Annotated in this window: 198 protein-coding genes, 2 tRNA genes and 5 pseudogenes (2 of these 205 cut by a window edge); 102 read left to right on the top strand and 103 right to left on the bottom strand. The window is 62.4% G+C overall.

Features of this window, described 5'->3' with window-relative positions:
- The 3 genes from QMG80_RS17805 to QMG80_RS17815 form a co-directional block, all read right to left on the bottom strand.
- On the bottom strand, positions 1-372 hold the 5' portion of the coding sequence (locus QMG80_RS17805; RefSeq protein WP_085770402.1) for a NuoB/complex I 20 kDa subunit family protein. 213 nt of this gene lie to the left of the window's left edge; the window shows 372 of its 585 coding nt (coding positions 1-372); it begins with the start codon at positions 370-372; its stop codon lies off the left edge, out of view.
- Positions 363-728: an NADH-quinone oxidoreductase subunit A gene (locus QMG80_RS17810; RefSeq protein WP_085770403.1), complete on the bottom strand. Its 366-nt coding sequence runs from the start codon at positions 726-728 to the stop codon at positions 363-365. Before QMG80_RS17810 ends, QMG80_RS17805 begins: the two co-directional genes overlap by 10 nt.
- Positions 729-928: 200 nt before the next feature.
- On the bottom strand, positions 929-1,750 hold the full coding sequence (locus tag QMG80_RS17815; RefSeq protein WP_085770404.1) for an ATP12 family chaperone protein: 822 nt from the start codon (positions 1,748-1,750) through the stop codon (positions 929-931).
- Between the two features lie 143 nt (positions 1,751-1,893).
- Between QMG80_RS17815 and QMG80_RS17820 the strand changes: the two genes are divergently transcribed.
- Entirely contained in the window at positions 1,894-2,643 is a 750-nt protein-coding gene (locus QMG80_RS17820; protein WP_085770405.1) for a haloacid dehalogenase type II, read from the top strand.
- A gap of 9 nt (positions 2,644-2,652) precedes the next feature.
- Here the strand turns inward: QMG80_RS17820 and QMG80_RS17825 are convergent, their stop codons facing one another.
- From QMG80_RS17825 to QMG80_RS17840, 4 genes are all read right to left on the bottom strand, one after another.
- Positions 2,653-3,738: an RluA family pseudouridine synthase gene (locus QMG80_RS17825; RefSeq protein WP_245300045.1), complete on the bottom strand. Its 1,086-nt coding sequence runs from the start codon at positions 3,736-3,738 to the stop codon at positions 2,653-2,655.
- Positions 3,739-3,966: 228 nt separating this feature from the next.
- The gene (locus QMG80_RS17830; protein ID WP_085773479.1) at positions 3,967-4,494 is read right to left on the bottom strand and encodes a CreA family protein; all 528 of its coding nucleotides are present in this window, start codon (positions 4,492-4,494) and stop codon (positions 3,967-3,969) included.
- Between the two features lie 126 nt (positions 4,495-4,620).
- Positions 4,621-5,934 carry an ammonium transporter gene (locus QMG80_RS17835; protein WP_085770407.1) on the bottom strand — a complete coding sequence of 438 codons (1,314 nt, stop codon included), beginning with the start codon at positions 5,932-5,934 and terminating at the stop codon, positions 4,621-4,623.
- A gap of 50 nt (positions 5,935-5,984) precedes the next feature.
- Positions 5,985-6,323 carry a P-II family nitrogen regulator gene (locus tag QMG80_RS17840; protein ID WP_085770408.1) on the bottom strand — a complete coding sequence of 113 codons (339 nt, stop codon included), beginning with the start codon at positions 6,321-6,323 and terminating at the stop codon, positions 5,985-5,987.
- A gap of 274 nt (positions 6,324-6,597) precedes the next feature.
- On the opposite strand from QMG80_RS17840, the gene QMG80_RS17845 reads away from it, so the two are divergent.
- Together QMG80_RS17845 and cbiB are read left to right on the top strand one after the other, a co-directional pair.
- Positions 6,598-7,158, top strand: coding sequence for a YbhB/YbcL family Raf kinase inhibitor-like protein (locus QMG80_RS17845; RefSeq protein WP_085770409.1), 561 nt, complete (start codon positions 6,598-6,600; stop codon positions 7,156-7,158).
- A gap of 162 nt (positions 7,159-7,320) precedes the next feature.
- Complete coding sequence (cbiB, locus tag QMG80_RS17850) at positions 7,321-8,235, top strand: adenosylcobinamide-phosphate synthase CbiB (RefSeq protein WP_245300046.1); 915 nt, start codon at positions 7,321-7,323, stop codon at positions 8,233-8,235.
- Between the two features lie 12 nt (positions 8,236-8,247).
- Here cbiB and QMG80_RS17855 read toward each other — a convergent pair whose 3' ends face one another.
- The 4 genes from QMG80_RS17855 to QMG80_RS17870 all read right to left on the bottom strand — a co-directional run bounded on the left by QMG80_RS17855 (position 8,248) and on the right by QMG80_RS17870 (position 18,520).
- Complete coding sequence (locus QMG80_RS17855) at positions 8,248-10,332, bottom strand: pentapeptide repeat-containing protein (RefSeq protein WP_085770411.1); 2,085 nt, start codon at positions 10,330-10,332, stop codon at positions 8,248-8,250.
- Between the two features lie 199 nt (positions 10,333-10,531).
- Positions 10,532-13,816 carry a hypothetical protein gene (locus tag QMG80_RS17860; RefSeq protein WP_199769025.1) on the bottom strand — a complete coding sequence of 1,095 codons (3,285 nt, stop codon included), beginning with the start codon at positions 13,814-13,816 and terminating at the stop codon, positions 10,532-10,534.
- Between the two features lie 53 nt (positions 13,817-13,869).
- A complete protein-coding gene (locus QMG80_RS17865; RefSeq protein WP_158658580.1) occupies positions 13,870-16,128 on the bottom strand; it encodes a pentapeptide repeat-containing protein in 2,259 nt (752 codons plus the stop codon).
- Between the two features lie 721 nt (positions 16,129-16,849).
- The gene (locus QMG80_RS17870) at positions 16,850-18,520 is read right to left on the bottom strand and encodes a hypothetical protein (RefSeq protein ID WP_085770413.1); all 1,671 of its coding nucleotides are present in this window, start codon (positions 18,518-18,520) and stop codon (positions 16,850-16,852) included.
- A 522-nt stretch (positions 18,521-19,042) separates the two neighbouring features.
- On the opposite strand from QMG80_RS17870, the gene QMG80_RS17875 reads away from it, so the two are divergent.
- From QMG80_RS17875 to QMG80_RS17885, 3 genes are all read left to right on the top strand, one after another.
- Positions 19,043-20,338 carry an MFS transporter gene (locus QMG80_RS17875; protein WP_158658581.1) on the top strand — a complete coding sequence of 432 codons (1,296 nt, stop codon included), beginning with the start codon at positions 19,043-19,045 and terminating at the stop codon, positions 20,336-20,338.
- Between the two features lie 83 nt (positions 20,339-20,421).
- Positions 20,422-22,092, top strand: coding sequence for an AMP-binding protein (locus QMG80_RS17880; protein WP_085770415.1), 1,671 nt, complete (start codon positions 20,422-20,424; stop codon positions 22,090-22,092).
- Between the two features lie 42 nt (positions 22,093-22,134).
- Positions 22,135-25,020, top strand: a complete 2,886-nt coding sequence (locus QMG80_RS17885) for an AMP-binding protein (protein ID WP_085770416.1) — start codon at positions 22,135-22,137, stop codon at positions 25,018-25,020.
- 6 nt (positions 25,021-25,026) lie between these two features.
- Here QMG80_RS17885 and QMG80_RS17890 read toward each other — a convergent pair whose 3' ends face one another.
- The 5 genes from QMG80_RS17890 to QMG80_RS17910 all read right to left on the bottom strand — a co-directional run bounded on the left by QMG80_RS17890 (position 25,027) and on the right by QMG80_RS17910 (position 27,859).
- Complete coding sequence (locus QMG80_RS17890) at positions 25,027-25,545, bottom strand: tyrosine phosphatase family protein (RefSeq protein ID WP_085770417.1); 519 nt, start codon at positions 25,543-25,545, stop codon at positions 25,027-25,029.
- A 208-nt stretch (positions 25,546-25,753) separates the two neighbouring features.
- On the bottom strand, positions 25,754-26,317 hold the full coding sequence (locus QMG80_RS17895) for an HD domain-containing protein (RefSeq protein WP_085773481.1): 564 nt from the start codon (positions 26,315-26,317) through the stop codon (positions 25,754-25,756).
- A gap of 135 nt (positions 26,318-26,452) precedes the next feature.
- Positions 26,453-26,827, bottom strand: a complete 375-nt coding sequence (locus QMG80_RS17900) for a 6-pyruvoyl trahydropterin synthase family protein (RefSeq protein WP_085770418.1) — start codon at positions 26,825-26,827, stop codon at positions 26,453-26,455.
- A gap of 2 nt (positions 26,828-26,829) precedes the next feature.
- On the bottom strand, positions 26,830-27,462 hold the full coding sequence (queE, locus tag QMG80_RS17905) for a 7-carboxy-7-deazaguanine synthase (RefSeq protein WP_085770419.1): 633 nt from the start codon (positions 27,460-27,462) through the stop codon (positions 26,830-26,832).
- A 25-nt stretch (positions 27,463-27,487) separates the two neighbouring features.
- Positions 27,488-27,859 (bottom strand): c-type cytochrome, encoded by a 372-nt coding sequence (locus QMG80_RS17910; RefSeq protein WP_085770420.1) that lies wholly within the window; start codon positions 27,857-27,859, stop codon positions 27,488-27,490.
- A 537-nt stretch (positions 27,860-28,396) separates the two neighbouring features.
- Between QMG80_RS17910 and QMG80_RS17915 the strand changes: the two genes are divergently transcribed.
- Positions 28,397-29,272: a tetratricopeptide repeat protein gene (locus QMG80_RS17915; RefSeq protein ID WP_085773482.1), complete on the top strand. Its 876-nt coding sequence runs from the start codon at positions 28,397-28,399 to the stop codon at positions 29,270-29,272.
- A gap of 94 nt (positions 29,273-29,366) precedes the next feature.
- On the opposite strand, the gene QMG80_RS17920 is transcribed toward QMG80_RS17915, so the two are convergent.
- The 3 genes from QMG80_RS17920 to QMG80_RS17930 all read right to left on the bottom strand — a co-directional run bounded on the left by QMG80_RS17920 (position 29,367) and on the right by QMG80_RS17930 (position 32,248).
- Entirely contained in the window at positions 29,367-29,990 is a 624-nt protein-coding gene (locus QMG80_RS17920; protein WP_085770421.1) for an alpha-ketoglutarate-dependent dioxygenase AlkB, read from the bottom strand.
- Between the two features lie 219 nt (positions 29,991-30,209).
- Complete coding sequence (locus QMG80_RS17925) at positions 30,210-31,679, bottom strand: protein adenylyltransferase SelO (protein ID WP_085770422.1); 1,470 nt, start codon at positions 31,677-31,679, stop codon at positions 30,210-30,212.
- Positions 31,680-31,765: 86 nt separating this feature from the next.
- A complete protein-coding gene (locus QMG80_RS17930; protein WP_158658582.1) occupies positions 31,766-32,248 on the bottom strand; it encodes a hypothetical protein in 483 nt (160 codons plus the stop codon).
- A gap of 373 nt (positions 32,249-32,621) precedes the next feature.
- On the opposite strand from QMG80_RS17930, the gene QMG80_RS17935 reads away from it, so the two are divergent.
- Positions 32,622-34,205 (top strand): purple acid phosphatase family protein, encoded by a 1,584-nt coding sequence (locus QMG80_RS17935; protein ID WP_199769026.1) that lies wholly within the window; start codon positions 32,622-32,624, stop codon positions 34,203-34,205.
- A gap of 78 nt (positions 34,206-34,283) precedes the next feature.
- On the opposite strand, the gene glnA is transcribed toward QMG80_RS17935, so the two are convergent.
- From glnA to sseA, 3 genes are all read right to left on the bottom strand, one after another.
- Positions 34,284-35,693, bottom strand: coding sequence for a type I glutamate--ammonia ligase (gene glnA / locus QMG80_RS17940; RefSeq protein ID WP_085770424.1), 1,410 nt, complete (start codon positions 35,691-35,693; stop codon positions 34,284-34,286).
- 91 nt (positions 35,694-35,784) lie between these two features.
- Positions 35,785-36,123: a P-II family nitrogen regulator gene (locus QMG80_RS17945; RefSeq protein WP_085770425.1), complete on the bottom strand. Its 339-nt coding sequence runs from the start codon at positions 36,121-36,123 to the stop codon at positions 35,785-35,787.
- Between the two features lie 178 nt (positions 36,124-36,301).
- On the bottom strand, positions 36,302-37,162 hold the full coding sequence (sseA, locus tag QMG80_RS17950; protein ID WP_085770426.1) for a 3-mercaptopyruvate sulfurtransferase: 861 nt from the start codon (positions 37,160-37,162) through the stop codon (positions 36,302-36,304).
- Positions 37,163-37,296: 134 nt separating this feature from the next.
- On the opposite strand from sseA, the gene QMG80_RS17955 reads away from it, so the two are divergent.
- Complete coding sequence (locus tag QMG80_RS17955) at positions 37,297-37,713, top strand: hypothetical protein (protein WP_085770427.1); 417 nt, start codon at positions 37,297-37,299, stop codon at positions 37,711-37,713.
- Complete coding sequence (locus tag QMG80_RS17960) at positions 37,704-38,624, top strand: DUF3108 domain-containing protein (RefSeq protein ID WP_245300047.1); 921 nt, start codon at positions 37,704-37,706, stop codon at positions 38,622-38,624. The genes QMG80_RS17955 and QMG80_RS17960 overlap by 10 nt, the downstream gene beginning before the upstream one ends.
- Here QMG80_RS17960 and pyrF read toward each other — a convergent pair.
- The gene (gene pyrF / locus QMG80_RS17965) at positions 38,617-39,324 is read right to left on the bottom strand and encodes an orotidine-5'-phosphate decarboxylase (protein ID WP_085770428.1); all 708 of its coding nucleotides are present in this window, start codon (positions 39,322-39,324) and stop codon (positions 38,617-38,619) included. The genes QMG80_RS17960 and pyrF overlap by 8 nt on opposite strands.
- The gene (locus QMG80_RS17970; protein ID WP_085773485.1) at positions 39,321-39,932 is read right to left on the bottom strand and encodes a class I SAM-dependent methyltransferase; all 612 of its coding nucleotides are present in this window, start codon (positions 39,930-39,932) and stop codon (positions 39,321-39,323) included. The genes pyrF and QMG80_RS17970 overlap by 4 nt, the downstream gene beginning before the upstream one ends.
- A 361-nt stretch (positions 39,933-40,293) precedes the next feature.
- On the opposite strand from QMG80_RS17970, the gene ispG reads away from it, so the two are divergent.
- A complete protein-coding gene (gene ispG, locus QMG80_RS17975; RefSeq protein ID WP_425351464.1) occupies positions 40,294-41,565 on the top strand; it encodes a flavodoxin-dependent (E)-4-hydroxy-3-methylbut-2-enyl-diphosphate synthase in 1,272 nt (423 codons plus the stop codon).
- A gap of 275 nt (positions 41,566-41,840) precedes the next feature.
- Here ispG and hpnD read toward each other — a convergent pair whose 3' ends face one another.
- The 7 genes from hpnD to QMG80_RS18010 form a co-directional block, all read right to left on the bottom strand.
- A complete protein-coding gene (hpnD, locus tag QMG80_RS17980; RefSeq protein WP_245300048.1) occupies positions 41,841-42,713 on the bottom strand; it encodes a presqualene diphosphate synthase HpnD in 873 nt (290 codons plus the stop codon).
- Complete coding sequence (gene hpnC / locus QMG80_RS17985) at positions 42,710-43,594, bottom strand: squalene synthase HpnC (RefSeq protein ID WP_085770429.1); 885 nt, start codon at positions 43,592-43,594, stop codon at positions 42,710-42,712. The genes hpnD and hpnC overlap by 4 nt, the downstream gene beginning before the upstream one ends.
- Complete coding sequence (locus tag QMG80_RS17990) at positions 43,591-44,760, bottom strand: glycosyltransferase (RefSeq protein ID WP_085770430.1); 1,170 nt, start codon at positions 44,758-44,760, stop codon at positions 43,591-43,593. The genes hpnC and QMG80_RS17990 overlap by 4 nt, the downstream gene beginning before the upstream one ends.
- 54 nt (positions 44,761-44,814) lie before the next feature.
- Entirely contained in the window at positions 44,815-46,302 is a 1,488-nt protein-coding gene (locus QMG80_RS17995; protein ID WP_085770431.1) for a DUF1963 domain-containing protein, read from the bottom strand.
- Between the two features lie 111 nt (positions 46,303-46,413).
- The gene (gene rpsP / locus QMG80_RS18000; RefSeq protein WP_085770432.1) at positions 46,414-46,764 is read right to left on the bottom strand and encodes a 30S ribosomal protein S16; all 351 of its coding nucleotides are present in this window, start codon (positions 46,762-46,764) and stop codon (positions 46,414-46,416) included.
- Between the two features lie 102 nt (positions 46,765-46,866).
- Complete coding sequence (gene ffh, locus QMG80_RS18005; protein ID WP_085770433.1) at positions 46,867-48,417, bottom strand: signal recognition particle protein; 1,551 nt, start codon at positions 48,415-48,417, stop codon at positions 46,867-46,869.
- A gap of 260 nt (positions 48,418-48,677) precedes the next feature.
- Entirely contained in the window at positions 48,678-48,824 is a 147-nt protein-coding gene (locus tag QMG80_RS18010; protein WP_158658584.1) for a hypothetical protein, read from the bottom strand.
- Between the two features lie 449 nt (positions 48,825-49,273).
- Between QMG80_RS18010 and QMG80_RS18015 the strand changes: the two genes are divergently transcribed.
- From QMG80_RS18015 to QMG80_RS18040, 6 genes are all read left to right on the top strand, one after another.
- Positions 49,274-52,054, top strand: coding sequence for a valine--tRNA ligase (locus QMG80_RS18015; protein WP_085770435.1), 2,781 nt, complete (start codon positions 49,274-49,276; stop codon positions 52,052-52,054).
- Between the two features lie 232 nt (positions 52,055-52,286).
- On the top strand, positions 52,287-53,426 hold the full coding sequence (locus QMG80_RS18020) for a DUF3734 domain-containing protein (RefSeq protein WP_085770436.1): 1,140 nt from the start codon (positions 52,287-52,289) through the stop codon (positions 53,424-53,426).
- A gap of 44 nt (positions 53,427-53,470) precedes the next feature.
- Positions 53,471-54,223, top strand: a complete 753-nt coding sequence (locus tag QMG80_RS18025; protein ID WP_085773488.1) for an acetoacetate decarboxylase — start codon at positions 53,471-53,473, stop codon at positions 54,221-54,223.
- Positions 54,224-54,493: 270 nt separating this feature from the next.
- The gene (locus tag QMG80_RS18030) at positions 54,494-55,147 is read left to right on the top strand and encodes a 3-oxoacid CoA-transferase subunit A (RefSeq protein WP_085770437.1); all 654 of its coding nucleotides are present in this window, start codon (positions 54,494-54,496) and stop codon (positions 55,145-55,147) included.
- The gene (locus QMG80_RS18035) at positions 55,147-55,809 is read left to right on the top strand and encodes a 3-oxoacid CoA-transferase subunit B (protein WP_085770438.1); all 663 of its coding nucleotides are present in this window, start codon (positions 55,147-55,149) and stop codon (positions 55,807-55,809) included. The genes QMG80_RS18030 and QMG80_RS18035 overlap by 1 nt, the downstream gene beginning before the upstream one ends.
- Positions 55,810-55,874: 65 nt before the next feature.
- Positions 55,875-56,651 carry a 3-hydroxybutyrate dehydrogenase gene (locus QMG80_RS18040; RefSeq protein ID WP_085770439.1) on the top strand — a complete coding sequence of 259 codons (777 nt, stop codon included), beginning with the start codon at positions 55,875-55,877 and terminating at the stop codon, positions 56,649-56,651.
- Positions 56,652-56,667: 16 nt separating this feature from the next.
- Here QMG80_RS18040 and QMG80_RS18045 read toward each other — a convergent pair whose 3' ends face one another.
- The 7 genes from QMG80_RS18045 to QMG80_RS18075 form a co-directional block, all read right to left on the bottom strand.
- Positions 56,668-57,489 carry a uracil-DNA glycosylase gene (locus tag QMG80_RS18045; RefSeq protein WP_085770440.1) on the bottom strand — a complete coding sequence of 274 codons (822 nt, stop codon included), beginning with the start codon at positions 57,487-57,489 and terminating at the stop codon, positions 56,668-56,670.
- A 9-nt stretch (positions 57,490-57,498) separates the two neighbouring features.
- Positions 57,499-57,729, bottom strand: a complete 231-nt coding sequence (locus tag QMG80_RS18050; protein ID WP_085770441.1) for a YbdD/YjiX family protein — start codon at positions 57,727-57,729, stop codon at positions 57,499-57,501.
- Positions 57,695-59,770 carry a carbon starvation CstA family protein gene (locus QMG80_RS18055; protein WP_085770442.1) on the bottom strand — a complete coding sequence of 692 codons (2,076 nt, stop codon included), beginning with the start codon at positions 59,768-59,770 and terminating at the stop codon, positions 57,695-57,697. The genes QMG80_RS18050 and QMG80_RS18055 overlap by 35 nt, the downstream gene beginning before the upstream one ends.
- Before the next feature lie 270 nt (positions 59,771-60,040).
- Entirely contained in the window at positions 60,041-63,757 is a 3,717-nt protein-coding gene (gene metH, locus QMG80_RS18060) for a methionine synthase (RefSeq protein WP_085770443.1), read from the bottom strand.
- A complete protein-coding gene (gene metF / locus QMG80_RS18065) occupies positions 63,754-64,656 on the bottom strand; it encodes a methylenetetrahydrofolate reductase [NAD(P)H] (protein ID WP_085770444.1) in 903 nt (300 codons plus the stop codon). Before metF ends, metH begins: the two co-directional genes overlap by 4 nt.
- Complete coding sequence (locus QMG80_RS18070) at positions 64,656-65,687, bottom strand: ArsR/SmtB family transcription factor (RefSeq protein ID WP_085770445.1); 1,032 nt, start codon at positions 65,685-65,687, stop codon at positions 64,656-64,658. The genes metF and QMG80_RS18070 overlap by 1 nt, the downstream gene beginning before the upstream one ends.
- A 418-nt stretch (positions 65,688-66,105) precedes the next feature.
- Complete coding sequence (locus QMG80_RS18075) at positions 66,106-66,606, bottom strand: Spy/CpxP family protein refolding chaperone (protein WP_085773489.1); 501 nt, start codon at positions 66,604-66,606, stop codon at positions 66,106-66,108.
- Positions 66,607-66,917: 311 nt separating this feature from the next.
- Here QMG80_RS18075 and QMG80_RS18080 point away from each other — a divergent pair, with 311 nt between their 5' ends.
- From QMG80_RS18080 to QMG80_RS18115, 8 genes are all read left to right on the top strand, one after another.
- Positions 66,918-67,661: an SGNH/GDSL hydrolase family protein gene (locus QMG80_RS18080; RefSeq protein ID WP_085770446.1), complete on the top strand. Its 744-nt coding sequence runs from the start codon at positions 66,918-66,920 to the stop codon at positions 67,659-67,661.
- A gap of 16 nt (positions 67,662-67,677) precedes the next feature.
- Entirely contained in the window at positions 67,678-68,481 is an 804-nt protein-coding gene (locus QMG80_RS18085) for an SGNH/GDSL hydrolase family protein (protein WP_158658585.1), read from the top strand.
- A 10-nt stretch (positions 68,482-68,491) separates the two neighbouring features.
- Positions 68,492-70,267: a GDSL-type esterase/lipase family protein gene (locus QMG80_RS18090; protein ID WP_158658586.1), complete on the top strand. Its 1,776-nt coding sequence runs from the start codon at positions 68,492-68,494 to the stop codon at positions 70,265-70,267.
- Positions 70,248-71,666, top strand: a complete 1,419-nt coding sequence (locus QMG80_RS18095) for an MBOAT family O-acyltransferase (protein WP_085770449.1) — start codon at positions 70,248-70,250, stop codon at positions 71,664-71,666. Before QMG80_RS18090 ends, QMG80_RS18095 begins: the two co-directional genes overlap by 20 nt.
- A gap of 28 nt (positions 71,667-71,694) precedes the next feature.
- Entirely contained in the window at positions 71,695-72,033 is a 339-nt protein-coding gene (locus QMG80_RS18100) for a hypothetical protein (RefSeq protein ID WP_085770450.1), read from the top strand.
- A gap of 131 nt (positions 72,034-72,164) precedes the next feature.
- Positions 72,165-73,472 (top strand): SGNH/GDSL hydrolase family protein, encoded by a 1,308-nt coding sequence (locus tag QMG80_RS18105; protein ID WP_158658587.1) that lies wholly within the window; start codon positions 72,165-72,167, stop codon positions 73,470-73,472.
- A gap of 89 nt (positions 73,473-73,561) precedes the next feature.
- Entirely contained in the window at positions 73,562-74,485 is a 924-nt protein-coding gene (locus tag QMG80_RS18110; RefSeq protein ID WP_085770452.1) for a ketopantoate reductase family protein, read from the top strand.
- 218 nt (positions 74,486-74,703) lie between these two features.
- Complete coding sequence (locus QMG80_RS18115; protein ID WP_085770453.1) at positions 74,704-76,059, top strand: IS5 family transposase; 1,356 nt, start codon at positions 74,704-74,706, stop codon at positions 76,057-76,059.
- Between the two features lie 11 nt (positions 76,060-76,070).
- Here QMG80_RS18115 and QMG80_RS18120 read toward each other — a convergent pair whose 3' ends face one another.
- The 8 genes from QMG80_RS18120 to lptG all read right to left on the bottom strand — a co-directional run bounded on the left by QMG80_RS18120 (position 76,071) and on the right by lptG (position 84,723).
- Complete coding sequence (locus QMG80_RS18120; protein ID WP_085773490.1) at positions 76,071-77,216, bottom strand: MFS transporter; 1,146 nt, start codon at positions 77,214-77,216, stop codon at positions 76,071-76,073.
- Between the two features lie 71 nt (positions 77,217-77,287).
- Positions 77,288-77,707, bottom strand: a complete 420-nt coding sequence (locus QMG80_RS18125) for a DUF2267 domain-containing protein (RefSeq protein WP_085770454.1) — start codon at positions 77,705-77,707, stop codon at positions 77,288-77,290.
- A gap of 40 nt (positions 77,708-77,747) precedes the next feature.
- Positions 77,748-79,109, bottom strand: a complete 1,362-nt coding sequence (gene accC, locus QMG80_RS18130) for an acetyl-CoA carboxylase biotin carboxylase subunit (RefSeq protein WP_085770455.1) — start codon at positions 79,107-79,109, stop codon at positions 77,748-77,750.
- A 14-nt stretch (positions 79,110-79,123) separates the two neighbouring features.
- Positions 79,124-79,657, bottom strand: a complete 534-nt coding sequence (gene accB / locus QMG80_RS18135; RefSeq protein WP_085770456.1) for an acetyl-CoA carboxylase biotin carboxyl carrier protein — start codon at positions 79,655-79,657, stop codon at positions 79,124-79,126.
- A gap of 6 nt (positions 79,658-79,663) precedes the next feature.
- The gene (aroQ, locus tag QMG80_RS18140) at positions 79,664-80,107 is read right to left on the bottom strand and encodes a type II 3-dehydroquinate dehydratase (protein WP_085773491.1); all 444 of its coding nucleotides are present in this window, start codon (positions 80,105-80,107) and stop codon (positions 79,664-79,666) included.
- Between the two features lie 88 nt (positions 80,108-80,195).
- A complete protein-coding gene (locus QMG80_RS18145; protein ID WP_085770457.1) occupies positions 80,196-80,960 on the bottom strand; it encodes a DsbA family protein in 765 nt (254 codons plus the stop codon).
- A gap of 56 nt (positions 80,961-81,016) precedes the next feature.
- The gene (locus tag QMG80_RS18150) at positions 81,017-83,551 is read right to left on the bottom strand and encodes an LPS-assembly protein LptD (RefSeq protein ID WP_245300050.1); all 2,535 of its coding nucleotides are present in this window, start codon (positions 83,549-83,551) and stop codon (positions 81,017-81,019) included.
- 86 nt (positions 83,552-83,637) lie between these two features.
- Positions 83,638-84,723 (bottom strand): LPS export ABC transporter permease LptG, encoded by a 1,086-nt coding sequence (gene lptG / locus QMG80_RS18155; RefSeq protein ID WP_085770459.1) that lies wholly within the window; start codon positions 84,721-84,723, stop codon positions 83,638-83,640.
- Between the two features lie 412 nt (positions 84,724-85,135).
- Between lptG and QMG80_RS18160 the strand changes: the two genes are divergently transcribed.
- Complete coding sequence (locus QMG80_RS18160) at positions 85,136-86,689, top strand: leucyl aminopeptidase (protein ID WP_085770460.1); 1,554 nt, start codon at positions 85,136-85,138, stop codon at positions 86,687-86,689.
- A gap of 187 nt (positions 86,690-86,876) precedes the next feature.
- Here the strand turns inward: QMG80_RS18160 and QMG80_RS18165 are convergent.
- From QMG80_RS18165 to QMG80_RS18175, 3 genes and pseudogenes are all read right to left on the bottom strand, one after another.
- A pseudogene (locus QMG80_RS18165) lies at positions 86,877-87,526 on the bottom strand (IS5 family transposase); the annotation flags it as partial.
- A 268-nt stretch (positions 87,527-87,794) separates the two neighbouring features.
- Positions 87,795-88,184 carry an SDR family NAD(P)-dependent oxidoreductase gene (locus tag QMG80_RS18170; protein WP_199769027.1) on the bottom strand — a complete coding sequence of 130 codons (390 nt, stop codon included), beginning with the start codon at positions 88,182-88,184 and terminating at the stop codon, positions 87,795-87,797.
- A gap of 186 nt (positions 88,185-88,370) precedes the next feature.
- The gene (locus tag QMG80_RS18175; protein ID WP_085773492.1) at positions 88,371-89,345 is read right to left on the bottom strand and encodes an SDR family NAD(P)-dependent oxidoreductase; all 975 of its coding nucleotides are present in this window, start codon (positions 89,343-89,345) and stop codon (positions 88,371-88,373) included.
- Between the two features lie 126 nt (positions 89,346-89,471).
- Between QMG80_RS18175 and QMG80_RS18180 the strand changes: the two genes are divergently transcribed.
- Complete coding sequence (locus QMG80_RS18180; protein WP_085770461.1) at positions 89,472-90,104, top strand: TetR/AcrR family transcriptional regulator; 633 nt, start codon at positions 89,472-89,474, stop codon at positions 90,102-90,104.
- A gap of 180 nt (positions 90,105-90,284) precedes the next feature.
- On the top strand, positions 90,285-91,640 hold the full coding sequence (locus QMG80_RS18185; protein WP_085770453.1) for an IS5 family transposase: 1,356 nt from the start codon (positions 90,285-90,287) through the stop codon (positions 91,638-91,640).
- Positions 91,641-92,073: 433 nt separating this feature from the next.
- Here QMG80_RS18185 and QMG80_RS18190 read toward each other — a convergent pair whose 3' ends face one another.
- The 5 genes from QMG80_RS18190 to QMG80_RS18210 all read right to left on the bottom strand — a co-directional run bounded on the left by QMG80_RS18190 (position 92,074) and on the right by QMG80_RS18210 (position 95,869).
- Positions 92,074-92,505, bottom strand: coding sequence for an HVO_A0114 family putative DNA-binding protein (locus QMG80_RS18190; RefSeq protein WP_085770462.1), 432 nt, complete (start codon positions 92,503-92,505; stop codon positions 92,074-92,076).
- Positions 92,506-92,519: 14 nt separating this feature from the next.
- Positions 92,520-92,867 carry a toxin-antitoxin system TumE family protein gene (locus QMG80_RS18195; RefSeq protein WP_085770463.1) on the bottom strand — a complete coding sequence of 116 codons (348 nt, stop codon included), beginning with the start codon at positions 92,865-92,867 and terminating at the stop codon, positions 92,520-92,522.
- Between the two features lie 221 nt (positions 92,868-93,088).
- Positions 93,089-93,739, bottom strand: coding sequence for an imm11 family protein (locus tag QMG80_RS18200; RefSeq protein WP_158658588.1), 651 nt, complete (start codon positions 93,737-93,739; stop codon positions 93,089-93,091).
- A gap of 228 nt (positions 93,740-93,967) precedes the next feature.
- Positions 93,968-94,729, bottom strand: coding sequence for a hypothetical protein (locus tag QMG80_RS18205; RefSeq protein WP_158658589.1), 762 nt, complete (start codon positions 94,727-94,729; stop codon positions 93,968-93,970).
- A 585-nt stretch (positions 94,730-95,314) separates the two neighbouring features.
- A complete protein-coding gene (locus QMG80_RS18210; RefSeq protein WP_158658590.1) occupies positions 95,315-95,869 on the bottom strand; it encodes a hypothetical protein in 555 nt (184 codons plus the stop codon).
- An 81-nt stretch (positions 95,870-95,950) separates the two neighbouring features.
- On the opposite strand from QMG80_RS18210, the gene QMG80_RS18215 reads away from it, so the two are divergent.
- Both QMG80_RS18215 and QMG80_RS18220 read left to right on the top strand, forming a co-directional pair.
- On the top strand, positions 95,951-97,096 hold the full coding sequence (locus QMG80_RS18215) for a DUF4062 domain-containing protein (RefSeq protein ID WP_245300051.1): 1,146 nt from the start codon (positions 95,951-95,953) through the stop codon (positions 97,094-97,096).
- Between the two features lie 366 nt (positions 97,097-97,462).
- Entirely contained in the window at positions 97,463-97,666 is a 204-nt protein-coding gene (locus QMG80_RS18220; protein WP_085770467.1) for an integrase, read from the top strand.
- Positions 97,667-97,691: 25 nt separating this feature from the next.
- Here QMG80_RS18220 and QMG80_RS18225 read toward each other — a convergent pair whose 3' ends face one another.
- Positions 97,692-98,936 carry an NAD(P)/FAD-dependent oxidoreductase gene (locus QMG80_RS18225; protein WP_085770468.1) on the bottom strand — a complete coding sequence of 415 codons (1,245 nt, stop codon included), beginning with the start codon at positions 98,934-98,936 and terminating at the stop codon, positions 97,692-97,694.
- Positions 98,937-99,385: 449 nt separating this feature from the next.
- On the opposite strand from QMG80_RS18225, the gene QMG80_RS18230 reads away from it, so the two are divergent.
- From QMG80_RS18230 to QMG80_RS18240, 3 genes are all read left to right on the top strand, one after another.
- Positions 99,386-100,132, top strand: coding sequence for an electron transfer flavoprotein subunit beta/FixA family protein (locus tag QMG80_RS18230; protein ID WP_085770470.1), 747 nt, complete (start codon positions 99,386-99,388; stop codon positions 100,130-100,132).
- Between the two features lie 3 nt (positions 100,133-100,135).
- On the top strand, positions 100,136-101,080 hold the full coding sequence (locus tag QMG80_RS18235) for an electron transfer flavoprotein subunit alpha/FixB family protein (RefSeq protein WP_085770471.1): 945 nt from the start codon (positions 100,136-100,138) through the stop codon (positions 101,078-101,080).
- A gap of 404 nt (positions 101,081-101,484) precedes the next feature.
- Positions 101,485-102,366 carry a 3-hydroxybutyryl-CoA dehydrogenase gene (locus QMG80_RS18240; RefSeq protein ID WP_085773494.1) on the top strand — a complete coding sequence of 294 codons (882 nt, stop codon included), beginning with the start codon at positions 101,485-101,487 and terminating at the stop codon, positions 102,364-102,366.
- A gap of 43 nt (positions 102,367-102,409) precedes the next feature.
- On the opposite strand, the gene trmD is transcribed toward QMG80_RS18240, so the two are convergent.
- On the bottom strand, positions 102,410-103,105 hold the full coding sequence (trmD, locus tag QMG80_RS18245) for a tRNA (guanosine(37)-N1)-methyltransferase TrmD (protein WP_085770472.1): 696 nt from the start codon (positions 103,103-103,105) through the stop codon (positions 102,410-102,412).
- Positions 103,106-103,260: 155 nt separating this feature from the next.
- Here trmD and QMG80_RS18250 point away from each other — a divergent pair, with 155 nt between their 5' ends.
- Positions 103,261-103,641, top strand: a complete 381-nt coding sequence (locus QMG80_RS18250) for a hypothetical protein (protein ID WP_199769028.1) — start codon at positions 103,261-103,263, stop codon at positions 103,639-103,641.
- 295 nt (positions 103,642-103,936) lie between these two features.
- Here the strand turns inward: QMG80_RS18250 and cysK are convergent, their stop codons facing one another.
- Positions 103,937-104,917 carry a cysteine synthase A gene (cysK, locus tag QMG80_RS18255; RefSeq protein ID WP_085770473.1) on the bottom strand — a complete coding sequence of 327 codons (981 nt, stop codon included), beginning with the start codon at positions 104,915-104,917 and terminating at the stop codon, positions 103,937-103,939.
- Positions 104,918-105,081: 164 nt separating this feature from the next.
- Between cysK and QMG80_RS18260 the strand changes: the two genes are divergently transcribed.
- The gene (locus tag QMG80_RS18260; RefSeq protein WP_085773495.1) at positions 105,082-105,996 is read left to right on the top strand and encodes an MBL fold metallo-hydrolase; all 915 of its coding nucleotides are present in this window, start codon (positions 105,082-105,084) and stop codon (positions 105,994-105,996) included.
- Positions 105,997-106,047: 51 nt separating this feature from the next.
- Here QMG80_RS18260 and QMG80_RS18265 read toward each other — a convergent pair whose 3' ends face one another.
- The 3 genes from QMG80_RS18265 to QMG80_RS18275 all read right to left on the bottom strand — a co-directional run bounded on the left by QMG80_RS18265 (position 106,048) and on the right by QMG80_RS18275 (position 108,134).
- A complete protein-coding gene (locus QMG80_RS18265; RefSeq protein WP_085770474.1) occupies positions 106,048-106,380 on the bottom strand; it encodes an FtsB family cell division protein in 333 nt (110 codons plus the stop codon).
- A gap of 69 nt (positions 106,381-106,449) precedes the next feature.
- Entirely contained in the window at positions 106,450-107,121 is a 672-nt protein-coding gene (locus QMG80_RS18270) for a PopZ family protein (protein ID WP_158658591.1), read from the bottom strand.
- A gap of 317 nt (positions 107,122-107,438) precedes the next feature.
- A complete protein-coding gene (locus QMG80_RS18275) occupies positions 107,439-108,134 on the bottom strand; it encodes a protein-L-isoaspartate O-methyltransferase family protein (protein WP_102938161.1) in 696 nt (231 codons plus the stop codon).
- Positions 108,135-108,368: 234 nt separating this feature from the next.
- Here QMG80_RS18275 and QMG80_RS18280 point away from each other — a divergent pair, with 234 nt between their 5' ends.
- Entirely contained in the window at positions 108,369-108,722 is a 354-nt protein-coding gene (locus tag QMG80_RS18280) for a RidA family protein (protein WP_085770476.1), read from the top strand.
- A 303-nt stretch (positions 108,723-109,025) separates the two neighbouring features.
- Here QMG80_RS18280 and QMG80_RS18285 read toward each other — a convergent pair whose 3' ends face one another.
- The gene (locus tag QMG80_RS18285; RefSeq protein ID WP_085770477.1) at positions 109,026-109,811 is read right to left on the bottom strand and encodes a HesA/MoeB/ThiF family protein; all 786 of its coding nucleotides are present in this window, start codon (positions 109,809-109,811) and stop codon (positions 109,026-109,028) included.
- Positions 109,812-109,925: 114 nt separating this feature from the next.
- On the opposite strand from QMG80_RS18285, the gene QMG80_RS18290 reads away from it, so the two are divergent.
- Complete coding sequence (locus QMG80_RS18290) at positions 109,926-110,264, top strand: hypothetical protein (RefSeq protein ID WP_085770478.1); 339 nt, start codon at positions 109,926-109,928, stop codon at positions 110,262-110,264.
- Positions 110,265-110,427: 163 nt separating this feature from the next.
- On the opposite strand, the gene QMG80_RS18295 is transcribed toward QMG80_RS18290, so the two are convergent.
- Positions 110,428-111,153: a hypothetical protein gene (locus tag QMG80_RS18295; RefSeq protein ID WP_085770479.1), complete on the bottom strand. Its 726-nt coding sequence runs from the start codon at positions 111,151-111,153 to the stop codon at positions 110,428-110,430.
- A 242-nt stretch (positions 111,154-111,395) separates the two neighbouring features.
- Entirely contained in the window at positions 111,396-111,656 is a 261-nt protein-coding gene (locus QMG80_RS18300) for a hypothetical protein (RefSeq protein ID WP_085770480.1), read from the bottom strand.
- 592 nt (positions 111,657-112,248) lie between these two features.
- Here QMG80_RS18300 and QMG80_RS18305 point away from each other — a divergent pair.
- From QMG80_RS18305 to QMG80_RS18355, 11 genes are all read left to right on the top strand, one after another.
- Positions 112,249-112,569 (top strand): antibiotic biosynthesis monooxygenase family protein, encoded by a 321-nt coding sequence (locus tag QMG80_RS18305; protein ID WP_085770481.1) that lies wholly within the window; start codon positions 112,249-112,251, stop codon positions 112,567-112,569.
- A 255-nt stretch (positions 112,570-112,824) separates the two neighbouring features.
- A complete protein-coding gene (locus tag QMG80_RS18310; RefSeq protein WP_085773497.1) occupies positions 112,825-113,400 on the top strand; it encodes a peroxiredoxin in 576 nt (191 codons plus the stop codon).
- A gap of 199 nt (positions 113,401-113,599) precedes the next feature.
- Positions 113,600-115,042 (top strand): amino acid permease, encoded by a 1,443-nt coding sequence (locus QMG80_RS18315; RefSeq protein WP_085773498.1) that lies wholly within the window; start codon positions 113,600-113,602, stop codon positions 115,040-115,042.
- On the top strand, positions 115,014-116,450 hold the full coding sequence (locus tag QMG80_RS18320) for a cryptochrome/photolyase family protein (RefSeq protein WP_085770482.1): 1,437 nt from the start codon (positions 115,014-115,016) through the stop codon (positions 116,448-116,450). Before QMG80_RS18315 ends, QMG80_RS18320 begins: the two co-directional genes overlap by 29 nt.
- A 211-nt stretch (positions 116,451-116,661) precedes the next feature.
- On the top strand, positions 116,662-118,572 hold the full coding sequence (locus QMG80_RS18325; protein ID WP_085773499.1) for a peptidylprolyl isomerase: 1,911 nt from the start codon (positions 116,662-116,664) through the stop codon (positions 118,570-118,572).
- Positions 118,569-120,098, top strand: coding sequence for an anthranilate synthase component I (gene trpE, locus QMG80_RS18330; RefSeq protein ID WP_245300052.1), 1,530 nt, complete (start codon positions 118,569-118,571; stop codon positions 120,096-120,098). Before QMG80_RS18325 ends, trpE begins: the two co-directional genes overlap by 4 nt.
- A 123-nt stretch (positions 120,099-120,221) precedes the next feature.
- Positions 120,222-121,187: a DUF6163 family protein gene (locus tag QMG80_RS18335; protein ID WP_245300053.1), complete on the top strand. Its 966-nt coding sequence runs from the start codon at positions 120,222-120,224 to the stop codon at positions 121,185-121,187.
- Between the two features lie 184 nt (positions 121,188-121,371).
- Entirely contained in the window at positions 121,372-121,884 is a 513-nt protein-coding gene (gene ldtR / locus QMG80_RS18340; protein ID WP_085770483.1) for a transcriptional regulator LdtR, read from the top strand.
- 267 nt (positions 121,885-122,151) lie between these two features.
- Positions 122,152-122,766, top strand: a complete 615-nt coding sequence (locus tag QMG80_RS18345; RefSeq protein ID WP_085770484.1) for an anthranilate synthase component II — start codon at positions 122,152-122,154, stop codon at positions 122,764-122,766.
- The gene (gene trpD / locus QMG80_RS18350; protein WP_102938162.1) at positions 122,763-123,779 is read left to right on the top strand and encodes an anthranilate phosphoribosyltransferase; all 1,017 of its coding nucleotides are present in this window, start codon (positions 122,763-122,765) and stop codon (positions 123,777-123,779) included. The genes QMG80_RS18345 and trpD overlap by 4 nt, the downstream gene beginning before the upstream one ends.
- Positions 123,780-123,853: 74 nt before the next feature.
- Positions 123,854-123,929 (top strand) — tRNA-Thr (locus QMG80_RS18355).
- A 496-nt stretch (positions 123,930-124,425) separates the two neighbouring features.
- Here QMG80_RS18355 and QMG80_RS18360 read toward each other — a convergent pair.
- The gene (locus QMG80_RS18360) at positions 124,426-124,659 is read right to left on the bottom strand and encodes a hypothetical protein (protein ID WP_085770487.1); all 234 of its coding nucleotides are present in this window, start codon (positions 124,657-124,659) and stop codon (positions 124,426-124,428) included.
- Positions 124,660-124,741: 82 nt separating this feature from the next.
- Between QMG80_RS18360 and QMG80_RS18365 the strand changes: the two genes are divergently transcribed.
- A complete protein-coding gene (locus tag QMG80_RS18365; RefSeq protein WP_085770488.1) occupies positions 124,742-125,029 on the top strand; it encodes a co-chaperone GroES in 288 nt (95 codons plus the stop codon).
- Between the two features lie 52 nt (positions 125,030-125,081).
- Positions 125,082-126,725: a chaperonin GroEL gene (gene groL / locus QMG80_RS18370; RefSeq protein ID WP_085770489.1), complete on the top strand. Its 1,644-nt coding sequence runs from the start codon at positions 125,082-125,084 to the stop codon at positions 126,723-126,725.
- A 275-nt stretch (positions 126,726-127,000) separates the two neighbouring features.
- Here the strand turns inward: groL and QMG80_RS18375 are convergent, their stop codons facing one another.
- Entirely contained in the window at positions 127,001-127,435 is a 435-nt protein-coding gene (locus tag QMG80_RS18375; protein WP_085770490.1) for a GlcG/HbpS family heme-binding protein, read from the bottom strand.
- Between the two features lie 181 nt (positions 127,436-127,616).
- Positions 127,617-127,814, bottom strand: coding sequence for a hypothetical protein (locus QMG80_RS18380; protein WP_085770491.1), 198 nt, complete (start codon positions 127,812-127,814; stop codon positions 127,617-127,619).
- A gap of 428 nt (positions 127,815-128,242) precedes the next feature.
- On the opposite strand from QMG80_RS18380, the gene mgtA reads away from it, so the two are divergent.
- The 4 genes from mgtA (at position 128,243) to QMG80_RS18405 (ending at position 136,557) form a co-directional block, all read left to right on the top strand.
- Positions 128,243-131,821, top strand: a complete 3,579-nt coding sequence (gene mgtA, locus QMG80_RS18390) for a magnesium-translocating P-type ATPase (RefSeq protein WP_085770492.1) — start codon at positions 128,243-128,245, stop codon at positions 131,819-131,821.
- 346 nt (positions 131,822-132,167) lie between these two features.
- Entirely contained in the window at positions 132,168-133,271 is a 1,104-nt protein-coding gene (locus tag QMG80_RS18395) for a glycosyltransferase family 4 protein (RefSeq protein WP_085770493.1), read from the top strand.
- Positions 133,268-135,457, top strand: a complete 2,190-nt coding sequence (locus QMG80_RS18400) for an amylo-alpha-1,6-glucosidase (RefSeq protein ID WP_245300054.1) — start codon at positions 133,268-133,270, stop codon at positions 135,455-135,457. The genes QMG80_RS18395 and QMG80_RS18400 overlap by 4 nt, the downstream gene beginning before the upstream one ends.
- A 221-nt stretch (positions 135,458-135,678) precedes the next feature.
- The gene (locus QMG80_RS18405; protein WP_085770494.1) at positions 135,679-136,557 is read left to right on the top strand and encodes a transglutaminase family protein; all 879 of its coding nucleotides are present in this window, start codon (positions 135,679-135,681) and stop codon (positions 136,555-136,557) included.
- 180 nt (positions 136,558-136,737) lie between these two features.
- Here QMG80_RS18405 and QMG80_RS18410 read toward each other — a convergent pair whose 3' ends face one another.
- Entirely contained in the window at positions 136,738-136,932 is a 195-nt protein-coding gene (locus QMG80_RS18410; protein WP_085770495.1) for a CsbD family protein, read from the bottom strand.
- Between the two features lie 162 nt (positions 136,933-137,094).
- Positions 137,095-141,435, bottom strand: coding sequence for a chemotaxis protein CheB (locus tag QMG80_RS18415; protein ID WP_102938163.1), 4,341 nt, complete (start codon positions 141,433-141,435; stop codon positions 137,095-137,097).
- 282 nt (positions 141,436-141,717) lie between these two features.
- Between QMG80_RS18415 and QMG80_RS18420 the strand changes: the two genes are divergently transcribed.
- The 4 genes from QMG80_RS18420 to QMG80_RS18435 all read left to right on the top strand — a co-directional run bounded on the left by QMG80_RS18420 (position 141,718) and on the right by QMG80_RS18435 (position 144,423).
- The gene (locus QMG80_RS18420) at positions 141,718-141,870 is read left to right on the top strand and encodes a hypothetical protein (RefSeq protein WP_158658592.1); all 153 of its coding nucleotides are present in this window, start codon (positions 141,718-141,720) and stop codon (positions 141,868-141,870) included.
- A 168-nt stretch (positions 141,871-142,038) separates the two neighbouring features.
- A complete protein-coding gene (locus QMG80_RS18425; protein WP_085770496.1) occupies positions 142,039-142,197 on the top strand; it encodes a DUF3309 family protein in 159 nt (52 codons plus the stop codon).
- Between the two features lie 201 nt (positions 142,198-142,398).
- Positions 142,399-142,629, top strand: a complete 231-nt coding sequence (locus QMG80_RS18430; protein WP_085770497.1) for a hypothetical protein — start codon at positions 142,399-142,401, stop codon at positions 142,627-142,629.
- Between the two features lie 822 nt (positions 142,630-143,451).
- A complete protein-coding gene (locus tag QMG80_RS18435) occupies positions 143,452-144,423 on the top strand; it encodes a putative bifunctional lysylphosphatidylglycerol flippase/synthetase (protein ID WP_085773503.1) in 972 nt (323 codons plus the stop codon).
- A gap of 88 nt (positions 144,424-144,511) precedes the next feature.
- On the opposite strand, the gene QMG80_RS18440 is transcribed toward QMG80_RS18435, so the two are convergent.
- The 13 genes from QMG80_RS18440 to QMG80_RS18500 all read right to left on the bottom strand — a co-directional run bounded on the left by QMG80_RS18440 (position 144,512) and on the right by QMG80_RS18500 (position 158,882).
- Positions 144,512-146,482, bottom strand: a complete 1,971-nt coding sequence (locus QMG80_RS18440; RefSeq protein ID WP_102938053.1) for an AI-2E family transporter — start codon at positions 146,480-146,482, stop codon at positions 144,512-144,514.
- A 104-nt stretch (positions 146,483-146,586) separates the two neighbouring features.
- On the bottom strand, positions 146,587-146,742 hold the full coding sequence (locus QMG80_RS18445; RefSeq protein ID WP_158658593.1) for a hypothetical protein: 156 nt from the start codon (positions 146,740-146,742) through the stop codon (positions 146,587-146,589).
- A 291-nt stretch (positions 146,743-147,033) separates the two neighbouring features.
- On the bottom strand, positions 147,034-147,216 hold the full coding sequence (locus QMG80_RS18450; protein WP_085770498.1) for a hypothetical protein: 183 nt from the start codon (positions 147,214-147,216) through the stop codon (positions 147,034-147,036).
- A 553-nt stretch (positions 147,217-147,769) separates the two neighbouring features.
- Positions 147,770-148,570 carry an ABC transporter ATP-binding protein gene (locus tag QMG80_RS18455; protein WP_085770499.1) on the bottom strand — a complete coding sequence of 267 codons (801 nt, stop codon included), beginning with the start codon at positions 148,568-148,570 and terminating at the stop codon, positions 147,770-147,772.
- Between the two features lie 34 nt (positions 148,571-148,604).
- Complete coding sequence (locus tag QMG80_RS18460; protein WP_085770500.1) at positions 148,605-149,951, bottom strand: ABC transporter substrate-binding protein; 1,347 nt, start codon at positions 149,949-149,951, stop codon at positions 148,605-148,607.
- A 138-nt stretch (positions 149,952-150,089) separates the two neighbouring features.
- Positions 150,090-151,157 carry a branched-chain amino acid ABC transporter permease gene (locus QMG80_RS18465; protein WP_085770501.1) on the bottom strand — a complete coding sequence of 356 codons (1,068 nt, stop codon included), beginning with the start codon at positions 151,155-151,157 and terminating at the stop codon, positions 150,090-150,092.
- 3 nt (positions 151,158-151,160) lie between these two features.
- On the bottom strand, positions 151,161-152,051 hold the full coding sequence (locus QMG80_RS18470) for a branched-chain amino acid ABC transporter permease (protein WP_199769029.1): 891 nt from the start codon (positions 152,049-152,051) through the stop codon (positions 151,161-151,163).
- A 1-nt stretch (position 152,052) separates the two neighbouring features.
- Complete coding sequence (locus QMG80_RS18475) at positions 152,053-152,934, bottom strand: ABC transporter ATP-binding protein (RefSeq protein WP_085770502.1); 882 nt, start codon at positions 152,932-152,934, stop codon at positions 152,053-152,055.
- A gap of 700 nt (positions 152,935-153,634) precedes the next feature.
- A complete protein-coding gene (gene msuE, locus QMG80_RS18480) occupies positions 153,635-154,186 on the bottom strand; it encodes an FMN reductase (RefSeq protein ID WP_085770504.1) in 552 nt (183 codons plus the stop codon).
- Positions 154,187-154,222: 36 nt separating this feature from the next.
- Positions 154,223-155,458 (bottom strand): GTP cyclohydrolase II, encoded by a 1,236-nt coding sequence (gene ribA / locus QMG80_RS18485; protein WP_085770505.1) that lies wholly within the window; start codon positions 155,456-155,458, stop codon positions 154,223-154,225.
- 25 nt (positions 155,459-155,483) lie between these two features.
- Entirely contained in the window at positions 155,484-156,665 is a 1,182-nt protein-coding gene (locus QMG80_RS18490) for an acyl-CoA dehydrogenase family protein (RefSeq protein WP_085770506.1), read from the bottom strand.
- 11 nt (positions 156,666-156,676) lie between these two features.
- Entirely contained in the window at positions 156,677-157,843 is a 1,167-nt protein-coding gene (gene ssuD, locus QMG80_RS18495; protein WP_085773506.1) for an FMNH2-dependent alkanesulfonate monooxygenase, read from the bottom strand.
- Between the two features lie 163 nt (positions 157,844-158,006).
- Positions 158,007-158,882 carry an amidohydrolase family protein gene (locus QMG80_RS18500; RefSeq protein ID WP_085770507.1) on the bottom strand — a complete coding sequence of 292 codons (876 nt, stop codon included), beginning with the start codon at positions 158,880-158,882 and terminating at the stop codon, positions 158,007-158,009.
- Between the two features lie 308 nt (positions 158,883-159,190).
- Between QMG80_RS18500 and sfnG the strand changes: the two genes are divergently transcribed.
- Both sfnG and QMG80_RS18510 read left to right on the top strand, forming a co-directional pair.
- Positions 159,191-160,306: a dimethylsulfone monooxygenase SfnG gene (gene sfnG / locus QMG80_RS18505; protein WP_085773507.1), complete on the top strand. Its 1,116-nt coding sequence runs from the start codon at positions 159,191-159,193 to the stop codon at positions 160,304-160,306.
- A 165-nt stretch (positions 160,307-160,471) separates the two neighbouring features.
- Positions 160,472-161,962 (top strand): hypothetical protein, encoded by a 1,491-nt coding sequence (locus tag QMG80_RS18510; protein WP_085770508.1) that lies wholly within the window; start codon positions 160,472-160,474, stop codon positions 161,960-161,962.
- Positions 161,963-162,105: 143 nt separating this feature from the next.
- Here the strand turns inward: QMG80_RS18510 and QMG80_RS18515 are convergent, their stop codons facing one another.
- Positions 162,106-164,085, bottom strand: coding sequence for a sigma 54-interacting transcriptional regulator (locus tag QMG80_RS18515; RefSeq protein ID WP_158658594.1), 1,980 nt, complete (start codon positions 164,083-164,085; stop codon positions 162,106-162,108).
- A gap of 508 nt (positions 164,086-164,593) precedes the next feature.
- Between QMG80_RS18515 and QMG80_RS18520 the strand changes: the two are divergent.
- The 5 genes and pseudogenes from QMG80_RS18520 to QMG80_RS18540 form a co-directional block, all read left to right on the top strand.
- Positions 164,594-164,817: pseudogene (locus QMG80_RS18520) on the top strand (alkanesulfonate monooxygenase); the annotation flags it as partial.
- 53 nt (positions 164,818-164,870) lie between these two features.
- Entirely contained in the window at positions 164,871-166,112 is a 1,242-nt protein-coding gene (locus tag QMG80_RS18525; RefSeq protein WP_085770510.1) for an SfnB family sulfur acquisition oxidoreductase, read from the top strand.
- Positions 166,113-166,115: 3 nt separating this feature from the next.
- Positions 166,116-166,238 (top strand): hypothetical protein, encoded by a 123-nt coding sequence (locus tag QMG80_RS18530; RefSeq protein ID WP_280950007.1) that lies wholly within the window; start codon positions 166,116-166,118, stop codon positions 166,236-166,238.
- A gap of 41 nt (positions 166,239-166,279) precedes the next feature.
- A pseudogene (locus tag QMG80_RS18535) lies at positions 166,280-166,927 on the top strand (LysR substrate-binding domain-containing protein).
- Between the two features lie 293 nt (positions 166,928-167,220).
- On the top strand, positions 167,221-168,150 hold the full coding sequence (locus tag QMG80_RS18540; protein WP_085770511.1) for an MBL fold metallo-hydrolase: 930 nt from the start codon (positions 167,221-167,223) through the stop codon (positions 168,148-168,150).
- A gap of 494 nt (positions 168,151-168,644) precedes the next feature.
- Here QMG80_RS18540 and QMG80_RS18545 read toward each other — a convergent pair whose 3' ends face one another.
- The gene (locus QMG80_RS18545; protein ID WP_085770513.1) at positions 168,645-168,998 is read right to left on the bottom strand and encodes a DsrE family protein; all 354 of its coding nucleotides are present in this window, start codon (positions 168,996-168,998) and stop codon (positions 168,645-168,647) included.
- A gap of 279 nt (positions 168,999-169,277) precedes the next feature.
- Between QMG80_RS18545 and QMG80_RS18550 the strand changes: the two genes are divergently transcribed.
- Together QMG80_RS18550 and QMG80_RS18555 are read left to right on the top strand one after the other, a co-directional pair.
- Positions 169,278-169,565 carry an antitoxin gene (locus QMG80_RS18550; RefSeq protein ID WP_085770514.1) on the top strand — a complete coding sequence of 96 codons (288 nt, stop codon included), beginning with the start codon at positions 169,278-169,280 and terminating at the stop codon, positions 169,563-169,565.
- Between the two features lie 8 nt (positions 169,566-169,573).
- A complete protein-coding gene (locus QMG80_RS18555) occupies positions 169,574-169,981 on the top strand; it encodes a PIN domain-containing protein (RefSeq protein WP_085770515.1) in 408 nt (135 codons plus the stop codon).
- Between the two features lie 109 nt (positions 169,982-170,090).
- Here QMG80_RS18555 and QMG80_RS18560 read toward each other — a convergent pair whose 3' ends face one another.
- From QMG80_RS18560 to QMG80_RS18570, 3 genes are read right to left on the bottom strand one after another with little or no spacing between them, the layout of a single operon-like run.
- Positions 170,091-171,698, bottom strand: coding sequence for an efflux transporter outer membrane subunit (locus QMG80_RS18560; RefSeq protein ID WP_085770516.1), 1,608 nt, complete (start codon positions 171,696-171,698; stop codon positions 170,091-170,093).
- Positions 171,695-172,894 carry an efflux RND transporter periplasmic adaptor subunit gene (locus QMG80_RS18565; protein WP_085770517.1) on the bottom strand — a complete coding sequence of 400 codons (1,200 nt, stop codon included), beginning with the start codon at positions 172,892-172,894 and terminating at the stop codon, positions 171,695-171,697. The genes QMG80_RS18560 and QMG80_RS18565 overlap by 4 nt, the downstream gene beginning before the upstream one ends.
- The gene (locus QMG80_RS18570) at positions 172,881-176,102 is read right to left on the bottom strand and encodes an efflux RND transporter permease subunit (protein WP_085773508.1); all 3,222 of its coding nucleotides are present in this window, start codon (positions 176,100-176,102) and stop codon (positions 172,881-172,883) included. The genes QMG80_RS18565 and QMG80_RS18570 overlap by 14 nt, the downstream gene beginning before the upstream one ends.
- Positions 176,103-176,351: 249 nt before the next feature.
- On the opposite strand from QMG80_RS18570, the gene QMG80_RS18575 reads away from it, so the two are divergent.
- Positions 176,352-177,245 (top strand): LysR family transcriptional regulator, encoded by an 894-nt coding sequence (locus QMG80_RS18575; RefSeq protein ID WP_245300055.1) that lies wholly within the window; start codon positions 176,352-176,354, stop codon positions 177,243-177,245.
- A 287-nt stretch (positions 177,246-177,532) separates the two neighbouring features.
- Here the strand turns inward: QMG80_RS18575 and QMG80_RS18580 are convergent, their stop codons facing one another.
- Both QMG80_RS18580 and QMG80_RS18585 read right to left on the bottom strand, forming a co-directional pair.
- Positions 177,533-177,883, bottom strand: a complete 351-nt coding sequence (locus QMG80_RS18580; protein ID WP_085770519.1) for a hypothetical protein — start codon at positions 177,881-177,883, stop codon at positions 177,533-177,535.
- A 233-nt stretch (positions 177,884-178,116) separates the two neighbouring features.
- Complete coding sequence (locus QMG80_RS18585; protein ID WP_085770520.1) at positions 178,117-178,614, bottom strand: GlcG/HbpS family heme-binding protein; 498 nt, start codon at positions 178,612-178,614, stop codon at positions 178,117-178,119.
- An 833-nt stretch (positions 178,615-179,447) separates the two neighbouring features.
- Between QMG80_RS18585 and QMG80_RS18590 the strand changes: the two are divergent.
- A pseudogene (locus tag QMG80_RS18590) lies at positions 179,448-179,663 on the top strand (Rrf2 family transcriptional regulator); the annotation flags it as partial.
- Positions 179,650-180,249, top strand: a complete 600-nt coding sequence (locus tag QMG80_RS18595) for an ArsR/SmtB family transcription factor (protein WP_085770523.1) — start codon at positions 179,650-179,652, stop codon at positions 180,247-180,249. The pseudogene QMG80_RS18590 and the gene QMG80_RS18595, both read left to right, overlap by 14 nt.
- Here the strand turns inward: QMG80_RS18595 and QMG80_RS18600 are convergent.
- Entirely contained in the window at positions 180,170-180,667 is a 498-nt protein-coding gene (locus QMG80_RS18600) for a cupin domain-containing protein (protein WP_158658596.1), read from the bottom strand. The two genes, QMG80_RS18595 and QMG80_RS18600, sit on opposite strands and share 80 nt — an antisense overlap.
- 297 nt (positions 180,668-180,964) lie before the next feature.
- On the opposite strand from QMG80_RS18600, the gene QMG80_RS18605 reads away from it, so the two are divergent.
- From QMG80_RS18605 to QMG80_RS18675, 15 genes are all read left to right on the top strand, one after another.
- On the top strand, positions 180,965-183,328 hold the full coding sequence (locus tag QMG80_RS18605; protein ID WP_085770524.1) for a DUF1549 and DUF1553 domain-containing protein: 2,364 nt from the start codon (positions 180,965-180,967) through the stop codon (positions 183,326-183,328).
- 34 nt (positions 183,329-183,362) lie between these two features.
- On the top strand, positions 183,363-184,817 hold the full coding sequence (locus QMG80_RS18610; RefSeq protein ID WP_085770525.1) for a DUF1501 domain-containing protein: 1,455 nt from the start codon (positions 183,363-183,365) through the stop codon (positions 184,815-184,817).
- A gap of 14 nt (positions 184,818-184,831) precedes the next feature.
- A complete protein-coding gene (locus QMG80_RS18615) occupies positions 184,832-185,167 on the top strand; it encodes a cupredoxin domain-containing protein (protein ID WP_085770526.1) in 336 nt (111 codons plus the stop codon).
- Positions 185,168-185,235: 68 nt separating this feature from the next.
- Positions 185,236-185,607, top strand: a complete 372-nt coding sequence (locus QMG80_RS18620) for a hypothetical protein (protein ID WP_245300056.1) — start codon at positions 185,236-185,238, stop codon at positions 185,605-185,607.
- Positions 185,608-185,640: 33 nt separating this feature from the next.
- Positions 185,641-186,531: a dienelactone hydrolase family protein gene (locus QMG80_RS18625; protein WP_085770527.1), complete on the top strand. Its 891-nt coding sequence runs from the start codon at positions 185,641-185,643 to the stop codon at positions 186,529-186,531.
- A 35-nt stretch (positions 186,532-186,566) separates the two neighbouring features.
- Entirely contained in the window at positions 186,567-187,109 is a 543-nt protein-coding gene (locus QMG80_RS18630) for a sulfurtransferase (RefSeq protein WP_085773511.1), read from the top strand.
- A gap of 33 nt (positions 187,110-187,142) precedes the next feature.
- Complete coding sequence (locus tag QMG80_RS18635) at positions 187,143-187,703, top strand: peroxiredoxin (protein ID WP_085770528.1); 561 nt, start codon at positions 187,143-187,145, stop codon at positions 187,701-187,703.
- Positions 187,704-187,754: 51 nt separating this feature from the next.
- On the top strand, positions 187,755-188,282 hold the full coding sequence (locus QMG80_RS18640) for a c-type cytochrome (protein ID WP_085770529.1): 528 nt from the start codon (positions 187,755-187,757) through the stop codon (positions 188,280-188,282).
- Positions 188,283-188,386: 104 nt separating this feature from the next.
- Positions 188,387-189,133 (top strand): cytochrome b/b6 domain-containing protein, encoded by a 747-nt coding sequence (locus QMG80_RS18645; protein ID WP_085770530.1) that lies wholly within the window; start codon positions 188,387-188,389, stop codon positions 189,131-189,133.
- A 502-nt stretch (positions 189,134-189,635) separates the two neighbouring features.
- A complete protein-coding gene (locus QMG80_RS18650) occupies positions 189,636-192,335 on the top strand; it encodes a TonB-dependent receptor (RefSeq protein ID WP_245300057.1) in 2,700 nt (899 codons plus the stop codon).
- Between the two features lie 293 nt (positions 192,336-192,628).
- Positions 192,629-193,483: an outer membrane protein gene (locus QMG80_RS18655; protein WP_085770531.1), complete on the top strand. Its 855-nt coding sequence runs from the start codon at positions 192,629-192,631 to the stop codon at positions 193,481-193,483.
- Positions 193,484-193,623: 140 nt separating this feature from the next.
- On the top strand, positions 193,624-194,412 hold the full coding sequence (locus tag QMG80_RS18660) for a hypothetical protein (protein ID WP_085770532.1): 789 nt from the start codon (positions 193,624-193,626) through the stop codon (positions 194,410-194,412).
- Positions 194,413-194,442: 30 nt separating this feature from the next.
- A complete protein-coding gene (locus QMG80_RS18665) occupies positions 194,443-195,183 on the top strand; it encodes a MotA/TolQ/ExbB proton channel family protein (RefSeq protein ID WP_085770533.1) in 741 nt (246 codons plus the stop codon).
- Positions 195,164-195,607, top strand: coding sequence for a protein TolR (tolR, locus tag QMG80_RS18670; protein ID WP_085770534.1), 444 nt, complete (start codon positions 195,164-195,166; stop codon positions 195,605-195,607). The genes QMG80_RS18665 and tolR overlap by 20 nt, the downstream gene beginning before the upstream one ends.
- A gap of 264 nt (positions 195,608-195,871) precedes the next feature.
- Positions 195,872-196,306 (top strand): RrF2 family transcriptional regulator, encoded by a 435-nt coding sequence (locus QMG80_RS18675; RefSeq protein WP_085770535.1) that lies wholly within the window; start codon positions 195,872-195,874, stop codon positions 196,304-196,306.
- 62 nt (positions 196,307-196,368) lie between these two features.
- Here the strand turns inward: QMG80_RS18675 and ribA (QMG80_RS18680) are convergent, their stop codons facing one another.
- A complete protein-coding gene (gene ribA / locus QMG80_RS18680; protein WP_085770536.1) occupies positions 196,369-197,451 on the bottom strand; it encodes a GTP cyclohydrolase II RibA in 1,083 nt (360 codons plus the stop codon).
- A 325-nt stretch (positions 197,452-197,776) separates the two neighbouring features.
- Between ribA (QMG80_RS18680) and QMG80_RS18685 the strand changes: the two genes are divergently transcribed.
- Genes QMG80_RS18685 through QMG80_RS18695 form a run of 3 tightly spaced genes read left to right on the top strand, consistent with a single transcriptional unit; the run spans position 197,777 to position 199,995 of the window.
- On the top strand, positions 197,777-199,189 hold the full coding sequence (locus QMG80_RS18685; protein ID WP_085770537.1) for an arylsulfotransferase family protein: 1,413 nt from the start codon (positions 197,777-197,779) through the stop codon (positions 199,187-199,189).
- A gap of 1 nt (position 199,190) precedes the next feature.
- Positions 199,191-199,415 carry a hypothetical protein gene (locus tag QMG80_RS18690; RefSeq protein ID WP_085770538.1) on the top strand — a complete coding sequence of 75 codons (225 nt, stop codon included), beginning with the start codon at positions 199,191-199,193 and terminating at the stop codon, positions 199,413-199,415.
- Positions 199,416-199,467: 52 nt separating this feature from the next.
- A complete protein-coding gene (locus tag QMG80_RS18695) occupies positions 199,468-199,995 on the top strand; it encodes a GlcG/HbpS family heme-binding protein (protein WP_158658597.1) in 528 nt (175 codons plus the stop codon).
- Positions 199,996-200,374: 379 nt separating this feature from the next.
- On the opposite strand, the gene QMG80_RS18700 is transcribed toward QMG80_RS18695, so the two are convergent.
- The 3 genes from QMG80_RS18700 to QMG80_RS18710 form a co-directional block, all read right to left on the bottom strand.
- Positions 200,375-201,958, bottom strand: coding sequence for a PepSY domain-containing protein (locus QMG80_RS18700; RefSeq protein ID WP_245300058.1), 1,584 nt, complete (start codon positions 201,956-201,958; stop codon positions 200,375-200,377).
- On the bottom strand, positions 201,955-202,119 hold the full coding sequence (locus QMG80_RS18705) for a formaldehyde-activating enzyme (protein ID WP_158658598.1): 165 nt from the start codon (positions 202,117-202,119) through the stop codon (positions 201,955-201,957). The genes QMG80_RS18700 and QMG80_RS18705 overlap by 4 nt, the downstream gene beginning before the upstream one ends.
- A 338-nt stretch (positions 202,120-202,457) precedes the next feature.
- Positions 202,458-203,753 carry a PQQ-dependent sugar dehydrogenase gene (locus QMG80_RS18710; protein WP_245300059.1) on the bottom strand — a complete coding sequence of 432 codons (1,296 nt, stop codon included), beginning with the start codon at positions 203,751-203,753 and terminating at the stop codon, positions 202,458-202,460.
- Between the two features lie 259 nt (positions 203,754-204,012).
- On the opposite strand from QMG80_RS18710, the gene QMG80_RS18715 reads away from it, so the two are divergent.
- Positions 204,013-205,488: an MBL fold metallo-hydrolase gene (locus tag QMG80_RS18715; protein ID WP_085770541.1), complete on the top strand. Its 1,476-nt coding sequence runs from the start codon at positions 204,013-204,015 to the stop codon at positions 205,486-205,488.
- Positions 205,489-205,627: 139 nt separating this feature from the next.
- Here QMG80_RS18715 and QMG80_RS18720 read toward each other — a convergent pair whose 3' ends face one another.
- Positions 205,628-205,948, bottom strand: coding sequence for a hypothetical protein (locus tag QMG80_RS18720; protein WP_085770542.1), 321 nt, complete (start codon positions 205,946-205,948; stop codon positions 205,628-205,630).
- Positions 205,949-206,258: 310 nt separating this feature from the next.
- Positions 206,259-206,525: a DUF2312 domain-containing protein gene (locus tag QMG80_RS18725; RefSeq protein ID WP_085770543.1), complete on the bottom strand. Its 267-nt coding sequence runs from the start codon at positions 206,523-206,525 to the stop codon at positions 206,259-206,261.
- A 204-nt stretch (positions 206,526-206,729) separates the two neighbouring features.
- On the opposite strand from QMG80_RS18725, the gene QMG80_RS18730 reads away from it, so the two are divergent.
- Entirely contained in the window at positions 206,730-207,071 is a 342-nt protein-coding gene (locus QMG80_RS18730) for a ComEA family DNA-binding protein (protein ID WP_085770544.1), read from the top strand.
- Positions 207,072-207,489: 418 nt separating this feature from the next.
- On the opposite strand, the gene QMG80_RS18735 is transcribed toward QMG80_RS18730, so the two are convergent.
- A complete protein-coding gene (locus QMG80_RS18735; protein WP_158658599.1) occupies positions 207,490-209,796 on the bottom strand; it encodes a tetratricopeptide repeat protein in 2,307 nt (768 codons plus the stop codon).
- 371 nt (positions 209,797-210,167) lie between these two features.
- On the opposite strand from QMG80_RS18735, the gene QMG80_RS18740 reads away from it, so the two are divergent.
- From QMG80_RS18740 to QMG80_RS18765, 6 genes are read left to right on the top strand one after another with little or no spacing between them, the layout of a single operon-like run.
- Positions 210,168-212,711 carry a TonB-dependent receptor gene (locus tag QMG80_RS18740; RefSeq protein ID WP_085770546.1) on the top strand — a complete coding sequence of 848 codons (2,544 nt, stop codon included), beginning with the start codon at positions 210,168-210,170 and terminating at the stop codon, positions 212,709-212,711.
- An 11-nt stretch (positions 212,712-212,722) separates the two neighbouring features.
- Positions 212,723-213,406, top strand: coding sequence for a Fe2+-dependent dioxygenase (locus QMG80_RS18745; protein ID WP_085770547.1), 684 nt, complete (start codon positions 212,723-212,725; stop codon positions 213,404-213,406).
- Between the two features lie 40 nt (positions 213,407-213,446).
- Positions 213,447-214,130, top strand: a complete 684-nt coding sequence (locus tag QMG80_RS18750; RefSeq protein ID WP_085770548.1) for a Fe2+-dependent dioxygenase — start codon at positions 213,447-213,449, stop codon at positions 214,128-214,130.
- Complete coding sequence (gene exbB, locus QMG80_RS18755; RefSeq protein WP_085770549.1) at positions 214,127-214,927, top strand: tonB-system energizer ExbB; 801 nt, start codon at positions 214,127-214,129, stop codon at positions 214,925-214,927. The genes QMG80_RS18750 and exbB overlap by 4 nt, the downstream gene beginning before the upstream one ends.
- Positions 214,928-214,931: 4 nt before the next feature.
- Positions 214,932-215,354, top strand: a complete 423-nt coding sequence (gene exbD / locus QMG80_RS18760) for a TonB system transport protein ExbD (protein ID WP_085770550.1) — start codon at positions 214,932-214,934, stop codon at positions 215,352-215,354.
- Positions 215,354-216,145: a TonB family protein gene (locus tag QMG80_RS18765; RefSeq protein ID WP_085770551.1), complete on the top strand. Its 792-nt coding sequence runs from the start codon at positions 215,354-215,356 to the stop codon at positions 216,143-216,145. Before exbD ends, QMG80_RS18765 begins: the two co-directional genes overlap by 1 nt.
- 1,060 nt (positions 216,146-217,205) lie before the next feature.
- On the opposite strand, the gene QMG80_RS18770 is transcribed toward QMG80_RS18765, so the two are convergent.
- The 3 genes from QMG80_RS18770 to QMG80_RS18780 form a co-directional block, all read right to left on the bottom strand.
- A complete protein-coding gene (locus tag QMG80_RS18770) occupies positions 217,206-217,529 on the bottom strand; it encodes a hypothetical protein (RefSeq protein ID WP_158658600.1) in 324 nt (107 codons plus the stop codon).
- Positions 217,530-217,653: 124 nt separating this feature from the next.
- Entirely contained in the window at positions 217,654-217,917 is a 264-nt protein-coding gene (locus QMG80_RS18775) for a YMGG-like glycine zipper-containing protein (protein WP_085770554.1), read from the bottom strand.
- A gap of 1,210 nt (positions 217,918-219,127) precedes the next feature.
- Positions 219,128-219,203 (bottom strand) — tRNA-Glu (locus tag QMG80_RS18780).
- Positions 219,204-219,411: 208 nt separating this feature from the next.
- Between QMG80_RS18780 and QMG80_RS18785 the strand changes: the two genes are divergently transcribed.
- Complete coding sequence (locus QMG80_RS18785) at positions 219,412-219,765, top strand: small metal-binding protein SmbP (RefSeq protein ID WP_158658601.1); 354 nt, start codon at positions 219,412-219,414, stop codon at positions 219,763-219,765.
- A 133-nt stretch (positions 219,766-219,898) separates the two neighbouring features.
- On the opposite strand, the pseudogene QMG80_RS18790 reads toward QMG80_RS18785, so the two are convergent.
- Positions 219,899-220,273: pseudogene (locus tag QMG80_RS18790) on the bottom strand (DUF2778 domain-containing protein); the annotation flags it as partial.
- A 787-nt stretch (positions 220,274-221,060) separates the two neighbouring features.
- Here QMG80_RS18790 and QMG80_RS18795 point away from each other — a divergent pair.
- The 4 genes from QMG80_RS18795 (at position 221,061) to QMG80_RS18810 (ending at position 226,013) form a co-directional block, all read left to right on the top strand.
- Positions 221,061-221,522: a carboxymuconolactone decarboxylase family protein gene (locus QMG80_RS18795; RefSeq protein WP_085770557.1), complete on the top strand. Its 462-nt coding sequence runs from the start codon at positions 221,061-221,063 to the stop codon at positions 221,520-221,522.
- Complete coding sequence (locus tag QMG80_RS18800; RefSeq protein WP_085770558.1) at positions 221,509-222,438, top strand: sigma-70 family RNA polymerase sigma factor; 930 nt, start codon at positions 221,509-221,511, stop codon at positions 222,436-222,438. Before QMG80_RS18795 ends, QMG80_RS18800 begins: the two co-directional genes overlap by 14 nt.
- 85 nt (positions 222,439-222,523) lie before the next feature.
- A complete protein-coding gene (locus QMG80_RS18805) occupies positions 222,524-222,970 on the top strand; it encodes a cupin domain-containing protein (RefSeq protein WP_085770559.1) in 447 nt (148 codons plus the stop codon).
- Positions 222,971-223,517: 547 nt separating this feature from the next.
- A complete protein-coding gene (locus QMG80_RS18810) occupies positions 223,518-226,013 on the top strand; it encodes a TonB-dependent receptor domain-containing protein (protein ID WP_245300060.1) in 2,496 nt (831 codons plus the stop codon).
- A 174-nt stretch (positions 226,014-226,187) separates the two neighbouring features.
- Here the strand turns inward: QMG80_RS18810 and QMG80_RS18815 are convergent, their stop codons facing one another.
- Entirely contained in the window at positions 226,188-226,529 is a 342-nt protein-coding gene (locus QMG80_RS18815; protein ID WP_085770560.1) for a hypothetical protein, read from the bottom strand.
- A 146-nt stretch (positions 226,530-226,675) separates the two neighbouring features.
- Positions 226,676-227,089 carry a lanmodulin LanM gene (gene lanM / locus QMG80_RS18820; RefSeq protein WP_245300061.1) on the bottom strand — a complete coding sequence of 138 codons (414 nt, stop codon included), beginning with the start codon at positions 227,087-227,089 and terminating at the stop codon, positions 226,676-226,678.
- Positions 227,090-227,315: 226 nt separating this feature from the next.
- Between lanM and QMG80_RS18825 the strand changes: the two genes are divergently transcribed.
- Entirely contained in the window at positions 227,316-228,221 is a 906-nt protein-coding gene (locus QMG80_RS18825) for a c-type cytochrome (RefSeq protein WP_245300062.1), read from the top strand.
- 136 nt (positions 228,222-228,357) lie between these two features.
- Here QMG80_RS18825 and QMG80_RS18830 read toward each other — a convergent pair whose 3' ends face one another.
- Positions 228,358-228,960, bottom strand: partial view of a trypsin-like serine peptidase gene (locus QMG80_RS18830; RefSeq protein WP_342586566.1) — the 3' portion only. It continues 84 nt past the right edge of the window; 603 of the gene's 687 nt are visible here — the last part of the coding sequence; the start codon falls outside the window, past its right edge; it ends in the stop codon at positions 228,358-228,360.

The following is a 228,960-nucleotide window of genomic DNA, read 5'->3' on the forward strand; positions in this document are numbered from 1 at the left end:
GTCATAGACCTTGCGCAGCGCGGGCGCCATCTTGTTGGTTAGCGTGCCGGCGATGATGATGCAGTCGGACTGCCGCGGCGAGGCGCGCGGGGCAAAGCCGAAACGCTCCATGTCGTAGCGGGGCATCGCCGCCTGGATCATCTCGACCGCGCAGCAGGCGAGGCCGAAAGTCATCCACATGAGCGAGCCGGTGCGCGCCCAAGTGATGAGATCGTCAGTCGCCGTGACGAAGAAGCCCTTGTCGGCCAGCTCATTGTTGATTTCGACGAAGAGCGGATCGGTCGCGCCCACGGGCTTGCCCGTTCGCGGATCGATGAGCCCCTTCGCGGCAGGCGCGACGAGTGTAGGGTTAGCTTGCCCGATCAATCCCATTCGAGCGCTCCCTTGCGCCATTCATAGACGAAGCCGACGGTGAGCACGCCGAGGAAGACCATCATCGACCAGAACCCGAAAGCGCCGACCTCCTTGAAGGCGATCGCCCAGGGGAAAAGGAAGGCGACCTCGAGGTCGAAGACGATGAACAGCAGCGAGACAAGATAGAAGCGCACGTCGAACTTCATGCGCGCGTCGTTGAACGGGTTGAACCCGCATTCATAGGCCGAGAGCTTTTCCGGATCGGGCGCCTTGAAGGCCACGAGGAAAGGCACCACCAGGAGCGCGCTGGCGATCACGACCGACAGCGCCCCGAAGATGATGAGCGGCAGGTATTGTTCAAAGAGGGGCGGCATAGACACGCGCTCCGGTGATCTGGCGGCCAGCGGGCGATCTCAGGCGCTGCAGCCGATGCGACAGGCGGGGGGAAAGGCCTTTAGCGCAAGCCCTCGCGGCGGGGGTTCCGTAACAAAGCGGCGCCGCGAAAGCAAGTGCGGAAGCCTGCTTTGTTTCGACTGCGAAATTGAACGTCGAAAAGCGCCGGCGCCGCCTAAGATTACGGCGCCTGCGAACCGGAGAGCGCAACGCACAGCGCGGCCGCGCGCATTTCTTCGCTCCGGCGCGCGCGCCGCGCCATGGCCTCGGCGTCCATGCCCCAGACGCGCAACTGATAGTCCTCGTCGACATGGGCCGCGGCGAAGCCCGCCTCCGCGTCGAGGTGGCGCAAGGCCACGGCCAACGCGACGACCAACGAGCCGGAAAGCGTCGTCATCACGTGGATTCCGGCGAGGCGGAACGGCGCGGCTTTTCCGTCGCCTACGGTCTCATGCAGGAGCTGGCCGACGGCGTCCAACGTCTCGCGCGGCTGGGCATGGTGCATCACGCCCTCAGAGAGCGCGAACCGCGCGCCGCAGCGCTCATAGATGAAGGCGAGAATCGGGTCCCAGGCCTCACGCTGCGCGGCGACGAGGCCCTCGGGCTCGCCGGCGCGGTAGCAGACGAGGTCAGAAGCCGCATATTTTGCCGCGTCCGCCTCCACCTCCGCCATGCGGGGCCTAACACCGTCGAGCGCTGAATTGGCGAGGCGGGTCAACGGCATGCTTGCCGGATCAACGTGCTCGGCCTGCGCCTCCCACTCGCGAGCGACCTCCTGAGCCAAGGCCTCGCTCGACAGCAAGAGCGGGGCTCGGGCGGGCGTGCGCAGGGGCTTGCCGTCGAGCAGCACCGCGAAGCCTTCCGCCTGCGGCGCCGTCGTGACGCTCTTGTAGAAGCGCGCGAGTTTCTTCGGTTTGCCGCCCTCGGCCACCGCGCGCAGAGGATCGCGCTCCCGAGCCGGGACGAACAAATCCGACGCAAGATCGTCTTTTTCCTCGGCCATAGGGTCAAGCCCTCTCGATTGCAGGCGCCCCTCGCGGGCCTTAGGACCTGGCGTTTAGCGAGACGAGACGTAACTTTGCAAGCGCCCCACCCGTAGATTACGCAAGCGGCCACGCTATCGCGGGCCGGCAAGGAGAAATCGCGATGATCGTCGATAGACGCGGATTCATGGCCTCGGTCGGCGCGGCCGCGCTCGCGGCCAACTCCCCGGCGCGCGCCGAGGGACGACGGGTCAAGGCGATCGCCTTCGATGTCTTCACGATTTTCGATCCCCGTTCGATCACGGCCGCGGCCGAAGCCCGCCTTCCCGGCAAGGGCGAGGCGCTCGCCGCCTTATGGCGCAATCGCCAGTTCGAATATTGCTGGCTGCGGACCTTGTACGGAAATTACACGGATTTCTGGCGCGTCTCCGAGGAAGCGCTGAGCTTTGCCGGCAAATCCTTGAAGCTCGAGCTCGATGGGCCGACTCGCGCCGCATTGATGCAGGCTCTGGTCGAGATCGGTCCCTGGCCTGACTCCGTCGGGGCGCTGCGCCGTCTGCGGGAAGCGGGCGTGAGGCTGGCCTATCTTTCGGTGATGACCCCGCACATGCTGGAAACCGTGTCCAAGCGGGCCGGGGTCGGCGATCTCTTCGAGTTCAAGCTGAGCACGGATGCGGTGCGGGCCTTCAAGCCCGATCCGCGCGCCTATGCGATGGCCGAGCGGGCCTTTCAGCTCCCTCGCGCGGAGATCGTCTTCGCGGCCTTCGGCGGCTGGGACGCGGGCGGGGCGAAATCCTTCGGCCTCGAGACTTTTTGGGTCAATCGCCTCGGCGCGGCGCGTGAAGAGCTCGGCGTCGCGCCCGACGCCGAGGGCCCGACTCTCGACGACCTCGCCAAATATGTGCAGGCCTAAGCTGGAAAGTCACGCCTCCGGGGCGTCCTCGATCGGGTCATAGGCCTTCTCGTCGAAGCCGAAGGCCTCCCACGTCTTGCGCATATGCGCGGGCAGCGGCGCGGTCACGTCGATGAGACCGCCCTTGGGATGCTGCAGCACGAGCCGTCGTGCCAGGAGATGGAGCTTGCGCTCCAGCTCCTCGGGCATGGCGCGCAGGGGATCGCGGCGGCGGACCTCGTCCTCGGGCCTGTGACCGTATTTGGGGTCGCCGAAGATCGGATGGCCCATCGCCTCCGCATGCGCGCGCAACTGATGCGTGCGGCCGGTGAGCGGCTTCATGGACAGCCAGGCGCAGCGCGGGGCCGCCCTCTCGACGGTGGCGTAATAGGTCAGCGAATGCTGGGCGTCAGCTTCGCCATGTCGCGCGACCCGCATTTTCTCTATGTCTCGGGTTGTGCCGGCGCCGGGCTTTCGCGGCGCCCGCACGTCCCCCATGCCCTCGCCTTTGGCGAGGTAGAGGGAGATCCGGCCTTGCGAGAGCTTGGGGGCGCCTTCGACGAGCGCCCAATAGATTTTCTTCGCCTGCCGCGAGCGGAACGCCTCGCCGAGCGCCGCGGCGCTGCGGCGGTTCTTGGCCACGAGCAGCACACCGCTCGTGTCGCGATCCAGCCGATGGACGAGCACGGGGCGGTTATCGCCCTTGGTGAGCGCCGCGAGCATGCCGTCGATATGGCGCTTCGTGCCCGAGCCGCCCTGCACGGCGAGCCCGAAGGGCTTGTTGAGGACGAGCACGTCGGCGTCCTCATAAAGCGTCATATCGCGGAGCGCGCGCGCATCCTCCGGATCGGACCGGAAGGCCACAGGCGCGGCGGGCGCCTCCAGATTGAGCGGCGGGATGCGGACCGTCTGCCCCTCTTCGAGGCGCGTCGAGGTCTCGACGCGCTTTCCGTCGACCCGCACCTCGCCCTTGCGGCATATTTTGGCGAGATGCGCGAGCGAGAGCGCCGGCACGCGCCGCTTGAACCAGCGGTCGAGCCGAATGCCCGCCTCGTCCTCGGTAACGGTCGCCGAGGAGACGCCCAAACCGAGCGGCTTCGCCGCGGGCTCGCTCACGCGCGCCTCCAATGAGGGGAACCCCCGCAGCGCTGCGGGCGCAGGGCGCAATCAAATTTGAGGATTTGCATGAGCGCTTCTATCAGGAGCGCGCCGCGGCGTCACGCATAGAGCGCGCTGCGAAAAAGTGGAAACCGGTTTTTCGCACCGAGCGCGCTCTACAGTTTGAGAATCGATCACGTTTTCTGCGTTCAGGCGGTTCCGCCTGATCGCAGCGTGATCTAGCGCTCATTTCATGAAATCCGAGCAGCGCTGCGGCGCGCCGGAACCCCAGGGCAGGATCGCGACCGCCGAGGTCGAGTTCTCCGGGCTGCCTTCAACGATCTTGTCGGAATAGACCATGTAGACGAGCACGTTGCGCGTGGCGTCGCAGCCTCTGACAATGTGCATGCGCTTGAAGAAGAGCGAGCGCCTGCCGCTGAACACCTCATCGCCCTGGGAGAATTTGGCGGTGAAGCGGATGGGGCCATATTGCCGGCAGGCCAGCGAAACGTCCGAGGTGTTCTCGGCGAGGCCGAGCGTGCCGCTGACGCCCCCCTTCTCATGCTCAGTGAAGTAGCAGACGACGCCGTCGACGAGCGGATCGTCGATCCCGTAGGTCGCGAGCTTGTCATTGGGCGTGAGCAGCTTGAAGTCGGTCGACTGGCGGAAGATCAAGTCCGGCCCCTCCGCCATCGCCGGAGCCGCGCAGAGGAGCGCCGCCAGCATGATCGGGCGACCGAAGGCTTTCCCTAAAGCCATGGGGTGAAAGAGCATCTCTGCATCCTCGAAGGCGCGGCCTTTACGGTCGTCTCCCCAAATATGAGCGAGACCTTGCGACAAGGGAAGCGGCTCGGGAATCGGCGCCGCGTATCCGGCCGGTCTCCCGCCGGCGCTTCAGGCTTATTGATGCAGCGCCTCGCCGTGTAGCGCAATGTCGAGACCCTCGCGCTCCGCTTCCGAATCGACGCGCAGCGGCGCAAGCCAATTCGTGAGCTTCAGCACGATGAAGGTGCCGACCGCGCACCATAGGATGGTCACGCCCACGCCCTGCGCCTGCACGAGGAGTTGATGCGCGTCGCCTTCCAGCAGGCCGGAGACGCCGGGATCGTCGGCGGCCGCCGTCACCGCGCGCGTCGCAAAGACGCCGGCAAGCAATGTGCCGAGCATGCCGCCGACCCCGTGAACGCCGAACACGTCGAGCGAGTCGTCATAATTGAAGCGGTGCTTCACGCGGGTGCAGAAATAATAGCAGACGCCGCCCGCGGCGACCCCGATGACCGCCCCATGCCAAGGGAGGACATAGCCCGAGGCCGGGGTGATCGTCCCGAGGCCCGCGACCGCGCCGGAGATGACGCCGAGCACCGAAGGCTTGCCGCGCTGCAGCCATTCGAGCGCGGTCCAGGTCAACGCGCCGGCGCAAGCGGCGAGGTGGGTCGCGACGATCGCAAAGACCGCGCGCGAGCCCGCCGTCAGCGCCGAGCCGCCGTTGAAGCCGAACCACCCGACCCAGAGCAGCCCGGTGCCGATCACCGCCAACGCGAGATCGAAAGGCGCGAGATTCTCGCGGCCATAGCCCTGACGCTTGCCGATGAGAAGCGCGGTGACGAGCCCGGCGACGCCCGCGTTGATGTGCACGACCGTGCCGCCGGCGAAGTCGAGGAGACCCTGCTTCTGCAGGAAGCCGCCGCCCCACACCCAATGCGCCGACGGCACATAGACGACGAAAAGCCACAGCACGCAGAACAGCATGAAAGAGGAAAAGCTCATGCGCTCCGCCGTCGAGCCGCCGACGAGCGCGAGGGTGATGACCGCAAAGGTCATCTGATAGGCCATGAAGAGCAATTCCGGAATCGTCTTGGCGAGCGGGCTCACCGTGTCGACGCCGACGCCCGCCAGCATGACGCGCGCAAAATCGCCGAGATAGGCGCCCTCGCCCGAGAAGGCGAGACTATACCCCGCAACGCCCCAGAGCAGCGAGACGATCGCCGTCGCGATCAGGCTTTGCGCCATGGTCGCGAGCACGTTCTTCTTGCGCACCATGCCGCTGTAGAAGAGCGCCAGCCCGGGCAGCGTCATCATCAGGACGAGCGCGGTCGCGGCGATCATGAAGGCGGTGTCGGCGGCGTCGATCTTGGCGGCGGGTTCGGCGAAGGCGGGCGAGCTTGCAAAAAGGGCGCAGACGAGGGCGGCGAGGGCCGCGCAAATTCTCGACATCGAAGGTCTCGTGGGGTTTTATGTGCAGCAGGGATCGTGAAAGCGCGTGGTCAGAGCGCCTCGCGGTCGGTCTCGCCCGTGCGAATGCGCAGGACGCGCTCGATGGGACAGACGAAAATCTTGCCGTCGCCGATCGTGCCGGTGCGCGCGACGCGCATGATTGTCTCGGCGACCTGCTTCGCCATATCCTCCGGAACGACGACGTCGATCTTCACCTTGGGAAGAAAGGCGACGACATATTCGGCGCCCCGGTAGATTTCCGAATGGCCCTTCTGACGTCCGTAACCCTTGACCTCCGTCGTCGTCATGCCGTTGACGCCCAGCCCATTGAGGGCTTCGCGCGCCTCGTCCAGCTTGAAGGGTTTGATGATTGCGGTGACGAGCTTCATGACGGCTTGCTATCTCTGCCTTGTTGTTGAGCACATAGTCTGAATTATGAGCAATTATGGCGCCAAATGCACCAAACAGCGAGAGGCCGGAAAGAGACCTGCTAGGCATCAGCTCGAATGGCCCCGAAATTAGGCTACTAACGCCTAGTTTATACGCACTTAGCCTTGTTTTTGCTCTGTCGCCGCGGCGACGCCGGCCAGCGCGTGAGGCGACAGCAGCGCGCAAATCGGCTAAAGCCTTCTCTCCTTCTTTCCTTGACTTGAGGAGCGCAGCATGAAACGCGGCTTGTTTTTATTGGGCTTCGTCTCCCTTTTTGCGGCGCAGGCTTCCGAGGGCGCGCAGGCCTTCGACTTGAAGAGCCCCGACATCTCGCCCGGACAGACGATCGCAAGCGCCTTTATTTACAATTCCTCCGGCTGCACGGGGCAGAACCTCTCGCCTGCGTTGGAGTGGTCCGACCCGCCGGCGGGAACGAAGAGCTTCGCCGTGCTCGTGCATGATCCCGATGCGCCGACGGGCGGCGCGGGCTTCTGGCACTGGCTCGCGATCGACATCCCAGCCACGGTCCGCTCGCTGCCTCGGGGGGCAGGCTCGGCCGACGGCAAGGCGATGCCGGCCGGCTCAAAACAGCTCGAGACGGATTTCGGCGAGGTCGGCTATGGCGGCCCCTGCCCGCCCAAGGGCCATGGTCCGCATCGCTATGTCTTCACCGTCTACGCCCTTCCGGTAGAGAAGCTCGACGTGAAGCCAACGGATCGCACTGCCATCGTGGGCTTCACGATCAATCAGAGCGCGCTGGCCAAGGCCAGCATCACCGCGACCTTCGGCCGCTAGCGCGTTTCCCGCTCGAACGGAATCGTTCGAGCGACAGGGAATCGCGCCAAATCAAAAGTTTAGAGCATGTCCTGACCGGAAAACCGCTTCGCGCTTTCCCGGGACATGCTCTAGAGCGAGGGCGCGGCGATCCAACAAGCTTTAGGGCTGACGCTGCTGGCCTTGGCCCTCGAGGCGGGCTTCGGCTATCCACAAGTTCTTTTCGAGCACATCGGTCATCCCGCGGTCTGGCTCGGCGCCGCGATCGACGCGCTCGATCGCGCGCTCAATCGTGGCGATGCGGGCGCGCGCCGCGCCCTCGGGTTTCTCGGGCTGGCGCTCCTTCTTCTTCCGTTGACCGCGGCGGGGGTCGCCCTGCAGGCCGCGCTCCACTCCCTGCCCTTCGGGGTCCTGCCACTGGCGGCGGTCGCGTCGAGCCTCCTCGCCCAGCGCAGCCTCCACGCACATGTCGACGCCGTGGCGCGGGCGCTGGAGAACTCGCTCGAGGATGGCCGTGCGGCGGTCGGAATGATCGTCGGACGCGACGTCGCCGCGCTCGACGAGGCGGGCGTCGCGCGCGCAGCGATCGAGAGCTTGGCCGAAAATTTCTCGGACGGCGTCGTCGCGCCGGCTTTCTGGATGGCGTTCCTCGGATTCCCCGGGGCGCTCGCCTATAAGGCGATCAACACCGCCGATAGCATGATCGGCCATCGCACCCCGCGGCATGAGGCGTTTGGCTTCGCGGCGGCGAAGCTCGACGATCTCGTCAATCTCCCCGCCGCGCGGCTTTCCGCCCTGCTTATTGCGCTCTCTGCCGGCCGCAACGGGGGCCGCGCCTTCGCCTGCATGGCGCGCGACGCGAAAAAGCACGCCTCCCCCAACGCCGGCTGGCCGGAGGCGGCGATGGCGGGCGCACTGGGCTTGAAGCTCGGAGGCCCGCGCAATTACGCGGGCGCGGCCTTCGACGGTGTGTGGCTCGGGGATGGGAGAGCCGCCCCCGGGCCGGCCGACATAGACCGCGCGCTGAAAATTTTCCGGCGCGCGGATGCGGGGCTCTGGGCGCTCATAGCGGCCTTGTGGGCGTTGTCGGCTTTGTAGAGCGCGATGAACTCAGTAGCTCACTGTCTTCTGAACAGTTCCAGCCACTCCTCTATTCCCGGTCTCCGCCGTGCAGGAGTTGTCCGCTGCCGTGCCGCCGCCGCCTCCCGTGCCCACACCGCCGGAGGCGCCAAGCTGGTAATCGTTGGTGTTGAGGTCATTCAGAGCGGCCCGCGATCCCACCAGCGCGATCAGCACCGATGGTCCTCCGTTGCCGCCCCCGCCCCCGCCGCTGCCACCGCCCGCGCCGCCGCTACCACCCCCGCCGCCGCTGCCGGCAGACCCATGGCCCCACCAGTTGTCTCCCGAGCCTCCCGAGCCAGCCGACCCGCCGGCGCCTCCGTTCCCCCCGGCGCCGCCCACCGCTCCTGTGCCGCTCAGTCCTCCCACCACGCGCGACCCGCCGAGCGTGAGCGCTGCGCCCATATTCACAATCGCGAAAGACGCGCCGCCGCTACCCCCGCCGGTACCGCCGGCCGCTCCACAGCCGCCGGCTCCTCCTCCTCCTCCGACGCCCCCAGAAAGTTGTTGGTAGCCGAAACAGTATCCACCATCGTAGCCGCCGGACCCGCCCCCGCCGCCGCCGCCTCCATTGCCGCCTGCTCCTCCGGAGCCGCCGACGGTCCCGACGTAAGAAGCTTCAAAAGTACCGGACGTGTTTGCGTTCGCTCTGCCGCCGCCTCCGCAAGGGGCAGCGTGTCCCGGCGTTCCGCCGCCTCCGGTCCCACCCGAAGAATAGGGGCAAGCCGCACCAGCGCAATTTTGGCTGCCAAAACTTCCCCCTGGCGCCCAATAATTTGTCGAGCCGGCGTACCCCCACGATCCAGTGCAGCCGTTGGGACACGAGGGAGTGCAAACACCTGACCCGGTATCTACCGAGACGTTCATCTTGCCGGCGCCGCCGCCGCCTGTGCTGGTAGGAGTGCCGCCGAGGCAAGCCGCCGTGCCTGCGGTTTGGCCGGATCCCTTGCCGCCCGCGGTTCCGGGGTTTGCGCCATTGCCGGGCGCCCCACGCGCCCCCGTCGCTGCGTACACGTTTGAATTCACGACGCTGGCCGCGCCAATAATTTGCATCGCAATGCTGGCGCCGCCCACACCCGGCGGTGTTGTGCCCACCACCTTGAAGCCCTGGAACAATACACTGCCCGAGTTGTTCCCCACCGATACCGCCGGGACGCCGGAGCTCGGCCCCAAAATCTCCGAGTAATAGGCGCCGGATCCCTCCGGGACGCAGCCGCCGTACACGCTGATGCCCGCCGCGGTGATCGATAGTGTCGAGTTCTGCTGATACTGGCCGAAGCCCACCAGCACCGCACAACTGGCGCCGCTGCAGTTCTGTATTCCCCGTCCGATCGTCAAACAGGCGCCGGCGTAAGTCTTGCCACAACCCGCACCGTCGTTTCCGGCGGTTGTCACGTAGGTCACGTTGGTCAGTTTTGAAACATCGCCGTTGCAGGTCACTATGGGGACAGCCGTGGCGCCCTGCGCGGGATTGCCCGCGGCTTGTTTCAATCCGGTCAACTCCATCGTTTCCGGGTCAGTCTTCATCGACGCCGGCGCCATGGCGTTACGAAACGATGTCTTCCTGTTCCGATAAACGCCCGATTTCGGGGATGGGCCTATGATCGCCTTCGTAAGGTCGACGCCAGAGAAGTCGGCGCCGGCTAAGTTCGCGTATTCGAAATCCACTCCCGTGACGACGGCAGCCTCCAGCCTGGCGCCGCTGAGATTGGCGCTGGAAAGATCGGTGCGGCCGCTGCTCGAGGGCTCCATATGCGCGTGGCTCAGGTTGGCGTCGCTGAGATTGGCCCCGGCCAGAGTGGCCCCCGAGAGCGTCGCGTTTGACAAGTCTACGGAACTCAGGTCGGCGCCGGACAGGTTGGCGTCTGTCAGGTCTTCGCCCGAGAAACTATGCCCCCGCAGATCACAGGCGGGGCAGGAATATACCTTCGTGGCCGCCTTGTCGTTCGGTCTGGCAGCCTCCGGCGGAGCGTGCTGGGGCTCGGCTGGCCTTTCCTGTCCCACCGCGAGCGGCGACAGCGCCAGCCATCCGACCACCAGCAGACACGAGCGGCGTGCAATGCGCAAAACTGGCATATCGATGTCCCCTCTTAGGCGTCGACGGCAGCCACTCGCTGACAGACGGAACCGTTCGTCCCGCCCTGGTCAAGATCACGGTGTTGCCGCCTCCCACTGACTACCTGCAATTCAGAAATTTCCGGCTGGAGCGCGTTCGAAAGCCTCAGTCTCGAACGCGCTCTGCAATGTCATCGGCTGAGCCTGTCGCGGAGCCGGTTCAGGCTGAAGGCAGCGGCGGCGCCCACATGCTGACCGACGGAACCGTTCGTCCCGCGGGGCCGGTGGTCGAAGATTTCGGACCCGCGGGCTGGCCCTTGCCGTCCGTCACCATCGCGAAATTGAGTGTGTAAGCCGAATGCCACATGTCCACGGAGAGCCTGGCCGCGGCGATCGCATTCGTCACGACCAATGGATTCGACGCCGGCGGCGTCAATCCATAAGTGTAGATCGCCATGTGGTAGTCGGAGGGCTGCGCTCCGGAGCCTGTATAGTACAGGATGTAAATATAGGTCAGCTTTTCATCGCCGACTGTGGCGAGGTCGAGATAGTAATAGTCTGAGGCGTTCGACAGATAGAGCCACGGGCTCGGCTGGCCCTTCTCGTCGAAGAAGCGATTGACCGGGTTCATGTGCAGATCATAGGCCGAGAGGCGCGAGACCACATCCACGCTCTTCCCCGTCGACGACTTCGTGTCCTCCAGCACGATCACGGCGCCGTCATAGGCGCAGGCGACGGCGACGGGATGGAACAGCAAGCCGGGCCGATTTTTGTCTTGCGCCGGTCCCGCCCCGATTTGGCCGAGAGGAAGATCGGAGTCGGCGGCGCCATCGCGCGTCAAGGTGACGATCTGCAGCTTCTGATATTTCGCGCTGACGCCGATGACGATCCCCGAAGGGTGCAAGCAGACCGAGTCTGGGAAATAGGCGAAACGGCCATAGCTCGGTTGGACGCTCGCCATGTTGAAGGGCGTGCTGTCGTCGAGTGTAATCTTACGCAGATGATAGCCGCCGCCCTGGTCGTAGGGGAGGTTCGCCGGGCGCGGGTCGACGTAATATTCGCCGAGCTTGACGTCTTTGGGATCAGGCTCCGGCTGCTTCGTGGCGGGATCGATAACCCAATTGCCGCTACTGTCCATGAGGAACTTCGGCGGAAACGGATCGTAGATCAGCCGCGTTTGCCCCGTGAAGCCGCAGCTCGGGAATTTCACCGCATCCATCGACGTTCCCGGAATATTGATGTTCTGGAAGACGTAGAGCTGCCCGGTGGACCCTGTGTCGCAATCCGCCACGCCAGTTCCCGCGGCCTCCCAAGCCAGTCCGATCATGCCCAACCGCTGGCTCAGCGTGAGTCCGGTCCAGTCGCCGATGGCGTTTCCGGTGGGGCTGGTGTCGCGGCTCACGATGGTCGCCGTCGGCGCGACGGCGGTGTCGGTCCAACCATAGGCTCCGTTGACGTAAGTGAGAATGCGCGCGTGCGTGTAAATCGATTTCGCGCTCAATGGCACGGGCTGCTCGACGAGGTACATGTCGATCGTCGCCGCGTGCTTCTCGTCGTTCTCCACATATCCCGTCGTGGCTTTGCCGGCGAGCCAGCTCTCGATATAGAAATCGGCCTCGAGCTTGACGCTCCCGCCCAGCGTGTTGCCCGCGAATTGAACCTGGAAGCTCGTCGCGGTGAAGCCGGTGGGAAGATCGAAGGTCTGCGACACCGTCGGCCGCGTCTGATCTTTATAGATCATCTTCACCGTGCAGCTGCGCTTCGCGCCCGCTTTGCCTTCCGGAAATGATTTGTTGCGCGGATCGGGACGCACGGTCACGGAGGTCGTTATGGTCGTCGAGACCTTGTTCTCGATGTTCCAATCCGAGGTTGCGACCTCGACGATCGTCTCGGCCATCTGCGCGACGCCGGTGCAGATATTGACCGCCAGCATGATCCAACCGGCGAAGGGGATTTGATCCTCGAGCTCTCCCGCGGCCAGCTCCGCTTCGACCCACAGCAGCGCTTTGGTCGCGGCCTTGTCGAATATGAGGCTCACCAACGAGGTGAAGGAGCTCCAGTTCATCTGCTTGTTGTAGACCGACGAGCCGACGATATAGGCCGTCCAGCCGGTCAGTATGACGCCGACCGCAACGAGAAACGCCTTGGTCTTGGTGATCTTCTCCACGATGTCATAAAGCGGCTTGTAGCTCTGCGCCGCGGCGCCGAAGCCGAGCATGAAGGCGGGAACGCCAAGGTTGAAAACGCCGGTGAGCGTGCCGCCCAGCGCCGGCGTCGACGGCCAAGGATTGTGCCCTGTGCCGAGACCCGAACCATAGACGCTTGCGCTCACCGCATTCTCGGGGAAGGTGACGAGCGCGCTCGCTGTCCCGGGCGGTCCGATCGGCACCGCCAAAACATTGTTCATCGGCGAAAGAAAGCCGATGTAACGCACCTCGTCGCTTTGGATATTCGGCAGCTCCGTGATCGCGTCGTAGAGTATGCCGGCGTCATCCGGTTTCCAGCTTGGAACCGAAATGGGATTGGCGTTCGCGTCATAAAACCGGATGTAAGCGGTCAAATAGCGAATATAGCTATTCTCCATCTTGATGGAGATTTGCCGCTTGCTCGAGTCGACGACCGCGATCGAGGTTTCGCATCCGCTGATGGCCGCGCTGTTGCTGACCGCGGCCTGCCAATTGTCTGCGCCCGCCTCCGCGCTCACGGCGATGTCCGCCAATTTCGCTCTTATAGGCGCAGAAGCGGGGACAACCGCTTGGCCGGTTTGAACCGTCCATTTCTTGCCCTCGAAACGCGCGTCGTTTTTGATCCTGATGAGCAGCGGCGACAAGGGCGTCAGCGCCGCGCCCTGCACCGCCGGAGTCGGCATTTGATGATAATACGTCGTCTTGCCGTCGAAGCCCGTTTCTTCGTTTTCCGGCGGCGTGTAGGGCTCCAGCGTCGCCCACCCGCCCGTCTCCTTCGGCGGGCCCATCTGACGCATGAGGGTCGCCAGATTATTGATGGCGGTCGCGATGCTCACGTCGCCCGCCATGAACTCATCGATAATGATTTGCGTGAGCGTCGTGTCCTTGTTGATGATGTCCGGGTGGTGAAACAGAAAATTCTGAGCGGTCGAGGTGTAATCGATCGGCGGCGCATGCCAGACTTCGTCAGGACCGAGCGCGTCAAGCAGGTTTTGCTTCGGCGGATAAAAGATCGCAGAGTGGCTTATGCCCGTTTCGCTCTTTGCGCCCGGTGTCTTTCTCAAGGAATGCCGCAAATGCACGCGCACCACCGTGTCGATGCGCATGGGGATCGCGCCTTTGACGCAGTGGGTGATCCGAAGATCGTTGCGTCCTGCCGTTAGATGCGGCGCACGGGCCAGAAGCTCCTTGAGGCCCTCCGGCTTGAACGGCTCGAGGGGATAACGTTGGCCCGCCACCGAGACCCAGTGGTCTTCCTCTGGATGAGCGTCCGACAAATCGGCATAAAATATCGTCTGCAGCCGCTTGAGCCCAGTCATGCCTTTGGTCCTTCTTTGCGCGATGGTTTGATGAACGAATAAGGTTACGACGATCAGCTCGGCGGGCAGCTTGGGTTGCGGAGCGGGGTCCATTTGCCGGTGGTCGTCGAATAGGCGGAGCACAAGCTCGTCGAAGCCGCGGGATAATTCGTGCCGTCGTAGATTCCGAGGTCGCTGCACTGGAAATCGGGATTGCAGGCGAGGGACAGGGATCTGAGCGAGCCGCCCGTACCCGCAACCTTGTTGTAGGCGAGGCTATTTATCGAGCCGATCGTCTTGAGCGCGTTATGCGACAGATCGAGATAGGAAAGCCCTGTTAGATTGCTCAAATCGTGGTTGTAATCGTCCAAGACACTAGAGAGGTTATTATAGGAAAAATCTGCATAGGCGAGCGACGTTTGTATCGACAGGTCAAAAGCGGCGAGCTTATTGTGAGAGGCTGAAATATATACTGGCGCTGCATTCGCATTTAGTAGGATCGCGCCGAGCTGATTATTCGACGCTTCGAGCGAGATTAAATTAGGATGGTTCGTCAAATCGAGAGTGGTCAATTTATTGCCGCTGAGATCAAGACTTTGTAAATTGCTCGCTACGGTAGATCCGCCGGAAACGAAAGATAGATTGAAAAAGGTGAGCTCGTTGCCGGAAAGATTGAGCCGCGTCAGCGATATGAAATTTTCGAGGCCGCCCAGGTCGGAGATGCCGAGGTTGGGGCAATCGACCTGAATGATTTGCTGAGCCGAAGCGACCAGCACCTCGGTTTGACCAGGCAAGGTCGCGAGAATGCACCTCTTGAGATTGGGGTCCTTGAACACGACGATGTCACCGGGCTTGCCGCCGCAATTGGGTTTCGACCACATGGTCTGCGGTACCTTGTTCGGGTTGCATCCCCGCGTCACCCAATTGCCGGAGAGGCGCCACTGATCGCCCATGCACTGACCGGTGTCGCCGTTCGGACAGGTCGACGGCGAGTTGAGGATCGGAAAGGTCACGGGGCCGTAAGTCTGTTGCGTGGCGTCGACGACGCCGCACCACGGCTGCCCGCCCTTGCTCGCCGGACAGCAATCCGAATCCGCCGGCATGACGGCGTTGCCGAAATCGGCGGCGGCGATCACGGCGTCCTTGAAATTTGCGCCACCGAGCTGGGCGCAGGTGAAATGCGCCGCAAAGCCCCCTCCGCTCGGCGCGTGAACGCGCACGCCGTTGAATTTTGCGGCTTGCAGATTGGCGCCGGAAAAATCGACCGACTGCAACGTCGCCGTTATAAAGCTCGCATCCGGCATGATCGCGCTATTGAAGGTCGTGCCGTTCAGCGTGGTGTTGTCGAAAATCGCGCTTGTCAGCACGCCGCCGGAAAATACGACGGAGCCGAGCTGCGCATTGGTGAAATCGGTGTTGGAGAACAGAGCAAACTGAACATTGGCCGGGCCGCTCGGCCCGTCAGGCGTGTCCGTGGCTTGCAGATTGGCCTGCACGAGGCTGCTGTTGGGAAGCGTCCCAGTGTTTAAGTTCGCGCCGGCAAATATGGCGTGATCCAGCGTGGCCGCGGTGAAGGTGGCGTTTGAGAGCCCGGCGAAGGTGAAATCGACCGGCTTGAGCGAATCGGACGACGTCGGCGCGGGGGGACAGGGCGTGTTGTCGGGAAGCTTCTTACCGCCCGAATTGCCGTAGGCCTGAGCGCAGATGAACGTGGCCGATCCCGCCTGGGCGTTGTAGAATTTCGCGCCGTTGATTGCGGTCTGATCGAGCTTCGCCTTCGTCAAAACGGCCTTTGAGAAATCGACGTCGGTGAGATTGGCGCCGGTCATGTCGATCCCGATGAAGCTCGTCAGCTTGAGAATGGCGCCGGTGATGTCCTTCCCGCGCAGGTTGAACGTCGAGGGTGAGAGGTTCTGGAAATTTGCGGCGGTGAAGTCCGACTGGCTCCAATTGCTCCGGCCGGAAGCGTCATTGGAGATCAGATGAACGTCGAGCGTCGCGCCGACGAACTTGGTTCGACAATTGCCGCCTGCGTGGATGTTCTGGATGGGACCGAAGGTCGCCTTCATAAGCGACGTGTAGGAGAAGTCGGCGCAAGTGATGTCGGCGTAGGTGAAATCGGTTTCATCAAGGACGGCGCCGATGAAGCAAGTGTTCGCGAGCTTGGAGCTCGTGAAGTCAACGGGACGTATGGAAGGGTCGAGCTTGGCGCTTTCGAAGCTCGCATTGGTGAGATCCTGGCCGGCGAACACGGCCCCGCTCAGCTTCGCGCCCTTGAAATTCGCGCCAACCAACGAACCCGCCGGATCGGCGCTGAAATTGTGATCGGTCAAGTCCTGACCGGCATAGTTGTGGCCGGTTCCTGTTGAGCTTGGACAGCTCGGCGCGGCGGCGATGGGTTCTGCGAAAGACCTGAACTGCGGTCGTGGCGCCTGATGAGACTCTTCCGCGAAAGTCGAAGAGATCGCTGGCAGGAAGAAGAGGCTGACAATCGCTCCGCGCGAAAGGACACGCCCAAAATGCATCTTTCTGAAACAGGAAGGAGAATACGCCTGCATATGATCTCCAAAATAAAAATCTACTGCAAACCTATAATAGGAATCACAATTACATCACCAGCCCATTATTTCCCGAGCTATATTATGATATTACTCGACTTGCATTTAACTGTCAACCAGAAATTATGCACAATGCGCCGCCAGCGCCGTGTTGCGGTGTAAATGGCCATGAGGACGAAGTTCTTTCCATGGAAATAACCCTCGTTCAGCCCGAGCTGGGGCATTGGGCGCCCCGAAGGAATGGGCCGCCGGAGCGCTTTAGAGCATGCCCCGGAAAAATGCGAAGCGGTTTTCCGGTCATGACATGCTCAAACTTTTTGACTTGGCGCGATTCCTTATCGCTCGAACGATTCCGTTCGAGCGGGAAACGCGCTAGCCCGCCACGGCGACTCCATTTCCAAACTCGCCGGCTGGCGCGCGGTAGCGCGAGAGGGGCGGGTACGTAGACTGAACGCAGGGGCGAGCCAAGCGCTCACCCCCTTTGATGAGCCACGCTTCAGAAGGCCTTGAAATAGCCCGTCGGAACCTGGAGCTGGAAGCGACCGATAGAGCGGTAATCGCCCAAATTGTTGCTTGGCTGCGGCGTGTTATAGCCTGCGAAAACAATCGTCAGCGTCTGATTGTCCGTGTAAAGCGCCTGGGGATCGTAGAGGCGCCCGCTGAAGAAGTTCGAGTTGTAGCCCCCTGGCGGCGTCACGATGGGAGCGGCGGGCGTCGGCGGCGTCCAGGGCAGAACCTGAGCCGGGGTCAGCAGATTGACGCCGGTCAAGGCCACCACTGGGGTTTGCTTGGGATAGGGCGAAACCGGGCTCGAGCTATAGTCGGTGACCGTGTCAGTCGACATGACCGGATTGTCGAGACCATTGATCACTGTCCAGCTCAGCAAATCGGTTGGACCGTTCACCACATTCGCGGTCTCCGCATAACCGATGAAGTGGAAACCGTCCGAGTCGTTGTCGAGGCAGTTTCCAGCGCCGAAGAACATTCCGTAACGTCCGTCCGCGAGGGGGACGATGCTGCCGCTGCCGAGCCAACGAATTCCGCCAAACGAGTCCGCCGCTCCCTTCGCGCCCGTGCTGTTGGGGTCGCTCAGCGCCCCGGAGGCTGGCCCATAGGGCACGGCGCCAACATCTGTGAAGTTCACGCCGTCCGTCGTCGTGGCCACGCGGATGCTGATGACGTCATAGTTGGCTTTCTTTCCGCTGCCGTTGATGATGTTCGTCAGCGCGAAGTCCGGCGTCTTTGCGCAGTTTTTCACAGGCAGCGGATAATTGGGCGGGAGATTGGGGTAATTCCCGGAGGTGTCGGGCTTCGTGCCGTCCAGCACCTTGGACACGTAGATTACAGCGATTCCCGTAGCGCCAAAATTCACGGTCCCGAGAATCGCGTCGGGATTTCGCAAGCCCGTGGTCGCGGTCGCCTTCGAATCGAGAGTCGGGTAATTGCCGATCACAGGAGGCGTCGGCGGCGCATAATTATCGGATGCAAAGGGGCTCTGGAGCCCGAGCAGTGGCGGCAGCACATTGGCGGGAAGCGTGTGCACCACCAGCTGATCGGAGTCGATGTGATTGGTGGCGCGGTTCAGGAGGTAAAGCCTCTGCACGCCTTTGATGGTCAGAGCGACGGGATGGCCGAGACCATTATCCGCCGCATTGTCCCCGTTCAGTCCGTAAGTGGTCTTGGCCCCGTTCACGGTGACGTAGGAATTGTTGGCGTCCGTCGGATCGAAAGGGCAGTAAGAATTGAGAGCAAGGATCTCGAGCTCCACGTTCCAAGTGGCGCCCCAATCGTTCGAATAGGCCGAGACAGTGGCCTCTTGCTGGTTGCGCGGGCGATAGTCGAAGAGCCCTTCAAGCTGCCCGTTCACCTTGTGCACGAAAGGGAAATAATAGGGCTGCATGACGCTCTTGCCCTGATTGACGACGACTTTGCCATTCGAGCCGCAATAGCTTGCATAGGGTTTGTTTGCCGGATTTGTCGCTGTGACGCCTGACGCATCATAGGCCGACACAACGGCGTTGCCCGGCTGATGCAGGGTCCAGGGTCCGCGATTGACGGTGGATTCGACCAAGCTGTTTGGCTTGTATGTGAACGTCGGACCGCCGGCGAATGCCGCCGTAGCCGTGAACATGGCTAGCGCAGAAGCGGCTGAAACCTTGAAGATCATGTTGCCCCCGTTCGGGTTATGAGAGTCGCCACAAAAGCGCCATATTCCGTTAGACAAGCCAGATGACTTAAACGTGACAGTAGCTTGAACCCGGGGAGGCTCCTGGCTCAGCGTCGACAACACGTTGGTATTATGAAAGAAATTCCCCGCCAACAAAGCGGAGACAAAGCGTCTTCGAGCGGCGAGATTTGCTGCGTTCACACGCCCGGCTGGTCTGGAGCATGACAAGCTCTCGAGCATGTCTCGGAAAAGTGCGAAGCGGTTTTCCGGTCAGGACATGCTCTAATTTTTGGCTTGGCGCGATTCCTTATCGCTCGAACGATTCCGTTCGAGCGGGAAACGCGCTACGCTTGCAAGCGCCAATAACGAAGCGGCCGCCGCCGCTCCGAATGCGATAATCCTCCAAATGCTCGCCTGTGACCGGAAGGGACTTCCGCGCGTGTGAAGTCTATGATCTACGCGCGGAACGAATCGGAGACCCCGATGGACTCTTGCGAAAGAATTTCGAACCAGAAGCCGTTGATGATTTCGCGACGCTTCGCGCCTTTGTTCTGGTGCCAGTTTTTCGCGGCGTTCGACGACAATTTCTTCAAGGCCGCGCTCGCGCTCTTCATTCTCGCGCATGTCGTCGGCGAGCGAGGCGCCGCGCTCGCGACTCTGGCCACGGCGACGCTCATGGCGCCCTACTTCATTCTCTCGTCGCTCGGGGGCGAGCTCGCCGACAAATACGACAAGGCCAAGGTCGCACAACGACTGAAGCTCATCGAAATCGCCGCCGCTGCGCTCGCAGGCCTGGGCTTCCTCCTCGGCTCGACGCCGCTGCTCTTCCTTGCGCTGGCGGCGTTTGGCGCGCTTGGCGCGCTGTTCGGGCCGGTGAAATACGCCGCGCTGCCGGATTTCCTCACGAAAGATGAGCTTCCCGCCGGCAATGCGCTCATTGAGGGCGCGACCTTCGTCGCCATCCTGCTCGGCTCGATTGGCGGCGCTCTGTCCATGCAGGGCGGTGGCGAGCCTGCTCTCATCGGCGCCGTGATGGTGAGCCTTGCGGCGGCAAGCTACGCCGCCGCGCGCTTTATGCCTGCGACGCCGCGCGCGACGGCAGAGCTCGCGCTCGACTTCAACATCGTTCGGGCGACGGCCGTACTGCTTTTCGACCTCTGGCGCCAAACGCGGCTCTGGCGGCTCGGACTCGTCACGACGATCTTCTGGCTCATCGGCGCGGTCGTCTTGGCGCTGCTGCCCACCGTCGTCACGCGCGAGCTCAACGGGTCGGAGCTCGTTGTGACGCTGCATTTCGCGGGTTTCGCCATCGCTATCAGCGCCGGCGCCGCTCTCGCGGCGTTCCTCCTGCGCGCCGGAATCGTGCTGCTTCCGGCGGCGATCGGCGCGGCGCTGGGGGCTATCATCTGCGGCGACCTCGCGCTGACCCTGGCCACGATCGCGCCCGCAAGCGAGACTGCGCAGCTTGCGCCTGCCGCCTATTTCGCCGCGCCCGGGGCCATGCGCGTCCTGATCGACCTGATGTTGCTTTCGGCGGCGGGGGGACTCATCGTCGTGCCGAGCGCAGCGGCCTTGCAAGCGGAGTCAAAGCCAACCGAGCGAGCGCGCATCATAGCCGCCGTCAATGTGCTCAACGCCGGCGCAATTGTCGGGGGCGGCCTCCTCGTCGCAATCCTGCAGGATCATGGCGCGCCGATGTGGTCGCTGTTCCTCGGCCTCGGCATCTTCGCCGGGGCCTCGTCCCTCTGGATCCTGGTCGCCGTGGTCTCCTCGCCGGCGCGGGAGCTGCGCGCGATTGCGCGAGGACGGGCCGCCTGATCTCGCGGCGCTTGGATGCGCAGTTTGCATCGCCGACGGCGGCGACTAGTTATAGAACGACTCTTTCCTGATGCAGTCGACAAATGGAACGTTTTTGGCTGAAGAGCTATCCTCCGGGCGTTCCCGCGGACGTCGACGTAGACGCCTACACATCCATCGGCGCGATGTTCGATCGAAGCGTCGAGAAATATTCCCAGAAAGCGGCGTTCGTTCACATGGGAACCACGCTGAGCTACGCCGAGCTCGATGACTTGTCCAAAGCCTTCGGCGCCTTTCTGCAAGGGGAACTGAAGCTCGAAACGGGCGTGCGCATTGCGCTGATGATGCCGAATATTCTGCAATATCCCATCGCGCTGCTCGGCGCGCTGCGCAGCGGTTACACGGTGGTCAATTGCAGCATCCTCTACACCGCGCGGGAACTTGAATGGCAGCTTGCGGACAGCGGCGCAGAGGCGATCGTCGTTTTGGAGAATTTCGCCTCGATCGTGCAGCAAGTTCTGCCGAAGACCTCGATCAAGCACGTGATCACGACGCAGCTCGGCGACCTCTTGGGCTTTGCCAAGGGGATCGCCGTCAATTTCCTCGTCAAGCATATAAAGCGGCTCGTTCCGGCCTGGCGCATCGCGCATGCGATTTCCTTTTCGACCGCTCTTCGCAAAGGCGCAAAGCAGCAAGGACGCGCCATCGCCGTCGCGCCCAACGACGTCGCCCTTCTTCAATACACCGGCGGCACGACGGGGACGCCCAAGGGCGCGACGCTCACCCACCGAAACATCATCGCTAATCTGCAGCAGCACCACGCGCAATGCCGCTCGCGGCTGCAGGAGGGACAAGATATCGTCCTCACGGCGATCCCCCTGTTTCACATTTACGCGCTCACAGTAAGCTGTCTGCTTGGTCTCAAGATTGGCGCCACCAACGTGCTCGTGACGGACCCGCGCGACGTCAAAGGACTGATCGGAGAATTGCGGCGACGGCCCTTCACTGTCTTTCCCGGCGTCAACGCTCTGTTCAAGGCGCTCGTCAACTGTTCCGATCTCGCCAAGCTCGACTTGTCGAGCCTGCGCCTGGTCGCCGTGGGCGGCGCGCCGCTCGAGGAAAAGGTCGCGAGAAAGTGGAAGGCGATCACCGGAAGCACAATTATTGAAGCCTACGGCCTCACCGAGGCCTCGCCGGTCGTGACGTGCAACCCGATGGAAAACGCAGAGTTCAATGGCTCCTGCGGGCTTCCCATCCCTTCGACCGAGATCGCCATCCGCGATGAGGCGGGAGTCGATCTCCCCATCGGGCAAGCCGGCGAGCTTTGTGTCCGCGGTCCGCAGATCATGAGGGGTTACTGGAACAGGCCCTCGGAGACCGCCGCGGCCATGACGGCTGACGGCTTTTTCCGCACCGGCGACATCGCCACAATCGACGAATGCGGCTTCGTTCGCATCGTCGATCGCAAGAAGGACATGATCAACGTCTCCGGCCTGAAGGTCTATCCAGGCGAGGTCGAAGCTGTCGCCATGATGCATCCCGATGTCGTCGAGGCCGGCGTCGTCGGCGTGCCGGACGAGCGTTCTGGAGAGGCGGTGAAGATCGTGGTCGTCGCACGCGATCCTTCGCTGAAGACCGCGGATGTCATGGCGCATTGCCGGATGCGTCTCGCGGCGTTCAAAGTCCCTCGCCATGTCGAGTTCAGACGCGAGTTGCCGAAAACGCCGCTGGGCAAGATCCTGCGTCGCGCCCTGCGGGAGGGGGCCCCGAAATAGGAACGCCGGCGGCCAGGACGCGGCGGATCGAGGAGCGGAACATTGACGAGCCCCGCGAAACAAGAACCGCCAGAATCGGAAGCCAGCCCAAGGCCGCCGGAGGAGGATGTCGGCGCGCAGGTCGTCGATATCGTTCGAGCGCTTGTTGCGGAGCTTCACCCCACGCTCGTCGATGCGCGGCGTGTGCGTTTGGACAGCGATCTCGACCGCGATCTCGCGCTCGACAGCCTTTCCCGCGCCGAGTTGCTCATGCGGTTGGGCCGCCATTTCAAAACCGAGCTTCCTGAAGGTCTTCTCGGCGGGGCCCGCACCCCTCAAGACCTCGCCAACGCCGTCGCGGAAGCGGCTCCTTCGCTCGTCCAAAGGCTTGTCCGAGCGCAGCAGGAGCCGCCGCCGCTCGAAGCCGTACAGGAGCCGATCGAAGCGGAGACTCTGATCGAGGCGCTGGCGTCGCACGCGCAGCGAAACGGCCAGCGCGCGCACGTGCTCTTATGGAAGGGCGCCGATCGCCGCGAGTCCTTGACCTATGGCGAGCTTTACCGTGAGGCCTGCGCTGCGGCGGGCGGGCTCATCGAGCGCGAGATCGAGGCGGGCGACCGTGTCGCCATCATGCTGCCGACAAGCCGCGACTTCTTCGTCGCCTTCTTCGGCGTTCTCTTCGCCGGCGCCATTCCCGTTCCGATCTACCCGCCGTTCCGCTTGGCGACAATCGAGGATCATCTCCACCGCCAAGCCGGCATTCTGAACAACGCTGGGGCCTCCGCGCTGATCACGAACAGGGAGATTCGTATCGTCGGCGGCCTCTTGTCCGGCCTTGCGCCGTGCCTGCGCCACATTGCGACGATCGCCGATCTGGCGAAAGCCGCGCCGCTCGCCGCCCCGCTGCCCGCGACCTCGGCGTCCACCGCGCTCATTCAATATACGTCGGGGAGCACGGGCGATCCGAAGGGCGTCGTGCTCTCGCACGGCAATCTGCTCGCCAACATCCGCGCCATGGGGGCTGTCGTGAAAGCTACGTCGGCCGACAGGGTCGTGAGCTGGCTGCCGCTTTATCACGACATGGGTCTGATCGGTTGTTGGCTCGGCAGTCTCTATTATGGCGCGCCGGCTCTGATCATGTCGCCGCTCTCGTTTCTCGTCGATCCGGCGCGCTGGCTCTGGGCGATCCACGGGCACAAGGGAACGATTTCCGCGGCTCCCAACTTCGCCTTTGAATTCTGCCTCAAGGCGATCGACGACGCGGCCATTTCTGGGCTCGACCTCTCTTCGCTGCGCATCGTCGTCAACGGAGCCGAGCCCGTCAGCCCCGCCACGCTTGAACGCTTCGTCGAAAAATACGCCAAATTCGGCTTTCGGCCAGAGATGATGGCTCCCGTCTACGGCCTTGCGGAAAATGCGGTCGGGCTCGCTTTTCCGCCCGTCGGCAGGTCTCCGCTCATCGAGCGCGTCGACCGAAGCGCCTTGGATCGGGAGGGTGTGGCGCGCAGGGTGGAAAAAGACGGCGCCAAGGCCGTGGCTTTCGTCGCCTGCGGTCAGCCCCTGCCTCACAATGAGATTCGCGTCATCGACGACCACGGCCGCGAATTGCCGGAGCGCCACGAAGGGCGGCTGCAATTCAAGGGCCCGTCGGCGACGAAGGGCTATTTTCAAAACCCCGAGAAGTCGAAAGCGCTTTTCGACGGCGATTGGCTGGAGACGGGCGATCGCGGCTACATCGCCGGCGGCGACATCTTCATCACGGGACGCATCAAGGATCTCATCAAGCGCGGGGGGCGCAACATCTACCCGCAGGAGCTCGAGGAAGCTGTGGGTTTGCTCGAAGGCGTTCGAAAAGGCTGCGTTGCGGTGTTCCCCTCGGTCGATCGTCGCGCCGGAACCGAACGGCTGATCGTGATGGCCGAGACGCGCGTAACGGAGGCCAGTGCGCGCGAAGCGCTGCGCCAAGCCATCGTCGAGAAATCGCAGGCTGTGCTCGATCTCGCGCCCGACGAAATCGTGCTCGTCGCGCCGCACACGGCGCCGAAGACATCGAGCGGAAAGATACGCCGCTCCGCCGCACGCGCGATGTTCGAGGCCGGCGCGCTGGAAGGCGCGCGCTCGAGTCCAACGTGGCAACTCCTGCGCCTTGGGCTCTCCGGCGCAGGGCCGCGATTACGCCGAGCTCTGTCGAATCTGGGCGCGCTCATCTATGGCGCCTATGTCTGGTGCGGGTTGCTTTTGACCGCCGCCTGGGTTTTGCCATGCGTGCTGCTGCTCCCGAAGCCGAGCTGGCGACATTCCGCGCTGCATGGGGGAGCACGAGGCTTTTTTCGTCTCAGCGGCATGCCCTTGAGCGTCGAGGAAGAGGCTCCTCTTCCCGAGGCGAACGCGATCATCGTCGCGAACCACTCGAGCTACCTCGACGGCGCTGTGATGGCCGCCGTTTGTCCCGGAAAGATTGCCTTCGTGGCGAAGGAGGAGCTGGCGCGGCAACCCGTCGCCGGCGCCTTCCTGCGGCGGCTCGGCGCGATTTTTGTGCGCCGGACCGATCCGGCGGGCGGCGTCGCCGACGCCAGGGCGGCTTTGGAGCTGGCGCGCGCCGGAGCCCGCGTCGTTTGGTTTCCCGAAGGCACGTTCTCACGGATGCCGGGTCTGATGGAGTTCCACGTCGGCGCGTTCTTGACCGCCGCACAGCTCGGCCTACCGGTCATTCCCGTGACGATCCGCGGAACCCGCTCGATCCTGCGCGCAGACTCCTGGCTGCCGCGACGAGGCGCGATACGCGTGCATGTCGGGGCGCCGATTGCGCCGACGGGCGGAGACTTCGAGGCTGCCCTGGCTCTGCGGCAGGCTGTCCGCGCCCAGATACTCGCCCGATGCGGCGAGCCGGATTTGGCGCATGAACGGGTAGTGGTCCCTCCGGATCGGCGCGATCGCGGCGGCGAATAGCCGTTCTTACTGCAGTTCCATCGCGAAGGGCTTGCTCTCGAAGCAGTCCGCTCCGCGACCGATCGCCGTTACGGCTTCGACCATGCGCCCCTGACGCGCAAGCATCCGATCGGCGAGCGCGACGAGACGGCGGTTCGGGGTCGCATGCGGCGAGGCGCGACGCAGCGCCCGCGCGATATCCATCTCGCAGCGCGTCGGCGACAGCGCGCAGGCGCCGATGAAGGCCGCCGCCGGCGAGCGGCTCACTCCCGCGTAGCAGTGGATGACCAGCGGCTCCGCGCGGTCCCAGTCATGCAGGAAGGCAAGCAGCCGCTCGACGTGCTCGGCGCCGGGGAGGACGTGTCCATCGGTCGGCGCCTCGATGTCGGAGACGGAGAGCCGCAGATGACGCGGCGGCTCGATCTCGCTGGGGCGCGCAGAGGATGCGCCCGCCGTCAATATGGTCACGAGGGAGCGAGCGCCCGTGGCGCGCACGGTCTCGACGACTTTCGTCAACGGGCAGACATAGAGCCGGCCCTGATTCATTGACGCCACGCGCAAGCCCCCCACAGACTTCGCCGCGCATTTCGCGCGAAATTAACAGCGCTTCGGGCGAAGCGAAAACCGTTTCGCGCCAGACCTAGAGCATGTCACGGAAAAGTGCGAAGCGGTTTTCCGATCATGACATGCTCAAACTTTTTGACTAGGCGCGATTCCTGATCGCTCGAACGATTCCGTTCGAGCGGGAAACGCGCTAGCGACTTCGCTCCAGCGCAAAGAAGCGCTCGAGGTAGCGACGCTCCGCGGCCTCGACCGAGAGCGGCGCCAGCTCCCCGCTGAGATCGTCTCCGAGGGCCGGGCCGCCAAAGATGCGCTCGGCCTCGCGCCGTGTAAAGCCCGCGAGCGAAACCGCCTCGAAAAAGGCCGCGGCGCGGTCGCTTTTCTTGCAAAGCAGCATCAGCGCCGGCTCAGGCTGGGGAGGAAGCGAGAAGCGGCGCAGTATGGCCGCCAAGATACGGTTTTCGACCGCCTTATAGACATCGCCGATCATCGCCTTGAACGGCGAGATCATGTCGCCGATGACATATTCGGGCGCGTCGTGAAGCAGCAGGAAAAGTCGTTCTTCGTTGGAAATCCGCGCATTGAAGGCGCCGCCGATTTTTTCCACGAGAAGGCTGTGCTGCGCCACGGAAAAGATGTGGGGCCCCCGCGTTTGCCCATTCCACCGCGCCACCCGGGCGAGCCCATGGGCGATGTCCTCGATCTCTATGTCGAGCGGGGAAGGATCGAGGAGGTCGAGGCGGCGCCCCGACAGCATGCGCTGCCAGGCGCGCGGCGGCTCCTCTTTTTTGCGTGATTTCACGGCGCTTGTCCCTCCGCTGGCCTCATAGCGGGCGGAAGCGGCGCGCGGAAGAGTGGCGCGGTCGAGAGCCGATCAAGCGAGGCCCGCGCCTCAGTCCCCCCGGTAGACGCAGCCCTCGAAGCAGCTGTCGCGAAAAACGCCGACTTCGCTCAGGCCCAGCGCGAAGGGCTGCAGATCCCTCCATATATAGAGGCTCAGATTCTCGAGCGTCGGCTTGCCGAGACCCTCCAGGTCGTTGAGGAAGGAATGGTCGAGCCGCTCGCGCAGCTCCGCAAGCCGGCGGCCGAGCTTGCCGAGGTCCATGACCCACTCGTCCTCGGGCGACGGCGCGCCGCGCAACGTCACGCGCACCCGAAAGGAGTGGCCGTGCAGGTTGCGGTATTTGCCGCCGGTCGGATGTTCCGGGTCGTAGAGGGCGTGCGCCGCCTCGAAGTAGAACTCCCGGAAGATCTCGAAACTCGCCACGCCTATTTCACTCCGATGATTTTATGCGTCTGCAGCGACAACCGCCAGCGCGGATGGGCGAGGCAATAGTCGATCGCGGCCTTCGTATTGCGCGAAATCTCCGGCCCGTCCATGGGCTGAAGCAGGAATTCCCGAAACTCGAGATTCTCATAACGCTCGGGCTCGGCTCCGACTTGCGGGAAAACGAGCTTCAGCTCGTCGCCTTGCCTGAGGGCCAGCGACGTCCCGGCCTTTGGAGAAACGCAGATCCAATCGAGGCCTTCCGGCGCAGGAAACGTCCCGTTGGTCTCGACGGCGATCTCGAAGCCCTGCTCGTGAAGCGCCGCGATCAGCGCCAAATCGAGCTGCAGCAGCGGCTCGCCTCCGGTCAACACCGCGAAGCGATGCGCCCGCGCTTCGCCCCAAAGCCCGGCGAGGTGCGCGGCCAAGCCCGAGGCGGTGCGGAAAACACCGCCGCCCTCGCCGTCCGCGCCGACGAAATCCGTGTCGCAGAAACGGCAGTCGGCCTCGCCGCGGTCCTTCTCCCGCCCGCTCCAGAGATTGCAGCCGGCGAAGCGGCAAAACACGGCCGCACGTCCAGCCTGGAGCCCTTCGCCTTGCAAAGTGAGGAAAGCTTCCTTGACGGCGTAGGGCATCGGGCGGTGGGCGGCCTTTCGCCGCTCATCCCTTCTTCGGCGGCACGGGATCCTTTGCGGGCGGCGGCGCCGGCGCATTCGGGTCGAGGCTACGTATATAGGAGACGACGTCGTCGATCTCCTTACGGCTCAAATTTAGATTCGGCATCGGCGGATGCGGCTCGACGAGAAAATTCGCCAGCGAGCGGTCGTCGGGTCGGCGGCGCGCCACGTCGGCGAAAGTCGGGACATCGACCTTTCCCGATTTCTGGTCGGACGAGACCACATGGCAGTTGGCGCACCAACGTTTCGCGATCGCCTCCCCACGCGCGGCGTCGCCGCCCGCGCTTGCGGAGGTCGCGAGGCCAAAGGACGCCAGCGTGGCGAACAAGGCGAAGACGGCGCGGTCGATATTCATGTCGTTGTCCCCTCTCCATCCCGGCGCGCGAGCGCGCCTTGTCGGCTTAATTCGCTCTCAGGGCGGATCACGCAAATGTCGACAGACCTTTGCAATCAGAATTCGCTTCAGCAAGCTGATCCAGCGCGGTTTCCTATCGCTCGAACGCTTTCGCTCGAGTGACAAGCGCGCAAGTGATTCGCGGCCTGCGCCGCTGAGAATAGAGTTAAGACTCCTGCGGCCCCTAAGCAAAGGGTCGCGACGCGTCATGGCGACGCATCGATGGTCTACGCAGGGCCAAAGCAAGGCGAAACTGTTGCCTCTTTGCAACAGACGAAAAACATTCTCGCGCTTGCGGTCGTTGCGTTTCAAAGGCCGCTTTTAAGCCATAAACGACGAGCAATTCTCACCCTGTCACAAGCCATTCGGCGACGCGGCGACAACTCCTGCAGGCTCGGCCTGCAGGTGGCCGGAGTTGCTTTGTCCGACATAGGCCGACGGCGAACGCAGGATCAATTCGTCGCGCTTTCAGCGACGCCAAAGAAGACAGAGCCAGCGATGCTGAGACGACGCGAAGGACAGATATTGGGTGGCGGAGAGCATAGGGGCGCTCTGATCGCGCGTCTCGGCGCTGGCGTGCTCGGCTTCGCCGCGCTGCTCGCCGTGTTTTCGGCGCCCGCGCCGGCGCTCGATTCCGCCGAGCCGCTCGCCAAGGTCTCGTCTGCGGCGGACAGTGCGAAGAGCCAGCGCGATGCGCGCGCCGCCACGCGGGAGGTCTCCGAAAGCTCCCGCGACGCCAACGTTTCGATCGAATCGCTGCGCCATGCGGCCGATGGCGGGGAGCCGCTTGCCGCCTGGAGGCTTGCGCGCATGTATGCGGACGGCGACGGCGTCGCCCGCGACGACCGAAAAGCCTTCGACTATTTCTCCAAGATCGTCGATCGCTTCGCCAATGACGATCCGAGCCCGGGCGAGCGCTTCATGGTCTCGAACGCCTTCATCGCGCTCGGCGCTTATCTGAGGGACGGCGCGCCCGACGCCGGCATCGGCGCCGACCCCGAGCGCGCCATCGATCTTTTCCGCTATGCCGCGACCTTCTTTCGCAGCGCCGACGCGCAATACAGCCTTGGGCGCATGTATCTGGACGGCGTCGGCGTGAAAAAGGACGCGCGCCAGGCCATGAGCTGGCTCGGTCTCGCCGCGCGCAAGGGACATACTGGCGCGCAGGCGCTCATGGGCCAGGTGATGTTCGAGGGCTCCGCCGAGCGGCCGCGCGGCCTGATGTATCTTTCGCTGGCGCGCGCTGCGGCGGGCGACCATCCGGCGGACAAGTGGATCGTCGAGATGCATCAAAAGGCGCTCGCCTCAGCGAGCGAAGCCGACCGCAAGGCCGCTGACGGCATGGTCGAAAGCTATCTCAAGCGCAGGGATTAAACGTTCCTGCCGACCGGGACGCGTTCGGATTCGACATCCGAACGCGTTTGTCTCTTCCTCCTGTGGCCTGCGCCTGTCGGCGCCACCAGTTCCGTCATGTCACCCGCCGCAGCGTCAAATTGATGCGCGCGCCTCCCGCTAGCAGCTTAGGCGGGAGAGAAGGCGCCAATGTCGGCAGGATCCTGTCGACGCCGTGAAAGCAAAGCCGCGCCTCCCCGCCAAGCGCGAGCGCGTCGCCCGAAGACAGCACGAGCGCGGTCGTTTTGTCCGAGCGCTTCCTACCCCCGACGCGAAAACGACAATCGGCGCCGAGCGAGACCGAGAGGATCGGGGCGGCAAAATCCTTTTCGTCGCGATCCTGATGCAAGCCCATCCTGGCTTCCGGGCCGTAGACGTTGACAAGACAGGCCTGCGGCAAAAGCGGATAGTCCGTCAGTTGCGCCCAGGCGGAAAGCAGCGTCAGCGGGATCGGCGGCCAGGGCTCTCCCGTCAGCGGATGTCGCGGCTCGTAACGATAACCGCCGTCCCTGTCGGAATACCAGCCGAGCTCCCCGCAATTTGTCATGCGCACCGACATGGGGGCGCCCGTCTTCGGCATGGTGGAGGTATAGAGCGGCGCGGCGGCGATCACCGCAGCGATCTCGCGCGCGAGCGCGAGCTGGGCCTTCGCGTCGAAGAAGCCCCGGTGCAGACTAAGGCCCTCGGGGAGGTCAGTCATTGCTCCGCGCGGGCTCTCCCGCCCGAGTCTCTGAAGCGGCTTACAGCTCATGGCGGCGAGCATGGCGAGCGGCCGATCTGTGTCAAGGACGGCGCTGCGCGCCGCCGCCGAAGGCGGTCGCGAAGCGATCCTTGACAAAGACCGATCCGCCTCGCCGAAAATGCTCCGCCAAGAGATGTAAAGTGCAGTGCGAGCTGCCCTATCAGCTCGCCAACCTTCTCACCCGTATTGCGAAGGAGGGTTAGGCTGGAAGTCGGGAGCGTCGCCTTCCACGGACTTCAGCGCCCGCCGCATCTCGTCGATCCGCCTGAGCTTCTCATGCAGCGGCCCCCAATCGTCGCGCTCGGAGATCGCGCTCCAGATGGACTCGACCTCGTCGATCAGCATGTCGCAGGGCGCTTCTCTCGCGAAATAGGGATGGTCGAGGCGGCAGGCGGGGCTCGGCTCATGCTCCGCGAGAGCCGTGCGGAAAAGGTCGAACTCGGGGCCCGCATAATAAGCCGTCGCGAGACTAGACTTCGCGCGTTCGACGCTCGCGAGCCCGCCGCGCCAGTCGAAGAACATTTGCGCGAAGGGCGCGCGCGAGGCGATCATGAAATCGACGAAGGCCTTGGCGAGACGCGCGTCGGCCTCCTCGCCCGCCGAGACGAGGCCGAGACGCGCAAGAAGGGCCTCGCGAAAGGCGGCGCGGACGAGGAGGTGATAGCGCTCGACCGCCTTTTCGGCCGCGGAGAGGCCGACGAAAGGCAGCAGACATTCGGCGAAGCGCGCCAGGTTCCAGGCGATGGCGCCCGGCTGCCGGCCGAAGGAGTAGAGGCCCGACGGGTCGAAATAGGCGGCGGTGAATTGCGCGTCCCAGGAGGGCGCGAAGCGCCAGGGGCCATAGTCGAAGCTTTCGCCAGTGATATTGATGTTGTCGCTGTTCAGCACGCCATGCACGAAACCCGCGCACATGTAGGAGCCGGCAAGCCGCGCGACCCGCGCCGTCACGGCTTCCAGAAGGGCCGTGGGACGTCGCGTGGCTGGCTCCGCGAGAATGTCCTCGAAATATTGGGCGATCACATATTCGACGAGCCGCCCGACCGCGGCGCTGTCCTCGAGGAAGGCCAGACGCTGGAAAGTGCCGATGCGGATATGGGAATGCGAGAGGCGCACGAGCACGCTCGAGCGCGTCGGCGAGGGCTCGTCGCCGCGCATGAGCGCTTCGCCCGTCTCCACCAGGCTGAAGCTTTTCGAGGTGTCGACGCCGAGCGCCTCGAGCATCTCGGTCGCGAGGATTTCGCGCACGCCGCCTTTCAGCGTGAGCCTGCCGTCGCCTTGGCGCGACCAGGGGGTCTGGCCGCTGCCCTTGGTGCCGAGATCGAGAAGACGCCGGTCCTTGAGATCGCGCAATTGCGCGAAGAGAAAACCCCGTCCGTCGCCGAGATCGGGATTATAGGAGCGAAACTGATGGCCGTGATAACGCAGCGCCAGGGGTTTGGGAAACGCGCCCGGCAGCGGCTGGAAACTGCCAAAATGCTCGACCCATTCCGCGTCGGTGAGCTGCTCGAGGCCGACGCGCGCGGCCCAACGCTGGTTGCGATAGCGCAGATCATGTTTTGGAAACTGCGCCGGCGCCACCTCGTCGAAGAAGCCTTCGCCGAGCGTCGCATGCAACGTCTCGGCGCGAAAGAGCGGGGATGGCGGCATTGATTTTCTATACCTCAGGGCTTGCGGCGAAGAGCGGAGCAATTTGCGCGCCGCTCTGCGTCCGTCGTAACCGCGAGGGCGCCGCCTCAGTACCCGTAGTAACGATACGTGTAGGGCGAGTACCACCAGCCGGAGGTATAGATCACGGGTTGGACTTCGACTACTGGGGCGACATAGACGACAGGCGCGGCGTAATAGACCGGCTCATAGGCCGGCGGCGCGACATAGTCGGAGGCTACGATGCAGCTGCCGCGGCAACCGTCGCGGGGGTCGCAGGCAGAGGACGCCACGCAGTCTTCGTAAGCGACGCGGCGGGGAGCCACGTCGCAGTCGGACGCGACGACGTCGTCGTCGCGATAGGCGCGGCGGGGCGAGACGTCGTCGTCAGAGGCCACGACGCAATCGTCGCGATGCGCCCGACGCCAGCTCTTGCGCCAAGCATGGTGACTGCCGTGGTGCGCGCGCCAGCCGCAGCCCCTGACCCCGGCGTCGGCCTGACCGGAATAAACAAGCGCTCCCACGCCGAGCGCAGTCGCCGCCAGAAGAAATTTTAAGCTTCTGACTGTCATCATCCCCTCCACAATCATGCTAACAGCGAGCCGAGCGAACACCCGAGGACTCTCGTCGCGACCGACTCGCCTCTCGACAAGAACCACTTACGAAACTCGCGCCCGGCTAAGAACTGTCAATGCCCGGTTCTGAAAGATCGCCGGCGGCGCCCGTCCCCGGCGATCGGCCGGACCGCAAGCGCGTGTCGCTTGCGAAAAGGTGAAAACCGGTTTTTCGCACGAATCGCGCTCTAAGATTTTAGAATCGATCGCCTTATCCGCGTTTGAGCGATTCCGCTAAGTCTCAGCGTGATCTCATGTCATTGCGGCGTCGCCGAACTCCCCCAAACGGTTCTCCTTCTTGATTGTCCCAGCCTGAGAGAGCGCGCCGATCGTGAACGACAAAACCGAACCCTCGCGCCGATTTCTGATCCAGGCCGCGGGGATGTCGCCCGTCGCGCTCGCGTTGTTCGTCTCCTCCGTCCAGGCTGAGGCTTTTCCACCTGCGACACAAAAGGCGAGCGGGGGCGCTCCGGCGCTGGAGGCGGTCTGTGGACTGCATCTGCAATTTGGCGCCGACGCATCCACGGAAATGGTGCTCTCCTGGCACAGCCTGGCGCCCGTCCGAAACGCGCGGGTCCTTCTCGGCGCCGCCGACGGCAAGCTCCAACAAGTGGCGCCGGCGGAACAAGCCGACTACACCGACGGCAAGTCGAACCGGAGGATATTCGTCTATCACGCACGGCTGCGCGCCCTGAGTCCCGACACGGCCTATCTTTACGCCGCGCTGCACGACGGCGCGGAGCCCGCGTTCTCGACCTTCCGCACCGCGCCACGCGGGCGTTCCGCTTTCACCTTCACCAGTTTTGGCGATCAGGGCACCCCGACCCTCGGCAGGGAGCTCACGCTGGCTGACGGCGCTGCGCCTCCCCGCAAGATTTTCGTCAACGACAATCTCGGTTCGCCAGCCGCCGCCGACGCCACCCTCGGGGTCGAGCGCATCCAGCCGCTTTTCCATCTGCTCAATGGCGATCTCTGCTACGCCAACATCGCCGAAGATCGGGTGCGGAGCTGGTGGGATTTTTGGGAGAACAACTCACGCAGCGCCCGCAACCGCCCCTGGATGCCTTGCGCGGGCAACCATGAGAACGAGCTCGGCAATGGACCGATCGGCTACCGGGCTTATCAAACCTATTTCTCGCTGCCCGACGCCGCTGGCCAAACCGATCTGACCCGCGGTCTCTGGTATGCTTTCACGGCGGGCTCGGTCCGCGTGATCAGCCTCGCCAACGACGACATCGCATACCAGGACGGCGGAAATTCCTATGTGCGCGGCTATTCCCTGGGGGCGCAGAAAGCCTGGCTCGAGCAGGAGCTCGCGGAGACGCGCGCCAACCGCGACATCGACTGGATCGTCGTCTGCATGCACCAAGTGGCGATCTCCACCGCCGACAAATTCAATGGCGCGGACCTCGGCGTGCGCGAGGAATGGCTGCCGTTGTTCGATAAATACAATGTCGATCTGGTGGTTTGCGGTCACGAGCACCATTACGAGCGCTCTCATCCCCTACGCGGTCGTGAGGAGAACCGCACCCTCACGCCAAAGCCCGCGAGCCTTACGACCGATGTGGTGGACACCAGCCAGGGCGCCGTCCATATGGTGATCGGCGGCGGCGGAACATCGGCGCCGTCCAACACGCTGCTTTTCGATCCTCCGGCCTGCCGGGTGATTGTCTCCGTCGGCGCGCCGGACCCCACGACGGGGAAGAGGCTGCCGGTCTATGTGATGGAAGGCGCGCCTTGGTCGGCCGTGCGCAACGCCGGCCACGCCTATGGATTTGCGGCTTTCACCGTCGACCCGGGCGCCGAGCCTGGCGGCCTGACGCGCATGCGCGTCGTCTATTACGACGTGAGGGGTCCCGGCGGCATGATGACGCCTTTCGAGTCCTTCACGCTCGAGCGGCCGCGCCGAGACTGAATAGCGGTCGGAGATTCAAAGGCAAAAAAGGCGGCCTTGCGGGCCGCCTTTCGCGTTTGCCAGATCTGAAGCTAGGCCTCAGTAGCTGTAATACATGTCGTACTCGACCGGATGCGGCGCCATCTCGAAGCGATAGACGTCCTGATACTTCAGGTCGATGTAGCTCTCGATGAAGTCCTTGCTGAACACGTCGCCCTTGGTGAGGAAGTCGTGGTCGGCCTTCAGGCTGTCCAACGCCTCGCGCAGCGAGCCGCAAACCGTCGGGATCGCCTTCAGCTCTTCCGGCGGCAGGTCGTAGAGGTCCTTGTCGGCCGGCTGGCCCGGATCGATCTTGTTCAGGATGCCGTCGAGACCGGCCATCAGCATCGCCGCGAAGGCGAGATAGGGATTCGCGGTCGGATCGGGGAAACGCACCTCGATGCGCTTCGCCTTCGGGCTCGTCACATAGGGGATACGGCAAGAGGCCGAACGGTTGCGCGACGAATAGGCGAGCAGCACCGGCGCCTCAAAGCCCGGGACGAGACGCTTGTAGGAGTTCGTCGAGGGATTGGTGAAGGCGTTGAGCGCCTTGGCGTGCTTGATGATGCCGCCGATATACCACAGGCACTCCTGGCTGAGCCCGGCGTATTTGTCGCCGGCCATCACCGGCTTGCCGCCCTTCCAGATCGACTGATGCACGTGCATGCCCGAGCCGTTGTCGCCGTAAACCGGCTTCGGCATGAAGGTCGCCGACTTGCCGTAGGAATTGGCGACCTGATGGATCGCATATTTGTAGATCTGCAGGTGGTCGGCGACCGTGACCAGGGAGGCGAACTTCAGGCCCAGCTCGTGCTGCGCGGAAGCGACCTCATGGTGGTGCTTTTCCACCGCGACGCCCATCTGCGCCATCGCCGCGAGCATCTCGCCGCGCATGTCCTGCGCCGAGTCGACCGGCGGAACCGGGAAATAGCCGCCCTTGGTGCGCACGCGGTGGCCGAGGTTGCCGCCCTCATAGGCCGTGTCGGAATTGCTCGGGAGCTCCGTCGAGTCGACGGTGAAGCCGGTGTTGTAGGGATCGGCGGAGAAGCGCACGTCGTCGAAGACGAAGAATTCGGCCTCGGGGCCGAAATAGGCGACGTCGCCAATGCCGGTCGACTTCAGATAGTCCTCGGCCTTGCGGGCGATGCCGCGCGGATCGCGGTTATAGCGATGGCCGGTGGTCGGCTCGACGACGTCGCAGACGAGCACGAGCGTCGCAGCAGCGAAGAAGGGGTCCTGCGTCGCAGTGTCGAAATCCGGCATGAGCAGCATGTCGGACTCGTTGATCGCCTTCCAGCCGGCGATCGAGGAGCCGTCGAAGGCGATCCCCTCGTTCAGCGCGTCGGCGTCGAGGACGGAAACGTCGAAAGTCACATGCTGCCACTTGCCGCGCGGGTCGGTGAAGCGGAAATCGACATATTTAATGTCGTTGTCTTTGATCTGCTTGATGACGTCGTTTGCGGTGCTCATGTCGATGAACCCTCTTCTCTCTTTCCCCGAAGTTTTGGTCAGAGCGCGCGAAGTCGCGATGTCGATTGGTCGATTGCTAAGGGTAGCCGCGCTAGAGCGCGTCCGTTCCGGTCTCGCCCGTGCGGATCCGGATCGCGCCTTCGACATTGGAGACGAAAATCTTGCCGTCTCCGATGCGGCCCGTCTGCGCGGCCTTGCGAATGGCCTCGACCGCGCGCTCGACTGCCTCGTCCGCAAGGACAATCTCGATTTTCACCTTGGGAAGGAAATCGACGACATATTCCGCGCCGCGGTACAATTCGGTGTGACCCTTCTGACGACCAAAGCCCTTTGCCTCGGTGACCGTGATTCCTTGCAGCCCGGCAGCCTGCAAGGCTTCCTTCACTTCATCGAGCTTGAACGGCTTAATGATCGCCTCGACTTTCTTCATTCCACCTCATCCTGCTCGCGCTCGGCTCTAGCGTCCCAATGCGGCGGCGCCCGAAGCCTCGGGGCTCATACCACTTGCCGAACTGTTACGCTATGGTCAAAGTTTCGGCGCCAGGCGCGCCCAACAGGACGGGTTCGCTGCCCAAGATGCCGGCGCCGACCTGAATAACCCAGCGGACTCAATCGCCGGAAACAACGGGGAGGTCGGCGCGCGCTCCCCATTCCGACCAGGACCCGTCATAGACGGTCGCCGCGCCATGGCCGCAGGCCGCGAGCGCGAGACTTAAGATCGCGGCGCTGAGCCCCGAGCCGCAGCTCGCGATGACTTTGCCGTTGGGGTCGAAGCCGGCGGCCGCGAATTCGGCCTCGAGCGCTTCCCGATCCTTGAGCGCGCCCTTCTCGACAAGCCCGTTCCACGGGAGATTGCGCGCGCCCGGCATATGGCCGGAACGCAGGCCTGCCCGCGGCTCCGCCGCCAAGCCCTTGAACCGCTCCGCCGAGCGCACGTCCACGACCTCGGCGGATCGGCTCTCGAGCGCCGCCAGCACGTCGCGCGCATCGGCGACGAGGGCATGGTCGAGGCGCGCCGTGAAATGGGCCTTCGGCCTCGGCGTCTCGCGTTGCTGCAAGGGCCGCCCCTCGGCGATCCATTTCGGCAGGCCGCCCGCGAGAACTGCAACCTCCGAGCAGCCGAAAACCCGTAGCGTCCACCATAGGCGGGGCGCCGAGAAGAGGCCGAGGCTGTCATAGACGACGGCGCGCATGCCGGAGCCAAAGCCCATCTCGCTCATCGCGGCCGCAAAAGCGACCGGATCGGGGAGCATATGCGGCAGATCGGTCGAGTGGTCGGCGACGCCGTCGATGTCGAAAAAGACGGCGCCGGGGATGTGCCCTTCGAGATATTCGGCGCGCGCGTTCCGGCCGGCGTTGGGCATATGCCAGGAGGCGTCAAAAATGCGCAGATCCGGCTGTTCGAGGCGCTCCGCAAGCCATTCCGTCGAGACAAACAGTTTTTCGGGATCGACGGCGTTGTGCGACATCAGGCTTCTCCGGCGTTCTTGGGCTTATCCGCGCCTCGCGCGGGAGAGTCTATATTGCTTCCCGGCCCATTGTCGGCACAATAGGAGAAATCCGATTCGACCCGTCGAAGCGGCGTGTGTGTAGGAAAACAGTCATGCTCGACATCCCTGGAAAGGACTGCGGCTCCTGCTCCTTTTGCTGCAAGGTGCTGGAAATCGACGAGTTCCCGAAACACGCCGGCGTCATGTGCGCGAACTGCCTTTCCAACGGGGGCTGCGGCGTCTACCACTCGCGGCCGCAAGTGTGCCGCGATTATTATTGTGACTGGAAAGAGGATCGCGGGCTTTCCCAGCAATATCGCCCCGATCGCATCGGCACGCTGCTGATGGAGGACCCTGACAGCGACGAATATCACGCGGTGTGCGATCCGGCGAAGCCGTTCTCCTGGCGCAATCCGCTGATCTTCAGACACCTCGTCACGCTCGCGAAGGACGGGCGAATCGTCATGGCGAAAGCGGGACTGCGCTCCTGGCGCATTTTCGCGGACGGCGGCTTCCAGGAATGCGCCTGACCTCTCTGCGGCGGATGGCGACGCCGCGCCATGGCGCTTGGCTCGCGCAGGGTGCGGCCGCCGGCGCGCCGCTGGCGTCGCTCCGCCTGCCCCTGGCCCGCCACGCCTGTCTCCGCGCGTGGCGGCGCTTAAGGCTTCTCCCTCCCCTCATCCTCGCGATGGCCCTCATGACTCAGGCGTCAAAGGCAGAGAACTTTCGGGCCATATACGGCCTCAGCCTGATGGGCATGCCGATCGGCACGGCTTCCGCGAACGGCGTCCTCGACTCGCGCGCCTATAAGCTCGAGATCGGCATGCGCACATCCGGCCTCGCCACGCTCGTGAACAGCACGAGGGGCGCCGCCACCGCGACCGGCAAGTTCGCCCCAGACGGCCCCAGCCCCACAACTTTCGCCCACACCATCGCCAATAGCGCAAGCGAGATGCGGACGGTGCGCATGGCGCTCGCCGACAAATCGGTGCGCCAGGTCGAGGTCAATCCCCCGCCGTGGGATGCGGCGGTGCGGCTGCCGGTGACCGACGAGCAGAAACGACGCGTCTTCGATCCCGTAAGCGCGCTGATCATGGCCGTTCCGGCCGGCGAGCAGCTCATCGGGCCCTCAGCCTGCAATCGGACCATACCCGTGTTCGACGGCATTGCGCGCTTTGACGTGCGTCTGTCCTATGTCGAGACGCGCAGCGTGCGCATGCGAGGCTACGCGGGTCCGGTGTCGGTCTGCAGCGCGCGCTACTATCCGATCTCGGGCCATCGCCCCGACAGCCAGTCGACGAAATTCATGGCCGATAATCGCGAGATCAGCGTCTGGCTTGCGCCGCTTGCCACCGCCAGAGTCGTCTTTCCGCTACGCATCGATCTCCGTACGGCCGTTGGCATGATGTCGATCGAAGCGTCGGAATTCGAATTCAGGTGACGCGACGCCCCAAGGCCTCTTGGATCTCCGCGACGATCGCCTCGGCGGCCTTGCGCGGGTGCTCGGCGCGCGTGATCGGCCGCCCGACAACGAGATGATCCGCGCCAGCGCCGATGGCCTCGCCCGGTGAGGCGACGCGTTTCTGATCGTTTGACGCGCCGCCATGCGGGCGCACGCCAGGCGTGACGAGAAGCATCTGCGGTCCGACCAGCGGGCGAATAGCGGAAAGCTCCATCGGCGAGAGAATGAGCCCCGCGACGCCAGCCTCTCGCGCGATCGTCGCCCGGCTCGCGACGGTCGCCGTAACGCCTTGCGCATATCCCGCCTTGCGCAAATCGGCGTCGTCGTAAGAGGTGAGGACCGTCACCGCGAGGATGCGCAGGCCGCTTTCGCCTGCGCCTTCGCGCGCAGCGCGCATCGTCTGCTCATAGCCGTGCACGGTGAGAAAATCGACGTTGCGCCTTGCGATCTGACGCGTCGCGCGTTCGACCGTCGCCCCAATGTCGTGGAGCTTCAAATCGAGGAAGACCCGTTTGCCGGAGTCTTTCAGCTCCTGCGCGAGTTCGAGCCCGCCGGCGAAGGCGAGCTCCAGGCCGATCTTATAGAAGCCGACGCTATCCCCGAGCGCCTCGACGAGGGCGCGCGCGGCATCGACGGTTTCGACGTCGAGCGCGACGATGAGCGCGTCGCGCGCCGTCATGCCGGCCGCGTCTCGCGCAAAAAGCGCCAGACGCGCGCGGGCGGAAAGTTGAGCAGGATCGGCGCCGAGCCTTTGGCGACGAAGGCGCCTTCGAGCTCCGGGGCGTCCAAGGGAATGGGCGAGGTGGCGCCATAGGTAAACTGGATCATGACGCCTTCTGGCCCCATCAGCTCGAAGGCCTGCGCCAGCAAGCGGACGCGATCGCCTTCTGGACGCACCAAGAGCGGCAGGCTCGAGACGATCGCGGCCGGCGGTCCCGAAAGATGCCCCTCGAGGGTTTTCTTCAAATCATAGGCGTCGCCCTGCAGAATCTTCACGCCCGGGTAGCGCGTCGCAAGGAGATCGCAGAACTTCGCTTCATATTCGACGAGCAGCAGCCGTTCGCGCGGCACGCGAGCCAGCAGGGCTTGCGTGACGGGACCGGTCCCAGGTCCAAGCTCGACCACGGGCCCTTCGCGCTCCGGATCGACGCAATTCGCCATCGCCTTGGCGAGGGCCGGACCCGACGGCGCCACGGCCCCCATGAGGAAAGGGTTCCTCGCCCATTGGCCGAGGAAGCGCACGGCGTCGGCGAGAGGCGTGCGAGCGGACTGCTGACTATAAGACACGGGTGTATCGCCTTTCGATTTCGAGCGGGGCTCCGATCCGTCGTCGGACGCGCCGACGCAGCGAAGCGGAGATTCGATGTCAACAGAAACGCCGCAGCCCCTTCCTAGCGTCACGCGGCCAGTTTGATAAGCCCCGGGGAAGGCGGCCTCCCGGACGCGCGCGTCATTCCAGTCAATTTATTGATTTAAATAGCCGATAGGGGCGTGGGCGGCGCGCCCCGGCCCGGCCCCGCCAAGGACCTCGCGCCGCGGCGCTTGACCTTACCCTTGAAGCGGCCCACCAAGGCCCGAAAAATCACAGAGCGCGATGCGAAAAATCGGAAACGGCTTTCGCACGCTCGAGACCATGATGAGAGAGGCGATGCTGGACAATCCGACCTCCCTGCCCGCGCCCATCCCGGCCGAGCCCGCCCCGCGCCGGCAAACCTGCGCGGTGACGATCGGCGCCGGAAAGGGCGCGGTGACGCTCGGCGGCGGCGCGCCGATCGTCGTGCAGGCGATGACGAATACGGACACCGCCGACGTCGGCTCGACGGTCGCTCAAGTTGCGGCGCTCGCGCGCGCCGGCTCGGAGCTCGTGCGCGTCACTGTCGACCGCGACGAAGCCGCCGCCGCAGTGCCGCACATCCGCGAGAAGCTCGATAAACTGGGCGTCGCGGTCCCGCTCATCGGCGATTTCCATTACATCGGCCATAAGCTTCTCAAGGACCATCCCGCCTGCGCCGAGGCGCTCGACAAATACCGGATCAATCCGGGCAATGTCGGCTTCAAGGAGAAGAAGGACAAACAGTTCGGCGCCATCGTCGAGATGGCGATCCGCCACGACAAGGCGGTGCGGATCGGCGCCAATTGGGGCTCGCTCGACCAGGCGCTCTTGACCGAGCTGATGGACATCAACCACGCCTCGCCCGCGCCTCTCGACGCGCGCGCCGTCATGCGCGAGGCGATGGCGCGCTCGGCGCTGCTGTCGGCGCAGCGCGCCGAGGAGATCGGGTTGAAGCGCGAGAAGATCGTCATCTCGGCCAAGGTCTCGGCCGTGCAGGATCTCATCTCCGTCTATCGCATGCTCGCGGCGCGCAGCGATTACGCGCTGCATCTCGGCCTCACCGAGGCCGGCATGGGATCGAAAGGCGTCGTCGCCTCCTCCGCGGCGCTGGGCGTGCTCCTGCAGGACGGCATCGGCGACACGATCCGCGTCTCGCTCACGCCAGAGCCCGGCGGCGACCGCACGCTCGAGGTGCAGGTCGCGCAGGAAATCCTGCAGTCCATGGGCTTTCGCGCCTTCGTGCCGCTCGTTGCGGCCTGCCCGGGCTGCGGGCGCACGACCTCGACCGTCTTCCAGGAGCTGGCGCGCGACATTCAGGCGCATATCCGCGAGCGCATGCCGCATTGGCGCGCGCAATATCCCGGCGTCGAAAACCTGAACGTCGCGGTGATGGGATGCATCGTCAACGGACCGGGTGAGTCGAAGCACGCCGATATCGGCATTTCACTACCGGGCACGGGCGAGACGCCCGCCGCGCCCGTCTTCATCGACGGCGAGAAGGCCATGACCTTGCGCGGCGAAGGCATCGCGGCGGATTTCGTGAAGATCGTCGACGACTATATCGCCAAGCGTTACGGGCTGCGGTGAAGCGCCGTCCCCTTCCCTCTCCCCGATTTCGGGGAGAGGGTTAGGGTGAGGGGCTTGGAGAATTCGCGAACGCGTTGCAGGGGCGATGTTCGCTCGCGCCATTTCTCATTGAGTCTTGAAACAACCATGCCCCTCACCCCTGCCCTCTCCCCGCTGGCGGGGAGAGGGAGCGTCGCCGACCGGTCGCGCCTCAATTGTCCCGCTCGCCGAATTGCAATGACCTCCACGTCGATCGAGAACCCCCTTGTTTTCCGACCGAAGCGCGGGATCCCGCCTCAAACAAAGGCGTAGCGCAGCAGCGCGAGCAGCACTCTTACTTTTGACGCGCTGACGCGCCCGCGCGGCGGGGCGAAGCCGCGCGCGAGCAGCCGATCGAGGATCGAGCCATAGGCGGCGGCCATTAAAGCCGGCGCCTTGACGGCGTGTCCCGGGCCCTTGCCGAGGATATTCCAAGACACGTCGAAATGCGCCCGCGCGCGCGCCGCGACCTCGGCGCAGACCTGACCCAGCGCCGGATGCGCGAGAACCGACGCGGGCGAGAAATCGGCGATCCCCGCCGCCAACAGCGCCTCGCGCGGCAGATACAGCCTCCCGCGCGCGCAATCCTCGTCGAGATCGCGCAAGATATTCGTGAGCTGCAGCGCGCGCCCCAGATGATGCGCGAGCGCTTTCGCGTCCTCAGAGAGCGCGCCAGGCGGCGTCGTCGCGGGCGCATAGCCGAAGGCGCGCAGAGAAAGCCTGCCGACCGCGCTCGCGACGCGCTCGCAATAAAGATCGAGCTTGGCCCAGTCCGGCGCGCGAATGTCCTCGTCGACATCCATCTGCATGCCGTCGATCACGGCCTCGAAATCGGCGCGCTCCAGGCCGAAACGTTGCGTCGGCTCAGCGACCTCGGCGCAAAGCGGATCGACGCGCCCCGAAAAGAGATCGGCGATCGCCCTGCGCCAAGCGTCCAGTTGGCGCCGACGCTCGACCGGATCGCCCTCGTCGTCGGCGATGTCGTCGACGGCGCGGCAGAAGCCGTAGATCGCATACATCGCGTCGCGCCGCGCCGGCTCCAGTATGCGCATCGCCAGATAGAAATTGCTCTTCTTGGCGACGGCCTGCGGAGGACGATCGACCGCGTTGGGAAGCTCGACGGCGCTCACGAGAGGACTCCAAGCTTTCCGCGCATCAGCCGCCGCAGCACCACCAAGGCCGCCCCTCGCGCGCTCGCCAGCAGGAACGCCGACTTGCCCGCATGCACTTTTTCGCTCAGCGGGTCGGCGACGAGCAGGCGGTCGGTGAGCTTTTCGGCGAGGTTTTGTATCGCGCCGACCTCCATCGCCAGCCGCAGATTTTGAATGCGGTCGGCAAAGGGCCGCGCTTCCTTCAGCAAATCATCCGTGCGCGAGGCGAGCCGTTGCAAGGCGCTGCGCAAAGGCGCCGGGGCTTTCGCCTCGCCGAGCGTCTCGACGCTCGCGCCACACTCGCTGAGCGTATCCTGCGGGAGATAGACGCGATCGAGATTGCGGTAATCCTTGCCGCAGTCCTGAAGGTGGTTGATGATCTGCAACGCCGCGCAGAGCGCGTCATTGGCGGGCCAAGTCGCGGCGGCGTCCTCGCCATGCGCGTCGAGCACGAAGCGACCGACCGGCATAGCCGAATAGCGGCAATAGTCGATGAGATCGTCCCAGTCGCGATAACGCAATTGCGTCACGTCGCGGCGGAACGCGGTCACGAGATCGCAGGCGTGCTGCGGAGAAAGCGATCGCCGGTCGAGCTCCTCGCGCAAGGCCCGCGCCGGCTCTTCATCCGGCCCGCGCCCTAAGAGCGCCGCCTCGAGCCGATCGAGCAGCGCGAGCTTTTCTTGCGGCGTCAGCGACGCATGGTCGGAGATGTCGTCGGCCGCGCGCACGAAATTATAGAAGGCGAGAATCGGCGCGCGAAAACGCGGCGCGATCAGAACCGAAGCGACGGGAAAATTCTCGTCGCGATGCGTCTTGCCGGAAGCGGTCTGGGCGATTTCGATCGTATTTGCGCTCGTCATCGCTCAACGGCCCTATTTGTCGGCGCCTGGAGCCGCCCCTTCCAGAAACCGCCCTCGCCTCTCCAAAACTTCAACGCCGACTCGATCGTGAACCACGTATAGCAGGCGGCGACGCCCGGCAAGGCGAGAGCTGAGATGCGCGAGACGCCATAGTCGCGCAGAATCGGCATGAAGGCCGCAGTCATGAGCGCATAGGCGGCCAAGGCCATAGCCTGCGCCAAGGGCTCACCCAGGAGGAGAATAAGCGGCGGCGCGAAATAGACGACGCCCATGCCGACGACCGCGCCAATCAGCCGCAGAGGGGAATAGCGCAGCTCGGCGAAAGCGGAGCGCACGACCATCGCTTCTATGTCCTTGAATTCCGGATAGGCGCGAAGGCTGCAAGCGCCTTCGGCGAGGCCCAGCCAGATCGGCCCCTCTTTCTTCATTAGCGCGCCGAGCGCGCAATCGTCGATCAAGGCGTCGCGTATCGCCTCGAACCCGCCGGCTCGAATCAGAGCCTGCGGACGCACGAGCATCACGCCGCCCGCCGCTGCGGCCGTTTTCCGCTTCGGATCATTCACCCAGGCGAAGGGATAGAGCATCTGGAAGAAGAACACGAAGGCGGGAACGAACCAGCGTTCGGCCGCGCTCTCGCAGCGCAGCCGCGCCATGAGCGAGACGAGGACTGCGTCGCGCGCGAGAGCGCCGGTGACGAGACGGTCCAGAACGTCAGGCGCAAGGGCGATATCGGCGTCGCAAAAGAGCAGAAAATCGGGAAGCGGGCCGCGCGCCGCGACATGCGCCAGACCCATGTTCATCGCCGAAAGCTTGCCCGTCCAGCCGCTTGCCGGTCCCGCCGTCCTGAGCACGCTGAGATGATCGGCGGCGCCGAGCCTTTCTGCGCAGGCGCGGGCGAGGTCAGCCGTGCCGTCGGCGCTCTGGTCGTCGACGAGCAAAATGTCGAAAGCGCCGCCGAAACGCTGCGCAAGTAGCGAGGACAGGCTCTTCTCGATGACTTGCGCTTCGTCGCGCGCTGGCGTGATCGCCGTGACGCGCAGGCCCTTCGGCTTGCGCGCGTCAGGAGACGCGAGATCGCGCTCTCTTTCGGTGAGGCGCCAGAAGCTCCCCCGAAAGGCGAGAAGATAGAGCCAGACGAGGAGGCTGAGGCCGGCGAGGACGTGCATGGTTGGCAGGCTTCTTACAACGTCATGAACGGCATTTCCCGATATAATGGCTGGCTAGTGTCCTTCCAGCGCTACCCAAGCCCGATCGAAGCGTCGTTCGATCAAGTCCTCTTCCTTGATCCAAAACGTGGCCTCGCCCATGTCGCCGAAACTCATTCCCGCACCGCAGTCGGTCGCAAGTTGCAACAGACAGACGGTTTTTGCGTCAGTTCGCATAGCGCGCTGACTCGACGGAGCATGGCCCAACATTTGATGGAAACGCGGTTCGAAATGCCAATGGGAGCACTTCGCCGCGTTATCGAGGCTCTTCCCCTGGTACACTTCAAGGAATTCAGTTTCCATGCAGTCGAAGAAACGTGAAGTGAGCGCTTCGGCGATAGAAGGACGCGTTGCGGCGGCGCGTATCGTCTCCTCCGCTGCGATGGTGAGCAAGCGGCCCATTTCTCTGCGGAGGCTCACCAGCGGCGAGTCGAACCACGCGCTGTAGGCGGCCGAATGCGTCGTTGAGCTGTGCAGACCAACTGGACGCGCAAAGGAGAGCAAGCGGCCCATTTCTCTTCGGAGACTCGCCAACGGCGAATTGAACCATGCGTTGTAGGAGGCCGAAGGCGATGTCGAGCGGTGCGGATCATCCGGGCGCGCAATCGAGAGTGAGGCGATCCAATCCGCGAAATTTTCCACGCGCTGCGGCGGCACGATCGAGCTGAATGTGTCCTTTCCGAAAGCCATCCAGCGCTGCGCCTCATGGATTACCCCCGCGACACTAGAGGTTTCGCCCTTCGTCCGCTCAATCAGGTACCCGTAAATTAGCCGGGCCGTTCGTTCGATGAAGATTCCGACCGGCGGGAATTGCGAGCCATGAATCGGGTGCACTTGCGGTCTGTAGGGGAGGCTTTTTGCTTCCCAATCCGGACTGTCCTTCGAGCAGGTCGGCGTTTCGGTCGCCATCAACAGCGCGGCTGTGCGCAAAATGTTCACCCTCCGCTGGAATGTCGCGCCAAAACGATGGTCCAAGGCGGAGGAATCTGGCCAGGTGTCCAGCGGCAGGGCGACAAGCGGCCAAGCCCAATGAATCGCTGTTCCGATTTCGCCAGGCAAAAGCCAAGGACGATCATATCCTCCTCCGCAAGCATCGCGGATGGGAGGTAAGTCTATCGGAGCAGGTCTCTCACTATTACAGAGCTCCGCGTCCGGCGCAAAAATGACGCGTCCGTCAGCCGCCGGGTCATCAGTTTGGCCCCAAATCTGCTCCTCATCGTCGCGCGCGAAGAAAAACAGCATGCCAGATTTTGGCAATCGGGCGTCGATCGGAGGCAGTTCGGAACAGTCGATCTGCGCGAGAAAATGCAAAGGTGTCGCGCCTTCGTAACCTTCGCCTATGGGCCAGTCGACTCCGTCGGGGAGGCAGGGCAAGCCGCCCAAACGGCTTCGAACCTTCGGCAGTCCCACAGGAGGGTAGGGGCGATGCAGCAGGATCGCGGGAGCGCGCAAGGAAGCCAGAAAAGCGTCGAGCTCTCGATTCTCCGGCGTATCTAGGTACATCGCGCCACGACCCTTTCTTACGCCTGAGAATTATTCGTTAAACCCCCGGCCCTTCGTCCCGCACCCTAAGCCTCCCCCCGCACGCGGGGAGAGGGCTCGCGCGCCCTTGCGTCAGGCCGCCGCTTCGGCGGAAGCCGCAGCCGCCGCGGCGGCGCGCTCTTGGGCCTTCTTCTTGGGCTGGGCCTTTTGCGGATTGCTGCGCGCCTCGCGCTTGCCGACGCCGACGCCTTCCAGCAGCCGCGCGACGCGATCGGTCGGCTGCGCGCCCTTGGCGATCCACGCCTGCGCTTTTTCGGCGTCGAGCACGAGACGGTCCGTCGCGTCCTTCGGGCGCAGCGGATCGAAGGTGCCGAGCTTCTCGATGAAGCGGCCGTCGCGCGGGGAGCGCGAATCGGCGACGACGACGCTATAGAAGGGACGCTTCTTGGCGCCGCCGCGGGAGAGACGAATTTTGAGAGACATCTGTGCTTTCCTTTGCCTTTGGGAGGAGCGAATAGCGAATAGCGAATAGCGAGTGGAAACTGTCTTCCTATTCGCTATTCCCTATTCGCCACTCACTCCCCGTCACTTCTTCTTCCCGAACGGGTTGAGCCCGCCGAAGAGACCTCCGCCGCCGCCAAGCCCAGGCAAAGCGCCGGGCTTTGGAGCGAACAATTCCTTGGGCGGCGCCTCGGGGAGCCCGCCCGGCGCGGGCGGCAGCGCGCCGCCGCCCAGTTGCTTTTGCAATCTGGCGATCTCCTCCGGCGAGGGCGTCGGCAGATTGCCAAGGCCCATCATCTGCGCGGCCTTGCCCATCATGCCGCCGCCGCCGCGCTTCATGCCGCCCATCGCCTTCATCACGTCGGACATCGTGCGGTGCTGCTTCAACAGCTTGTTGACCTCCTCGACCTTGACGCCGGCGCCGGCGGCGATGCGCTTCTTGCGCGAGGCCTTGAGGATATCGGGGTTGCGCCGTTCCTTCGGCGTCATCGAGAAGATGATCCCGCGCATGCGCTTGATCGACTTGTCGTCCATCTTCGCCGAGGCGAGCTGATCCTTCATCTTGGCGACGCCGGGCAGAAGGCTCATCATGCCGCCCAGGCCGCCCATTTTTTCGGCCATGCCGAGCTGATCGGAAAGGTCCTGCAGATCGAACTTGCCTTTGGCCATGCGCTCGGCAGCGCGCATCGCCTCTTGCTGGTCGATCGCCGCGGCGGCCTTCTCGACGAGCGCGACGATGTCGCCCATGCCGAGGATGCGGTCTGCGATGCGCTTGGGCGAAAACTCGTCCAGCGCGTCCATCTTCTCGCCCGTCGCGATGAGCTTGATCGGCTTGCCGGTGACGAAGCGCATCGAGAGCGCCGCGCCGCCGCGTCCGTCGCCGTCCATGCGCGTCAGCACAATGCCGGTGACGCCGACGCGCTGATCGAAATTCTTGGCGAGATTGACCGCGTCCTGACCGGTCAGGGCGTCGGCGACGAGCAGAATCTCATGCGGGCTGGCGTAGGACTTGATGTCCACCATCTCCTGCATCAGCGGTTCGTCGATATGGGTGCGTCCGGCCGTGTCGAGCAGCACCACGTCGTAGCCTTCCTTGCGCGCCGACTCCATCGCGCGCCGCGCGATCTGCACGGGCGTCTGGCCTCCCATGATGGGGAGCGTGTCGACGCCGACCTGGCGACCGAGCACGGCAAGCTGCTCCTGCGCCGCCGGACGCTTCACGTCGAGCGAGGCCATCAGCACGCGCTTCTTCTCGCGCTCTTTCAGGCGCTTGGCGATCTTGGCGGTCGTCGTCGTCTTGCCCGCGCCCTGCAGGCCGACCATCATGATGGCGACGGGCGGATTGGCGTCGAGAGAGATCGGCTCCGCCGTCTCGCCCAGGGTCTCGACTAGCACGTCATTGACGATCTTGATGACCATCTGGCCAGGCGAGATCGACTTGACGATATTGGCGCCGACAGCGCGCTCCTGCGCCTTCTCGGAGAAAGCGCGCGCCACGTCGAGCGCCACGTCGGCGTCGAGCAGCGCTCGGCGCACCTCGCGCAACGCCTCGGCGACGTCGGCCTCGGAAAGGGCGCCGCGCCGCGTGAGCTTGTCGAATATGCCGGAGAGCTTGTCGGAAAGGCTCTCGAACATCGTTTTCTCCCGATGGCCCGGAAGGGCCGGCCGTCAGTTCAGCCAAACGCAAAAGCGCCCGGGAGCGCAACGCGCCGCCGGACGTGGGTCCGCCGCTTCTCAAGAGCGGCTAGACGAGGTTGGCTCGGCTTTTAGGGGGCCGGGTCGGGGAAGTCAACGCGCGCGTCTCCGGCCCGCTGCTAGAAACTAAGTCCTCTCGAAGATTCCGTTAGAGGCAAAAGCGCGCGCCGTCCCGAAAGGCGCGTCGCGCTCTCAAAGGCTCAAAAAAAGACCTGAACCACCCCGGCCGCGAGCGCGGCCCCTAGGATGCCGACGCCGACTTCCGGAGAATGCGTAGCCTTGGCCATCGCAATGGCGGGTGTCGAAATCATTGTGATGAAAGCCAGATTGGTGATGAGCTTGCCCATCGAAGGCTCCTCGTTCAGCACGCTGTCCCGCGTCGCCTTGTTCCGCCGTCGGCGGCGTCTCAGGCCGTCACAGCGATACAAGGAGTATCAGCTCGCCGAAGACAATTGCAATCCACACAGAGAAATATTCTTGAGGTGTGACCCAAAAGACACAGTCCTTGTTTGCACGGGGGAAATTTCGACAAAACTAAGAACCTCCACAACTTCGACACAATTATGCCAGATAGGTAAAATACCTTAAGTGAACCCCGCAGCAGACGCCTCATCTTCTGGCCAGCATTTGACTAGCCCCTTGAGCTTGGCGCGATTCCCCGTCTCCGAGCCCGGCAAGGAAAAGCGCGCTCACCCGCGGCCTATCTCGTTCGACTTGCGCTATAAACCATGCCAATAGCGGCCTTGACCTTGAGCCGGACAAGCCGCGCCGACGGCAGGAACCTTCTAGCAGCACAATGGAAAAGACCTTCGACCCAGCCGCGATCGAGCGACGAATCCGAGAGAATTGGGAAAGCGCGGGCGCCTTTCGCGCCGGCCGTCCGGAGCGCGCCGCCGCCGCACCCTATTCCATTGTGATCCCGCCGCCGAACGTCACCGGCAATCTGCACATGGGTCATGCGCTCAACAACACGCTGCAGGACATTCTCGCCCGCCACGCGCGCATGCAGGGCAAGGACGTGCTCTGGCAGCCCGGCACGGACCACGCCGGCATCGCGACGCAGATGGTCGTCGAGCGCCAGCTCATGGAGCGCCAGGAGCATCGCCGCGCGCTTGGCCGCGAGAAGTTCCTGGAGCGCGTCTGGGCCTGGAAGGCGGAGTCGGGCGGCGCGATCGTCGAGCAATTGAAGCGCCTTGGCGCCTCCTGCGACTGGTCGCGCGAACGCTTCACGCTGGACGAAGGGCTCTCGCGCGCCGTTGTCAAAGTGTTCGTCGCGCTCCATCGCGAGGGGCTGATCTACAAGGACAAGCGCCTTGTCAATTGGGATCCGAAGCTCCACACGGCGATCTCCGACCTCGAGGTGCAGCAGGTCGAGTGTCGCGGCGCGTTCAAATGGGAGCGCGGCGGCGAAAAGCCCTTCGACGCGGCGGCGTTGGCCAAGATTCTCGACAAGAATCCCAACGGCCATCTCTATTATTTCGACTATCCGCTGGAGGGCGACGACGGCGCCGTGATCACTGTGGCGACGACGCGCCCCGAGACGATGTTGGGGGACACGGGCGTTGCGGTGCATCCCGAGAACGAGAGGCTGAAGTACCTCATTGGTCGACATGTGATCCTGCCGCTCGTCGGCCGGCGCATTCCGATCGTCGCCGACGAATACGCGGACCCGGAAAAGGGCACCGGCGCCGTGAAGATCACCCCCGCGCACGATTTCAACGATTTCGAGGTCGGGAAAAGGCATGGGCTACGCGTCGTCAACGTCTTGGATTTAGAAGGGCGTGTGACGCTGCAGGGCAACGCCGAGTTCCATGAAGGCTTGGAATCGAGCGCGGACTTGACGCAAAGCTTTACGGCGTTGGACAGTCACGACCGCTTCGACGCTCGCGCGAAAATCGTCGCGATGATGGAGGCGCGCGGCCTGCTCGGCAAGATCGAGCCCAATACGCATATGGTGCCGCACGGCGACCGCTCTCAAGTTGTGCTTGAGCCTCGGCTGACCGACCAATGGTACGTGGACGCCAAGACTCTCGCACAGCCGGCGCTGAAAGCCGTGCGCGAGGGCAAGACTGTTTTCGTGCCAAAAAATTGGGAGAAGACCTATTTCGAATGGCTCGACAACATCCAGCCCTGGTGCATCTCGCGCCAACTCTGGTGGGGCCATCGCATCCCCGCGTGGTACGACGAGGAGGGCAATGTCTTTGTCGCCGACAGCGACGAGGCGGCGCAGGCGCAAGCGCGCGAAAAGCATGGCCGCGACGTCGCGCTCGCGCGCGATGAGGACGTGCTCGACACGTGGTTCTCCTCGGCGCTTTGGCCCTTCTCGACGCTCGGCTGGCCCGACGAGACGAAAGAGCTCGCCCGCTTCTATCCGACGACGGTGCTCGTCACGGGCTTCGACATCATCTTCTTCTGGGTCGCCCGCATGATGATGATGGGCCTCCATTTCATGGGCGAGGTCCCCTTCCGCGACGTCTATATTCACGCGCTCGTCCGCGACGAGAAGGGCGCGAAGATGTCGAAGTCGAAGGGCAATGTGATCGATCCGCTTGGCCTCATCGACCAGTATGGCGCGGATGCGCTGCGCTTCACGCTCGCCGCCATGGCGGCGCAGGGCCGCGACATCAAGCTTTCGACCCAGCGCGTCGAGGGCTATCGCAATTTCGCGACGAAGCTCTGGAACGCCTCGCGCTTCGCCGAGATCAACGGCTGCGCGCGCGTCGAGGGCTACGACCCGAAAGCCAATCAGAACGTCCTCAATCGTTGGATCGTGACGGAGGCCGCGCGCGCGTCCCGCGAGATCAGCGCCGCGATCGAGGCCTATCGCTTCAACGACGCCGCCAACGCCGCCTATCGCTTCGTGTGGAACATCTTCTGCGATTGGTATGTGGAGCTGACGAAGCCGCTACTCTCCGGCGAGGACGGTCCCGCAAAGGACGAGACGCGCGCCTGCACGGCCTTCGCGCTCGATCAGATCTATGCGCTGCTGCATCCCTTCATGCCCTTCATCACCGAGGAGCTCTGGGCGATCAAGGGCGCGGCGGGGCCAAAGCGGGAAAGCCTGCTGGCGCTCGGCGCCTGGCCGCAGCTCGAAGGACTCGAGGACGACGCGGCGGAGGCGGAGATCGGCTGGATCGTCGAGCTCGTCTCCGAGGTCCGCTCGCTGCGGGCCGAGATGAATCTGGGCGCGACGGAGATCCCGCTCGTGCTCGTCGGCGCCGACGAGGCGGCGCGGGCGCGCGCGCTGCGCTGGCAGGACACGTTGCAGAAGCTCGCGCGGCTTTCCAGCGTCGCTTTTGCGGAGTCCCCGCCAAAGAGCAGCGCGCAGTTCCTGGTGCGCGGGACGCTCGCGGCGCTGCCGCTCGAGGGCGTCATCGACCTCGCCGCGGAAGCCAAGCGTCTCGACAAGGAGATCGAGAAGCACGACGCCGAGGTGAGGAAGCTCGACGCCAAGCTCTCGAACGAGGGCTTCCTGGCCAAGGCGGAGGAAGAGGTCATCGACGAGCATCGCGAGCGGCGCGAGAACGCGCTCGCGCGCATCGGGACGTTGAAGGCGGCCAGGACGAGGCTCGGATGACGCGCCGCGTCTTCCCTCTCCCGCTTGCAGCCGCATTAGATCACGCCGTATTCAGGCGGAATCGCCTGAATACAGAAAACGTGATCGATTCTAAAAGTTTAGAGCGCGATTTGTGCGAAAAACTGGTTTCCACTTTTTCGCATCGCGCTCTTGGGTCCAGCGCCGACCTTCCAAAAACCGACATGTTGTCCGACTAACTTCCCAGGCGCGAACGAGAGGATTGCCGGAGCGAATGACAAAGCAGACGAAGGAGCTCAAAGCGCTCGTGCTGCAAGGCGGCGGGGCGCTGGGCTCCTACCAGGCCGGCGCTTTCGAGGCGCTGGCGGAGAGCAAGATCGAGATCGACTGGCTCGCCGGCATCTCGATCGGCGCGATCAATGGCGCGATCATCTGCGGCAATCCGCCGGCGCTCCGCGCCGAGCGGCTCGCTCAGTTCTGGCGGCAGACCTCGGCTTTGCTCACGGCCCCGCCGGTGTCTAAGGACGGCGCGAGCCTGCGCCTCTTCAACGAGTCGAGCGCCGCGCTGACGGCTGGCTTCGGCGTGCCGGGCTTCTTCACGCCGCGCGCGCCGCCGCTCATCCCCGGCTGGCCCTACGATCCGGGAAATTTGAGCCTCTACGATACGGCCTCTCTAGAGGAGACGTTACGGCGGCTCGTGGACTTCGATCTCCTGAACGCCGGCCCCATTCGCTACAGCATCGGCGCGACGAACGCGCGGACCGGCAATTTCCAGTATTTCGACACCAAATATCACAAGATCGGACCCGAGCATGTGATGGCGAGCGGCGCGCTGCCGCCGGGCCTTCCGCCGATCGAGATCGGCGGCGAGTTCTATTGGGACGGCGGCCTCGTCTCCAACACGCCGCTGCAATATGTGCTCGACTTCGAAGGCGACCACGAAAACATCTGCGTCTTCCAGATCGACCTCTTCAGCGCCCTCGGCGAGCTGCCGAAGACGATGCTCGAAGTCGCGCAGCGCGAAAAAGACATCCGCTATTCGAGCCGCACCCGCCTCAACACCGACGTCGAGCGCCGCCGCTGCGCGGTGCGCGAGGCGATCCACCGATTTTCGGAGCGATTGCCCGCGGAGCTGCGCGACGACCCGGACTGGCGGGTGATCGACGATTACGGCTCCCCTCGCGCGACGACGATCGTGCATCTCATCCATCGCCGCGCCGTGGCCGAGAGCGCTTCGAAAGACTATGAATTTTCGCGTTACACGATGGAGCGCAACTGGGCCGACGGACGAATGGACGTCGAGAAAACGCTTACGCATCCGGATTGGATCGCCCGCACGCCGCCGCGCAGCGGGGTGAAGGTCTTCGATCTGACCTTGAGCCGCGAGCAGCGGGCGAGGAACACAGCTTTATGAGGAGCTCGCGCCGCCGCGGCGCAGTGCGAAAAAGGAAGTTCGCCATGAAGATAGACGAAGTCCGCCGCCGCGCCTTCTCCATGCCGCTCACCAGTCCGGCCTTCCCGCGCGGGCCGTTTCGTTTCTACGATCGCGAATATTTCATCATCACTTATCGCACCGACCCGGCCGCGCTCGAGAAAATCCTTCCCGAGCCGCTCACCTTCGACGAGCCGCTGGTGAAGTTTGAATTCATCCGCATGCCGAATTCGACGGGCTTTGGAGATTACACCGAATCGGGTCAGGTCATCCCGGTGCGCTTCAACGGCGTCGCCGGCAATTACACCCATGCGATGTTCCTCGACGACGGCGCGCCGATCTACGGCGGACGCGAGCTCTGGGGCTTTCCGAAGAAGCTCGCGAAGCCGAAGATCCAGGTCGCGCAAGACGCGCTGGTCGGAACGCTCGACAGCGGCCCCGTGCGGGTCGTGACCGCCACCATGGGCTTCAAATATGAGGCGCTCGACCTCGACGCCGTCACAAAGTCTCTCGCCGTTCCAAACTATCTCCTGAAAATCATCCCGCATGTCGACGGCAGTCCGCGCATCTTGGAGCTCGTCGACTACCGTCTGGAGGACGTGACCGTCAAAGGCGCTTGGACTGGGCCCGGCGCGATCGAGCTCTTCTGGCACGCGCTCGCCCCCGTCGCGGAGCTACCGATCGTCGATCTGGTCTCGACCGTCCACATCGTCGCCGATCTGACGCTCGGCCTCGGCAAGGTCGTCTACGACTATCTCGACCCGCATTCCGGCGCCTAGATCACGCTGCGTCCAGGCGGAATCGCCTGAACGCAGAAAAACGTGATCGATTCTAAAAACTTAGAGCGCGATTTGTGCGAAAAACCGGGTCCCACTTTTTCGCATCGCGCTCTAGCGCCCGGCGACGCTTTCGCAAAGGGATTGTCTTCGCAAAGACATAGAGTTCGGGAATGGTTGCCGCCGGGTCGAGTTCTCGCTGAGCGCCCGGCCATGGCCGGCGATGCGACGCCGCTCGCCGCCAGCCTCTCTCTCGTCGCTTAAGGAGAAACCGTGCAAAAAGCGATAACGGCGAAGGAAGCCGCGGCGCTGGTGCCGGACGGCGCGAGCGTCATGATCGGCGGCTTCATGGGCGTCGGAACACCGCACCGAATCATTGACGCCCTCGTGGCGCGCGGCGCGCGGGGCCTCACCGTCATCGCCAACGATACGGCGTTTCCCGCGATCGGCATCGGCAAGCTCATCGACGCGGGCTGCGCGTCGCGCGTCATCGCCTCCCACATCGGCACGAATCCGATCACGCAAAAGAAGATGATCGCCGGCGAGATCACCGTGGAGCTCGTGCCGCAAGGCACGCTCATCGAGCGGATTCGCGCCGGGGGGAGCGGGCTCGGCGGCGTCCTCACGCCCACGGGCCTCGGCACCGTGGTCGAGGACGGAAAGCCCGTTATCGACGTCGATGGCGTAAAATTCCTGCTCGAAAAGCCGCTGCGCGCCGACTTCGCGCTGCTGCACGCGCATGACGCGGACTACAACGGCAATCTCACCTATCGCCTCACCGCGGCCAATTTCAATCCGATCATCGCCTTCGCCGCCGAGGTCACCATCGCCGAGCCGCTTCAGATCGTGCCGGTCGGCGTGATTCCTCCGGATGCGGTGCGCACGCCCGGCGTGCTCGTCGACCATCTCGTAGAAAGGCCCCACTGATGGACGCCAAGGAAATCATCGCCCGGCGCGTGGCGCTCGAGCTGCGCAACAACACGCTCGTCAACCTCGGCATCGGGCTGCCGACGTTCGTCGCGCATTATGTCCCGGCGGGGATCTCCGTGGCCTTCCAGAGCGAGAACGGCATCATCGGTTTCGGCGCGCCGCCCCCCAATGGCATGGAGAACCCGCACCTGACCGACGCCGGCGGCGGCTTCATCTCGGCGCTTCCGGGAGCGATCAGCTTCGACAGCGCCGTGAGCTTCGCCTTGATCCGCGGGGGCCATTTGGACATGACAGTGCTCGGCGGCCTGCAAGTGGACCAGCAAGGGCGGCTCGCCAATTGGATGGTGCCCGGCAAGATCGTTCCGGGCATGGGCGGCGCCATGGACCTCGTCGTCGGCGCGAAGCGCGTCATCATCGCCATGCAGCACACGGCGAAGGGAAGACCCAAGATCGTCGAGAAACTGACGCTGCCGCCGACCGCCATGCGACGCGTGAGCCTCGTCGTGACGGAGCTGGCCGTGATCGAGCCGACGGACGAGGGGTTGGTTCTGCGCGAGCGCGCGCCAGGCGTCGCGACGGATGAGATCGTCGCGGCGACGGCCGCGAAACTGCTGATCGCGGACGACATCCGAGAGATGCCGATCCGCTGCGCGGCTTGAGACCGCGTCGGACAACCACAGGGGCGATCAAGACAGTCCTGGAAGACTTAAGGAGCAGCGGAGATATGGATCTCAAAGGCAAAATCGCTTTCGTCACCGGCGCCGCGAGCGGCATCGGGCACGCCATCGCCAAGCGTTACGTCGAGGCGGGCGGCCGCGTCGTGATCGCCGACCTCAATCTCGACGCGGCCAAGGCCGCCGCGACCGAGCTCGGCGGCGAGAAAGTCGCGTTCGCGGTCGCAATGGACGTCTCGAACGAGGATCAGGTCAATGCTGGCGTCGATCTCGCCGCCAAGACCTTCGGGACGATCGACATTCTCGTCTCCAACGCCGGCATTCAGATCGTGCATCCGATCGAGGAGTTTCCTTTCGCGCAATGGAAGAAGCTGCTCGCCATCCATCTCGACGGGGCGTTCCTGACGACCAAGGCCTGCGTGAAATACATGTATCCGCAGAAGTCGGGCGCGCTGATCTACATGGGCTCCGTGCACAGCCACGAGGCCTCGCCGCTCAAATCCGCCTATGTCACGGCGAAGCACGGTCTGCTAGGGCTCGCGCGCACCATGGCCAAGGAGGGCGCCAAGCACAATGTCCGCGCCAACATCATTTGCCCGGGATTCGTGCTGACGCCGCTCGTCGAGAAGCAGATCCCGGAGCAGGCGCAAGAGCTCGGCATCAGCGAGGAGCGCGTCGTCAAGGAGATCATGCTCGGCGAAACGGTCGACAAGCAGTTCACGATGGTGAGCGATGTGGCGGATGTCGCGCTGATGCTCGCGGCCTTCAAGACGAACGCGCTGACCGGCGAGTCGATCATCGTCAGCCACGGCTGGCATATGAACTAAGACTTGTGGTTAAAATCTATCGATCCCTAGCTGCCTCGCCGCGCAGGCTCGCCGCGGCGGAGCGCAGCAGCTTCCACGCAGGCCGCTTCATCGCGCCGCTCTTCAAGATTGACGGGAGGTCCGGCGCGACGAAGGCCGAAACTTCGGCGCCGTCGAAGCTGAGCTCGAAGCGTCGCCACCGAAGCTTGCTGAAAGCTTCTTCGCGGCCGAGCGCGCGAGGCGCAAACTCGCCGAAGAGTAGCAGGACCTTGGGCCTCGCGAGCGCAATGTGGCGGCGCGCGAAAGGCGTCAGCGCCTCCACGTGATGCGGGGCGGGCGCTTGGCCGCCGGGCGAGCGCCAAGGCGCGAAATAAGCGAGATAAGCGTCGCTTCGGGAGACGCCGATCGCTTTCAGCATGGCTTCGAGCAGTCGCGCTTCGGGGCCGCTAAAGGGCGCGCCGCTGCGCTCCTCCTCTGCGCCGGGCGCAGCCTCCATCGCCATGACGGCAGAGCCCGGAACACCCTCCGCGAAAAGAAAATGCTGGGCGCGCCGGCCCATGCCGAGCGCTTCAAATCCGAAGAGGCCTTGCGCCAGCGTCTCGAGATCACGCGCGCCAGCGGCGATCCGTTCCGCTTCGGCCGTCACTTCGTCCGCAGCGAGCGGCGCGGCGACGACCCGTGAGACAGGCGCGTTGTCGCGAGCGACTTCAGGCGGCGGCGATCGGAGGGAAGGCCGCCGACTTTCCTCGAAGCGATCGTGCGGCGTCCCATCCACCGCGCAATCGACGCCCAGCGCGTGGTAATAAGCGAGCAGCGCCTGGAGGGCCCGGCCTTCGTCCGAATTTGCGTCGACGCCCACCACCGGGCCTCAACAGCAACGGAAGACCCGGGCGCCGCCGCCCTCGCCATAGCGGCGCGCCTGTCTCTCCAGGAAGAACTCCTCCCGCGACATGATCGGCGCGCCGGGATGGCGCGCCTGTCTATGCCGTGCATAGGCGTCGTAATCGGGTTGGCCGACCATCAAATTGGCGCCCTCGCGCAGCCGCGCGGCGAGACGCGAGAGATCAAGCCTCGGCAGGTTGCAGCTCGGGCAGTCCATGCGGGGTCTCCTTGGTCGTCGCATTTTCGCAGCGGAGAGCGGCGCGCATGGCGCGAAGTCCGAAGGCGCCCATGGTGAGGACGAGCGCAATCAGCACCGCGGCCAGCGTCGCGTCGACATAGTCGTTGAACAGAATGCGTTGCATCTCGAGCAGGGTCTTCGCCGGCGCGAGCACCTCGCCTTTCGCCAGCGCCTCGCTGAAGCGGCTGGCGTGGGCAAGGAAGCCGATGCGCGGGTCGGTGTGGAAAATCTTCTCCAGCCCCGCCGTCAGCGTGCAGATATAGAGCCAAGCCGCGGGTGCGACGGCGACGAAGGCGTAACGCTCGCGCTTCATCCGGAACAGCACGACCGAGCAGAGCGTCAACGCGATCGCGGCGAGCATCTGATTGGCGATGCCAAAGAGCGGCCACAGAGTGTTGATGCCGCCCAGCGGATCGACGACGCCCTGATGGAGGAACCACCCCCAGCCCGTGACGGCGACGCCGGTCGCGACGAGATTGGGGATCCAAGCGCTGGTGCGCCGAAAAGCCGGGTAGAAAGTTCCGACAAAGTCTTGAATCATGAAGCGGGCGACGCGCGTGCCGGCGTCGATCGTCGTCAGAATGAACAGCGCCTCGAACAGAATCGCGAAATGATACCAGAAGGCGCGCGCCCCCGCGCCGCCGACGGCTGAGGCCAGAATATGCGCCATGCCGACCGCGAGGGTCGGCGCGCCGCCGGTGCGGGAAAGCACGCTCTTCTCGCCGACGTCCCGCGCGATGTTCTGCAAATCGACGGCCGAGACCGCAAAGCCCCAGCTCGAGATCGCCTGCGCCGCGGCCTCGGGCGTCGAGCCGATGACCGCCGGCGCGCTGTTCATCGCGAAATAGACGCCGGGCTCGACCACGCTGGCGGCGATCAGCGCCATGATCGCGACGCAGGACTCCATCAGCATCGCGCCATAGCCGATAAAGGGGATTTCCGCCTCATTGTCGATCATCTTCGGCGTCGTGCCGGAGGCGACGAGCGCATGGAAGCCGGAGACGGCGCCGCAGGCGATCGTAATGAAAAGGAAGGGGAAAAGGCTTCCCGCAAACACCGGCCCCGTGCCGTCGACGAAGCGCGTGATCGCCGGCATTTTGAGATCGGGCCAGACGATGAAGATGCCCACCGCCAGCGCGAGAATCGTGCCGATCTTGAGGAAGGTGGAGAGATAGTCGCGCGGGGCGAGCAGAAGCCAGACGGGTAGCACCGAGGCGACGAAGCCGTAAGCGATCAGCATGAAGGCCAGCGTCTCGCCCTTGAAGGTGAAGAGCGGCGCAAGGGTCTCGCTTCCGGCGACGACGCGGCCGAGCGCGAGGCTCGCCATCAGCAGCGCGAAGCCGATGAGCGACATCTCGCCGACGCGGCCCGGCCGCAGAAAACGCCCGTAGACGCCCATCAGCACGGCAATGGGAAGCGTGGCGAAGACGGTGAAGGTTCCCCAAGGGCTGTCGGCCAGCGCCTTGATCACGACGAGGCCAAGCACGGCGAGCAGGATCATCATGATCGCGAGAATGCCGATCATCGCGACGAGCCTCGCAGCCTCGCCCATCTCGCTCTTGATCAAATCGCCAAGCGAGCGGCCGTCGCGGCGCGTCGAGATGAACAGAACGAGGAAGTCCTGCACCGCGCCGGCGAAGACGACGCCGATGACGAGCCAGAGCGCGCCGGGAAGATAGCCCATCTGAGCCGCGAGCACCGGGCCGACCAAGGGCCCCGCCCCGGCGATCGCCGCGAAATGATGGCCGAACAAGACATATTTGTTCGTCGGCACATGGTCGAGCCCATCGTTCAAGACATGGGCGGGCGTCGGACGCGCTGGATCGATGCGCAGCACGCGCTTGGCGATGAAGGTCGCATAGAAGCGAAAGCCGATGAGATAGATGCAGATCGCCGCGGTGACGAGCCAGAGCGCATTGACGCTCTCGCCGCGCGTGATCGCGAGCGTATACAGCGCGAACAAGGCGGCGGCGCCGACGCCCGTCCAGAGCACGATCGAGAAGAGGCGATTTACCGGCATGGAATGCGACCTGGAGCTTATTCCCTCTCCCCGTTCACGGGGAGAGGGTTAGGGTGAGGGGCTTGGGTATCGCCCCGATAAGAAGTCCCGTCAGCGAACTCTCTGGCGTGTGCAAACTGAAGGACAACGCGCCAGAGCCCCTCGCCCCCGCCTCTCCCCGCCTGCGGGGAGAGGGAGCAGGCTGCGGGCTTCATCACGTTAGCGGCTAGGCATATGCCCCTGCGAGCATTGCGTCTAGCCGCGAGGCTCGGGCGCGCCGACCGGGCCGCCCTACTCCGCCGCCGCCTCGACCTCGCGCGCATAATTCAACACCGGCGCGAGCCAGCGCTCCATCTCGGCGACCGGGACGCCCTTGCGGCGGGCGTAATCCTCGACCTGATCGCGCTCGACCTTGCTGACCCCGAAATAATGCGCCTCCGGATGCGCAATATAGACGCCGCAAATCGTCGAAGGCGGCGACATCGCGAAAGTCTCGGTGAGCTTCGCCCCCGTGCGCTCCGCGGAGAGGAGGCGGAACAAGGTCGCCTTCTCGCTGTGGTCAGGCTGCGCCGGATAGCCGGGCGCCGGGCGAATGCCCTGATAGGGCTCGCCCATCAGCTCCTGCGGCGCAAGATTCTCGGCCGCGGCATAGCCCCAAAACTCGCGCCGCACGCGCTCGTGCATGCGTTCGGCCAGGGCCTCCACGATCCGGTCGGCGAGCGCCTTGACCATGATCGAGCCATAATCGTCGTTGGCGCGGGCGTAACGGGCCGAAATCTTCGCCTCCTCGGCCCCGGCCGTGACGACGAAGGCGCCGATATAATCGGCCTTGCCCGAGCCTTCGGGCGCGACAAAATCGGCAAGCGCGAGATTGGGCCTTGCTCCCTGGCGGGGCAGTTGCTGGCGCAGCGTGTAGAGCGTCGCGAGCCGTTCTTGCCTCGACTCGCCGGTATAGAGGGCGATATCGTCGCCCACGGAATTCGCCGGCCAGAAGCCGATCGCGGCCTTGGGCGTGAACCAGCGCTCCGCCACAATGCGATCGAGCATGGCGCGCGCGTCGTCATAAAGCGTCCTCGCCGCCTCGCCCCGCGCGGGATCGTCGAGTAGCGCCGGAAAGCGCCCCTTGAACTCCCAGGTCGAGAAGAAGGGCGTCCAGTCGATATAGGGGATGAGCTCCGCCACATCGTAGCTCGCAAAGCCCCTGACGCCGGTAAAAGTCGGCTTCGTCGGCGTGTAGGACTCCCAGTCGAGCTTCGCGGCGTTGGCGCGCGCGGCGGCGATCGGAACCCTGTTCTTGTCCGCCTGCGCCTTGGCGTGGACCTCTGCGACACGCTCATATTCGTCGCGTGTCTTGGCCTTGTAGTCGCCGCGCGTCGCGGATAGGAGCGCCTGCGCGACGCCCACCGCACGGCTTGCGTCGGTCACATAGACCGCCTGGCCACGTCGATAATTGGGGCTGATTTTCACGGCCGTATGAACCCGGCTCGTCGTCGCGCCGCCGATGAGAAGCGGCGTCTCGAAGCCTTCGCGTTCGAGCTCCGAGGCGACGAAGCACATTTCGTCGAGCGAAGGCGTGATCAGTCCGGACAGACCGATCAGATCGACCTTTTCGTTGCGCGCCATCTCGATGATCTTCGCCGCAGGCGTCATCACGCCGAGGTCGATCACCTCAAAGTTATTGCAGCCGAGCACGACGCCGACGATGTTCTTGCCGATGTCGTGCACATCGCCCTTGACGGTCGCGAGCAGGATCTTGCCGGCGCTGGAGCGCTGATCCTTGTCCTTCTCCATATAGGGAAGCAAATGTGCGACGGCCTGTTTCATCACGCGGGCGGATTTGACGACCTGCGGCAGAAACATCTTGCCCTGGCCGAAGAGATCGCCGACGACGTTCATCCCGGCCATCAGGGGGCCCTCGATCACATCGAGCGGCCTCGTGGAAGCTATGCGCGCTTCCTCGACGTCCGCCTCGATATAGTCGGCGACGCCGTTGACCAGCGCATATTCGAGCCGCTTCTCGACGGAGGCCTCGCGCCAGGCCGCGTCCTTCTCTTCCCGCTTGGCGCCGGCGCCCTTGAATTTCTCGGCGAGCGTGACGAGTCGTTCGGTTCCGTCCTTGCGGCGGTTGAGCACCACGTCCTCGCAGGCCTCGCGCAGCTCGGGGTCGATCTTCTCATAAACGGCGAGCTGGCCGGCGTTGACGATGCCCATGTCCATCCCCGCCTGGATGGCGTGGTAGAGGAACACGGAATGCATGGCCTCGCGCACCGGCTCGTTGCCGCGAAACGAGAAGGAGAGATTCGAGACGCCGCCCGAAACATGGACGAGCGGCATCGCCTCCTTGATCGCCTTCGTGGCCTCGATGAAGTCGACGCCGTAGTTCTCATGCTCCTCGATCCCGGTCGCGACCGCGAAGATGTTGGGATCGAAGATGATGTCCTGAGGCGGAAAGCCCACCTCCTCGACCAGGATCTTATAGGCGCGCTTCGCGATCTCGACCTTGCGCTCGAAGGTGTCGGCCTGACCTTTCTCGTCGAAGGCCATGACGACCATAGCGGCGCCGTATCGGGAAACTTTCCTGGCCTCGTCTCGGAATTTCTCCTCGCCTTCCTTGAGCGAGATCGAATTGACGACGCCTTTGCCCTGCAGGCATTTGAGCCCGGCCTCGATGACCTCGAACTTGGAGCTGTCGACCATCACCGGCACGCGGGCAATGTCCGGCTCGGCGGCGACGAGATTGAGGAAGTCGACCATCGCCTGCTTGGAGTCTAGCAGGCCCTCGTCCATGTTCACGTCGATGACCTGCGCGCCGTTCGCCACCTGATCGCGCGCGACGTCGAGCGCCGCGGCGTATTCGCCGGCCGTGATGAGCTTTCTGAATTTCGCCGAGCCGGTCACATTGGTGCGCTCGCCGACGTTGACGAAGGGGATATCGCTCGTGAGCGTGAAGGGCTCGAGGCCCGAAAGCCGCAGAAGCGGCGGGATCTCCGGAATCTCGCGCGGCGCGACGCCTTGCGCCGCCTTCGCGATCGCGGCGATGTGATCGGGCGTCGTGCCGCAGCAGCCGCCCAGCACATTGACGAGGCCCGAGCGCGCGAATTCGCCGACGAGCTCGGCCATATATTCCGGGCTCTCGTCATAGAGCCCGAACTCATTGGGAAGGCCGGCGTTGGGGAAGGCGCAGACGCGCGTGTCGGCCGCGCGGCCGATCTCGACGATGTGCTGACGCATCTCTTTTGCGCCGAGCGCGCAATTGAAGCCGATCGAGAAAGGACGCGCGTGGGCAAGCGAATGCCAGAAAGCGCGGGCCGTCTGGCCCGAGAGCGTGCGCCCGGAAAGATCGGTGATCGTGCCCGAGATCATGATCGGGAAGCGCGTGCCGACCTCGTCGAACGCGTCCTCGAGCGCCGCGATAGCGGCCTTGGCGTTCAGCGTGTCGAAAATCGTCTCGACGAGCAGAATGTCGGCGCCGCCTTCGATGAGGCCGAGCGCCGCTTGCTTATAGGCGGCGCGAAGCTCGTCGAAGCTGACGGCGCGAAAGCCCGGATTGCTCACGTCCGGCGAGATCGAGGCGGTTCGATTCGTCGGCCCGATCGAGCCGGCGACGAAGCGGGCGATGCCCGTCTCACGGCCGATTTCCTCGCAGGCGCGGCGCGCAAGCCTTGCGCCTTCGCGATTGAGCTCCGATACGATCGCCTCGAGCCCGTAATCCGCCTGCGCGATCGTCGTCGCCGAAAAGGTGTTGGTCTCGATGATGTCGGCGCCGGCGCGCAGATATTGGCGGTGGATCTCCAGAATCGCTTCCGGCTGCGTAAAAATCAGGAGATCGTTGTTGCCGCGCAGATCCTTGTGATGATCCTTGAAGCGCTCGCCGCGAAAATCCTCTTCGCTGAACTTGTGGCGCTGGACCATCGTCCCCATCGCGCCGTCGAGGATCAAAATGCGCTCGCTGGCGCGCGTTTCGAGGGCCTCCAGAATCGAAGGGCCATGGGCTTTGTCGAAAGTCATGCTTCAACCTTTTCGCGGACGGGCCTCACGCCGAGGAGATGGCAGATGCCGAAAACGAGATCGGCGCGGTTGTTCGTGTAAAAATGGAACTCGTTGACGCCGTTCTTGACGAGATCCATCACCTGCTCGACGACCGTCGCCGCCGCGACGATCGCGTGGGTCTCTTGATCATTCTCGAGTCCCTCGAACCGATCGGCGAGCCAGGCGGGCACGCTCGCGCCGGCCTTTTTGGCGAAGCCCGAGACCTGCTTGAAATTGCGCACCGGCATGATGCCCGGCACGATCGGGATCGTGATCCCGCGGGCGCGAGCGCGCTCCAGAAAGCGCAGATAGACCTCGTTCTCGAAGAAAAACTGGGTGATGGCGCGCGTCGCGCCACAGTCGATCTTCGCCTTCAGCGCGTCGATGTCCTGATCGATCGATCGGCTCTCGGGATGCCCCTCGGGATAGGTCGAGACGGAAATCTCGAAATCGGCGATGGCCTTGATTCCGCGCACGAGGTGGCTCGACGACGGGTAGCCCAGCGGATGCGGCATGAAGGGGCTTCCCACGCCCCCGGGCGGATCGCCGCGCAAGGCCACGATGTGGCGCACGCCCGCCTCCCAATAGGCGCGGATAATGCGATCGGTCTCCTCACGGGTTGAGGCGACGCAGGTGAGATGCGCGGCGGGCTTCATCCCCGTCTCGCGAGCAATGCGCAGCACGATCGCATGGGTGCGCTCGCGCGTTGTGCCGCCAGCGCCATAGGTCACCGAGACGAAGCGCGGATGCAGCGGCTCGAGACGCTTCACGCTGGCCCAGAGTTGCGTTTCCATCTCCGGGGTCTTCGGCGGAAAGAATTCATAGGAGATGACGAATTCGCCCTTGGGCGAGAGCGGGTGGCGCGGTTCGATCGACATCAGACGGTCTCGACGGCTTTGGAAGAAACGATGTCGGTGACAATGCGCGGATCGCGAGCGACCCACAGCGACACGGTCAGTTTCGCGCCCTCGCGCGCATCGGGCTCGAGGTCACGGTGCGAAATCATCTCCAGCCCGGCGCGACCGACGAGGTCGGAAATCTCCTCATGCGAGAAGCCGAGGCGACGATGGGCGTGCTCGGTGCGCAGGCTCTCGTCGTTATGCGGAGCGAAGTCGACGATGACGAGCCGGCCGCCCGGCGAGAGTATCCGCGCCGCCTCCTTGAGCGCGCGCGCCGGATCCTCGAGATAATGCAGCACTTGATGCATGACCGCGAGATCGCAGCTGTCGCGGGTCACGGGCAGCGCATAAAGGTCCCCCTGGCGCAACTGCACATTGCGCGCTCTGACCTCCTCCATGCGGCCGCGCGCGACGGCGAGCATCGCCGAGGAAAGATCGACGCCGACGGCCCGATCGGCCTGCGGCGCGAGGAGCTCCAGCATGCGTCCGGCGCCCGCGCCGAGATCGACGAGCTGACGAATATGGCCCTCGCCGACGGCCTCCATGATCGCCGTCTCGACCCGCGATTCCGGGACATACATCGAGCGTATGTCGTCCCACTCGTCTGCGTGCTCGGCGAAATAGCGCGCGGCGCTCTCGGCGCGCGCGGCGCGCGTCTCGGCAAGCCTTGCTGCGTCAGCGGCGAGAATCGGGTCCCTGGGATCGACCGAACCGAGAAGCTTTCGCGCCAGGGGGCCCGCCGACCCAGATTGGGCGAGTCGGAAAAAGGCCCAGGCGCCTTCGCGGCGGCGCTCGACGAGGGCCGCCTCGACGAGCAGCTTGAGATGGCGGGAGACGCGCGGCTGCGACTGGCCGAGGATGGCGACGATCTCGCTGACGGTGAGCTCGCTTTCGGCGAGCAGGAGCAGAAGGCGCAGCCGCGTCTCCTCCGCCGCGGCGTTCAGCGCGGCGAGGGCGGCGTCGAATTCCAGCAGGTCGGGATCGTTCACGGCGCGCTCCAAATGAAACATAAAGATATCTATATACGTTGATTTTAAGAAAGGCAAGCGTGTGCCCGAGGAGCGACGCCGAAGGGAAAATGGCGTCCAAACCTGGGATTACATCGTAAGCAGCCCGATTCAGGCGCGAGCCTTGCCCGGCTTCAGACGCTCGTCGCTCTTCCCTGGGCTCGCCAGTCGATTCCGACGAGCCTTATCCGGTGGACCGCTCTGCTCAGACGTCTAAAGTTCCCGGGAGTCCCGGCCGCATTGCGCCGGGAAACGGGCGGCCGGCCAATCTCGAGGCTGACCTTAGAGCGCGATGCGAGAAAGTGGAAACTAGTTTCTCTCACAAGTCGCGCTCTAAATTTTTGAAACCGATCACATTTACTGCGTTCAGGCGATTCGGCCTGAACGCAGCGTGATCGAGCCGCGGCGTTCTGCGGAGCCGCTAATCTTCATGATCGCCAGAATGCTCGCCCCAATGCCCCATATGCTCATGCTCGTGGCGCATATGATGCACGAGAATGACGAGGCGGTGCTTTTGGGCGTCGTCCAGGCTTTCGTAGAGCGGCTTGGCCGCATCGGCGAGCTTGCCGAGATCTCCGCCTAAGATCTCCATTGTCTTTGCATGAAATTGAAGGCCTTCAATGAAGTTGCGATGGCCTTCCTGCTCCTTGAATTTCTCGTGCCATTCCGCCTTGCGAGCCGCTTTCGCCTTTGAAAATTCGCGGATGGCGGCCTCCACCGGCGGCCAGTTCTTTTCCTGCGCCGGCGTGAGCTTCAATCCGGCCTTCAGCGCGGCCACTCGGGCGTCCAGGAAGGCGCTCTTGTCCTCCTCCGATAGTTTCCAGCCGCCGTGCTCTTCCTCCGGGGCCGCGGTCGCCGCAGGGGGAAGCTGCGGCAGCAAGAGGGCCGCAGCCGTCAAAGCGATCGCCAGTCGCTTGTTCATTTTCGAGTCTCCATCTTGGGGGTGCGGGCGCGAGGCCTGCCGGAAGCTGTAAATGGGCTCCGCCGTGAAGTCTTCCAGTTCGAGCGACGCCCCGCCTCCGCCGCTCTCGCGGCTCACCCTATTGCGTCGCACGCCACGCCCCTGACGACGATCCCGCTCTCGCCACAATGAAACTCCTCAAGGCCCCGTTTCAGTCAAATTTTGACCCGATAGCTTGCCGAAGAATCCCTTAAGCAAGGCGTAACCAGCCTTATGGAAGGCTTAACCTTTACAATCTACAAACAAAATCAAGTCGACGACGAGGGGCTGCAATGATTTCATTCAAAGACGCCGTCACGATTCCTAGGTCGATCCGCTCGCTCACCTTTAGCGCTTTGGGCGGATTGGCTGCGCTGCTTTGCTGCGCCTCTCAAAGCTACGCCTCGAAGGCCATCGTGATCGGCGACAGCATCGGGGTCGGCATATCGATGGCGGGACATGTTCCCCGCCTGGCGCATAACAGCGTGACCATCCGCAGCGCCGACGCGCTCTCGCAGTTGAAGCGCGTGCCGCATGACTCGGTGGCGATCATCAGCCTTGGCACGAACGACGCCGTGGGCTCGATCAAGGGTGTGGAGAGCGGCATCGACAAGATCGTCGCCTTCGCGAAGAGCGAGGATCTGCACGTCGTGTGGGTCGGCCCGCCCTGCGTGCGCAAAGGCTGGAACAAGAACGTCGCCAAGCTCGACGAGATCCTGAAGACGCGCCTGGCCGGCAAGATTCCATACGTCAGCGCCGCCGATACTGCGCTCTGCGAAGGGGATCTCCGCGCCGGCGACGGGGTGCATTTCAACATGCGCGGCTATTCGATGCTCTGGGCGCGGGCGAGCGAAGCGGCTGGCGTCCCGATCGAGGCCGGCAAGGCGGATCAAGGGGACGATTCGGGGTCCAAGGGCTCGAAGCGAAAGCGGGCGCACGCGAAGAAGCGTCATGCGCCCCAGAAGGATCCCGCAGAACAGGCGGCGCTCGAGCCGGCCCCTGCGGGCGACGCGCATGCGGAAGTCGCCTCAAAGTAATCGCGGCGGAGCTTTGATGATGTTTTCGATCCTCCCGCCCACGCGTCGCGGCCTTCTGCGTCGCGGACTGCAACTTTCCTGCGGGGCCGCCGCGACTCTCTTGGCGGCGCCAAGCTTCGGCCAAGAGGCCACGAAGGGCGAAATCCGCATCGCCTGCGTCGGCGACTCGATGATCGACGGCGTATGGGGCGGCCTTCTCAGGCTCGTCTCGAAAGAGGCGTGCCTGAAGCCGCGCATCAAGCTCGGCCGCTACGGCGAGAATGGAACCGGATTGACGCGCCCCGACCGCTACAGCTGGCCTGAGGCGATGACCGATATCTTCGCCGAGTTCAAGCCGGATCTCATTCTCGTGTCGATGGGGCTCAACGATCGCCAGGGCGTCGTGAATCCCAAGACCAACACGCGCGTGGTCTTCGGCGCGAAGGATTGGAGCCAGGCCTATGAGGCGGAGGTCTCGGCCTTCTTGAGCAAGGCCTCCACTGCGCCGGCTGGGCTCATCTGGCTCGGCATCCCTGTCTTGAGGGATCAAGCCGCGCAGGCCGAGTCGACTGAGATCAACCACATCTATGCGCATGCGATCGCCGCCCTCAATAATAAGAAAGCGGTGTTCGTCGACGCCTGGCGCCAGGATGGTTCTAAGGGAGATGTTTTCCAGGCCTACGCCCCGGATGCGAGCGGCTCGAAAGTACAAATCCGAACTCAGGATGGCGTTCATTTCACCCCGGCCGGATACGACATGATCTCCGCCTATTTGTTGCCAAAAATAATTGCTCAACTCAGCGCCAATGGCATCGAAGTCGCGTATCCCTGTCCAAGCTGAGGACGAAACGATGAAGACGAGAGTCCCGGCTACGACGAAATCCCTCATTCTTCTCGGGTCGTCGCTCGCCTTATGCGCGGGCGCCGCAGGATTTTTCCTGCCCCGCTCGGCCGACGGCGCCATCGCGCCAGCGCAGAAGAACCTGTCGCAAGCCGTACGGGACGAAGTCGACAATGTTATCTTCGGCTCGGCGGTGCTTCATGCTTCCTTGCGCCTGGCGGCCGAGAACCGCCGTTTGGGCCTGGGAGAGAGGGATTTGGCGCCCACATCCCGAAAGGAAGCCGCCGAGACGTCGCCGAGCGACAGCGCCAATATCGCCGACGCGCCGGAGGAAGCCGATGATTTCGCGCAGCTCGGTCAAGACGCGTCTGAGGCCTTCGCCGTGGCGAGCAATGACGTCAAGGGGATCGCGCCGCCCAAGAAGCGGGGCGGTCTGACGATCTTGCAGATCGGCGACAGCCACACCGCGGCCGATTATTTTACCGGCGAGATCCGACGCCTTTTGCAAAGGCGGTTTGGCAACGGCGGTCCAGGATATCTTGAAATCGGCCGGCCGCATCCGGGCGTGCGCAGCGCGATCGTGAACGTCGCCGTGAGCTCGGGCTGGGGCTATTCCGCTCTGCAAAAATCCGAAGATTCCGCGCGTTATCATCTATCGGGCTTCGACGCGCAAACCCGGCGCGCCGGCGAAACGCTCAAATTCACGCCCGCCGAGCCCGCCGCTTATGACAGCATCGAGATTCAGACCCTGTCGGGCCCGGAGCACGGCGACATCGAGGTTTCGATCAACGATCAGCCGCCGACGCGCTACAGCCTGAAGAGCGACGAGGACGGGCGGCAGCTGTTCACGATCCGCCCGAACAAGGCGGGGAACACGCTGCAGAAGCTGCAGATCAAGACGGTGAACGACCGGCCCGTGACGATTTCCGGCGTCGGCGTCTTCAATCGCCGCAGCGGCGTCTCCTACAGCAATGTGGGCTTCCCCGGAGCGACGATCGACATCGTCAACAAATATGACGGGGAGATGCTAGAGCAGGAGCTCAAGAGCCTCGCTCCGCAGATTGTCGTCCTCGCCTTCGGAACGAATGAAGGATTCAACGACAACCTCGACCTCGAGCGTTATCGCAGCCACTATCGCTCGGTCATCCAGAAGATCCGCGCGGCCTCGCCCGGCACGCGCATCGTCTTGGTCGGGCCCCCGCAGGCCAATCGCGTTCCCGCCGGCTGCCTGAAGCCTGGGGCTTGCGGAGAGAAGACGGCCGAGAAGCCCGCGACGACCGCGCCGGCCCCGGTCGATGCGCAGACCCTCGCCGCCGTCGCCGACAAGCCTTCGCCGAAGCCCGAAGGCGCGACCGCCGATAAGCCCGCGGACAAGCCGCAAGCGCCGGCGGCAGAGAAAAATTCGCAGGCGCCGGCTGCAGAGAAAAATTCAGCCGAGGCGCCCGCCGTCGATAAGAACAAGACCGCCGAGGCGCCCGCCGACAAGAAAAAGCTGGCCAAGGCTCAGAATTGTCCCTTCCCGACCCCGCCGCGCCTCGACCCGGTGCGCGAGGCGCAGAAGGAGCTCGCGAAGCAGGAGCAGGTCGCCTTCTGGGATTGGGCGAGCATCATGCCGCAGAGCTGCGGTCCGCAGAAATGGGCGTCGGCGAACCCGCGTCTCATGGCTGCCGATCACGTGCACTTCACGCCGGAGGGCTACCGGATCGGCGCCCGCGCCTTCACGACCTTCCTGATGCCCGTCATCAATCAGCTCAGGTATCGGAAATATGCTCTTTCCAACAATTGACTTCCTCCTTTTCTTCGCGGTCGTTTTCCCAATCACCTGGTTGCTGAACGATAAAAACACGCTGAAAAAGGCGTTTCTGGTCCTCGTCAGCTACGCATTCTACGCCTCTTGGAATTGGCGTTTCGCCTTCCTGCTCTTCTTTTCGTCGACGGGAAACTATCTCGCCTGCCGACTGCTTTCGGCGACGACCTCCCCCTCGCGGCGCAGCCTGATCACCGCCGCAGCCGTAACGCTCAACCTGCTCGCGCTCGCCTATTTTAAATATTTCGATTTCCTCGCCGCCGAGCTCATGAATGCGGCGGGCTTCCTCGGATTCAATTTGGAGATCAACGCGACAGAAGTCCCTCTCCCGGTCGCTATCTCCTTCCTGACCTTTCACGGCATTTCCTATGTTCTCGACGTGTCGCGCAAAAAGGTCGACGCGTCGAAGTCGCTGCTCGACGTCGTCCTCTACATGGCCTTCTTCCCGCATCTCGTCGCCGGCCCCATCGTGCGCGCGGCGGATTTCCTGGGCCAGCTGTCAAAAAAGTCCGACCCCGAGCACATCGATATTGCGAATAGCCTCTTTCTGATCCTCGGCGGCCTCGTCAAGAAGGTCGTCATCGCGAGCCACATTGCGACCTTGTTCGTGGACCCCGTCTTCGTCAATCCGTCGGACTTCGGGCGACTCGACCTGATCCTCGCCGCCTATGGCTACGCCATCGTCATTTACTGCGACTTCAGCGCCTACACGGACATCGCCATCGGCGTCGCGAATCTCTTGGGCTATCAATTCCCCCAGAACTTCAATCAACCCTATCGCGCGACAAGCCTGCGCGACTTCTGGCGCCGTTGGCACATGAGCCTCTCCTCCTGGCTGCGCGATTATCTCTACATCCCGATGGGCGGCGACCGCGGCGGGCGATGGGCCACCTATCGCAATCTGATGGTCACCATGCTGCTCGGCGGCCTGTGGCATGGCGCCGGCACGCAGTTCATCATCTGGGGCGGTCTGCACGGCTTCTGGCTGGCGCTCGAACGATTCTTGAAGGAAACATTCGGCTTCGACAGCTCGAAAGGCCCTCTCGCCATTCGCTTGCTCGGTTGGTTCGTGACTTTTCAAGTCGTCTGCGCCGCCTGGATCTTCTTCCGCTGCCCGACGTCTTCCGCGGCGTTTGACTATTTCGGATTGATCCTGCGTGATTCGGGGGGGCCCGTGACGGCGACGCCTTTCGTCATCATCTTGATGCTGCTCGGCTTCGCTACGCAATTGACACGGCCGCAAAGTTACGAAACCTTGGTTCGCTGGTACGCGGACGCTTCTCTGTCGATCAAGGTCGCGGTTCCGAGCCTCACCATCCTGTGCGTCGGAATTTTTGGGCCGAAGGGCGTCGCTCCATTTATCTACTTCCAGTTTTGACCCCGAATGAGGACGAGGCGGCGCCAATATGACGGACGAAAGCGAGATCTGGCCAACGGGCGTCCATTCCAGCGCCCCGTCCGAGAGGTTTGCCGCGTTCTCGTTCGCGCGCCTAAAACTTTCGCGTCCGGCGCAAGTCGCCGTCGTCGTCTATGCGACGATGCTTGTCCTGCTCCTCGCCAACCCGCGGGCTTTGGTGGATTGGATCGCCGATCTCCCGCAAAATGCGATCACGGAGACGGCGCGATCCGCGGCAGAGAAAATTGCCGAGGTTTCCTCGAGGCTGGGGCTTTCCGAGCCCTATGGAGCGGCGCGCGAGGCTTTCTTGAGATCCGGCTGGATCAAGCGTGACAGAGGCCAGCGCTAGGGCATGTCAGGGCAATCTGCGAATTTGGCCAGAACGATCCGAGTTGGCTAAGGCAAGACCATGCAGGCCCACGAATCCCTTCAATCCTACCGCTCGATCAGCCCAGGATCCAATCGCGTCTTCGGTTTGACATGAGCGGCGCAGCACGGATCGTCGGCAATAGCCTTATCGTAACGATACTCATATTTCTTGCCCTCGCTGTCATCGAGCTGGCCGCTCGAATCGTCGACACCCCAAACGCTGAGAGAAAGAAACAACAACAAACGTCGACTATTTCCAAGGAAGCTATTGATAATATCATTAAAAATATAGCTATCGCTTATGATGGCCGGTACACCGAGGAACAAATCCTCAAAATGTTCCCGCTCTTACAAGATCAGCTACGATATAGGCCATGGATTCAGATCGGGAACGCCGACCATAACAACCCGTTCTCTGTCGTCGAGAAGGGAATTCGCAAGAGCTTGGCGAGCGGCAAATGCGCCGAAGCGTCGGGGCCCGGGAAAGGCGCCGAAGGGAAATCGGAAGTCATCTGGTTTTATGGCGGATCGACCGTCTACGGGATCGGCGTTCCCTGGTGGGACACCATCCCCTCGAAATTTGTGGAGGAAGCGGATCGAAGCGGCGTCTGCATCATCGCCGTCAATTACGGTGTTCCCTACCACTACTCACGCCAGGAGGCGATATACTTCGCCTCGAATTTAATGAATGAGCCCAGGCCCGATGCGGTTGTGTTCCTGGACGGGCTGAATGAGTTTTTCCAGCCAGGCTCGACGATCCGAGCTGAGCCTTTTTTCACGCCTACACTCGACAAGCTCGTGCCGGTCGGCTCGGAGCCGGGAGCGGATTCAAGAACAAACCAGACGCCGGGGATCCTTTCCCGACTCTCTTCCCTTGCTCGAAATCTCCAGGCTCTGAGGTGGCTGGGGTTGTCGCCGGGCCCGACAGATTCGATCGCAATTCGCGAAGAGGCCTACAGCAACAGAAATCCGCCCGACTCCAAGGCGCTCGCCACTGACGAGCAAGTCTCACAGGCGATCGTGGATCGCTATCTCGCGACGAGGCGCTTTCTCTCCAAGCTCTGTGAGAGCTATGGAACGAAGTGCTTCCAATTTCTCCAGCCGGTCCCGGCCGTCGATTATCGTCCGCAGGCGTCAGAGGTCGTGACCGAACCGGCAAGAAAGCTGCCCGAGCCCGCCAACCGGTTTGTGACGGGCTATTCGATCTTGAGGAAACATTTTGCGGCCAAGGACGCCCCATGCGCGGCAGAGCCGAAAGGGATGGTCGAAGTAGACCTGTCGTCTCTGTTCAAAAGCTATGACGGCATCCCCTATGTGGATTACGGACATTACGCGCCACGGGCCAACAAGCTTATTGCGGCGGAGATGTCGCGTTGCGTCCTTGCGCGATCGGAGGCCGCTCGGGGCCCTGGAGAGTAGAGAGCAGCGCGCGGCTCGGGGGCTTGACCGCTGGCGCGCCGCGCTCCACATCGCTCGCAAGCTGACGCCTCAATCTCACGGGCTTCCCTATGCGCATTCTGATCCTCGGCGCTGGAGCCGTCGGCGGCTATTTTGGCGGGCGCCTTGCCGAGGCCGGCGCCGACGCGACCTTCTTCGTCCGCCCGGCCCGTGCGCGCCTGCTTGCATCGCGCGGCCTCCGCATCGACAGTCCCGCCGGAAGTCTTGTCAGGGACGTCAAGAGCATCTCGGACCCCGGCGCGCTGGCGCCCTTCGACCTCGTTCTCTTGACCTGCAAAGCCTACGACCTCGACGCCAGCCTGAACGATATCGCTCACGCCGTCGGACCGTGCACGACGATCCTGCCGCTGCTCAATGGCCTCGCGCATATGGAAAAGATCGCGGCGCGCTTCCCGCAGGCGAGGCTTTGGGGCGGCGTCGCCCGCATCAGCGCGGCGCTCGACGACGACGGAGCGATCCGTCACGCAGACAGTTTCGCCCGCATCGACTTCGGCGCGCGCGACGGACGCGCCGACGCGCTCGCTGACCAACTCGCGGAGCTCTATGCGAAGACGCCGGTGATCGCGGCCCACAATCCGAATATCCTGCGCGAAATGTGGGACAAGCTCGTGTTTCTCGCGACCCTCGCCGGCATGAACACGCTCATGCGGGCGCTGATCGCCGATATCATGGCGACGCCCGCGGGCGAGCGACTGATCAATCAGATGCTTTCCGAATGCGCGAGCGTCGCGCGCGCGGAAGGATTCGATTTTGACGAAGCCCGCGTCGCGCAGCACGGCGACAGCCTGACGAAACGCGCGGCCAATATGAAATCGTCGATGCTTCATGACATCGAGCATGGCGCCCCGACGGAAGGCGAGCATATACTGGGCGACCTTCACGCGCGCGCGCGCCAGCACGGCGTGAGCGCGCCGCTTCTCGAGATCGCGCTGACGCATGTGCGGGCCTATGAGGTCCGGCGCGCGAGGCGCTGAACGAGCGACACAACGGCCTAGCTTGGTTTTCTCTCGGCAAAATTCACGAGTCGTCCGTGAAGAACTCATAAGCCTCTGTCATGGCGGGTGATACGGCTACGTTAAAGTAATCGTTTTCGCCGGGATTGGGGCTGTTTGCGCTGGTTTCCTTGCAAATTGATCTCGCGCCGGAGGCGTGATTCTCTGCCCTTGACGAACGGTCGGCAGGGAGATTCGCAATGCGTCCGAAGGAGCGGCGTGACAGTGGGCAGCGGGATCTGTTTCGGGCGCGTCTCGATCAGATCGTCGACATGGCTCACCCGCTGGTCAAACTCCTGCGCACGATCGACTGGGGCTTTCTGGAGCGGCGCTTCGGCGCCGTCTACGCCGACGTTCCCGGTCGGCCGCCGCTGCCCACAAGGCTCATGGCCGGCCTCGCCATCCTCAAGCACATGCACGATCTCTCCGACGAGGCGCTGTGCGATCGCTGGCTGGAAAACCCCTATTTCCAGCTCTTCTGCGGCGAGGAGTTCTTCCAGCACAAGCTGCCCTTCGACCGCTCCTCCTTGACGCGCTGGCGCCAGCGCATGGGCGAGGAGAAGCTCGCGGCGCTGGTTCAAGAGAGCCTTTCCGTCGCGACCAGGACCGGGGCGGCGAAGCCCTCTGACTTCGCCAAGGTCATCGTCGACACCACCGTGCAGGAGAAGGCCGTCGCCTTCCCGACCGACGCCAGGCTGATGCATCGCGCGCGGGAGCGACTGGTGCGTCTCGCCAAGAAGCACGGCGTGGCTCTGCGTCAATCCTACGAGCGGATCGGCAAGCACGCGCTCATCGCCTATCAGCGCTACGCCCACGCCAAGCAGTTCAAGCGCGCGGGCAAGGCGCTGCGCAAGATCAGGACCTATCTCGGCCGCGTCGAGCGCGACGTCGCGAGGCGCATCAAGGACAATGAGGCGCTGCGTGATGTTTTCCGTCGGCCGCTCTATCTCGCCGAGCGCGTGCGCGAGCAGCGCCAGAAACAGCGTGGCCGCAAGGTCTACAGCCTGCACGCGCCCGAGGTCGAATGCATCGGCAAGGGCAAGGCGCATCGCCCCTATGAGTTCGGCGTCAAGGTGTCGGTGGCGACGACGCTCTTTCGCTCGAAGGGTGGGCAGTTCGTCGCGCATGTGCAAGCGCTGCCCGGCAATCCCTACGACGGCCATACGCTGGCGCAGGTCATTCCCGACATGGAGAAGCAGATCGGCGCCTCGATCTCACGCATCGTCGCCGACCGCGGCTATCGCGGACACAACGCCCCCGCGGAGCACAAGTTCAGCGTGTTCATCGCCGGCCAGCGGCGGCGCGTGACCGGGGCGATCAAACGCGAGCTCAGGCGACGCTCGGCCGTCGAGCCGGTCATCGGCCATCTGAAAAGCGACCACCGCATGGGCCGCAACTTCCTCGCCCACAGCGCTGGCGACGCCGCCAACGCCGTGCTCGCCGCCGCCGGCTACAACTTCAGGCGCCTGCTGGCCTGGCTGGCGCTTTTTTGCACCATCATCCTAGCCACCCTCGCCCGATTAGGTTCAGCTCAGAATCGCCCACTCGCCGCCTGATTGCTCGTTCTTCACGGGCGACTCACGAGAGCGAGTAGGACGGCGCCGATCAAAGAGACGACGCCAACCGCAAGGCAGAAGAACGTCAGAGACGTTACGGGAACTAAGCTGCCGAAGAGAAACGATACGGAGAATATGCCAAGGTTCAGCAAACTTGCATGGTAGGAATTAATCGTCCCTCGATATATCGCCGATAGCCCGCTCAGTCGGGCATGATGCAGCGGGCCTCCGCATCCGTAGCCGAATGCCCAGGGCATGCCGGCGAGCGCGAGCTGATAAACAGAGCTCGTTGGAATCGAAAACGCGATCACCCCAATTGATCCCGCGAAGGCGGCCGAAGGCAAGGCTATATCGTCGACAGCTCTTCGCAAATAGGGACCGGCAAGGTTGCCGGCGATCACGACAAGTCCGAAAAAGCCTGCCAGCAGTCCCGCATCGTCGGGCGCAAGCGATGATTTGCTTGCCGCAATGTCAGCGACGATCGCCCCGAAACCCGCCATCCAGCCCAACCAGAAGTAGCTGGCCAACAGACGCGCCAAGACTCCCCCGGTAGACAAGGCGCCCAGGTGCGTTGACGCCAATGAGGGTGTTTTCGTCGTGGGACGTGCAAACGAGGAGTCAAAGACGATCGACACGACAAAAAATGCAAGCGCCGCCAATGCTGCAAGGAGGTAATAGGCGTGCTTCCAGCTCGTATGGCCGGCGAGCCAACCTGCGATCGAGGGCGTCAGGACGAATGCGAGCATCAATCCCACAAAGACTCGCCCGAGATAGCGATCGATTTTCTCCGACGAGGCTCTGTCTCCCACAAGCGCTAAGCAATTGGGCTGGATGATCGCAGCGCACACGCCCGTGAGCCCCGCCAAGGCGACGCCCATCCAGAGGCAAGACGCCTTCGGCATGAGCGCGCAAAGCGCCGAGAATCCGAGCAAGCCGGCTTGCAGTGGCCGCTTACGTCCCAGACGATCCGAAAGCGGCCCCGCGATTAATGCAATTGCCCCATAGGCCAACCCATAGGCCGCGGGCAGATAGGCGATAGCATTCGATGCGACGCCAAAATCAGGTCCCATAAAGGTCATCATCGGACCCGCGACAACCTCCGCGGACCCCACGAGAAAGAGCGCGCCGAACACGGTGGAAAGTTGGATCAATTTCATGCGAGCGGCGCCGCCACGCCGACGGCAATCGTCGCGCTTCCATCGAAAAAAATCAATGCCTCCGCATGTGTTCAGACGCGCCAAAACTCGACGGCTTCATTGGGGAGCATGGCGAGAACGCGGTCGAGTTCCGCTTCATTCACATTCTTGCGCAGCGCCGTCGCGACATCCCTGATCGCCGTATCGGGTGAAAAATTGTGATCGCCGCGAAGCGATTTGACTTCTGCGGTCATCAGCTCGCGCCTTTCGAACGGACGCGCCGGCTCGTTAAGATCCCAGTCGGCAACGAAGATCGCTCGCAGGACGGGCGGCAGGACATTCGCGAATCTCAGCGCATCGCCGACATCGAGCCGACGGCGGAAGACTCGAAGAACGCCTTGCGTCATCGTGTAGACTTGATTTCGAGTTGTCAGTCCTGACGCATCGATCGCGTCGCGAAGGAACCGCTCGAATTCTTCCGAAGCGTATTGATACTCCATCGGCATCGGCATCGGCTTTGCTCCGATATAGGAACCAGTCGCGCGATGGCCGTCAAAAGCTCGGCTCGATTCCGCCGGTCGCGAGGAAGTGCTCGAGCCAATGGATGTCGTAGACGCCGTTTTGCACGTCCGTGTTGCGCACGAGCGTGCGGAAGAGCGGCAGCGTCGTGTCGATGCCGTCGACGATGAATTCGTCGAGCGAGCGGCGCAGGCGCATCAGCGCTTCGGTGCGGTTGCGGCCGTGCACGATGAGCTTGCCGATAAGCGAGTCATAGCTCGACGGAATCGTATAGCCTTGATACACGGCCGAATCGACGCGCACACCGACGCCGCCTGGCGGATGATAATAGGCGATGCGGCCCGGCGAGGGGCGGAAAGTCGCGTGATGCTCCGCGTTCACGCGGCACTCGATCGCGTGGCCGAAGAAGGACACGTCTTGCTGCTTTAAGGACATAGGTGAGCCCGCAGCGACGCGGATCTGCTCGGCGACGATATCGACGCCGGTGACGGCTTCAGTGACCGGATGCTCGACCTGGAGGCGCGTGTTCATCTCAATGAAGTAGAAGGCGCCATTCTCATATAGAAACTCGACCGTTCCCGCCCCCGCGTAGCGCAGCTCCTGCATGGCGCGCGCGCAGATCTCGCCGATCTCGGCGCGCTGAGCGTCGTTTAGGGCGGGCGACGGGCTTTCCTCCCAGACTTTCTGGTGCCGGCGCTGCAGCGAGCAATCGCGTTCGCCGAGATGGACAGCCTCGCCCTTGCCGTCGCCAAACACTTGAATCTCGATGTGGCGAGGCTTCTGCAAATATTTCTCGAGGTAGACCGTGTCGTCTCCGAAGGCGGCTTTGGCTTCCGTGCGCGCGGCGGCGACCGACTGGATGAGCTCCTTGGCGTCATGCGCGACCTTCATGCCGCGTCCGCCCCCGCCCGCCGAGGCCTTAACCAGCACCGGATAGCCGATCCGCTCGGCTTCCCGACGCAACTCATTGGCGTCCCTGCCGATTGCGCCCTCAGAGCCCGGCACGCAGGGAATGCCGAGGCGCCTTGCTGTGGCCTTCGCCTCGATCTTGTCGCCCATCACACGGATGTGCTCGGCCCTGGGCCCGATGAAGGTGATGCCATGCTCTTCGACGATTTCCGCGAAACGCGCATTCTCGGAGAGGAAGCCGTAACCCGGATGCACGGCGTCGGCGCCGGTGATCTCGCAGGCCGAAAGCAGCGCCGGGATGTTGAGGTAAGATTCGCGCGCGGGCGGCGGCCCGATGCAAACGGATTCGTCCGCGAGCTTCACATGCATGGCGTCGGCGTCGGCGGTCGAATGGACGGCGACCGTGGCGATGCCGAGCTCTTTCGCCGCGCGCAAGATGCGCAAGGCGATTTCGCCGCGATTGGCGATCAATATCTTTTCGATCATGGCTCCGAGCCCGCCTATTCGATGACGAGCAGGGGCTGGCCGTATTCGACGGGCTGGCCGTCCTCGACCAGCATGGCGCTCACGACGCCGGCCTTGTGGGCCACGATCTCGTTGAAGGTTTTCATCGCCTCGATCAGCAGCAGCTTGTCGCCGACCGACACACGGGATCCCACCTCGACGAAGGCGTTGGCTTCCGGATTCGGCCGCAGATAGGCAGTTCCGACCATGGGCGATTTGACGGCGCCGGGACTTTCGACAAGGCGTCGCTGCTCTTCCGCCGCCGCCTCCCGTGCGGGCGCCTGCGGAGCGAGAGCGGCCGCCCCCCCCGCCGGAAAGGGCGTCGCCAGGATCGTCGGCGCGATCGGCGCGGCGACTGCGGCAAGCGAGCGCGCGGCGCGTATGCGCAATCCGCCACGCTCGATTTCGAACTCGCTCAGGTCATGCTCCGCGAGAAGCTGAGCGACGAGACGCAGCAGGGACTCGTCTTTGGGAGCGGCGTCCGACGCTTTGACGGCGCCTCTTGCGGGGGTGCGGGTTGATCGCGCCATGGGGCTTTAGCTCTTTCTTTTGGCGCCGGCTATGAGCGCCTCGAGCGCCAGCAAGTAGGAAGTGGCGCCGAATCCCGAAATCGTTCCACGCGCCACCAAGGCGACGTAAGAGCGATGGCGAAACTCTTCGCGCGCCTGCGGATTGGAAAGATGGACCTCAACGACCTCGGCTCGGGCGCCCTTGATCGCGTCGTGAAGCGCGATGGAGCTGTGAGTCAGGGCGCCCGCGTTCAGAATGATCGGCGCGCTCGCCGCGGCGGCTTCCTGAACCCAGGTCACGAGGTCGCCCTCGCAATTCGATTGCTTGAAGACGAGCGCGAGCCCTTCGCTCTCGCATCGGGCCATGAGCGCGCTGCGAATGTCCTCGAGAGTCTCGCTCCCGTAGATTTCGGGTTCGCGCGCGCCGAGCAGATTGAGATTAGGGCCGTTGAGAACGTGTACGGCTAGCATCATCACACCAAAGGACTCCGGGCCTCGCGCGGAGACCCGTCTCTTAACCTCTTCGTTCGATCGTTGAAAGCCCCGTCCGCCGCTCGGCTCAGCAGGCGGCCTTGCCGCATTTCCGGACGCTGTCGATCTTGGCCTTCAAGTCGGGAAGGCTCAGTCCGCCGACATAGGCGTCCTGTCCGATGACCCAGGAGGGAGTCCCGCTAAAATGCAGCTTCTCGGCGAGCCCCTCGACCTCGGCGAGGGCGGCGTGCGTCGCCGGGCTCTTGATGTCCTTCTCGAGTTGATCCATGTCCGCCCCGAGCTCCTTGGCGGCGGCCATGGCCTGCGCCTTCCCGATGTGCCCGCGCGTGCCGAGCAGCTTCTTGTGGAACTCCCAAAATTTTTGCCCCTTGAGCTGCTGGCGGACCGCAGTCGCGACCTCCGCCGTCTCGACGGAGTCGGGCCCAAGAATAGCAAAATCCTTCAGCACCACGCGCAGCTTGGAATCGCTCTCGACGAGCTTCGCCACAGTAGCCAGCGATTGCTTGCAGTAGCCGCAATTATAGTCGAAGAATTCAACGAGCGTCACATCCCCGTCCGGATTTCCGACCACGGCCTGATTGGGCGAGCGGAAGAGCTTCGCCGCTTCGCCGGCCATGGTCTTCTCACGGTCGGCGGCTTCCGCCGCTTTGTCTCGCCGGTCCAGCTCCTCGGCGGCTTCCTTGATGATCTCGGGATGGCTGACGACATAGTCATGGATGAATTTGCCGAGCTGGTCCTTCTGCTCATTCGTCAGCTCGCCGGCGCCGAGAGCCGGGGCATAGAGCATGACCGCTGCGGCGAGGGCGAGCCCGCCCAACCATTTCGATAGCATGATGTCTCCTTTGACGGCGCTGACGGAGGAGCGCCTGAGCGGGTGCTAGACTGGCGTCACGGCTGCGAGCGCACGCCGTCGTTCATCGTAAAGGTTCCGAGCGACTGATTGAAGTTGATGGCTCCGAGCGTGCGGAGCTGAAGGCTGACCATCACCGTCTGATTGCGCGCGGGCAGGCCTGTATTCGTCTGCGTCGTATAGTTGGACGTATAATTGACGAGGAATGTCGTGCATTCGTCTTGATATCCCCCGCCGAAGCCCAGCGCGGCCACCGAGAACACCGGCGCGGTGCCCTGCAGATTGATGCCTGTATAGGTCGTGTAGAGCGTGGGATAGAGGGTGAGGCCGTTATATAGATAGCGGCTCATGTCGAAGGTGACCGTGCCAGAAACAAAGTAATTCTTGGTCAGGTTGTATTTGGCGTTGAAAGCCAATCCCTGACGACGCTTGTCGAAGCCGATGAGGGGCTGCGCCTCGTAGTTGGCGTAGTGCACGTCGAAGGACATCGGATCGAGCTTTATGGAAGCGAAGCCGTCCACGCGCCGTGCGGCGAAGGTCGCTGGATCGAAAAGCGCCTTGGCGGTGAAGGTGATCGGGCTGATGGGCGAGACGACGAGGCGACCGACGATGTCCGAGACGCGATGGTCCAGCCCGGAGGAGAGACCCACGTTTGCGGCGTCGGCCGTCGCATAGGAATTCTGCCCGGCGAGCTGAGCCGATTGACCGATCAGAGCGTTGACGTAACCGCCGTTATTCAGCGTGAAGGTTCCCTGCCCTCCGTAGTTGGCGCGCGTTCCGGTCTCGAAGCGGTTATAGCCGGAGAATTTGCTCCACTCGAACAGATTGGTGTCGTCGAAAACGAGGCTCTGCGCGTCCATGTTCACGAGAGAGGGAATCGACGACTGGTTGGGCCGGGCGATGACCTGCGCGATGGGCTCGAGCACGAGAGCGCCGGCCGCGCTGCGGGCGATCAGGGGATAGCGCCACTCGACGCCGGCTCCCGGCGTCACCTGACCGTTGAAGGAGTTGTCAGCCCCGTTCACGAACAGGCCCTGCGCAGCGTTGGGGATCGGCTGCAGCGTCGCGTTGTAAACCGGCGCGGTGTCGGTCGTGTTGTAGTTGAGGTAGGAGCCGGAGAAGCGCGCGAAAGCGAAGGGCGTCCAAACGCCGCCAACAGGGTCGATGGCCCTGCGCTTCCAAGACGCCTCGACGGTGCCCGATTCGTAATTGCCGCCGATGCCGCGCAGCAGACAGGTGCTGTTCGCGCGATTGGGCGTCGGCGAATAGATCGAGCACACCGTGTAGAGACCGTTGAACTTGTCGAGCGTGCGCGGCTGGATCGACTCATAGTCCGCGATTTGCGCCGAGGTGCTGGTGAAATTGGCGTCGAGGGTGACCTGTCCGCCAATCCCCATCGTCTTGTAAGGATCGACGTCGAAGGCGCGGTTATAGTCGGTGATCGGATGCGCCGTCGGGAGCTGCGCCTGCAGGTCGTTGGGCGAGAGGCCCTGGAAATAGTAGGCCCGCATGTCAAACCAGCTGCGGTCGCCCTGTCCGGTCAGATAGACGGTCGACGACCGCTCTTTAAAGAACAGGTTTCCGTAGAGCGGGTTCCACTGCCTATAGTCTTGCAGGAAGTATCGATCCGAGAGCGCGGTCACGTCCCACCCAAACTTCCAATAATCGTTGGGATAGAACTCGCCTCGGCTCTCCACGGCCCCGCGATATTTGAGGTTCGAGGCGCCGTAGGGCGGCGAGGGAAACGCGCCGCGATCGTTCGGCTTCGTCCCCTCCGCGAGGATGCTGAACGATCCCGTCTCGAAGCGCTGCCGATACTCGCCCTTGAGGAGCGGGCCCTGCTTCGTGAAATACGTCGGCGTGACGGTCAGATCCGCGTTGGGCGAGATCGCCCAGTAAATCGGCACGCCAAAACCATATCCGACGTAGCTGCCGTAAGTTTCGGTCGGCATGAGTAGACCGCTCTTGCGCTTCACGGTCGGATCAGGCGATGACCAATAGGGCATGTAGGCGACCGGGAAGTCGAGAAACTCGAGGGTCGCGTCCTCGTAGTAGATCATCTTCTCGACGCCGTCGTGGATGATCCGCTTGGCGTGAATCTGCCACAGCCGCGGCTTCGAAGGATCGTCCTTACAGGCGTCGCAGGCCGTGTAGGTCCCGTGATCGAAGATGGTCTCCTGACTGCTCGCGTCCCCGCGCCGCTCGGCGTAGGGCGCCCCGAAATGCGTGTTGTCCGCGGTGTCAGCCTGCAGACTCTGGATGAACCCGTTCTTGAAGTCGTCGGTCAGATCGAAGCTCTCGGCGCGCTCCACCGCACCGTCCGCCTCAGTCAGGCGGGCATGGCCTTCGGCGCGGATGCGTCCCGTGTCGCGATCATAGGTGACGCGATCGGCTTCGAGCAGCCGGCCCTTATAATAAATCTGCACGTTCCCACGGGCGGAGACGGTGTTCTTGGTCTGATCATAGACGAGCTCGCGGGCCTCGACGACCATGCGCGGCTCGGGAGAGGCGGCTTTCTCGCCCCAGGCCGCCGCCGGGACAAAGAGCGACGAGCCGAGAAGAAGGAAGGACAAGAGGCGCGCAAGGCCGCGGCCGCGCTTCGGCCACGGTTCACGCACGGCTGTCGTAGGGAGCCGCGAAAGGGCGCGCGAATTCCCCATCAGCCGTCTTCCGAGTGAAGAAGCGACAATGTGCCCAGCATGCTTCCCACCAACGCCGGCGACCACGCGGCCAGCGAGGGGCTTATCGTCCCCGCGCCTCCGAGATCGGAAAAGACTTCCGTAACGATATAAAGCACGAACCCAGCCGCAACGCCACCCGCGAGAGTCCTGGCGACGCCGCCAAATCGAAAAAATCTTAATGAAAATGAAGCGGCTACAAGGACCATGGCGACGAGGAGCAGCGGCCGGGCCAGAAGGCGCTGGAACTGCAGCATATAGCCGCGGGCGTCGAGGCCCGCGGCCAGCGTCTGTTCGGTCAGACCCGGCAAGCCCCAAAAAGGCACGCCCTGTGGAGGCGCGGTCGTCTTGGCGAGCTCCTCTGGCGTCAAATCCGTGGCTAAGAGGTAATTGTCGTAAGCGGCGGTCGCCTCGCCCGGCATGGTGACGCGGGCGCCCGTCAGAAGCCAGGCGCCCGGCAGAAGCTGTCCATGTGTGGCCTCGATCCGTTCGAGGAACGAGCCGTCGGGCGCATAGGAATCGACGCTGACGCTGTCGAGCGAGGTCAAGCCCTGCGCGGCGTTCATGGCGTGAATGATCGCCAGCCCGTCGACCCCGTGCTCCCGCAACCACAGGCTGTGGTCCAGGCGCACGCTGCCCGCGACCCCGAAAAGCTGGAACTCCAGCTCGTCGGAGCGCTGCTTTAAGGTCGCTGATATCGGGTTGTAGAACCCGACTGAGAACACCCCGAGCAGGAAAGCGACAACGACCGGCGGCGCCAGAAATTGCCAGACTGAGACGCCGGCCGCCCGGGCGACGACGAGCTCCAGCTTGCGGGTGAGGTCGACGAAGGTCGCCATCGCCGCGAAAAGCACGGCGAAAGGCAGGATCGACTCGGCCGCATTTGGCGCCCGCATGATCGACATTAAGGCGACCATGCCTGTTCCGACGTCGGGATTGTCGCGGGTGCGGCGCAAAAGCTCGACGAAGCCGATCACGAACATCAGACAGAAAATCGTGACGAAGATCGCCAAGATGGTCTTCAAGAAGCGCTTGGCGAAATAGAGCGAAAGCGTCGCGCCGATCATGGCCTGGCGCTCTGCGCCGCGCTCGAAACGTAGGATGCGGCGGAGATCATCGGCATCGAACGACCCGTTGCGCGGAACTTCGACTTCGCCGACGCGGCTCCGGCCGCCCGACGCGTCAGGGAACGCTTGAGCGCATTCCGCAAAAGTCGACAGGCTTTTGCGGAATGCGCTCCAACATATTGAGCTAGCACGTTTTCTTATCGCTCGAACGGTCCCGTTCGAGCGATAAGCGCGCTAAGCCCCCGCGCGCATTCCGGGGGAGCTCAGCCGCGCTCTAACGGGACATTGCGGCGTTTTGACGAGGGCCGGTCACAGCGACGAATTGACCCCGGGGGCTGCACGCGACAATAGTGCCCCCTTACCCTTTCCGCGCCGCAGCCTGAGGCGAAGCGGCGATTCCCGCGAGATCCCCATGTCAACTGACGTCAAGCTCGAGCTTATTTCTTTCGATGATGCGAAGGTGCGGATCGCCGCGCCGGAGGAGGCCGGACAACCGCGCGCGCTTGTCGCCTACCTTGGGGCGGAGCTCGCCCTCGGGGAGGTCGCCAAAATAATTCTCGCGGAGGCGCAACCGCAGATCACCCGGGCGGCGGCGGCCGCAAAATTTACCGGCAAAAGCGGAACGTCACTGGAAATCCTGGCGCCCGCGGGCCTTCCGGGCGTATCGCGCCTCGTCCTGATCGGAATCGGGCCAGCCCAAGCGGCGGAGGGCGAAAAGCCCAGGGCCTTCGACGATTTCCTGGCGCTCGGAGGCCAGACCGCCGCCAAGCTTGGCGAGGGCTCGCGGGCGATAACGCTCCTTGATTTTCCGCAAGCGCCGTCGGAGCCTCTCAAGGCCGCCGGCCAGCTCGCGCTGGGCGCGTTGCTACGCGCCTATAAGTTCGAGCGTTACAAGACCAAGAAGAAGAAGGACGCCGCCGAGCGCGAGGGCGCGATCGAGCTCGCGCTGGCGGTCGCCAACACTTCCGCGGCGGCGCCCCTGATCTCCGAAGCCGAAGGCCTCGCCGAATCCGTGCTGCTCGCCCGCACGCTCGTCAATGAGCCGGCCAATGTGCTGACGACGAGCGAATTCGCCCGGCGCGCGCGTGAGCTCGCCGAATTCGGAGTCGAGGTCGAGGTGCTCGACCAGCAGGCGATGGCCGACCTCGGCATGCATGCGCTGCTTGGCGTCGGGCAAGGATCCCGGCAGGACAGCCTTCTGGTCCTCATGCGCTGGAACGGCGGCGCTCCCGGCGCGGCGCCGCTCGCCTTCATCGGCAAGGGCGTCGTCTTCGACACCGGCGGCATATCGATCAAGCCCGCCGCCTCAATGGAGGACATGAAGGGCGACATGGCGGGGGCCGCGGCCGTGACCGGCCTCCTGCGCGCGCTCGCTCAACGCAAGGCCAAGGTCAACGCCGTCGGATTGCTCGGCCTCGTCGAGAACATGCCGGACGGCGCCGCGCAGCGTCCCGGCGACATCGTCAAATCCGCCTCGGGCCAGACGATCGAGATCATTAACACCGACGCCGAGGGCCGGCTCGTGCTCGCCGACGCGCTTTGGTACGCCAAGGAGAAGCTGAAACCCTCCTTGATGATCGATCTCGCGACCCTCACGGGCGCGATCCTCGTCGCGCTGGGACAGGAATATGCGGGTCTGTTCTCCAACGACGACGCTCTCGCCGAGAAGCTCGTCAAGGCCGGCGAAGGGTCGGGCGAGAAGCTGTGGCGATTGCCGATGGGACCCGCCTTCGACAAGCTCATCGATTCGCGCTTCGCCGACATGAAGAACACCGGCGGGCGGCACGCCGGCTCGATCACCGCGGCGCAGTTCCTGGCGCGCTTTGTCGACAAGACTCCCTGGGCGCATCTCGACATCGCCGGCACGGGCATGAGCTCGCCCTCCGGCGACATCAATCAGAGTTGGGCCTCCGGCTTCGGGGTGCGCCTGCTCGACCGATTTGTGCGCGACAACTACGAGGGCTGAGCGCGAAAGGCGCGGCCGCCTGAAGAGCCCCTTCGCCGAGATCGTCCGGCGTAGGGCCTCGGCCCGACGATGATTCTGCTGTTCCGAGCGCCGGAGCATCGAGCCTGCCGTGCAGCATTAGGGCAATTCGTATGCTGTCCCCGTAATTCCCTATTTCCGTAATTCCCTAAGAGTCTGTCCGGAAGGCTCACGCGGGATTACAGAGCTTTCGTAGCATGAGGCGGATGGAGGCGAGGCGCAAGAAGGCGAGCGCCTTGCGTGACAGGCATTCCCAGTCCTTGGCGAGTCTGCGGCATCGGCCGAGCCAGGCGAAGGTGCGCTCGACGAGCCATCGCTTCGGCAAGACGACGAAGCCTTTCGCCTGATCGGAACGCTTGACGATCTCGACGTTCATGTCGGCGATGACCCTATCGACGGCTTTGCGAAACTCTGGCCCCTGATAGCCGCCGTCGGCGTAAAGCTTCAGCAGGAACGGGAAAGCCCCAAATAAAGTCGCCATCACCAGCGCGCCGCCGTCGCGGTCTTGTACGTCTGCGGCGTGCACGAGGGCGTGCATCAGCAAGCCTTGCGTATCGACGAGGATGTGCCGCTTCTTGCCCTTGATTTTCTTACCCGCGTCATATCCCGGCGGATCAATGCGCGTCCCCCTTTTTCGGCGCTTTTCGCGCTCTGGCTGTCGATGATCGCAGCTGTCGGGCTGGCCTCGCGCCCTGCTTCTTCACGGCATTTGACGTAAAGCGCCGCATGGATGCGGTCGAGCGTCCCGTCCCAGTCCCAAAGGTCGAAATAGTCGTAAACGGTGCTCTTGGGAGGCAGATCCTTGGGGATCGCCCGCCGATTACGGTGACATGATATCAATTGCAAAATTGTGCGTCAAAGCCCAAGCGTCGCAAATCGCGCGCCTTGCCCGCATCAATCTTCATCGCCGCGACCGAACGACTTCTCGGTCGGAAAACTGCAGCCGGGCCGGCGAGGACCCAAGCCGAAGACGGACCGCCCGGAGAAGCAGTTTGGTAATTGATATCATGTCACCGTAATCCATGTCACCGTAATCCCGCGTAATCCCGTAATCCCTTGACGGGGGCGACCGAGGTCGTGAGGACGACTAGCCTCCCCGATCGATCAGCGGCGCGAGCTTCTGGACCGCGAAAAACGGCCCCTTGGCGTTCAGATTGAACATCTCGTCGTAGATGGTCTCGGTCGTGTTCTCGAACGGCGCGAAGAGGCCGAAGCCGGGGTTTACAAAGAGCAGGTCGAACGTGTCGAACTCGGCCTTCTCCTGAGAGGCAAGGGCGCCGATTTCCGTCAACGACCGCGCGTCGCTCGAAACCACTACGGCGCCGTTCCCAAGCTCTTTCCGCGCCGATTCCAGGCCGGCCTGCGAGCGACCCGTCACCAGAACGCGCGCCCCATCGAGGAGCATCTTCGCCGTCGCGAGCCCCATGCCGCTGGCGCCACCGATGATCACCGCCCGCTTCGCTTCGCACCGTTCCATGCGTACTCTCCTTGCGACGCCCGGGATGCTCAGCTTGTTTTGAACTGTTTTGTATGATAATAAGCCACAGAGGCTGCGGTCAAGATCATTTAGTACTATTCATTTTGAAATATAGCAGGGCCGCTACGGACAACCACACCTGCTGGCGCCGGTCGCCGCGACCACGCCGCCGTGGCCGGCGCTCCTTCAGGACACCGCCCTCAACCATTCTGGGTGAGACAAGTCGACGCCGGAGACGTTAACGATGGCCTGCCACGCGGCTTCCTGGTTGGCGCCATCGAGGAGGTGCGGGTGGCGCTGCGCCTCAATTGGGCCTGAGAACTTCCCTTGAGCCGAGGCGAAAAATTGCCCTGAGACGTCGGTTCCGAACTCCGACGCCTGAAGGTACCGACGGGCCGCGGTCTGCGGCGTCTGATTCATGCCGGGAATGAGGTTCACGATTGGGATAAACAAATACCTCAACATCGGGCCAGCGTTTCGCACCACCTTGGTGGCGGTCGCCCCACCGGGCGAGACAGCGTACACGGCCATGCCGGAGGGTAGCCTGCGCGCGAGCGCCGCGACCCACCAAGCGATAATGAGCTTCGCGTCGGCATACGCATTGTTGGGCACGTAATTCACGTTCGGGCCGCTGCGAATCAGGGCTTCAACAGCGGCGGTTTGGTCGTCCCGGAAGTATTTAGCCGCGAAGGCGGGCACGTCGGTGTACTTGAACATGGGTACGCCCCCGCGGGCAGGCTCCGCGCCGGCGATAACAATCCGCGCGTTGGGGCTAAGAAGGTTGGCGCGAAGCAACCCGACAGTCAGTTGATGATGGCCGATCAGCGGGGCCTGAGAAGCCTCTATGCCCGCCGCAGTGATCACGCGCTTCTTGCCTGGGACCATTCCAGCATTGAGCAGCAGGAAATCGACCGCCCGACCTTGTTTGACCAGATCGGCGAGCGCGGACTGGACGCTGGCCGGCCTGTCCAACTCCAGCTCCAGCGGCGTGAAGACCTTTCTTTTGGTCTCCGCTGCGAGCTGAGCGGCCGTTTCCTTGGCCCGAGCCAGGCTGCGTCCGGTGATGATGATCTCGCGCCAGCCCTCTTCGGCAAGAGAGCGGGCTGCTGCATGACCGAGCCCGGAGGTGGCGCCGGTGACGAGCGCGATCGAATGTTCCATGGGGGGCTCCGTGGTGAAGGGAAAGATCGAGGCCTGAGGCCCCACGAGGCCAGGGCCGGCTTGCCAATTTCGAACTATTCAGTTATATATTTGCGCGCTGGTCCTTGTCAAGGAGTTTGAAACTAAATGATCCAAAAACTCGCCAGGCCGCTTGGACGACCTCGCAGCTTCGATGAGAGCGAGGCGCTGGAAAAAGCGATTCAGGTTTTCTGGTCGAAGGGTTACGATGGGGTGACGATCGACGATCTCGTCGCCGGGATGGGCGTGGGACGGCCGAGCCTGTATTCCGTCTTCGGAGATAAGCGGACATTGTTTTTGCGCGTTCTTAAGGCGTATGCAGAGGCGAAGGGCGCTCTTGCTGCGAAAGCACTCTTCTCGGCGCGCACTCTTCGCGACTCGCTCGTCGCCTTCTTGAGGCACGCCGTAGAAACTGCGACCGAGGAAGGATCCGCCCGGGGATGTCTTCTCGTGAGCATCGCGCCGCTCGTGGACGATGCTGAGGTTCGGCAGTTCCTGAAGGATGCGGCCGCCGCCGCCATAGCGCTACTGGAACGCCGCTTCCGGGACGGGATCGACGCAGGAGAAGTGCCGTCTGACTTTCCCGTAACCGCGCGGGCGAGCCAGGCCCTCGACCTTGTCCGGGGTCTGACGATGCGTGCGCAGATGGGCGCGCCGCGCAAGACGCTCCTTAGAGATGCCGAGGAAGCGGCGGACTTAGTCCTCCTGCCGCGGCGTGGAAATGTGACGCCAAAAGGTTGATGCTGGATTGCGTCGTCCGTGAAGAACTCATAAGCCTCTGTCATGGCGGGTGATACGGCTACGTTAAAGTAATCGTTTTCGCCGGGATTGGGGCTGTTTGCGCTGGTTTCCTTGCAAATTGATCTCGCGCCGGAGGCGTGATTCTCTGCCCTTGACGAACGGTCGGCAGGGAGATTCGCAATGCGTCCGAAGGAGCGGCGTGACAGTGGGCAGCGGGATCTGTTTCGGGCGCGTCTCGATCAGATCGTCGACATGGCTCACCCGCTGGTCAAACTCCTGCGCACGATCGACTGGGGCTTTCTGGAGCGGCGCTTCGGCGCCGTCTACGCCGACGTTCCCGGTCGGCCGCCGCTGCCCACAAGGCTCATGGCCGGCCTCGCCATCCTCAAGCACATGCACGATCTCTCCGACGAGGCGCTGTGCGATCGCTGGCTGGAAAACCCCTATTTCCAGCTCTTCTGCGGCGAGGAGTTCTTCCAGCACAAGCTGCCCTTCGACCGCTCCTCCTTGACGCGCTGGCGCCAGCGCATGGGCGAGGAGAAGCTCGCGGCGCTGGTTCAAGAGAGCCTTTCCGTCGCGACCAGGACCGGGGCGGCGAAGCCCTCTGACTTCGCCAAGGTCATCGTCGACACCACCGTGCAGGAGAAGGCCGTCGCCTTCCCGACCGACGCCAGGCTGATGCATCGCGCGCGGGAGCGACTGGTGCGTCTCGCCAAGAAGCACGGCGTGGCTCTGCGTCAATCCTACGAGCGGATCGGCAAGCACGCGCTCATCGCCTATCAGCGCTACGCCCACGCCAAGCAGTTCAAGCGCGCGGGCAAGGCGCTGCGCAAGATCAGGACCTATCTCGGCCGCGTCGAGCGCGACGTCGCGAGGCGCATCAAGGACAATGAGGCGCTGCGTGATGTTTTCCGTCGGCCGCTCTATCTCGCCGAGCGCGTGCGCGAGCAGCGCCAGAAACAGCGTGGCCGCAAGGTCTACAGCCTGCACGCGCCCGAGGTCGAATGCATCGGCAAGGGCAAGGCGCATCGCCCCTATGAGTTCGGCGTCAAGGTGTCGGTGGCGACGACGCTCTTTCGCTCGAAGGGTGGGCAGTTCGTCGCGCATGTGCAAGCGCTGCCCGGCAATCCCTACGACGGCCATACGCTGGCGCAGGTCATTCCCGACATGGAGAAGCAGATCGGCGCCTCGATCTCACGCATCGTCGCCGACCGCGGCTATCGCGGACACAACGCCCCCGCGGAGCACAAGTTCAGCGTGTTCATCGCCGGCCAGCGGCGGCGCGTGACCGGGGCGATCAAACGCGAGCTCAGGCGACGCTCGGCCGTCGAGCCGGTCATCGGCCATCTGAAAAGCGACCACCGCATGGGCCGCAACTTCCTCGCCCACAGCGCTGGCGACGCCGCCAACGCCGTGCTCGCCGCCGCCGGCTACAACTTCAGGCGCCTGCTGGCCTGGCTGGCGCTTTTTTGCACCATCATCCTAGCCACCCTCGCCCGATTAGGTTCAGCTCAGAATCGCCCACTCGCCGCCTGATTGCTCGTTCTTCACGGGCGACTGGATTGCGCGGACGTCGAACCGACCGCTAGCGGCGTCAGGCGCCGGCGACATCATCCAGGAATCCCTGGGCGGCATTATCCCTTTACAAGACGGGCGGCTTCGTCGGGTTACGGTGGGTTACGGTGACATGATATCAATTGCAAAATTGTGCGTCAAAGCCCAAGCGTCGCAAATCGCGCGTTTTGCCCGCATCATTCTTCATAGCCGCGACCGAACGACTTCTCGGTCGCAAACAGCAGCCGGGCCGCCGAGGACCCAAGCCGAAGACGGACCGCCCGGAGAAGCCGCTTGGTAATTGATATCATGTCACCGTAATCCGCGGGGAAGCCGCTTGGTAATTGATATCATGTCACCGTAATCCCGTAATCCGAACGCCTTGGCGGGACGCCACCTCCAAGACCATTACGACTTACCTTACCGTCGGCAGCCGTTCGACCGAGACGACACTTCCCGGCCCGACGAGATCGAGATCGAGCGTCACGCGCTGTGCCGTCAGCCGCGGCGCGCGCATGCGTCCCTTGCCTTCCTCGAAATCAACTATGCCCGCCTCGCGCAGCTTGCGCAGCGTTCGCGACAGGTTCGATTCCTTGCGATGCGCGAGCGTCGCCAGCTCATGCAGGGAGCCAGGCCTCTCGCTCACGATGAGCCGCAGCAAGCGCAGGTTTTCCTCGGAGAGCAATTTCACCATAGCTTCGGGCGAGGTCGTCGTGCCGAACGCGCGCGTCGCCGTCGCCTCGCTGTCAAACCAACGCTTGGGCGCGTCCTTCGCCGCGGCGGGATCGGTGATTATGCGCTTCGTCCACTTCATGAAGTCGCCGACTGTGCCGGTCTTATAGGTCATTGGGTATCCCCCTTTCATCCATCGCGCGTTTCACTTCGCGCCAAAAAGTCTTCGAGCAGTTGCGCCGCCGAGGTGAAGACGTAAGGCCGTCCCGGATCATTTGCTGTGCGATGCCAATGGTCATGCGCGGCAGACGCCTTCACGAATTTTCCGCCGGGTCGGTCAGCCGCATGAGCATTGTCGAAGCGCACGAACGGCTCGCCGTCCTCGGGGCGAAAAACAAGCGCGTAGCTGAGCCCATGAGGACGCTGCGGCGTCGGCTCTGTGCGCCGAGCCATAAACTCGACGACGTAGCCTTCGGCCGCTTCAAAGCTCGCGCCATCAAAGGACAGCAATAATTCAAGTTCTTCGTCTTCGGCCATTATATAATATCCTATCCTCATTAGATAAGACAAGCAAGAGAAGTCATGTAACATATTGAAATTAATCTGTAACCCTGTGTCCCCGCGCCTTGCTCGGTCGGGCTGCCGTGAACCGAACCCGCCCAAAAAAGGCGCGGGCGGTTTCGGCCCTTGTCCGGAATTACGCTGGCGCAGGCGTTTCAATCAGACGTCTGCGAAGCAGGAGTTGATCTTGCCGTCACTCAATCAGCCATTTTTCCAAAAACTATCCCTTTCAGATCTGCCGCCCGGCAGGCGTCCTTCATGAATTGATCGCAAAAGACGTGTCCTCCTAACCCAATAACGCGAAATAAATGAGGGAAGTTGGCGAGTTCGGCGGTGAAGCGCACATCCGTAACGAAAACCGAGTCGTATCTAGGGAGTCCATTGGGAGTCGCTTGCTGCGTCAATCCTCGGGACGCCTCGAAATCGATCACATCCCACCCGTACAGCAATCGTGTGACCGAGCAGAGCCAATATTCCGGCCCCGGCTCGCCCGACACCCAAACAGTATCGCATTTCCTGAACTCGCAGGCATCCGGTTCGACGCGCTCCAGGAGTTCCTTCATGGCGCGCGAGACGTACCAAAAGCCATCCTGCGCTTCCAAATCGCGCGCCGGGCGGCCGCGCTTCTTGTCGAACAGCAACCGTGGCGTTTCGAGATAGTCGGGGAAGCGCCAAGGATGCCTCGGCAGTTGCCCATAACCATCGGGCCAAGCCGGCATGGCGACCAAACCATTGCCGTCATTTTGCAAAGATTCGCCATTGGCGAGCTGAAAGCAGCGCACTCGCCCCTGATAGTCTATGCCCATGTCGTAAAAGCTTGGAACTGGCCTCTTTTCCTTAGCCTTCATCGAGCCCTCTGGATTACGGTGACATGATATCAATTGCAAATTGTGCGTCAAAGCTAAGCGTCGCAAAGCGCGCGTTTTGCCCGCATCATTCTTCATCGCCGCGACCGAACGACTTCTCGGTCGCAAAAAGCAGTCGGGCCGCCGAGGACCCAAGCCGAAGACGGACCGCCCGGAGAAGCAGCTTGGTAATTGATATTATGTCACCGTAATTCCATTTTTCTTTCCTCTCTAATGCAGGATTTGAGGATTGTCCCACCAGGCGTTGCCTTCACCCGCGAGGTTCAAAAGGCAATCTTGATAATGGTGTGAAAAAGGCGCAAGCCGAACAATATCTTTCGTCACATGGAATACCATCGGCCTACCCGATATTCGATTGGCGTCTGAGAATAAAATCAAAGAGTGTCGATCCTTTGCTAAGAAAATCAATCCTCCGGGAACGCTGCTCTTCGTTCCCGAAGCGCCAACAGGCTGCTGTAAGACGACCCGCGCTCGGTAATAAAGCTCTACGATCGAAGGCGTTCCCCTGTATTTGACAGCGTACGCCGTGCATCCATCCGGGCAAATCTTTTCGGGGAAGAACAACGAGTAACCGCCCAGCGCGCGCCTCGTGTCTTCGAGCTTTGTTCGATACACAAACAAACGCTGTGGTTCATCTCCCTTTGCGCCAAGCTTGGCCAGCAAGAAGCGTCCGTTGACCAACTCAGGGCTAGGCCTGCCAGCAGCGTCCTGATCGGAGCGAAACTCCACCAACGCGGGTCCAACGAGAGCGCAAGCATCCGAAGGATAGTCGTTGGCCAGCGCACAAGGGCTCGAAACCTGCAACCCCCAAACCGCCAGTACAAGGCCGATTTTTCTACTGCCCGACGCCTCCTTCCGCCTCGCGGAATTTCCGCGGCGGAATAGTTTCTGCGCCGAGCGACCCGGAAATTCTCGTCGTTCCTGAAACCTCGGCTCTCCCGACGAGAGAGCCACGCGGCGCTCCAATCTCATCTTCAAATCTCCCGGCGATCGCCGCCATGCTTCCACTAACCATTACCGATGCTCTGTCTGCAGGAAATAGCGAGAATGATGAGTAGCTAATTTTCGGGCCGGCAAGCTAATTATAGGTTATATAGGTTACGGTGACATGATATCAATTGCAAAATTACGCGCCAAAGCCTTAGCGTCGCAAATAGCGCGCCTTGCCCGCATCATTCTTCATCGCCGCGACGAACGACTTCTCGGTCGCAAACTGCAGCCAGGCCGCCGAGGACCCAAGCCGAAGACGGACCGCCCGGAGAAGCAGTTTGGTAATTGATATCATGTCACCGTAATCCGTAATTTAAGGATGAGCTTGCTCATGATGCGGACGCCAATGTGGGGTTACGGTGACATGATATCAATTGCAAAATTACGCGCCAAAGCCTTAGCGTCGCAAATTGCGCGTTTGCGCGTATCATTCTTCATCGCCGCGACCAACGACTTCTCGGTCGCAAACTGCAGCCGGGCCGCCGAGGACCCAAGCCGAAGACGGACCGCCCGGAGAAGCAGTTTGCTAATTGATATCATGTCACCGTAATCCGAGCTGATTCATGCTCACCTGACGCTCTTAGCGCCGGATGACGCGCGCCAAAATGTGAGAAAACTAATCAACAATGACAGGAAAGAAAAACCTAAGGCCACTTCGGCGATCTGTTTATTCGACTCTGCCGCCGCTGCACTGCGTTCTGCTGCCCCTGCATTGCGGAGTGCGTTCTGGCGCGCATCATCAGTGGCACGCTGCTCCGCATATGCCTCAATATAGTGACCCACCCTGATGGGTGAAGCGCCTCGGCAGTCAATCTCTTGGCAGACCTCGTCAGTCTCAAGTTTCAGACGAAAAATTTCTTCGCGTGATTTTGTAGCGAGTTCGGCGAGGATTGATTCTATCACGAAGCGTTCGGGCGGATTGAGGCGTTCCAGGGATTTTCTGATCTCCGGACCATAATCGGGGTAATAAGTAGCATCGTAGGAAGGGACGTAGGTAGCGTCGTAGGGAGGGACGTAGGAAGGCTTCACGCGGTTCGGTTTGCTTTGGCCCCAACCGACGCTGACAAAGACCATTGCGGGTAACCAGACCGCGATTCCGATCATCAGTCCCCGCATCGTCATGAAAGCCCCCAACATAAGTGTTTGATAAAGTATATTATCATATACATCAAAGCCCGAGAAAAGGGGAGTTTTTAGCGACGCTTGAAAACCTTCGCCGGTGGGCGATCCGTGGCGGTGGTGTTTTGCGTCTGGCTTATCCGGAATCAGGACTCGGCAATGTCATTTCCCGCCACTACTTACCGCGTGCTCATCGCTTCACCCTCTGACCTGACGGAGGAGCGGGAAACGGCCACCATGGCGATCAACGATTGGAACGCTCTGCACGCGGCGGCGGAGGGGGTCGTTCTTCTTCCGGTCAAATGGGAAACTCACGCTCGCCCAGAATCCGGCGTTCGTCCGCAAGGGGCGATCAACGCCCAAATCGTTCAACCCTGCGACATCCTGATTGGCCTGTTCTGGACTAAGCTAGGAACCAGCACCGGCGTCGCCGAGTCCGGCACTGTCGAGGAGATCGATCAGTTTGTGGAGCAGCAGAAACCGGCGCTGCTCTATTTTTCAGACCGGCCCAAAGCCCCGAGCGGCATCGACCTAACACAGCTCGGAAAACTAAAAGAGTTCAAGGACGAAACTTACAGCCAGGCGCTTGTCGGATCGTTTAGCAGCGTCGATGAGCTACGGATGAAGCTGTTGCGCGATCTCACGAGCCAGCTTCGCGCCATGACAGCAAACCGGCCAAAGGCGCGGCGTTCAAAGCTCGACGAGCTCCGGCAGATTACCGAGATTATCGGCTCGCAGAAGCGGCAAAACATCACCCTCGAAGAGGTAAAGACCTTCTGCGATCTCGTCGGCATCTACCGCACCAAAGCACAGATGACCGACCCGGTTGAGCCAACGGATAAGGGGCCGAACGGGCATCGAATCGGCTACACGGCTGAAGGCGATAAGGTCGAGTGGATTCCAAGCGACGAGGAGCCGGGCGAAGAGTGGCCCATGATCTTACGGCGGAGCGATAAGGCGATTTTGGCCGCTTATAACGAGTTTTGGGACAAGGTGTGGTGGAACCGGCATCAGAATTGGCTCTACAGGCTAAAAACCGGAGAGGACGCCTTAACGGAGGGGCAGAAGGAAATACTCGAAACCGCAAAAAAGGCGGCGCGCCGGATCGAGCGGAAATATGGCAGGAAAAACCTCGGCTTGGACGATTTCGAATGGGGGCTGCTTAACGGGCGAATGTCGGCTCTATCTTGGGTGCTGGGGTCGGAGTGGGAAGAGTCTCTAGACACTTAAGCCCCCGCGTGACGCAAACATTTTGCACGTAGGTTTTGCATCAAAAAACCCCTTTCAGATCAAGGCTCTCCTTTACATGGCTTGTGCGCTGCGTCGACGGATGAAAAAGGAGTAGTATGAAGCCCGATCTTCGGGAGATACGCCTATGACAGGATCGTGTCCCGTGATTACGGTGACATGATATCAATTGCAAAATTGTGCGTCAAAGCCTAAGCGTCGCAAATCGCGCGTTTTGCCCGCATCATTCTTCATCGCCGCGACCGAACGACTTCTCGGTCGCAAACTGCAGCCGGGCCGCAGCGGCGTCGACTGGCGTCGAGCGCGAGCGAACGCTATATTGTTGCGATAATCTGCTAGGGCGGATCTATGACGACCATGATCACCGAGCTTTATGACGCGCTCAAGGAGGCCGGAGCCTCCGACGCCAGCGCGCGCAAAGCCGCCGAGACCATGGCCGCCTATGAAAGCCGCTTTTCCAAGATTGACACGGATTTGACGGTGTTGAAGTGGATGGCCGGCTTCAACCTCGGCGCGACGATGACGCTGCTGTTCCTTGCGCTGAAGCATTAAAGAGATTTGGCGGCGCCCGACGCGCCTAAAATCGCCCCGGCCTGTAGGGCGTCGGATCCGTAAAGGGCTCCTCGCCCGTTATCAGTTCCGCGATGAGGCGCCCGCAAACGGGGCCAAGCGTGAAGCCGTGGTGCTGGTGGCCGAAGTCGAACCAGAGATTTTCATGCCGCGGGGCTCGGCCGACGATCGGCAGCATGTCCGGCAGGCAGGGGCGGCAGCCCATCCAAGGCTTCGCGTCGAGGCGGTCGCCGAGCGGCAGGAGCTTGCGCGCCTCCACCTCGGTCTGCTCGAGTTGCACGGGCGTCGGCTCCGCGTCGCGGCGGGCGAATTCGACGCCGGTGGTGAGCCGCACGCCGCGCGTCATCGGCGCCAGCACATAGCCGACGTCCGCATCGAGCACGGGATGAGTCAGCGTCGCCCCATCGCCCAGCGCGTAATGCATGTGGTAGCCGCGTTTGACGGCAAGCGGGAAATCATAGCCGAACTCGCTATAGACAAGATCGGACCAGGGCCCGAGCGAGACGAGAAGATCGCGCGCATGAACGGCGCCTTCTTGCGTCGAGACGCTCCACAGACCGTCCTCGCCCTCCCGCAAGCTCTGCGCGTCCCCTTGAAGAAATCGGCCGCCACGCTTGACGAAGAGATCGGCGTAAGCCTGGGCGACACGGCTGGGCTCGTCGACCGAAGCGGTGTCGAGATAATGCACGGCGCCGATTGCGCCCGCGAGGTGCGGCTCGCGCGCCGCAAGGCCGTTCTCGTCGAGAATATCGATGTTCAGTCCGAACGCTTCGAGGCTGCGCGCCTCGGCGATAGCCTCTGAAAGCGTCGCCTCGCTGCGATAAAGCTTTATCCAGCCCGTGCGGCGCAGCAGACCCAGAGCGCCAGCCGGCTCCATCAACGCCTCGTGCTCCGCGAGGCAGCGTTCGATCAGGGCGCGTTGCGCCACGCCAATTCTCTCCAGGCGTTCTGGCGCGCTCTCTTCATAATAACGCAACAGCCAGGGCGCCATCTTGGGCAGCGCAGTCGCATGATAATGGGCCTCGGGAAGCAGGTTCAGCGCGTAGAGCGCGAGCCTCTTGAGGTCACGGGGAAAAACGCGCGGATAGACCGAGGAGCGCTCGATCAGCCCCGCATTGCCGAAGCTCGTCTCGAGGCCGGCCGCCCCATGGCGGTCGACGAGCACGACCTCACGCCCGCGCGCCTGCAAATGCAGCGCGGCCGAGACGCCGACCATGCCGGCGCCCAGTACGACGACATCCGCCTTAAACATCTGTTCCTCCGCGCTCCGCCGGTCTTTGCAAGAATCGGCGGACTCTTGCGATCGGAATCCGCTCCCGTCTTTCGGTCTGGCGCGGCGTCTCCTCGCTCGACCGCATCCGTTGGAGCGGATAGCGGTTTAGCATAGGCTGGATTAACGCCCAGGCCATGACGCCGAACTGCAATTTCTTCGCCAGGAAGCCGCGCTCATAGCCGTCTCTGGCCCGCAGCGCTCGCACGGCGCTCCGACAGCCGTTTGACAAACGACCGAGGCGGCGGCTACCAGAGCGCGCGCGTTGCGGCTCGGCGATTGGGCCGACCCCCGCCCCGCCCGCAAAATCCCCTCGATCGCCCTCCTTTCTCGGAAGGAAGCGAGGGCCTTGGCCCCTTCCCTTGGGGAAGCGCGCCGGATTTAGCGAGGGCGGCGCGTGGACTGCCAGCCCGCTCTTTCGGAGTTGAGCGATGAAGATTCTCGTGCCCGTCAAGCGGGTCGTCGATTACAACGTCAAGATCAGGGTCAAGCCCGACGGATCGGGCGTCGATCTCGCCAATGTCAAAATGTCGATGAATCCCTTCGACGAGATCGCCGTCGAGGAGGCTCTGCGCCTCAAGGAGGCCGGCAAGGCGACCGAGGTCGTCGTCGTTTCCATCGGCCCGGCGAAAGCGGACGAGACCCTGCGCACCGGTCTCGCCATGGGCGCCGATCGCGGCATATTGGTCAAAACCGACGAGACGGTCGAGCCGCTCGCGGTGGCGAAAATCCTCGCCAAGATCGCTGCCGAGGAGAAGCCTGGCCTTGTGATTTTGGGCAAGCAGGCGATCGACGACGACAGCAATCAGACGGGTCAGATGCTCGCCGCGCTGCTCGGCTGGGGACAGGGAACCTTCGCCTCGAAGGTTGAGATCTCGGGCGAGAGCGTCGCGGTGACTCGCGAGATCGACGGCGGGCTGCAGACGGTCTCGCTCAAGCTGCCGGCCGTCGTGACGACGGATCTGCGCCTCAATGAGCCGCGCTACGCCAGCCTGCCGAACATCATCAAGGCGAAGAAAAAGGAAGTGGCCGTGAAGACGCCGCAGGATTACGGCGTCGACACCGCGCCTCGCCTCGAGATTCTCGCGACCGCCGAGCCGCCGAAGCGCAAGGCGGGCGTCAAGGTCGGCTCCGTCGCGGAGCTCGTTTCAAAGCTCAAGGAAGCCGGAGTTCTCTAAGCCATGACGACTCTTCTCCTCGCCGAGACGGCGAACGGCGCGCTCGCGCCTGCGACCGCCAAAGCGCTCACCGCCGCCAAGGAGATCGGCGGCGCCGTTCACGTGCTGGTCGCCGGCCCCGGATTGGACGCCGCAGCGGCGGAAGCCGCAAAGCTTGCGGGCGTCGAGAAGGTCCTGGTCGCCGACGCGCCCCAATACGACAAGGTTCTCGCCGAGCCCGTGGCGGCGCTCATCGTCTCGCTCGCCCAAGGCTATGACGTGATCCTCGCGCCCTCGACCAGCGCGACGAAAAACGTGCTGCCGCGAGTCGCGGCGCTGCTCGACGTGGCGCAGGTCTCCGACATCGTGAAGGTCGTCGCGGCGGACACATTCGAGCGGCCGATCTATGCCGGCAACGCGATTCAGACGGTGCGCGCCAAGGACGCCAAGAAGGTCATCACGGTTCGCACCACCGCTTTCGCCGCGGCCCCCGAGGGCGGCTCGGCGCCGGTCGAGAAGATCGCCGCCGCAGCCGATCCCGGCGTCTCCGCGTTCCAGAGCGAGACGCTCGCCAAGTCCGAACGGCCCGAGCTTACCGCCGCTAAGGTCATCGTCTCGGGCGGGCGTGGGCTCGGCAGCGCCGAGAACTTCATGAAGGTCATCGAGCCCGTGGCGAACCGGCTCAACGCCGCGATCGGCGCGTCGCGCGCCGCGGTCGACGCGGGCTATGCGCCAAACGACCTGCAAGTCGGCCAAACCGGCAAAGCGGTCGCGCCGGAGCTTTACGTCGCCGTGGGAATTTCGGGCGCGATTCAGCATCTCGCCGGCATGAAGGACAGCAAGACCATCGTCGCGATCAACAAGGACGAGGAGGCGCCGATCTTTCAGGTGGCCGATTTCGGCCTCGTCGCCGATCTCTTCAATGCGATGCCGGAATTGGACTCCGAACTCGCCAAGCTTGGGCGCTAGAGCGCAATGCGAAAAAGTGGAAGCCGGTTTTTCGCATAAATCGCGCTCTGAACTTTGAGAATCGATCACGTTTCCTGCGTTCAGGCGATTCAGCCTGCACGCAGCGTGATCTAAAGACAGCGGCGGCTGGATCAGGCTGCCTTCAGGCGGACTTGCTTGAACGCAGAAAATCTGATTGGTTTTGAAAATCGATGCGCGCTTTCGGCGAAAAAGCTCCCCCTTTTTCGCATCGCGGTCCGGAGCGAGCTTCGCAAGCGCAGCTAGACTTTTGCGATCCGAGCGCGCTCCGCCTCCTTTCCCTAGCTTTTCACGCTTTTTTAAAGAAGAACGGGTTTTCACCCGAACCGAAGCCGCGCTATATTGCAGTGCATAATCTTCGCAGCCGCTCCAGGAGCGTCGCAAACATGGGTCTCGAAATTCGCAAGATCGGCGTAGTCGGCGCGGGCCAAATGGGCAAGGGCATTGCCCATGTCTGTGCGCTTTCAGGCTTCGACGTGGCGTTGAACGACGTGAGCGAGGACCGCATCGCCGGCGGACTGAAGGATATCGGTTCGCAAATGCAAAAGTCGGTGGACCGCGGCGTCCTCGATGCGGCGGCGCGCGAGAAGGCGATCGGACGCATTTCCGCCGCCCCGACGGCGAAGGAATTCGGCGACGTCGACATGCTGATCGAGGCGGCCTCGGAAAACGAGGAGATCAAGCGAAAGATCCTCACCGACTTCACGCCTTTCCTCAAAGCGGACGCCATCATCGGCTCCAACACCTCCTCGATCTCGATCACGAGGCTCGCCGCCGCCTCGGGGCGGCCGGAACGCTTCATCGGCATTCACTTCATGAACCCCGTGCCGAAAATGCAGCTCGTCGAGGTCATCCGCGGCATTGCGACGGACGACCGGACCTTCGAGGAGACGAAAGAGTTCATCGGGAAGCTCGGCAAGACGATCACCCTCGCCGAGGATTTCCCGGCCTTCATCGTCAATCGAGTCCTGCTCCCGATGATCAACGAGGCGATCTACACGCTTTACGAAGGCGTGGGCTCGGTCGAGGCGATCGACACGGCGATGCGGCTGGGCGCCAACCATCCGATGGGGCCGCTGCAACTTGCCGATTTCATCGGTCTCGACGTGTGTCTCTCGGTGATGCAAGTGCTGCACGACGGGCTCGCCGACTCGAAATACCGGCCCTGTCCGCTGCTCGTGAAATATGTCGAGGCCGGCTGGCTCGGCCGCAAGACGCAGCGCGGCTTCTACGACTATCGCAGCGGCACGCCCATCGCCACGCGCTGACTTCACTCGGCTCTCCCGTCTACGGCGCCCAGCGGCTGAGCCCTCAGCGCTTCCCGCCCCCCTTCGCTAAGAGCTCGGGCCGGCGCGCGCGCGTGAGCTCCAGAGACTTCTCATGGCGCCAGCGCGCGACGGCTCCATGGTCGCCGCTGAGCAGCACAGGGGGGATCTCCAAGCCCTCGAAAAGGCGCGGACGCGTGTAGTGAGGATATTCGAGAAGGCCGTTCTCGAAGCTTTCCTCCTCGCCCGAAGCCTCTTCGCCCATCACGCCCGGAAGCAGCCGCACGCAAGCGTCGATGAGCGCCATGGCGGCGATCTCGCCGCCCGAAAGAACATAGTCGCCGATCGATATCTCCTCGAGACCCCGCAGGGCGACGACGCGCTCGTCGACACCCTCGAAGCGCGCGCAGAGGATCAGCGCGCCAGGCCCTTCCGCCAGCGCCCGCACGCGCGCTTGCGTGAGCGGCGCGCCGCGCGGACTCATCAAAAGGCGCGGACGCGTGTCGTCGGCGGCGATAGCGGCGTCGAGCGCGGCGCACAGCACGTCGGCGCGCATGACCATGCCGGGGCCGCCGCCCGCGGGCGTATCGTCCACGGCGCGATGGCGGCCGATTCCTTGCTCGCGAATCTGCCGCGTCTCCAAGTTCCAGACGCCGCGCGACAGCGCGTCGCCGGCGAGCGACAGGCCCAAGGGGCCCGGGAACATTTCCGGAAAGAGGGTGAGGATCGTCGCGCGCCACATGCCCCCTTGTCGCATAGCCGCCGCAGAGGGGGAAAGAGCCCGCCGCAAAGCCCCCGACGCCGCGCGGGCCTCGCGCTTCTCCCTTCAAACGTGTAGTTTCCCGTTCAAGCAGCGCCCTGACGGGGCGCTCAGAAGAAAAAGCAAGGGGAGAAAAGATGGGAAGGCTCGGCGGATTCGTCAAATTCTTGACGCTCGTCTCGCAGGCGATTTTTCTTCAATTCGTCCATGTCGTCGGTCTTCTGGCCTTCGTCGCGGCGGGGGCGCTCGGCTGGTATCGCAAACCCTCCTGGCTGGTGCCGATCCTCGCGGTCGCGTTTGGCGTTGCGACGGACAAGCTCTTCGTCATGAGCGACTTGGCCGGCATTCTCGAAAAGGCGCATAAGGCCGAGGAGCGCGGCGGCTTCATGATCGTTGTCTACTTCGTCATCTGCGCGATCGGCTATCTCGCCGGCGCTTACGGCCGCGCTAATTTTTTCAGCGGCGCCCAGACGCTGCCGGCGGCGAAACCCGCGCCGAAGCCGCCCAGGAAGAAGTAGCGCGGGTTCAATAGGGGAGCCGATCTTTTGCCCGAGCTCTTCTCGCTCGGAGCTCGCGGGAGGCGCCGTCCCTTGCTCGTGACCGCGCACCTTCTGGCGCAGACAAGTCAGGAGGACGTCGTGCTACTTCCAGGGCGATCGAGCGCACATGGCTCCCCGCGACCTCATCCTGAGGCGCCCGCGAAGCGGGCGTCTCGAAGGATGGCCAAGCGCGGAAGACTTGGGAAACCTCATCCTTCGAGACGCGCCCTACGGGCGCTCCTCAGGGGATGAGGGTCGCGCGAGAAAAAGCATCTCAAAGCCCTTCGAACAGCGCCGTCGACAGATAGCGCTCCGCGAAGGAGGGAATGATCAGCACGATGTTCTTGCCCGCGGCTTCGGGCCGCCCGGCGATCTCGAGCGCGGCGGCGACGGCCGCCCCTGACGAGATGCCGCCGGGCACGCCCTCGAGGCGCGCAAGCCGCCGCGCGGTCTCGAAGGCCGTCTGATTTCCGATCGTGACGACTTCGTCGATCACGCCGCGGTCGAGGATCGACGGCACGAAGCCCGCACCGATTCCCTGGATCTTATGCGGTCCCGGCGGGCGCCCGGAGAGCACCGCGGAGTCTTCCGGCTCAACGGCGACAATGCGCAAATCAGGCTTGCGGGTCTTGAGCGCTTGGCCGACGCCGGTGATCGTGCCGCCCGTGCCGACGCCGGAGACGAAATAGTCGATCGCGCCCGCCGTGTCGTTCCAGATCTCCTCGGCCGTCGTGAGCCGGTGGATCTCGGGATTGGCCGGATTCTCGAATTGTTGCGGAATGACCGATCCGGGATTCTCCGCGGCGAGCTCCAGGGCCTTGGCGACGGCGCCCTTCATGCCGAGCGCGGCCGGGGTCAGCACGAGCTCGGCGCCGAGCAGCGCCAGCATCTTGCGCCGCTCGATGGACATCGACTCCGGCATCACGAGAATGAGCCTGTAACCGCGCGCCGCCGCGACGAAGGCCAGCGCGATGCCGGTGTTGCCCGAGGTCGGCTCGATCAGCACCGTCTTGCCCGGCGCGATGCGTCCGCTCTTCTCGAGCGACTCGATCATCGCGACTCCGATGCGATCCTTGACGCTCGCGATCGGGTTGAAGAATTCGAGCTTGGCGAGGAGATTCGCCTTCACGCCCTTTTCGGCTGCGATCCGGTCGAGGCGCACGATCGGCGTGTCGCCGATCGTCTGCGTGATCGAATCATAAATGCGGCCGCGCCCAGGCTTGGCCGGCGGCGTGAAATAGGGAATATTCGACATGCGATTTGCTCCTTGAAGCGCGTTCGCCCAGCGTCGAGCGGGCGAGGCGGGCGATGTCCTTCGCCTCGGGCCGAAAGCTAGGCTTGCTCAATTTCCTGCGCGCCGTCAAATGCGCGCCAAATAGGCAAAAGCCCCTTGTCCGCAAGCCGCGCGATCGACATTCGATGACCCAGAATCCAATCGACTTCGAAACGCGCTTCCCGCCCGAGCGGGACGCGCGACCCGTCCGTGTATCTCCCCTGACGCGGCGGCTCGTCGCGCCGAACGGCGGCCCTTTCACCTATACCGGAACCTGCGCCTATATCGTCGGCGCCGGCGAGGTGGCGATCGTCGATCCCGGACCGAAGAGCGCGGCGCATGTCGAGGCTCTGCTCGAAGCGGTCGCAGGCGAAAGGCTCGCCGCAATCCTCGTCACGCACACCCATCGCGATCACGCGCCGGCCGCGGCTCTTCTGCGCGATCGCACGGGCGCGCCGATCGTCGGCTGCGCGCCCTATCGCGCGGCCGAGAGGAGAAACATCGAAGGACCGGCTCTCGACGCCGCGCATGACGCGAATTACGCGCCGGATCGCGTTCTCGAGGACGGTGAAACTCTTGCGGTCGGCGGAGCGACTCTGCAGGCGGTCGCGACGCCCGGACACACGGCCAATCACCTCTGCTTCGCGCTCATGGAGGAGCAGACCCTGTTCACCGGGGACCATGTGATGGCCTGGGCGACGACCGTGATCGCGCCGCCCGACGGATCGATGCGCGCCTATATGCGGTCGGTCGAAAAGCTGCTCGCGCGCGACGATCGCCTCTATTGGCCCGCTCATGGCGGGCCGATCGCCGATCCGCGCCCCTTTCTACGCGCGCTGCTGCTGCACCGCCGGCAACGCGAGGCGTCTATTCTGCGACGGCTGGAGGCGGGCGACGCGACGATCCCGTCGATTGTCGACAAGATCTATGCCGGGGTGGACAAGCGGCTGCACGCCGCGGCGGCGATGGTCGTGCTGGCGCATCTCGAGGATCTCGTAGAGCGCGGCGAGGCAGCCGCCCCCGAAGGGCTAGGGCTCTTCGCGCGCTACGCGAGGGTGTGACGCTCTTTCAAAACTGCGCGAAGCTTGCGGGCCTCCAGGCTCGCATGAATCTCACGGCGTCCGGCTGGCGCGCGGCGTCAAGATCACCACGTCGTGCTTATGCGCGCGATCGAGCTGAGCGCGCGCCTCTTCGTCGAGAATGTCGGAGTCGATGGTCTCGCCGCGAATCAACGCAATCCGCCGCTCCCACTGCAAACGCTGCATCTTGAAGAGGTTGCGCTCATAGCGCAGCTTATCGAGCTGCTGCTGATATTCCTCGCCGGCCTTGAGGCCGCGGTGGCCGTTCAATCCCTGCCAGACGAAGTAGCAGGAAAGAAGCGCGGCAAGCCCGTGCAGCCCGAAAGGCAGGGCGAAAGAACGCGCTATGGCGGCCAGGCGATACATGCCGCATAGCCTAAGGGGAACGTGGTGTAGGCCGCGTTAACGCCGGACGCGCGCTTTTTGGGAACAGGCTCAGCGCCGTCCGCCGCGGGCGACGCGCTCGATCTCCGCCCGCACCAGCCGCTCCACCAGCGCCGGAAGATGATCGTCGAGCCAAGCCTTGAGCATGGGTCGCAGCATTTCGCGGGCGTATTCGTGCAGCAAGCCGGTGTCGTTGAGCACCTTGCTGGCCACGAGCGACTGAAACTGCGCGGTGACCGAGGCGGCGGTCTCGGCGGAGACGAGCGCCGGCTCGCTTTCCGGCGCTTCCGCTTCGACTTCAGGCGCTTCCGCCTCGACGAAGGCCCCCGCCCCCTGCGGTTCCTCCACAGCGGAAACCACGTCGAACGCCACGGGTTTCGGCGAGATGTGCGCGAGCGTCGCAGTCATCGGATCGGCGACGTCTGCGACCTGAGCCTCATCGACGAGCGGCGTTTCCGCCTCCAGCGCTCCCGGAACGCGGCCGGCGGGCTCGCGCCCTCGAATCTCAGCCGCGGCAGGAGAGAGCCGAGAGCCGACCTCAAGCGCCGCGGACCCCCGCAGCGGCTGCGGCGCTCTCGCCGTGGACGCGACCGGCGCGGCGGCCCATGCCCTCGCGACCCGATCCGTCAGGGGTCGGCGCCCGTCGCTCGGCGGCGGCGCGGCGCCGAGCTCAGCCTCATCCTCGGCGATCAGACGACGGATGGAGGTGAGAATTTCCTCCATCGACGGTTCGTTCGTTTGGCGATCCTCGCTCAAGGAGTGAGGCCGCGACTCTGCAGTCGAGGATGTCATCGGGGCTCCGAGATCTTCGGCGAATGACGACGAATCGGCGGCGACCTTTCAAGGCTCCGCCGCCATTATCGGCCTCGGCGCATCGGCGAATCAACTTGATTATAGCGGGGTCAGAAGATTTCGGCGCGCGCGCCGTCAGCGACGCCGAGGCGCGGCTCCGCTTTACATCCGGATTGTTATGATAGCCGCGCCTGCGGTCGCGGGCAGCGCGAGGGTGAGCGCCGCGAGGCGCTCTACCGTGGGATGTTTCAGAGGACGAAGGCCGCGGGCTTCGCAAATTCTTCCAAGACCGGCGCGGCCGCGTCGAACACAGGCCGCTCGCCCGCAACCCGGCCCTCGCTCAGATCGATCCGCACGGCCTTCATGCCCGCACGGGGATCATGACGTTTGAAGGCCAGAAGGCGCCCGTCGGGCTTGAGCTGGGAAATGAGCCCTTCCAGTCCGTACTCCACTGCGCCCTGGACGAGAATGACGTCGAAGGGAGCTTCGGCGGGCGCTCCTTTGGCGAGCGGGCCGGTCACGACGCGCACGGAGGCGCTCACCTTCGCAAGATTCTCCCGCGCCTTGGCGGCGAGCTTTTCGTCGGATTCGAGCGCCACGACCTCGCCCGCAAGTCCCGCAAGCAGCGCCGCGGCATAGCCTTCGCCGCCCGCAATGTGCAGAACCTTGTGATGGGGACGAATGTCGGCGATCTGCAGGAAACGCGCGAGAACGAGCGGGGCGGGCTCCCAGCGGTCGCCATTCGCCGCTTCGATCGAGAGATCGGAATAAGCGACGGGCGCGAGATGTCGCGGCAGGAAGATTTCGCGAGGAACCGCGAGGAAGCGGTTCAGCACCTCGAGGTCCGTCACGTCGTAGGGTCGCAACTGTCGCTCGACCATAACGCGCCGCGCTGCGGCGGTCCCCGCGCCGAGGGGTTCCGTGATCGTCGCGTTCATGAGCATGATCTCGGCCTTTCGCCGGCTCCTGGTGGAAAGGGGGTCGAAAGCCGCCCTTCGACCGAGCGCCTTATAGGTATTGCGCGGCGCCCTGTCCACGCTGGAAGCGCTCTCCTAACAGGCGGAGAGACTACTCCCCCCTAGCGCCGCTCTCAAGGGCCATTCGCCAGGGCATTCCCCGCCCTTGCGCCTCAGGCCGCGCTCGCCTAAACCGCGCCAGTTGCAAACCAGGGGGCGACCATGGCGAAAACCAAGCGAATCGGGGCCGGCGCGCGGATGAGCAAGGCCGTCGTGCACGGCGATTTGATCTTCACGGCCGGGCAGGTCGCCGACAAGACCAAGGGCGAGGGCGTCTCCGAGCAGACGGCGGAGATTCTCGGCTTCATCGACGCGATCCTCGCAGAGGCCGGCTCGGAAAAGGCCAAGATTCTTTCCGCGACGATCTATCTCGCCGACATTTCGACCTTCTCACAGATGAACGCCGCCTGGGACGCATGGCTCGACAGGGCCAACCCCCCGGCGCGCGCGACAGTCGAGGCGAAGCTCGTCGCGCCGGAGTTCAAGGTCGAGATCGCGGTGATCGCCGCGATCTGAGAAGCCCCCGCCTCGTCCTGAAGGCTCGCCGCCTCGTCCTGAGGGCCCGCGCAGCGGGCGTCTCGAAGGACGACGGCGCGGGTTCCTCATCCTTCGAGACGCGCCCTGCGGGCGCCCTCAGGATGAGGTTTCGAGACGCGCCCTGCGGGCGCCCTCAGGATGAGGTTTCGAGACGCGCCATAGAGCGCGATGCGAAAAAGTGGAAACCGGCTTTTCGCACAATTCGCGCTCTAAACTTTTAGAACCGATCGCGTCTTCTGCGTTCATGCGTTCGCCTGAGCGCAGCGTGATCTAGAGGCGCCCTCAGCATGAGGATTCGAGACCCCGCCACAGCGGATTGTCCGGATCCTGTGCGTAGCGCAAGGTTTCGAAGCGCATCGCGCGCGCGTCGAAAAGCAGGAGACGGCCGACGAGCCCCTCGCCGAATCCGACGATCTCACGAATGACCTCTAGCGCCATCAACGCGCCGACGACGCCCGTGAGCGCGCCAAGCACGCCCGCCTCCTCGCAAGCGGGAACCGTCCCCGGCTCCGGCGGATCTGGAAACAGGCAGCGATAGGAGGGGTTCTGCCGCCCGTCCGGGCCTTTTTCGAAGGGGCGCAGCGTCGTGATCTGCGCGTCGAAGCCGCCGACCGCGGCGGAAACGAGCGGGCGCTTCTCGAAAAAGCACGCATCGGAGACGAGATAGCGCGTCGCGAAATTATCGGAGCCGTCCGCGACGACGTCATAGCCCGAGACGAGCGCTCGGGCGTTCTGCGCGTCGAGCCGGAGCGCATGCGTCTCGACCGTCACATGCGGATTGAGACGCTTTATCGCCTCCGCGGCGCTCTCGACCTTGGGCCGGCCGACATCCGGCGTGCCGTGAAGGATCTGACGCTGCAAATTGGAAAGCGCGACCACGTCGTCGTCGACGACGCCGAGCGCGCCGACTCCCGCCGCCGCGAGATATTGCAGCAAAGGCGCCCCGAGGCCCCCGGCGCCCACCGCGAGAACCCGCGCGCGCTTGAGCTTTTGCTGACCGGGCCCGCCGATCTCGCGCAGCACCAGATGGCGCGCGTAACGCTCTACTTCCTCGCTTGTCAGGCTCATATCTCTTTCCGCGCCGTCTACTGACTGTACATCAATGGGTTAACGCAAATTTCACGCCTGCGGGCATAAATCTTTCAGGCGAGCGACGTTCCTGCTCGCAGGGGGGCGTTCGCGATGAGCTTGCATGTTTCTCAAATGGCGCGAGTCGAATGGCCGCGCATTCTGGCGCCGCTTCTCGCCGGACTTGTTTTGGCCGCCGCCGCGCAGCAGTCAAGCGCCGCCCCCGCCGACCAGAATGTCTATACGATCGTCGACGACGGCTACGGGCTGGGCGACTGCGTGGCGCAAAGAAACGAGTGCGGCAAAGCCGTGGCGGACGCCTGGTGCGAATCCCACGGCCACGGGGTGGCGCTGGCCTATGGCTCCGCGTCGGAAGTGACCGGGGCGATCAAGACCGCAGCGATAACGCCAGCCGCCCGGGAGACCGACGCCATGGTGCGCTGCTCGGATTGAGCCGCCGCAAATTGCGCCCTCCGAGCGCGTCCTATCGGGACGGAACTTGCAGAACTCACGGCGTTTGGCGGAGCCGGGCAGTGGTTGCTCGACGGCCGACGCCGCTGCGGCGAGCGCGACCGCGTGTGTCTTGGGTCTCTTCGGCTCGGCCTCGGTGGAACCCTCATCGACCGCGGAAATTCGTTGGATCCGTCGCAACGATCGGCCGATCGCCATGATTGGGTCTTATCGCGCGTTCGACTTCGGCGAGGACGCGCCGGGTCCCGCGGCCCAAGTCGCGGGCTTCGGCAAGCGTCCGAAAGTCGGAAATGGCGTGGGGGCAAGCCTTGCTCCCTTCGAAAACGCGCACGCCCTCGTCCGTAACGACGACGTCGCCTTCTCGCAGCGTCGCGTCCTGCATCAAAGCCTGGGTGGAGTCCGAAACCTCCGCGCAAAATTGTGCGCCTCCCGAGGAGGCTTGCTGGCGCGGCGCGGGGACTCTCTGCGCCGCTCCGAGCGAGGCGACGCGCATGTCAATCCCCTCGGCGCCACCGGACAGGATCACCAGCGTGCGGCCCTTTTTAGCGGAACTGCTGTAGACGTAGCTGTAATCCAGCGGAGACAGCACGCTCTGGATGAGTTCGTCGACGGAGCCCGCGAAGCGACCCGAGATCGGCAGGTCGAGGCTGACGGATGAGCGATAGCTGAGCCCGATGGAGTCCTTCAACGCGGCGAGCAAATCCGCGATCGACGCGCCATCGGCCTCGACTCGCAGGGCTCTCGCGTCGCCGGTGACGCGAATGGCCGCCTGCGCGCAAGGCGCCGAGGTCAACGCCACGCCGAGCGCGGCCGCCGCGACGAGACGAGCTCCGCTCCAAAACACGGCGTATCTTTGCAGGAAACCGCCCATCCATCCGCTCCAGCCCCGCCACAGTCTTGGCGCGCCCCCTCTTCCCTCGGGGGCGAGGGGCGGGCAACGGGCGATCGGCTCGCCCGCTGAGCTGACGATATAGGTCAGGACGAGCCGGGAGAAACCCGGTCGTCGCCAAATTTTCCTATAGTTACCGCCGCTTCAAGAGACAAAGAGAGAAACGCAGCCGGCGCGAACGCCAGCAGCGCCGTTGGAACCCTGCGAGTCGAGGCCGCTGCCCGTCACAAAAGAAACGGGGCTGGTCGGGAGCGCTCGGCCGGCGCCGCCTGCGCCTCTCGCCTTGCGACGAGGCGCGTGACGAAATCCTCGCAGCGTTCGCGCATGCATTTTTCAGAGCACGCGTGCTCATAGTGCTCGCGGAGGACTGACAGGCTATGCTCGGTCAATTCCTCTATGCCCATGGAGCGGTAGGCGGGCTCCATCGCCGCCGCGCGCGCGAGTATCGCGTCTATTTTCTGTCGTTCCTTGGCCAGATCGCACATTTTTTCTCTCCAAAGCTTCGACCCACTGCGCCGGACCTTTCCTTCGACGGCGCCGCTGGGCGGTCACTCCTCACCGATTCGCCGACGTCCAAGTCAGCGGGCGAGAGATCGGAGGTTCCAGGGAGCAGGACCGTTCGGGTTACTCCTTGCGCGAGCTTCGCGCCTCCGTGCGGCTTAAACGATCCGTTTTTTGCAACCATAGTCAAGAGACAAGCCCATATGTTGGAAACATTGTTAGCTATTTTCATAGAAACGTTCCAGACATAAGCTTGCAATTGCCTCATATATAAGAATAATTACAACTATATTATCCAGCCTGATCAATCAGATGAGATGCTATCTGGAAAACATACAAGGTAACGGATTGGAATTTTTGCAAAGAAAATTCGAGTCTTCGCTATTGATCGAGATGTCTAGCGCCGTTAGACGTTGTTGAAGACGCTTGGCATGAAGACACGAATGGCGTTAGCAAGCTGATCAAGAAAGCGCCAACGCTGATCCATGCTGAATTGAATAAATGCGACCCAGGAGATGGGGCGTCGGAGAGGACTGACCCGACGCCCAGGCGGCGAGGAGAGCGAGGGAGACTGCAATGTTCATGGCTTCAAACCGGTTCAAGATACCGAGCGGAGGAGAGAGCGCATTCGAAAAGATGAAGGCCGATGAACATGCTCGGCTTCGCTTTGCGCCCGGACTTATCAGTCTACGCTTCGATCGGGGGCAGATGATGGAGAGCGAGACGCTTTATTTTCGGATCACGATCTGGAACAGGGAGGATGATTTTCTCGCCTGGCGGATTTCCGAGCCAATCCACGAGAATGTGGATCGCGCGACGGGCGACGTTCGGCCCTGCGGAAGCCGATCTGCGTTGCAAGACCTTGAGAAGAAATTCTCAAAGGAAACCCGGCATTAGAGCATGTCACGGAAAAGTGCGAAGCGGTTCTCCGGTCATGACATGCTCTAACTTTCTGACTTGGCGCGACGCGAAAAAGTGGAAACCGGTTTTTCGCACAAGTCGCGCTTTAAACTTTTAGAATCGATCACGTTTTCTGCTTTTGAGCGATTCCGCTCAAACGCATCGCGATCTAGCGCTTTTCGCTCGAACGGCATCGACCGAGCGAATTCTTCTTCGCTCTCGATCTGCTCGGCGCAGGAAAAGGAGGACGGGATGCTCGGGATTGGCGACAGGCTGCCTGCTTTCAAAGTCATCGGCGTGAAGCCGGGATTCAACGAGGTCGAAGAGGCCGGAGAACAGGCTTTCGAAACCATCACCGCGGAAAGCTTCGCAAGGCAATGGAAGATAATCTTCTTCTATCCCAAGGACTTCACATTTGTTTGTCCGACCGAAATCGCCGAATTCGCGCGGCTCGCGCAGGACTTCGCAAAGCGCAACGCCGTGGTGCTCGGAGGCTCGATCGACAATGAATTCGTGAAGCTCGCCTGGCGTCGTGCTCATAAGGATCTTAACAAGCTGCCGATCTGGCAGTTCGCCGACTCCAAGGGAGAGCTCATTGACGGTCTCGGCATTCGCTCGCCTGCGGGTGTCGCCCATCGCGTCACCTTCATCGTGGACCCGCAGAACGTCATTCAGCACGTATACGCGACCAATCTCGATGTGGGCCGCGCGCCGCAGGACACTTTGCGAGTTTTGGACGCTTTGCAGACCGGAAGTCTCTGCGCTTGCAACCGGCCGGTGGGGGGTGAGGTCTTAGATCCCCCCGGGGCAGACAAGCGGGTCGCCTGACGCGGCGCCTGCAAAGCCCGTCCAAGCCATCCATCGCCAACATTTCCTGACAGCGCGGATCGCATTCTCCCGCGCTTTGCCCTCACTCTACGGAGCTGCCGCCTTCCCCCCCTTGTATCTTTCTGCGCTGCACCCATAATCGCGTCCCAGCCCGCGCTGGCGCAAGGAGCCGCGCTTTTTTGAGGAAGGCCGCCCCTTGTTGACCCGAAGCCGCTCCGTCTATTTCTCGCGAAAATCCATCCATCTGGTCATCGCCGAGAACGACGCCGAGGAAAACGGACTGAAGCGCGCGCTCGGCTGGGCCTCGCTGATGGCGATGGGCATCGGCGGCATCATCGGCGCTGGAATTTTCGTGCTGACAGGACAAGCCGCCGCGGATTATGCGGGGCCGGGGGTGACCATCTCCTTCCTGCTCTCGGGTCTCGCCTGCACCTTCGTGGCGCTCTGCTACGCGGAGCTTGCCGCGTTGATCCCCGCGGCGGGCAGCACTTACACCTACACCTATGTCACGCTCGGCGAGATCTTCGCCTGGATCATCGGTTGGAACCTCGTGCTCGAATATGCAGCCGGCGCCGCGACGGTCGCGGTCGGTTGGGCCGGCTATTTCAACCGCGTGATGCAGGGCCTCGGCATTCATCTGCCGGAGGCGCTCACCTCGGCCTATTTCGCCAACGCACACAGCATCGGCGGGACGCACGGGGTCTTCAACGTTCCGGCGGCGGCGATCATCTTGCTGCTGACGGCCCTACTGATGCGCGGCACGAGCGAATCCTCGTTCTTCAACAACATCATCGTCGTCATCAAGGTGATGGTGGTGCTGGTCGTCATCTTCGTCGGCGCCGCGCATGTGGACGCCGCCAATTGGACCCCGCTGATCCCCGAGAACACCGACCATTTCGGCCACTTCGGCTGGAGCGGCGTCGTGCGCGGCGCCTCGGTCGTCTTCTTCGCCTATATCGGCTTCGACGGCGTCTCGACCGCGGCGCAGGAAGCGCATACGCCGCAACGCGACGTGCCCATCGGCATATTGGGCTCGCTCGTGATCTGCACGATCCTCTATGTCGCCGTCGCGGCGGTCGCCACGGGCGTCGTGAGCTACAAGGAGCTCGGCGTGCCGGACCCGATGGCGCTCGTGATGGACAGGACCGGCGTCGCCTGGCTCTCCTGGGTCGTCAAGCTGGGCGCGATTGCCGGTCTTACGACGGCGATCCTCCTGCTGCTCTTCGGGCAGACGCGCATCTTCTATGCGATGGCGCAGGACGGCCTGCTGCCGAAGGTCTTCGCCGCCGTCCACCCCGTTTGGCGCACGCCGGCCGTGAGCCAGGCGCTGGTCGGCGTCTTCGTCGCGCTTGCGGCGGGGCTGTTTCCCATCAACATTCTCGACGAGATGGTGAGCATCGGCACGCTCGCGGCTTTCGCGTTGGTCTGCGGCGCCGTGCTGCATCTGCGCCGCTCGCAGCCGGATATGCATCGTCCTTTCCGGGCGCCGGGCATCCCCGCAATGCCGCTGCTCGGGATCGCCTCCTGCCTCGCGCTGATGGTCGCTCTGCCGCTCGAGACCTGGCTGCGGCTCATCGTGTGGACCGCGATCGGGATGGCGATATATTTCTTCTATGGCGTCAAGCACGCGAAGCGCGCGTGAAATTCCGGCGATCGTCTGGTTTCGAGACGATCTGCGGCTTTCCGACAATCCCGCGCTCAGTGAGGCCGCGGCAAGCGGGGCGCCCCTCGTCGCGCTCTATGTGCTCGACGACGCCGCGATGGGCGAGTGGCGTCTCGGCGCCGCCTCGCGCTGGTGGCTGCATTATTCGCTTGCGAGCCTTGAGGCCGACTTGGCTGCGCGCGGCGTCCCGCTGGTCCTGCGGCGCGGCTCCTCAGAACTGGCGCTCTTCTCGCTCCTTGGTGAGACGAAAGCCCAGTCCGTCTATTGGAACCGGCTCTACGAACCCTGGGCCGTGCGCCGCGACGGCGAGATCAAGGCGAGGCTTGGCGCGGAGGGCGTGAAGGCCCGCAGCTTCAACGCCTCGCTTCTCTTCGAGCCCGCGTCCCTGCGCACGGCGCAAGGCGAGCCCTACCGCGTCTTCACGCCCTTCTGGCGGGCCTGCCTCGCCCAGCCCTCGCCGGAGCCTCCCCTGCCCGCTCCGGCTCGGCTTCGCGGCGCGCCGGCCCCCGCGAGCGAGAGCCTCGAGGACTGGGGGCTTCTGCCGACAAAGCCCGATTGGGCCGGGGGACTTCGCGAAGCCTGGAAGCCCGGAGAAAGCGAAGCGAAAGCAAAGCTATCGGACTTCGCCAGGAAGCGCGCGGCGAAATACGGCAAAACGCGCGACGCTCTCGGCGAGGACGGCGTCTCGCGGCTTTCTCCGCATCTGCATTTCGGCGAAGTCTCGCCTCGCGAGATCTGGTGGGCCGTTAAATCTGAGGCGGGATCGGCGGCCGACGCCTATCTGCGCCAGCTCGGCTGGCGTGAGTTTTCCCGCCATCTGCTCTTCGCCAATCCGCAGCTTCCGGAGAACCCGCTCGACAAGAGCTTCGCGCGCTTTCCCTGGCGGAAGGACAGCGCCGGGCTTTCGGCTTGGCGAAAGGGCCGGACCGGCTATCCGCTCGTCGACGCCGGAATGCGCGAGCTCTGGCGAACCGGCTACATGCACAATCGCGCGCGCCTCGTCGCCGCTTCCTTCCTCATCAAGCATTTGCTGATCGACTGGCGCGAGGGCGAGGCCTGGTTCTGGGACACGCTGGTCGACGCCGATCTCGCCAACAACGCGGCGAGCTGGCAGTGGATCGCTGGCTGCGGGGCGGACGCCGCGCCCTATTTCCGGGTGTTCAACCCGACGCTGCAGGGCGAGAAGCTCGATCCGGCTGGCGCCTATGTGCGCCGTTTCGTCCCGGAGCTGGCGAAGCTCGATGCGAAATGGATTCATCGCCCCTGGGCGGCGCCGGCGACGGTTCTGGAGTCCGCCGGCGTCAGGCTCGGCGAAACCTATCCCTTTCCGATCGTCGACCACGCCAGCGCCCGAGCGCGCGCGCTGGCGGCCTATGCGGAGCGGTGAGAGGGTCGTCGCCAGAGTTCTCGCCGCGGCGGCGATTTGGGGTCTATCGGGCCGTTTGCATCGCCAACCCGCCATCCCTATAGTCCCGCGCCAAATAAGGCGGGACGCGGCGCGCTCGCGCCTCGAACGGGGATGTTCGAGCGATAGAACGCGCCAGATCAAAATATCGGAGCGCATTCGCTCTCGTCTCGCCGCCTATGGGAAGGACAACATGTTCGAAGCGCTGCGCGTCGCGTCGCAAAACTGGGTGGGCCGCCTCGTCATGGGGCTCGTCATGGGCTTCATCGCGATCACCTTCGCGCTTTGGGGCATTGGCGACGTCTTTCGCGGCTTCTCCGCGCATCGCCTCGTCAAGGTCGGCAATGGGGAGGTCTCGGCCGAGGCCTTCCGCGCGACCTATCGTGAGGAGCTGCGCCGTCTGCAGACGCGGCTGCGCCGGGGCGTGACCGACGAGGAGGCGCGCCGCGCCGGCTTCGACGAGCAGGTGCTGCAGCGCATGATCACGGACCTCGCGCTCGAGCAGCGGGCGCAATCGCTCGGCCTCGCCGCCGGCGACGAGGAGATGCAGCAGGTCATCAAGGCCGACAAGAACTTCCGCGGCCCGTCGGGCAATTTCGATCCGCAGCGCTACAAGCTCATCGTCGAGAATATGGGCATGTCCGAAAGGGGCTATCTAAACGAGCAGAAAGCCTACACGCTGCGCAAGGAGATCGTCGACGCGGTCACGACCGGCGTCGCGACGCCGCCGGTGATGGTCGAGGCCTTTCATCGCTTCCGCACGGAGACGCGCTCAATCGAGGCCTTTCTGCTCCCTCCGTCCATCCTTCCGGCCACGCCGGCTCCGAGCGAGGAAGAGATCAAGCGCTTCTATCGGTCGAGAGAGCAGGCTTTTCGCGCGCGCGAATACCGCCGCATGACGCTCGTCGCGGCGGTCCCAGCGACGCTCGCCAAGCCCGAGAGCGTGAGCGATGACGACGCGCGAAAATTCTTCAACGAAGTGAGCGACCAACGCTACGGCACGCCGGAAAAGCGCGACGTGTGGCAGATGGTGTTCCCGAACGAGGCGGAGGCGAAGGACGCGCTCGCCAAATTGAAGGGCGGCCTTTCGTTCGAGGCGCTCGCAGAGCAGCGCAAGATGAAGCTCAAGGACGCGCAGCTCGGTTTGGTCGCGCAGAAGGATTTCGGCGATCCCAAGGTGGGCGAAGCGGTCTTCGCGCTCAAAGCGCCGGGTTTCGCCGAGATCACGCAAACGCCTTTCGGCTTCGTCGTGACGCAGGTGCGCGCGATCCAGCCGGGCGTGCATACGAAGACCTTCGCCGAGGTGAAGGACGAGCTGCGGCGCGAATTGGCGCAGCATAAGGTGGACGCCGAAGAGATCCGCAAGATCCGCGACGCGATCGAAGATCAGCGCGCCGCCGGCAAGACGTTGAAAGAGTCGGCCGCGAGCGCGGGCGTCACGACGCGCGACGTCGATTTCGTCGATGACATGGGCCGCGATAAATCGGGCGCGCCCGTCGCCGATCTTCCCGGCGGTCCGGAGCTTCTCAAGGCGCTCTTCGCCTCCGACAAGGGCGTCGACAATGAGCCGGTCGCGACGCGCGACGGCGGCTATGTCTGGTTCGAGGTGGGCGACGTCGAAAAGGCTCGGCAGCGCAGCTATGACGAAGTGAAGGGCGAGGTCGAAGCCGTGCTCCGCCGCGAGGCGGAGGGAAAAGCGCTCAGCGAGAAGGCCAAGGGGATCGTCGAGCAGCTTCGCGGCGGCAAGTCGATCGACAATCTCGCCGGCGAGCTCGGCCTGCCGCTGCGTCACATCGGCGACGTGCGCCGCGCCAACCGTCCCGACTACGCGCCTCAGACGATCCTGCAATTCTTCGAGGTTCCGGCGCATGGCGCGGGCTCGGTCCCGGTCGAAGGCGGCGAGCTCATCTTCTACGTCGCCGAAGCTACGACGCCGAAGTTCGATCCGTCGAACCCCGAGAACATCGCGCTTGCCGGAGAGCTTAAGAACGCGCTCACGAACGACCTCTACGAGCAATACGTCGGCGGGCTCGAGAAGCTCCTCAACGTCAGCATCGACCAGAAGGCCCTGCGGGCGGCGCTCGGCGGAGACGCCGAAAAGTGAGCCTGGATGCGCTGGAGCCGGATTTCGAAACTTTCGCCGCCGAATACGATGCGGGGCGGCCGATACTCGTCTCGATGCGTCTTGTCGGCGACCTCGAGACGCCGGTGTCCGCCTATCTGAAGCTGTCGCAGGGGCGCGCCGGCAATTGCTTTCTGCTCGAATCGGTCGAAGGCGGCGCCGCGCGCGGGCGCTATTCGATGATCGGCCTCGACCCGGATGTGATCTTTCGCGTCGAAGGCGCGAGCGCCGCGATAAACGCAAACGCGCTCAGCGACCCCGAGGCCTTCAGGCCTTGCGGGAAGCCGCCGCTGCAGGCGCTGCGCGATCTCATCGCGCAATCCGCCATCCCCGACCGCCGGGATCTGCCGCCTATGGCCGCCGGCGTGTTCGGCTATCTCGGCTATGACATGGTGCGCGAGATGGAGCGCCTCGCGCCGGCGAAGCCCGATCCGATCGGCGCGCCTGACGCAATGTTGATCCGCCCGACGCTGATGGTCGTCTTCGACAGCGTACGCGACGAGGTGACCATCGTCACGCCCGCGCGGCCGGCGCCGGGCGTCTCCGCGCGCGCCGCCTATGAGAAGGCCTCCGAGCGACTGGATCGCGTGGCCATCGCTCTCGACGGGCCTCTCGCCCCGGCGGGGTCCGCCAGCGACGTCTCGCCGGAGCCCGTGAAGTCGCAATCGAACACAAAGCCCGAGCGCTTCATCGAGATGGTCGAGCGCGCGAAGGAATATATCCGCGCGGGCGACATCTTTCAGGTGGTGCTCTCGCAACGATTCACGGCGCCTTTCACGCTGCCAGCTTTCGCGCTCTATCGCGCGCTGCGTCGCGTCAACCCGGCGCCTTTCCTGTGCTTTCTCGACTTTGCACGCTTCCAGATCGTCTGCTCGAGCCCGGAGATCCTCGTGCGTCTCGCCGACGGCAAGGTGACGATCCGGCCGATCGCAGGCACCCGCTGGCGCGGCAAAACCGAGGAAGAAGACAAGAGGCTCGCGGCGGAGCTGCTCGCCGACGAGAAGGAACGCGCCGAGCATCTCATGCTCCTCGATCTCGGCAGGAACGACGTGGGACGCGTCGCCGCGACGGGCACGGTCAAGGTGACCGAGAGCTTCGCGATCGAGCGCTACAGCCACGTCATGCACATTGTCTCGAACGTGGAGGGCGAAGCCGATCCGTCGCGTGACGCCATCGACGCGCTCTCTGCGGGCTTTCCCGCCGGCACCGTGTCGGGCGCGCCCAAGGTCCGGGCGATGGAGATCATCGACGAGCTCGAGGCCGACAAGCGTGGCATCTATGGCGGCTGCATCGGCTATTTCGGCTCGAGCGGACAGATGGACACCTGCATCGTGCTGCGCACGGCCGTCGTCAAGGACGGCAAGATGCATGTGCAGGCCGGCGCGGGCGTGGTCTACGACAGCAACCCCGAATACGAGCAGCGCGAATGCGAGAACAAGGCCATGGCCTTGATGCGCGCCGCCGACGAGGCGGTCCGCTTCGCCTCGCGCGCCGGACGCGGACAATAGTCTCTCACGCGGCTCCCGCTTGAACGAAATCACTCGGGCGATAAGGAATCGCGACCCAATCAAACAGCCCACGGGAAGGCGTCAGCTTGGAGACGCTTTACCGCGGCCTCGGAAGAAGCGCGGATGGCCGACTTCAGCAATGGCGATGACTCCGACGACCCCTATCGCGCCATTCGCATCGGCGAGCCGGGGGCGGCGGGCGAGGCCACGAAATGGGGCCTGCTGCTCACGCGCTTCATGCGTCTCATTGCGGCTTTTTGGCTGATCCAGGGCCTCGCGCAATGGCGCGTCGTGCTCATGTCGCCGCAATCCATCTTCGACGCCATGCCGCAACCGGCCGCCGTCGCGGTCGTATTTTTCGGCGTGGCCGACCTCGTCGCAGGCGTCGGATTGTGGCTGGCGACGCCCTGGGGCGGGGTGCTGTGGCTTCTCATCGCAAGCGCGCAGATTTTCGTCGCCGCCGGCATGCCGAATTTCTTCTCGGGCGGATATTATCTCATCGCCGTCGATCTCGTGCTGATCATGCTCTATTTCATCCTGACCTTCGAGGCCGGGCGCGACTTCGAGGCCAAGAAAGTGCTCGATCAGCGACAAAGACGAAGGGCGAGCATTCTGCGCCAAACAGGCGCGCCGCCCCCCGAGACGCTCGGCGCGACTCTGATGCGCCACCTCGAGGCGATTCCTTTCATAGGACCCAGGCCGTCCGCGAAGAAAGCCGCGCCGCCCCCCTCCCCTTCCGAGCCGATCAAGCCGCGTCCCGCATCGGCCCCGCTTCCGTCCGCGACGCGAGCGAATGGCGCGCCAGCGCCAAAAGAGCCTGCGCGCACGCCGATGGACACGGGTGACAAACGTCTGGCGCACGCACCAGATCAGGCGGCGTTGGAGCGGAAGCGTTCAAGCGCGAAGAACGGGATCGGCTCCAAAGAGCTAGAGCGCGCCGCGGGCGAGCCGCCCGTTCGCGCTTTTTCGCAACGCGCTCCGCAGCAATCTACGAAGCCGGTCGATCCGAATGCGGTGGCGCGCCAGGGCGTGACCAAGCCATCTGCGCCAGCCAAAAGTGGATCGCCATCCAAGGGCGAAGGCTCTTGAGGCGAACGCGTTGCGCGCGTAACCGAAAATTAGAATAAACCATTGGTTTCTTTCACGCTTGATTCACTCAGAACAAGGCTCTGCTGGTAAACCGCCGATTCAGTCTGTTGCTTAAGCCGCCTTTCATTCGATCCCGCTAGTTTCACGCCATAGACGAAGCGGAAGCGGAACGACGGAGATTGAGATGAACGCCGCCACGAACCTCTTGAACCAGCCCGCCTGCGCGCAGCGCATGAGCGAGGTTCGTCCCGTCTATCTGGAGGCGTTGACGCTCGTGGAGCGCCTGCACCGTCGCCTTCTCGACGTGGTCAAGGACGAATTCGATCGTCGCAATCGCAGCGATGTGAACGCCATCCAGGCGCTGCTGCTCTACAACATCGCAGACAAGGAGCTAACCGCAAGCGAATTGCGCACGCGCGGCTATTATCTCGGCTCCAACGTCTCCTACAACGTCAAGAAGCTCGTCGAGATGGGTTATCTCCATCACGCGCGCTCGCGCATCGACCGTCGCTCGGTGCGCATCAGCCTGACCCCAAAAGGCAAGGAAGTGCATGACATCGTCGCGCAGCTCTACGAGAAGCACGCGTCGACGGTGGAGCAGATCGGCGGCGTCGGCGCTGACGAGTTCAAGACGCTCAACACCTCCTTGAGCCGGCTCGAACGCTTCTGGACCGACCAGATCCGCTATCGTCTTTAGAACGCGCTCCCCAAGAAGCGCGCGGCCTGAACGGGCTCGGCGCGCCCGCTTCGTCGTCCAAGCTTTCCTCTGCTCGAAGGGCGCTCCTGCAACAGGGAGCGCCCTTCGCTATTTCAATTCCGCATTCCCGCCGGAGCCGCTCTTTTCAGTTGAAGTGGGGGCGCGTTCGGCGCAGAAAGCGCCTTAAAGTGAGAGATCTGGGCCAAACGCCGACGCGACGCCGTCGGCGCCGCTCGAGAGACGCAAGCGATCCGGACCCGTCGAACCATGGCCAAAGTCACGCTGATCGACAATTACGACAGCTTCACCTTCAACCTCGTCCATTATTTCGGCGAGCTCGGCGCGCAGGTCACCGTGCATCGCAACGACAAGATCAGCGTCGAGGAGGTGATGGCCGGGAGCCCCGACGCGATCGTGCTCTCGCCAGGACCCTGCACGCCGCATGAGGCGGGCGTCTGCCTCGACCTGATCGCCCGCGCCTGCGACAAGATTCCGATTTTCGGCGTGTGCCTGGGGCATCAGGCGATCGGCGAGGCTTTTGGCGGCGAGGTGGTGCGCGCGCCGCTGCCGATCCATGGCAAGATGGCGACGATCCTGCACAGCGGCGAAACGATCTTTCGCGGCATCGACGGCCCCTTCCAGGCGACGCGCTATCATTCGCTCGTCGTCAAGGCCGAGACGCTGCCGGCGTCGCTCCATGTCACCGCGACGACGCCCGATGGCCTCATCATGGCGCTCTCGCATGTCAGCCTGCCCGTGCATGGCGTGCAGTTCCATCCCGAAAGCATCACCTCGCAGCACGGCCACAAAATCCTCAAGAACTTCCTGGAGCTGGCGCAGGTATGGAACGACTCGCGACCGCGCGGGAAGAAGGTCGCGTGAGCGATTTCAAGGCGACGCTCGCGGCCCTCGCCGAGGGGCGCCGCCTATCGCGCGAGGAGGCCCGACAGGCGATCGCGCATGTGCTGGCGGGAGAAGCGAGCGAGGCGCAGCTCGGCGCTTTTCTGATGGCGCTGCGGCAGCGCGGCGAAACCGAAGAAGAGCTGATCGGCGCGGCGCAAGCGATGCGCGCCGCGATGTCGCGGGTCGAAGCGCCCGAGGCCGCGATCGACATCGTCGGGACCGGCGGCGATGGCGCGCAGACCTTCAATATTTCGACGCTCGCCGCGATCATCGTCGCGGCCTGCGAGGTCACGGTCGCCAAGCACGGCGGCAAGGCGGCGTCCTCGCGCTCCGGCGCCTCGGACGTTTTGGCCGAGCTCGGCGTCAAAGTGGGCCTTTCGCCCGCCAAGGCGGCCGCCTGCCTCGAGAAGACCGGCATCTGCTTCATGGCCGCGCCGACGCATCATCCGGCGCTGCGCTTCGCCGCCAATGCGCGTTCCGAGCTTGGGCTGCGCACGATCTTCAACCTGCTCGGCCCCATGTGCAATCCGGCTGGCGTGAAGAAGCAGGCGCTGGGCGTCTATGACCGTCGATGGCTCGAGCCGATGGCGCGGGCCATGCGGGAGCTCGGCTCGGAGCGCGTGTGGCTGCTGCATGGAAGCGACGGGCTCGACGAAGCGACGACGACCGGCGCGACATTCGTGACGGCGCTCGAGGAGGGCTCGATCCGCTCTTTCGAGATCACGCCGGAAGAAGCCGGCCTTCCGCGCGCGAAGCCGGAGGCGCTGAAGGGCGGCGATCCCGCGCAAAACGCCAAGGCGTTGCGGGAGGTGCTCGCCGGCGCGCGCGGCGCCTATCGCGACATCGCCGTCCTCAACGCGGGCGTGGCGCTCGTCGTCGCCGGCCAAGCCGCCAATTTGCGCGAAGGGGCCTGCCAAGCCGACGAGGCGCTCGCCAGAGGCAAGGCTGCGGCGAAGCTCGAGGCGCTGGTCGCGGTCTCGAATGACGGTTAAGCCTTCATGGGATTGACCTGAATGGCGCCATAGGGGATTAAGGGCGCGCTCAAGCGCGGCAAAGCCCTGAGAATGCCGGTTTAGCTCAGTCGGTAGAGCAACTGATTTGTAATCAGTAGGTCGCGGGTTCGAATCCTGCAACCGGCACCAATAAATACAGATAGTTATATCGAAATTCCTTACGTTGTGAATCTATTCCTCTCGCCAATTAGACGCGGATGAAATCAAACCCGGGCGTAAGCTAGCGTAGGATGAAAAAATTCTATGAGCATAAGCACTTGAATTAGCATGAAATAGACGTTCGTGACGTGAAGCGGCGAAATCGAGTCCTGCTTAATGTCGCCGAGGGAGGCAATCGAGGGTCCCGTCATCATCACGCTTGGCGCGCCCCTGTTGCGAGCTCTGACCGCCAACGCGTTCAAGGGCGCATCGCTCTCGTCTTTGCGACGCACGACACTCTAGGCCGCCGGCCGCATGCTCATTCCCACCATCCACCCCTCCTACCTTTTGAGAGTGAAGCACGAGCTGGTCGGGCGAGAAACCGCACTTCGCGCCGTTTCTTTTTAACTCCGGGCGACTCCGCAGGCGGCGGTTGTCTGGCGTCGCAAAGGCGGGCGTCCCGCCCCTGATGTTCTGGAAGTGAGCTTCACGTCTCGCGCACCACATTCCCCTTATGGCGCGGCGCTTCGATGCAGGCGTGCGCCTCGCCAGCGGCGTCGAGCGGTAAGGTCCGGTCGACATGCCGGTGAACCCACGCCTCCGCTACGCCGGCGAGCAGCGTGTCGCCCCAGGTGCGCACCGACCGGTGGCATCTGGTCGGCGACGCCTTGTAAGCGCTCGAACGCAGCCCATGTTGAAAAGGCGTGTTGGCGCTCGACACAGGAGAGTGCCAGTAGTTTCGTCGATTCGCCCCGTGGAGATCGCTGCGACTGTCGCGGGCCCAGAATAAGGAAGAAAGCGATATGGCGTTCCGTCCCCTGCATGACCGGGTCGTGGTCAAGCGCCTCGAAGGCGAAGAGAAGTCCAAGGGTGGCATCCTCATTCCCGACAGCGCCAAGGAAAAGCCCCAGGAAGGCAAAATCGTCGCTGTCGGCCCCGGCGCGCGCGACGAAGCCGGCAAGCTCGTTCCGCTCGACCTCAAGGCCGGCGACCGCGTGCTGTTCGGCAAATGGTCGGGCTCCGAGGTCAAGATCGACGGCGAAGACCTGCTCATCATGAAGGAAAGCGACGTCCTCGGCGTGGTTGGCTGACGACCGCGGTTTCGTCCGATCCTCTTCCGCACATTTATGGAGTTCCAACACAATGGCCGCCAAAGACGTTCGTTTCTCCACCGACGCGCGCGACCGCATTCTGCGCGGCGTCGAAATCCTCAACAACGCCGTGAAGGTCACATTAGGCCCCAAGGGTCGCAACGTCGTGATCGAGAAATCCTATGGCGCGCCGCGCATCACCAAGGACGGCGTGACCGTCGCCAAGGAGATCGAGCTCGCCGACAAGTTCGAAAATCTCGGCGCCCAACTGGTGCGCGAAGTCGCCTCCAAGCAACATGACGCCGCTGGCGACGGCACCACCACCGCCACCGTCATCGCGGCGGCGATCGCCCGCGAAGGCGCAAAAGCCGTTGCCGCCGGCCTTAATCCGATGGACCTCAAGCGAGGCATCGACCTGGCAGTGGAGACGGTCGTCGTCGATCTCGCCAAGAACTCGAAGAAGGTCACCTCGAACGACGAAATCGCCCAGGTTGGGAGAATTTCGGCCAATGGCGACGAATTCATCGGCCGGGAAATCGCCAAGGCGATGGAGAAGGTCGGCAATGAGGGCGTGATCACGGTCGAGGAAGCCAAGAGCCTCGAGACCGAGACCGAAATCGTCGAAGGCATGCAATTCGATCGCGGCTATCTTTCGCCCTACTTCATCACCAACACCGAGAAGATGGTCGCCGAACTCGACGATCCCTACGTTCTGATCCACGAAAAGAAGCTTTCGTCGTTGCAGGCGCTGCTGCCGATCCTCGAAGCCGTCGTGCAGACCGGCAAGCCGTTGCTAATCGTCGCCGAGGACATCGAGGGCGAGGCGTTGGCGACGCTCGTGGTCAACAAGCTGCGTGGGGGGTTGAAGATCGCCGCCGTCAAGGCGCCGGGCTTCGGCGACCGCCGCAAGGCCATGCTCGAGGACATCGCCATCGTCACCGGCGGCGAACTGATCGCCGAAGACCTTGGCGTCAAGCTCGAAAACGTGACGCTGGTCCAGTTGGGTCGCGCAAAGCGCGTGCGCATCGACAAGGAGACCACCACGATCATCGACGGGTCGGGCGAGAAGAAGGACATTCAGGCGCGCATCGGCCAGCTCAAGAGCCAGATTGAGGAAACCACCTCAGACTATGATCGCGAAAAGCTGCAGGAGCGTCTGGCCAAGCTCGCAGGCGGCGTCGCGGTGATCCGCGTCGGCGGCGCGACTGAAGTCGAGGTTAAGGAGAAGAAGGATCGCGTCGACGACGCGCTCAACGCCACCCGTGCGGCGGTCCAAGAAGGCGTTTCTCCGGGCGGCGGAGTGGCGCTACTGCGCGCCATCGCCTCGCTCGACGGCGTCAAGGTCGCTAATTCCGACCAGAAGACCGGCATCGAGATCGTGCGCAAGGCGATCCAGGCGCCAGCGCGGCAGATCGTCGAGAACGCCGGCGGCGACGGCCCGGTCGTCGTGGGCAAGCTGCTCGATTCGAAGGAATACAGCTACGGCTACGACGCGCAGACCGGCCAATTCGGCGATCTCATGAAGCTCGGCATCATCGACCCGACCAAGGTCGTGCGCACCGCGCTTCAGGATGCGGCGTCGATCGCCGGCCTGATCGTCACCACCGAGGCGACGATCACTGAGCACCCGAAGAAGGATGCGCAGGCAATGCCCGGCGGCGGCGGAATGGGCGGTATGGGCGGCATGGATTTCTAGTCCCCACCTCGACGCTGATGACGATAGAAAGGCCGTGGGTTTCCTCAGGGCCTTTTTCTCCCGTCAGAAACGCGAAACGGGAATGCAGCAAATGTTGCGGCGGGATAAGCACTGCCAACAAGCAAAGCCCCTCTGCATTGGGTCATCTTCGACTGTTCCGCCTCCGGCACAGAGAGTCCGCTCATCTTCAAAAATCGTCCGCGACAGGAAGCTTTGCATGTCCGCTTCGATTTTGTTGGTCTTTACCTAAGCAGAGCCAGCACTTCCAGAAACAGTCAGGTTCGCCAAGGATGCGCCGGCAGGTCGCTGACCCCAACGACACTGACGCCGGCCTGCGCGACCGCGTGATCGTTTTTGACCGTGCTGCCGCTCACGCCGATGGCTCCTATCAATACGCCGTCCTCGTCGACGATTGGAAGGCCGCCGGGAAAAGTGATTAGGCCGTCGTTAGAATGTTCGATCCCAAAAAGAGAGCCACCAGGTTGTGACAGCTCGCCGATCTGGCCCGTCGGCATGCCGAAAAATACGGCGGTCTTTGCTTTCTTGATGGCGATGTCGATGCTACCGACCCAAGCAGCGTCCATGCGATAAAAGGCCTTGAGGTTCGCGCCCGAATCGACAATCGCGATACACATTTCGGTCCCAAGTTCGACGGCACGCTTGCGTGCAGCTTGGATAGCGGCTTCGGCTGCTTCGATTGTGACGTGCATGGTCGCCTCATTAAAATCGCCCGCCGCAACTGGCGAAGCAGTCAAAACATAGTTGGACCTCGAGCTTTTGCCATTCTCAACCGCTCGATTTTCAAGGTGTCGACGTCCATTGCCCTTCCACGAGGGTTTGCAACCCTCTGGGCTTAGCAATGGACGGGCAATCCCCGGCCACAAGAGAGCTTCAGAAGCGGCCAAAATCAGCGGGGAGAGTCTCAGCAACCGCGCGCCTTTGCTCGTCCGTCAATGCGTTGTCCCAAATCCACGCTGCGACCGCGACCGCCTGCGCCGAAATCTCCTGATGTCTTGGCAGCTTGTCTTCAAGAAGCTGCACGAAGGCTACTCCCATTATGGCAGTGCCTTCGTCGAGTTCGAACAACATGTGTCGGCTCCTTGCCTATCTGAATTTGCTTCAGGCCCGGACTCTGCCTGTTGGGCGCCGCGAGAAAAATGCGGGCGAGACCGGGCCCCCTGCGGGATATATAAGCGCAGGATGATGGGGATTGAGTGCTGGATAAAAGGCCGCTGCGCGCCCAATATGTAAATCGGCATGGTGCAATAACCCCAGAGGTATCTACTCGTTCAAATAAATTCAGTTGCTTGAACCGTGACCCCGTGCCGATCGGCGTAGAAACCCCGCAGCGAAAACACATCTGGCGGATGATATCGCCGGGGCGGTTCTTTGCAGTCGCTGAACGTATGGCTACGCCCAAGACCGGGGCGATTGGATGAGCTTCGGGGCGGAACTTACCCAAAGAGAACGCGTGAGCGCCCGTCGCAACTGCCTTATAAGCCGGGGTGGAGAGAATCATGCTTGGCGCGGCCGTCTCACGTGATTTTGGCGGTCACGACTTGGTGCGCCTCTCGACTTTCGGCTTTCTCGCCAGGTCCCGCTGGTTTTCCTTTCTCATTTTTTTCGAACTTGTGGTTTTCGGTCCCGTTTTGCTCAGTGCGCCAGCTCTCGCCAAGAACGACCTCTGGATGGGTTGCCGCGGTACGGACCTCGACGCGCGGATAACAAGTTGCTCGCAGCTTATTACGCGCGAAAAGCGAGAGACCAAGAGCGATCGGGTTACGGCCTATATCAATCGGGCCTCCGGCTATCGGGCCAAGGGCGATTACGATCGCGCTCTCGCCGATCTCGATAGGGCGCTTCGACTCGATCCGAAGTCGGCGCCAGCGCTCATGGAACGCGCGTCGATCTACCTTGCAAGAGGCGAGTTCGACCGCGCCATCGCGGATTACGACACGACGCTAAAGCTCGACGAGGATGCTGCGCCCGCGCATGGCGGTCGGGCCAGAGCTTATCGCGACAAGGGAGATCTCGAGAAAGCGCTGGCCGATTTCGATCAGGCCGTGAGGCTGGATCCAAAATCAGCGTCAACACACGTCGATTGTGGCGCCATCTATCAGGCCCAAGGCGATTTCGATCGGGCCATCGCCGATTACGATGCGGCGATCCAGATCGATCCGGGCGATGTGGACGCCTTACTCGGCCGGGCCGACGCTCATCGCGGCAAACAAGATCTCGAGGGCGCCAAACAAGACCTCGAAGCCGTGTTGAGACTCGCCCCGCAGCTTACTGCAGCCAAAGGCCCTCTCAATGAGGTCAATGGGCTCATCGCCAAGAGTGCCGCGCCGGCGACCTCAACGACCCCGCCAGCCGTCCCCGAGCCCGCACCCGCCATACGTCCCATATTGCTTGCGCTTCTAGCGCTCGCCGCTTTGCTCGGATTATTTACGATACTATTGATAAACTTCAGGACGAAACCGGTCGACAAATCCGGACGTTCTGGGGCCGACCAACACGCCCGCCCCCGCGACGGTTATCTCGCCGAGGTCAGTCGACTACAGCCGAGCGACGCCTGCGCGAGGGCGGAATCCAGTCCCGAAGGCCTGTCTCAGACGGAGGCCGACGCGCGTCTCACAAAATTCGGACCCAATCTCATCGCCCGTGAGGCCAAGGCGACTGTCCTTCAAGAACTTTGGAGTCGCGCTCGGAATCCGCTGAACGCGCTCCTGATCTCCTTGGCGACGGTTTCCTACTTTTCAGGGGACGTCCGCGCCGCCGTCGTCATCGCCTCGATGGTCGTCCTTGCGATCGGAACCGCCTTCATCCAAGAACACCGATCGAACGAGGCGGCGGCCAAACTGCGCGCCATGGTTCACACGACGGCGAGCGTCAGGCGAACCCCAAATGATACGAATGTCCCCTTCGCAGAAATTCCCATTGAGCGCCTCGTGCCGGGAGACATCGTTAGACTTTCGGCCGGCGACATAATTCCGGCCGAACTCCGCCTGCTCGAAGCCAAGGATCTGTTCATCAACCAGTCGACGCTAACGGGCGAAGCCATGCCCGCCGAGAAATATGCGCAGGCGACCGATCACGACTGCGAGGACCCTTTCGACCTACCGAACATCTGTTTCATGGGCGCCAACGTCGTGTCGGGTTTCGGCATGGGCCTCATCCTGCGGACCGGCCCAAAAACGTTTTTCGGACAGCTTGCCCACCAGATTGCTGGGCGGCGCGTGCCGACCGCCTTCGACCAGGGCATCAACAAGTTCACTTGGCTGATGATCCGCTTCATTCTGGTGATGGTCCCGACAGTTTTCCTCATCAATGGCCTGACAAAACATGACTGGCTGGAGGCGCTGCTCTTCGCGGTGGCGGTAGCCGTCGGACTGACGCCAGAGATGCTGCCGATGATCGTCACGGTGAACCTCGCCAAAGGCGCGATCGCCATGTCAGGCAAGAAGGTCATCGTCAAACGCCTCAACGCCATCCAAAACTTCGGAGCAATGGATGTTCTCTGCACAGATAAGACCGGGACGCTGACGCAGGATCGAATCATTTTAAAGCGATGTCTGGACATATATGGCGAAGATTCGGATCGCGTTCTCGAATACGCCTACCTCAACAGCCACTTTCAATCCGGGCTCAAGAACCTGCTTGACGTCGCGGTTCTCGAACACCACGAATTGGCCGCCGCGATCCGACCAGACCATCATTTCAAAAAAATCGACGAAATTCCCTTCGATTTCAACCGCAGGCGAATGTCAGTCCTCGTCCAGGGCGATGATGGAAAGCATTTACTCATTTGCAAGGGCGCCGTGGAGGAGGTGTTTTCAATCTCCAAGCGTTACGAAGCGGGGACCGATTGCGGGCTCTTGGACACATCTCACTTCGACGCCGCCAAGCGCGAGACGGCGGAACTAAACGCCGATGGCTTCCGGGTGATCGCTGTCGCTTACAAGGAGATGCCGCCGGAGCAAACAGTCTATGCCGTCGCCGACGAGAGCAATCTGACGCTTCTCGGCTATATCGCTTTTCTTGATCCCCCCAAGGAAAGCGCCGCGCAGGCTATTTCGGATCTCGCCAAGGCCGGCGTCTCCGTCAAGATCCTCACCGGTGACAATGAAACTGTCACCCGCAAAATATGCAAGGACGTCGGGCTGAAGGTCGATCGCATCGTGCTCGGATCCGAGATCGAGCATCTAAGCGACGACGCGCTTTCGGACCTTGCAACGGCCACGATCGTGTTCGCGAAATTGTCGCCGCCGCAGAAAGCCAAAGTCATCGAGGCCCTACATCGCAAAGGACATGTCGTCGGCTATCTCGGCGATGGGATAAACGACGGCCCAGCGTTGAAAGTGGCGGATGTAGGAATCTCAGTCGATACCGCCGTCGATATCGCGAAGGAATCCGCCGACATCATTCTGCTGGAAAAAAACCTGCTCGTTTTGGATGAGGGAGTGATTGAGGGCCGAAGAGTTTTTGCGAACATCACAAAATACATCAAGATGGGCGCCAGCTCGAACTTCGGAAACATGTTCAGCGTACTCGGCGCGAGCATATTCCTGCCATTTCTCCCGATGGCGCCCATACAGGTTTTGAGCAACAATCTCCTTTATGATTTTTCGCAGACCACGATCCCTACCGATAACGTCGACGAAGAATATCTGGCGTCCCCGCGAAAATGGGACATCAGCAACATATTCAAATTCATGATCTTTATCGGACCAATCAGCTCCATTTTCGACTACGCCACCTATGGCATGATGTTGTTCGTCTTCAACGCCTGGACCAGTCCGTCGCTGTTCCAAACGGGGTGGTTCGTTGAATCTCTCCTGACACAAACACTGATCATCCACATCATTAGAACGGCCAGAATCCCATTTTTGCAGAGCCACGCGAGCCCCGCACTCATCGCAACGACCATCATCATTTGCGCAATCGGGATCGCGCTGCCATACACTTGGGTGGGCTCGGTGCTGGGGTTCACGCCGCTTCCCTCGCTCTACTGGCCACTGGTCGGCGCCATGCTGCTGACCTACGCGGTCCTCACGCATTTTGTGAAGGTCTGGTTCATACGAAGTTGGGGGCTTTGAGGCCGCCTGCGCGTGAGCCGGAGATGCAGATTTCCATTAGAGTCGGCTGCGCCTCGCTCACCCTCCTCCCCTCTGTGGCCGGTTTCCTCACCACCCGTATCGCAGCGGATGGCGATGCTGCGGCCCTCGGAAAGATCTGATCATGACGCGGTTTGAGTAGATTCCGAGTCTATTTTGATAGGATCCCGTTCACTTATTTTCTTGTACGGACACGCCGCCAGGATTCTCACGCTCACGCACATCAAAAGATGTGTATTGTCACTGAGAATATCTACGGCATGAAGTCACAAATTCCGAAGCCCGCCATGCGTGCGAAAAGCGACCTCGCGGCGATGGAGACACGACGATGAGGATTGCCCAGATAGCGCCGCTCATAGAAAGCGTACCTCCCCGCTTTTATGGCGGCACGGAGCGGATTGTGTCGTATCTTACCGAAGATCTGGTTCGGATGGGACACAAGGTCACCCTATTCGCAAGTGGAGATTCTCTGACCGCCGCCAATCTCGTTCCTTGCGTACCTGTCGCGCTGCGTCTCGACAAGCAAGTCCACGACACGATTCCATACTATATGCTCATGCTCGATCATGTGCGGCGGCAGGCCCACAATTTTGATATCCTGCATTTTCACGTGGATTTTCTCCCCTTCCCCCTCTTCCGTTCGATGGCGAGACGCACGGTGACCACCTTGCATGGACGGCAGGATCTTCCCGATTTGCCTCCATTCTACAGCGCCTTCGACGACATGCCGTTGGTGTCGATTTCAGACGCGCAACGACTGCCGCTTCCAAAAGTAAACTTCGCCGCGACGATTCATCATGGGCTGCCGCTGGACTTGCACCGCCCAACCCTGAATCCGCGAGGCGGCTATGTGGCCTTCCTCGGGCGCATCTCGCCGGAAAAAGGTCCCGAGCGCGCAATTCACATTGCCCGATCCATGGGAATCCCGATCAAGATTGCGGCGAAGGTCGATAAGGTCGACGAAGCATATTTCCGCGAATGCGTTGCGCCCTTGCTTAATGAGCCAGGCGTCGAATTCATTGGCGAGATCAATGAGCGGCAAAAAACTAAATTTCTCGGCGAGGCGCTCGCCCTTCTGTTTCCGATCGACTGGCCTGAACCTTTCGGGCTTGCCATGATCGAGGCGATGGCTTGCGGCACGCCGGTGCTGGCGTTTAGACGCGGCTCGGTGCCTGAAATTATCGACGAAGGAGTCACGGGCGCGATCGTTGATGGGATGGAGCAGGCGGCCAGCGCTTTGCCCGGGGTGTTCGGCCTCAACCGCCGCGCTGTTCACCAGCGTTTCGTGGAACGCTTTTCAGCGGCTTCGATGGCGCAGAACTATCTGAACCTCTATCGTTCGATGTCGATGCCGGCTCCTGCGGTCCTCAGCGGTCGTGAAGGCGGCGTGGCCCCCACTAGAAGCGTCAATTCGCCGGGAGCCGTGCATTGAGAGTGCTCGCGGCATCCTCGACGATCAAGTCCGTGGATCGGGTCCCGGAAACCGACTTTTACATTCCCGCCACTGGGCCGATGCGACTAAGGCGCAATTTGAAGCATGATGACACTTTTGCCGTAGTTGACAGTCATGGCGACATCGGCGCCAGCGCCGGCGGGACTGATGGAATTTTTCACCTCGATACGCGATATCTTTCGCGCTTTGAATTCCTGCTCGACGACACGGAGTTGCTTCTCCTTGGTTCAAATGTGCGTGACGACAATTCGGTCCTCACCGTGGATTTGACGAATCCAGATATTTACGTCGATGAGCAGCTTGTTCTGCAAAGGGATGTCCTCCACATCTCGCGCACGGTATTTTTGTGGCGCGACGCCGCCTATCAGCGCTTCCACATTCACAATCACGGTGGCGAGAAAGTCTCGTTTCGACTGTCGTTCACCTTCAGCAACGATTTCGCCGACATTTTCGAAGTGCGCGGTATTCGACGCGAGCGGCGCGGTCTGGCCACGGCCCGCGTCACGGATCGAAATAACGTTGTGCTGAGCTACAACGGGCTCGACGATAAATCGCGCAGCAGCGAGCTCACATTTGATCCTCCCCCCACTGAGCTCACCTCCAGCGCCGCATCCTATACGATCAACATGGAGCCCCAGGGACGGTATTCGCTCTTCGTGGCCGTAACCTGCGATGGGTCAGGTGGAACGCGTGCTGCTTCTTTCTTCAGGGGGCTGATTTCGGCGGCTCGCGCATCGAAGGACGTGAGCGCAAATACGGCCACTGTGGAAACCTCTAACGACCTGTTCAATCGGACCTTATGCCGGTCGATGGCCGATTTGCGAATGCTGATAACAGAAACTGAGCAGGGGCCTTATCCTTATGCCGGTATACCGTGGTATTCAACGACCTTTGGCCGTGACGGAATCATCACCGCAATTCAGATGCTGTGGTGTGATCCCGGTATTGCTCGTGGCGTGCTGAAGCGGCTCGCGGCCTATCAGGCGAAGAGCTTCGACCCGATCAGCGACGCGGAGCCGGGGAAAATCCTGCACGAAATGCGGTCGGGCGAAATGGCCATGCTCCGCGAGGTGCCGTTTGGATTGTATTATGGAAGTGTCGATTCGACACCGCTTTTTGTCGTGCTCGCCGGGCTCTATTTCGAGCGCACGGGTGACAGGGCTACGATCTTGGAATTATGGCCGCAAATTGAAGCTGCTCTGGCGTGGATGGATGGACCGGGCGACGTCGATTGCGACGGGTTTATTGAATATCATCGTCAAACCGATCAGGGGCTCGCCAATCAGGGTTGGAAGGACTCCCATGACGCCGTCTTCCATGCCGACGGGGAATTGGCAAAGGGGCCCATCGCGCTCGCCGAAGTGCAGGGCTATGTATTCATGGCCAAGCGCCTTGCCGCGCGCGCAGCGCGTCGGCTAGGAAGTGAGGCGCTCGCGGATCGTCTCGATACACAAGCGACAGAGCTTGCCGTGCGATTCGAGGCGGCTTTCTGGTGCCCGGAAATCGGCGCCTACGCATTTGCCCTCGACGGAGAGAAGAGACAATGCAAAGTCCGCACTTCGAACGCCGGCCAGGTTCTTTTTACGGGCGTCGCCTCACGCGAGCACGCTTTCGCGGTCGCCGACACGCTCATGCGACCGGAACTCTTTTCCGGGTGGGGAATTCGCACGGTGTCGCGGGAAGAGCGGCGCTACAATCCCATGTCCTATCACAACGGTTCGGTCTGGCCGCATGACAACGCCCTGATCGCGCTGGGCTTCGCACGCTACGGCCTCAAGCGCCCGATCAACAGGGTTTTCAAGGGCTTGTTTGAAGCGGCGACATATATGGACATTAGCCGCCTGCCCGAACTGTTTTGCGGCTTCCGGCGCCGGCGTGGGCGCGGTCCGACGCTCTATCCTGTCGCTTGCGCGCCGCAAGCTTGGGCCGCGGCCACACCCTTCGCTCTGCTTCAGGCGTCGCTTGGGCTCAGCTTCAATCCCAAGCAAAATGAAATTCGGCTGATCAATCCGCACCTCCCCTCGTTTCTCGACGAAGTGATCATACGTGAGCTTCGTCTCGGAAACTCAAGCCTCAACCTCGCCATCGTTCGTCACGGCGAGCAGGTTTCCATGCGGGTGCTGCGACGAGAAGGACAGCTCCGGGTCAGCGCCATTCACACATAGGGCACTCCATCCGTTCAAAATGTTGCGCTCATTTGGGGGAATCAACAGCTACGGCGTCGCAGTCAGCGTGATCGCCTACGGACCGTCAGAACCGAGATGGAGCACCCCGTTAGAGCTAACCGCGGCCCGCTTCGAAGTGGACGACGTTGAATGGATCACGATAATATCTCGCGGCCTCATTGAGCGTAACGCGTTTTGCAGCGGCCCGCCATGGAGTAGCTTTGATTAGCCTCAGCATTCACCACAGAACAGTCTACCGCTACGGTTGTCCAGTCAGCTTCGGACCGCACCGCTTGATGCTTCGGCCGCGCGAAAGCCGAGATCTTCGGCTGATTTCCAGTCATGTCACGGTGGCTCCCGCTGCAGTCGTGACTTGGGCGCAGGATGTTTTCGGCAACGCCGTTGCTACGTCCGTCTTTCAAACCACGGCCGATACTCTCGCGATCGACAGCGTCGCGGAGCTCGAGCTCGAAGCCACCGCTTGGCCGGTCTTCGACATCGCCGCCGAAGCCATTTTCTTTCCGTTCCGCTACACGGACGATGAGTGGACCGACCTCGGCGCCCTAACGATCCCACAATACGCGGACCCTGAGGGACGGTTGCGAGACTGGGCGAGAGCCTTTGTGGCCGGACATCCGACGGACACCCTCGCTCTGCTCAAAGATCTCAGCGCTGGCGTCTCGGCATGGATCAGCTATCAGAGTCGGGACGACGAAGGTGTTCAGTCGCCAACCGAAACTCTGCGACGAGGCTGGGGATCCTGCAGGGATTTTGCCGTCCTTTTCGTCGAAGCGGCGCGTAGCCTCGGATTTGGGGCGCGGATCGTCTCCGGTTATCTCTTTAACCCCGATCTGAAGATGCTCGGGTCGACGGACGAGGGATCCACCCATGCATGGGCGGAGGTTTACGTGCCCGGCGCAGGGTGGATCACTTTCGATCCAACCAACCGCGGCGTTGGCGGCTCCAATCTGATCCCCGTCGCCGTCGCACGCAGCATCTGGCAGGCAATGCCGGTAAGAGGGAGCTTCTCGGGAGCGCCTGAGGCATTCTTGGGAATGTCAGTGCAGGTTTTCGTGACGTCACAGAAAGGCGCGGCTTAAGAAAGCGGCAAGCCGGGAGCAGAGCTTGGCCGACAAAATTTTGAGTTGGCTATCACGGATTTCGCTGCACTATTATCGGCATTACGCAATAGACGGATGGCGCAGACCTCCTGGTCCCTCTGATATCGAGAAGGAAACCAATGAAGGCGCGCGCCACCCCGCAGCGTCAGCCAGGCCCCATCAGGGCTTGCTGGCTTCCTTGACCGCGTCCTTCACCACGTCTCGTGCGGTTCCGACCGCTTCGCGCACCGCGCCGCCGAGCTGGTCAGCTTTTCCACGAAGCTCGAGATCCTTGTCGCCGACCACCTTGCCAGCGACCTCTTCGATCTTGCCTTTGATCTTTTGGGCGGCGCCCTTAATGTTTTCTTTGTCCATAACACGATCTCCGTTTCGGTTTCTTATCGCTTGGAACACTAACGGAGATCGGGGGATCAACGAAGCGTCGGAAACTACTCAAGTTGCGGCGCCGGCGGCTTGACTGATTTTTGCGGGCGCAGGCGTGCGCATCCATTCAAGAAGGCGATGTTACGGCCGATCTCATTCGGCTGCCACCGCCAATCGGATGAGCGCAGGAATATTCCGAGAACCGGTCTTGCGCATGATGGCCGAGCGATGGTTCTCCACCGTCCGCTGGCTAATCCCCAGATCCGCGGCGATGTTCTTGCTCGGATGCCCGGCGAGCACGAGCCCCAGAATTTGGCGTTCACGCGCGGTCAAACCCTCAAGATGCGCGTTGGCGGCCATGCGCCGCGCTTGCTCTCGCCCCGACGCAGTGGTTTGCTCCAGTGCATCCTTGATACTTGCGAAAAGCTCCTCATGCCCGAAAGGCTTTTCGATGAAGTCGGAGACCCCGGCCCGCATGGCTTTGACGGCCATTGAAACGTCGCCATGGCCGGTGATCATGATCGACGGCAGGGTGATCCCATCGGCCTTGAGCCGAGCCAGCAGCTCCAACCCATCCATTCCCGGCAGCACTGCGTCGATCACGAGACATCCGCGGCGTCCGGGGCGCAGGGCCGCCAGGAACGCTTCGCAGCTCTCGAAGGTCTCCACCTCCCATCCGTGCGATTCGAGCATCTCCCGAACAGCGTCGCGAATGCTGGAGTCGTCGTCGACGACAAAAATGGCGCCAGACGATGGTTCGCCCGGAGTCCTTGTCACCGCCTCCGTCTTCTCCTCCGGCGCCGCCGAGACGAGAAGATTCTTGACGACGCGCAGCAGTTCCGCGGTCTCGACCGGCTTGCCCAGATGCTTGCAGTGTAGTCCGGCGATGGCGCGCAGCGTTTGCGTGGAAATGTCGCCGGTGATGACGATGGCGGCAATTTCGCGATGGAATTTCTCTCGCAGTTGCGAGATGACCTCGACGCCATTGGGCCCGTTGGGAAGATTGAAGTCGGCGACGATGAGATCGGGACGCTCGCTCGAAGCGAGCGCAACGACCCCATCAGCGGCGCCCAGCGGACGATATCCGGCGCCTCGCAAAAGCATTTCGAGCAGTTCGCGAATCGCTGGATCATCCTCGATAACGAGAATCGAGGCATTCCCTTGCGCTGGCTCAACCGTAAGCTTTCCTGTGGCGGAGCCAGAAGCGACAAGCGCCGGAGACTCGATGGGCACGCCGATGCTGAACATTGAACCATGCCCAGGGCGTGATTTCACATCGATGGGGTGATCAAGCAAATTGGCCAATCGCTCCACGATGGCGAGACCAAGACCGAGCCCCTTGCTGCGCTCCCGCGCGGGGTTGTCGATTTGGTGAAACTCCTCGAAGATCGCCTGACGATACTCCTCAGGAATTCCGGGGCCCGTGTCCCACACCTCGATACGCATCATCTTGCCGCGACGGCGGCGACCGAGCAGCACCTTGCCGCGCTTCGTAAATTTCACCGCGTTGGAAAGAAGGTTACGTAGAATCTGCTCGAGCAGTCTGGGATCGCTGCGCACGACACATGTGCTGGAGACGACGCGCCACTCAAGACCCTGCGCCCGCATGTGATAGCCAAAGTCCGCGTCGAGATGCTCAAACAACTCGTTCAAAGGAAAGCTTTCGATGTCCGCCTGGATAACGCCAGCTTCGAGCTGATTGATGTCGAGCAGTGTGTTCAGCATTCCCGACATAACGCCAACGGTCGCGTCGAGACGCTTCAGGAGCGTTTGCGAGTCAGGGTTACCGGATGTATTGGCCAACAGTCCCTGGAGAAGTCGGATCGTTTGCAGCGGCTGCCGCAAATCATGGCTGGCGGCGGCGAGAAAGCGCGATTTGGCGACATTCGCCTGTTCGGCGGCCTGCGTGGCGGCGGCGAGCGCCTCGGCCGCGCGCTTTTTTTCGGTGATGTTCGTGAATGTGATGACGACGCCTTCGACCAAGCCGTCATGGGTTCGGTATGGCAATATCACTCTATTATACCATACTCCATTGTGGGTTTTGACTTCACGTTCGATGGTCCGATGCTCCTCGAGAACGATCGAGGCGTCTTTGATCAGATCGCCATCGTTTGCGAGCGAGGTGAAATCGGCCAGAGGCCGACCAATGTCGGTCGAAATCACCCTGAATAGCGACATGGCCGCGGGGGTGAAGAAACGAATTCTCAGATCCTCGTCCAGAAAGATCGTGGCGATGCCTGAGCTTTCTAGAATATTCTGGAGATCATTGGAGGTGTTGCGCTGACGCTCCAAAGTCTCGTGGAGCTGGCTGTTCAACGCCGTGAGCTCCTCGTTCACCGATTGCAGCTCTTCCTTCGACGTGACCAGCTCTTCATTCGTGGATTGCGCCTCCTCATTCAGGGACATGGCTTGTTCGCTGATGCGCCTCTGCTCCTCTTTCGCCGAGTCGAGATCTCGAAGCGCGCCCTCGAGCTCCACGGTGACCTCTGCGAGCCGGCGTTCCAAATTGGCGACACGAGCTCCGTCTGCGGGAGCTGGCGCCGCCAATCGATCTGTCCTTGGGTTTGCGAAGGAGCCATCCAGAAAGCTGACGAGCAACATCCCATCGTCATGCTTCTTGACGGGCTCGACGGCGATGCAAATGGTCGAGGACGCTTGATCCTCCTCCAGTTGAGCGTCCGTCACGACCACACGCGCCCGATCATGCTTGGCGCGCTCGATGGCGGCGCGCAGCTTGGGACGCAGACCGCCCCGCACCATCACCAAAAGATCGTTGCGGGCGACGCCCAAGGGAACCCGGAGATATTTATCCGCTGCCCCGGAAATGTGCAGACACTCCTGGCGCGCATCGATCAACACCGAACACAAAGAAAAGCTGTCATTCACAGCGCGCCGAGACAGAGCGTCGAAGTCGACCGCTCGTTCGAAGTGAGGTCTTGCTGCGGTCGCCGAAACCATCCGCTCAGTCTGAGCCCCTGCAGGAAACGCGACCTCACCCGGCCGGCTGCGGCCCATATGACGATAAATACGATGCTTCTTTGAAATGGACTCGAAGCGCTCTCCGGAGCCGACCATCTCCGAAGGTCCGAGGAACAAAACGCCGCCATCGCGCAAGGCGAAGTGAAAAAACGACAGGATTTTGTGCTGCGCCTCCGGCTGCAAGTAGATGAGGAGATTGCGACAGCAGACAAGGTCAATGTTGGAAAAGGGCGCGTCCGCTAAAATGTCGTGAACCGTGAACACGACGCAGTCGCGCAATTCGTGCGCGACCCGGTAGTGGTGGTCCTCTCTCGTGAAAAACCGCGCCAGCCGGTCCGGCGCGACATCCACTTCGATCGTTTTTGAATAGAGCCCGTCGCGCGCGAAACCGACGGCGTCCGCATTGATGTCCGACGCGAAAATCTGAAGTCGCGCCGGCCGCTTCAACTCCTCGAAAGCCTCGAGAAACAGCATGGCGAGCGAATAAGGCTCTTCACCGGTGCTGCACCCAGGACACCAGATGCGGATCGCCCGCTGGTCCTTTTGCTGATTAACGAGCTCGGGGATGATTTCATTGGACAGGTATTCAAATGCGAGCCGACCGCGGAAAAATTGCGTGACGCCAATCAACAGATCCTTGCGCAGCAGCTCGATCTCTGCTGGCTTTTCACGCAAAAGCTTTAGATAGGAGGCGGGCGTCTCGATTCGAACCGCGTTCATGCGATGCTCGAGGCGACGCTGCAACGTGCCTTCCTTATAGACGCTGAAGTCATGCCCGGTCTTGTCTCGAAGCAGCGCGATGATCTCAGAGAACTCACCTGATGCAGCAAGCGGGTGGGATTTCTTCACGTCCGCGGCCGCCGGCGCCGCTCCGTGCAGCCGTGCAAGAATGAGCTCGGGAATGTCTGCGACCAACCCGACGATATCGACGACGTCGGTTGCGATCGCGCTACGCGGCATCCCATCGAACTCGGCCTCCTCCGGATCCTGAGCAATCACAAGGCCGCCTTTTTCCTTGATCGCGACAAGCCCGACGCTGCCGTCCGATCCGGTCCCCGATAGCACGACGCAGACGGCCTGCTTGCCACAAGCTTCGGCGAGCGAAGCCAGGAAAAAGTCGAAGGGCAATCGCGCGCCGCGGCGTTGCGTCGGCTTCGTTAGCCGCAACAGCCCATCTCTAACCGAAAGATTGGCGCCCGGAGGAATGAGATAGACATGATTGCGTTCGAGCGGCGCGGCGTCCTTGGCTTGCGCGACCGTCATGCTCGTGTGATTGGAGAGCAATTCCTGCATGAGACTGGGATGCGTGGGATCCAGATGCTGGATCATCACGAAGGCCATTCCGCTCGTGGGACTCTGCGCATCGAGGAAGCTGCGGAACGCCTCCAGCCCACCCGCCGAAGCGCCGATTGCGACGATCGGAAATGCGCAGCGCTGGGGCGAATCTTTTGGCGAGACGGCGCGAATGTTCTTCGAGCCGGCCGTATCGCCTTTTGCGCTTGTGGGGCTCGTCATCATTTCTATCCGAAATTTTGTCTGCCGCTCCGCCGCAAGCGCCATCAGCTGAGCAGCACCTGCGACTAATAGATATTGGCTCCCTTTGAATTTACAAACCCGCCCATTTTGGTCCTGGCTTGGATCTTCGATTGCGGAGTCGATTTCGTTGTTTTGAGTAGTTTCCGGGCCTACCCGCAATTTTTCTCGTGGAGCACAATCCAAAATCGATTTCCCGACGCGAAATCCCAACCGAGGCGAATTAGCTTCTTATCCGTCGGCTACAAATGCGAGATCGGTCCAATGACCAGCCCTTATCAAGCGATCGTCTGGATCGATCCGCGGGAAGGAAGGTCTTCCATTTCGATTCGACTGGTCACCGCGGCGATGGCCGAGGCAAAGGCGATGCTGATCACCGGCCCAGACAGCGCCGAATTGGAACTGGCCGCGTGTTAGACGAGCCGTCATGCCCATTCCGCCAGCTGCATTGTCGGCGTGGAGACGATTGATCATATCGACGGACCCTTGGCCGCGGTCGCTCGGCTCTACTTTAACCCCAAGGACGGTTCTCAACAGGGAAGCTCGCGAACGCAGCTAGGGCTTTAGTGCCAGAAAGGAGTTCTCATGTCACTCGGGACAATCCTTCTCATCGTTCTCGTCCTGATGCTCGTCGGGGCGTTCCCGACTTGGTCCCATAGCGCCAGCTGGGGCTATTTCCCGTCGGGCGCCCTCGGAACGATTCTGATCGTGGTGCTCATCCTCGTTTTGTTGGGCCGATTATAGACGCCTGCGAAGTCCCGCGGTTGGGATTCGTCGCGATTCCCGCGCCGGTTGGCGCGGGTTGTTCCGGGGCCCCCGACATCTGTCGCTGTGGCTTATCATTTAGTCTGGATAAGCCGCATGAGTGTTGGCGGCTCAAGGGAAAATATTCATCGCTGCATGTGAACGCGGGGTCGCCCTGCGGCAAGATCAAAGGAGCCCAAAATGCGCGGATTTCATGAGGCGCAAGCGAGCGAGTCTCGGTTGCGGGTCGTCTTCGAGGACGATCAGATTTCTTTCGGCTTTCCGACCGTAGCGACGCTCGGCGATGTCGCCGATTGGGTGGGGGGCCTCGCCAAATTCCATGAAAGCTCTCTCGTCGCCGTCGATGTCAAGATACCGAGACGCGCTGCTCCATCCATCGCTTCGACAGGAGCCTCCCAAGGAACGCACTGACATTTCCATCGCCGCTTCGCCGTTCAAGCGCAGGCCGCAGAAGCAACCGGTTTCGCGGGTCGCCGACCCGCTCCCCAACGGGTGCGCTGCCGGCAAGGTGACGCCTTCGCGCACATCAAGACGCGTTGGCCTAACGCTCGCAAGGATCGATTTCCCGCGTGCTACGTCTCCGGCCTTTCGCGGCGCAAGGATCATGCACAAGTCGCCCTTCGGCGCTCATGGTCGAGAACACTGTCCTTGGGAATGCTCGTGCTGTAGATCTCGGCGCCGATTGCGCTGGAGCCGCCGAAAGCGATCACCCCCTCAAGAGCGGAGGATGGTTACAGTGAGATCGCCCCCCGCGCATTCCATACCGAGCCTGCAACACAGCGCGTCGCCACGGTCTGCCAGAGTGCGTGAGCCTATCCATTGGAGGGCATATGGCGCGTGAGTAGATTCCGAGGCTGGCTCCGAATCACAGAATTCAGTTACGTAAGGGACCACTGAGTTCCCCTCCCTTGGGGGTTTCTCCCGGATGCGCGGGGCTCCCCGAGCCCGGCGTGATTCCTCCCTCACGCCTTCACGCAACAATGTTCCGAGGAGAACCCGGCTCCGGGTCAGAGGACGCGGAGCCGGGGAACTTTTTTGGCTAGGCAATTCGGACGCGCTCATGAGCCAGACGGCCCGGGGCAAACTCTGCCATCCAACGAGATTAGCGCAAACACCATCATCCAATAGATAGCGGATGGCGGCTCGTGGAGGCGGTCCGACCATGCAAGCGAAGGCGATACGGCTTAGATGCGGCCGTTCGAGAGCGACCACAATCCTGCTGGCATGGGCCGCATGAAGAAGATCTTGGGACGTCTTTGGTCGCTCGTCGGCTTCATAGCCGTGATCGGTTCTTTCTATCTGCTTTACCGTGAGTTGAAGGGCGAGGCCGTCAGGGCTGATGTCTGGGCCGACCTGAAAGCCATCCCACTTTCTGCATATCTCGCCGCTGGCGCATCGACCTTGATGGCGTACGCAGCGCTCGCCTGGTACGATCACATCGCGCTGCTGCACCTTGGGGTAAGGCACATCTCTTGGATTTACATCTCCATCTGTTCCTTCACGACCTATGCCTTGTCTCACAACGTCGGCGCTTCGGTATTGTCCGGCGCCATGGTTCGTTACCGCGCATATTCGACGAAGGGGCTGACGATGGCGCAGGTGGGCGTGCTCGTCACGTTCTGTGCCCTCACCTTCGCCCTTGGCGGTATCTTAGTCGGCGGCATATTGCTTACCACCCGTCCCGCCATGTTGCAGCGCCTGTCTGGAATGCTGCCCGCGATCATCACCGATCCAGATACGGCGCTCACGATCGGGCTCGGCTGCCTCGCCGTCGTCGCGCTCTACGTCATTGGCTCGCTGATGCGTTTTCGCCCGCTCGCGATTAGCAAAATGGAAATCGTCTATCCGCGCCCGGGAGTCATGGCTAGGCAGTTGTTCGCGGCGCCCATCGAACTGGCTGGCGCAGCGGGCATCATCTATTTTGCGCTACCCGAAATCGGCAATCCCGGCCCTCTTGTCGTGCTGGGCACGTTTCTCTTTTCATTTTCGGCGGCGCTCGTCTCCACTGCGCCCGCCGGGTTAGGCGTGTTCGAAGTTTTGTTTATCAAGGCCATGCCCGACGTGCCGCACCTGAAAGTGCTTTCGGCGCTGCTCGTCTTTCGCCTGTTCTATTTGGTTATTCCGCTTCTGATGGCGATCGCCGTCGTGATCATTTTCGAGCGCGGCAAGCTCAGGGAAGCCAAAGGTCGCAGCGATCCAGACTGATCAAGGCTTTCCGGTAGTACGAACAGAGCCAGCCTAAGCGCCCAACGATCCGCGAAAGAGGCGGGCTAACGCCCGAAGGCGGCGCGGCTCAATCTTCGTGTTTCGAAAACGATGGCGCTATTTCAAGAATCCTTTCAACAGTGGCGCGAAGTGAAGCCTTGACCAGATCGAGTTTCACCAAAGCGTGCATAACCTCATCGTCGTCAATTGCGGTCGTTCTACCGAGCAGCGCAATGAGGACTATTGCTGCTGGGGCCCTTCGGCGCAAGCGCCGCACGGCATAGTGTATTTGCGCGGGAGTGGGCGTTTCGATGTAGCACAGGCAGATCAATCCGACATCCGTGGTGTCCAGAGAAGAGACGCGCGATTTCGACAGCACGCCGAATTCTTCGGCGCGTGCGCCAACTCCGCTTCGTTCGAGGAGCTGGGTGACTATCAAGGCCAAGGCCTCGTCAATCAGCCCGAGGCCAGGAATGCAGAGCGCCAACCTGCCGGTTCGGCCCCGTTGCGCCAGTTCCCGCGCCGCTTCTTCGGCCTTGTCGGCACGCGCCGACTCCCTCGCCTCGATTGCAGCTTCATGTGCTGGCTCGGGATCGCCTTTATGATCGCTCAGGTCGTCGACGATTTCGGCGACTGCGTCGCGAATGAGCAGTGTCCGATCGGGGTCGAGCAAACCACGCTCCGCGTCGGCCGCGGCAAGCTTGAGACCTTCCAGGAGGACTTCTTCGTAATAGGCGAGCAGTGACCTCTCCTTCAAAAACATTCGCGCCTGCTCACTCGCCTCCACCGGATCTCTTGCCAGCATCCGTTGATAGAGGAGCTCCGCCGGCATAAGCGCGGGTTGGTCGCCGAGCATCACGGTCAAGAATGCCAGTCGCTCCACATGCCGGCCAAGCACCACCAGGCAAATGGTCAGCGGCGTCGCCAAGATCAGTCCGATCGGCCCCCAGAGCCATGTCCAGAACGTGGCGGAGGTGACGACGGCGATTGGTGAAAGCCCCGAGCTATGTCCGTAGGCCAAGGGCTCGATGATCTGCCCGGCTATTGTCTCCACAATCAGGAACAACACGGCCGTCCATAAGACCATGGCCCAGCCTGTGGCGGCGGCCGCCGCTAAGATGAGCGGAAAGATCGCCGAGATGAGGGGGCCGATGTAAGGGACGAAACGGAAAATCATCGCCAGCATCCCCCACAATGGGGCGCTCGGAACGCCGATGATCCAAAGCCCTGCGCCCACCACGAGCCCAAAGCCCGCGTTGAGCGCGACTTGAGTGAGGAAAAGCCGGCTGAGCCGCTGAGCCGCATCGTCGAATGCTGCAGTCGTGCGTTGAATATCCCTCGATCCGGCGAGCCGGACAAGCCGGCTCCTCAAATCCTGCCTTTGAGCGAGAATGAGGATGACAAAGATCACGACGATACCACCGGTGGCGAGGGGACTAACCAGCGCCGTGATGACGGCCCCGACCGTCTGCAGAGCGCTGGAAGTCGGTTTCGCGATTTCCACCTGAATGGACTCGGTGGAAGCTCCGCCAGGCGGCGTCAGAGCAGCACTCGCCGGAGCGCCGCGCTTCGGGCTGTTGAGCTCCCTGTTTAACTCTTGCAGAATTTCGGAAGCGCGTTCGAGCGTGCCCGTTACCGCTGTGGCTCCGCGCAGGCTCTGAATCTTTTCGCGCAACGTCGATTGATAACGCGGCAGGTCGCTCGCCAGCTTGTTGACCTCCACGACCATCAGCCCACCCAAGCTGAAAATCGCCGAGAACGCGAAGACCGCCACAAAAACGACGGCGAGACTGCGCGGAACACGCCAGCCTTGTAGTAGTCGAACGGGAGGGGCGAGCACGAAACTCATGAGCACCGCGAGCGCGATCGGGACCAAGACCTCGCGGCCAATATAGAGGCAAGCAATTATTACGAAGCCAAAAATGACCTCCGTGAGCGGCGAACCTTGAACGTCGCCGCCGCTCTGCGAAGATTTGGGGGGAACCATGTAAGTGACATGGCGTGAGATCGCGACGCAGGCAAGGCCGACCGAAGCGCCGTTTCCACGGCGATGCTTCAAAGGTCGACGGTAACCCTCAAATTTCGCAAGTTCAGCGCCTGCGTGCGTGCTTGCTCCGCCGTCATCGGACCGAACAGCCCGATCTTGACCTTTTGCGAGCGGCCTTACCGCTTGCACTGAATGATAAAGGTCTTGCGTCCCGAGGGCAGCACGACGACGCCGAAGCCCCGCAGAGCGTCGTCCCAGAGGACCTCCATCGACTTACCAGCGGGGCAAGCGAGCCGATCGACGTTGCTTTTGTTGATTCTGCCCTTCGCCATGAAATATCTCCCGGCGGCCTCGTTGGAGCGGGGTTTTCGGGCGTGAATTTTAGAAGCCATTTAGAAGCCGATCAAATCAAAATCGAGCGTAAGTTAGCGTACGATGGAGAAGGCGTCTGAGCACAACACGTTGTGATTATAAGGAATTATGCGGCCATGGCGAAGAATAGCGAAATCGATTTCTGCTCTTTGTAATCAGTAGGTCGCGGGTTCGAATCCTGCAACCGGCACCAATAAAAACAAAGCGTTAGACACAGTTTCTTGCCTTGGAAATCTAAACCTCTCCTCACTTTAGAAAAGAATGAAATTAAGTCCGTAAGCTGCCGGGGGATGGAGAAGCTCTATCAGAGGAAGCGATTGAATTCGTCTGAAATAGACATTTTTCATGTAAAGCGGGTCTTCCTCACATTCTGTCGCAAAGGTCACGACAAAGGGAGCTTGCGGCGCGGAGGAGTTCTGCTCCAGCGCGGCCATAAATTGTTCGTTTGAGCGATTTCAAGCCCGTTGATTTGTCCTTCCGTCTGGCCGTTGCTTGCCGGTGTAACCGCGCGCTTTGATTTCGTGGAAGAGGCGACGGCCGCACACACAACCTTCTGACCAGCGGTGCGCGACAAATAATCGTCGAAATGCCGCGGGGACGTCGTCTTTGGCGCGGCGGCGCTCCGTTGGGGAAGCGCATCAGCTTGGATCCATTTCGCGACTGTGCGGCGATCGACACCCGTCTCTCGCGCGATGTCCACAGATTTCGACGCTCCTTGTGTAGCGAGCGAAGCCGATCGAAAGCTGTTTGCCTCGAACGCCCATACGCGACTCTCTGAGCATCAGCTCGAGTTCTCCCGGTAGAATCAAGTTGTCGCGCTAGCTGCCGCCCTCAACGCGGCGATTTCATCTCCATCGTGACCGTTGCCGCGCGCGCGGGATTGGAAGCTTTGCGACCCGACTCCCTCACGTCAGGGATTGGATCCTCTCGCGGCGCAGGAAAAACGAGCGAGCTCGATCGTTAGCTCACGCCGAGGATCTCTCCAAACTAAACGGCGGCGTAATTTGTTCGCGTGGGCGACTCTCTCCGATGAGCCCGCGTGTTTCGGCCGAGATAGAAATCTTTGACATCCTCGCGCTCCTGCAGTGTTGCGGCGGCGCCCTCGAGAACCACAACGCCATTCTCCACGACATAGCCGCGATGCGCGTGGCGCAGCGCGACGTAAGCATTCTGCTCAGCGACGAGAAGACTTAAGCCTTTCATGCGATTGAGGGCTCCAAGCACTTGGTAGATTTCCTCAACCACAAGCGGCGCGAGGCCCATCGACGGCTCGTCCAAAATGAGCAGCCGGGGATGCGTCATCATCGCCCGCCCAATCGCTGTCATTTGCTGCTCGCCGCCCGACAGTAATCCGGCCAGCGATCTCCGGCGGTGCTTCAGCTGCGGGAAAACGCCGTAGACATAATCGAGATCGTCTCGCAGCTCACGCCGGTTCGAGCGGCGCGCAAGCGCCCCGCTCGCCAAATTCTCCTCGACAGTCAGACTCCGAAAGACGCGTCGGCCCTCAAGAACCTGAACAAGTCCCTTCTGAGCGAGCTCGGCCGTGGAGGATTTTGACGTTGAGCGCCCGTCGAATAAAATCTTCCCCGAAGTGATCTGCCCTCGCTCCGCCGCGAGCAGTCGCGACGTCGCATTCAAAATCGTCGTTTTGCCGGAGCCATTGGCGCCCAGCAGGGCGACGATTTCGCCTCGCCTGACCTTGAGACTGACGTCGCGAAGCGCAACAATCGCTTGATTATAACTCGCCTCAACGTCGCGGAGCTCGAGCAGAGTTTCGGTCGCTGTCATGATTAGGCCTCGCCGCTGTTCAATCCGGGCGTCGCTATTTTGTCGCCGCGCTCTTCGCCGTCTCGGTCGAACAATTACGAGGTGTTATGCCTTTTTCGGCGGCATAGGCGGCCGAGGACTTCTCGATAATTGGCCGCAAGAGCGCCCAATCCGGCGCGATCCAGTCACTCACGACGCGCCATTTCGATCCGTCCCACTGCTGGAAGGTCACCCATCCGTCGCCCTCGTGGTTGGCGCAGGTCACATTGATTGAGTGGAAAAGACCCTTCGCGCCGAGCTCGGCCACGCGCGCTCCATCGAGTCGCAAATTCTCAAAACCCCAGTTGACTTCCTCCGCCGTCAGGGCTCGATGGCCGAATTTCTCCTGCGCGATGCGCACCGCCTCGACATTCAGAATTCCATTCACGATCCCGAGATTATGATAGACACTGCCGATGCGGTTTTTGTCTTGGAGATTGCCCTCGCCGGCGCCATAGACCTTTTTGACGATTTCCTCGAGGATAGGCGACTGCTTGCCCGACGTTTGAGTCGTGATCGCGATATAGCCTTTGGCTGCTTCGCCAGCGGGAACGACGTCCTCTTCGGAATTCGACCAGACGTTTCCGATTATGTGATCAACGGGAAAACCGGTGCGGCGCGCGGTCTTGAGAGCCACCGGATTCATGACCCCCCATCCACGAAGCACCACGTAATCAGGATGAATGCGGTGAATCGTCAGCCACTGCGCCTGTTGCTCGTTGCCGGGATGCGGCACTTCGATCTGCTGAAGGGTGAAGCCAAATTTCTTCGCTAGCAGCTCATAGATCGGGATCGTCTCCTTGCCGTAGGGCGAACCGTGATACAGGACGACGATCTTTTTATCTTTAAGTTTGTCGACCCCGCCAACGCTCTTCGCGATGTAATTCACGATCGCCGAAGTTTCGCTATATGGATTGAGAAGCAGTGGAAACACATAGCGGAAGACGCGTCCGTCAGTCGAATCGGTGCGTCCGTGATTGACTGTGATGAGAGGCGTCTTGTCGGTCGTAATCCGATCGATCATCGCATAGGCTATGCCGACGCTCAGAGGGTTCCAGGCGCTAGGGCTAGGAACGTGGCTCTTCTGACGCTCGTAGCACTCGACGCCTCGCTCGACTTCATATTCGGTCTCGCATTCGTCCCAAGTCAGCTTGACGCCGTTGACGCCGCCATCGCGCAGATTGATCAGATTGAGATAATCGATAAAACCGCCAAAGAAGCCCGAACCTCCGGCAGCGTAGGGTCCAACGCGATAGCTTTGAAGAGGAAAATATTGCTCATCCGCTCGACTCGTTGAGGCCAAGGCCGCGAAGGTCAAAGCTATCGCCAGGAACGTGTTGCGCCGCTGCGACCGATAGGACATCCGATTTCTCCTTGTGACATTCTGTTTGCGACGCCTCCATGCGAGACGCCCATGTTGGTCATATCCGCGAGTACCGCCGCGCGGCGGGAGTGCTGTGGCTTTGAGCGCCGATCTCGGTTCGGTTGAATGTCATGGAGCTCAAGCCTTGCGTGTCGCTGCGAAAATGCGCTTCGCCCCAAAGAGGCGGTTTCCTATCATTCGGTCCAAGAGCGCGCTTAGGCCGTCCGGCTCGATGATAAGGAAAAGGATGATCAGGCCGCCAAGAACGATTCTTTGAGTCATCTCAAGATGGCCTGAATCGAAAAGCCCTCCGAACAGAGCGCTGCCAAGGCGCGAGAGAACGAGAGGAAACACCACGATGAAAGCGGCGCCAAGGTAAGGGCCTCGAATTGTGCCGAGGCCACCGATGATGATCATGAAAAGAATCTGGAAGGACCGATCGAGATCGAAGCCGCCCGGCTCGACCGTGCGCAGATACGCAAAGGCCCACAACACGCCGGCGACGCCGATGACGAAGGAACTGACGGAGAAAGCTAGCAACTTTGTTTTTAAGATCGGCACGCCGATCACCTTTGCGGCCGTCTCATGGTCACGTATCGCGACGAAACTCAGTCCTGAGGGAGACGAGATGAGTCGCGCGACGAAAAATGTGACAATTGTTGCAACGAGAAGCGTGACAAGGTAGCGGCCTGACGATGTCGTGACAGGATGTCCGAAGAGCCTCAGCGGCGGCGTGCTGATCACGCCCGACGCGCTATAGTTGGAAAACCAGCTGAACTTGGTAAGCGCCCATTGGACGAAGAATTGCGCGGCGAGCGTCGAAACGGCGAGATAGAACCCCCGCAATCGTAAGCTCGGCAGACCGAACACGACACCTAGCGCGGCAGCGACGATCCCAGCCAGGATTATATCGAACTCCAGGGGAAGGCCGTGCAGCCGCAGTTGCAGATTGTAGGCGGCATAGGCGCCGGTCGCCATGAATGCTGCGCTTCCGAGTGACAGTTGGCCTGCATAGCCGGTGAGCAAATTTAGCCCGACGCCAGCGAGTGAGAGAGCCAGGAAAGGCGTTAAGAGCGCCTCCAACAAATAATCACCGCCAACCCAAGGAATGATGATGTAAAATACGACCGCAAGGCCGGCTGCCGGAACGAGCGTTGTTACGGGGCGCAAGCGAGAAGCAGGCGAAAGGGTAGTGAGAGCTGTCATGAGTTACGCCCTTTCCACGGGCCGTTGGCCGAAAAGACCCGAAGGCTGCACAAGCAGGAAGGCGAGCGCTGCGACATAGGCGAACCAACTTTCGATCCCGCCGCCGAAATATTCGCCGATATAGACTTCCGAGAGCTTTTCCGTCGCGCCAATCAACAGGCCGGCAACGATCACGCCCGCAATCGAATCAAAACCGCCGAGCACGAGAACAGGCAAGGCCTTCAGCACGACCAGCGACAAGGAGAATTGCACGCCGAGCCGCGCGCCCCAGATGAGCCCCGCCACCAGGGCGACAAGACCGGACGCAGTCCAAACCATGGCCCAAATTCGAGAGAGTCGAAGTCCAACCGACATTGCAGCAATCGGGTCCTCCGCTACCGCGCGGAAAGCGAGGCCGATGCGCGTAAAACGAAAGAAGAGGGAGAACATCACGACCATCAAGCCCGCGATGGCCGCTGCCAAAAGATCAAATCGGCTGACGAATATGCCGGAGACGTCGAGAGGACGGTCGTCTATGCCGAGGTCGAGGCCATGCACCTGCGCTCCCCATGCCAATTGCGCCGCGCCCTCGATGACATATGAGAGGCCGAGCGTCGCCATGAACAGCGTGATTGGCGGGCGGTTTACAAGCGGCCGCAACACGATCCGCTCGATGAGAAGCCCGAGAACGACCATAGCCGCAATGGTGATCGCAAAGGTCGTTGGCAGATTGTAGCCGCGCTCGAGCAAACTGACAAAGGTCAAAGCCGCAAATAGGATTTGGGATCCCTGCGCGAAATTCAGAACGCCAGACGTTTTGTATATCAGCACGAAGCCCATCGCGACGAGCGAGTACATAACCCCTGACAACAACCCGCCGATAAGGACTTCGACAAAGAAAAGGAGCGAATCCATATCAGATATCCCGACCCTGCTCGATATCGTGGGCGACGCCGAGGTAGGCGTCGATAACCGCTTCATCGTTCATCACGTCCGATGGGGGGCCATCGGCTATTTTTCGGCCGTAATCGAGAACCGCGACGCGATCGGACAATTCCATCACGACACCGATGTCATGCTCTATGAGAACGATCGACGCGCCAAACCGATCACGCGTCAGCTGTATGAACTCGCCCATCTCTGCTTTTTCCCCGGCGGTCATCCCGGCCATCGGCTCATCGAGCAACAAGAGCCGCGGTCGAATGGCGAGCGCGCGGGCGAGCTCGACTCTCTTCTGCATTCCATAGGGCAAGGTTCCGGCTATGCGGTTGCGAACCTGACCGAGGCCCAAAAACACGAGCATCTCCTCGACAATGATTTCCGTGGCGAGGCGGTCGGCGCGAGCTCGCGGCAAGCCAAAGACCTGCTCTAGCCAATGGGAGCGCGTCGCGGAGACCCGTCCAACCGCGATATTATCGAACACGCTCAACCCTCTGAAGAGCGCAAGATTTTGAAACGTTCGCGCAACGCCGAGACTTGCCAGTCGTTCAGTGGGCATGCGCGAAAAACTGTTTTTGTCGAGCTGAATCCGACCCCAGTCCGGTCGATAGAGCCCCGTGATCACGTTGATCAATGAGCTCTTCCCCGCGCCGTTGGGTCCAATGATCGAGCAGATTTCGCCGGCCGCTACGGAGAAGTCGATCTCAGAGAGAGCTTGGATTCCCCCGAAGGAAAGCGAGATATTCGTGAGAGCGAGAGTGGCGCCGCCACGCGCGTGATCATCGCTTAACGACCAGGACTGAGCGTCCTCGTCGAGTGCGTAACGCAGCAGTTGATCAGCAGTCGCATGTGCTCTCATTTTACGAGGAATCCCGGGTTGTCATTCAACCGCAGCGTCACCCTATTTGAGACGGAAGCGCCACGACTTAATGAGCAAGAGCCGAGCCAAGATGAAAATCGCCTATTACGCCAACTCTGGTGTATTTTGCGCCTAATGAAAAGTTGATTTTGCAGCAGCAGTCTTTACAGCCGTGCTGCAATCTCACCAGCAGCAGTCGTAAGGACGGACTCGGCGGCGAGGCAACAAGCGACGCAACGACAGCACGCTCCGGAAGCGCTTTGTGATTTCCTGGTCCACAACGCGACTTCGCGGGAGTTGCCGACCGATCTTGCACCGATGCTAAATCGACGCTGATGCGGTCTCGTTTGGCCGCGGCTGAGACCCGGAGCGCAGGACGGCAAGCCTTCCAAAGCAATTCATTTGGAGACCGATTTCGACTTCCGTCTGATGGCTTTCGATCATATCTGCGGCGAGCAATCCGACGCGCCGCGTTTCAAAGCTGCTCGAAGTCGCAGCGCGCGACGCCATCGGCGACAGGGTTGTCGCAGCGTATCGTTTTGGATTGCGGGAATAATAGAGGCAAAGTTTGCGTCTTTTGCTTTGCAACGCCCCTCACCTTAATCGGTCCCGTGCATAGGACCTGCTCCGCCTGCGTCCCCAAGCGGAATTGGGGCGCAGTCGGCATGCCATGAGCCTGAGGCTAGCGAGCAGACAAAGGTCAAGCTAGGACTGGTTGCCGCGCAAGTAGATATCTATCTATGTTACGCGTCGCTAAGGCGATCCGTGCTTTGAGATCCTCGCTGACCACTTGGTAGTTTTGAAAATCCCTGTCAGTGGCGTAGACGCCCACCGGCAAAGTGAGCGCCTGAAAAAAGCTAAACAGGGGTCGCAACTCATGTTCGATAATGAGCGCGTGCCGATCGCTTCCCCCAGTCGCCGCAAGGAGAACTGGCGTATCGATGAGCGCCTCATGGTGCACGAGATCAAACAGATGCTTGAATAGGCCGGTATAGGACGCACGATACACCGGCGTCGCAATGATAAGCGCGTCGGCGCTCTCGATCGCCTGCACGGCGTCGCTGACTTCCTGAGGCGCGTCTTTCGCGGAAATCACGCCTGGCAGTTTCGAAACGAGATCTGCGACCTCTAGCAGTCGCACGTCCGAGGGAACAACAGTTGCGATTTTCTCACCGATCGCAGCGGCGAGCGCGGCCGATCGCGAGGGCCGAGACAGACCACCAGAGACTGCGACAAGTTTCAACCTGCTCATACGTTGCTCCTCTTATGTGCCGTGAAGCGATGACGATCAGCCGCAGATAAGCGAATGCTCGTTCGTTTGGTCAGTCGAAGTGAGCTTGTGGCCCATTCGCGACCGTTTGATACTGAGGTAGCTGATGTTCTCGCGAGTCGGCTCAGTCTCGATCGACTCAATTGCGACAATGCTTACCCCCTCGCGGATTAGAGCCTCTGCTTTGACCGGGTTGTTCGTCAGCAGCTTAATGCTCCTCACGTCGAGCCGGCGGAGAATTGCAGCTGCAGCTTCGTACGATCGGCCATCGACCGGGAGACCTAGAAGCAGGTTGGCGTCGACCGTATCATTCCCCTTGTCTTGAAGCTCGTAGGCTCGCAGCTTCGCCGAGAGACCAATTCCGCGACCTTCGTGACCGCGCAGATAGATCAATGCGCCGCGTCCTTCTGCTGCGATCAGCCGTAGAGCAGCCTCGAGCTGCCCGCCACAATCGCAACGCAATGATCCGAGCAGATCTCCGGTGAGGCATTCCGAATGCACCCGCACCAAAACATTCTCACGCGCTTCGACATCACCGTAGATGAAGGCGACATGCTCGGCGCCGTCCCCGGCTCGAAAAACCTTCGCAAGAAACTCTCCATGCCGGGTAGGCAGCCGAGCCTTGGACTGCAACTCGATGCGAGTCGCCCCGCGACGGCGATAAGCGAGCAGATCGGCGATCTGAACGATGGGCAGCCCGAATGCCTCCGCAAATGCGAACAGATCTTCGCGTCGGGCCATCTCACCGTCATCCCGCACGATCTCGCATAGCGCGCCGATAGGGGCGAAGCCCGCGAAGGCGGCGAGTTCGCTCGCCGCTTCCGTGTGTCCGTGTCGCCCGAAGAGGCCCAACGGGTGCGCCCGCAACGGAAAGACGTGACCCGGCCTGGCAAAATCGTTGGGGCCGCTCCCTGGCGCGGCAAGAGCTCGGATTGTTGCTGCGCGCTCACGCGCAGAAATACCGGTGGTGAGACCCTCGCGCACATCCACTGTAACAGTAAAGGCGGTGCCTTGAGCGGCGCCGTCCTGAGGCGCCATGAGGGGAAGGGCGAGCTGATCGGCGCGATCATGTGGAAGCGCGACGCAGACGACCCCGCTGGTGTGACGCACCATGAAGGCCATCGCATCCCTCGTCATCTTTTCGGCCGGCAGTATCAAATCGCCTTCATTTTCTCGGGCCTCATCATCGACGACGACGACAAATTTGCCCTGGCGTTGCGCTTCGATCGCTTCTTCAACGGGAGAGAATTTCATGGCGTCTCGAGCTTTCCCATTGGCGTCAAGAGTAGAAGGAGGGCGTAGGATAGGCGCCGTTCAGCGCCCAATCGCCGATCTCTTTGAGTTTCTGATCGAGGGGATCATGCAATGTGTGGGTGCGCGCGTTTCGCCAAAAGCGGTCTAACCGGTAGCGCTCTGCGGTTGCGCGCGCGCCCATGACATCGAAAATGCGCGTGGAAACGTCTAGCGCCGCTCGTGCGCTCACCGCTTTGGCGCTGGAGATCTCGATCGCGAGAGTGCCTCTTTCCTCCGGCGTGATCGCTTGCCCCCGGCGCCAGGCCTCGTCGAAACGCTTTGAAGCAGCCTCGACCAAAGCTTCCGACGCCACAGTCTGGGCCCATAGCTCGCCAACCGTTCGCAGGACAAAGGGGTCCGCGCCTACGCGAGCGCCTGCCGCCTCTGGGAGCGCTTGGACATAAGCCCGAGCTTCATTCAGAGCGCCGCGCGCAATTCCTACGTAAATACTCACGAGGATCAATTGCGCGAGGCAGGGACGCAGTGTTGCGAAAGGAGACCCGAGTGGTCCGGGCGAGATCAGCAATTCCTCGCTTGCGACGTGAACGGCAGAGAATATCACGGTTCCGCTGTCGGTTTGACGCTGCCCCATGTTGTTCCAATCGTCGACGACGCGCACGCCCTCCCGTCGCGTCGGGATCGCCGCCACCCGCAGCTTTCCTTCTTCATCGAGCGCTGAAACGATCAGTCGGTCAGAGTCGCTCGCGCCGGAACAAAAGCTCTTCTCGCCTTCGAGCCGCAGAGCTTCTCCTTTGCCCAAAAGCCGCAACCTCTCATCCTTCGGGTTCAGCGCATTGCCCCAGAACCAGTTCTCTCGCACGCTCGTCGTCATCAACTCCCGCGCTTGCTCCTCGGAGCCGAAGAACTGCAAGGTCGCGATCATGAGATGATGAAAGGCAAACAAATGAGCGAGCGAGCTGTCGACCGTGGCAAGCGTCCTTACAACGCCAAAGATCTCGATCCAATTCGCTCCAAGCCCGCCAAGCTCGACTGGCGTGGACAGCCTGAGGAGGCCGCTGGCGCGAATGAGATCGCGCTCGCGCTTCGCGGTGCCGCCCTCTCTATCGCGCTGCGTGGCAGTCCGCGCAAGCTCGGCCAAAAGATCCGACAGTGGCGTTGATGGGGAAGGATAGACGCCTGAAGAGCGTGGCTGCGCAGAAGCGTTCATGCGGACGACTCTTAAGCGACTGCGGACGCGTCGAGCGTCCGCTGAGATTTGGCGACGAACCCGCCGAACGGGCCCGTGAAGTTTTCGCCAGGCAGAAGGCCGCGCCGCGTGACGCCAATTCGGGGAAACATGAGCTCCGCGAAGCGGTATGCTTCTTCAAGGTGCGGGTAGCCGGATAGCACGAAGCTGTCTACCCCAAGCTCTTGGTATTCTCTAAGTCGCGCCTCGATTTGATCCGGATCGCCAACAAGAGCCGTGCCGGCGCCCCCACGCAAGAGACCAACTCCCGCCCAAAGATTTGGGCTCACTTCAAGATCGGCGCGACTACGGCCTGCGCCTTTGCGAAGGTCGATCATGCGTTGCTGCCCAACCGAGTCCATCGTAGAGAGCGCCGATTGGGCGCTCTCGATCGCCTGATCGTCGAGGCGACTGATCAGTCGCTCCGCATCATCCCAGGCCTCTTGTTCAGTCGGACGAACAATGACGTGCAGACGCACGCCGAAGCGAAGCGTGCGCCCGTATTGCGCCGCCCGCGCCCGCACATCCGCGATTTTCTCCGCAACCGCCTGGGGCGGCTCGCCCCAGGTCAGATAGGTGTCGACGGCGCGCGCCGCGAGATCATGCGCTACGTTGGAGGAGCCGCCGAAATAGATTGGTGGCCGCGGTTTCTGCACCGGAGGAAACAAGAGCTTGCCACCTGAGAACTGGAAATGCTCGCCGGAGAAATCCACGCTCTCGCTCTCATGGCTTGCGCGCAACAGCTCTTCCCACGCATTCAGGAATTCAGACGACATCGCGTAGCGCGTCGCGTGGTCCAGGAAAACGCCGTCGCCCGCGAGCTCGAGCGAGTCGCCTCCGGCCACGAGATTGATCAGCAGGCGGCCTTGCGAAAGCCGATCAAGCGTTGCGGTCATGCGCGCGGCGATGGAGGGCTGCATGAGTCCTGGCCGCAACGCAACGAGGAAGCGTAGGCTTCGAGTCGAATCGATAAGGCTTGCGGCGACAACCCAGGGATCTTCGCAGGAGCGGCCGGTGGGAATCAGCACGCCGAAATAACCAAGGCTGTCGGCCGCAATCGCGATCTGTCTCAAATAATCAAAATTTGCCCCGCGGGCGCCTTCCTGGGCGCCGAGATATCGCGAATCCCCATGCGTCGGGATGTACCATAAGATTTCCATCACGCCTTCACTCTCTTTGGGCAGCGGCATTTGCGTCAAGACAAAGATCGCAAGATCGAGGCCAGCGGCTTACACGCGAACTTCACGTTCCACGAACGCAGCGCTGCTGCGAATGCAACAGCGCTGCGCCCTCGATGCAGCCTTCGCAGCAGCTGGATCTGCGTCAGGTCAGAGGCAGGCCGAGAAGGCGGGCAGCGTTGCGCCAAGCAACATTTTCCGCCGCCTCTTGCGAGAGATTCATCGTGCGGAAATCGGAGACCGATTGCGAGAACGGACGAAATGGATAGGACGAGCCAAACAGCAACTGCGTCGAGAGAAATCCCCTTGCTGCGTCCGCATATCGTTCTCCTCCCGGCGCAAAGAGGTACATGTCAGGAGAGACGAAAACATTTTCCCGGCGAAACGCAACGGCGATCATCGCGTCGATATTTGGATAGAACCCATGACAGCAAATGATCGGCAACTTCGGGAACTGCGCCGCTATCCGATCAATCGCAAGAGGGTCATTGTAACGAAGATCGGGCGTGGTCGGCCCGGACATCACGAACACGGGAACGCCCCTCTCCTCGCAAAGCGAGTAGATCGGGAGCAATGAATCGTGATCATGCGCGATCGCGCGCTCATAAAAGCCCGGATCGACATTAATCCCCGCCAGGCCGAGCTCGATGACACAGCGGCGGGCCTCATCCAACGCCCTCTCGCCCAAGAGCTGTTGCGGATCGATCGAGCCGACGCCTCGCAAGTGTCCTTTCGAGGCCAAAGCAAATTCGGCAAGCATGTCATTCGAGATGCGCACCCTTGGCGTGCTCCGGCCAACCATGAAAGCTACGTCGATTCCTGCAGCGTGCATTTCTCCCAAAAAGCTAGAAAGATCGGGCGCACGCGTGAAATGTTCCGGATCCTTCGACCCAAGGCGTCGATTCATCCAGCGCACGATCTCGAAGTCGCCATCGCTCGGATCCGCCCCGAAAAATGAATGCAGGAATGAAGGTCGTGCACGCATGTCGACTACGTGCTTCGTCGGCGAAATCGCGTTCATCTTGTCTCCGTTCTTGGCAGGCTTCTAAGTGGCGCGGGGAAAGGAGGCAATCTACGAGCCGGCGTCAAAGGCGAGCGAGATTAGGAGAAAGAACTGCTCTGATTCATGATGGCTGTTGCGGTTGCAACAGCGTGCAGCTTCAGTGTTGCATTTGCAAAGGGCGCTAATTTTCGGGGCACAGAGCATTCGTCGAATAATCATCTGCAGGGGCTTGGCAAGAGGCTTGCTAACGATGGAGCAAAAGCTTTGCGTCGAAGATCTCGTCGCAGAGCAAGAGCTTGGATCAACGCATGCTGAAGGAGCCCAATATGAGCGCTGCGCCTCTATCGGTTGGCCGCCGCCCACCGGAGCCGATCAAATTTGCATATTGGGTTCCAAATGTGTCGGGCGGTCTGGTGATCAGCAAGACGCCGCAACGTACGAGCTGGGACATCGACTACAATCGAAAGCTCGCACAAATCGCCGAAACGTCGGGCTTCGAATATGCGCTGACGCAGATTCGCTTCACGGCAGGCTACGGAGCCGAATTTCAGCACGAGTCCGTCAGCTTCTCGCATGCGCTGCTCGCAGCGACCAAGGAGCTCAATGTCATCGCGGCGATCCTGCCGGGTCCGTGGACGCCCGCGCTCGTCGCAAAACAGGTTGCCTCGATCAGTCATTTCGTCGGTGGCCGCCTTGCGGTCAACATCGTCTCCGGATGGTTCCGCGGCGAATTCCACGCGATCGGAGAACCCTGGCTCGATCATGACGAACGCTATCGACGCTCCGAAGAGTTCATTCGAGTCCTGCGTGGCGTATGGTCGGAGGAGAAGTTCAACTTCGCGGGCGATTTCTATCGTTTTCATGACTATTCGCTGAAGCCGAAACCGGTTTCGGCGCCTGAAATTTTTCAAGGCGGCAGCTCGCGAGCGGCGCGCGACATGGCCGCGCGCGTTTCCGATTGGTATTTCACGAATGGCAACACGCTGGAGGGCGTCAAGGCCCAAGTCGACGACATTCGCCATAAGGCGGCGCAGAACAACCATCACGTCAAGATCGGCGTCAACGCCTTCGCCATCGTGCGCGAGACGGAGACGGAGGCGAGGAAGGTGCTCGACGAAATCTTGACGCACGCGGATCCGGACGCCGTGCGGGCATTCCATCACGAAGTTCAGAACGCCGGTAACGCTTCGCCGGAGCGCGAAGGGAACTGGGCAAAGTCGAGTTTCGAGGATCTCGTCCAGTACAACGATGGCTTCAAAACAAATCTGATCGGCGAGCCGGAGCAAGTCGCGAGACGCATCATCGAGCTCAAGCGCGTCGGGGTCGATTTGGTGCTTCTCGGCTTTCTGCACTTCCAGGAGGAAGTCGAATTTTTCGGCCGCCACGTCATCCCGCTGGTGCGCGCGCTCGAAGCAGAAGCCATCGCGGACGCCGCGGCCTGAGCCGCTGCCCAGTCTCAAATGTCTTCTGCCTCGATCCTCCCGAGTCCCGGCTCGACCAAGTGATCGAGGATGTGATCGCCGCCAATTGGACCGGAACGACCTCGAGGCAGAGGACCGGCTCAGGTCCTCCACGCAGAAAAATTGGTTGGAGTAAGGAACATGTCGATGACTGATCCGCACAGCAAGCTGCAGGGAATCGTTTTTTTCCTCGTGTTGACGACGGGGTCGGCGGGGATTCTCACCTCTGCGAGCGCAGAGTCATCGCCCAGCAACCTCGTTGATGAAATTAAGGCGCTGAAGCACGAGCTCGATGCTCAGCGCACGGCAACTCATAGGCTGGAGAAGAAGCTGGAAGCTTTAGTGTCTCATTCTAAATCACAAAGCTCCGCAAGTAAAACCCAATCATCCAATGAGAGTTCGAGTGGCGCGAATGAATCGAGCGGAGAAGCAGGAGCAATTCTTACAAGCGCAGGTCAAAATGCGCTATCCGCGGGCTATGCCAATGGATTTTTCATCAAGGATGGGGACGGAAATAACTCATTGTATATAAACGGCCTGCTTCAAGCCCGTTTTAATCATTTTGCGACTCATCAAACGTGGCAATTTGGCGCTATTGATCAGACATCAAACGTGTTCGATGTTTTTCTCGGGCGATTGTATTTCTCAGGGAACATAATTGATCCAAGCGTTCAATATTTCTATACACTGCAAGGCACAACCGCAGGAAATGGTTCAGGGATAACCCTCCTGGATGCGAAGATGTCAAAGACTTTCGATCCATTTCTGACAATATCCGCCGGACGATTTTGGAGTTCATATACCTATGAGTACTACACAGACATCGGGAAATACCTGTTCCCTGATCTATCTGCGGCAGAGTGGGCTTTCTCTCTCGGTCGAATCGTTGGCGCGCAGGCGTCAGGTCAGAACGGCAAATTTTCCTATGCCGTCTCCGTATCTAACTCGGTTCCAGGTTCCGACGTGTCGTTTACGGAAAACACGAAGTCTCAACTTGCGACGATCGTGCATGCCAATTACGATATCCTTGAACCATACGGTTTTCAAGAAAGCGATCCTAATCCGGCGGGGGTCTGGAATCCCCAGCTCTCTCTTTGGGCATCTGGGATGTATAATGTTGTATCATATGCATCTGTCTTTCAAAACGCATATCCCGATGACAAAACCTATGGCGCTACGTCGTCGCTCAACTTCAGATATGGATATTTGAGCTTCCAAGGAACTGGGTATTTCCAAGGAACGGAGGCCAATACAACCGGCTTTGCGCCCCATCGGGCCTTCAACTCCTATGGTTGGTCGGAGCAAGTTGGATTCTACATTATACCCGGCACATTGGAGCTTGCCGAGCGCATAGACGGCGTCGGTTGGGGGCGGGCGCAGATACCCTTTACGGGTGGAGCCGAACACCAGTGGTGGGCAGGCCCGGGGAACTTCTCGTACAAGAATCTAACTGAATACACAGGCGGCCTGAATTACTACCTCCACGGCCACAACGCGAAGGTGCAGTTGGCCTACTCATATATAAAAGGTAATGAGAATGAGAATGCATTCTTCTACCCGCCTTTCAGCTGGCTAAAAACTGTTGGGAAACCCTTCAATGCACAACGGTTGATCCTCCAGTCACAACTAGCATTTTAAGTTCCGCGAGCGCCGAAAACCCCGCGATGTCTGCCCCGCGGGGCTTCGGTCACAGCGGCTCCACCATGTCTCTGACACCCTCCAGAACGACGACGTCAATCGCAGATTGAATGGCGATCTTCTCGTCCTTCGCCCTGGCGCGGCTATAATGTGCGCCAGACGGCGGAGGCGATGGAGACACGAGCGGGTAGCTGTCCATCGGCAAAATAAGCGTCGGCGATGGCCTGCTGTTCGGCAACCGTCTGCTCGTCCATTGCTTCGGGATTGAAGGCCAAGCTGCAATAATAGCGCTCGGCGACGGTCGCATCCAATCTCAGGTTTCGGGCGACAGCTGCGACGCCGTCATCGGCAGAGCATACAACTTCTTCCCTGCTCATATCGCGGATGGCGTCAAGAATCAGCTCGACGATGTTCGGATAGCTCGCTGCGAAGAGCCGGCGACAGACATAGAACTGCCGATTCTCGACATGTCCGACACCATCTACGAGCACACGCGCGCGGCGATCCTTTCGAGCGGCCCCAAGGAAGGGCTCCCAAATGACCCAGGCGTCAATAGCGCCGCAACTGAGATCAACTAAACTTGAAAGGTCCGGCGGCATGTAGACAGGCTGAATGTCCGACTTTGAAAGTCCGCCTCTCTGCAGCGCCTTCATAAGAAAGTGGTCGGCGTTTGACCATTTGTTAAACGCCACTCTCTTTCCGCGTAGATCCTCGACGCGTCGAATGCTTTCGTCAGCTACGACTATCGCGACATCGCCTGGAGCTGGGGATTCGTGTCCGACATAGTAGAACGGGGCGCCCATTCCCAATGCAAGGATCGTTGCGGCTTCGCCAGTCACTCCGAAATCGATTTCGCCAGAGCCGATAGCGTCCAGGATAGGCGGTCCGGAAGAGAAGGCGCGCCAGTCGACGCTATAGCCTGCCGATTGAAGCCGTTCATCGATCGTTCCGACTGCCTTCACGGCCGCCAAGGTCCCAAAGTGCTGGTACGCGAGGCGGACGACACTATGGCGTTTGCTCGGTGCGAGTTTCGGAAAGTGCGAAGCGCCTTTGCGGCGCGGCGTGATCAAGCCCATATGTGCGAGCTGCGTCCGCAGCTCGTTGCGAGAAAGACCCAGTGTTTCGGCTGCGCGAACCTGATTGCCGCTGTCTTTTTCAAGCGCGAGCGACACAAGACCACGCGTGACGCGCTCATAAAGATCGCCGTGCGAGTTCGCGAGAGCCTCCTCGAATAAGCGCCTCAGATTCGTGTCGAAGTCGGCGGAGACCGGAGCCGTTTCGGGCTCGGTTTGCACGATGGAGACATGATCGATGCAAACGTCCTGAGCAAGGAGGATCGCGTTGTGGATGACATTCTCAAGCTCACGGATATTGCCCGGCCAACTGTGATTGAGGAGCTTATTCAAAGCCGCGGGCGCGAGGAAGCAATCCTTCAGTTCGAATTTGCCTCCATAGAGACTAAGAAAATAGTCGGCTAGGGGCGATATGTCGCCCTTCCTCGCGCGCAGAGGAGCAAGTTCGATTTTCATCACGTTAAGCCGGTAGAGAAGGTCCCGTCGAAATTTTTTGGCCTCTACCGCTTGTTCAAGATTGACGTTGGTCGCTGCAATCAACCGAATGTCGATCGGCCGAGACTGCCTCGACCCGACGCGTACGACTTCTCGCTCCTGCAGCACGCGCAGAAGCTTCACTTGCATGAGCGGCGGAAGGTCTCCGATCTCGTCGAGGAGAAGCGTGCCGCCGTTCGCGGCTTCAAACCACCCCACCTCGCCTTTCGTGGCTCCGGTGAAAGATCCTTTTTCATGCCCAAACAGTTCCGCCTCCACCAAGGTTTCGGCGAAGGCGCCGCAATTGACAGCCAGGAACGGGCCGTCTTTGCGCGGACTGTTTTTGTGAATGTAACGGGCGACAAGCTCCTTGCCCGTTCCCGTCTCTCCGATGATGAGCACGGTTGCGTCGCTTGGCGCGACGCGGTCGAGGTTTCGTTTTAGGCTCCGAGAGACGGGATCCTCGAAGACCATCGCCGTGGCGCGGCTTGTGGCTCCACGAGAAACTCCGGTGAACGTGGCGCCGCCCTCCTGCATTTGCCTCGGCACGAGAACGGAGTGGGTGCGATCGGACATGATCCACATATAGTTGAGTTGGTCTATAGACTTAATACTTATAGATCTGGCTTGCAAGTCATTTCTGACCCGTCGCGAGTCGGCCAAACCGGCGAGATCGAGGATGGGTGCTGACCGACTGTCGATGCAACGAGATCGCGTGACTTAAGGTTCACGAGGTCAATCGCGCGAGCAGTCTTTTCGAGTTTGAGGACACCCTTACGGACCCGCAACCGCGCCTCTGCCGCAGGAACTCTGAAGGAGCGAAGGGAGGGTTATTTGTTCCCGGCAGAGTGGGAAGACGGCCGCTATCAGAGTACCCGAAACGTTTCGGCGGAGTCGCGCCGCAACCAAATTTGGAAGGTGCTGTATTTGGCGCAGGCGACGATCGTGAGCTGTTGAATATGCAACAGTGAAAGCAAAACATCCCTGAATTTCCGCCGCGACGCGATTGGCCTGCCTCTTGCGGACCTCATCGTGAAGCGAAGCTGCCGCAGGCCTCGGCGAGCCCAGGACAGGGATCGGGATCATGGAGATATTGTGGTGTGTTCCGACGCATGGCGATTCGCGCTACCTCGGCGCGCGGAGGGCGAGCGACCATTACCTCCGGCAGATCGCCGTCGCCGCAGACAGCCTCGGCTATTACGGCGTACTCCTTTTCGCAGGACGTTCGCGCAAAGATCCGTGGATCGTCGCGGCGAGCTTCTTCGACCTGGCCTGAAGCAGGCAGCGCTTGCGGCGCGCATGACATCCTTCGCCGCCCTCCCCATCACCCAGACGTCTAACTCACTGCAAGGAGCATCGTGATGAACGCAATCACAAAGCCTAGCCTTCGGGAGGGCGTGCCGCCGATCGCACGACCCGCCGAGCCCGCGCACATTATCCGCGACGATGAAGAAGCGATCGATACCGCGCGAGCGCTCGCCGCCCATTTCGCCGAGGGCGCGGCGAAGCGGGACCGCGAACGCATTTGGCCCATCGCCGAGCTCGACGCTTTCTCGCAAAGCGGGCTGTGGTCGCTCAACGTGCCGCGCGCATTTGGCGGGCCGGAGCTTTCCTATCGCGCCATCGTGAAGGTGATCGACATCATCTCCACCGCAGATCCGTCCCTGGGGCAGATTCCGCAAAATCATATTGGCGTGGTCGCCGCCATCCGGACAGTCGGCGAGCCGGAGCAGCAAAAGCTCCTGTTCGAGAAAGTGCTGGCAGGCGCGCGGTTCGGCAATGCCTTCTCCGAATTCGGATCGAAGCGCGCCGCCGACTTCGAGACCAGCTTTACGGAAGACGGCGACGACGTCATCGTCTCAGGACAAAAATTCTATTCGACGGGCGCGCTGCTCGCGCATTTCGTCCCTATCGTCGCGGTCGATGGCGAAAGCCGCGCCTGGTATGCGATCGCGGATCGCGGCGCGCCGGGCTTGACGGTGATCGACGACTGGTCCGCCTTTGGTCAACGCACGACGCTCAGCGGCACCGTGATCCTCGACAAGGTCCGTGTGCCCAAGACCCATGTGATCGCCGGCTGGAAAGGCTATGCCGAACCGACCGCTGACGGCCCGATCTTTCAGATCATCCAAGTCGCTGTCGACACGGGCATCGCCTCCGCTGCGATCGACGATACGATCCAATTCTTGCGCACCAAGTCGCGTCCATGGGTGGACAGCGGACTCAACCATGCCTGGCAGGACCCCTATGTCATCCAGGCGATTGGCGGGTTGAAACTGCGCCTCAACGCCGCCCGCGCCCTGCTCGACCGCGCCGCAATCGCAGTGGATGAAGCAGTCGCCAATCCCGGCGCGGAGACGGTGGCCAACGCACAGATTTCCACCGCCGAAGCCAAGGTGCTGAGCACCGAGCTCGCCATCGATGCGACAAACAAACTGTTCGAGCTGGCCGGCACACGCTCCACCCTCGCCGAACATGCTCTCGACCGCCACTGGCGCAACGCGCGCACACACACGCTGCACGACCCGGTTCGCTGGAAATATGCAATCCTCGGCAACTATTATCTGAACGGCGAGAAGCCGCCGCTTCACGCTTGGAGCTAAGCCATGGCTATTTCCATTCCCGACAGGGTCAACGTCCTCTGGTTCCTGCCGACCCATGACGACAGCCGCTGTCTCGGCGCGCAGGGGCGCGGACGCACTGTCCTCGCTGGTGATCTGAAAACTTAGCCCTCCGCTTCCGTCGCCAGCCTGATGGCGCCCCGTTTCGCTTGGTTACGCTTGAGCGAGGCACGCTGACAATCCACGCGAGTCAAACGATCGCAAGCTATGGGCTGCCTCGCCATCTCGTCGCGTTCCACCGGGCTCACCGGAAAATCGCGATCTCCGTCGTGGCCGGAAATACGGCGCGAGTCGCCGAGGCGGTCGAGACGGGCGCCGCGGATTTGGGTTTCGTCTAAGGCGCAGTCGAGAGCCACGATCTCGAAACCTGGGCGGTAGCGCGTGATCAGCTCGTGCTCGTGGTGAGTCCGGACCACGTCTGGGCGAACCGGACAGGCCTGAGGCCAGCCGACATCATGGCGGGCGATTGGATTTTGCGCGAGCCCGGCTCGGGAACGAGGTCGGTATTCGAGAACGAATTGACGCGTCTCGGCCTGGCGCCTCAGCAACTTAAAGTTGTTTTGGAGCTGCCCTCGAAGGAAGCGGTGCGCGCCGCCGTCGAGGCGGGGGGCGAGGCGACGGCGATCTCAGCCTCAGTGGCGGCGCCGAGCCTCGAGGCAGAGTTGTTGTGCCCCGTTTCGTTTCGCCTGCCGGAGCGCGAATTCCACGTGCTGCAGCACAAACAGCGATATAGCAGCCGGATCGGCGAAGCTTTTTTGGCGAGCATCAAGGGGATTGATGCTCGTGAACCCTTGTGACTTCATAAATTTTGTTTGCCGCTACCCAATCGGCGAGGAGCAGACGCGTGATCCCTCGCGTCCCTCTGCGTCCACGCGCGACTCCCGAGCTCGCATCACGATCACTGAAACAGCCTGAGCGGAGCGGAGTCCTTGGACCAGATTGATCGCGCAGGCCGACGCCGCCTGTGACCCCCGAGGCGTCCCCGCGTTGCACACAGCGGCAGGCCATACTCCGATTGCGCTTGACAAGCGAGCCGCGTCAAACTTATTTAATTAGCATCTCCTAATATAAGACTCAGAGTTGAGGGCGCATGAGCGTGATCGACCAAAATCTAAATCATGCTTCTCTTCAGGTGAGGGAAGCCCGAGAGAATCCTTCGCGCTTGGAGGTCCAGACCTTCTTCGACGAAGCGACATTCACGGCGAGTCATGTCGCTTACGATGCGGAGACCCGGGTTGGCGCGATCATCGACAGCGTGCTGGACTTCGATGCCGCCTCGGCGCGCACCTCGACGCGCTCGGCTGACAGCATCATGGCGTTTGTGCTCGAAAAAAACCTCAAGATCGATTGGCTGCTTGAGACCCATGCCCACGCCGACCATCTCTCGGCGGCACCCTACCTGCAAGAAAAGCTTGGCGGAAGGCTCGCGATCGGCCGCGAGATCGTCGTGGTGCAGAACGTCTTCGGCAAGATATTCAACTTTGGAACGGAGTTCGCGCGCGATGGCTCCCAATTCGACGCGCTCTTTGCGGACGGCGACAATTTTTCCGTCGGGGGTTTTCCAGCCACCGTCCTGCATGTTCCAGGTCACACTCCGGCCGATGTCGCCTATGTGATTGGAGACGCGGCGTTTATCGGCGACACATTGTTCATGCCTGACTATGGGACAGCCCGCGCGGATTTCCCTGGTGGCGACGCACGGCAGCTTTATCATTCGATTCGCCGAATCCTTTCACTTCCGGACGAGACGCGAGTCTTCCTTTGCCACGACTACCTTGGTCCCGATCGCCGCGCCTTCGCCTGGGAGACATCGATCGTTGACGAGAGAAAACAAAATGTCCATCTGCATGACGGAGTCGGCGAAGAAGAGTTCGTGGCCATGCGGACTGCGCGCGACAAGACCCTCAAGGCGCCCGCCTTGATCATTCCCTCCGTGCAGGTGAATATGCGAGGCGGACGCCTACCTCCGCCAGAAGCTAATGGTCGCCGCTATCTGAAATATCCCTTGGACACGCTATGATGATGCCCTGCGTGAAGCGGAATGCGAGTGCGTGACCCCGTCGCTCGGGCGCATATGGGGATTATTTACGAGCAATGCATGCCGGCATATGCGTTTTCGAGGTCGCATGCGGCGGCGTCTCGCGGTTGACGGCTCGGCGGCCGAAGCTTCCCTCGCCTTCGCCGAGCGAACGCGCAAGGAAGGAAGTGGGATCGTCGCGGCGCGGGACGAGCAAGAATCTTCGCGGCAAACACGCCGCCAATCTGCGGTTCAAGAACCTCGTCTAATTCCAGACGCCGAAGGAAGCTGAAGCGACGACGCGCCCTACTCCGTTTTGCCGCTTCTGGACGTCCAGCGGGATGAGGCCCACGGGGCGGATGGGCCTTTGCAAGGCAATGCAGCGCAAAGCGTCGGTTTTTTCCGGAGCAGAAGGTCTTGCGCATTGGCGCGAGCAAAACCACTCGACCGGATCGGCAGAAAACCTCGCCGCAAGCTAAAAGCGTTGTGTATTGGGGCTAAAAGGCGATTACCTTTGAGTCGGACCGCTTTGACGCCGCATGGAAGTCGTTCATCCCGCCAAGCTTCACGCGCTGATCCAGCGATGAGGAGACAATTGCGCGAGCGTCCAGGCAAGGCCGGCAAGCCCACAGAGTCACGTTTGGATGAGAGACGACTTCCTCGTATCGGTTCGGCGGCCCGACCGGGACGAGCTTGGCGGCGGCTCCCGCCACGGCCATGAGCACGGCGTCGTGGAACAACATCAATGTGACCGTGTCGTTTTCCTGAATCGCGGAGGCTGCGAAGATAAAAGGCAACATCGCCCGCGTGGGGTCCGTAGGCCCCCATGTGCCGGAGATCACAAAATGCATGCCTCACTCCTTATACGATGTCTGACTGAATGTGATGTCTGATTGATCCTGCTCGGGGCGCGCTTCCTGCGCGGCGAGAAAACTAACGTCGCGCGCAGAATATAGAGTCGCGTCCGGCGCAGTCCAGACGCGCCCGCCTTCCTCCCACAGCGAGGCAAAATCAACGTGCTCAGTCGAGCTGTGTTCGGCGCACGCCTGCCTACGCTGCTAAACGAATTGACCGACGCGCTGGCGGCATGATATCTATCAATGATAGACACCGTTCCGCCGAAACACAAGATGACCGCCAGCGCCGGCAAGCCCGCCCAAGAGAAAGCGACCGCCAAGCTGTTCATGCACGGCCGCAGCCAGGCTGTGCGCCTGCCGAAGGAGTTCCGCTTCGAGGGGAAAGAGGTGCGCGTCAGCAAGGTAGGCGACAAGGTGATCTTGGAGCCTTTGAAAAAGGAGCCGTTCGACGTGGAAGCCTGGCGCGGGAGTCTCGACGCCTTGGGCGCGCGGGATTTCTTGCCCGACGGTCTGCCCGATGATCCGCCCCTCGAGCCCGACGATTCGATATCATTCGATTGACGCGGACGATGTTTTGTCTCGACACGAACATCGTCATCTTCGCCTTGAACAAGCGGAGGCCCTGGATCGCCACGAGGCTCGATAATGAGCTGAGGGCGGGAACGGCGCTCATCGTCCCCGCGATCGTGCTGTTCGAGCTCAACTACGGAATCGCCAAGAGCGACCGAGCCGATCAAGCGCGCGCCCTGCTCGATGGCTTCTTGTCCGCCGGGATAGGCCAGCCGGCCTTCGACGCGGAGGATGCGCGCGAGGCCGCGGACATAAGGGCGTTCCTCGAACGGCAAGGGACGCCGATCGGCCCCTTCGACTATCTCGTCGCGGCGCAGGCGCGGCGGCGCGGCGCGGCGCTGGTGACGCTCAACCGCCGCGAGTTCGAGCGCGTGCCCGGCCTGATGGTGACGGATTGGGCGGCATGACGCTCCTGGAACCCACGTCGAAGGCTGAGGACGCGGGCGCGGCGCGTGGCGATCAGGTTTCCTCTGTGCACGCCGGTCGCCGGGCGCCGGATGACCTGCATAATTTATCCTACGATTTCGGCGCCGCTTGCGTCGCCAACTCGCAGAGTGCGCAGGGCTCCTCCGGCGCGGGCGTGGTAAAGACAGGTGCGGTCCAGCCGCCGCCGAGCGCCGTCATCAGCGACAACGCCGCCTGAAGCCGTCCCGTGCGCAGCGCGATCGCCTGACGCTGGGCGGCGAAGGCGTCCGACTGCGCCGTCACGACCTCGACATAGGTCACGACGCCTTCCTCATAGAGCTTGAGCGAAACGTCGAGCGTCTTGTCGCCCGCGACGACAGCGGCGGCGATATCCTTCTCCTGGCGGTCGAAATAGCGGATCAGCGCAAGCGCGTCCTCGATCTCGCCATAGGCGTGCAGCACGACGCCGCGGTAACGCGCCACCGACTGAAGATAGGCGGCCTCGGCGTCGTGCAGGTCGGCCGCGTGCGCGCCGCCGTCGAAGATCGGCAAGGTCACGGCCGGCCCAACCGACCACAGGCTGTTGCGGGCGTTGAAGAGGCTCAGGCCCGTGTCCTGGGTTCCGCCGGCGAGATTGATCGTGAAGCGCGGGAAGAACGCCGCGCGCGCCACGCCGATCGACAGATTGGCGCTGTAGACGCGCCGCTCGGCGGCCGCGATGTCGGGACGGCGCTCCAGAAGCTCTGAGGGCGCACCGAGCGGAATGGTCGGCGAAGCGACGCGCGTCTGCGACGACGGCAAGGAGAAGCCTTCGGGCGCCCGGCCCGCAAGAATGGCGATCGCATGCTCGAGCAACGCGCGCCGCGCCTCGATGTCCGAGAGCTGCGTCTTCGCGAAGTCGAGCTGGGTCTGCGCCCGCGTCTCGTCGGCGGGCGAGGCGATGCCGCCGCCGACGCGCTTCTCCACGAGAGCGAGCGAGCGCGCATAGGCCGCGATGATGCGCTTCTGCAGCGCGACCTCGTTGTCGAGGCCCTGCAAGTTGATGTAGTCGCGCGCAAGCTCCGCCTGCAGGCTCAAGGTGACGGCCGCGAGATCGGCTTCCGACGCCTGCGCCTCCGTCGCTCCCGCGCCGGCGAGGTTGCGGACCCGCCCCCAAAGATCGATCTCATAGCTCGACTGCGCCGTGAGCTGATTGTCGCCGTAAAAGGTCGGCGAATTCAGGGGCAGGCCCGGGGAACGCGCCGCTCTCACGAAATCAGTGGCGCCCGGGTAGATATTCGCGAGACGCAGCGGCCGGTGCAGCGACTCTTTGTTCTCGGTCAGCTGGCTGTTGGCCGTGAGCGTCGGCGACAGGCTCGCGGCCGCCTTCGCGGCCAAGGCGCGCGACCGGTCCATCGCCGCCATCGCTCCTTCAACGTCAGGATTGCGGGCGTCGAGCTCGCGCTCCAGCGCGTCGAGCCGCCTATCCTTGAACGGCAGCCACCAGGGTCCGCGCGGGCGCAGGTCCGCGGGATCGGCGGAAAACCACTGCGGACCGCCGTCCGTCGTCGTTCCGCCGGTGGGGCGCGACGCTCCCTTGACGACCGCGGCCCCAACCCCCTTCGCCTCCTTGAAGCTCACGGGAACCTCTACGGAGGGAGGGGCGTAGGTCGGCGCGAGGTTGCAGCCGCTCAACAAGAGGCCGGAAGCCAAGAAAAGAGGACGCCGCAAAATTCTCATCTCGCGTCCGCTTCCTTCGTCTTGGGGTCCTTGATCCTGACGACGGTCCCGTCATGCACGGATTGCCAGGGCGTTCGGATCACCCGATCCGTCGCGGAAAGCCCCGCCGAGATCTCGAGCGAAACGCCGAGGTCGCGCGCGATCGTCACGTTCTTCATGCGCACGACGCCGGCCTCGTCGACGGTCGCGACCTGCGGCGACGCGTTCACGAAGATAAGCGCGCTCGCCGGCAGCAGCAGGGGCGCGCCTTTGGGGGGAAGCGCGATCCGGATCTGACCGAAGGCCCCCGGCAGCAGCGCGCCATCCGGGTTGTCGGCCTGAAACTGCACGAGCAGGGTCCGTGAGCTTGCGGCGATGGCGTTGGCGGTCGTCACGATCTTCGCGGCGAACTCGCGCGTCGGATATTGCGGCAGCGTCAGCCGCGCGGTCAGCCCCGCCGCGATCTTCGCCGCATAGGCCTGCGGCGCGCGAACATAGATCCGCATCTTGTGAATGTCGGCGACGCGAAACAACTCGCGTCGTCCAGCGCCCGCGTCGATGAGCGCTCCGACGTCGACATTGCGCGCCGTGACGACGCCGTCAAACGGCGCCGCGAGATTAAGATAGGCCTTGAGCGTGTTGATCTGGTCGAGATTGGCCTGGGCCGCGTTCTGCGAGGCCGTCGCAGCCTCCAAATTGCTGGTCTTCTCGTCCGCGCTCTGCGCCGAGACGGCTGCTTCATTGCGCAGCGCGGTCCAGCGCTTCGCCGTCGCATGCGCGAGGTTCTGCTCGGCCTTGCTGCGCGCGAGAAGCCCTTTGGCCTGCTCCGCCTGCTGGTTGAGGTCTGGCGCCTCGATGACGCCAAGAATGTCGCCGGCCTTGACCCGAGCGCCGATATCGTAGCTCCAGCTCTTCAGATAGCCGTTGACGCGCGCATAGATCGGCGCGTCGACGAAAGCCTCGACATTGGCCGGCAAAACGAGCTCCTGCGCCGCGGTCGACAGCGCAGGCGCGCAGAGCTCGACGGTTGGAATCGCGGCCTCCCGCGTCACGCGCGCGAGTTCGGCGTCGCGCGCGCGCCGCTGGAACACGCCGAAGGCGGCGAGCGTGAGGATGACGCCGAGGGCGATCAGAGCCTTCGGCCGCAGCTTGCGCAGAAGCTCCGCCTGAGCCGCCGGATCGGGCGCGCGCAGATGAGGCGATTCATGATGCGACATTCGCTTGCTCCAATTCCGCGCGCTCCAGCTCATCGCGGCGCGCGCGCGCCGCTTTGCGTCTTCCCAAGAAACCATGCGCAAGACTGAACATGACCGGCAGCAGCAGCAGCGTCCCTGCGGTCGCGAAGGTCAGTCCGCCGATCACGGCCCGCCCGAGCGGCGCGTTCTGCTCCGCGGAAAGCGCCATCGGCGCCATGCCGATGATCATCGCGAGCGCCGTCATGAGCACGGGCCGGAAACGCGTCACGCCCGCCGCCGCCGCCGCATGAAGCGGATTGTCGCCGTGGTCGAGCCGCTCGCGCGCGAAGGCGATGACGAGGTTGCTGTTCGCCGTCGCGACGCCCATGCACATGATCGCGCCCGTCAGCGCCGGCACGGAGACCGTGGTCCCGCTCAGGAACAGCATCCAGACGATGCCCGCGAGCGCGGTCGGCAGGCCGCAGACAATGAGGAAGGGATCGAGCCAGGACTGAAAGTTGATGACAATCACGAGATAGACGAACACGATCGCCAGCACGAGGCCGAGCATGAGATCGGCGTAGGCGCTGCGCATTGTGGCGATCTGCCCGCGCAGCACGAGATTTGACGCCGCCGGCGCCTCCTTGCGCGTGTCGTCCAATATTTTTTGGACCTCGTCGGCGACCGCGCCGAGGTCGCGGCCGCGCACGCCGGCGAAGACGTCGAACGACGACTGCGTGTTGAGATGTGTGACGACGCCGGAGCTCCAACCGCGCCGGATCGAGGCGACGCCGTTCAGAATTTGCTGCGCCTCGCCAGCCGCCACGGGCTTGCTCGCGAGCGCGTCGAGGCTCGTGTTCCAGAATTGCGGCTCCATCGCGACGATCGGATAGGAGACGCCGCTCTTCACGTTGAGCCAAAAGGCGGGCGAGGTCTGGAACGAGCCCGCGAGCATGGTCTGCAGGGAGAGCGTGACGTCGCGCTCCGAGAGGCCGACCTCCTGCGCGAGCGTGCGGTCGACGTCGACATAAAGCGTCGGCAGATCGCCCGGCTGCTGCAGGCGCGGGTCGGCGATGCCCGTAACGCGCGCTACCCGCTCCAGCGTCTTCTGCATATAGGCGAGATTCTCGTCGCGCTTGCTGCCCGAGATCTGGATGTCGAGCGGGGCCGGCAGGCCGAAGTTGAGGATCTGCGTCACGATGTCGGCCGGCAGGAAGGAGAAGACGACCCCCGGAAACGCGCGCGGCAGCCGATCGCGCAGGATCTCCGCGAGAGGCTCGGCGTCGGCGACCTTCTCGGGATCGAAGCTCAGGGTCAGATCCGCATCATTCGTGCCGATGGTGCCGGAATTATTGTAGCTCAGATTGATGCCCGAGATCGGCAGGCCGATGTTGTCGACGATGCTCGTCAGCGCGCCTTGCGGCAGAGCCTGGCGGATCTCGGCCTCGATCTTGTCGCAGAGCACCCCCGCCTGCTCGAGGCGCGTTCCCGTGGGAAGGCGGACATGCAGGCGCAGCGAGCTGCTTTCGGTCTCGGGGAAGAAATTGCGCCCGAGATAGGGCGTCAGCGCGAAGGAGAGCGCAACGCCTGCAAAGAAGATCGCGACGAAGGCCTTGGGGCGCGCAAGCGCGAGCTGCAGCAGGCGCGCATAGGCGTCGAGCAGCCTGTCGAAGCCTTTCTCGAACGCGGTCTGGACGCGCGTCAGCGCCGTGAGGACAAGACCGCGCCGCGCCGGTCCGAATTTCGCCTCGCGCAGATGCTCGCGCTGCTGCGCGCTGAGGAAATAGCGCGCCATCGTCTCGACCAGCGTGTAGGTCAGGAGATAGGAGGCGATCATCGCGAAGACGACCGCCTCGGCGAGCGGTCGGAACAGATAGCCCGCAACGCCGCCGAGCAGCAGCAGCGGCGCGAACACGATGCAGATGCAAAAGAGCGACACGGTGGCGGGCGTGATGATCTCCTTCGCCGCCTTGATGATCGCGTCGTCGATTGATTCACCCTCCTCCAAGTGACGGTTGACGTTCTCGATCGTGACCGTCGCGTCGTCGACGAGCAGGCCCACCGCAAGCGCAAGGCCGCCAAGAGTCATCACATTCACCGTCTCGCCGAGCGCCGACAGCGCGAAGAGCGCCGCGAGGATGGAGAGCGGGATTGAGATCGTGATGATGATCGTCGAGCGCCAGCTGCCGAGAAACAGAAGAATCATGAGGCCGGTGAGCGCGGCGGCGATCGTCGCCTCGCGCACGACGCTGAAGACCGCATCCGTGATGAAGTCGGACTGATCGCCGATCACGGTCATGTCGATCCCGTCCGGCAGCGCGAGCTTCAGCCGTGGCAGCATCGCCTTAACGCCGTTGATGACGTCGAGCGACGAGGCTGAGCCCGAGGTCAGCACAGGCAGCAACACGGCTGGCGCGCCGTCGACGCGGACGAGATTGGTTTGAGGCGCACTGCCGTTGTGAACAAAGGCCACGTCGCGCAGATAGACGATCGCGCCGTCGGCGCGCTTGATCGGAAAATCGTTCAACGCCGCAATGTCGGCCGGCGCGTCGTTGATGAGCACCGCATATTCGTAGTCGCCGATCTTCTGCGTGCCGGCGGGGATGATGAGATTCTGCCGTTCGACCGCGCTCACGACGTCCTGCGCCGTGAGGCCGAGGCCCAACAGCTTCTCCTGGTTGAGATCAATGCGCACCTGGCGCGATTTGCCGCCATAGGGAAAGGGCACGGCCGCGCCCGTCACCGTCGTCAGCGGCGGCCGGATCAGCGTGTAGACGGCGTCGGCAACCTCAGTCTCGGTGCGCGTCGCGCTCGAGAAGGCGATCTGGATGACCGGCACGGTCGAGGCGTTGAACACGATGACCTGCGGCGGCTGCACGCCCGGCGGCAGAAGGCGCAGCACGGTCTGGCCAGCCGCGCCTACCTGCGCCAGCGCGAGATCGACTTTGACCTTCGGCTGAAAGTAAATCTTGTTGACGCCGATGCCGTTGTAGCTTTGCGACTCGACATGGTCGATGTCGTTGACGAGGGCCGTCAGCGCGAGCTCGTAAGGGTAGAGTATGCGCGTGGACATGTCGTCCGGCGAAAGGCCGACATAGGTCCAGATGACGGAGATGACCGGAATGCCGACGCTCGGAAATATGTCGACGGGCGTCCTCACGATCGCCAGCGCGCCAAGTATGACGATGAGAATCGCCGCCACGACGAAAGTGTAGGGACGCCGCAGGGCGATGAGGACGAGCTGGAGCATCTTGAAGTCCTTGGTCGGACAACCGATTGGCGGCGCTTCCCGGCCGATGACGGAATAGCGTTCCATCTATCGGCGGCCTGCCGGCGCCCGTTCAGAATATCGGCGCCCCGCTTCCGTCCGCCGGAACCGCCCGCCTGTCGCGGTCACGAACCGTCTTGAAGAGCATCGACGCCACACCTTGACCTTGGGCACGCTATCACCGACAAATTTGCCTTGCTAGAAGTGATTTTGCAGGAGCAGTCTGCAAAAATGCAGAATCTGAACTGGGATGACCTCCGCTTTGTTCTCGTCTTGTCGCGGGCCGGCCGCCTCGCGAAGGCGGCGCGACAGCTGCGCGTCGACGAGACAACGATCGCGCGGCGCGTGGCCCGCGTCGAGCGCGCCCTGCGCTCGCGCCTGTTCGAGCGCGCCAATGGCCAGCTGTTGCTGACGGAAATCGGGCGCGCGGTTCTCCGACACGCCGAGGAGATCGAGATCGGCGTTTGTGGCATCAAAACCGTCGCGACCGGCGTGGACGACAGGACCGCGGGAACGGTTCGTTTGACCGCCGTGGCGCTGATCATGAACCGAATATTGATGCCGGCGCTCCCCGAGTTTCTCGGGGCTCATCCCCAACTGCAATTGCATCTCGTCTCAGACCCGAGAAATTTGGATCTCAGCAATAGGGAGACGGACATCGCTGTACGCTTTGCCCGGCCCGAGCAAGATTATCGCCTTCTCGCCCGGCGCCTATGCGAACTGCCTTACGGCGTTTATGGGCCCGCCGGATCATCTGCAGATAAGCTGCCTTGGGTCACGTACGAAGAGAGCCTTTCCGCTTTCCCGCTCGCACGCTGGCTAGCCGAGGCCGTCAAACAGGAGCCCGATTTGGGTCCGGGCTTGATCGTCAACGACTCCGATTTGGCTTTAAACGCCATTCGCGCCGGCTTAGGGCGCTCACTCATGCCTTTTTGTGTCGGAGAGCGTGACTGCGGGCTGTCGCGTGTCAGTGGAGCCGAACCCGTGCTCACACGAGAGCTTTGGTTGTTAGTTCGATCGGATATGAAGCATCTCGCGCGAGTCAAGGCTGTGATCGAGTGGATCGAGCGCGTATTTGCAGAGTTGGGCATTCCGTGCGGCGAACGGGCGAAGCGCGCAAAGTAGACGGCGCACAATCAAGCCGTTGCGTTCGAAACCGGCGGACCCCAAAGCAGAACCAACGCTCTTGTGGCTCTGGATTCCCGTCGGGCTTTCATGGAAGCCGACCTTCGCCAGGACAAAGGAGTCTGGGCTGAGTTCGATGCCGTATCTTTAGCGCGTCGGCGGCTTGCCCCTAAGGCTCCCTTCATGCGCCGCCAGCGCCTGGCTCATGTCCGATGGTGCGACGCCGATGCTCTCGGCGGCGGCCCTCATCGTCAGTTTCATCGAGCCACCGTCTCAGCTCATGCGCTTCACCAGCGACTGCCCGCAACGGTGAGGCGAGCATGATAGGTTGGGCAGCCGCCGCCACAATCGTCCGGATAGCCAGGAATAAAATCGCTCGGGAAGGCGGAACCGTAATAGTCGTGGCCGCGATCTGCATAATAGGGGACGCCAAAGCCGTAATAGCCGACGCCATAGTGACCCCAGCCGTATCGTAATCCGCCAGCGGGCAGCCCCCAGCCCGGCCCGCCGTAATCGCCGAAGTGGCGGCCGACCCAGCCAGCGCCGACGCGCCAATGCGCCGCCGCCGAAGCTTCAGTCGCAAACGCCGCAGAGACTGCGCTGATTGCAAGAATCAGGGTGAGCTTGCGCAACATCATCCTGCCCTCCTCTTGCGGCCGGGGACCGAGCGTGACGCCCGCGCCATAAGACGCGTTCCCGCAGCCACAAGGCCTAACTAGGAAGGCGACGCGCATTTAGGAGCACAGCTGACATCTGCTGAAAACGCACTGAAGAACCCGACACGGCGGCAGCTGCGGCGAGCAAGCAGGGGCGTATCGCCTACGCCCGGTCCGCCATGCCTGCTTCCGCGAGCCTGCCGATCATGGTCAAATCACTTCAGCTGATCCGCAATCTTGTCGAGGGCGGCTTTGGCGCAGGCCTCGTCCTTCTCGCCGCCGGGCGCGCCCGAAACGCCGACGGCGCCGATCACGGCGTCGCCAAGCTTGATCGGAAGGCCGCCTTGGATAGCGATCACGCCCGAAAGATTGACCTGGCCCGACGTCGGATTGTCCTTCACCCGTTGCGCGAACTCCCCTGACGGAATGCGAAAAGTGCGCGCCGTATAAGCCTTGCGCTGGCTGTTCTCCAGCGTGTGGGGCGAGGCCCCGTCTCCCCGCAAGGCGGCCAGGATCTGTCCTTCGAGCCCAACGACCGTGACCGAAACCTTGTAGCCTTGACCGGTACAAGTTTCATAGGCGGTCTGCGCGATGGCGAGCGCAGTTGGGGTCGAGAGGACTTTTTGCGTCGACAGCTCGGCCGTGGCCGACGACGCCAAGACAATCACGCCGCCGAGCGCGACGCTAACGATGGTGAGGGATTTTCCAAGCATTCTGACGAGCCTCTTTGGCCGGCAATGGGACCGGCGTCGGAGAGTATATATCTATTTAATAAATAGGAAATATGTTTTTATTGGCGGCATTCGCGCTCCCCTCAAGAACGCGCTATCGCTTTCTTATCATTGTTTTTAAGTGCTTTTTACTTCAGGCGATCAAGCTGACGCCCTTTTTGGCGTCCTGCCGCCCCAGGGAAATTTCAATAGATATGATATGAAACTCTGCGCACCCACTCGCCGGCGCTCGACGCCTTGCACGCGAGACGCGCGCCTTCGAGCTGACGAAAGCTTTGGAAAACGCGCCGAGGATCAGGCTTGGCGTCGAGGAGGCCGTTCGTGGGCCTTTTCGTTGCGAAAGGCCTCAACTGCGGCTTCGCGCCTTGCCTTCTCGGCCGCACTCGCTTCCCGCTCATAAAGCGGCGTCTCGAAATCCACCTCGGGTAGCCCCGAATCCGCAGTTGCAGCAGCAGCGCGGATCGATGATTTAGGGCGAGGAAGCTCGGTGTCGGGTTGTTGTTTGGAGGTAGCCATCGCTTTGCCCGCTGTTCTTGCGCGTCCTCTGCCGAAGCCGCACGACCGAGCGCGCCTATAGCTTCGCGAGTTTGGACAGCAATGCGGCTCTCTGCGGCATTTATTCTATAGGTTGTATTGACTACATCTCCGCGGCTCTCTAGGCTCCCTCCGAACTCCTCCTTGACGGCTGGGTACGCAGCGCCGACGAAGAGGGGCAAAGACGCCCTCAACGCGATAGCGCAGCTCGCGCAGTTTTCGCCGGGACGCCATGCGCATGTCGCCGACCTCGCTGAGGAGCGAAGGATTCTGAGCGCTTCCTCAATTCAATCCTTTTCGAGCTCGGAAGCTTCCGCTTCCTGCGCCCGAGGACGGACAAGAACGGCGGCTACAGTTTGGCTCGCGAGGCAGAAGCGATCACGGTGGGCGAGATCGTCCGCGCGCTCGGCGGACTCAAGCGCCCATCGCCTGCGCATGCGAAACGCGCGACAAGCGCTGCGACGACTGCAAGAGTGAAGAGCGATGCGCCGTTCTAAAAATGATGATGGACGCGCAACGCGCTCTGTCAGAAGCTCTCGATCATTGCTCACCGGGACAGATGCGTCAGAGGGGCGAAGCGGGCGACGACAGGCCGAATCTCGAAAAGAGAGCCCGCATCATGGGCTGAACCTCGCGGCGTTGACGGCACAAGCAAAGCAGGCGGAGCGCTTCCTGAAGGCGTTGGCGAACGCGCACCGCCTGATGATCCTGTGCGAATTGCACAAGGGCGACAGCGCCGTCACGCCTCTCCAGCAAAAACTTAACCTCAGTCAATCTTCTCTGTCGCAGCATCTTGCACGCCTACGCCTTGACAGCCTGGTCAAGACGCGGCGTCAGTCTCAGACAATCCATTATCGGTTGGCCAGCGACGAGGTGGCGCGCGCCATAGAGCTGATTTACGAGATGTTTTGCGGCGACGCCCCTCCGAAGTCGGCGCCCCCGAAAATCAACGACAAAGGCGGTCGCAAGAGTTCGGACGAGAAAGACCAAGCGACAACCAGGCTCATTTCGGCTTCGGCCAGTACCCTTGCGGCGCGCCGGGCGGACCGACCTGGGTCGTCTCGACCGGGCCGACGCCAATAATCTGAACGATCACTTCCTCATCGCCGGCGCCGTCCCAATGCACGCCGCCCGCTGGATGAAGCATGTAAGCTCCCGCTTTCAACGGCACCGCCGTTTTGAAGTCGAGCTCGGATCCGGTGCCCGTCCACCACACGCCCTTGATGACCGTCGCATGGCGATCCTGTGAATGATAATGCGGGGCCGAATGGGCGCCCGGCGGGAATTTGTTGCGCACGACGTAAAGCCCGGGCTTTGACGGGTCGCCGAACAAAACCGTCGATTCCGGTCCTACTCCCAGCGGGCTCTTGTAATGAAGCTCCTCGGGATCGAGCCGGATAAACCCCTGAGCATCCTGGGCTGCATGCGCCGTTAGGGCGAGATGGAGGGCGCACAAACCCGCTGCGCCCGAAAAGATCAATGCTCTTGCTTTGGTCTTCATGCTCTCTTCCTTTTCCCCGCGATCTCGTGCGCCGACCGCGCGCTCCTAAAAATGCATCCCCCCTTTATCATACTTTTTTAGTATATAACAATCCTCTGACGCTGCGCGCGGAGCACTCCTCAAGCCCGCGTCCGGCCCCGCGCCAGCCGACTTTGGCTGCAGTTTGTCTGGCCGCAGGATTCTCTACAATCCCGATAGACATATTGCCTACGTGTCGTTAATATGACTCAAACAGTAGGAATATCCGCACAGCCGCGAGCGAAGCTCTGCGCTCGAACGCCAACAGGGGCCTTGGAAATGAGAAAGACGATCGGTTTTGGGTTAGCGACGCTCCTGACCACGGCTTCAATCGCAGCCCTTGCGGCGGGCGATGAGAAACTGGCCTCTCCGCCTGCGGCCTCCGTCGTCGAAGCGGCGCCGCAAGCGGACGCTGCCCCTAAGCCCGCCTCCAAGCCCTTATGGTCCTGGCAGCCGGTTCAGGAGCAATTCCTGCCGGTCGTCGCCAAGAAGGAGTGGGTGCGCAAGCCTCTCGACGCCTTCGTGCTCAGCAAGATCGAGACGAAAGGCCTCGCGCCCTCCCCCGAGGCGGATCGCGCGACCTTCATCCGACGCGCGACGCTCGACGTCTGGGGTGTCATCCCATCGCCCGAGGAGGTCTCGGCCTTTGTGGCCGACGCGTCTCCGGACGCCTATGAGAAGCTCGTGGATCGCCTGCTCGCGTCGTCCCGTTATGGCGAGCGGCAGGCGCGCCTTTGGCTCGACCTCGCCCGCTACGCCGACAGCTCGGGGTTTCAAAACGATAGCACTCGGCCCAATTTATTCCGCTATCGCGATTATGTGATCAACGCCTTCAATGAGGATAAGCCTTATTCGCGCTTCATTCAGGAGCAGATCGCAGGCGATGAAATCGCGCCCAATGATCAAAAGGTGCTCGTCGCGACAGGTTTCCTCGCCGGATACCCCGACAATTCCAATTCCCGCGATCTTGTTCAACGCAAATATCAAATCACAACCGATATGGTCGACACGGTCGGCCAGGCCGTCCTCGGCACAACGGTGGGCTGCGCCCGTTGCCACAACCACAAGACCGACAAGTTCTCGCAGAAGGACTACTATTCGCTGCAGGCCTTCTTCGCCAACACCGCCTTCGACGAGAAGGCGCCCGCCGTAAAGGGCGAGCAGGAAGAGCAGTATCTGAAGGCGCAGGCGATCTACGACGAAGCCACGAAGGACATACGCGACAAGCAGAAGGCGATCATCGACTCGGTCCGCGACGCGGCGCTGAAATATCACAAGGAGCGCTACCTCACAGACAGCCGCGACTCGATCTTCAAGCCCAAAGACCAGTGGAGCGCGCTCGACCGCTGGGTCAATCACCGACTCGAGGTCGTGACTGACGACGTCTCGCTCTCGGCTTTTCTCCGTTACGCGGCCGAGGACAAAGAGGCGCCGGAGCACCGCGACGAAATCGTCAAGAAGTGGGAAGAGTATCAGAAGCTCACCCAGGAGCTGAAAAAATTCACGAATAAAAAGCCGGCTCGCGGCTCCGACACTTTCACGACGGCGACAGAGCTTGGACACTCCGACTCGCCGCGGACCTTCGTCTTCTTCGGGGGCAATCACGAGCGCCCGCTCGATGAGGTGCAGCCCGCCTTCCCCGAAGCGATCACCAGCGAAAAACCCGACATCAAGCCGCTCGAAGGCTCATCGGGACGCCGCACGGCGCTCGCCAACTGGCTCGTCAGCCCGAGCAATCCGCTGACCGCCCGGGTGTTCGCCAACCGCATCTGGAATCAATATTTCGGCAAAGGCATCGTCGCCACGGTCAGCGATTTCGGCAAGGCGGGAGACAAGCCGACAAATCAGGAGCTCCTAGACTACCTGGCCTACGACTTCGTGAAATCGGGCTGGGACGTGAAGGGGCTGCACCGCCAGATCCTGCTCTCCTCCACCTATCGCCAATCCTCGAACTTCCGCGAAGAAGTGGCGAAGGCCGATCCCGACAATAAGCTCCTCGCCGTCTTCCCGCGCAAGCGGCTCGAGGCGGAAGAAATCCGCGACTCGATCCTCGTCGCTTCCGGCAAGCTCAATGAGCAGGTGGGCGGCCCGAGCGTCTTCCCGCCAATCCCGGCAAATCTCACCGGCGGCGGGAATTTCAACGCGGATCCGTCGTGGACCACCTCGAAGGACCCCAAGGACTACACGCGCCGCAGCCTCTACATCTTCACGCGGCGCAGCCTGCCCTATCCGCTGCTCGAAACCTTCGACATGGCGAACGCGCAGCAGATTCACAGCAAGCGCGATGTGACGACGACTCCGCTGCAGGCCCTGACGCTCGTCAACAGCGACATCGTCTTCGGCTGGTCGCAGGCGCTCGCCGGCCGCATCATCAACGAGGTGGGTTGGAACGAGGATGCGCAGCTCGAGCGGCTCTATCAGATCCTCTTCGCGCGCCAACCCAAGGAAGAAGAGAAGGAAGCGCTCAAGATCTTCCTCTCGCAACACCAGAAAACACTCGTCGAAAAAGCCGACGACGGCAAGCTCGCGCTCGCTGTTCCGGTCGGGGTCAAGGTGAAGCCGGATGATCCCTTGAAGGCCTCAGCCTTCGTCGATCTCGTGCACACTGTCTTGAACTCCAACGAGTTCGTCTACCGCTTCTGAACTGACACGCCAACGATCCCAAAGGAATATAGCCATGCTGATCAAAACGTCGCGACGCGAATGGCTGCGGGGCGCAGCCTATGGTGTGAGTGGATACGCCGTGAGCGGGCTCATGCCCGGCGGCGGCTGGTTCGGCGCGCCGATGGCCAACGCCGCGGACTTCGTCGATCCGCTGGCGCCGAAGCCTCCCCATTTCGCGCCCAAGGTGAAATCCGTCATCTGGTTGCATATTGACGGCGCGCCGAGCAGCCTTGATCTCTATGATTACAAGCCGGAGCTCGTCCGTCTTGCGGGCCAGGAGGTCCCCGAGTCGTTCCTAAAGGGCATCAAGACCAGCACGCAGGGCGGCGTCGGCAAGCTCTTCGCCTCGAAGCGCACATGGAAGCAGTACGGCCAAAGCGGCGCCTGGTTCTCCGACTGGCTGCCCAATATCGCTGAGCACGCCGACAAGCTCACCTTCATTAAATCGAGCGTAACGGTCGGCGCCACCCACGACATCTCGATCCTGAAGCTCAACACCGGCGACGTCAGCCCGGGCCGGCCTTCGCTCGGCGCCTGGGTCGTTTATGCGCTCGGCTCCGCCAATCCAGACCTGCCGCCCTATGTCGTGCTCTACGGCGGCCAGCGCGAGCCGCGCGCCGGTTCAGTCAACTGGAGTTCCGGTTTCCTGCCTGCAGTTTATCAGGGCACGGCCTTCCGGCCGACTGCAGAGCCGATCCTCTATCAGGCGCCGCCGGAGCTCATTGCCGCTAAGCAGCAGCGCGACAGTCTCGACCTCTTGAAGAAACTCAACGACATCGGCGCAGCGGCGCATCCCGAGGACAGCGAGCTCGCCGCGCGCACGCGCTCCTATGATCTCGCCTATCGCATGGAGTCGACGGCCCCCGAGGCGGTCGATCTCTCCAAGGAAAGCGACGCCACCAAGGCGCTCTACGGCCTCAACGACGACGCCTCGAAAGAGATGGGAACGGTGCTGTTGCGCGCACGCCGTCTCGTCGAGCGCAATGTGCGATTCGTCCATGTCGTGACGGGTCCGATCAATATTCTGGGCCAAGGGGACGACGCGAGCTGGGACGCGCACCGCGCTCTCGAGAAGAACCACGAAGCCCACACCAAGGCGATCGACAAGCCCGTTGCGGGATTGCTCGCGGATCTCGCGCAGCGCGGCCTGCTCGACCAAACGCTCGTCGTTTGGACCTCTGAGTTCGGCCGCACGCCCTACGGTCAAAGCGGCGATGGACGCGATCACAACCCCTGGGGCTACACGCAGTGGCTCGCGGGCGGCGGCCTGAAACACGGCCTGACCTATGGCTCGACCGACGAGATCGGCTTGAAGACGGCGGAGAACCCCGTGGACACCTATGACGTCCACGCCACTGTTCTGCAGCTCCTCGGCCTTGATCATCTCAAGACGATTTACTTGCGGGCGGGCCGCTCGGAGCGCCCCACCGTGGTCTACGGCAAGGTGGTCAAGGATATTCTGGCGTAGCTCGCAGGAAAGCGATGCCCACCAGATTGTGGCTCTCGGCTGCGACGATCGCGTTGGCGATCGTCGCTCTGCCTGGCGGAGCAGTCGCGGCGAAGTCGATGGCGATCGAGAAATTCGCTTTCGACCCGCCGACGCTCACAGCGTCGATCGGAGAGCGCGTGAGCTTCGTCAATCGCGACGAGCTTCCGCATTCGGTCGTCGGCATCCGCGACGGAACTGAGATTTTTCGCTCGAACGAACAGATGGATCAGGACGAAGCCTACTCCATCGTCATGGATCGAGCGGGCGAGATCGTCATTCGTTGCGGCCTCCATGGGTCGATGAGCGCAAGGATCGTCGTGAAGCCATAAGCGCTCCGCGCTTAAGACATGGGTTGGTTGAAGGAATGCAAAGGCGCAAAATGGCATGGGCTTTCGGCATGAGTCTCCTCGCCAGCGCGGCGACCGCTACGCCGCTCTCCGACTATCGAGACTATGACGACGATCTGATGCGCGATCTCGAACGCACAGTGAAATTTTTCGAGCCCGACATCACGGCGCAAAACGCCGACGCCGCGCTGGAGGACGCCGAGGTGCTCGCCGGCGGCTTCCGATACACGGAAGACTATTTCCGCAGGAAGCCCGGAACCGAAGACGCAGTTGAAATCTCGCGCAAGGGAGGCAAGCTCATTGCCGAGGCGCGCGCCTCGATCGGCAAGGCCGATTTCGAGGCCGCTGCGGCGACCGCACGGGAAGCAACCACCGTCTGCAAATCTTGTCACGACATCTACAAGCCGCGCCTCGCGCGCTAACCGGCTTCCTTGTCGCCGAAGGAGACAGCAAAAATGAGCCGCAAAACCATCGCGGATTTTCCACCTGACGTGCTGAAGCTCTTCGATCTTTTCGTGCATGGATACATCGATCGGCGCGGCTTTTTCGAGGGTGCGAAGAACCTCGCCATCGGCGCAGCTGGCAGCGCGGCTTTTCTCGAGGCGCTTTCGCCTCGCTTCGCCGAGGCTCAGCAGGTCAAGCCCGACGATCCGCGCATCAAGGGCAAGACGCTGGAGACCGCGTCTCCCGACGGTTACGGGACTGTCAAAGGCTATTTCGTTCAGCCGGCGAATGCGTCCGGCAAGCTGCCGACGATCCTCGTCATCCACGAGAACCGTGGGCTCAATCCGCACATCGAGGACATCGCACGGCGCCTCGCGCTCGACAATTTCATCGTGTTCGCGCCGGACGCTCTCGCGCCGCTGGGCGGCTATCCCGGCGATGAGGACAAGGCGCGCGAGCTCTTCTCCAAGCTCGACCAGCAGAAGACGCGCAACGATTTTCTCACGGCCTTCAATGTGCTGAAGACTTGCCCGATCGGCAACGGCAAGGTCGGCGCCGTGGGTTTCTGCTATGGCGGCGGCGTCGTGAATTTCCTTGCGACGAAGCGCCCCGATCTCGCCGCGGGCGTTCCCTTCTATGGCGCCGCGCCGCCAGCAGAGGAGGTCGCTAACATCAAGGCGCCGCTGCTCCTGCAATTCGCCGGCGCGGACGATCGCGTCAACGCCGGTTGGCCCGCCTATGAAGCAGCGCTCAAGGCCGCCAAGATCGACTACGAAGCCTTCGTTTATCCGGGCGTGCAGCACGGTTTCAACAACGATACGACGCCTCGATACGACGAAAACGCCGCAAAGCTCGCGTGGGGCCGCACCGTCGATTTCTTCAACAGGCATTTGCGCGGCTGAGCATGCGCAACAACGTCTCACCGGAGTCACCGCTCATGAGAACCGCTTCGATCCTTCTCGCCGCTTTCCTTGCTGCGTCGGCTTCGTCGACGCTCGCACAGCAGGCGAGCGCTCCCTCCGCCGGCGCCGCCCCTGCCCCCGCCGTCACGCCGGCAAATGATCCTGCCTACACCTATAAAACGCTCCGGCTCAATCGCGCCGCCTTCGACGCCTTGAACGCACGGCCCGAGCAACTGCTGGTCATTGATCTGCGTCGCCCCGACGAGCTCACCAAGAATGGCGGCTTTCCCGTCTATTTCAGCCTGCAGCCCTCCGACGTGCAGAGGAGCCTATCGCTGATTCCGCGCGACCGCTTGATCGTCACCGTCTCCAATCGCGCGCATCGCGCCGGCGCGGTCGGCGACATTCTCACCGGCTTGGGCTTCCATGTCGTCGGCGCCATCGGCGTGCTCGACTATCAGGACGAAGGCGGCGTGCTCACCAAGCTGCAGCCGCCCCCGCCGAGGGTCGCCGCAAATGCGGAAGGCGCGCAGACGCCCCAAGCCGCAGCGCCTGCCGCTTCGCCGACCAAACCCTGATCTCTTTTCCCCGCACTTTGAGGAGCGCACGCCATGCGCAGAATAATATGGAGCGGAGCAGTGCTCGCCGCGATGCTCTGCCTATCAACGAATGGCGCGCTGGCGACGCTAAAGATTGGCGACGCTGCGCCCAATTTCTCCCTTCCGGCCGCGCTCGGGGGGAAGGAATTCGATTTCTCTTTGGCCAAACAGCTCGAGAAAGGACCCGTCGTCCTTTACTTCTATCCGAAATCCTTCACGCGCGGCTGCACGATCGAGGCGCATGAATTCGCCGACCATCAGGATGATTTCCAGGCGGCGGGCGCGGCCGTTCTCGGCGTTTCGAGCGACCCGATCGAGGTCCAGAAGGAGTTTTCCTCGAAGGAGTGCCGAGACAAATTCCCTGTCGGCGCCGACCCCTCGCTCTCGACAATCAAGGCTTATGACGCGCGCCGCGACAAGCCAAGCCCCAGCGGCGGCGAGGTCGCCGATCGCATTTCTTATGTCATCGCCGACGGCAAGATCGTTTTCGCTCTCGTCGACGCCAATCCCGTCAATCATGTTCAAAGCGCGCTCGCCTTCGTCCAAAAATGGAAGACTGAGCACTCGCATTGACCTGACGCCTTTGGCGCGGCGCGCCAAATCTCTCACATGGAGCAAGGAAGAATGAAGGGTAACTCTCGTATTCAACGCCGCGTTCGCCGTATCGGCGCGGTCACAGTCTTCAGCCTGCTTCCGCTCGCGAGCGCCTGGACGCAAAATGCGCCTCCCGCCGCCGATAAGGCGCCGGCCGCGCCGCCCTCGCCTACGCGCATCGCGGTGGAAAACCGGCGCGCCGCCTATCAGCTCATCGGCAATTCCTTCCGCTATTTTGGCGCCATCGCGAAGGGCGCTGCTGCGTACGACGAAGCGGAGGCGACGAAGCGCGCCGCCCGAATCGCTTTGTTGGCAAAGGTGCCCGCCGAGAGTTTTCCCGAAGGATCCAATGTCGGAGAGCCGGAGAGCAAGGCGAAGGCGGAGATTTGGAGCGATCGCGCCGATTTCGACAAGAAGCTGAAGACCTTTGAAGCCGACGCCGCCAATCTCGCCGAAGTCAACGCCAGGGAGAAAGGCGCCACCGACGCCTGGAAGGCCGCCGTCGCCTCGCTGGCTCAGGACTGCAAGGGCTGCCACGATCTTTACAAGCTTAAATAGAGACGCGTCTCCCCGTGACGCGCCGTGGCGGAGCGTCCCGTTCACTCTGCATCGTGAAATGCGACGCTCCGCCTTTGAGATCTCAACCTGAATGAGGAAAGCCCATGACCGCCGTGGAACGCGATCGTCCAGCCGCTTCGCGACACGAGCCCGCTCTCGCCTCGCGCCGGCGCGTGTGGGATTGGCCGGTCCGCTTCGTTCACTGGAGCCTCGTCGCCTCCCTCCTCGGCGCCTTCATGACGAACAAGCTCGGCGTCAAATATTTCGCCTATCACGCCTTTTTTGGCTATGCGGTCATCGTTCTCGTCGTCTTCCGCGTGTGGTGGGGCTTCGTAGGACCCAAACATGCGCGCTTTGTGAATTTCGTCAGAGGCCCCAAAGGCGTGCTGCGCTACCTGCATGCAACCGGCCGCGGATGGAAGACGCGCCACGCCGGCCATAATCCTCTGGGGGCGTTGATGGTGCTGCTGTTGCTCGCGCTGCTCGGAACGCAGGCGGGTTTCGGCCTCTTCGCGAATGACGAGATCTTCAACACCGGCCCCCTCGCCGGGCTTGTGTCAAAGAGCCTTAGCCTCAATTTGACGTCGCTTCATCGCAAACTTTTTTATGTGATCGTCGCAGCGGTGATCCTGCATGTCGGGGCCGTTCTCGCGCATTGGCGCCTGAAGGGCGATAATCTCGTGAGCGCGATGATCACCGGCAACAAACCGGGCCATCTTGTCGAGGCGCATGAGGAAATCAGATCATCGCGCGGGGTTCTCGCTGTAGCGCTCTTCATCGCCATCAGCCTTGGCCTCGCGACCCTCCTACATTTCGCGCCCGCCGCCGACTTCGACACTGCAGGCTTGTGAAGCCGCGCCACGGCGCTTGGGCTCACAATTCAGCGTCGCAGCGCATCATCGGTCATGCCGACGCGCTCTCCCCAAGATTGCTAGAGCGCGACGCGAAAATGTGGAAGCCGACCTTTCGCACATATCGCGCCCAAAACTCCCGGAATCGATCAGGTTTTCTGCGTTCAGGCGACCCCGTCTGAACGCAGCGTGATCTAGAGCGCCTCACGATCGCGTGGAATTACGCGGTCGGGACGCGCTCCAAATCAAAAACCCGCAAGGCTTGGGATCAGCCACAGCCTTCGCGAGATCGCGCGATATTCCTACTGTTGCACTTCTGCAACACGCGAGAGGATTCCGACATGAAACCGCTAAATAGCGATTCTATCGCGCCTCGGAAGCTTGACCATCGCTCATTTTCCTACTTAGTTTGTAGCTATACAAAGACCAGTAGCGCAGTCGATGCGACGTCCGGTCGGAGGAGATCAGCCGATGAGTCGGCAAGAATCGTAAGGAGTTTGAAATGCCTGGTCATCTGCCGTCTCTTCGTTCGCGTCTCATGCGCGGCTCGAGGCTCGCCTCGGTCACGTTGATAGGAAGCATAGCAGTTGTCGGCTTAGACGCAGCGCAAAGCTTCGCGCAGTATCAAGGCGCCAGCCCGCCCGCACAGAGCGCGCCGGCGGCCGCTCCCACGCAAAAACCCAAGGCGGCGCCTGCGAAGCCGAAGCCTGCCGCGTCGAAACCCAAGCCGCAGGAAGCGGCCGCGCAAGCACAATCTCAGCCTACTCAGCCGCAGGCTGCGGCCGCAGTCGTTGCTGCATCCAGCGGCCCCTCGAGCGCGACGGTGGAGGAGGTGAAGGTGACCGCACGACTGCGCGAAGAGAAGGCGCAAGACGTGCCGCTTCCGGTCAGCGTCGTCGGCGGAAAGACAGCCGAGGTGCAACTCCTCGACCGTCTGCAGGACCTCGCTACGAAAGTTCCGAACTTCGTGCCCTACATCACCAATCCGCGCACCTCCGCCATCGCGATCCGCGGCATCACGGGCATATCTGGCGGCGCTGACGGCTCAGAATCCGCAACGGGCATGATCGTCGACAATGTGTTCTTCACGCATGTCGGCTTCCAATGGGCAAATTACGTCGATCTCCAATCCTTTGAGGTGGCGCGCGGCCCCCAGGGCACGCTGCTCGGCAAAAATACGACCGTCGGCGCCGTGATCATTCACACGCAGCTTCCGTCCTTCGAGCCGTCTGCCACGGTAGACACATCCTTCGGCAATTATAATCATTTCATCGAGCGGCTGAACGTGACGGGACCCATCATCCCTGAGACGCTCGCGGCGCGCGCCACCTTCTACCTGGAAAAGAGCGACCGCTGGATCCATAACTATGGAACCGGCGAGCCCGGCGTCTTGGACAATAACCGCTGGGGCGTGCGCGGGCAGCTTTATTATACGGGCGACTTGCTCACCGATCGGCTGATTTTCGATCGGTTGCGCTCGGACGAGACCAACAATTTCGGGGCACCTGCCTTCAACTCTTTCCCCTTCTATGCGAATGGCGCGGTCGATACTCCCTTTTCGACGACTCTCGCCAAGCGGCTGAATCTGCCGACGACGAGCCTGAACCCTTACTATCCTCAGTTGACGAAACTCGGCAATCTCGATCAGCGCACGACGGGCGTTTCAAACGAGATCAACCACCCGGTTGGCGAGGACACCTTCACCTCGGTCGCGGCATGGCGAGAGTTCACCCTGCATCCGCGCAACACGTCTTCAGGCTCCATCTCGTCCTCGGGCGGCGGCAGCACGCTGGGGCAGAACACGGACATCGCCGCGACAGGCTATGACGTTTACGTCGATCAATATTCGCTCGAAAACCGTCTAGCTTCGCCAAAGGACGAAACGCTGGAATGGACCATTGGAACCTATCTGCTGCGAGAGACCGTCTTGTCGCAGAATCGGCAATTCTATGGCCCCGAGGCGTCGGCGTGGTTTTCTGGCAATCCCTCAGCGAGCCCCTTTCTTCTCTGGGGCGACACGAGCCATCAAAACGGCATCGCGCGCACCTTCAGCGCCGCGGGCTTCGCCCAAACCTCATGGCACCTCGACGAGCAGTGGACGCTCACCACGGGCCTGCGCAATACTTATGAAATCCGAGAGGGCTCGGACTTTGGTTGGGTCAACGGCAACACGACCGCCGCCGGCATCGGCGCCGTGCAGACGGCGCTCGGCGGATACAGCTTCTTCGATACCGGCGGTCAGACGCAGCGCACCGACTCGCTCTCAGGGCTCATCAACCCGTCCTATCGCTACAATGAGAACATACTCGCCTACACCTCCGTGGCGCGCGGCGAGAAATCGGGAGCGATTAATACGAACGCGCTGCCTCTTTTGAACAGCTCCGGCCAATTTCTGGGCTTTCAGCGCCTCATCACCCATCCGGAAGTCTCTTGGGATTATGAGCTCGGCGTCAAGACGAATTGGCTCGACAACAGGCTCATCGTGAACCTCAACGTCTTCTGGAACGACATCTATGACTTCCAATCGATCCTGGTGGACACGCGATTCCTTGACGTGACCGGCACGCCGCTGCGCAAGCAATATCTGAGCAACATCCCGCAGGTGCGCTCGCGCGGTTTCGAGTTCGACACGCGCTGGAGCCCGATCGACCGCTTGTGGATCAACTTCTCGGGCCAGGCCACGGATTTGCGCTACGTCAGCTTTCCGCAGGCCGCGCCCTCGCCGGACTGGCTCTGGCCGGCGGGGTCCAACGTCAATGGGATCGCCGCTCCGCTCTTCGTCAATCTGTCTGGTCAACGCGTCACTTCGGGCGTGAGCGGCAATGCGCCCTTCTCGCCCTACTCCTTCAACCTCGGCGCCAATTACGAGCAGCCCCTCGGCGCGGCGCTGCGGGATTATGGCTATGCTTTGCCGGTTTCCGCATTCGGCTACGCCAACCTCTCCTGGTTTTATCGTAGCCAGCTTTCCGAGCCGCTTTCACTCTATTATCTCGGGCAGCCGTCCTACTCGCTGATCAATGCAGGAATCGGTTTGAAAACCGACGACGGAAGATACAGCGCCAATCTCTGGGTCAAGAATCTGGCGGACGCGCGTTATCTCATTGGCGGGACGATCGGGAGCAACACCTCTCCCGGCACCGTCACATTCGGCCCGAACACGCCCCGCACCTTCGGCGGCACGCTGAGCGTCAAGCTCTACTGATCAAACAAAAGAACGCGCGCCTCTTCGTGCTTCCGCGTCCCGCAAACTCATCGTCGAGCGAAGGTCTCGCGCCGCTCCATCGCGTGCCGCGCTGGCGACCATGTTTTGCGGGCCGACTCTTCGCGACAGCAACTGTGTCCTCGCTGCAACAGCGACGCAAAAAAGCGCGCGATAGCACAGTTTCCTAGTAGAGATAGTTGATTCAATCGCGAAAGCGCGAGAAGGTGAAAAGACGAGAACTCGAACAACCCCGCGCCGGGCGGCGCAAGATGTAACTGTAACGAGGTGTCCAAATGAAAAAGCTTCTCATCACCACCGCCGCCGTCGTGGCGTCAATCTCGACTTTTGCGCGTGCAGCGGATCTTCCATCCGTGAAGGCGCCGCCGGAACCACCTCCGCCGCCGTCGTGGACTGGGTTCTATCTCGGCGCGAACGCCGGTTATGACTGGTCCATCACCAATACGATTCAGCAGACCTATCTCGAAACGCTGTCAGGCGGCTTCGCCACCCAGGCGGCCTTGGGCAATATCCCTGTCCTACAGTCGGTCAAAACCAGTGAATTCATTGGCGGCGGACAAGTGGGATGGAATTATCAGTGGGGCAAGCATCTGCTGATCGGCGTCGAAGCCGACATCCAGGGGCTCGCGGGCGGCGCCGGCACGGCCAATCTCGTCTCGACCAACTCAGCGACTTCCTTCTCTAAAAGCCAGGGATCTCTTGGGACGGTGAGAGCCCGCCTGGGCTACCTCGTTAACCCGGTGTTTCTTGTTTATGGCACGGGGGGGTTAGCCTATGGGCAAGGAACGCTCTCGGCCAATTATTTCGGCATCTGGAAGGCCGCGTCGCTGCAGCTCAACGACTATCAGACCTCCACGCTCACCGGCTTTTCGGTTGGCGGCGGCGCCGAATGGCAGTTCCTGCCGAAGTGGAGCGTCAAGGCCGAATATTTCTATTACAATCTCGGCTCGATACAGACGTCGGGCGTCCAGCTCAACTACAAGTCTGGCGGCGTGGCCGCCATCACGACGGCGCGATCCAACACGCGCTTCGACGGCAGTGTCGTTCGCATCGGCGTGAACTATCACATCAAATGGGGCGGCGCGCCTAAGCTCTTCGACGTCGAAAAAATCGATAAGCTGATCGACTGACAGCGTGAGCGCCTCAAGCCGCATCATCAGCCTTCGGCCGCCTTTGCGGCGCGCCGAAGGAGCGGCAAATTATCTATTGCTTCTATAGGATTTGTTATGTTACCGTTCCTTCACGCACTCCCCAAGAGAGACGCCAACAGATGACGCTAGCCGCCGCGCCGTTCGATGCGCCCCTTCAAGAGCCCGAACCGTTTGACGACTCGACAAGGGCCGGCGCGCAGTCGCTACTTCGCATCCCCGCTCCGCCGCCAAATCACTTCGCGCGCGTCGGCGCGATCGTCGCTTATTTGGCGATGCTCGCGGCCTTTTTGACCGTCGGCTTCCGCGCCAATGAAGCGCCGGTCGAAGAGCTGCAAGTTGTCGAGCTGGCGCCCTTGCCCGCTGAAGAAGAGGCGCCGCCGGAGGATGTTCCGCCGCCGCCGGAGACGATGACTCTCGACGACCTCCCCCCGCCGCCGGCCTTGCAGCCCATCGCGCCGATCGAGCAAAAGCCGATCGAGAAGCCGAAGCCGCTCAAGAAGGTGGAAAAAGTGGAAAAGCCCCGGGAGCGTAAGCCGGCTCCCGCCCATGAGGCGCGACCCAATCACGAAAGATCAAGAGATCACGAGAACGCCGAGCGAAAGCCCGCCGCCGTGGGGCCTCGCACGGTCTCGGAAGCGAAGCCCGGCGCGACCATGTCGCAGGCTGCAAACGCCCTGCATTCTTGTCTGCAGCGCGCCGCCTCGAACATCGACGCTCCCCGTTCCGGACGCGTCACCTATCACGCGTCGATCAGCGCCTCCGGCTCGGTCACCTCCTTCTCGATCTCCTCCTCCGGAAACGCGGCTCTCGACGGCATCGCCAACCGCATCGGAGCGCGATGCAGCTCCGTTCCGGCGCCCGGCAAACCCGGATCGCTCTCCGGCGCGATCAGCTTCAGCGGCCCCTGATCCTCTCATCAAGAAACGAAAGGTTATCGCATGAGTGACGCAGCAAACACCGCCTCGGCGGCCCTGGCGCATACATTGACGCCAATCGAGCTCTTCTTGCAGGCTGATTCGATCGTGAAATCGGTCGTGGTCATCCTGATCCTTGCGGCAGCCTGGGGCCTGGGCGTCACCGCGGAGAAGCTCGTTCGCCTAAGCATTCTGCATCGCCGCGCGGACCGTCTGTTTGAGAGCATCCGGAATGGATTGCCCGTGTCGAGCATCGCCGAAGGCTTCACCTCAGCGCCGAAGGGCGATCCGCTCGTGGAGATCTACAGGGCGATGGTCGAGGAATATCAGCGCTCGCAAGATTTCGCGCATACGGAGGCTCAGCGGGACGGCCTGCAGGAGCGCGTGCATCGCGTGGCGCAGCTCGCAAGCTCCGCTTCCCTCCATCATCTGCAGGATCGGCTGCCGAGCCTCGCGACGATCGGCGCGGTCGCCCCCTTCGTCGGGCTCTTCGGCACGGTCTGGGGCATCATGAACTCCTTCCAGGGCATCGCCGCCTCCAACAACACGAGCCTCTCCGTCGTCGCGCCGGGCATCGCCGAGGCCCTGTTCGCGACCGCGCTCGGACTCGTCGCGGCCATTCCGGCGGTCATCTTTTACAACCGCATCAGCGGAGACATCTCTGCCTACGGCAGAAGACTCACCTCCTTCATCGGCGTGTTCGAGGTGGAGCTTTCCCGCCAACTTTCCAAGAAAGGGGACCGCAATGGCCTTCGCGCTGCGTAAGAACGACTCCGAATTCGATTCGGCGCCCATCGCCGACATCAATGTGACGCCGCTCGTCGATGTGATGCTCGTTCTGCTGATCGTCTTCATGGTCGCCGCGCCTTTGATGACCGCGGGCGTCCCGGTCGATCTGCCAAAGACAGCTGCAAAGCAGCTCAACGATCAGCAACCGCCGATCGTCGTGAGCGTGGACGCCGGCGGCGGCTTCTTCGTCGACAAGACTGGGGCGGACGACGTTCAGGGCCTGCTCGCCGCACTGCAGCAGCGAAGCGAGAACGATCGCGACCGGCGAGTGCATGTCCGCGCGGACAAGTCGGTTTCCTATGGCAGAGTCGCGGAGGCGATGGGCGCGATCAATGCAGCCGGCTATGCCAAGGTGGCGCTCGTCTCGGAGGCAAAAGGCGGCGGCGGGCCGAGCCGCTAGGGCGTCTCACTGTTCGATCGCGTGATCCCAACCGGTGGGGCGCGCTCTAAAGCGCGATCGAGACGAATCGCGACCCGAATGACCTCCCCGTTGACCGCGTCCTCGGTTCGGCTCCCCCAACCGCCCCGCCCCGCCGACCTCGGCGGGGCGGGGAGATTTCTTTCTCGATAGGAAAGAAAGCCAATTCCCGTTAGACTCCCCGCTCCTGAAAGTCATTCCCCGCGATTCGTCGCGGCTGGGAACCCGCGGGGAGCCTTCCCTTCGATGCTATCCAACAAGGCGAAATATGGCCTCAAGGCGCTGATCCATCTTGCTGCCGCGGAGGACCAATGCCTTGCGAGCGACATCGCAAAGGACAATAATATCCCGCGCAAGTTCCTCGACGCCATCATGGTGGAGCTGCGCAACGCCGGCATCGTGAACAGCCGCAAGGGCAAGGGCGGCGGCCACCGGCTGGCGCGGCCGCCGGAGAACATCACGGTCGGACAGATCATCCGCATCCTCGACGGGCCGCTGGCGCCGATTCCCTGCGCGAGCAAGACCGCCTATCAGCGGTGCGCCGATTGTCCGGATGAGGACGCCTGCGCGATTCGCGACATCATGCTGGACGTGCGCGAGTCGATCGCGCTGATCCTCGACCGCACGAGCATCGCCTCGCTGCGTGGTCGCGGAAACCGGGAAGCTCGCGGATTGCGTTGAGGTCGCCCCTCCCGCCAAGGACCTTGCGCGTCAGCGCACCAGGGGATCAGGGAAAGTCGCATTCAAGCGTCCAGCTCGAGCAGATGACCCGCCCGGTCCCGCTTGGCGGCGAGATAGCGGCGATTATGCGCATTGCGCCTCCCCAAAACGCGATGCGCGGAAACAACCTCGAGCCCCGCCTCCTCCAAGGCGGCGATCTTGACCGGATTGTTTGTCATCAGACGCACGCGCGTCACGCCAAGCGCCTGCAGCATGTCGGCGGCGAAGGCGAAGTCGCGCTGATCATGGCCATAACCGAGCGCTTCATCCGCCTCGAACGTGTCCAATCCGAGCGCTTGCAGGTCATAGGCGCGGATCTTCGTCGAGATTCCATTGCCGCGTCCTTCTTGATCCAGATACAGCAGCACGCCGACGCCTTCTTGCGCCATGACGCGCACAGTGTGACGCAACTGATCGCCGCAATCGCATTTGAGGCTGCCAAAGAGATCGCCGGTCAAGCAGGCCGAGTGCAGGCGCACAGGGACTGGCTGCGAGCAGTCCGGCCTCCCCACGACGATCGCAATCTGGTCTCGTAGGCCTTCGCCGCCGCGGAACACGACGAACTCGCAAGCGCTCGCGCCTTCGAGCGGAACGTTGGCGCGGCTCACAATGCGGAGAGTCGCGCGCCGCGAAGCGCGATAGCCCAAGAGATGGGGAAGCGACACAGAAAGAAGATTCGGCAACAGCGCTTCGGCGCCGGAGGCCGCGAGAACCACAACGGCGGGCAGAAGTTGCGCGAGTCGCATCAACTCCAGAGCGCCTTCGTAAAGGGGCGTCAGCGGAGCAACCGGCGCGTCGACGCGGGCGTCGAGGCCGAAGGCGAGCGCGCGAAGGCGCGCCAATTCAATGTGCGGCAGCGCGACAAAACCGGCTTCCCCGCGGCTGAGACCCAAGTGTCGCAGGCGCGAAGCCGAGAGCACCAGTCGAGCCGCGCCAGGCGCCGAGAACTCGAATTCTCTCACGAGCGTCTCATCGAAGGCCTCGGCCGCCGCGACGACCAGGCGTTCGGCGCCGTCGCGCAGCACCGCGGGCCGGCCTGCGCGGACTTCGGCGATGACTCGCTCGACGTCGACCTGGCCTACGGAAGGGAGTCGTCGATAGGACACGGGTAGAGCCTCGTTTCTTCGAATTCAATCACTGCTGCATATAATTTATAATTCCTACTGCGTAAATATCTTTAATGAGAGCACCTGGCTGTTCAGAATGTCAGGAGCCACGACGTCGGCGCAGAGCCAGGCTTCTTCAGACCGCATCCTATATCGCCATAATAAGATACATTTCCGTATGTTGCAGCCTCCGCCAGGGAGCAATGACACGCAGCCATGGCCGCTTTTCCACAGCGCTGAATTTTTCGCTTTATCATACTAATTTGATATGCTTATAATGCCAAAGAGATCGGCGAGGCAGCCGACGGAGAGAGAGGAGAGACAGATGGGCGTGTGGTCTTTCTTGCGTCGCAAAAGGTCGTCTCGCTCGCGAGCGAGGCGCATCCTTATCTCGGCCGCAACCCTTTGCGCCGCGACGGCGGCCTGCGCGGAGCCGAGCGTCTTTCCCACGGGGACGACGATCTACGATCCCGCTCGCGCCTTCAACTCCTTCGTTTTCTTCGCTGGTGGCGACGGCGTCTCACGGCTGATCGATCTCAACGGAAACGTCGCCCATGAGTGGAAGTTCACGGGGCAACCGTCGGTCTTCATCGATCCCGCACTGAATGGCGGCGCGCGCGGACATGTTTTCGTGACGCTCGAAAGCGAGGAAGGCAAAGGGACGGATTTGGTCCCCGGCCGCGTTCTGACCCGCATCGTGAAGACGGTCGGAGAGGTCGATTGGGACGGCGCCACGGTCTGGCGTTTCGGCCCCACGGCGCCCGGCGGTCGTGCGCAACAGCATCACGACATCGCGCGCCTGCCAAATGGAAACACGCTGGTGCTCTCCAATATCGTTTACCCTCTTCCAGGCTTCGCCGCGCCGCAAGTGCTCGACGACCTTGCTTACGAGGTCAATCCGGAGGGCGAGATCGTTTGGACCTGGGCCGCCTCGGACCACATAGACGAGATCGGCTTCACGCCGGAAGAGCTCAAACTCGTGAAGGGATCGAAAAACGCGGATTATCTCCATGTGAACAATCTGAAGCCCGTCGGGCCGAACCATTGGTTCGACGAGGGAGATGAGCGCTTTGCGCCCGAGAATCTGATCTTCGACTCGCGCAACGCCAATTTCATCGCGATCATCGACCGCAAGACCCGCAAGATCGTTTGGACGCTGGGCCCGCATTTCCCGCCCATCGCAGCGGACGGCGGCGGCGCGTCGCGCAAGCTTCCGCGCCCCATCGATCAAATCTCCGGTCAGCATGACGCCCAGATCATTCCCAAAGGCGTTCCAGGCGCCGGCAACCTTCTCGTTTTCGACAATCAAGGCGCCGCGGGCTATCCGTCCGTTGCAACAACGCTTACTGGCGGATCGCGCGTAATCGAGATCAATCCCGTCACGCAGCAGATTGTCTGGCAATATTCGGCGGCAGACACGGGAGGCGCGGGCTGGAGCTTCCGAAGCACGCACATCAGCAACGCCCGACGGCTTCCCAACGGCAACACCTTCATCGACGAGGGCCAGATCGGGCGGTTCTTTCAGGTAACCCCCTCGGGCGAGATCGTCTGGGAATATGTGAACCCCTACCCGCGCCGCGGAAAGGATGCGGAGACCGGAAAGGCGACAATCAATTACGGCGTCTATCGAGCGCAACCCGTTCCCTATGAATGGGCGCCCGCAGGAACGTCGCACGGCGAGAGCGCGGTCGTTCCGCCGGAAAACACCGCCTACCACTTGCCGGTCAAGGAGAAGTGACGTGATAGCCAATAAGGCTCAACAAACCGCGCTGTTTTACGCTCATCCCGTTGCGATCGGCCAGAGCCTGATCGGCGTCGTCACGCAAAATGGAGATGGGTATCGCTTCCACGCTTTCGACAACGCTTTCGCTAGGCTCGAAGACGATCGCTTTCGTGGCGCCGACGAGGCGCGCAACGCGGCGATCGAGCTGAGCGTGAGAAAGGGCGTCGTCGGTGAGAAGTGAGTCCGTGAGCCCGCATTCCAACCCGCAGCCCAACGCAATGTCTGGAGTCATGATGAAACCACGCTTCCGTCAAATCGGCCTTTCGGCTCTAATTCTTTTCGCAAGCGCTGAGCTCGCGAGTGGACAGACCGCCGCTCCACAGCAAAACCCTCCGCCGCCGCCAGCGCGTGGACCCGCTCTCGACCTCGCGCTCGAAGCGGCGCAGGCTGCGCTCGACGCCAGCAAGGCAGGCGAGCAAAAGGTCGCGGTAAGCGTCATCGACTCGGCCGGCGTGCTAAAGGCCGTGCTGGTTTCAGACGGCGTCGGCCCGCGCGCCGTGCAAAATAGCAATTTCAAGGCGCAAGCAGCGCTCGCGTTCAAGGAGTCTTCGGGACAGCTCGCCGAGCAGGTCAAGACCGACAAGGATCTCGCCGAAAAGGTCGCCGCAAATCCGACCTATGTCGCTCGCGCGGGCGCGCTCCTCCTCAAGGTCAATGACGAGATCGTCGGCGCGATCGGTGTTGGCGGCGCGCGCGGCTCGGAGAAGGACGAGCAATATGCGCTGGCCGGAGTGCAGAAGATCCAATCGCGATTGAAATAAGATAGCGAGGCTTTCTCCCCGGCCCGACTTGTCACCCTACTAACCCCTGTCCTCTTCCTCCGACTTGGCGGCCGCTCCCGCGGCCGCTCCTTTTTTTGCGGGGACCGGCGCGTTGACAGCGATTTGATACGATCCTCAGTTAGGGACCCGCGCATTTCGTTGGCGCTGCCTGGGCAACTTGCAACGACGAGCGAGGACCGGCCTCCAGCGCAACGATCTCTGAAAGTTGAAGACCGTCGCCAACCAGAGAAAAGAAACAGCTATGCTCGCTATCATAGAGAGATTCCTTTCATGCGCGCCGGGCCCTGGCGCCGGACTGGGCTTTGACCGTCATTTTCCCTCGCCCCATTTCTGAAAGTTTTGGCGCGCGTCGCCCCTATCAAGGAGAAACCTGCTGCGTCGTGCTCGGCGCCGCGGAAGTTTTTGTGACTCTGGCGATCCTTGGAATCGGAAAGCGCGCGGTGACCGGCCGAACGCTTCGCCGCAGTCTCCGCCAACCGAGCACCAGCGCGCTGAGGCTGAGCACGATCACGCTGCCAATGCATGTCCCGATCCAGACGCTCCACACTCCGGCATTACGGAACCAGCCGAAATCCCAATGGTGAGCCGCAGAATACAGCCAGCGACGCCAGCGGAGGCTGTCATCGAGCTTCGCGACGAGCCGCCCTTGCAGCGGATCGAGATAGAACGACGAATGTTTTGCATCCGCGAGATCTACGCGCAGCGCTGGGAGTGGCTTGTCCTCAGCCGTCTGCCGATGATTGGGGTAATAATAGGCGTCGTAGCTGTCGATGAGCTCATGCGCCGCGATCTTCGTCTCTCCGGCGACACGGCCGGCTGCGGCAAGGAGCTCCGCCTCACTGTAAGAACCGATTGTGCCCTGGAGATCGACACGTCGCCGCTCGCCGCGGCGCGTGAGCGCAAAAAGCTTCGCAGCGTCGCCGAGGCGACTCCATTGCAGCTCGAGGACGTCCTCGCTGATCGCAAGCGGCGCGCCAGGCTTCCACTCCCAGATGATCGCCGCCGGTCGCTCACCGCGAAAATGCGAAAGCTCCGCAGGGCTCGTATTGGCGGATGAGAAAATCTGACCGGGATTGGTCGAGAGGAAGCCGCTCGCCGCCCATGACAGAGCAAATGTTCCCCCGAGGAGTCCCGCCCAGAAATGATATTTGAGCCAGAATTCCCGGAACGGCTGCACACGTCCGCCGAGATAGGTTGGCCGGCCGAATAGGCCTGGGCGCCAACGAATCCAGCCGACGACGAGGCCGGTGAGAGCGGCCGTCGCAGCGAGGAAGCCAGCACAACTTAGCGCGCCACGCCGATAATCCGCCGCGCCGATCGAGTCGAGCCAGCGAAAGAGATGCAGCCAGTTCCCAGCATAAGCGACCGCGCGCTGTGTACGCGTGAGCTTCTGCACGACCTCGCCGGTGCGCGCGGAAACGATCACCTGCGTCCCCAAGCCGTCGTCGACAGCGAAGCGATGAAAGGGTTTTAGCGCCTCAGCGTTGCGAAGCCCGATCGGCGCATCGATCGTGCCGATGTAGGAAATATCCGGAGCTTCCTCCGCTTCGACCTCCAACCAAGCGCTAGCGATTCTTTCCGCCTTTTGCGGCGTCACCTCGATCAAGCCGCCATCGATAGCTGAAATCGCGAAACGCTGGCCGCGACCATCCTCTATGATCCAAGCCGGCGTCCCGTCGAGTCGACGCAAACGCGCGTCAGCGAAGCCTGCGTCGTTTCCCGGCTCGCCGCGACGTGCGACGGCGCTCCGCGCGAGCGCTTCGCCAAGCGAAAGCCACCCCTCGCGAGGCTCCAAAGCTTGCGTTCGCAACAACCTGAGCCCAGGGCTGATCGAAGGAGCCTCGACGAAGGCGATGAGCGTCCCGGATGAGATCCATGTCAGCATGAAAAGCGCCAGCGCGACGCCAATCCAACGATGCGCAAAAATGAGCATGACGTTCATGAGCCGATTTTCTTTCGGATGGAGGAGCCGTCCTTGTCGCTCAAAGGAGCATCGGCGAACGGGGCCTCGGCGGCGCTTCCGCGCAGTCCAGTGAGCAGGTCGATGTGCGCGACGTCATCGCCCTCGCCGATCAGCCTGTCGCCGGCGAGCTGTTTGTTCATCTACCTCCATGGACCTTCTTGCCTCCTGCGAGCGCAATCGGGGGAGGTCGATTGCGCTCGCAATGAGCGAAAGCTTCGGGCGAAGCTGGCGGCATTATTCATACATATATACTATGAATATGCAAGCGATAGCCGCAGATTTTAGCTAAATTAGAAGAGCGACAGACTCGCAGTTTGCCATAAATCTATCGGTAACATATATTTACGAGAGCGACGCCCCTGATGCTCCGGTCATCGCCTACGCAACGCGCGCAGAGACTGCGGCCATAGCTCTGCGGCGCATCCGCATGTCCCGCCGCGCTTTTCGCCGACACGGGTTTCGCCCCGCAGCGGGACCGCTACTTCTGCCCGTAAGAGACGCGCCAAATGGCGCCATTGCCGTCTTCTGTCACAAGCAGCGAACCATCGGGCGCAACGGCCGAGTCGACGGGACGGCCCCAAACCTTGGAGTCGTCCTCCGCGAGGACGAAGCCGGTTAGAAAGTCCTCATATTCGCCCGTCGGCGCGCCCTCCTTAAAACGTAGCCGAACGACCTTGTAGCCGGTGCGTTTGGAGCGGTTCCAGGAGCCGTGCAGCGTGACAAAGGCGTCGCCATTGAAGCCTGCCGGAAATTGCGCGCCCTCATAGAAGGTCAACCCGAGCGGCGCGGAATGCGCCTGAATCAGGATGTCCGGCGTGATGACCTTGTCCGCGAGGTCCGGCCGCTCGCCCGCATGGCGTGGATCCTCATGCGCGCCGATGTAATACCAAGGCCAGCCGTAAAAGCCGCCCGGCTTGACGCGCGTCGCATAGTCAGGCGGCAGGTTGTCGCCCAGCATGTCGCGTTCGTTGACGACGCACCAGAGCTCCTCAGTGCCGGGACGCAACCCGAGCCCCGCACAATTGCGAAGGCCCGTGGCGAAGACCCGTCTGTGTCCGCCGTCAGGATCGAAGGCGAGGACGTCGGCGCGGTGATGTTCGGGGCCAAAGCCGGCGCCGAGGCCGTCGGCCTTCTCCAAGACGGCGACTTCTTCGGGAGAGGGACGAACATGTCCTTCGGCGACATTGCTCTTGGAGCCGACGGCGACGTAAAGCGTCTTGCCGTCTCGGGAAAATAGAAGGTCCCGCGTCCAATGGCCTGCGTCGGCCGGAAGATCGTTGATGACGATCTCGCCCTCACCCCCGGCCTTCAGCTGGCCGGCCTGATAGGGGTAGCGGCGCACCTGCGAGGACGTCGAGACATAGAGCCATCGTGGATCGGGGCCAGGAGGATAGAAGGCGAGCCCATAGGGGCGCTCGAGACCGGAAACGAAGACCTCGCTCTGCGGCGCCTCGCCAGAGCGTCTCGCAGGCAAGACGCGCACTTGGCCGCCGTGGCTTTCCGTCACGAAGACGTCGCCGTTCGGAGCCACGCGGATCACCCGAGGGCCGTTGAGCCCAGATGCGAAGAGCTCGACCGAAAAACCGTCCGGGGCCTTGAGCGAGGCGCCCTCGGGGCGCCCGACCACTTGCGAGCGGGAGGCCGCGAGTTCTCCGGCATAAGGAGCGGGAAGATCGGTCGGCGATATCCTGCGCCCCACGCCTGGCGCGTCGGAGCGCCAATCGCCGAGCGCGGCGGCGCCCTCCAGAGCGGATCTGGAGTCGGCTGACGACAATCGAACCGCCGCCAAGCTCAATGCGGCCGAGGCCGCGACCGCCAAAACTCTCAAAGCCGCTCTATCCATAACGCCCCCTCAGCATGAAGATTTTTATATCTATTTAAGAGATATGTAAATAGCACTCCCAAACCGTCAACTCAGACAATGCCTTAGCAAGCTGCCCGTCTGGAGATTCGCCGGCGGCGTCATTTTGCAGTTTATCATATCTTTTAAGTATGATTTAATCGAGACGTCCTAAAACGCAATAGGAGCTCATATGCGACGCCAAGCCATCGTTTCCGCCGTCACCCTTCTCATCGCCGGCGCCCTTCACGCCGACGCCGCCAACGCCGCCTCGCTTCACGAGGCCGCCGCTCTCCTTTCCGCGACAAACGCCAAGACGCTGGAGTTTTCGGGCGCCGGCCATTGGTGGCAATTCGGACAGGCGCCCGTTCCAGGGGGCGCCTGGCCAAAATTCGACGTGACATCATACTCTGCGACGATCAATTTCGACTCCAACGCAGAGCATGTTCAATTCGCCCGCATTCAGGTCCTGGACGGACGTCCGCGCCCGACGCCCACGGAGCAGAAGGCGGACTGGTATGTTTCTGGCGACAAGTCCTGGAATGTCGCGCCCCCGCCGGGCGCTGCGCCCGACGCCGCGCCCGTGGCGATCCCCGCCTTTATCCAGCGCGACGAGCGTGCAGCCGACATCGTGTCGACTCCCCAGGGTTTCCTGAAGGCCGCGCTGGCGAACAACGCGGAATCGAAGGCCTCGGGCGACGGCGTGGAAGTCAGTTTCTCGATCGGCAAGAACCGTTATGTCGGCGTGATTGGCGCCGATAATCACGTCTCCTCGATCAAGACCTGGGTCGACACGCCAGTGCTTGGCGACACGCTGATCGAGACGAGCTTCTCCGGCTATAAGGACTTCGGCGGCCTTGCCTTCCCCAGCGAAATTTCGCGAAACGAGGGCGGTTTCCCAGTGCTGCACATCAATGTCGCGTCCGCGAAGCTGAACGGGCCGGCGGATATTCCCGTTCCGGCTAACATCGCCAGCCTCACAGCCAACCCCGTAACGGTGGCGTCGGAGAAGATCGGCGACGGCGTCTATTATCTGACCGGCGGCACGCATCACAGCGTCGCGGTCGAGGAGAAGGATCACGTCGTGCTCATCGAGGCGCCGCTCAACGAAGACCGTTCGGAGGCGCTGATCAAGAAGATCGGCGAGATCATCCCAGGCAAGCCGATCAAATATGTGATCAACAGCCATGTGCATTTCGATCATTCCGGCGGCTTGCGCACTTTCGCCGACGCCGGCGCGACCATCGTCACGCAGGATCTCAGCAAGGCCTATTATGAGAAGGCCTGGGCGCAACCGAGAACGCTGCGTCCGGATCGACTTGCGCTCTCGAAGAAGGCGGCGAAGTTCGAGACCTACGAACATAATCATACGCTGGGCGACGCCGAGAGGCCGATCGAAATTCGCCACATTGCCGGCAGTGGCCACAGCGACGATCTCGCTTTGGTCTATCTGCCCAAGGAAAAGCTGATCGTTGAAGCGGACGCCTATACCCCCGCAGCCCCGGGCGCTTCGGCGCCGAAGAGTCCCAACCCCTTCTCGGTCAACCTCTATGAGACGATCGAGAAGCTCGGGCTCAATGTCGAGCGCATAGCCGGTCTGCACGGGCGCGTAGCGACGATCGACGAATTACGCGCTGTGATCGGCAAGAAGCAGGCGAGCGTAAACTAGAGCGCGCCCCGATCGCGTGGAATCACGCGATCGAAAAGGACTAGTTTTAGAGCGCGTGCGAAAAGCCGGTTTCCGCCTTCTCGCATCGCGCTCTAGAGCCCCGGACTATATTGGCTCGGTCATCGACTCTCGCCGGCGCTCACCAGCCCCAGCCCGGATAGCCGTAATAGGCCGGGTAGCCGTAGTAGTAATGCGGCTGGCTCGCGGCCGCGATCCCCGCCGCCATCAAGCCCATCGCCGCGCCTGCGAAGATTGCTCCGCTCGGATCGTAACGATAGCCATAGCGATAGGGATAGCGCCGATAGTAGCGGCGATAGACAGAGTCGATAGGATCGGGAAGCCTCAGGCCCGCCTGGCTCGGGACGCTCGCGGGCATGGCGAGAACATCGACAGGAACCGCGGAAATCGAAGTCGCCAGAGCGAGCGCTCCACAAAGGGTCGATTTGAGTTTTGCGTGCATCTTGGCCCCTCCTTCGGGTCAAAGCATCCGGGGCGCCGCCGGTCTGAACGTCGACGCCTTGAGCGCCACGATTAGGATCTAGCGCGCCTAGAGCCGACGTCGAGTCTGCGGCGAGGAAGGGAGCGGGAGGCGAGAGGAAAGAGGAGAGAAGGGAAGCGGCCGCGGCGGGGGCCAAGTCTCGCGCGCGGCGGCTCACGGGGCTCACCGGCAGCGCGTCGAGCCCTTAGATCACGCTGCGTTCAGGCAGTATCGCCTGAACGCAGAAAGCGTGATCGATTCTTACGATTGGAGCGGGTCCTTCGCGCGTCCCCTAAGCGGCCTTTGCTCGCTCGGCGTCAGGCGTCTCCATTGCCCTGAGATAGAGGTCGAGCAAGGACTCATGCTCGTCGCGCTCATCCTTGTCCTGCTTACGCAGACGAATGATCTCCTTGAGCACCTTCACATCGAAACCATCGCCTTTCGCTTCCGCGAAGATTTCCTTCTTGCCCTCGTTGAGGGCCTTAATCTCTTCCTCGACATGCTCAATGCGCTCGACGAATGAGCGAATGCGGTCGCCCGCGATTCCCACGGTATCCATTTTGCGTGACCTCCTGGGTTGGTGCGGGAGGAGGCTATGGCTCCTGGGGTAAGAGAGTCGTTAACTCGCTTCTTGGTCGCGTTTTTCATGGCGAGAGCTTGCATGAATTCCCGATGAACGCCTCATTCACGCGTGGTTCAAGGCGCTCGCGGCACTTTAGGCGCGTCGATCGAAACACGGGTTTCGACAAATGGAGTGCCCAATATGATCCGCGCCGCTCTCTTCACCGTTGCGATTTTGTCGGCCGTCCCGGCCTTCGCGCAAACCGCTGGCGTCGCGCCCGCGAGCAAGCCCGCCGCGCCGATGGCGGCTCCCGCCCATCCGGCCGCGCATGGCGTGGTCGCGCCGCTCGACGTCAACTCCGCGACGCCCGAGCAGCTCGCCAGCGTTAAAGGCCTCGATAAGAGCATGGTCGAGGCGATCGTGAAGGGCCGTCCCTTCAAGAGCCTGGACGAGTTGACCAAGAATAAGATCATTCCCGAGGACGCCTTCGCCAAGGTCAAGGAGCATCTGACCGTCGGCGCGAGCGGGACGATCGCGCACTGATCGAGGAAATTTCGCATCGATCGCAAACGCCGCGACCGCGCGGCGTTTGCTCAACTGCACTCGCTGCGGCGTCGTTCTGGCGGCCCAACGAGAGCTTGAACGTCGCGCCGCCGACAGGGGTGTCCTCAACCCATATCCGGCCCTTCTGCCGCAGGGTCGGATTGAAGCGTATCGCTCGCTATCACGACGACGATGCGCAGGACGGGTTGCAGCGCGCGAAACCTTCGGATCGCCGACACGCTATCTCCATCCGGAAGGCGGCGATCGAGCAGCATGAGCTCGCGAAGCCTTCCTGCTCAAACGATTGCGTTCGAGCGGGAAGCGCGCCGCGGGCTGGCGCGACGATTTCGGCGCAAGGACGTTTCATGGAGAATCTCAATGCCCTCGTTCTCCAGCTTTCCGCGCTCAGGCGAGACTTTCAAACTCCGCGCGCCCGAAGAATCGCACAAAGCGCCAGTAAATTTAGCGCCGCCTGCGGATGATCCTTTCCCAGGTTCTGAATATCGAGGCGGAGCGCTTCCCTTTGGCAATGTTCAGCGCGCCTTAGGTTTTTGTCCCCGCCAAGCTGCAAGAGGATCGCCGCCAGATTCGACAGGTGCTTGGCGTGCTCCGGGTCCGCTTCGTCGATCGTGCGTCCATCGATGACGAGCGCGCGTTCGAGACACATCGCCGCAAGGTCGAGATTATCGCCCCCGCCGATCTCTTTCAGCACGAGCGCGAGATTGGATAGACGGATCGCGACGTGAGGATGATCGGACCCGTTCGCTGCTTCCTCAATCTTCAGCGCGCGAACGAGGCAGGCGGCCGCGAGACCAAGATTCTCGGCTCCGCCCAGCCTCTTGAGGGTCCAAGCGAGGCTCGAGAGGCGCAAGGCGACATAGGGATGCGCTTCTCCTAAAGCCGCTTCCTCGATGCGTAGCGCGCGCTCGAGCAGCGCCCGAGATTGGATGAGGTTGTCGCGCTCGCCGATTTCTTCCCGAGCGGCCGCGAGATTGGCGAGTCTGATCGCGACGATGGGCGCGCCTGCGCCGTGGCGGGCCTCTTCGATCTCCAGCGCTTGGCCATAGAACTCGACGGCTCTTTCGAGATTTTCCCGTCCTCCGAGCCGTCGCAGCGCGAGGGCGAGATCGGACAGGCGCAAAGGCAGTGCGGAACCATCGCCGCGCCCCGCCTGCTCTACCGTCAAGGCTTTTGCAAAGAGCGCAACGGCGCGCGCATTCTCAGCGTCACCGCCTTTATCGGCGTAAAGCGCGGCGATCTCCGCGAGGAGCGACGAAAGCTTCTCGCTTTCGGCGCCGGGGCGGAGCTCGGCGAGAGTGATCGCCTTCTCGAATAGCGCGATCGGAACGGAGACCGCGCTGCCGGCGTCGCGAAAGCTGCGCGCCAGTTCCGCGTGCAGGGAAATGGCTTCTTCCTGCAATCCGCCTGTCGCCGCCGACGCGTCGAGCAGCGCTGTCGCCATCGTCCTCAGGCTTCGCGCTTTTTTCGACAAGGGGTCGCCGGATTGCGCTTCCCTTGCGAGGAGCCTTTGCAGCGCATCCAACAGCGGCTCGACCGCTTCTCGATCTGCGCCTGCGAGGATAATCCTTCGCAACCGCGGATGGATTTCAAAGGCGCTCCTACGAGCCGCCGCCGCATCACCGGCTGAGCGCGCGTCTGAAGCGACGAGCCCGAAGGACTCCAAGATCGCGACCGCTTCATTGAGCTCGTCTTTCGAGAGAGGACGCCATCCCGTCAGTTCGCGCGCGCCAACGTCTTCTGTCCGGCATTTGGGTCGTCGGGCTAAGGCAGTGAAAGCGGTAGCCACGGAGCGCAGAGTCGGCGAAGAGGCCCGCGCTCTGCGGGTTCGAGGCATGAGCGGCAGATAGCTCTCATAAAAAAAAGCTAGCGGCAGAGACCCAGCTCCCAGAAGGGCGGCGCTCTCCATTAGCCTCCCGGCCGCGGGATGGAACTGCTTTGCGGCGCGGATGCTCAGCGCATAGGCGCTCGCGACGACGTCGTCCTTTTCGCCCGCGTCGGCCCTGCCCGCTTCGAGACGGTTGCGATACTCCCCGAAGCCTATCTTCGTCTGCGCGCAATATGCGGCCGCAAGCGCATGCGCCAAAGGGAGGCCTCCGAGAACGTCGCTAAGCGCCTCGGCTTCGCGCCGCTCCTTGAGGAGGCCGCCACAGGCCAGGAGAAAATCGACGCTGGCGTCGCTTGGCCAAGGCTGGATTTCGATGCGCTCTCCGCGTTGCGGCTCACTGTCGAGCGACGTGATCGTCAGGACTCGCGCCGCGCCCGATTGAGGCCAGTAGCGCTCGATGAGCTCGCTCTCGTCGGCGTGATCGAAAATAAAGAGGCAGTCGGCTCCCGCATTGTTGATGAAATCAAGCGCCGACTCGACCAGCTGTTCCTCGGACGCCGGTCGCGCGAGCCCGCTCGTCTCCAAAGCGAGATCCAGGAGATCGGCCCGTAACGTCGCCTCGCTATCCGCGCGCAACCTCCAGATGAGGCGATAGTCGGCGCGTGTGTGTTCAGCATAGGCCGACGCCAGCCAGCTATTGCCGCAGCCGGGGGGACCCCGCAAGACCACGGCGACGACACGATGCGCGTCTCGCTGAAGCACGCGCTCGATCCGATCGATCTGATCGCGGCGCTCGACGCGAAATTTCTGCGTCGATCGGGCGAGATTGGTTCGCGGGCCAGGGCGCGAGGGCGCTGCATGATCTGACGAACGGCTCATGTGCGGCGCAGCGCAACCATCACATCCCATGCGAATTATGCAGCGCTTTCCCTCTCGCGCGATGAGCTGTGGCCTGGCATCGCCGATGCCAAAGAAGTGCGACGGACATCAGCTGTGGCAAATTTGCAACATATCGTCGAGGCTTGGAAGCTAAATCACGCTGTTTGGAATTGGAAGAGTTTCAATTTTCCCGTCTGTTTCAGCCTTTCTATCATTGAATCCCGCAGTTCTTCTATGAGTCTGCATTAATTGTAAAGGTTCCAGCGTAACCGGCGCGGCAATTGATCTCTCCTCATGCTGAACTTAGCATTCACACAGTCGCCATTTTCGGAAACGCAAACGCGATCTGATCTCGAACATGAGGTAGTCCAATGTCTGCCGCCAAGCGTCCCTTGTCCTTACGGTCGTTCAATCGGGATGAACGACGGGTGTTCCGAGCGCCCCTCGATAGACCCAAAAAGGTCGCGGGCGTCGCCGCCGTTCTCGCGTCAGGGGTTGGCGCGGTGGCGGTCGCGGAAAATGCGACCACGACTCTACCGCCTGTGAAAGTCGATGCGCCGAGCGAAAAGCCGCGTCCGCTCGCCGCTCCCAAGGCGAAGCCCGTCGCCATAGCAGCCGCGAAGCCGCGCCGCGCGCACGCGCCGAGTCAGCACGCAACGCATGTCGCGCGTGGCGGCGCCTCGGGACCCGCGAGCGCTTCGACGTCGACGCTCGCCGGCGCGGGGGGCGAGGGGACCGGAGCCGCCGCTACAGGGCCCGTGGGGCCGGCCGACGGCGACCCTTACGCCGATCCGGCCGCGCCCTATAAGGCGAACCGCGTCGCATCGCTGAAGTTCACCGAGCCAATCCTCAACACGCCGCGCACGATCACCGTGCTGACGCAGGAAGTGCTTCAGGACAAGAATGCGACGTCGTTACGTGAAATCGCGCGCAGCACCGCCGGCGTGACGCTTGGCACGGGCGAAGGTGGAAACGCCTTCGGCGACCGCTTCTTCATTCGCGGCTTCGACGCCCGCAACGATGTTTTCGTCGACGGCATCCGCGACCCCGCCGTCAGCGTGCGCGAAACCTTTTACGCCGAGCAGGTCGAAATCCTGCGCGGCCCCGGGTCGACCTTCGCCGGACGCGGCACGGCGGGCGGCGCGGTAAACATCGTCACGAAGCAGGCGACCGATCGGGGAGACTTCTACGACGGGGTCGTGCAGGGCTCGCCCTCCGACGGGACGAAGCGCGTCACGCTCGACGTCAACAAGGTGATCAATCCTGTCCTCGCCGTGCGCCTCAATGGACTGTTTCAGGACGCCAATGTCGCCGGTCGCGGCTATGTCGTGGACGACCGCAATGGCGTCGCGGGCTCCGTAGTCTTCAAGCCCTTCGATAATTTCAAGCTCTCGGCCGAATACAACCATGTGCGGCTGTCCGGGCTTCCAGACTTCGGCGTGCCATACAACCGCATCACCAATCGGCCCTTCACCGAAGGGGTTATCCCGCGCGCCAGCTATTTCGGGCTCGTGAACCGCGACTTCCAGAGAGCCGGGCAGGACTTCGGAACGCTGACCGCCGAATATCGCGTCAACGACGCCGTCCTGCTCACCAATAAGACTCGGCAGGAGCGCGCCGTCCTGAATTATGTCGGAACGCTCGCCGAGTCGCCGACGATCACACCAAATATCATTGGCTCGACCGTCAGCCTCAACCCGCAGAGCCGCTATCAGGTGGCGAATGTGACGGCCAACCAGACCGAGGGCTTGCTCAAATTCGACACCGGCCCAGTCAAGCACGCGGTCGTGCCGGGCGTCGAGATCTCGCGGGAGTTCGTCACCCGCGACACCTACTCGGGGCTGAACTCGGAAGGCTCGGCCGGGGGCTTTAGCGGCTCGGGAAGCCTCACCGCTAATTTGTTCCTGCCGCCCAACGAGCTCCCGGTGCTCATCCAACCCTATCGATCCCTCAACCCGACCTATATCGGCGTCGATACGAAATCCGGCTATCTCATCGAGACCGCCAACTACCAGGACGTCGTGCTGGTCAACGGCGGCGTGCGCTACGACGACTACCACATCACGTCGCGCTCGGCGTCGACCTGGGCGGAGAACAATTCGGGTCTCATCAACTACAATGGGGGCCTCGTCCTCAAGCCGCTTCCCTATGCGAGCCTCTATGCCGCCTATGCGACTTCCGCCAATCCGGTCGGCGCCGAACTCGACGGAAGCGCCGCGAATTACGGAGGCCTCAACGCTGCGGATCAGATCTTTCCGCCGCAATATAATCGGGCCTCCGAGATCGGGACCAAGTGGGAGCTGTTCGACCGGCGCCTGCTCGCGACGGCGGCGCTCTTCAAGACGACCGTCAGCGGCGCGCGCGAGGTGATCGGCGGCGTGACGACGGCCGAGGCAGCCTACCGCATTCAGGGTCTCGATCTCGAAGCCGCCGGAAAGGTCACCGACAAATGGAGCCTCATCGGCGGTCTAGTGCTCATGGATTCTCGCGTGACGAAATCCTACGCCCCGACCAATGTCGGCCTGCAGCTCGCGAACATTGCGCATCAATCCTTCAGCCTGCTCTCGAAATATGAGCTGACCGACATGATCGAAGTCGGCGGCCAGGCGGTCTATGCGTCGAGGATTTACGGGGGCTCCAATTTGGCGGCGAACGGCGCGACGTCGCTGAACGCATCCGGGCTGCCGGCGCCCACGAAGGCCAATCCCTTCATCAATGTTCCGACCGAGCTGCCGTCGCACTGGCGCTTCGACGTCTTCGCCGAAGCCAAGGTCGGGCCGAACATCACCATGAAACTCTTCGTCGCGAACCTCTTCGATCGCACCTACTACGACGCCTTTTATCAGTCGGCCGCGCCCTTCGCGCTAATCGCGCCAGGGCGCAGCGTGACCATCGAAGCGCGCATGCGCTTTTAGAGGGGGCGGCCATTCTCATTCTCGTCCCCAAGGCGCTCGAGCGCGAAGACTTGTCGACCTTCCGCGGCGTCCTGGACGCCGCGGAATGGGAGGATGGCGCCTCAACCGCCGGCGCCAATTCGGCGCGCGTGAAAAGCAACCGTCAGCTTCCAACGGATGGAGAGGCCTCCCGCAGACTCGGTGCGCGTGTCGTCTCGGCGCTGCTCGCCAATCCCGCCTTCGTTTCGGCGGCCATCCCGCTGCGCATCTTCCCCCCGCTCTTCAACCGTTACGACGAGGGCGATCATTTCGATCCGCATGTCGACAACGCCCTTCGGGGCGACGCCATGACCGGCGCGCGCCTTCGCGCCGATCTAGCGGCGACGCTCTTCCTGTCGGAAGCCGAGGAATATGACGGCGGCGAGCTCATCGTCGAGGACCTCTACGGTTCTCGCCGGTTCAAGCCCGCCGCGGGCGACCTCGTGCTTTTCTCCGCCGGCAGCCTGCACATGGTGACGCCGGTCACCCGCGGCGCGCGCTTCGCCGCGTTCCTCTGGCTGCAAAGCATGATCCGCGGCGACGAAGCGCGGGGGCTCGTCCACGATCTCGATCTCTCCATTCAGGATCTGGCGCCGCGCCTGGGCAGAGACGATCTCGACATCCGACGACTTTCGATCGTCTATCACAATCTCATTCGCAGCTGGGGAGAGGCTTGAGCATGCTGCCGCCGCGCTCAAACGCCATAAAGAGGCGCGCATGCTGATCTGCATACCGCAGGTTCTCGGAAAGCCGGAGGTCATCGCGTTTCGCGAGGTCATGGCGAAGGCCGATTGGGAGGACGGCGGAGGGACGGCGGGCCCGCAGTCGATGCTTGTCAAGAACAACGCGCAGTTGCCGCAGGCGAGCGCCGCGGCGCACAAGCTCGGCGAAGGCGTCTTGCAGGCGCTCTCTCGATCCCCGGTTTTCATCTCGGCCGCATTGCCCAAACGCATATTTCCGCCGCTCTTCAATCGCTATGGCGTCGGACAGGGCTTCGGTCTGCACGTCGACAACGCGATACGCGCCACGCCGAACAGCGAGATTCGGATCCGCACCGATCTCTCGGTGACGCTGTTTCTCTCGGAGCCAGAAGACTACGACGGCGGAGAATTGGTGATCGAGGATCGCGTCGGTCAGCAGGAGGTGAAGCTCGGCGCTGGCGATCTTGTCCTTTATCCCTCAACGAGCTTGCATCTCGTGCGCGAGGTCACGCGAGGCGAACGCGTCGCGTCTTTTTTCTGGCTACAAAGCCTGATCCGCGACAATGCGGCGCGCGCTTTGCTTTTCGATCTCGACCGCACAATCCAGTCTCTGACGCAACGATTGGGCGGCGGAGACCCCGCCTGCGTCAAACTCACCGCGACTTACCACAACCTCATCCGGACATGGGCTGAAATATGAAACATCCTGCCGCTCTCTTCATGCTCGCCGCCGCATTTCCGCATGCCGCATTGGCGCAGGCGCCGTCGCGCGCGCTCGACGCAGCCGTTGCGTCCGGCAAGCCGCACGATCTGTCTCTCCTGACGATGTTCGTCAACGCTGACTTCGTCGTGAAGATCGTGATCCTGAGCTTGCTGATCGCGTCGATTGTTACTTGGACCGTGCTCGTCGCCAAGACGATCGAGCTCAAACGCGCGCGCAAGAGCGCGCTCGACGCCATCGCCGCGCTCTCCGCCGCGCGCGGACTGCCTGAAGCGCGTCTTGCGTTGGGCGCCGGCGACAAGCTCCCCAAGGCCTTGCTCGGCGAAGCGACGCGCGAGCTGAAGCTCTCTTCCGACATTCCTTCCGGACCTGGCGTCAAGGAGCGCGTCGCGTCCTGCTTTGGGGAGATCGAACGCGCCGAGGCCCTGTCGATCAAGCGAGGCACGGGGATACTCGCGTCAGTTGGCTCGACAGGGCCGTTCGTCGGTCTGTTTGGCACCGTATGGGGCATCATGGACAGCTTTATCGGCATCTCCAAAGCGCAAACCACCAATCTCGCGGTGGTCGCGCCGGGCATCGCCGAAGCGTTGCTCGCGACCGCGATCGGCCTCTTCGCCGCCATCCCCGCCGTGCTGATCTACAACCACCTTGCGCGCGAGACCGGCGCCTATCTGGAGCTCGTGTCCAATCTATCAGGCGAGCTGCTGCGCATCGTGTCGCGCGATCTCGATCGCAACGAGGCTCGCGCCTCTGGGCAAATTCACGCAGCGGAGTAAGCCGGTGGCCGGACATCTTGCCAAAAACGATCTTCAAGAAACTCACGAGATCAACGTCACGCCTTTCATCGACGTCATGCTCGTGCTGCTCATCATCTTCATGGTCGCGGCGCCGCTTGCGACCGTCGATCTTCCCGTGGAGCTGCCGGCGTCCAACGCTGCGCCGCACGAGAAGCCCGATAAGCCGCTCTATGTCACGATCCAGTCCGATCTCGCGCTCGCGCTCGGCGAGACGCCCGTCAAGCGCGCCGATTTGATCTCCGCGCTGGAGGCGCGCGGCGGCGACAAGAGCAGGCGCATCTATTTGCGCGCCGATACCGCCGTGCCCTATGGCGAGATGATGGCTGTTCTCGAGCGTCTCCGCGCCGGCGGCTATCTCAAGGTGGCCTTGGTGGCGCTCGACGCCGGCGGCGCGAAGGGGCCGTGATGAGCGCGGCGCCCCGTTTTCTCGACGCGCATCAGCCGAGCGGCCGCCTGTGGGGCCTCGCGGCGGCGACGGCCCTTGCGCTGCATCTGACCGCCTTCGCGGCGATGACCGTTAAGCTTCGCGAGGACATCGACGAAGAGGGCGGCGCGCCCGCCATTGAGCTCGCGCTCGAGCCTTCCGCGCCGCGCGACCAGGAGACGCCCGACGCTCCGCCCGGGCCGGAGACGGACGAGTCCGTCGCCGCGACCTCGTCCGTCGCTTCCTCCGAAGCGAAGGAGAGCAAGGAAGAGAAGATCACGCAGACCCAAGCGGAGGATGCGGAGATCACTCGCGAGGAGAAAGCGCTCAAGCCCAACGAGAACGAGAAGGCGCAGCGCGCGCAGCAAGTCCTCTCCAACGAGTCGCAGGCCTCCGAAGCCACCGCTCCGCCGAAGTCGGACGCGCAGGCCGTCTCGGAACGGCCGGCCGCGCCTGTCCATGGCGTCGACGCCAAGGCCAATGCGGCCGTGCTGAGCTGGCAAAAACAACTCGTGGCGCATCTCAACCGCGCCAAGCGATATCCCGCCGGGGGCGCACGCCGCGCGGCCGAGGTCGCGATCTTCTTTTCCATCGATCGCCGCGGCCATGTTCTCGATTATCGCGTGCAGAAGTCGTCGGGCGAAAGCGTCTTCGACGACGCGGCGCTCGCCATGATGAAACGCGCAGACCCTGTTCCACCGCCGCCGCCGGTCATAGCCGACGAGGGACTGACCTTCGAGGTCCCGGTGCAATTTCGCACGGGAAAACATTGAGTAATCGGGTTCGGTGACGCGCGCGAGCTGTCGCCTGACCCGATCGAGGCCGCGTCATAGCGCCATATCGCTTCACCCCATCATGATTGGCGCGCCACATACAGCAGAGTTGCGGCTTCACCGATTGCGCCGTACCATGTTTGCGTGCGCGAAGCGCTTTGGAGAGCATGGCCATGAAAATGTCCAGTCGCCGTTTGTTTCAATTGATCACCGGATTTTTCACGACGCCGCGGGGCGAGACGCCAAGCGTCGCAACCAAAGCGCCGCCGCCCGAGGCCGAGCCGCAGAGCGGGGCGCTGTCTATGGCGGCCTTTTTCATGCGGCTTCGGCAAGAAGAGACATTGCGCGCGCGCTTTGTGCGCGATCCGCGCGGAGTTTTGCGCGAGCACGGTATCGATCCACCGCCGTTCCAATTGGCGGATCGGCTTGACGAAACGGAGTTCAAGCACTTGCTCGCGACCTGGACCGCGAGCGCGCTTGCAGCCGTCAACCTCGCGAGATCGGCGACGATGACAAAGTCGCTACCGAATTCATTGACGGCTTCGAGGGTGCGATTGCCTTTTTCGAAGGCGGGCTTGAGATGCTGAGGATTGCTGAAGCCCGCATCCTCTGCGCCGCTTCAGTCCTGGAAGTCGAGGAACGCGAAGCACCCGCGGCCGCTCTTGCGCTTGCGGAGCGCGGCCGATAAACGCCCGCAAAAGCTCGATCACGGTGACGCCTGATCCGGAACCGGCCAGCCACAGGGGCGCCTGGCTTTTGGAACGATGCGCGGCCCGCGCCCTGGCCGGGAACGAGGCGGCAATGAGTCTCATGGAGACGTTCGCCAAGAGCGCCGAACGCCTGGGCGGACAACACATCATCGACGACTATCGCGCCAAGTTGAGGCGCCGCTTCAATTAGGCGCAGCAGGATCCTGTCTTCGCCGAATCAGTCACTTACAATGCAAACAAGACGGCGTGTCACCTTCGCCGCCCGCAAAGACGCCGCGACCCCGGATTACGGGCGCGGCGTTTTTTATCCGCGGGCGCTTCGGCTGGCGCCGCATCGTTTCTCGGCCCTGTTACCAGCCCCAGCCGCCATAGACGGGATAGCCGTAATACCCTGGATATCCGTAGTAGTAGCGCGGTTGACTTGCGGCTGCGACGCCCGCCGCCATGAGGCCCATCGCCGCGCCTGCGAAGATCGCGCCGCTCGGGTCATAGCCATAACGATAGTAGCGCCTGTGGTAGCGTCGATAATGCACATAGTCGACCGGAGCAGGCTGCCGCAGGCTCGCTTGGTCCGCGAGGCTCGCTGGACCGGCGAGAGCCTCGACCGGGGCCCCAAAAACAGCTGTCGCCACGCACAGCACCCCGCAAAGAGCGGAATTAAATTTCCCACGCATTTTGGCGCCTCCTCCGGCTAATGGGGTTCGCGTTACTGCCCGCACACAGTGCCCCTTTGTGATCCACTGCATCTGTCAACTTCCCGTCGTTTCGAAGGCAAAATCCAGGGCGGCAGCCACGCGCCTAGTAGTAGTGCCGCACAGGAGCGGTCGCCGCTCCAATGACTGCGCCTGTCGCAGCTCCTAGTGCCGAATAGGCCAAGACCGGTGCGGCAAGGCCGCCGGTAGCCACGGTGCCGATTGCCGCACCGCCGAGGCCGCCAATCACAGCGCCGCCCGCCGCCCGTTCGCCGGGCGTGTAGCAGCCGACAAGCGGCAGCGTAACCATCAGCATCGCGGCGACAAGAAGTGGCTTTTTCAGCGATCCAGTGAAAGCGAGACTGGTCATTGGCGCTCCTATGTTTGTTGTAGTTTCGACCGTCGCAGAGCGGGACCTCGCTTAGGACAAACCAAGCAGTTTTGCGGGAATGGCACTGGGCGGCGGTTCCTCTACAAACGGTTTATGATACACCATGTATCTCAATGGGCGGTTGGTCAAGCGTTATGATACATCAGGTATCGCGATGAAAGATCGCCGCGCCTCTGGCCTCCGAAATTATCCTTGCCGGCAGAGTGCTTCTCCGCTCGCATGCGCAGCCTCGGCGTGCGCTCAGTCTTCGCGACCTGCGACTGCGGCCGGGCCGGTGGCGAGCCACTCCGATGCCGTGACGGTCCCCTCCTGCGCTGGCGCCTCCGCTGCTCGAGCTGTGGCGCTCAGCCCAACGACGTGTGGCCGGACTGGCGCGAGCATCGGGCGTATCGGACTTCGCGCGCTATCTGCGCAAGATGCGCGGTTCTAACCCCGTGGCGAAGGGCATGCGTGCGCCGTTAGCAAGCCCTGTCCTCCAGACAGACAAGACGATGATTTTACCTCGAAGGCCCGATATTCGCCGAAGGCCGCTCAACTCCTTGAGGTGAAGGGGCTGGGGCTGCAGAAGGCGCCGGTGGAGGCGATGCAACGGGTGGCGCAATATGGGCTGTAGGGCTTTCGCTGCTGTCCACCGTTCCCGGATTCGCGTCCTCCGCCTGGGTTCCCTTAGCGGCGTTTTCGGCCGCAGTGGGAGCCGGCGGGGGGGCGCTCGAGGTCGTCGCGGCGGGTTGCGCCCGTCGAGTCGCTTCAATTAAGCGAATCTTGGCTTTTTCGGTCTGCGCCCGGAGGGATTGCAGGGCGGAGGCGACCTGCTCCTCGAGCGCTTCGCGTACTTGCACGACCGGTTCGGTCGGCCCCGTATAGACGCCGAGCGCGAAACAGAACGTCCCGACGAGGAGCAGGGTGACGATCCTGACAAATCTGCGGATCATTCTGGGCCTCCTTCGCGACAACAAGCTGTTCGCGACTAAAGGGGACCCTGTTTGTGGGGCGGAAGTTGGGCGCGAGGCTTAACCTCGATGTTCTGGGGGCAGCCTCATCGTTCAGCGTCGGGCTTGGGGTCGGGAAGGAGGCAAGAGCGTCGCGCTCCGCCGTCAAAATTCGCAGGAGTTCGGGGGCAGCTTTTCCGTAAAATTTCCGTATAGAGCCCTGGGCCGGCCCGATTTGCAATCTAACGCATTGAAATTTTTGGCGCTCCCTAGGGGACTCGAACCCCTGTTTTCGCCGTGAGAGGGCGACGTCCTAGACCGCTAGACGAAGGGAGCGGAGGGAGGCTCTATAGCGGCTAGGCCCCGGCGGAGCAAGCACAGAGGCGAAAACGTTTGTCGAGCGATTTTGGGAGCGTCTGAAGGAGCCGCGAACCCATAGCGAGATTTTCGTTTTCGCGCCGTTGCTTCTGGCGATTGCTGAGCAATATAGGGCCAAAAGAGAGACGCGGCGAAAGCGCCCAAGGCGCGGCAAGGGAGGAAGCTCATGCAACGACGCCAGTTTATGATCGGCGCGATGGCTCTCGCGTTCAGCCAGGGGATGGCCGTTCCGGTCGCGTTCGCCGCCGGCGACCATGTCGCCCAGGCCATAGATCAGATCGCCAAGGCGATACCTTACGGAGAGCAGCCGCATCATAGCTCCTCTTTCGTCCAGCACATCGACAATGCGATTGATCACGCGGTAATGGCGCAAAGGACGCGCCCGAGCGCGAACGTCAAGCGAGCGATCGCTCTGCTGCGCCGCGCGCGCAGGACGGCCTATGGGACGCATATGCTGAGCTATTCGCGTCGGGCCGCCCGCTACGCGCAGAAAGCGCTCGCCGACTTGCAAAAGGGCTAGCAAGGCCCGCGGGCGAGTTCTCCAGGAGCGCAATGGCTCGGCTCACGTGCGACTCCCAGGATCCTCGCCATGATGTCGTTGCCCGCTGACGTGGGTTGAAGCCCGTGGCGCGCCGGATGCGCCGCGGAGCATCTCAGTCCAGATGAGCAACCACGACGACACGTTTGATTTCGCCTTTCAGGAAGGCTTGCAGAAAGCTGTTATAGTCCCTGAAGACGATGCATCCGTGCGACTCGCCTCCCGACCCGAGCATATAGGTGTGCGCGAGGAACCCGTCCCTCCCAAATTCCGGGGCGTCGCCGATGGGCGTGAGACGCAAAGCCCGCACGCCATAGAACAGCTCCCCGAGGAGTGAAAGCTGGTAAACATTGGGCGGCGTCGCGCCGCGATTTCGCTGATTCACGTAACGCGGGTTATCGCGCAGAGCGCCCAGCCCGGAGTGGGCCTCCAGCGTTTTTCCACTCGGCAAATAAACCCTGTGCGCCGCGATGTCGTAAACCGCGGTCCGAGGACCATAGCGATCCTTCGGGGCCAGCGGGGGCATTTCCGGCAGGACGATCTTCTCGCGGGGCGGCTCCCAGAGACTGACCGGGAAGCGGATAGGCCCAAACAGGCCGAGCATGACCCCGATCGTGACGACCGGGAGACTAAGAAGAAGGACCGTTTCCGCGACTTTGAAGGCGGGAGCGGCGTCGCGAACGCAAATCCATAGGGCTCCCGCCAGCAGAACTCCCCCAGAGATCAGCAGGCTGAGGTGCTGCCCATCCATGAGACTCTCCACCACGCGTCATGATCTCGGCAAAGCTAGAGCAACCGGCTCTCCCAGGGAAGCCCAGCAGTTCATTTTTCCTGTAGTGTCTATCGGAAAAAACAGCAGCTGCCGAGCCGGATCCCCGGCATCTCCTCAGTTGGGACACGCTCTCCCACCAAATCCGCCGCCATCGAAAGCGTCGCCCGCGGATCTGCGTTATGTTTAATTTTATTTATATTTATCAATGTATTATAGACAATCAGCCGCACCCTCGGTCGAAGTCGAAATTGCATTCGCCGCGTGGCGCGACGGCTTGGCGTCGAGATACACCCATTTGTCAGTCGTGGCCCGCCGCCTGTTCCGTTTGCGCTGAAGGAAAGGAGTTTCCTATCCAGAGCGTATATTACGACGAATCGCATCTCCGATGATCATCGGCGTCGCCCCTTTCGCAGCGCGAGCCGCGTCCAATCGATTCATCATGTCACAACGGACGCTCCTATCTCGTCTTGGGCAGAGAAACACAATCTTCGAAAGTGAGAGAGCCATGCAGCCCCGCCTGAACCCATACGAGATCGCGCCGCAGACCATGCAGCCCATGCTCGACCTCGAAGCTCAAGTGAAGAAGAGCGGACTCGAGCTCGGCCTGATCGAGCTCGTGAAGACGCGCGCTTCGCAGATCAACGGCTGCGCATACTGCATTCATATGCACACCAGGGACGCCCGAGCGAAGGGCGAAAGTGAGGAGCGTCTTTATCTCCTCGACGCCTGGCGCGAGTCGCCGCTCTACAGCCCGCGCGAGCGCGCGGCGCTCGCCTGGACGGAAGCGCTGACCCTGGTGTCGCAGACCCACGCGCCGGACGAGGACTACGAACAATTGAGCGCGCAGTTTTCGGTCCAGGAGCGGGTCAAGCTCACGCTCCTGATCGCCACCATCAATGCCTGGAACCGGATCGCTATCGGCTTTCGCTCCCTCCACCCGGTCGGAACCGGCCATGCCGGCGCCTGAGCCGACGCCAGCATCCGCAGCCGCCGAGGGGGTCGCGATCGACCCCGCGACCTCCTTCCGCCCCCTGCGTTCGCGGCTCATGGGGATCGCCTATCGGATGCTCGGCTCCGTCGCTGACGCCGAAGACATCGTCCAGGACGCCTATGTGCGTTGGCACGCGGCAGAGCGCAGCGAAATCCGCGTTCCGGCCTCCTATCTCGCCCGCGTCGTAACGCGTCTCTGCCTCGATCATTTGAAATCTGCGCGCGTGCGGCGCGAAAGCTATGTCGGCCCCTGGCTGCCGGAACCGCTGATCGCCTCGCCTGAGCAAGAGGGCGCCGACACGCAGGAGGTGTCGCTCCTGCTCATGCTGGTGTTGGAGCGGCTGTCGCCGCTGGAGCGCGCGGCTTTCCTCCTGCACGACCTGTTCGACCTTTCCTTCAACGAGATCGCCGAGACGCTCGAGCGCGAAGCGAGCGCATGCCGCCAGCTTGCGGCGCGCGCCCGCAAGCGCGTCCGCGACACGCGGCCGCGTTTCGCCTTGAACTCTGACGAAGGCCCGCGCATCGCCGACGCCTTCTTCGAAGCCTCGCGCACCGGCAATGCCGACGCGCTGCGACAACTCCTTGCCGAGGCGGTCGTCGCCTACACCGACGGCGGTGGGCGAAGGCCCGCGGCCCTCAACCCAATCCTGGGCCGGGACCGGGTCGCGCGGATGTTCCTCGGCCTTGCGCGAAAATCCGCTTATCTGCAGCCGCCGATCCTGCGCCGCGGTTTCATCAACGCGCTGCCGGGGTTCGTCACGGTCGAACGCGGCGGCGTGCTGCAGACGACGGCGCTCCTGATCGAGAACGCGCTTATCGCCAGAATCTACATCGTCCGGAATCCGGACAAGCTCCGGCATTTATCGACAGGCGAGCCGCTCAGTGGAACGTAGCAAGATTCTCTCACGCGGCGTTCGCCGCGGCCTAACTGTCAGCCCTTGAGGAGCCGCCATCACCTCGAAGAAAAGGAGCACGCACTTGAAGAGCCGACTCTTGATCGCGACAGCGGCGGCGTTGACGCTGGCGGCCACCGGCGCTCCCCACGCGGGAGATCATGCCGCCGAGCACGACGCGGCCGTCGACGCGAAGCCAGACTTTGCCGGGCTGATCCCGAATATCCCCGGCAAGTCGCTGAAGACCGTGATCGTCAATTATGGCCCTGGCGGCGCCTCCGCCCCCCACCGGCATGCAAGCTCCGCCTTTATTCTCGCCTATGTCCTGGAAGGCGAGGTTCGTAGCTCCGTGAATGGCGAGCCTCCGCGCATCTTTAGGGCTGGGGAACATTGGACCGAGAATCCCGGCGACGTCCACGGCGTCAGCGAGAATGCGAGCAAGACCAAGCCGGCTAAGCTGCTCGCGATCTTCGTCCTAGACAGCGACGACAATGATCTCACCAGGCCTGATGTGCAAAGAGAGCCGCCATGACGCTAGTCGACGGCTTGTTCGGGGGCGGCCACGCCTATGGCTCTCTTTTCGATCAGGCTGGCCGATCGGAAACATTTGCGCGCGATCTCGCTCATCGCGCGTTTCTCTGCGGCCTTTCGAGAACTGCTTTGCCACTGTGGCGCAAATGCCACATATGATAAGAAATCGTCATTGAGCGAGAGGGAGATCTAGACCGAATTGCAGTGATTTGCGCCTCGCGGCGTCAGGAGGAGAATGCGCCGCCGCCTCGTTGAAACAATCTGTGGCCGGGCGCGCGCCTCAAACCCAGATCCCTCTATAATATGTTGAATTTACTATGTTACGTCCGCACATCGGCTAGGACTCCAACGCCGGCTCTGCACCGAGGGCTGCACAGCCCCGGCGTTTCCATCGGGACTTTTTCCCGATTTTTGCGGGAATTACTCCTTTTTCAGCTTCTTTTCGTCCCGTAGAGGCGGGATTAGATGAAGAAGACAAATGAGAATTCTTGAGTAGAAAAACGGGCGCCCTGTCCGCTTCGGTGACGCGGAGGGTAACGGAGAAACGCATGCGCCCGATGAGCCGTCTCGCCTCGATATCCCTGGCAACCTTGGCCGGCGCGCTAACCCAGGCGGCTCAGGCTCAGACCGCGCTGCCCGACATCAACGTCTCCTCGCCGCTGAGAGCGCACCCGAGGCCGGCGCCGGCGGCGCAGCCGGTCGTCTCCACGCCGCATCCGGCGGCCGCCGCATCTCCGACAGCTCCCGTCACTCGGCGCGCCGTCGCGAGGGCGCCCGCGCCGACGCCGGCTCAGTCCCCCTCGGCGCAGCAGACCTCGGCCGCCTCCCCGGCTCCGTTCGTCGCGGCGACGACGCCTGCGGCCATCAACATCACCAGCGCGAAGGAAATCGAGCAGACGCACCAATTCGATGTGGCGAAGGCGTTGGAGCGCGCCGCGACAAACGTGATTATCGAGGACGTGCAAGGCAATCCCTTCTCGCCTCAGGTCGATTTCCGCGGCTTCGCCGCTTCGCCGGTCAGCGGCACGCCCCAAGGCCTCGCCGTCTATATGAACGGCATCCGCATCAACGAGGCCTGGGGCGACACGGTCAATTGGGATCTGATTCCGACCGTCGCGATCGATCGCACCGCCATCGTCACCGGCAATCCGCTCTTCGGCCTCAATGCGATCGGCGGCGCCGTCGTGATGGATATGAAGAACGGCTTCACCTATCACGGCTTCGAGCTCGACGGCCGCGGCGGCAGCTTCGGCCGGCGCCAGGGCGCGATGCAAGCCGGCGTCGAGCAGGACGGCGTCGCCGCCTATGTCGCGATCGAGGCCGCTGGCGACAAAGGCTATCGCAAATTCTCAGGCTCCCAGATCCACCGGCTCTATGGCGATCTCGGCTGGCGCGGCGATCAAGCCGAAATCCACCTATCGACGAATATCGCCGCCAACAAGTTCGGCGTCTCAGCCTCGGCGCCCAATGATCTCGTAAATAACGCCACGGATGCAGTCTATACGACTCCGCAGACGACGAAGAACACGCTCTCGCAGTTCGACCTGAACGGCGTCTTCACGCCGCAGCAGAACTGGAAGATCCTCGCCGACGCGCATTATCGCGCCTTCGACCAGGCGCATGTCGACGGCAACACGACCGACTTCGCATCTTGCGGCGGCCCGACGCTCTGCGACAACAACGGCAATTCGACCTACATGCCCGACTTCTTCGGGCCGAACGCGGCGCTCGCCGCCATCGACCGCACCTGGACGACCTCGCGCACGGTGGGCGGGACCGTGCAGATCGAGAACACGGACAAGCTCGGCTTCAGCGAGTTGCCCAACAAGATCGTCTTCGGCGTCAACCTCGAGCACGGCTGGACCCATTTCGCCGCCAGCGAGGAGTTGGGCCTGCTGAATCCTTATGATTTGAGCGTGCCGGGGCTGGGGGTCATCAATTTAGATCCGGCAGGCGACGTGAGCCCCGTAAAGCTCAACGCCGCCAACACCTATCTCGGCGTCTATGCGCTCGACACATTCGAGGCGACCGACAAGCTCACCTTCACGGCCGGCGCGCGCTACAATCTGGCGACGATCTCGCTTTACGACCTTTACAGCACGCAGCTCAACGGCTCGTCGAGCTACGACCATCTCAATCCGGTCGTCGGCGCGACCTACAAAATCACGCAGGAAGTCGCGGCCTACGCCAGCTATTCAGAGTCGAACCGCGCGCCGACGCCGCTCGAGCTCGGCTGCGCCGATCCGAACCACCCCTGCCTCATCGACAATTTCCTCGTCTCCGATCCGCATCTCTCCCAAGTCGTCGCCCATTCGATCGAAACCGGTCTGCGCGGAGGGTTTCACCCGGCCTCTTACCTCCCGGCCGAAGCCGGCGCGCTTCTCCCCGGACGCGTCGACTGGTCGGCAGGCGTCTACCGCACGACGAGCTTCAACGACATATTGAGCGTGCCGAGCCAGGTTACGGGTCAGGGCTATTTCACCAATGCCGGCGTCACGCAACGTCAGGGCATAGAGACACAAGTCCGCTACACGGACGAAAAGCTCTCGGCCTATGTGAATTACGCGCTGACGGACGCGACCTTCCGCTCGATGCTCGAGCTTGGCTCGCCGAACAATCCCTTGGTCGTGGCCTATAATACGGCCACGGGCCTCTCCGCCTCGTCGATCCTGGTCATGCCCGGCTCGCATATGACATCGATCCCGAAGCACCGGCTGAAGGGCGGTTTCGACTATGCGCTCACCAAGGAATGGAAGGTCGGCATGGACGTCGTCTATACGGCCGGCAATTGGGTGCGCGGCGACGAGATCAACGCCTTCGGCACGCTGCCTTCCTACGCGACCGTCAATCTACGCAGTTCCTATCAGCTGACGAAGAACTTTCAGGTCTATGGCCTGATCGACAATGTCGGCGGCGCGCGCGGGCGAAGCTTTGGAACCTTCTTCAACACGACGCAGATCCCCTTTCTCTCCTTCTCCGATCCGCGCCAGGTCTCGATCACAGCGCCGACCGGTTTTTACGCCGGCGCAAAGATGACGTTCTGAAACGGTTTGAGGAGGGAGGCGGTCTAGATCACGCTGAGTTCAGGCGGAATCGCCTGAACTCAGAAAAGGTGATCGATTCTAAGAGTTTTGAGCGCGATTCGCGCGAAAGACCGGTTCCAGTGTTTCGCATCGCGCTCTAAGGCTGGGAGCGCGGCGCGCCGCGCTTTCGCCGGTTCATGGGCTGCAGGAAACGAGATCCTTCTCCTCGATCGAGAAGACGGACGCCGCCTCGATCTTCAGTCCCATCACATTGCAGGCGCGACCGCCCTTGAAGCCGATCGAGGCGTCATAAGTTCCTGGCGCGAGACTCTTGATCGCCAGGCGCTCGTCGTGATCGACCGCGCCATCGGAATCGCCCTTGGTCAAATCCGCCCCGAAGTCCTTCGTTCCAGTCGGCGCCAGTCGCAAGGAGGTCACGGTCTCGCTCGTCAAATTCCAGAAGCGTGCGGGCTTTTCGGCTGCAGCAGCGACGCTCGTTGCGAGCAAGAACGCCAGTCCGCCAATGCGCGCCCTCATTTGCTAACTCCGCATCCCAATTGCTTCGAGAGCGCTCCGCTTCGGCCAAGCGCTCTGCCGCAGGCGCCTTCGAAGACTCCGACTCGTCTTAGCTCTGCTGCCGACGGACGTCAGCAGAGCCTGGTCACAAAAGATTATCGCGCCGCTTAGTGGATCAAACGCAGAAGCTCGCGCCCGGCCTTCGAATTCAGCTCCTTGGCGTCAAGCGTGCCGTCGTTCTCCGTATCCGCTTCCTTGAAGAGCTTCATTGCAACCGCGACATACTCTTCTTTCGAGAGAGTTTTGTCATTGTCAGGATCGGCGGCGGCGAACTCCTTGGTGCTAAGACGCGAGCCGATTTCCTTTGGGTCGAGCGTGTCGTCCTGATCCTTCTGCAGGCGATCGAAGACGGTCTGCGCCGCCTTGGTCACCTCATCCAGGTCCAAGGTCCCATCATTATCCGTGTCGAGCGCTTTGACCGCCGACCGTTCGGCGCGCGCCGGGGCGGACGCGATAAACGCTCCGCCAATGAAGAACCCTGTGGCGACCAGACCGGTCGCAAACATTTTGCCGAGCGCCATCTCTCTTCTCCTTCTTACGCCAGGGACGTGCTCGGCTCGAATTAAAACGCCGTGAATTCGCTCGAGCAGACTGGGCATTCCACAGCCATTGAGCAGCTCTCTCTAAATAGCGGAAAATTTTCCCAACGCTAGCGGGAGTATATGGAGGCGACTCGGGCTGCGGCCTTTGCCATAAACGCATTCCCGCATCCGCCTTCACGCGAGCGGAAGTCCGGAGAGCAACAGCTTGACCGCCGACCAGCAACGCTTTGACAATCTCCCCCATCACGGAAGGAAACGCCCTCGACTGCGGCGCCTAAGCGCGCTCTACTGGTTGCTGCTTTGCGACGTCGCCCATTCGGCCTCCCTTCTCGATCGCGGGCAATACCTCGTCGAAGCGCTCATGGCGTGCGACAATTGTCACACCCCGCGCTCGACCGAGGGATATGACTACTCCCGAAGGTTCTCCGGGGGATCCCAGGTCTTTACCGACAAAGACTACTCCGTGCGGGGATCGAATATCTCGCCCGATCTGGAGAGCGGAGTCGGGCCATGGTCCGACGCCGAGCTTAAAGCGGCGATCGTGAGCGGCGTCAGCCCAAAGGGTCGGCTGGCGCCCGTCATGCCCTCGGAGTCCTATCGGGCGCTAACCCCCAACGATCTCAACGCCGTCGTCGCCTTCCTACGCGCGAAGCGCCCTATTAAATCGGACGCGCCTCCACAGGAGCGACACGGAGCGCTTGAGCCGCGGCGAGCCATTCCCGGCGCGGAGACTCCCCTCTCCGACGCCGGACTTGCGGATCCGCTTCAACAGGGTCTTTACGTCGCTTCGCTCGCCCGATGCATGAGTTGTCACAGCGGAGAGACGGATGGCGCGCCGGACCCGGAAAGGCGCCTGGGACAGGGAGGGCGGATTTTCCGCACGCCTGCCGGCGCCACGGTGGCGTCGAACATCACCTCCCATCCGACGAAAGGGGTCGGCGCGTGGACGGACCAGGAGCTGAAGCGCGCGATAATCGAGGGCACAGGTCGCGATGGCAAGCCGCTCGCGCCGACGATGGCCAATCTCTCCAAGGCGCATTTCTCCAAGATGGCGGAGAGGGATATCGAGGCGCTGATCGCCTGGCTGCGCACAACGCCGCCCAAAGAGTGAAGCGGCTAGAGCATGACACGGAAAAGTGCGAAGCGGTTTGCTGGTCAAGACATGCTCCAACCTTTTGATTTAGCGCGATTCTTTATCGCTCGAACGATTCCGTTCGAGCGGGAAGCGCGCTAGAGCATGACGCGCTCTAATGCGAAGGGAAGGCGGCTTCTTGCTTTATCGCCTCAACGAGCGCGCCTTCGAAGAGCAAGGCCGAGCCATAATGCGTCTCGATGTCGAACGGCCGTTTGGCGTTCATCTCGAGCGAGGCGCTGTGCATCGCGATCAGCCGGCCATCCTCGGTGAAGAGACCAGAACCTGATCCGCCATAGCCGTCGTTGCAATCGTGACGCACGCGTCTAATGCGCGCTTCACTCGGCGCGTCGACAGTTTGGATTGAGCACTCTTCCAACGACGCCTCCAAACGCGAGTTCGAATGGCCCGCTGGAGACACCATGACGACCTTCATATTCGTTCCCGTCGCGATGAAGGATGCGTCCGGCGTCGGTTGCGGCTCGATATCGTCCGGAACAGGCTCAGTGAGGCGCAGCAGCGCCCAATCGTCCGTAATGTGCAACGACTTTGAATTCCCGTCCACGCCGAGCTTGAGGCTGCCCGGATCGAAATAGCGATCCACACCCCTAATCCGAAAGAAACAGTTCTCGACGGGATGACTGGGCAGCAAGGAGCGATCCACGAAATTATGTGCGTTCAGCACCACAAGCTGGCGAGCGCCAATCAACCAAGCCGC

Source organism: Methylocystis bryophila (genome assembly GCF_027925445.1).
In the GTDB taxonomy this organism is placed as follows: Bacteria; Pseudomonadota; Alphaproteobacteria; order Rhizobiales; family Beijerinckiaceae; genus Methylocystis; species Methylocystis bryophila.

Bases quoted from the DNA above. Each gene is read 5' to 3' on its own strand.
- QMG80_RS18630 (WP_085773511.1), top strand. From the start codon at position 186,567: ATGAGAACCGCTTCGATCCTTCTCGCCGCTTTCCTTGCTGCGTCGGCT.
- QMG80_RS18345 (WP_085770484.1), top strand. From the start codon at position 122,152: ATGGCCAAAGTCACGCTGATCGACAATTACGACAGCTTCACCTTCAAC.
- QMG80_RS18500 (WP_085770507.1), bottom strand. From the start codon at position 158,882: ATGAACGCGATTTCGCCGACGAAGCACGTAGTCGACATGCGTGCACGA.
- QMG80_RS18705 (WP_158658598.1), bottom strand. From the start codon at position 202,119: ATGAACAAACAGCTCGCCGGCGACAGGCTGATCGGCGAGGGCGATGAC.
- lptG (WP_085770459.1), bottom strand. From the start codon at position 84,723: ATGATCGGCGCGACGCTTTCGCTCTATTTCGCCAAGCGCTTCTTGAAG.
- QMG80_RS18305 (WP_085770481.1), top strand. From the start codon at position 112,249: ATGTTCATGGCTTCAAACCGGTTCAAGATACCGAGCGGAGGAGAGAGC.
- QMG80_RS18120 (WP_085773490.1), bottom strand. From the start codon at position 77,216: ATGAAATTGATCCAACTTTCCACCGTGTTCGGCGCGCTCTTTCTCGTG.
- QMG80_RS18540 (WP_085770511.1), top strand. From the start codon at position 167,221: ATGAGCGTGATCGACCAAAATCTAAATCATGCTTCTCTTCAGGTGAGG.
- QMG80_RS18220 (WP_085770467.1), top strand. From the start codon at position 97,463: ATGACGACCATGATCACCGAGCTTTATGACGCGCTCAAGGAGGCCGGA.
- QMG80_RS17995 (WP_085770431.1), bottom strand. From the start codon at position 46,302: ATGTACCTAGATACGCCGGAGAATCGAGAGCTCGACGCTTTTCTGGCT.
- ssuD (WP_085773506.1), bottom strand. From the start codon at position 157,843: ATGGAAATCTTATGGTACATCCCGACGCATGGGGATTCGCGATATCTC.
- QMG80_RS18455 (WP_085770499.1), bottom strand. From the start codon at position 148,570: ATGACAGCGACCGAAACTCTGCTCGAGCTCCGCGACGTTGAGGCGAGT.
- QMG80_RS17930 (WP_158658582.1), bottom strand. From the start codon at position 32,248: ATGACAGTCAGAAGCTTAAAATTTCTTCTGGCGGCGACTGCGCTCGGC.
- metH (WP_085770443.1), bottom strand. From the start codon at position 63,757: ATGACTTTCGACAAAGCCCATGGCCCTTCGATTCTGGAGGCCCTCGAA.
- QMG80_RS18125 (WP_085770454.1), bottom strand. From the start codon at position 77,707: ATGCCGATGCCGATGGAGTATCAATACGCTTCGGAAGAATTCGAGCGG.
- QMG80_RS18460 (WP_085770500.1), bottom strand. From the start codon at position 149,951: ATGTCCTATCGGTCGCAGCGGCGCAACACGTTCCTGGCGATAGCTTTG.
- lanM (WP_245300061.1), bottom strand. From the start codon at position 227,089: ATGGCGCTCGGCAAAATGTTTGCGACCGGTCTGGTCGCCACAGGGTTC.
- QMG80_RS18275 (WP_102938161.1), bottom strand. From the start codon at position 108,134: ATGCTCATGAACGCGACGATCACGGAACCCCTCGGCGCGGGGACCGCC.
- mgtA (WP_085770492.1), top strand. From the start codon at position 128,243: ATGCTTGGCGCGGCCGTCTCACGTGATTTTGGCGGTCACGACTTGGTG.
- ffh (WP_085770433.1), bottom strand. From the start codon at position 48,417: ATGTTCGAGAGCCTTTCCGACAAGCTCTCCGGCATATTCGACAAGCTC.
- QMG80_RS18420 (WP_158658592.1), top strand. From the start codon at position 141,718: ATGACCAGCCCTTATCAAGCGATCGTCTGGATCGATCCGCGGGAAGGA.
- QMG80_RS18785 (WP_158658601.1), top strand. From the start codon at position 219,412: ATGCAACGACGCCAGTTTATGATCGGCGCGATGGCTCTCGCGTTCAGC.
- QMG80_RS18565 (WP_085770517.1), bottom strand. From the start codon at position 172,894: ATGTCGCATCATGAATCGCCTCATCTGCGCGCGCCCGATCCGGCGGCT.
- QMG80_RS17895 (WP_085773481.1), bottom strand. From the start codon at position 26,317: ATGCTGTCGGGGCGCCGCCTCGACCTCCTCGATCCTTCCCCGCTCGAC.
- QMG80_RS18510 (WP_085770508.1), top strand. From the start codon at position 160,472: ATGACTGATCCGCACAGCAAGCTGCAGGGAATCGTTTTTTTCCTCGTG.
- QMG80_RS18210 (WP_158658590.1), bottom strand. From the start codon at position 95,869: ATGACGATGCGGGGACTGATGATCGGAATCGCGGTCTGGTTACCCGCA.
- QMG80_RS18145 (WP_085770457.1), bottom strand. From the start codon at position 80,960: ATGCTATCGAAATGGTTGGGCGGGCTCGCCCTCGCCGCAGCGGTCATG.
- QMG80_RS18730 (WP_085770544.1), top strand. From the start codon at position 206,730: ATGATCCGCGCCGCTCTCTTCACCGTTGCGATTTTGTCGGCCGTCCCG.
- QMG80_RS17955 (WP_085770427.1), top strand. From the start codon at position 37,297: ATGCTCGACATCCCTGGAAAGGACTGCGGCTCCTGCTCCTTTTGCTGC.
- glnA (WP_085770424.1), bottom strand. From the start codon at position 35,693: ATGAGCACCGCAAACGACGTCATCAAGCAGATCAAAGACAACGACATT.
- QMG80_RS18395 (WP_085770493.1), top strand. From the start codon at position 132,168: ATGAGGATTGCCCAGATAGCGCCGCTCATAGAAAGCGTACCTCCCCGC.
- QMG80_RS17890 (WP_085770417.1), bottom strand. From the start codon at position 25,545: ATGAATCAGGGCCGGCTCTATGTCTGCCCGTTGACGAAAGTCGTCGAG.
- queE (WP_085770419.1), bottom strand. From the start codon at position 27,462: ATGCCCTACGCCGTCAAGGAAGCTTTCCTCACTTTGCAAGGCGAAGGG.
- QMG80_RS18115 (WP_085770453.1), top strand. From the start codon at position 74,704: ATGCGTCCGAAGGAGCGGCGTGACAGTGGGCAGCGGGATCTGTTTCGG.
- QMG80_RS18085 (WP_158658585.1), top strand. From the start codon at position 67,678: ATGATGTTTTCGATCCTCCCGCCCACGCGTCGCGGCCTTCTGCGTCGC.
- QMG80_RS18735 (WP_158658599.1), bottom strand. From the start codon at position 209,796: ATGAGCCGTTCGTCAGATCATGCAGCGCCCTCGCGCCCTGGCCCGCGA.
- QMG80_RS18230 (WP_085770470.1), top strand. From the start codon at position 99,386: ATGAAGATTCTCGTGCCCGTCAAGCGGGTCGTCGATTACAACGTCAAG.
- QMG80_RS18775 (WP_085770554.1), bottom strand. From the start codon at position 217,917: ATGACCAGTCTCGCTTTCACTGGATCGCTGAAAAAGCCACTTCTTGTC.
- QMG80_RS17915 (WP_085773482.1), top strand. From the start codon at position 28,397: ATGCTGAGACGACGCGAAGGACAGATATTGGGTGGCGGAGAGCATAGG.
- QMG80_RS18225 (WP_085770468.1), bottom strand. From the start codon at position 98,936: ATGTTTAAGGCGGATGTCGTCGTACTGGGCGCCGGCATGGTCGGCGTC.
- QMG80_RS18250 (WP_199769028.1), top strand. From the start codon at position 103,261: ATGGGAAGGCTCGGCGGATTCGTCAAATTCTTGACGCTCGTCTCGCAG.
- QMG80_RS18175 (WP_085773492.1), bottom strand. From the start codon at position 89,345: ATGGAACATTCGATCGCGCTCGTCACCGGCGCCACCTCCGGGCTCGGT.
- QMG80_RS18640 (WP_085770529.1), top strand. From the start codon at position 187,755: ATGAAGGGTAACTCTCGTATTCAACGCCGCGTTCGCCGTATCGGCGCG.
- QMG80_RS18410 (WP_085770495.1), bottom strand. From the start codon at position 136,932: ATGGACAAAGAAAACATTAAGGGCGCCGCCCAAAAGATCAAAGGCAAG.
- QMG80_RS18205 (WP_158658589.1), bottom strand. From the start codon at position 94,729: ATGAGATTGGAGCGCCGCGTGGCTCTCTCGTCGGGAGAGCCGAGGTTT.
- QMG80_RS18195 (WP_085770463.1), bottom strand. From the start codon at position 92,867: ATGGCCGAAGACGAAGAACTTGAATTATTGCTGTCCTTTGATGGCGCG.
- QMG80_RS18660 (WP_085770532.1), top strand. From the start codon at position 193,624: ATGACGCTAGCCGCCGCGCCGTTCGATGCGCCCCTTCAAGAGCCCGAA.
- QMG80_RS18750 (WP_085770548.1), top strand. From the start codon at position 213,447: ATGCTGATCTGCATACCGCAGGTTCTCGGAAAGCCGGAGGTCATCGCG.
- QMG80_RS17855 (WP_085770411.1), bottom strand. From the start codon at position 10,332: ATGCCAGTTTTGCGCATTGCACGCCGCTCGTGTCTGCTGGTGGTCGGA.
- QMG80_RS18610 (WP_085770525.1), top strand. From the start codon at position 183,363: ATGCTGATCAAAACGTCGCGACGCGAATGGCTGCGGGGCGCAGCCTAT.
- QMG80_RS18310 (WP_085773497.1), top strand. From the start codon at position 112,825: ATGCTCGGGATTGGCGACAGGCTGCCTGCTTTCAAAGTCATCGGCGTG.
- QMG80_RS17835 (WP_085770407.1), bottom strand. From the start codon at position 5,934: ATGTCGAGAATTTGCGCGGCCCTCGCCGCCCTCGTCTGCGCCCTTTTT.
- QMG80_RS17960 (WP_245300047.1), top strand. From the start codon at position 37,704: ATGCGCCTGACCTCTCTGCGGCGGATGGCGACGCCGCGCCATGGCGCT.
- QMG80_RS17830 (WP_085773479.1), bottom strand. From the start codon at position 4,494: ATGCTCTTTCACCCCATGGCTTTAGGGAAAGCCTTCGGTCGCCCGATC.
- QMG80_RS18600 (WP_158658596.1), bottom strand. From the start codon at position 180,667: ATGAAGACCAAAGCAAGAGCATTGATCTTTTCGGGCGCAGCGGGTTTG.
- QMG80_RS18240 (WP_085773494.1), top strand. From the start codon at position 101,485: ATGGGTCTCGAAATTCGCAAGATCGGCGTAGTCGGCGCGGGCCAAATG.
- QMG80_RS17990 (WP_085770430.1), bottom strand. From the start codon at position 44,760: ATGCACGTCCTCGCCGGCCTCAGCCTCCTCGTCTGGCTCTATCTTCTC.
- QMG80_RS18720 (WP_085770542.1), bottom strand. From the start codon at position 205,948: ATGCACGCAAAACTCAAATCGACCCTTTGTGGAGCGCTCGCTCTGGCG.
- ribA (WP_085770505.1), bottom strand. From the start codon at position 155,458: ATGAAATTCTCTCCCGTTGAAGAAGCGATCGAAGCGCAACGCCAGGGC.
- QMG80_RS17910 (WP_085770420.1), bottom strand. From the start codon at position 27,859: ATGAATATCGACCGCGCCGTCTTCGCCTTGTTCGCCACGCTGGCGTCC.
- accC (WP_085770455.1), bottom strand. From the start codon at position 79,109: ATGATCGAAAAGATATTGATCGCCAATCGCGGCGAAATCGCCTTGCGC.
- QMG80_RS18055 (WP_085770442.1), bottom strand. From the start codon at position 59,770: ATGCCGGTAAATCGCCTCTTCTCGATCGTGCTCTGGACGGGCGTCGGC.
- QMG80_RS18320 (WP_085770482.1), top strand. From the start codon at position 115,014: ATGGCGTCAAGCACGCGAAGCGCGCGTGAAATTCCGGCGATCGTCTGG.
- QMG80_RS18815 (WP_085770560.1), bottom strand. From the start codon at position 226,529: ATGAGGGCGCGCATTGGCGGACTGGCGTTCTTGCTCGCAACGAGCGTC.
- QMG80_RS18765 (WP_085770551.1), top strand. From the start codon at position 215,354: ATGAGCGCGGCGCCCCGTTTTCTCGACGCGCATCAGCCGAGCGGCCGC.
- QMG80_RS18700 (WP_245300058.1), bottom strand. From the start codon at position 201,958: ATGAACGTCATGCTCATTTTTGCGCATCGTTGGATTGGCGTCGCGCTG.
- QMG80_RS18575 (WP_245300055.1), top strand. From the start codon at position 176,352: ATGCAGAATCTGAACTGGGATGACCTCCGCTTTGTTCTCGTCTTGTCG.
- QMG80_RS18365 (WP_085770488.1), top strand. From the start codon at position 124,742: ATGGCGTTCCGTCCCCTGCATGACCGGGTCGTGGTCAAGCGCCTCGAA.
- QMG80_RS18525 (WP_085770510.1), top strand. From the start codon at position 164,871: ATGAACGCAATCACAAAGCCTAGCCTTCGGGAGGGCGTGCCGCCGATC.
- QMG80_RS18025 (WP_085773488.1), top strand. From the start codon at position 53,471: ATGAAGATAGACGAAGTCCGCCGCCGCGCCTTCTCCATGCCGCTCACC.
- trmD (WP_085770472.1), bottom strand. From the start codon at position 103,105: ATGTGGCGCGCGACGATCCTCACCCTCTTTCCGGAAATGTTCCCGGGC.
- QMG80_RS18290 (WP_085770478.1), top strand. From the start codon at position 109,926: ATGAGCTTGCATGTTTCTCAAATGGCGCGAGTCGAATGGCCGCGCATT.
- ldtR (WP_085770483.1), top strand. From the start codon at position 121,372: ATGAACGCCGCCACGAACCTCTTGAACCAGCCCGCCTGCGCGCAGCGC.
- QMG80_RS18040 (WP_085770439.1), top strand. From the start codon at position 55,875: ATGGATCTCAAAGGCAAAATCGCTTTCGTCACCGGCGCCGCGAGCGGC.
- QMG80_RS18615 (WP_085770526.1), top strand. From the start codon at position 184,832: ATGCCCACCAGATTGTGGCTCTCGGCTGCGACGATCGCGTTGGCGATC.
- tolR (WP_085770534.1), top strand. From the start codon at position 195,164: ATGGCCTTCGCGCTGCGTAAGAACGACTCCGAATTCGATTCGGCGCCC.
- pyrF (WP_085770428.1), bottom strand. From the start codon at position 39,324: ATGACGGCGCGCGACGCGCTCATCGTCGCGCTCGACGTCGAAACCGTC.
- QMG80_RS18160 (WP_085770460.1), top strand. From the start codon at position 85,136: ATGTCAACTGACGTCAAGCTCGAGCTTATTTCTTTCGATGATGCGAAG.
- QMG80_RS18585 (WP_085770520.1), bottom strand. From the start codon at position 178,614: ATGCTTGGAAAATCCCTCACCATCGTTAGCGTCGCGCTCGGCGGCGTG.
- QMG80_RS18270 (WP_158658591.1), bottom strand. From the start codon at position 107,121: ATGGAGGAAATTCTCACCTCCATCCGTCGTCTGATCGCCGAGGATGAG.
- QMG80_RS18035 (WP_085770438.1), top strand. From the start codon at position 55,147: ATGGACGCCAAGGAAATCATCGCCCGGCGCGTGGCGCTCGAGCTGCGC.
- QMG80_RS17920 (WP_085770421.1), bottom strand. From the start codon at position 29,990: ATGACTGACCTCCCCGAGGGCCTTAGTCTGCACCGGGGCTTCTTCGAC.
- QMG80_RS18555 (WP_085770515.1), top strand. From the start codon at position 169,574: ATGTTTTGTCTCGACACGAACATCGTCATCTTCGCCTTGAACAAGCGG.
- QMG80_RS18425 (WP_085770496.1), top strand. From the start codon at position 142,039: ATGTCACTCGGGACAATCCTTCTCATCGTTCTCGTCCTGATGCTCGTC.
- QMG80_RS18650 (WP_245300057.1), top strand. From the start codon at position 189,636: ATGCCTGGTCATCTGCCGTCTCTTCGTTCGCGTCTCATGCGCGGCTCG.
- groL (WP_085770489.1), top strand. From the start codon at position 125,082: ATGGCCGCCAAAGACGTTCGTTTCTCCACCGACGCGCGCGACCGCATT.
- QMG80_RS18300 (WP_085770480.1), bottom strand. From the start codon at position 111,656: ATGTGCGATCTGGCCAAGGAACGACAGAAAATAGACGCGATACTCGCG.
- QMG80_RS18475 (WP_085770502.1), bottom strand. From the start codon at position 152,934: ATGAGAGCACATGCGACTGCTGATCAACTGCTGCGTTACGCACTCGAC.
- rpsP (WP_085770432.1), bottom strand. From the start codon at position 46,764: ATGTCTCTCAAAATTCGTCTCTCCCGCGGCGGCGCCAAGAAGCGTCCC.
- QMG80_RS17870 (WP_085770413.1), bottom strand. From the start codon at position 18,520: ATGATCTTCAAGGTTTCAGCCGCTTCTGCGCTAGCCATGTTCACGGCT.
- QMG80_RS18595 (WP_085770523.1), top strand. From the start codon at position 179,650: ATGCGCCGTTCTAAAAATGATGATGGACGCGCAACGCGCTCTGTCAGA.
- QMG80_RS18450 (WP_085770498.1), bottom strand. From the start codon at position 147,216: ATGGCCGCGCTGGAGCAGAACTCCTCCGCGCCGCAAGCTCCCTTTGTC.
- QMG80_RS18635 (WP_085770528.1), top strand. From the start codon at position 187,143: ATGCGCAGAATAATATGGAGCGGAGCAGTGCTCGCCGCGATGCTCTGC.
- QMG80_RS18695 (WP_158658597.1), top strand. From the start codon at position 199,468: ATGAAACCACGCTTCCGTCAAATCGGCCTTTCGGCTCTAATTCTTTTC.
- QMG80_RS17845 (WP_085770409.1), top strand. From the start codon at position 6,598: ATGAAACGCGGCTTGTTTTTATTGGGCTTCGTCTCCCTTTTTGCGGCG.
- QMG80_RS18105 (WP_158658587.1), top strand. From the start codon at position 72,165: ATGAGCGGCGCAGCACGGATCGTCGGCAATAGCCTTATCGTAACGATA.
- QMG80_RS18170 (WP_199769027.1), bottom strand. From the start codon at position 88,184: ATGGAACGGTGCGAAGCGAAGCGGGCGGTGATCATCGGTGGCGCCAGC.
- QMG80_RS18795 (WP_085770557.1), top strand. From the start codon at position 221,061: ATGCAGCCCCGCCTGAACCCATACGAGATCGCGCCGCAGACCATGCAG.
- QMG80_RS18375 (WP_085770490.1), bottom strand. From the start codon at position 127,435: ATGCACGTCACAATCGAAGCAGCCGAAGCCGCTATCCAAGCTGCACGC.
- QMG80_RS18655 (WP_085770531.1), top strand. From the start codon at position 192,629: ATGAAAAAGCTTCTCATCACCACCGCCGCCGTCGTGGCGTCAATCTCG.
- metF (WP_085770444.1), bottom strand. From the start codon at position 64,656: ATGTCGATCGAACCGCGCCACCCGCTCTCGCCCAAGGGCGAATTCGTC.
- QMG80_RS18010 (WP_158658584.1), bottom strand. From the start codon at position 48,824: ATGGGCAAGCTCATCACCAATCTGGCTTTCATCACAATGATTTCGACA.
- QMG80_RS18020 (WP_085770436.1), top strand. From the start codon at position 52,287: ATGACAAAGCAGACGAAGGAGCTCAAAGCGCTCGTGCTGCAAGGCGGC.
- QMG80_RS18560 (WP_085770516.1), bottom strand. From the start codon at position 171,698: ATGAGAATTTTGCGGCGTCCTCTTTTCTTGGCTTCCGGCCTCTTGTTG.
- QMG80_RS17820 (WP_085770405.1), top strand. From the start codon at position 1,894: ATGATCGTCGATAGACGCGGATTCATGGCCTCGGTCGGCGCGGCCGCG.
- QMG80_RS18070 (WP_085770445.1), bottom strand. From the start codon at position 65,687: ATGTTTCATTTGGAGCGCGCCGTGAACGATCCCGACCTGCTGGAATTC.
- QMG80_RS18625 (WP_085770527.1), top strand. From the start codon at position 185,641: ATGAGCCGCAAAACCATCGCGGATTTTCCACCTGACGTGCTGAAGCTC.
- sfnG (WP_085773507.1), top strand. From the start codon at position 159,191: ATGAGCGCTGCGCCTCTATCGGTTGGCCGCCGCCCACCGGAGCCGATC.
- QMG80_RS18470 (WP_199769029.1), bottom strand. From the start codon at position 152,051: ATGGATTCGCTCCTTTTCTTTGTCGAAGTCCTTATCGGCGGGTTGTTG.
- QMG80_RS18515 (WP_158658594.1), bottom strand. From the start codon at position 164,085: ATGTCCGATCGCACCCACTCCGTTCTCGTGCCGAGGCAAATGCAGGAG.
- QMG80_RS18185 (WP_085770453.1), top strand. From the start codon at position 90,285: ATGCGTCCGAAGGAGCGGCGTGACAGTGGGCAGCGGGATCTGTTTCGG.
- QMG80_RS18075 (WP_085773489.1), bottom strand. From the start codon at position 66,606: ATGAACAAGCGACTGGCGATCGCTTTGACGGCTGCGGCCCTCTTGCTG.
- QMG80_RS18080 (WP_085770446.1), top strand. From the start codon at position 66,918: ATGATTTCATTCAAAGACGCCGTCACGATTCCTAGGTCGATCCGCTCG.
- QMG80_RS18740 (WP_085770546.1), top strand. From the start codon at position 210,168: ATGTCTGCCGCCAAGCGTCCCTTGTCCTTACGGTCGTTCAATCGGGAT.
- QMG80_RS18530 (WP_280950007.1), top strand. From the start codon at position 166,116: ATGGCTATTTCCATTCCCGACAGGGTCAACGTCCTCTGGTTCCTGCCG.
- hpnC (WP_085770429.1), bottom strand. From the start codon at position 43,594: ATGACGAGCGCAAATACGATCGAAATCGCCCAGACCGCTTCCGGCAAG.
- QMG80_RS18645 (WP_085770530.1), top strand. From the start codon at position 188,387: ATGACCGCCGTGGAACGCGATCGTCCAGCCGCTTCGCGACACGAGCCC.
- QMG80_RS18545 (WP_085770513.1), bottom strand. From the start codon at position 168,998: ATGCATTTTGTGATCTCCGGCACATGGGGGCCTACGGACCCCACGCGG.
- msuE (WP_085770504.1), bottom strand. From the start codon at position 154,186: ATGAGCAGGTTGAAACTTGTCGCAGTCTCTGGTGGTCTGTCTCGGCCC.
- QMG80_RS18580 (WP_085770519.1), bottom strand. From the start codon at position 177,883: ATGATGTTGCGCAAGCTCACCCTGATTCTTGCAATCAGCGCAGTCTCT.
- QMG80_RS18015 (WP_085770435.1), top strand. From the start codon at position 49,274: ATGGAAAAGACCTTCGACCCAGCCGCGATCGAGCGACGAATCCGAGAG.
- QMG80_RS18675 (WP_085770535.1), top strand. From the start codon at position 195,872: ATGCTATCCAACAAGGCGAAATATGGCCTCAAGGCGCTGATCCATCTT.
- exbB (WP_085770549.1), top strand. From the start codon at position 214,127: ATGAAACATCCTGCCGCTCTCTTCATGCTCGCCGCCGCATTTCCGCAT.
- QMG80_RS18415 (WP_102938163.1), bottom strand. From the start codon at position 141,435: ATGACGAGCCCCACAAGCGCAAAAGGCGATACGGCCGGCTCGAAGAAC.
- QMG80_RS18800 (WP_085770558.1), top strand. From the start codon at position 221,509: ATGCCGGCGCCTGAGCCGACGCCAGCATCCGCAGCCGCCGAGGGGGTC.
- QMG80_RS18090 (WP_158658586.1), top strand. From the start codon at position 68,492: ATGAAGACGAGAGTCCCGGCTACGACGAAATCCCTCATTCTTCTCGGG.
- QMG80_RS18285 (WP_085770477.1), bottom strand. From the start codon at position 109,811: ATGAGCCTGACAAGCGAGGAAGTAGAGCGTTACGCGCGCCATCTGGTG.
- QMG80_RS18620 (WP_245300056.1), top strand. From the start codon at position 185,236: ATGAGTCTCCTCGCCAGCGCGGCGACCGCTACGCCGCTCTCCGACTAT.
- QMG80_RS18725 (WP_085770543.1), bottom strand. From the start codon at position 206,525: ATGGATACCGTGGGAATCGCGGGCGACCGCATTCGCTCATTCGTCGAG.
- QMG80_RS18180 (WP_085770461.1), top strand. From the start codon at position 89,472: ATGATCCAAAAACTCGCCAGGCCGCTTGGACGACCTCGCAGCTTCGAT.
- QMG80_RS18490 (WP_085770506.1), bottom strand. From the start codon at position 156,665: ATGAACGCTTCTGCGCAGCCACGCTCTTCAGGCGTCTATCCTTCCCCA.
- QMG80_RS18570 (WP_085773508.1), bottom strand. From the start codon at position 176,102: ATGCTCCAGCTCGTCCTCATCGCCCTGCGGCGTCCCTACACTTTCGTC.
- QMG80_RS18335 (WP_245300053.1), top strand. From the start codon at position 120,222: ATGGCCGACTTCAGCAATGGCGATGACTCCGACGACCCCTATCGCGCC.
- QMG80_RS18605 (WP_085770524.1), top strand. From the start codon at position 180,965: ATGAGAAAGACGATCGGTTTTGGGTTAGCGACGCTCCTGACCACGGCT.
- QMG80_RS18550 (WP_085770514.1), top strand. From the start codon at position 169,278: ATGACCGCCAGCGCCGGCAAGCCCGCCCAAGAGAAAGCGACCGCCAAG.
- QMG80_RS18810 (WP_245300060.1), top strand. From the start codon at position 223,518: ATGCGCCCGATGAGCCGTCTCGCCTCGATATCCCTGGCAACCTTGGCC.
- QMG80_RS17860 (WP_199769025.1), bottom strand. From the start codon at position 13,816: ATGACTGGGCTCAAGCGGCTGCAGACGATATTTTATGCCGATTTGTCG.
- QMG80_RS18465 (WP_085770501.1), bottom strand. From the start codon at position 151,157: ATGACAGCTCTCACTACCCTTTCGCCTGCTTCTCGCTTGCGCCCCGTA.
- QMG80_RS18665 (WP_085770533.1), top strand. From the start codon at position 194,443: ATGAGTGACGCAGCAAACACCGCCTCGGCGGCCCTGGCGCATACATTG.
- ispG (WP_425351464.1), top strand. From the start codon at position 40,294: ATGCTGGACAATCCGACCTCCCTGCCCGCGCCCATCCCGGCCGAGCCC.
- QMG80_RS18280 (WP_085770476.1), top strand. From the start codon at position 108,369: ATGGCGAAAACCAAGCGAATCGGGGCCGGCGCGCGGATGAGCAAGGCC.
- QMG80_RS18325 (WP_085773499.1), top strand. From the start codon at position 116,662: ATGTTCGAAGCGCTGCGCGTCGCGTCGCAAAACTGGGTGGGCCGCCTC.
- QMG80_RS18295 (WP_085770479.1), bottom strand. From the start codon at position 111,153: ATGGGCGGTTTCCTGCAAAGATACGCCGTGTTTTGGAGCGGAGCTCGT.
- cysK (WP_085770473.1), bottom strand. From the start codon at position 104,917: ATGTCGAATATTCCCTATTTCACGCCGCCGGCCAAGCCTGGGCGCGGC.
- QMG80_RS18050 (WP_085770441.1), bottom strand. From the start codon at position 57,729: ATGGACTGCCCGAGCTGCAACCTGCCGAGGCTTGATCTCTCGCGTCTC.
- QMG80_RS18200 (WP_158658588.1), bottom strand. From the start codon at position 93,739: ATGAAGGCTAAGGAAAAGAGGCCAGTTCCAAGCTTTTACGACATGGGC.
- QMG80_RS17945 (WP_085770425.1), bottom strand. From the start codon at position 36,123: ATGAAGAAAGTCGAGGCGATCATTAAGCCGTTCAAGCTCGATGAAGTG.
- QMG80_RS17925 (WP_085770422.1), bottom strand. From the start codon at position 31,679: ATGCCGCCATCCCCGCTCTTTCGCGCCGAGACGTTGCATGCGACGCTC.
- QMG80_RS18235 (WP_085770471.1), top strand. From the start codon at position 100,136: ATGACGACTCTTCTCCTCGCCGAGACGGCGAACGGCGCGCTCGCGCCT.
- QMG80_RS17840 (WP_085770408.1), bottom strand. From the start codon at position 6,323: ATGAAGCTCGTCACCGCAATCATCAAACCCTTCAAGCTGGACGAGGCG.
- sseA (WP_085770426.1), bottom strand. From the start codon at position 37,162: ATGTCGCACAACGCCGTCGATCCCGAAAAACTGTTTGTCTCGACGGAA.
- accB (WP_085770456.1), bottom strand. From the start codon at position 79,657: ATGGCGCGATCAACCCGCACCCCCGCAAGAGGCGCCGTCAAAGCGTCG.
- aroQ (WP_085773491.1), bottom strand. From the start codon at position 80,107: ATGCTAGCCGTACACGTTCTCAACGGCCCTAATCTCAATCTGCTCGGC.
- QMG80_RS17875 (WP_158658581.1), top strand. From the start codon at position 19,043: ATGATTTCGCGACGCTTCGCGCCTTTGTTCTGGTGCCAGTTTTTCGCG.
- QMG80_RS18685 (WP_085770537.1), top strand. From the start codon at position 197,777: ATGGGCGTGTGGTCTTTCTTGCGTCGCAAAAGGTCGTCTCGCTCGCGA.
- QMG80_RS18715 (WP_085770541.1), top strand. From the start codon at position 204,013: ATGCGACGCCAAGCCATCGTTTCCGCCGTCACCCTTCTCATCGCCGGC.
- QMG80_RS18100 (WP_085770450.1), top strand. From the start codon at position 71,695: ATGACGGACGAAAGCGAGATCTGGCCAACGGGCGTCCATTCCAGCGCC.
- QMG80_RS18770 (WP_158658600.1), bottom strand. From the start codon at position 217,529: ATGCGTGGGAAATTTAATTCCGCTCTTTGCGGGGTGCTGTGCGTGGCG.
- QMG80_RS18430 (WP_085770497.1), top strand. From the start codon at position 142,399: ATGCGCGGATTTCATGAGGCGCAAGCGAGCGAGTCTCGGTTGCGGGTC.
- QMG80_RS18190 (WP_085770462.1), bottom strand. From the start codon at position 92,505: ATGACCTATAAGACCGGCACAGTCGGCGACTTCATGAAGTGGACGAAG.
- QMG80_RS18435 (WP_085773503.1), top strand. From the start codon at position 143,452: ATGAAGAAGATCTTGGGACGTCTTTGGTCGCTCGTCGGCTTCATAGCC.
- QMG80_RS17815 (WP_085770404.1), bottom strand. From the start codon at position 1,750: ATGGCCGAGGAAAAAGACGATCTTGCGTCGGATTTGTTCGTCCCGGCT.
- QMG80_RS17810 (WP_085770403.1), bottom strand. From the start codon at position 728: ATGCCGCCCCTCTTTGAACAATACCTGCCGCTCATCATCTTCGGGGCG.
- QMG80_RS18095 (WP_085770449.1), top strand. From the start codon at position 70,248: ATGCTCTTTCCAACAATTGACTTCCTCCTTTTCTTCGCGGTCGTTTTC.
- QMG80_RS18380 (WP_085770491.1), bottom strand. From the start codon at position 127,814: ATGTTGTTCGAACTCGACGAAGGCACTGCCATAATGGGAGTAGCCTTC.
- QMG80_RS18265 (WP_085770474.1), bottom strand. From the start codon at position 106,380: ATGTATCGCCTGGCCGCCATAGCGCGTTCTTTCGCCCTGCCTTTCGGG.
- QMG80_RS18445 (WP_158658593.1), bottom strand. From the start codon at position 146,742: ATGGCGAAGGGCAGAATCAACAAAAGCAACGTCGATCGGCTCGCTTGC.
- QMG80_RS18110 (WP_085770452.1), top strand. From the start codon at position 73,562: ATGCGCATTCTGATCCTCGGCGCTGGAGCCGTCGGCGGCTATTTTGGC.
- QMG80_RS17880 (WP_085770415.1), top strand. From the start codon at position 20,422: ATGGAACGTTTTTGGCTGAAGAGCTATCCTCCGGGCGTTCCCGCGGAC.
- QMG80_RS18260 (WP_085773495.1), top strand. From the start codon at position 105,082: ATGACCCAGAATCCAATCGACTTCGAAACGCGCTTCCCGCCCGAGCGG.